A 177,841-nucleotide genomic window follows, 5' to 3' on the forward strand; every position below is an offset into this window, starting at 1 on the left:
AGGGAAAGTAACTGAGATGTATTATGCGGGAGAAAAAATCCAGGTTGAAGAAATTAATGGAGAATACATCTATGAAGGTGATATTGTATTTTCAAAAAACATGTTGTCTATAGCACCGACCAAGTTGGTTTTTGAAGAAGGAGAACAAATTCCTGAACAAAAGAGTGTCGGTAGAACCGGGGGACGGTGGCCCGATAACACAGTATACTATACGGTCGAGAGCGGATTACCCAAACAATATCGCGTATCTGATGCCATTGCACATTGGGAAGCCAATACATCCTTACGATTTGTACAACGAACAAATCAGTCTAACTATATACGCTTTAGAAAGGGATCCGGTTGCTCCTCTAGTGTGGGGATGGTAGGTGGACGCCAGAACATCACCTTGGCAGATGGTTGTTCTACAGGAAATACCATTCATGAAATTGGTCATGCTGTAGGATTATGGCACGAGCAAAGTAGAGCTGATAGAAATCAGGATATTACGATTAATTTTCAAAATATACAAAGCGGTAAGGAGCATAATTTTCAGACTTATGTGCAACGAGGTAGAGATGGAGATGAATATACAAGTCGTTTAGATTTTGGATCGATTATGCTATACAGTTCATATGCATTTTCGAAGAATGGAAATCCTACCATTACCAAAAAAGATGGTAGTACTTACAGTACGCAACGTAATGCCTTATCTTCTGGAGATAAGACAGGGATTAATCAAATGTATCCTGGTAATGGTGGAGGAGAAGTATATGAAAATGGAAACTATTATACAATTCATGGAGTAAGAGTCTACAGATACAGCGATGTTTGGTGGTATTGGGATACTAATCAAGATAGATGGAGACGGGTAGAATTAAGAGGTACTACCTGGTATTATATAAGCTAGTTTGATACTAAGTTTAGTGTGTTTTAAAAATCCCGGCCCGTTATAAGGTCGGGATTTTTTAGTTTTACTGCTTGAAGAATAAGATTTAGGGTAGATCAAATGGTTTTATAAAAAAAATCATTGAACTTTATCATAGTTTTCAGACTGTGAATAATGTCCCTCTTTATCTACATCGATTTGTTGATACGAATTGGTGCCCATCACAAGTTCGAATACAAAAACTTGTGTGGTATCGACAATTTTCATCATAGGACCAGAAGCATATTCTAAACGTTCTTCGAGCATGCCGTCTTTGATAGTATACGTACCATAACCGAACCATTCGTTATTATCTTTTGGGTCATAACGAGTCCACATCACTTTTCCTTTGCTGTACATCTTTACCTGGCGATATCCATTCTGATTAAGAACAGTATCAATTATTTGGTTGTGATCATCATATAAGAATTGATGTTTAAGTTCCCAAACACCCTCTAGGTTATAAGGCTCAATTGCGGTAGTTTTATTTTCTTGTGTAATAGCGAAAAAAGAACACATCCCGCACAAAATTAAAATTAAGGTTTTCATGACTGCAGAGATTTAAAAGCTATTCCTCAATAAGTTACGAAAATTTTATGAGATTGATTTGCTTCATAAAAGTTTTAGTATTTATTTACAATATTAAATCCAAATACAAACCAAAGAAGTAATTTGGAAATGGTTTTTTCATCCCTACAGAATAGATAGATCTACATGTTTTGGGTCAAAGCAGATGTCATTTATGAACTCTAATGAACTCGGTACAAGAACACTCTAAAAGTATTCTGAGCTTATTGAAAATTCACTTTTATGATATTCTGTTTTTTATCCATCCCTCTTATATCATTATTGTTTTAGCAATAATGTTTTTGTATTATTTTATTCTATCAGGATGACGATGTGATTTTTGTATTCTTGATTTATAGATATATAGTAATATATTTAAGGTTTATGACACTAGAATTGCTCTAATAAAAGAGGAGAGTTTTAAAACCCATAAGAAAAACAATGTCATCACCTTCTTTTTTATACCTTAGTAAAAATTCAAATTTATGCGCTACTCTAACGAACTTTTCCTTCGTTTCAAAACTGTATTCATAGCATTTATTGGTGTTTTTTCAACTTTAGTTTTATTACGAATCATTTTAAATAATGCCTTTTTAATTGAAAAAATTGTTGAGGTTACGTCTTCTTTAAGCCGTTTAAAAGTATGGTGGATTATTATTTTGTTTGTTATTGTTATACTAACACTATCCAAGCATAAGAGTGTTGGCGGATATTTTACCATTCTTGTTACCATACCTTTAGTAGCAGTTTTGGTAGCTATAACTATATTAAGACGTTCTCAGGACGGAACTGTAATTTCAGAATTCATTAATACAGTATGGTATTTTACTTTATTATTAATGCTTTTATCTTTGGTAATGATTACTATATCAAAAATTAAAACTTTTTTAAAGTATTTTGTTTATATAGTCAGTATCTTATTGATTTTATTCTTCTTTGCAAGATTTATATTTTTTGAAGAAATCTTTTTTAGTAAAGCTAATGATACTGAAAATCAAATAATTGTTGGACGATTTTTACTCCTTCTTCTGTTATTTATTTGGCTTATTATATCAATTAACCCTATAAGTTTGCTTAAACAATCAGAATCAACTAATGGTAAACGAAATGATGTTTCAGAAAGTATGGTAATACTACTTTTAGGCATGTTTTATGTTTCAGTTTACTTCTTTATCTGTAAAGACGTATTAGATTCTGAAACATGCAAAGCGGTCAACTTTGATTGTGTAACAAAGCTTTGGGAATTTTAGATAAATATGATAGACAAAATAATGATACTCCATCGCTTTTGTATTTTTGGAAAAAGAATGCAAAATAATATTAGAGTATAAAAGGCATTAAAAAGATCATTTAGATTACCATTAATGATGATTTGAAAAATGAATAGGAAATATTAATCGTAGTTGAAATAAGATCAAATATAGTATCAGTTAATACAATTTTCATCAGTAAATTTTATAAAATGTATAATTTAAAAAATAAGATTAGTTTGGGGTTTCTTGGTGTTTTAACTTCAACACTTCTATCACAATGCAATATTAATAAAGCAGAGAGTAATAGTAATGAAGTTGGTAATACAAAATCAACTATTGTTAATAATGTAAAAGACTTTAAAGATTATTACCCATCTGGTAATGTCAAAGAAATTGGTCAATTTATTGAAGAAAGAAAAACAGGAAAATGGACTTTATATTATGAAGATGGAGAAATACAATCTATAGAAAATTTCAAAAATGGAAAACGTGACGGATATTATAAAACTGATTATTCTGGTGAACTTTATATGGAAGGTTGGTATAAAGAAGATATAAAAACAGGAGTATGGAAAAGCTATTTCAAAGAAACAAAGACTTTAAAATATTTAAAGCAATATGATGATAAAGGATTAGCAAATGGAGAATGGAAAAATTATTATGATTCTGGAGAAATAGCAAGTATAGAAAACTATTTAAATGGTAAAGCTAATGGGAAACAAACTGAATATTTTAAAAATGGTAAAATACATACAACCGGTGAAAAAGTAAATGGTAAACAAAATGGATTATGGAAATATTATTTTGATAATGGAAATTTAAAGTGTGAAAGAGAATTTAAAGATGGTGTCGATGATGGAAAATATGTAGAGTATTTTAAAAATGGTAAAATTTACAAAACAGGGAAGAAGGTAAATTTTAAAAAAAGCGGAGAATGGAAAATTTATGATGAACAAGGGAATTTGCTTGATACTGTTTTGTATAAAAACGATGATTGAAATTATTCTTAGAGATTAAACGAATTTGTAATCTGTACCGTAAAATAATCACTATCTCTCTGCGAAAATCGTTTTAGTGTTTTCAGATTCATAGAGATAAAGGATATTTATAAAATGAATCTAATAGTAAAAGGGATTGTTTTTTTTATAATTACAACTATTGTAATTAGTTGTGGATATACAAAAACAGAGGATGATAAGTTTCCTGATATGGAGGTGTTTCCAGAAAATTCAAACACTGAAATAGCGATTCAACCTCTCAAAATGAAAATTTATGATATGTATAGCTCTAATAACGCTACACTATACGCTGCTGTTAACTTTTTTTACGATGATGGGTCTACAGGACAGTATATTATGGAGATGGATAACGAATTAAATAGTATCGATTCTATTCCCAGACATGGCTCTTATTTTATTGCAAAAAACGAAAATTTTTATGTTAATGATAAAAATGGAAATGTAATTAAGTATCATGATCTAAAATCTAAACCACAAAAAGTACCCATTCATCCATTTCATGGTCAGTTATATAAGGATGATATAGAGAAAAAACTTAAGGAAAAAGGATCTTATGCATTAAATAAGTTTCCTGATAGTCTGCATTATGATATAAGTCGCAAAATAGATTCTATAAGTTATCATAAATCAGTAGACGAATTTAATAAACAGGTTTTAACAAATCTGGAGTGTGTTAGAGATATCGGAGACTGGTATTTGCTAACATATCCTCAAAATGAATTTATAATAACAGAAATGCCTACTCCGCTTTGGAAAGAAAATATTGGAAATAGGAAAGAGCCTTATGAACAACTCAATGAATTTGATCAATGTCAGCGGAGAGATAAATTCATAAAAGTTGATAACAAAAGCTTATTGATCAAAGATAAAGCTGTAACAGCAAATGGCAGTTCAGGAGGTAACCATTTCGTGCCTGGAACTTTCTATCCCAAAGGATATCAATATTATGAATTCAATATAAATGATACGACGACTCAATTCAAAATTTTCGCAGAACATGTACTTGCTCAAAAAATAACATCAAGAAACATCCCAAATACAAATATTTATTTACTCGATGTTAAACCAGAAATATATGATTATGATCATCCAACTACTTATATCGTAGTTAAAGAATAATTATCTTTAATAGGATTTTAATTAAAAAACAAGATAATTGGATTGTAGTTTTTGATTAGGATTATAATAAATCTTACGGTAGATTCGCTTTACAAAATATAAGAAAACATTAACCTATTGGATATGTACAATTGTTATACGCAAGTTGCAATATGAATAGAATAGAACATATAGAAAATGAAATTTCTGAGTTAAGAAATCAACTAAGAGACCATAAGCTTTACAAAGTATTAAGTGATGTGTCAGACATTAAAGTTTTTATGGAGAATCACATATATGCCGTATGGGATTTTATGTCTCTTTTGAAAGCGCTACAATTACAACTTACAAAAGTAGAAATACCCTGGACCCCAAGAAAAAATGCAACGCTTTCAAGATTTATCAATGAAATTGTCCATGGAGAAGAAAGTGATATTAATGAATTAGGAGAACCCAAAAGTCATTTTGAAATGTACTTAGATGCAATGGCGCAAATTGGAGCAAATACTAAAGAAATCAATACTTTAATTGGATGTATTGACTCTGGACATTCTGTTAATTCGGCATTGAATGAAATTAGTATTGATAAAAGAGTGGCTGATTTTGTGAACTTTTCATTTGCTATTATTGACACCAATAAGTCTCATTTGATTGCCTCGGCATTTACATTTGGTAGAGAAGACGTTATACCAGATATGTTTATCGAAATTTTAAAAAGTGCAGATTCTGAAAATAGACGTTATGACAAACTCACGTATTATCTCGAAAGACATATAGAACTTGATGGGGATGAACATGGTCCTCTCTCTCTTCAAATGATATCAGAATTATGTGGAACCGATGAGGTAAAATGGTCTGAATCACTTACCATAGCAAAACAATCTTTAGAAAAAAGAATTTCATTATGGGATGCAATTTGTGAATTAATAGAAAAAGAAAAACTAGTATGTAATAAGGAATATAGCGCATAGTTAGTATACAGGAATTAGCTATGTCACAATGTAAAAATTAACTTCATGTTGTTTGATACTCCTAGGGAAAAACTATTCGAATGCGAAAATTTATAGAGATCAATATCCTTTTAATAATGACAGTATTTCTGTTTAGTTCTATGATGAATCTAACAGGACCTTCTTCAATTGCATCAGAAATTAATCCCATTTCGATTAATGAAAATGGAGAGATATTGTGTAAAACTCGTTTCACAAAAAATCAAATGGGTGGGTATAGTCCCATGAGAGTCGAATATGGGTTTTGTATTCTTTCTAAAGATACCATTATTCAATTTAGAGGTAAAGTCCTTGAGGATAATGAAGCATATTATGAACAATTGAAGTATTGGGACGACATATTTAAGTCAGAGATCAATGAGGAACAATTAAATGAACTTAATAAAGAGGTTCTTAAAAATGAATATAACTTTTCTTCATGTAATGCAAATTCATTTAAAGTTGATAAAACAATGCCGATCTCAGAGTTTGAGACCAATAAAAAAATAAATCTCAAAGATAACCGACAAAAAGCATTACATGGAGCTTCTAGTACATCATATTATGATGAAAAGAAAGTTCATTTACTCTACGATTTTGGACATATTCTGCTTCTTAATAATATAAATGATGACAATGATGAAGAAGAACTTAGCTTAGGATCTGATTTTGATTATTATAATCCATGGGTAAATGAAGAGGGTAAAGAAGTTAATATAGGATTTGATATAAGTTTGGTTACAGGAGTTTTGATTACTGAATAATTATAACGATAACCTATGTAGCGTCACATTTTATAAGCAAAATTTCACCTAATATTAGAAAACCATGAAATCCCTGAAATCTCATGGATTTGTAATCCGTTCATAAAAAAACAATGAACTTTTTACTATATTCGAAGCTATGAATACAATTGAAATTCGGACTGTAGATGTTGTTCAATATATAAAACCTTTACGAGAAGGAGGATCTCTTCCTGCAATAGTTAAAGCTGATGATGATTTTCTTTATGTTTTAAAATTTCGGGGAGCTGGCCAAGGGAAAAAAGTACTTATTTCAGAACTTATTGGTGGAGAACTGGCAAGGGCGATTGGATTACATGTGCCCGAATTGGTATTCATGAATCTTGATGACTCTTTTAGCAAAACCGAACCTGACGAAGAAATCCAAGACTTACTTAAATTCAGTGTAGGTCTTAACCTGGGCTTACATTTTTTATCCGGAGCAATTACATACGATCCTTTGGTTTCTATTGCTGATAGTATGACAGCATCCAAGGTGGTATTGCTGGATAGTATGATTAGTAATATTGATAGAACTTTTAAAAACACAAATCTATTAAACTGGAATAACGAATTATGGTTGATCGATCATGGAGCCAGTTTTTATTTTCATCATAATTGGGAAAGATGGAAAAATCATCTTACTAGAACATTTCCTGCAATAAAAGATCATGTTCTTTTGGAGCGAGCGAATCATTTAAATGATGCTTCAAAAGAAATCCAACGATTGATTAATAAGGATAAAATCATAGAAATTGTATCAAAAATACCTAAAGATTGGTTAGAGGATGAATCAGAGTTTTTAATGCCTGATCAAATGAGAGCGGCATATATTGAATTTATATGTACTAAACTTTCTAAGATAGATTCACTAGTTAAAGAAGCAGAAGATGCAAGATAAGGTTACATTTGAATTTGCTGTTATTCGATTTGTTCCAAAGGTTGAGCGAGAAGAGTTCTTTAATATTGGTGTAATTTTGTTCTGTAAGCGCAAAAAATTTCTTGGTGTAAAATATCACGTTAATAAAAGTAAGTTTGAAGCTTTTTCAAATGACTTTGAATTAAAGCTGCTAGAGGAATATTTAAAATCCTGGAAGTTAATCTGCAAAGGTCAACCCTCTGGAGGAGCTATTGGAGAATTTGAACTAGCCGATAGATTTCGTTGGTTGGCAGCCTCAAGAAGTACTGTTATTCAAAGCTCAAAAACACATCCTGGTTTATGCAGTGACCCAGAAAAAGAATTAGAAGATCTTTTTGAAAGGTATGTTTTATAAGAAACATTGTCAAGTTATAGTATTCAATTAAACGATACGACAAGATCATGATAAATGAAAAAGTAAGTTCTTCTGATGTTTTAAAAAAGAAAATAATAGCACATATACAAGAAAAAGGCAATTCACCCATTGTTTTAAAAAGGAAAGAATACCTTATTAGAGAAGGTCGTATCGAAAATAGCATGTACATCGTTGAGCGGGGTTCTTTAAGAATATTTGTAAATAGAGAATCCGAGGAAATTACATTAAGGTTTGGTTATCGTGGTTCCTGGATGACTTCTTTTCCTTCTTTTTTGAGTAGAACTCCCTCCTTATATAATATACAAGCTATAAAAGAATGTCATTTACTTCAAATTGATAGAGATGATTTTTTTGATTTTATAGCTTCAACAAAAGAAAATCAAGCACTTTGGACAAAAATGCTTCAAGAGTTTGCAATTCAACAACTAGAACGAGAATTAGACATATCTATTCGTACACCTATAGAACGATACGACCGTTTATTAAAAAGAAATCCTCATGTTTTTCAGGAAATTCCTAATAAATATATTGCATCATACTTAAGAATGAATCCCGAAACATTGAGTAGGTTGAAAAAACGTTGACTAGAGTCAATGTTTTCTGAAGACAAGTTCTTGATTTTTGTTTCTATAAATTCTAAATATAAAATAGATGGAACTAGAGCATAGTGATTCAATACAGAATCAAAATACAACAAATCTTATGAATTATATCTTTCAGAGTTTTACCGTTGTAATAGACAAAGGAGTGGCGTTTGTTACTTTTGACTATGGAGAGACTAATATTCTGGATATAACCTTGGTTACAGAGTTAGATAAACTAGCTAAAATGCTTGAGGTTGATGAATCGATAAAGGTAATTGTCTTTCAAAGTGCTAATCCGGATTATTTTCTTTCACATGCAGATTTTAAATTACTTCAGGATTTTAGAGATCAAGGAGTATATGATAGTGATGAAATGCCATTGTATTCGGGTTTACTAGAAAAATTTAGGATCATGCCAAAAGCTACAATTGCAAAAATACAAGGCCGTGCTCGTGGTGGTGGTGCAGAATTTATTATGGCTATGGATATGAGTTTTGGAGCTATGAATTCTGCGTTATTATCTCAGATGGAAATTATAATAGGGATTCTTCCTGGAGGTGGAGCAGCACAATATCTTGCTAGAAAAGTAGGAAGATCCAGAGCCATGGAAATCTGTTTGGGAGGAGGAGATTTTGACGCATTGGAGGCCGAAAAATATGGATATATTAATAGAGCGATCCCAGATGATGAGATCGATTCTTTTGTAGAAGACCTAGCGTATAGAATCGCTACGTACCCAGCAAAGGCAATTGCTTATAACAAAGCTACCGTAAATTTATTTGAAAAAGATAGGGAACAAGAGTTTATTATCTCAAATCAATGGTTTGCTGAACTTGTAAAAACAACTGAATTTGATGATAGAGTAGATAAATTTTTTTCACAGGGTGGTCAAACCAGGAAAGGGGAATTATCTAATTGGAAAGAATGGGCAAGAAAATTAAAATAGTCGTTTTTTATTCAAATTTTAACCTACATTGACATTATGAATGTTTTGATAATTGAAGAAAAGAAAACAAACCTAGTTACTAAAAGGTGATTATTGTAAATTAAAACCCATCTAAGCTTAAATTAATGAATAGAAATAAAACATTAAGGAACTGAAAAACATACTGATGATTCTTACGAATTTCTTAAATAAAATAACTTTGAAACCAAAAAAGATTTTTTTTATAGATAGTATAGGAGCATTGATAACTGCTATATTCTTAGGCTTGGTATTAGCAAGATTGGAACCTATTTTTGGAATGCCTCCAAAAGTGCTGTATGGTCTGTCTTTTATTGCTTGCATGTTTGCCTTGTATTCATTTTACTGTCATTTACAACTTACCAAAAACTGGAGACCATACCTGATAGGTATAATTAGTGCAAATCTGATATATTGTTGTTTGACCATTGGTTTAGTGATTTGTTATTATCAAAAACTAACAAATTTGGGCTTAATGTATTTTTTGTTTGAAATTATGGTAATCCTAATTCTGGTATGTATTGAATTAAAAACAGTTTCAGAATTAACCTACAGAAAAGATTGATTTTGAGATTCTATCCATAATAATCGTTTGTTTTCTATCATACTTACCATATATTTAACGTATAGCAAGACTAAATAGAAAAAAATATGAATTAACATAACACTTGCAATAATGAATAACATTCAAATACGAGTATTGTGTGTATGTATTCTATCGATTATCATTTCTTGTTCTGACTTTCCTAAAGATGAGCGACAGAATATTACCAAAGAAGTACAATGGAAATATTTAATAGATGAGGAATTATCGAATTGGGATACCTACTTAAGTTTTAAACATCAAAAGGGTTATGATGGTTCTGCACCAAAAAATGAAGATGGAACTTTGATAGATCCGATAGGAATGAACAAGTCAGAATATAAAGTATTTACTACTGTTAAGGAAGGAGAGGATGAAATCATTAAAGTAAGTGGAGAATATTATGGATGTTTGATTTCTAAAGAAGAATATAAGGATTATCATTTACAGTTGAAGTTCAAATGGGGAGATAAAAAATGGACTCCACGAGAATCATTACTTAAAGATTCAGGAATATTATATCATTCTATTGGACCAGTTGGAGCTGAGCATTGGAGAACGTGGATGCTGTCTCAGGAATTTCAAATCATGCAGGGACATACAGGAGATTATTGGAATCAGGCTACGTCGGCAATCGATATACGAGCATATACCCCAGAATATATAATGAATCCAATGGCTAATGAGCATCAGGACTATTTACATATTGGTGAAGGAGGACCTTATAAAAACTATTGTCTTAGGAGTAATGATTATGAGAAGCTTCATGGAGAATGGAATACTCTAGATTTGATTTGTTATAAAGATAAAAGTCTTCATATTGTTAATGGAAATGTAGTGATGATTCTTAAGAATTCCAGATATCTAAATTCACAAGGAGAAATGGTTCCTTTAACAGCAGGAAAGATTCAGTTACAAAGTGAAGCAGCCGAAATCCATTTTAAAGATATAAGAATTAGAGGATTAGATTCGTTATCATCAAATTATAAAACCTATTTCTAAATTAGAGCGAAATATACCGTAAAGCTAAATGAAAAAAAGAATTAGTATTCTAGTCTTGACCATTTTGATGTATTCAGGATATAGTCAAGTGAATGATTCAATACAGAATAAGCTTATTGAAGAATTAGAACAAATTTATTCACGTGGTTATATAACTGGATTTTCTGTTGCAATTGTGAATCAAAATGATATTCTATTTACAAAAGGATATGGATATTCTAATAAGAAAGAACATCAGGAATACTCAAAAAACTCTATTCAGAGTATTGCTTCAGTTTCTAAGACATTTATTGGTATAGCTTTACTTAAGGCTCAGGAATTAGGTAAACTTAAGTTGGATGACCCAATAAATGAGTACCTACCATTTGAAGTGACGAATCCTTATTTTCCAAATACATCTATAACGATACGACAGTTAGCAACACATACATCTACTATAAAAGATTCTCCGCGATATGAAAAGAATGGATACATTCTAAAAGAAAAGGAAAATGGTGGAGCTACAGTAAACACCAATTTTCGGTCTCCTGATGAAATGATGACTCAAGAAGCATTTTTGAGAAAAATTTTAAGTAAAAAAGGGGACTGGTACAAGAAGAATAATTTTTTAAAGAATAAACCTGGAGAAAAATTTAAATACTCGAATGTTGCTGCTGGATTAGCTGCTTTTATTATCGAAAAAGCAACAAACGAACCATTTAATGAATTTACAAAGACTCATATTTTTAAGCCTTTACAGATGTCTGAAACGGGATGGTTTTCTAGTGAAGTGGATTTCTCAAAACATTCTAAATTATATTCGACTACAGAAAAAGAATTGGCATTTTACCAATTGATAAATTACCCTGATGGGAGCTTAATTACTTCTTCTGAGAATTTAGGAAAATACCTCATAGAATTGATTGCAGGTTATAATGGAGAGGGAAATATACTAAAGAAAGAGAGCTATAAAGAGTTGTTCAAAGCACAACTAACAGACGAAAATTTTGAAGAGCGAAATGAAGGTCCTTACAATGATGAATATAATATGGGGATATTTATGGGGATTTCTGCTCAGGGGCAAATGGGACATACAGGGGGAGATCCTGGAGTAGCATCATACATGTTTTTTAATACTAAAACCAAAATAGGGAAAATTCTTATCGTAAATACAGAACTAAAAAAGGAAGGGATAAATGAATTTATAGACATCTGGAAAACATTAGAAAAGTATGAAGCCAGACTCTAAGTTAATTACTTGATTATTCATAATAAGCAATCTCTCGTTCACATACGAGCATTGGAATTTCATTTTTATACACTATTTTTTTAATCCAATTGTTATTGTTGTCATATTCATATGTCGTACTGTTGTACTCGGTAGGTGTGGCATCAGAGTAGTACATATGACTTTCAATTTGGTCACCATGCTCATTATAAGTCATTTTATAATGTGTGGTTTTTGATTTATTAAACCAATATTCATTGGTTTCATGCAATTTATTATTCTCATACGTATAATGTACTCGTAAATCTACTTCACCAACACCATTTCTATGTTCATCGATAAAATTATTTCCATTACTATCATATGTACAAGTCTGCACAGACTCTAACTGGTTGGCAAGATTATAAATCTTTTTTTCAAAAACGTTAGGGCCACTATAGATAAATATAGTTTTCTCAATGATAAACTTTCCATTGATACTATGTTCGATGAATTCTATAACCTGACCTTTAGAATTGTATTTATATGAGAAATCCTGACTTAATTTACCATCGATAAATTCTTGAGTTCGTATCTTTTCTCCTTGTGAGTTATAAGTGTAAACTGTTTCAGATTCTTGATGATCATCAAGAGAGTAATTATATATCTTGTTTAGAAACCCCAAAGTATCATATGTATAGGTATGTTTTGAACCCATATTTTTTTTGGTATCAAACCAGTGGCTTTTTTTTAATAAACGCCCACTTTGAATAAAGACCAGTTCAATCGCCTGATTAAAACTATCTTTTTGTATGATATTATTTTTTGGATCTAGAGTAGCGTGATAAGTTATTTCTTTTAAAGATTTTACTGATCCTTTTAGTTCTAATTGTGCAAGATCATTTTGTGCCTTTACTCCGAAGAGAAAGGAACTTACTGCAATCAGCAGTGTTAAAATTCTGTAATTTAGCCTCATAAAGTTAGTGTATCCTGTGTGAATGGGTCTCTAGAATTACTAAAATAAAAATAATTAAGAAAATACAATACAAAAACCTTAAAAAGAATACGGTAATACCATGTGTTTTTAAGAGCTAATATTAGAATCTTTTGTACATCATGTTTCGAATGTTCTTCTGTTTTTTTTCAATCCATAGAATATATATTCTAATTAGACTTAAAAAACTTTTTTATATTAGTAAGCTATAATTCGGCGCAGAGAGTTGAGGTAAAACATGTAAACAAATCCATTATGAAGGATTTTATAATTCAACTCTTTTTTAGCGCCGAAATTATAGCTACATCTTAGTGTAGTTTAAATTCCATTTGAATATTACATCGTTGGTATGGGGTAGGTATACCAATTACTTTTTTAAATCCTAGTTTGTAGTATAAATTAATAGCCGGTTTTAGTACAGTATTGCTTTCTAAATATATATTTTGAGCTCCCAAAGATTTTGCTTTTTTAAGTATAGCTTCACCTAAAAGAAATCCAATACCTTTGCCTTTTGCCTTTGGAGAAACTGCCATTTTTGCCAATTCAAAATCATAATTTGGATGATCCATTTTTATCAAAGCACACACACCAACAGGTTCATCTTTATACAGCGCAATTAAAATCTCACCTCCACGATCTAATATATATTCTTCTGGACTATCCAAAGCTCTATGGTCGGCTTCCTCCATAGTGAAAAAATTAGTAATCCATTCTTCATTAAGCTCTTTAAATGGTATTCTATATTTTGATTCATAGGATACAATCTTAATATTTGCTGCTTCTCGATGTTTTTTCTCTTCCTTAACTCTTTGAAACATTGATTTTTGATCCAATAAAAGCTCAAATTCTTCAATAGCATGCCACATATTGTAGGTACTTTGGTCTAGTGTTTCCTCTACAGCTTTTCTTACATCAATGTATTGATCTCGAATTTGATTTGCCATTTGTTTCCCTTTAGGACCTAATGCTACATTATTTTTTCTTGCGTCGTTTTTATCTTTCTTTTCTAATAGAATCTTTTCTTTTACCATCTCACGAACAGTTTTGCTTACAGAAGGGTGTGAGTGACCGATCTCTATTGCTATTTCTGTAATTGATTTTTCTCCGTTTTCAGATACTACATAAAATACAGGAAACCATTTTGGTTTTAAATCTACATGATACAGTTCATAAATTTTATCAGCGTCTTTTGCCATTTGTTCACTTAGCATTCTTAGCCTGGTGCCAATTGCCATAATACCAACATTATTAAAAAAATCTGTTTTCATAACTATTTACGTAACTGATTACGTAAAAATATGGATATATTTTATTTTTTCAAAATTAAAACTCGAATAGACATTATTTTAAGAAAATGAAATTGGTATTGATGAATGTATATAATTAGGATACAACTCTTAAGTACATATATAAAAAATCCGGTCAAAAGGACCGGATTTTTATATATATCATTAGAATAATTTATTCTTTTGGACCGTTTTTCATATTTTCTTTTACAAGGCTATAAAACTCATCAAACTTAGGATCAATTATAATTCTTGTAGCGGTCTCTATACTTTCAGATCCGTATTCACTTTTTGCAAGCACTTCCATTCTTTTAGGATCTACTTTATGGTCAATTTGCAAAGCTCTGACAATGGCAGCTGCTTGTTTTGCACTAAGATCCCAGTTGTCACTGATGCTTTTATCTTTGAAACTAATAGCATTACTATTTCCTTCAACGATTATTTTTAAACCTGGTTTAGCTTTTAATGCATTAGCAATCTTTCCTAAAACACCTTTACCTTTATCGTCTACTTTATAACTATCATCATTCCCAAATAATGTGGCATTAGGCAATACAATTAATACCATGCCATTTTGTACTCCGATATTTCCTTCTCCTCCTAAAGCATTTTTAAACACTGTTAATGTAGCTAGCTTAAGAGAATCGTTTTTCCCAATAGCATCATTTATTAACTTAAGTTGTCTATCTTTTTCCTGAAGACTTTTAAGAGATGTTTCTAAGTTTTTAGCTTTTTGATTTGATAACTGTGTAAAATTACTCATGTTGCTCAAAAGAGAAGCATTGGTGTCTTTAAGATCTTTTACCTGAGCTTCCATAGTAGCAACCTGAGTTAAGGTCGCTTTCTCTTTGTTGCGAGAATCATTCAACTCACCTTTTGTGGTTTTTAGCTCATTCCTTAATTTGGTTATTTCATCAAGAAGATCCTTTTTTTTCTGAGCTTGCATGGATGAAACTGAAATAAACAGTACAGATGCAAATACAATAATTTTTCTCATTGGTTTTAATATGATTTGTTGCAACCGCTAAAGTAAAACATTTTTATAAATAACAAAGCAAGTGACCTTTATGACTTTTTCAAGATTTGTTTCGCATTTTCAATACTAGCGTTAATTTGGTCTTTAAGTTTATTTACTTTAACCTCTTCTTCTTGCAGTAATTTCATCTGAGAAGACATCTTTTCTTTGTCTACTTTTTGGTCTTCTTCTTGATGCGGAAAAGTATCACTAAATTCACTCATCCAACTCATCATAAAATCATATGCATCTTTTACATCTTGTTGTGCTTTTGCATAGGATTGTCCTTGTGCTGTGGTATCTACTTTGGTTTCTAATTCTTTAATTAGACTACTCATTTCCCCCATTTTGGGCATGACTTCATCATGCACATCAATTATTTTTTGCATCAGAATATCAAATTCTTGTTCTTCTTTAGAAAGTTGATTACAGGATGTGCATATTAATAATAGTAGTAAGGCTGAGTATATAAACGATGATTTCATAAGTATAATTTTTTTATGTGAATTTTATTTCATTTTGTATTAAAAGGCAACCTTAATAAAGGATGTTTGTTTTTTTCAAAGATATTATTTTTCCTCTTCACGTTTAAGTTTTGCTTCATAGTATTGGTTTCCTATATCATTCATTTTACGTAATTGAAGAATAATTTGAAAAACACAAAATGAAATTGCTGTAATTAAAATATAAGTTAGCATATATTAAATTTTAAAGTTTATTTGTTTTTATCTTCTTTTAATAAAGGTTCTAATCCTATATCATACATTTTTTCCATCATATAGGTTACTACACGATCTGTATTATCAGGATGCCCTCCTTCAAAAGGAGGTTTTGGATTATATTCTAGATTTAAAGCAGTAAATGAAGCATAATTTCTACCTAAAATATGATCAATTAACCCTAAGCTCATATCAATTCCTGCAGATACACCTGCACTCGTCCAGTATTTTCCATCATTAGTATATCGCTTATTCACATATTCAGCACCATATTGTGTTAATTTTTCTTCAGCCTTGTACCAATGAGTAGTTGCTTCTTTTCCTTTTAATAGGCCAGCCGCTCCTAAAATCCAAGCCCCTGTACATACACTAACTGTGTATTTACTGTTTTTGTCAATTTTGCGAATCCAGTTTAATAACTCTTCATCTTTTGTAGCCTGATATGTTTCAATAAACCCTCCGGGAATTACCAGAATATCTAATTGTTCAATGTCATTAATACTATAATCTACTTGAGTTTTGACTTTGCTACTACTAGTAATGATTCCTTTTTTTCGACCAATCATTATTTTTTTTGTAGGAGACATATGGTTTAATACAGAAAGTGGCCCCATAGCATCAAGAGTAAAATATCCATCATATAAAAGAATACCAATGGTTTGTATAGTATCTCTAGGAGGTTCATAAACCATCATCATTAACTCATTATGAGACATATGATTTAATTCTGAATTGCTATAAGGAGTACCATCTGGTTTTACATTATAATCCTTAATTGATATTGTAGTAGTGTCAATTGTGGTTTCATTTTTTGAAGTTAGACCATTATCTTTTTGATTGGATGGTTTACAGCTCAACATACATAAAACCATCAATAGTACGTATATAGAATTTTTCATGATTTTGTTTTTTTACGATTGAATGTCTTTGAAGTCAAAATATAAAGTGTGAATCCAGAAAGAATGGTGAAGATGCCAAAAAAAGAAAATGCTCTAAGTAAGAGGTTATTAAAGTCATCACGTTCCTGATAGTCCATGGTATGCAACATCCATAAAAAATCAAAGATTCGCCATTTATTGTTTCTAAACGTTTGAACATTTCCGTATGTTACCGATACATATATCGTAGTATTTGCTGGTTCACTAAATGAAATAGCATAGGCCGGTAATGGCCGATTACGGTATTCGTGATGATTTCCTGTTGAGGTGAGATATTCAACTTCTGTTACTGGAGCTTTTATATTCAACTTATTTTTAGAAAGTTGGATAGCTTCGTTTTCCTGAATTGGTTTTCTCAGATTTCCATTTTCAGCATTTATTAATACTACTTTTCTCTCCCCTTTATTAGTGATCTCAATACGATATATTGGGTCCATCAGTATCGTTGTAAGTTCTAATGATACTACACTATCATTCTTTACAAGATGTTGATCTAAAAAATCTTTTGGAGAAACGTAATTGATATCCTTTGGCAATATTGGAGCGTTCTTTTTTAAATGATCCCCTCTTATTTCATCAATATTCGTCCAACTAAAATAGAGTCCGCCTACGGTCCAAAGTAAAAATTGAATTCCAAGGATGATACCAAGGTAACGATGCCATTTACGAGTTAAACGTACTACTTTACTTTTCTTCATTCTCTATAATTTTTTATTAAGCAGAAAGTATTGTCTTTCTCTTTTTCTTTATGGTTCTGATATACTCAATAATTAAAAGAATGATTATACTTGCGCCAAATAATGGGAATGCTAAACCTAGAATTCCTATAATTATTATAATTCCATATCCAATTTTAAAAGTGATGGGTACTTTTGGTATTCCCCATGATCCTTTACGTTTTCTAAGTATGTAAGAAATCAGAGCAGAGCCACTCATTATAGTCAAGGCTATTGCCGTAAAAAACATTAACCACCAATTCCAAACTCCAAATTCTCCTTGATGAAAAGCCATCACCCACATTCGCCCTCGCATTAATACTCCTACATCTTGCCAATCATTAGATAAAATCTGTTTTCCAGAGTATTGATCAAAATGAATCTTTTTTTGAGAGTTCAAATCAGATGGGTTATTGTTAGATACGCTAAAAACTCCTTGAGGACCTTTTGGAAAATGGATTTTAACCGTTCCTGTAAGATGGAGTGCTTCAGCTTTGATAGCAATTTGATCTAATGTTATAGGCTCTGCTTTGTGTTGAGATTGTAATTGGTGACCTTTCCAACTATCGGGGTAACCGGTATTTGTCATTTCCTGTAATTTTTTAAAGTTCCCTCCAACAACATCAGTCCATGGGAAAGCCCCAGCCAAAATGAGGATTAATAAACCAGAAATCCAAAACCCAGATATCGAATGCATATCCCTAAAAAATGTTCTTTTGCCTTCGCCAATTCTCGGAATGAAAAAACCTTTGAGTTTCCAGCCTCTTCCCGGCCACCAAACGTATAAACCTGTAAGGATTAGAACCAGCATCCAACTAGCAATAAGTTCTACTATTTTGGTGCCAAATTTGCCCATGAGTAATTCACCATGTAATTTTCTAATGGTATACATATCGGTTTCTTTTGTCACAATCTCCCCAGAGATTTCTCCTGTATATGGGTTTACAAACACGCTACTTTGTCCACTAAAACGACCAGAGATAAATTCGGTGGCATGATGTTTTGAAGTTGGTAATAGTAAAGCGTTTGGTTTTTTCACAGCATTTTTATTGGCAATTTGCCATTGTTGATCTAATGAAATACGATCTATTGCTACAGCTACTTCTTTGATATGCTTTTGCCTTGGCTTTTCATAATCTGCTTTAAAAAGATATATTCCTCCTGTTATAGAAAGTATAAGAATAAATGGAAGGGAGATTAATCCGGCGATAAAATGCCATTTCCAGAGCCATGTGTTTAGTTTTTCATTTTTTTTCATTTCTCAATTAAGATTAGCCCTCCCAGATATAAATAATCCAGGAAGGCTGGTTGGATTGGTTGTTAGAAATTATATCGTGCACCAAGATGAAAAGCTCTCGGGTTTCCAATTGTAAAGCTATTTTCTCCTCTAAACCTATTAAAAGATGCTCTTGCAGCATAGAGTTCATCAAAGACATTAAGTGCATGACACCAAACTTCAAAACCTTTATAGTTGATAGTAGCTCTAAGATTAAAAACAGAATGTCCCTTGTATGTTTCGGTGCCAAAAGTGCCATCCTGATTATTCACTTGTCCTTCAAAACTAGTGTTATATTCACCGACTAATTCGTATTCTGCACTAATACTAAATCCGAGGTTGTTTTCGAGATTTTTTCTATAGGTAATTAAAGAAGATCCTAATAGGTTAGGAGCAGTTTCTCTATCTGTGTCAGAATAATCGATACCTCCGTCAAAAAATTCGACATATCTGTGCTGTGCATAACTACCATTATGAGATATAGATAATTCTTTTATGGGAAACCATGTGATGCCATATTCAATACCATATGATCTTGTTTTTCCTGCATTGGTGTTAAAAAACTGATCGTTTTCATCTCTAAGAGTAATTAGAGTATTATTACCTTCAAGAAGGTAAATAGCTGCATCTAATTTTAGTTTTGCAGGTATGGTGAAATAACCCCCAACCTCATAGTTATTATAACGACTGGGCTTTATTCCTCGAAGTTCATTCCTGTTTCGATATAAGGTAGATACTTGTGGTGGCGCAAACCCTTGAGAATAGTTTGCATATAGTCCGGTTTTTGAATTTACATTATAATTAAAACCAAGTTTTGGAGTTAGGTTATTAAAATTATCTACAGCATCATCTACTCCAACAATTCCATCAGCCAGATTATCATAATCATACTCAAAGCCATCATACCGAAGAGCAGCGGTAACCTTTAACGCTTTGATAGGCGAAATTTCATATTGGAAAAACCCAGCATAATTAAAAATATTAGCTTCATAATTAAGGATAAAATCTCCTGAATTAATGCTGAAATCCAAATTTCTTCCTGTTTCAGGATCTACAGTTACGTTAATAGTTTCTGCTATATAATCTTGTGGCGAGTAGTCTACTGTACCTCCTAAAATTAAAGATGAATTGGCAAAACTAAAATCAATTTTATGTTGAATCAACCCTACATAACTTTTAAATTGATTAGAATTAATTTCTCCAGATCCAGAACCAGTCAATTGTCCTTGGTTTCTAAATTGTCGAACTCTATATGATGGATTTTGATCCATTCGATTGTTTCGCACTATAGTATTGAATGAGGTTTTATTATTATCATTCCAGTATTTGTCTAATGTAGTTCTAACTCTAAAAGACAGCGCTTCCCGTTCGGTAAACGTTTGATCACTTTCATAGTTTCCTCCATTATAATCAGCTTCACTTAAAGAGCCTGTCATATCGGATCTATAATCTACAATATCAAAAACGGTAGTCCATTTTGTTGTCTGATTAATATCATACACTGTTTTAAAGGTAACTGCTGTTTTTTCATAATTACTATGCTCTATTGGACCGTCTTCACGTTGTACATATTGTCCTCCAAGATAAAAACCAAATTTTTTACTTGCTTGATCCGATACTTCAAAATCATATCGGGTTAATCCCAAATCGTTAGTCTGAAAACCAACACTACCGCTTAGATCTTCGGTTGGGTTTTTAGTAATAAAATTAAAACTTCCTCCTATAGCTTCGCTACCATAAATACTGGATGCTGGTCCTTTTAGAACTTCAACTCGACCAAAAGCAATATCATTCATTTCTAATAATGCATTGTGATTAAAGACTGAAGTTGGACGAATTTGCAGACCGTCTTCAAGATATAAAAACAATGCTTTGGTTGAGATGGGAGAGCGAACGGCCATAAAATGCTGTTCATTACTAGCTGCTCTTGATGTGGACATGAACACTCCAGGAATTTGATTGACCAATTGATCGATACCAAATGCTTTGGTTTCTTTCATTACTCTTGCGTTGATGGTAGCAATGGATCCCGGAACCTCAGAACGTTTTTGAATTTCTCTACTTGCCGAAGTTACTAGAACTTCCTCTAAAGTTACATTGTCTGTAGTTAATCTAATCACATTAAAAGTACTTGTTAAGGATACTTTTTTAGTATTGTATCCTAAAAAGCTAACAGTAACATCAGCAGAATTTTCAAGAGTAATTTTAAATACTCCCTCTTCATTACTCATCACTCCGTTGGCATTATTCTCTGATGCTATGATAGTAGCGCCAAGTAAAGGGTTGTTAGATTGATCAACTATTTTTCCTTCGTATGATTGTTGGGCATAACTATGTATCCCTAAACATAGGGTAATTATAAAAACTAATGTGTTTTTCATTTTTTATATTCTCTTAACATGCTTTTTTGAAATCAATAAACCATGTCTAATTTTTTATGATTTTTATGTTCTATAAAGCGTATTGTAGTCCTAATGTTAATGTTTCTTTGGTCCTAAGCTGTACTCCGTTCATGTTTTGAAATACCGGTAATGCAGCTTCAAAACCTAATCGAAGATCTTTCAGGGTTCCTTTAAAAGCATACAAATTAAAGCCAAGACCAGCATTTGCATATGTCATTCCTGAATTAGCAGTATCGGCTGTAATAACCATCATTGGATTAAGCACAGGATTAATACCTTCGATTTTATCAATTGCACCTAATTCTATTCTTCCCGAAAAACTTAACCAATCCAGAGCTTTCACTGCTACCCAATTATTGATGCTGTATTTGTTTCCCAGACGATAGTTATTGTCATTTTTTCCTGTACGTAGTGTAGTTCTGGCTTGTGATCCAAAAGAAAGAGTTCCCCATTGTTTTAGATAGGTTAAAGCTAGCTCGGCATCCCATGTTCCACTTCCTATTTGCATAGGATAGGGGAGGATTACTTCATTAGGAGAAGATGCAGGAGTAACATCTTCTTCATCAATACTACCAGTAGGAATTGATAGACCAACTTGTGCATGTAATTGTTGAGTGTTTTTGTTAAAAAACTTATAAAGTGCAGAAACTTTTGTGTCACCAAAACCAGAAGACTGAGTAGTAAATGATCCTCCCATAGCGGTCACATGATCCATTTCACTTGATAGATAATTAACCATTCCTACTAAAGTGATTTTATCACTTGGTGCATACATAGCCCCCAGCATATGCATATTCATAGGCATACTAGTTGGAGTAACCATATAAATGTCATTGGGACGTAATGCATTAGAGAAGGGGACATTTTCGCTTCCTCTATTAAGTTCATCCATGTTCATATACATATATCGGTAGGAGAACATTACTTCTCCCTTTCCATGGGTATGATCTCCCATTACAGAGATGGGGGCATGGCCATCTGGACGTGCCCCTGACCATTTATTTTCTTCTTGAGCAAATATTATTTGAGTAGCCGCTAAGAGTAGGGCATAGATGTGTTTTTTCATCTTATAGAATGAATTATTACGATGCTCTCCAACTGTTTACTTTTAGGTATACAGAGGAGTCATCATTGTTATGATATTTAAAAGGTTTGAATTTTTTGCATTAATACATGCTGAATAGGAATTGGTTCGTATTCAAAAGTAAATTCAAAAGTATGTTAGAATAATTATGAAAGGATATACTCAGGAGGGTGGTCGATATCTTTGGAAATTGCTTTTGTATTTAAATATTTTACTTTCCAGTTTTGAGTATACTCAGAAATGAAAGGATTTGTGTTTTTTATCTGTACTGTATGATCCTGAAAAAAAAGCGGAATAAAAGCTTCGGTAATTACAATGGTGCCAGAAGAATCCTCTGAAGATGGTTGCGTTTTGGCTTTCATCTGACTCATTAAATAACATTTTCCGTTACAATTTAGCCTTGGCCGTTCTTTATTGACACAATACTTTTCTACTATAGTATCAATGTTAAGCTGATAATATAGAACGGTACTGATTTGTATCATGGGCCGTATGGCAAAAGAAGCAAATAAAAGTATGGAGAAAAATATTCTCATCAATACACGTTAAATTTGCTGCAAAAGTACAAATTAGAATTATTATTTTATCTTAAAAAAACGTAAGATTTTGGTAAAAAATAACACTGCAGTAATTATTATATAACGCTATTTTGGAGAGCGATTTATTTTACTTAGGATATTGCAAATCAAATTAGTAAAAGGAGTGTTAATATGATAGAAAGCTCCTTTTTTTTTGATTACACCATTTTTGGCTCCTAATTCAATTGGATTACCATTGCGTCTATCGGTTAGCATAGAACTTCCTTTTGTGTCCGGGTATTTAATGAGTTTGTCAAACATTTCATCAATAAAAGAATCATTAATATTGGCTCCATCAGCTTTTGCAACATTAATACCTTCGATAAGCAAGCTCTTATAGAGCTCTTGCATTTTTGGATCTTTGAAAACCCAGCATGTTTCTCCTGTTAAGCATAGAATGGCTCCTAAAGTTGAGCTTTCACATACTTTTTTCCAGCTTTCGGTTTTAAAATCAGAAGTAGTTTTGATACAAAGTTCTTTTTTATTAAATAAATCAGAGAACTCTTTTAGTACTTCTTTTTTAGAAATTGTAATAGTTGGTTTTCTTAACTGTTCATAAAATCCGTCAGAGCCCGGTTGCACAGGACAATCGATCATACATTCTATAATATAATTTTCTGAAGTAAATTCTAGGATAGGTTCTTTTAGTTGCAAACCATTACGAATTACCACAATTTTTGTTGAAGGACCAATGAGTTTGGATAACCATTCTTTTGCATTCTCGAATTGATATTCTTTTAGACAAATAATCAACCAATCTAAATGTTGTTTTTTATCAATGTAAATATCACAACGTATTGAGAACTCAATTTTTATATTATTTCTTTTTATTTTAATCGTTTCTCTTGGTGACCTGTTATAGTGATATGTATTTGGCAGGTATTGAGGATTTATCAAAGATGCAATTACAGATCCAATTGCTCCTATGCCTAAAATACCTATTGTTTTAGTATCCATTTTTTGACTACTTAATCTAATATGTTAAACAGAAAAATGAAGTTTCATACCTTCATGAGAATCTTTAAATCCAAGTTTTTTATAAAACTTGATTGCTTCGGGTCTTTTTTTATCTGTTGTAAGTTGTAATACGTGAGCACCTCTTTGTTTGGCGCGCCCTATAGCCCATGCAAACATTTCTTGACCTATTCCTTTGCCTCTTTGATCATCTCGAATTCTGACGGCTTCAATTTGAGCTCGTATTCCACCTTGATACGTGAGATATTGAATAAAAGTGAGCTGAAGTGTTCCTACAATTTGAGAATTAACATTTTCTACCACTATTAATTCCTGATTGGGATCACGATGTATAGCAACAAAAGCATTGACATATTCTTTGGGTAATGGGGTTTGAAAGTTTTCTCTGGTTTTGCCGAGATCGTCATTTACAATCATGTGTATGATTGTCGAAAGATCTTCTTGAGTTGCTTCTCTAAATTTTATCACTTATAATAATACATTAGAAATTAAACGCTCTACGGTTGGATGGTCATTTCCTCCTGCTGGTTCTATAGTAATATTAATAGATGAAGCATCATCTATATATTTCATAGCAATCATTTTTTTATCTCTAGGGATGATACCCATATCAATCATTTCGCCGTCTACATCTGCCCACATTTGGTATGTTTCATTATCCTTTAGTTTAGCTAGTCCTTCGGGATTTAGAATCACAATTTTTTCATTGTGATTGACATATGTGATCGCATTAGAACTTGGAGAAATCTCATTTCCTTTTAATACCAATTGTATTGTATTCGGGTTATTAATTGCACCATACCAGGTACTAATTTCATTTAGGTTCTCTTCTAGAATTGTTATGCGATTTTGTAAATTGGAAGTCTCATTTTCTACAATTTCTAGATTTTTTTTGGAATCCTGCCATTGCATATACAGCCAACCAGAACCTAACATACAAAGAACAGCTATGCTTGCCGCTATATTAAGATAAATACGAGTTTTATTTTTGTTATTGATCGGGATTGTTTTTTTATCTTCTAAAGCATTTGCATTTTCAATAGTATCCATTAAAGATACTTTTATCTCAGGTGGAGGTGCAATAGCATTTTCGAAAGCTAATTTTTCAAAGTCATCTTCTATTTTATTAAAATATTCACGTAACTCTTCATCTTCATTAAGCATGTTCTCGATTTTGATACATTGATCTTCCGAGAGTTCTCCCAACAAATATTGTTCTAATATCCCTGTATTTTTTATAGAATTTCTATCCATCATATCATCTTTTCTATAATCATCCATACTATAATCAATCCCTTCTCATATTCTTCTCTTAATTTTTTTAATGCTTGTCTAATATAAGACTTAAAAGTTCCTAATGGTACATTCATTTCTTCATGAGCTTCTCGATGTGTAAGTCCATTAAAGTAAACTAATTCTATTGCCCTTTGATGATGAGGCTCAAGTTTCTTCAATGAACCATTCAATTGCATTGTATCTAATTCGGGCTCAAAAGTTTCTTTATTTTTATATACACTCAAATCCTCATTTTGGATGAGTCTAGAAGGATTTCGTAATGCATTTAAAGTACTGTTTTTTGCAATTCGATATGACCATGTAAAGAATTTTCCCTTTTTAAAGTCGTAGGAATTTGATTTTTCCCAAATTTTCAAAAATGTTTCTTGTAATAAGTCCTGAGCTTGAGTTTCATCTTTACAGATACGAAGAATTACACCGTACAAAGCGCCAGAATACCTGTCATATATTGTAGACAACGCTTTCGGATCTTTTTTCTGTAGTCGTTTTATAAGCTCTAAATCATCTTGCATGTGGAGTGAGATTATTCAAATTTAATAAAAAAACAACCCAACCTCATCCAAAACTATAAAACATGTGTATATGATAATGTAAAGCACAAAAAAAGTTTAACTATTAAAACAAAAATCATGAAAAAATTAGCTTTTGTTATTTCAACACTTATTTTATTTTTATTCGTACAATCTCTATCTGCACAACAATCAAACAAGGATATTGTTGATGTAGCGGTATCTGTAGATGATTTTTCTACATTAGTTACTGCCTTAAAAGCTGCAGATCTAGTGAAAGCATTAAAAGGAGATGGTCCTTTTACCGTTTTTGCTCCAACTAATGATGCTTTTGCTAAAATAGATGCAAAAACATTGAATTCTCTGTTAGAGCCTGCAAACAAACAAAAATTAACTTCGATTCTTACCTATCATGTAGTAAGTGGAAAACTTGCAGCAGAGGATGTTGTAAATGCCCTGAAAAAGGGAAAAGGAAAAGTAGAACTAACTACTTTAAGTGGTGCCAAAATTAATGTTATAAAAAAGGATGGTAAGATTTGGTTGAAAGATCAAAATGGAAAATACAGTCAGATCGTAAAAACAGATGTGATGGCTAATAATGGAGTAATCCATATTATTAGTGATGTGGTAATGCCTAAGTAAGGTATTAATTTGGTTTTTCTGTTAAAAGCGTCGTTATAAACGACGCTTTTTTATTTTTAAATTGATCTTAAGTACTGCCATCGGTGCTGTTTTTGAGTTCAATTAATGTTATTTGCGCGGCAGCACATAGTTTTTCTTTCCCATTTTTAACAATAAATATTTCAGATCTACATATCGTTAATGTTCTACCATTTTTTAAAACGGTTGATTTCCCAATAAGCAATTCGCCATCTCCTGGAGCCATTAAATTGATCTTAAATTCTACAGTTAATACAGAAGAATCTTTCTCCATTAATGAAAAACCTGCATAACCAGCAGTATTATCTGCTATCGTACTAATTACTCCTGCATGAAAAAAACCATGTTGTTGTGTGAGATTAGAATCATATGGGACATGGATTTCACAATATCCAGGTTGAATATCTATTAATTTTGCATTTATTAGCTTCATAAATTTCTGACGCTCAAAACTCTCTCTTACTTTTTTATGATAATGATCTGATTTAGGTTCGAATTTCATTATTAACAGATAAGATGTGTCATAAAATTAATACATAAAAGATACTATAAATTCATTCAATAGTATTTCTGTCTGCAATAGTAAATAAAGGTAAGGATACTCTATATTTTACTACCAGTAATCTAATTATAATGATTAAAAGGGCGGTAGAAATATATGTTATGTTTTGATCCAAATCTAATGAATATAGAACCATAAAACATATCCCACCTGCTATAGATGCTGTTGCATATATTTCTTTTCTGAAAATCACTGGAATTTCATTACATAAAATATCACGAATTACCCCTCCAAAACAGCCGGTTGTGGCTCCTAGAGCAATAGATACAATTGGTTCTAATCCTGCGTTGATTCCTGTTTCTACTCCTGTAATGGTAAAAATTCCTAATCCAATAGTATCGAATAAAAAAAGTGATCCTTTAAGATAATCCAGTTTATTTCTAAAAATAATAGAAAATATGGTTACTCCACTTATCAAATACATAGTGGTAATATTTTGCATCCATGAAACTGGCGTATTTCCGATAAGTATATCACGAATTGTACCTCCTCCAATTGCGGTTACAAAGGCAATAATAAAAATACCAAAAAGGTCAAATCTTCGATTCATAGCACTTAGCGCTCCAGATATTGCAAATGCAACAGTTCCTAAAATATCTAATACATCAAAAAAAGTCATAATCTTATCAGGGAATTTTATAGAATGTAAATGTAATAGTATTGAGTATGAAGAAAAAATTCAATAATTGAACTTTATAGGTTAATAACAATTCTTAATAACTTTAATGTAAGGTTTCTGATCAAATTGCTACTTTTACATCATAACAAAATGAAAAGAATATGTCTGATACAATAGAAAGAATAAAATGTCTTATTATAGGTTCTGGACCTGCGGGATATACAGCAGCGATATACGCAGCAAGAGCTGATCTTAAACCAATTATGTATACTGGTATGGAACCAGGAGGACAATTAACTACCACTACAGAAGTAGATAATTTCCCTGGATATCCTGAAGGAATAGATGGACCAACCATGATGGTACAGCTACAACAACAAGCAGAACGTTTTGGTACAGAAGTACGTATTGGAATGGTTACTTCTGTAGAATTTAGTAAGGAACAAGGAGGAATTCATAAGGTTACTGTTGATAATTCTACTCAAATAGAAGCAGAAACAGTAATTATTTCTACTGGAGCTACTGCAAAATATCTTGGACTACCAAGTGAGCAAAAGCTTAGAGGTGGTGGAGTATCTGCATGTGCAGTTTGTGATGGTTTTTTCTATAAAGGACAGGATGTTGCTATTGTTGGAGCAGGGGATACCGCTGCAGAAGAAGCTACGTATCTGGCGAATATCTGCTCTAGTGTAACCATGTTAGTTCGTAAGGATTATATGAGAGCTTCTAAAGCGATGCAACATAGAGTTAATAATACACCAAACCTTAAAGTATTATATAATACAGAGGTAGATGAAGTATTAGGGGATCAGGTAGTAGAAGGATTACGAATGGTGAATAACCAAACTGGAGAGAAAGAAGATATTTCAATCACCGGTTTATTTATTGCTATTGGTCATAAACCTAATACTGATATATTTAAAGGACAGTTAGATATGGATGATACAGGGTATCTTATTACCGAAGGTAAATCCACAAAAACGAATATTCCAGGAGTATTTGCTTCAGGAGATGTACAGGATAAAGAATATAGACAAGCAGTTACCGCTGCCGGAACTGGATGTATGGCAGCATTAGATGCAGAACGATACTTGGCGACGGTTGAAACTAATGAAGAAGTTTCTGCATCATAATTGTTTGATAAGATAAAGCATTAAAAAACCCGCTATTTGGCGGGTTTTTTACTTAAAATATGTTAAACGTTTATTTTATTTCAGTCTAAACTTACTAGGAACGTAGTCTATATTTTTCTTATATAAAGTTGCTTCATTTGCAAATGTTTTTATACTAATTTTGGGCTCACCGAGCAGGTATATTTCAGTTTTGTCCTTGGCGTCAATATGAAGTTCTTCATTAGTCAATAGGAAACAATCACTTGTCCCTTCTGCTATCAAAGTAGTTTTTGTAGCACTTAACTTTTCACCATAAAAATCGGTATCGTTATCTACTCTAACTAGCATCGATTTGACTTCTCCTTCAAGTTTAGCAACCCCCTTTTGATATAAATCTACTGTAAGACTGTCTGTAGTCGCGATGCCTTTTAACTCAGAATTATCATTAATCTGATATACAATTTCTCTGGCTGTAGCATGCAATTCTGTATTGGACTTTCCGCTTCCTACATAATTTATTTTACCAGCATCTATAGTTAAAAACATTTCTGCATTATCATTTACTTCTACCGATAACTCTCCAGAAGTTATAGGTGATAATGATTTTGCGTTGACTTTATCATAAACCTTAATTTTTTTTAATTCGGTAGCATAAGAAATACTAAGGTTTAAAGCTTTTGCGCGCCTTAAGTCTTTATCAGATTTAATAATCAAAACACTATCCTGAACAATGACTTGTATTAATTCCTGAAGATTACTATCAGCTTCAATTTTAACTTGATTGTCACTACTTTCATCTAGCGTGACCTCAAAGCTTTCATATATTTCTATAGTATGAAATGTTTCTGTATTGAATTCCTCGGTACTAACAATTTTGTTTCCTTTTACCTTTTCTTTTTGTCCAAATGTATTTGCAAATACTAGAAGAGCAAATAGTAATAGCAGTGAAGTTCTCATATTTGTGTGAAATTTATATGCTAATAAAACAGTTTTTTTTAAGTTTAAGTATAGCATTCTATATAAAACTTATTTACAAATATAAATAGACTCATAGATTAAATAAGAGTTACACGAGTAAACTAAAAAAATAGAATTTAAGAACGTATATTTCATATCTTTTAGAACCTAAAAACAAACCAGAACCTTGAAACCTGTACATACTATAAATGATGTTATTATCACTTTGGGAAATATCATACTCGAATCAAAGACCAATAATAATCCATTAGGATATTTTGCAACTTTATATAGAAAGGTAACTATTAAAGTAAAAGAGGGGATTGATAATGATTTTTTTGATGATGGCCCAAGAATGGAAAAACTAGATGTGATATTTGCGAATAGATATCTTGATGCTTATTTTACATTTCAGGAAAATAAAACTGTTACCAAATCCTGGGAAAAAGCATTTAATTTATCTAATAAATATTGGCCTATTGTATTACAACATCTGTTGATTGGTATAAATGCTCATATTAATCTGGATTTGGGTATTGCGGCTGCAGAAGTTGCAAAAGGTGAGGATATTGAAAATCTTAAAGGAGATTTTGATAAGATAAATGAAGTTTTATCATCTTTGGTCAAAGAGGTAGAGAATGATCTGGCTGAGATTTGGCCCACATTAAAAAAAATCTTGAAATGGACTCGAAAAGTAGACGATTTTTTAGTCGACTTTAGTATGAAACTTGCTAGGGATGGAGCATGGGAATTTGCAAAAGAGCTTTCAAGTTCTCCTGGTAATATGATTACAGAGCTCATAAGAGAACGAGATGTTAAAGTGGCAGAAAAGGCAAGAATCGTAATTAAACCGGGTTTTATTGTTCAAATGGTATTGATGATTGTTAGGCTAGGAGAACGCGGTACTATTAGGGATAAAATTAATGATTTAAATGAATAACTTTAAATTTATGGATTTAAAAAACTGCCTGAAAAGCTAGTGGTTGGTTAGTTTTGCTTATCAAACAGTTTATTAAATCATTGTTTAGATTCTTATTTTTTTACAGCTTTAATAATTCCACCGCCATCAATATTTTGTGTCAAATGATCTGCTGATTTATATTTAATGATTCCACCCGAATTAATAGTTGCAATAAGGTTGTTAAATTCGATGTTGGATAAATTTATAGTCCCTCCATTTTTAATAGTAACCACAAAGTTTTCAATTTTTGAAAAATCACTGTTCATAGTAACATTACCTCCTGATTCTAACTTTAAAGCAGCAAGAGATGGAGTAAAAATATGCGTGATTACTTTGCTAAAGTTAATGTTGGATTTTTTTGATATTATTTTTAAAGTGTTATCCGATATAGTGACTGAAATGTATTTAATAGCTTTGGCATCACCTGAAAATTCTATTCTATTAACATTTGCTTTATTGATTTTAATTGTTCCGGCGATAGTATGCTCTATAGCTTCAAATTTATTAACTTGGATAGTTTTATGTTGAGAAAAAGAAATAATCGAAGTTAAAAAACTAATGGTCAAGATTATATATTTCATAATTTTTTTATTAAATAATATTATTTGGTATCATCTTTTACATAACGAACACTAAAACCACAACCTTTGTTTCCGTATTCTCGTCCTATTTTATTGTTTTTTATACCTATAAGCCTTTCATAGGCTCTTATGTCATCAAAACTATCAGCACACCAGTAGTTTGCATGCTCTCCTTGAAAATTAAATTTTCCATAATCAGTTTTCCAACCTCCATAGCTTATATTAAACCCCGATTTTCCATCTTTTTTTAGATGATTTACTTCATTGTTAGTTCCTCTCCACCCGATGGTATTGATGGTCTCTTTATCTAAACCTATCTCTTTTTCAAGTTTTAACCAATCTGAATCTGTGGGTAACCTCCATCCTTTTGGAGCTAGTTTTTTTGCATAAGACCAGCTATATAATGCCCCATATGTTTTGTAGGCCATAGTGAGCTTTGCTTCTTCAATTGAGTTTCCTTTATATTCATAAACAGAAATATTTATAGTATCGATTTTTGGAAGATATGCGAAGTTTTCAGCGAACCATATTTGATCTCCAATTTTTACAGTTTTATAAAGTTTTCCATCTCTTTCGTCAATGAAAGTGTTGTTGGATATATCTGTAGAAGGCTTATATATACAAGATTCAATACTGATATTAAAAACACAAATTAGAATTAAAAGTATTGGTTTCATTATTAAGAATTTTATTTTATTTTTTTTGCCTCTTCTACTATAACTCCATTTTCACGAACAATAAATTTGTCTACATTACCTTCGGCGTTTTTTATAAATTCGAAGGAAAGAGGACTTTGTTTATGGAAAAAATGATTTTCGGATTGTGGATATACGATTGTCTGCATTTTACCAGCTTTTATTTCTAGAAGATGTTCTTTTTTTGTAATGCTTACGGTACCAGTTTTTGGAGCTTCATATGTGCCTACATATTGTGTCAAAATTTCATCAGAAATAGAGATTTCCTTTTTATCTGTATTTTGGGGAGCAGGTTGATGGTCATAACTTAAAACTCTTGTCATTTTCCATTCCTGATTTTTATGCTGCCAGACATGAGTAAACTTAGCAATCTCAATTAATCTTTCCTGCTTTCCTTCTTCCGTAATATAAAAAACATGTTCTCCGCTTATAATTGCTCCATAATTGTTTAAAGGATATACGTTAACACTATTTTCTACAGCCTCTCTTCGCAACCTCGGATTTTCTTTACCACATAATCCAGTCTCTACTAGTTTCATCATTTTGGAAAGACCAGAAGTTAATCCTCCTTTGTCGTGATAAAATTCAAAATCATCGATAAAGAATGTTTTAAAATTCTCAATATCACAAGTGTTATAGGCTTTCCAGAACTGCTCATCAAGAGTAAGAATTATTTCTTTGAGAGGCTTTTGATCAGAATGATTTTGATTTGATTGTGCATAGGTTGATATTTGTGTAGTTATGAATATGATGACTACCCAAATAGTTGATTTTTTCAATATGATTTTCATTTGTTCGTTTTTTTAGATTATCCATCCGGAAGTGATTTGATTAAGATTGATGAATTTGATTAGTTAGGTTAATGTTTAATAAAAAACTGCCTGAAAAGCTAGTGGTTGGTTAGTTTTGCTTCTCAGACAGCTTATTTTGGTTGATTAAATAATTAGTTAGGTTGTTATTTAGGATTTATAAGGTTTAATGTCTTCTAACATTTCCTCCAGAATTATCTGTTTCTGATACTTTTTCTGGTTTTCCATAGTAGACTACATCTGCACCACTTGTTGCTTTTCCTGTAAATTCATTTTTGGCATGAATTCTTATAGATGCTCCACTCGTAGCTTTTGCTTCAGTCGATAAGCTCAAAAGGTCTTGAGCACGTATATCGGCTCCACTAGTGGCTCTTGCTTGATGATGATTTACTTTTCCTGAGAGATTCATCATAGCACCGCTTGTTACGGAAGTAGTAACGGTTTCTGCTTTTATTTCTAAATTTATATCAGCACCACTTGTTGCACTTAGGTCAAGATCTTTTTGAACCACTTCTTGATCTGATGAAACACTCGCCCCACTATTAACATGTACCTTGTTTAATTTGGTATAAGAAACATATACTTTTTTTTCGTCTGCAGAATATATATTCTCATCAGAGGTTACACGTAGTGTATTACCTTCAACATAGATTTCAATGTGATCATGTAGATTTTTATTGGCTTCGACTATTACTTTTTTGTTGGGACTATTAACAAGGATTACATCTAAGCCTCTACTGGCTTTAATGGCATCAAAATCAGAGTTAATGGTTCTTTCTTTTTCTACTACTTCTCCTTTTCCTCTAACTCCATTGAAAGCTACATTGCATGAGCAACAGGCTAATGATAAGGAAAGAATTACTAAAAATTTGGCTAGTGCTGTCATAATTTTATGTTTTAATGAATTTAAACTGTTTGTTTTTTGATTTGATTTAATTTTCGGTTTTAATTTCTATTCCGTTCTCGTCGATTTTTAATTTTACGGGTTCATTATTTAGTTCTACTCCATCTTCATCAATTTTTAATTTAAAATCTTCATCATCAGTGTTAATATTGATCTTAATACTGTCATCATCATTCTGAGATTCTTGGTATTCCCATTCATCTTGATCTTCGATACATGTATCGCATTCAAATTTTCCATTTACTAACTTTACATAGTTTCCTTCTTTTCCATCTACGGTGATATAGTCATCATATTTCCAGGAATTATTATACCCTGATGTATTATCATCAGCAAATATTGTAATTCCCTCGGGTAGTGTTAAGATCACTTTTATTTCTTGATCTCTGTATTTGTTAGTATATTCAGTAATGGCATAACCGTTTAATAGTAAAGTATCACCATCAAGTTCGTATGCATATTTAAGCTCTTCGGCTCTTTTTGAAGCTTCTTCATAAGATCTTCCCTGAGCTTTCTTTTCGATAGAAATTCCTAAAGTAGAATCTTTCTTTGAGGCCTTAAGGTATACTTCAACATCCTGAATAACAATTACTCTGTTGCCTTGTTCGTCACGTTTGATCTTATAATCGTGTCTATGTCTTAAATGTCTAACGTATCTATTGTTACCTTCCATTTTTATAGTTAGTGTGTCCTTACTGGTTATAGGAAGTATTTCTTTTTCTGTGATTACTTGCGCATCATAAGCTTCTAGAGTTGCCTGTCTGATACCGACAATTCCTAACCCTATTAATGAAAGCATCCAAACTCCTAATAAACCAAGTTTTGCTGGGGTACCTATAGATTTTAGGTTTTTAATCATAATTTTCAATCCAAGAATGAATAAGAAGAAGAATGGTATTCCTACTGCAAAAAAGGATAATAAAGAAATTAACCATAGTGGTACTTCGGGATGACTGCCAACTTCTATGTATTCAACCCATGGGGTATCCATAAATCCAAATGTTCCCAAAGTAAACAGGCCTATAAAAAGACTGATTAAAGTTACACCGGCAATGATAATAAGTAGAACACCTATAAACTTTACAAAAATCTTTAGTAAGAATAAAAGTACATCTCCCAAAGCATCAAAGAAAGTAGTAGAACTATTTTTTACTTTACTACTGTATTTTTGGTAATCTACGTTTTTTACCGTGTCAGCAACACCATCAAACCCTTCTTTAATTTTCTTTTCTATATTACTAATATTTACAGCTTCTCCTCTCATAGCAAGAAAATCGGCTGTAGTTTTAGCTTCCTGAACAAAAATCCAGAAAGCTATATAGATAAGAACAAAGGCTCCACTAGAGAAAATTGTAAATAATATCCATGCTAATCGAATCCAAATTGCTTCTATTCCTAGGTAGTGACCTAATCCAGAGCTTACTCCACCTACATAAGAATTTGTTGTATCTCTAAATAGGTGTCTTGATGTTTTTGATTTTTGATTTGATGTTTTAGGCTCATCTTCAAAGATTTCTTCGTCTAATCTGTAATCTTCGGGTTGTCCCATTACAGTGATTACTTCTTCTACCTCTTGATTTCCAATAACCTGTCGTTCATCCTTTATTTTTTCACTAAACAACTCTGCAATACGAGCTTCGATATCTGCTATGATCTCATCTCTCCCTTGCGAATCAGTGAAAGAGCGTTTTATAGCACTTAGATAACGTTGCAGTTTTAGATAAGCGTCTTCGTCTATATGAAAAAATATGCCTGCTAAATTTATATTAACTGTCTTGTTCATTTTACTTCTTTTTTTGTTTGGTTACCAGATTTACAGCATTTTGTAATTCTTCCCAAGTGGTATTTAATTCTTTGAGAAACAGTTTTCCTGTTTCGGTGAGTCCATAATATTTACGAGGTGGTCCTGACGTTGACTCTTCCCAGCGATAGCTTAATAATCCTGCATTTTTGAGTCTTGTTAACAGGGGATATATTGTACCTTCTACCACAAGCATTTTTGCGTCTTTAAGGGTTCCCAAAATTTCAGCAACATAAGCATCATCGTCCTTAAGGATAGAAAGTATGCAATATTCCAGAACACCTTTGCGCATTTGCGCTTTTGTGTTTTCGATCTTCATAAAACTAATTTTTAAATGTTAAACTGTTCATTTTTTGATTGATGTTTGATTGATGGTTACTTTAAAAAATATTGATCAGTAAATACTACACCAGCTATAAAAACAGATGTTAAAAGATAATTGATTAGGTTAAATTTTATAGTGTATTCCTGTTCCTTTGATGTTTTTATTAATAAGAACAATAATGTAAAGCATACTAATAATGGAAGTATCCAATACCCTAACCCCAACCATTGACTAATTCGAGCTTCATCATTTGGATTAAAAATCGATACAATCATTGCCATTAGTCTAAAAGCAAAAGCAAAAAACAAAAAAGGATACCAATACATATTTTTTGTCTTTCTAATAACATAAAAAAATACAAATGCTGTTAGTACTGTAAAGAGCGGTCCGGCAGCACTTACAATGTGCTCATGCCATACTGTTTTATATTCTCCTTCTACCAAGAAAGCAGAATTAAGTGTCATTTGCATGGGATATCCTAATAGCTTTCCTGTAAGTAAATGTGCTAATTCATGAAAGAAAAAGGACAGTACAACTGCAAGAGTCATTATTAGAATATATTTTATGTTTATTACTGCCTTCATTATTTTATAAATCGTATAGATAATGGATATCTGTATTTTTCACCCTTATTTGCTTTCATTGCTGCGCTAATTGTAAAGATTATTTCCAGAAAAAAACCGATTAAAGCGATAACACCTACAAAGGAAGCTCCAATAAGAGTTCTAAACCCTCCTGCATCAGAGAAATTGATGGATATGTCATTAAAATGAAATAAATCTGATATTGTAGCATCTCCAAAAACATTAAAAATGAAAAACGGAAATGAAAATATTCCAAGGATAATAGTATATAATAATATACTTAGTTGAAAATTGATAGCTTCTTTACCATGATCATCAATGAATTCTGATTTGTCTTTGTTCGTTGTCCATAATAGAATTGGAACAATATAATTCCCAAAAGGAATAAAGTATTTTGAGAATGCACCTAGATGCATAAACGTTGCGATATTTTTGTGATTTTTGATTGACATTTTAAAAGTATATAATAGTTTCTTATGCAAATATATGGTTAAAAAAAGGTATTATGCAAAACATAGTACCATAATTTAACATAAATTTAAGATTTTAAAGTCTTTTGCATGCTGTTTCTTTTTACTTATATTGTGTATACTAAAAATGAAAATCATGAATATTACTCCGGGTAAGCTTAATACCTTCTTATTGTTTAAATTACCTTCTGCATGGTTGTGTGGGGTACGGGTAAAAAGTATCGATAGAACTAGTTGTATGGTAAGTGTAAGGCACAGATGGATAAATCAAAATCCATTTAATTCTATGTTCTGGGCTGTACAAGGAATGGCTGCTGAACTTACTACAGGAGCTATGGTAACTGGATATATAAGAGACAGTGGTAAAAAAATCTCTATGTTGGTTGCAAACAACAATGCTAAGTTTACAAAGAAGGCTACAGGAAGAATTACTTTTGTATGTAATGATGGTAATCTGGTAGAAGATGCAATTAAAAAAACAATAGAAACAGGAGAAGGGCAAACGGTTTGGATGAAATCTATTGGAACCAATACAGATGGGGTAGAAGTGTCTACATTTAATTTTGAGTGGACTGTTAAAGTTAAAAAGGTATAAGGAAAGAAATATAACATTTATCCGATCACCTTTTAAGTATATTGTGTTTCAGATTTCTGTTTTACAAGATGAAATTCAAAAAAATATATATTCTTAGTAGTCTTATAGTGTTGTTAATTATATTTAAAGCTTCTATTTACAGAGCTATTATTAAGTATGAAGTTGTTGGTTCAAGAAAAGGCTATGAGGTAAAAGATGAAAATTTAATCAATTTTATTGAAAAAGAATTAATAGAAGATGATCTTATAGATATTGAATCAATACTAAAAAAATCGAGAGTACTTACTAATGAAAAGTTACATTTTACTTCATCTAAATGTGATATTGATCCGAATAAGTTGATCACTAGTGAATATACTCATTGTATTGGATATGCACTCTTTTTTGAAACTATTTGCAATTATATGATCAAAAAGAATCCTCTTTTAAAAGACTGGAAAGCTACTACCAGAATTGGGGAATTGTATTTTTTTGGTATTAATATTCATAATTATATCGAATCTCCATTTTTTAAAGATCATGATTTTATAATTATCGAAAATGCAAAGACAGGTCAGAAATTTTTTATTGATCCAACTGTTAGCGATTATCTTAGTATTGATACCGTATCAATAAGATAAATAATTTATAGGGAGTGTAAAGGCAGTTTTTCTGATCAATATTAATGTGATTTTTTTAAATACGTTTCTGTAAGAATAATATGATGTAACATATTTAAAAAAATGTTTACTCATAAAGTAGTTATTCATTAATCAAAATATTTTAAACATTTAAAAATATGACAGCACACGAAATCGATTATGAAATCATAGGTGAAGAAATGCAATATGTAGAAATAGAACTTGATCCACAAGAAGGAGTAATTGCAGAAGCAGGAAGTTTTATGATGATGGATGATGGTATAAAAATGGATACCATCTTTGGAGATGGATCAGAGAAAGATAAAGGAGTTTTTGGTAAAATTTTTGGAGCGGGTAAACGATTGTTAACTGGTGAAAGTTTATTTATGACTGCTTTTTATAACCAGGTTGGAGGAAAAAAGAAAGTAAGTTTTGCTTCGCCATATCCGGGAAAAATTATTCCGATAGACCTAACCAAATACGGAAATAAATTTATTTGCCAAAAAGATGCTTTTCTATGTGCAGCCAAAGGAGTTTCTATTGGAATAGAGTTTTCCAAAAAATTAGGTAGAGGTTTATTTGGAGGGGAAGGTTTTATTATGCAAAAGTTAGAAGGCGATGGTATGGCTTTTGTTCATGCAGGAGGAACTACAGCACGAAAAGAACTACAACCAGGAGAAAAATTAAAAATTGATACAGGTTGTATTATTGGATTTTCTAAAAATGTAAATTATGATATAGAGTTTGTAGGAGGAATTAAAAACACAATTTTTGGAGGAGAAGGGCTCTTCTTTGCTACACTAACAGGACCTGGCGTGGTGTATGTCCAATCACTACCTTTTAGTAGGCTAGCTAATAGAGTATTGGCTTTAGCTCCTAGAGGAGGAGGTAAAAGTAAGGGAGAAGGAAGTATATTGGGAGGATTAGGAGATCTTTTAGATGGCGATAACAATTTTTAACAATGTTAAATAAGCGCTAAATGACTGTTTTTTTGGTTTTATTTGCATATATTAGCATGAACAACTTTAAAAACAGTAAGCTTATTCCTACAATTACTTGTTTAAACCTAATATTTAAACCCCTATTAATTTATGGCCAGAGCGATGTTTGATTACACTAAGACTGTACTTAAGAAAGTAAGTTTTGATGTTAATCTTTTTACAAAGGAAGTCCTGAAAGCACTAAACAGACTACTTCCACATGAGATTGAAGAATTAAAAATTTGGATTCAATCACTAACAGTAAAGCAACCAGAATTACAATCTTGTTTAATTTATTTAAAATCATAATATAAAAAGCGACTTTTAGTCGCTTTTTATTTTTGACAGAGGGCTGATAATCTGCACGTTTTGAAACGCAATGGCTCCTTTTACAATACCAGCTATAGTAGAATGCAAGGCTTCAATGATTTGCATTTTTAATTCACTTTTATTAAAAATCAGACTTACTTCTCTGGCAGGAGAAGGTTCATTAAAGTAATGCAAGTTACTCTTTTCATTATTTTTGATATCCAAAGTATGTAAATAAGGTAATAAAGTCATTCCTAAACCTTCATTAGCAAGTTTTATTAATGTTTCAAAACTTCCGCTTTCTAATTGAAAATGGTCTTCTTCATAACTCTTTTTGGTTTTACACAGATTAATAATGCCATCTCTAAAACAATGACCATCTTCTAACAGTAACATATCATCAATGTCTAGATCTGCAGTATCTATTTTTTTCTTCTGATTTAACCTGTGATTAGAAGGGATATACCCAACAAAAGGTTCATAATACAATACCCTTTCTTTTATATTTTCGTCTTCTAACGGAGTTGCAGCAATAGCAGCATCGAGATGACCATCTAGAAGACGTTCAACTATTGCTTCGGTATTTAACTCTTCAATTTTTAACTTTACTTTTGGGTATTTTTTTATAAAATTATTTAAAAACATTGGTAAAAGAGTAGGCATTATTGTCGGGATAACCCCAATCTTAAATTCTCCTCCAATAAACCCTTTTTGTTGATCTACAATATCCTGAATACGTTCACTTTCATTTACAATATTTCTAGCTTGCTGCACAAGTTTGCTGCCAACTTCTGTAAGCTCAATAGGTTTTTTACTTCGATCAAAAATTAGAATATCGAGTTCTTCTTCGAGCTTTTGAATTTGCATACTTAAGGTAGGCTGAGTAACAAAAGTTTTTTCTGCAGCTTTGGTAAAATTCTTGTTTTCGGCAACTGCTAAAACATATTTCAATTGTGTAATGGTCATAGGTTATATTTTGGGCAACAAAAATATGAAAGCTATCGATATTATTTATTAAAAAATTACTAAAAATTTGTTTTGTCTATGTGCTGATCACAAAAAAGAATTGCACTTCATTAGTGCAATTCTTTTTTTGATTGATGAATACTTGTATTTATATATTTACATTCTAATTTCAAGTTCTAGGTTTTCTGAAGTCACTTCAAATTTTGCTTCACCCCACATTGGTGGTCCGTAACTCATACTATTGTTGGATACTCCATAATTTTCTTTTGGTATTCCATTAGGTTCAAAATCCATTCTGTTATTTCCATTTATATCATGAAAACATGAGATGGCATATACTCCTGCAGGAACATTGGTAAAAGTGATTTTTGCTACACCATCAGTGATTATACTTTTTTCACCTTTTATAGGGGCAGCTTTCATAAAGGTATTTTCGTCATATAGTCCAAAAAGAACTTCACCTTCTGAGCTTGTAACATTAGGAACAGTTACTGTAATGGTTATTCCATTGATGTTTTCTTGTGCGTTTGTGAAAAAATTGGAAATTAGAAGGGCTACGATTAAAGCTAGAGTTTTCATATGATTAAAGTTTTATAGTTATTGTTTTTTGATGATTCAAAAGTCTATAAAACCAGGAGTCTTTTATAAAGTAAAATACTGAGTTGTTATTTTTAGAGGATGAAATGTAGGTATCTCCAGAATGGACTTGTTTTTAGTACTATCACTGATCAGTTATGATGTTCAAGTTTTGATAGCATTGTAAAATCTAATCATGTTATGTGTAAAGATGCCAGGTATAGATGTAATGTTATGAAAAGGTAAATAATGTCAGACATGTATATAGGTTTCTTGAAAATAGCAGTTAATTTGATGTAAAATTGTATAAGAATGACTATACCTCAAATTATTGGTTGGCTAGGAGCTATTGCTTATGTACTAGCTTATTTGTTGCTAAGTTTAGAAATTTTAAAATCTGATAAAGAAGTGTTTCACGGTGTAAATACTTTTGGAGCTCTATGTTTAGTTATTAATGCATTGCCAGTAGAGGATTACCCTACAATTGTTGTAAATGTAGTTTGGGGTCTTATCGGTATAATATCAATAATTAGAATTGTTTTGAAAAGAAAATTAATCAATTAATTCAATATGAAGATATTTAAGATGTTTTATATTCAATTAATTGTTTTACATGATTCATATATATCGTGACTTGCTTTTCATACTCTTTTCTGTTATCTGTAAAAGTTCCCAGATAATAATAAGCCCCATCAATTAGAGCAAAAATAATTTCTGTAAGCTCATCTATATTTGTATTCACTATGATTCCGTTGTTTCTTGCATCCAGTAGTCTGTTTTTTAAAACGTTATGTAGTGTTTCTAAAAATGATTTAAAACTTTTATTGAAATCTTTATTTCTATATACTTGAGCATAAAAGCTATAAAAGAGTCCGTCATCCACGTAATCATTCCATTTTCTGGAAAATAATAGCATAATAAATTCTTCTAATTTTTCTTTACTATCTATAGATTTAAGTTTTTCTGAATCAATAAAACTTAAGTATTTCTCGAGAATATAATCTTTTAAAGCAACTAGAAGACTCTCTTTTGTCGCAAAATAGTGCATTACTAAACCTTTACTAATTCCCATTTCCTCTGCAACCTTTGCGACAGAAGTATTTTCTAAGCCAATTTTTTTGGCTACAGTATAAAAAGCAATTATAATTTCTTTTTGTCGTATTTCACTTAAGTTTTTTCTACCCATTAAACTATTAATTTTTGTCAAAAATATAGCTTTAAACTTGATTTATTAAATCTCCTCTTGTTTTAGAATTCAAAACATACATACGTTTAAACTAACAAAATTATGCTGTTAAAAGGAATTAAAATCAACACTGGTTTAGATACCATAACATCTGGAAATGCTTTAGTAATAGGATGTTTTGCCTTATGTATAGGTGTTGATCTATTAAAATTGCTAAAAACAATTTAATTAACTTAAATAGAAAATCTCTAACATTAGTTTAACCATACAGTAAACTTTTTTTAATTGACTGATTGTTCAATCTATTTTTACTTCGCTGTAGATTTGCAACGGGAAAACAGTAATAATTTAATCTTTCTCCCTGATGATTAATCTTGTTTTAACTAATTAATAACTCTTATGAAATTTTTTTTATACGTAGTAACTATACTGATTGGATGTTCTGTTAATGGTCAGGATAAGGCTTCTAAAAAGACTAGTACAGAAGGTGTTAAAAAAGTAGTATTCGTTATTATTGATGGTATTTCAACAGATTTATTTTATAAATCTAATACTCCCTTTATAGATACAATGTCTAAAGAAGGTGCTTTTTCTGAAGCATATGTTGGAGGAGAAAAAGGAAAATATTCAGAAACACCAACAATATCTGCGGTAGGTTATAATAGTTTACTGACAGGCACCTGGGTTAATAAACATAATGTTTATGGAAATTCTATTGTAAACCCCAATTATAATTACCCATCGATATTTAGAGTATTTAAAGATACCTATCCTGATAAGAAAATTGCTATTTATTCGTCATGGTTGGATAACAGAACCAAACTTGTAGGAGAAGGATTAAAGGAGACAGGCGCAATAAAAATGAATTATTCTTTTGATGGTTTAGAGTTAAATGAAGAAAAATTTCCACATGATAAATTAAAGAAATATCTAAAACGAATAGATGCAGAGGTTGCTAGAGAAGCAGCCAATCACATATTTGAAACAGGACCAGATTTATCTTGGATATATCTGGAACATAGTGATGATATGGGACATATTTTTGGAGAAAGCCCTACATATTTTAATGCAGTGTCTTTTGAAGATTCGCTACTTGGGCTTATTTGGGATGCAGTCAAATTAAGAGAACAAAAAACTGGAGAAGATTGGCTTATCATAGTCACCACTGATCATGGAAGAATGCCCATTGATGGAAAACACCATGGTCAACAATCCTATAGAGAGCGAAGTACTTGGATAGCACTTAGTAAGCCTATTGATAATACTTACTTTAAAAATAATAAAGTAGCTATCGTAGATATATTCCCTACTATCTGCGATTATCTGAGTATTACTGTTCCAGAAGAGACATCATTAGAGTTAGATGGAATTTCTCTAATGAAAAAAGTAGATGTATCTAAGTTAGAAGGAGTGTGTATACATAATGAATTTTTACATCTGCAGTGGTTAACAGAACATAAGGAAAATGAAATAGGAAAAGTATATATAAGCTATACCGATAATTATAAAAAAGGAGAGAAAGATAACTTCACTCTTTTGGGAGAAGTTGATATTCAAAAAAGAGAATTTACTACCAAAATAAAACCTCCTGCCGGTACAAAGTATATAAAAATTGTTTTAAAAACTAAAAATCAAACTATTAATACCTGGGTAAAAGTTACACCCAAATAGGCAATCTAAATCAATTATTAAATAACACTAAAAACTTGTGAAAATGAACAAGAACCTGATTATTTTATTCCTCATTTTTTCTACTTCCCTTTTTGCTCAAAAACAAATTACGGGTGTTGTAGTAGATCCTGCGGGGACACCTGTTCCGGGAGTAAATGTAATAATACAAAATACAACAAGAGGTACTGCAACAGATTTTGATGGAAATTATACTTTAGAAGTTAACGAAGGAGAAATTTTAGAATTTTCTGTTTTGGGATATGAGACTCAAATAATAATGATAAAGAATCAAACGGTCATCAATATTTCATTACAAGAAGGGGCTGATTTATTAGAAGAAGTCGTAGTAACTTCTTTAGGTATTCGAAAAGAAAAAAAGGCTTTAGGGTATGCAGTTAGTGAATTGAAATCTGAAGATATTAATAGAGTTAAAGCGACTAATGTTATCAATACGCTGTCTGGTAAGGTTCCGGGTTTACAGGTGACAGGAGCAAGTAATGGTTTAGGAAGTTCTGCAAGGGTGGTGATAAGAGGAGAGAATTCTTTAAATCTAAATAGCAATGAACCTTTGTTTATTTTGGATGGGATACCTGTAAACAATCGCATTTTTGGAGTTGGAGGAAATTCTACTGATCAAGCAGATCTTCCCACAGATTATGGTAACGGACTTTCGGAACTGAATTCTGATGATTTTGAATCTGTAACTGTACTTAAAGGTGCTGCAGCATCAGCACTATATGGATCCAGAGCAGCAAACGGAGTTATTGTAATCACTACAAAAAAAGGAAAAGAAGGGCGTGGTTTAGGGGTTGAAATTTCATCTTCTACTATGTTTAGCTCTGCATTAAGACTACCAGATTTACAGACCGAATATGGTGGTGGATGGGCAGGAGCATATGCCTCAAATTTTGGTACTAATTATGGTCCAAGACTTGATGGATCCATTGTTTCTCAAGAATTAGCTTTAGGAGAACCAATCGATAGGCCATTTATAAATAGATATGATTTAGATGACTTTTTTGAAACAGGTGTAAATTTAAATAATACAGTTTCTATTTCTGGAGCTAATGAGAAAGGAAATTTTTTATTCAGTTATGGAAATAATTATAACGAAGGAATAATACCTAATACAAACTTAAAAGGAAATAGCTTTAGGTTAAATGCTGGTTATAACATCAATGATAAATGGAAAATTCAGGGATTAGCTAATTATATAAGTAGAAGTTCTGACAACCTTCCTGTAGCAGGATATGGATCGCAAGGTATAATGTATACGTTACTTTGGAACTACATAAATGTTGATTTAAATGATTTAAGGAATTATTGGAATGTAGAAAATGAAGAACAACGTAAATTATTTACTTGGGGAGATAATCCCTGGTTTATTGTAAATGAGAATATCAATGCATTTAATAAGAAAAGATTTATTGGTAATGTAAATACAACGTATCAATTAACAGAAAACCTAAGTTTATTAGCTCGAATTGGTGCAGATGAATCAAATGATTTTAGATGGTCACGTAGATCTATTGGGGCTCAACGAGCTCCGAATGGATTATATAGAGAACAAAGAATTAATTTCTCTGAAATCAATGCAGATTTTCTGCTTTCATATGAAAAAGAATTTGGCAATTTTGAGACCAAAACATCAATAGGAGGTAATAGATTCGATCAAAAAATCACTGAAAGTTTTTTATTAGGTAATGGATTAACGATTCCTGGAATTTATAATTCACAAAATATTGATGTGACTCCAGAGTTGAGAAGCGATATTTTCAGGAAAAGGATTAATAGTGTATATGCATTTACAAATATAGGATATAAGGACTTTTTATATTTAGATATATCTGCGAGAAATGATTGGTCTTCTACACTACCAGCAGGAAATGATTCGTATTTCTATCCTGCAGCTTCCTTGTCTTTTATTCCTTCAGCATTGTTTTCTATGCCAGAAGCAATAGATTTTTTAAAACTTCGGTTTAATATAGCAGAAGTAGGTAAGGATACAGATCCATACAGACTTTCAAAAACATTTAATTTTGCTACACTACCTGGTACATTGACCAATCCATCTCAATTGCCAAATGCTAATTTGAAACCAGAAAGAACAACTTCTACAGAGTTTGGATTAGAAACCTTTTTATTCAATAAGCGAATTTCTTTAGACGCGACTTATTATACATCAACATCGAGAGACCAAATTCTTAATGTAGGAGTATCCGGTAGTAATGGATTCAATTCTTTGGTGACCAATGCAGGAGAGATTCAAAATTCGGGTATAGAATTAGCATTAGGTATAGTGCCACTTAGAACAGAGAATTTTGAATGGCGTATAAATGCTAATTTTTCAAAAAATGAAAGTGAAGTAAAATCATTATCAGGTGATCTGGATACATTTATTATTGCTCAAGGACCTGATGGCGTTACAGTAGAGGCTAGACCAGGAGAACAAATGGGAGATATTTATGGTCAAGCCTATGTTAGAAATGATGCTGGAGAAATTATATTTGAAAATGGTTTACCACTTACAGGAGATAGAAAAAAAGTAGGAAACTACAACCCTGATTGGATGTTAGGATTATCAACAAATCTAAGATATAAAGGAGTAAATTTATCTGTATTATTCGACATCAGACAAGGGGGAGAAATCTATTCTTATACCAATGCAATCGGAAGAGAAAGCGGAATTCTAGCACTTACAGCCGGATGGAGAGATGGAGTTGTTGGAGAAGGAGTAGTACCTGATGGTGCAGGAGGTTTTGTTCCAAATACTCAAGAAGTAACCGCAGAAGCATGGGCCTATGGAGTGCCCAGAAGTAATGCAGAAGCAAATATCTTTGATGCTTCATATATAAAGCTACGTCAGTTAAGTCTGGGGTATACTTTCCCTGAAAAGGTTGTTAAACCACTAGGTTTACAACAGTTTTCTATAAGTCTTGTAGGATCCAATTTAGTGTTGTGGACAGATGTTCCCAATATAGATCCTGAAGCTCAGGCATTAAATGGAGGGTCCCTATTACCAGGATTTGAAGTGACTCAACTACCCTCTGCAAGAACGTACGGTTTTAAACTTAATATGAAATTATAAAAAGTAACATGATCATGAAAAAAATAGTTTATTTATTAACTCTGATTATTTTAGGAGCTTGTACAGATCAGTTCGAAGAGTTGAATACCAATCCAAATGATCCGGTAACAGCAAGTGAAAGCTTATTATTACCAACAGTTTTGTTTGATTTATCAAATATTACAGTGAATCAAACTTATGGTTTTGGAGATGTTATAGGACAATATACAGGGAATTATGAATTTAATGATATTGATATATATCGTTGGCAGGCAGACGATAGATTCTGGTCTCCAATGTATAGTATATTGCAAGATATTAATGATTTAAAAGCAATTGCAGAAGAGAATAATAATGAAAATTATAAAGCAATTGCTTTAATTCTAGAAGCATATATTTATAGTGTTATCACAGATGCATATGGTGATGCGCCTATGACAGAAGCTAATAGAACAATTGAAGGTATCACTACTCCTGTCTATGATAAACAAGAAGATATTTATACAGCTATATTCTCAAAGTTAGAAGAAGCGAATACTATTGCTAATATTACAGAAACAATTAAGGGTGATATTATGTACAATGGGGATTTAGGTAAATGGAAAAAGTTTGCAAATTCTTTACGTTTACGCTTGCTAATGAGAATATCTGGAGTACAAAATGTAAGCTCAGGTATGAATAATATCATAAATAACCCAGATAGATACCCTGTATTTACATCAAATGATGATAATGCTATATATAAGTATAGCGGAGTTGTCCCAGATGTATCTAATGTATCTCAAGCAGGAGGAGGAAGAGATTATGAATACTTTTTACGTATACCAACAGCTCACTTTTTGGGATTGCTAGATGCTAATAATGACCCTCGTTTAAATTTATGGATAAGTCCGAAGGAGGGAACCGACGATCGAACACTAGGAATAATACCAGGACAACCACTAGGAGAAATAGGACGTCCAGCAGATTTTAGCAGAAAAGCAGTGGAGTTCTTTGAAGAAGCTGAGAAAATCCAGGGAATACTTATGACCTATAGTGAGTTGAATTTTATTTTAGCAGAGGCTAAAGAAAAGAATATGATTTCTGCAGGTACAGCCCAAGGCTATTATGATATAGCAGTACAGTCTTCTTTTGATCAATGGGAAGTAACTATGCCAGTTAATTTTCTTACAACTGCGGTGCCATATGATAATAGTACAGATCGATTATATGAGCAAAAGTGGTTAGCACTTTATCATACCGGAGTAGAACCCTGGTTTGATTGGAAAAGGACTGGTAAACCATCTTTTATTCAGGCGGGATCAGGAAATCTTAATAATGATATGGTTCCTGTACGATTAAGATATCCAAGTTTAGAACAATCTGTAAATGCAAGTAACTATGAGCAAGCTTCTGCAGCTATGGGTGGAGATAATATTAATGCTTCATCCTGGTGGTGGTAAGAATTGATTGAGTTTAAATAATTACTTTATGTAATTCCAATTATCTAAAATGCTCCCAGGGAAACCGGGAGCATTTTTAATTTATAATGTAAAGACAGAAAATAAGTAGAGTATAATGATCTAGTTTTTGTTTAAATTAATAATAGAAAAATAGCTATGTCTATCATGGTTTAACATAATTTAATAGTGTTTAACATAAGTTTATTTAGGGTGATGCACGGTAAGTGTGTTTTAGAAATGAATGCATTCCAACTTAAATATTAATTTAAAAACATTAAAATCATGACAATTAAAAAAATAAAAAAAAGATATGCTATACACTTTTTTAAATTAAGCCTTCAATTGATACTATGTTTATCGTTATTAGGTGCTGTTTCTTGTTCTAAAGATGACCCTGTTAATGAACCAGAATCTCATGAGTTTTTAGCTAAAAAGAAGAAGACGCCTGTACCTTATGATAAATTTTCAGGAGCTCTTAATAAGGCAAAATTACAAGGACCTGGGAGTGGCATAGTTAAAAAAAAGGTGAAAAAAGGTAAAAAAGATGTTTGGGTTAATGTAGAAAAAGGGAATTTTAAAGGATATAAAAGTGACAAATTTTATATGGCAGGTAACCAAATGTATTTCAAAAGCCCAAAGAATAGTAAAAAAAGAACAGAGTTACGTAGACTTGGTGATTATGAAGCTTCGGCAAGTATAACTTCTACGGGGAACTTAAAAGTTCATAGTACTTCTCATAAAGAATTTACTGTTATGCAGTTACATCATAGTGTTAAAAATAGCCCTTTATTAAAGATTGAATATAAAGCAAAAAAGAATAGTAAAGGAAAGTACGTTACTGGTGGTTTTTATGCGGTAAACCGAAACAAACCGGGTGCATCTACTAGTGGAAGAACCAAACTTTTAAAAGGTGGTAGTTCTGCTAAATTTCAGATTAGATATCGACCTTACACGTATACTAAGAAAAATGGTAGTAAAGAAGCAAGAGCAAGGGTTTCGGTAGTTGTTAATAATGATTCTAAAAATTCAATTGCTATTGCTGATATAAAACAAAGTGATTGGGGAAAAGGATTTTACCTTAAGGCAGGAGCTTATAATCAACAATCAGGAGAAGCCAAAGTTTCTTTTAGTTCGTTAAATTGGTAGTAATATTAAAGAAGCAATTTTATAACTTGAGTTTATTTTTAAGTTTAGCAAAACAAATTAATTTGTTTTGCTAAACTTATTTTTTGAAGCTTTATAACAACCCTCTGGCTTTAATCTCCAGGTATTTGTTAATAGTATTTACAGTGAGGTTTTCGGGAGTGGTAAGTATCGTTTGGATACCGTGCTTTTGTAGCTCTTTTACCATTACTTTTTTATCATAGGCAAACTGTTGGGCTATAGTTTGATCATATATGGTTTGCGTGTTTTCTGCTTTTTGATGAATTAAATGATCTAACTCTGTATTTTGAAAGAGAATCACAACTAATAAATGCTTCTTAGCTAAGGCTTGAAGATAAGGTAGTTGTCTTTTTAATGAGGAAATATGCTCAAAATTAGTATATAATAACAGTAAACTTCTATGGTTAATTTGCCGCTTTATATGAGCATATAATAATCCGAAATCAGAATCTAAAAACTGAGTTTTTACATTATATAAAGTTTCAGATATGGCATTAATGTATGTTTTTTTTCCGCTATCCGGTAAAAAATTATTTACGGTATTAGAAAACGATAACATGCCTACTTTGTCATGTTTTTTGAGCGCGATATTAGAAAAAGCTAAGGTACTATTTACGGCATAATCTAATAAGCTCAATTGATTAAAAGGCATTTTCATAACACGACTGGCATCGATTACAGAATAGATAGGTTGAGATTTCTCATCCTGAAACTGATTAATCATTAAATTTCCATGCTTTGCTGTTGCTTTCCAGTTTATGGTACGCACATCATCCCCAACTACATATTCTTTAATTTGTTCAAATTCCATGGTATGACCAATACGACGAATTTTCTTAAGACCAATCTGAGTTAATTTGTTATCAATGGCTAAGAAATCATATTTTTTCATTTGAATAAAAGAAGGATATACTTTTACCATAGCCGATTTGTCAAAACTATAACGCCGTTTTACAAAACCTATCCTGGTCATGGCATATATATATAAGTTTCCAAAAATATATTCTCCACGTTGTACAGGACGCAGAGCATATTCAAAATCAAAAATAGATTTAACAGGAATTCTAACGGTCTTAAGGAAATCACGTTTCTGAAATTGAACAGGTATCTCATCAATGATCTCGACAGTTGTGGTAAATTGGTAATTACTTTTTATACGAACAGGAATGGCATTAAAATCACTATTCGAAAATTTATCAGGTAAAATTCTATTAGCTTCAATACCCTTTTTTGTATTGTAAAGAACAATAACGTCAAATAAAACGATAATTGTAAATCCCCATACTAAAAGCCAGGCAATCGGATATAACTCATTAAACCAATACGATATTAAAAAAAGAATCGATAGGAATGCTAGTGTATAAAATACTCTGAAACTAAAATATAATGATTTCAAGAACTTGATCAAAACTAACGTGGTATTTCAACAGATTGTAAGATCATTTCGATAACATTTTCAGTAGTCATTCCTTCCATCTCACGTTCTGGTGATAAGATAATACGATGACGTAATACTGGGAAAAGAGATTTTTTAATATCTTCTGGTGTCACAAAGTCCCTTCCGTTAATTGCTGCAAAAGCTTTAGAAGCATTCATCACTGCTATAGATGCTCTTGGTGATCCACCTAAATATAAATGCGGATGTGTTCTGGTTTTGGTTACGATTTCTGCAATATACCCTAGAATCTTTTCTTCTATGATTACTTCTTGAGTTTTTGCCTTAAACTCTATTAGTTTTTGTGGAGTTAAGATGGTATTAACTAACTCTAAGGGTTTTGTGGCTTTTCTCTCATGATGTGTTTTTAAGATATTTACTTCTTCTTCCAATGTAGGATAATCGACTTTAATCTTAAATAAAAACCGATCCAATTGTGCTTCTGGTAATGCATAGGTCCCTTCTTGTTCTACAGGGTTTTGTGTTGCTAATACCATAAATGGAGGATCCATAGGATATCGTGTACCATCTATAGTTACCTGTCGTTCTTCCATAACCTCAAATAAAGCTGCTTGAGTTTTGGCAGGAGCACGGTTGATTTCATCAATGAGTACCATATTTGAAAAAATAGGTCCTTTTTTAAATTCGAAATCACTGGTTTTCATATTAAGAACAGAAGTCCCTAATACATCACTTGGCATAAGATCAGGGGTAAACTGAATACGATTAAATTCAGTCTTTAGTGTCTTAGCAAATAATTTGGCTGTAATCGTTTTAGCAATTCCAGGTACTCCTTCTATTAAAACATGACCATTGGCTAACAAGGAAACAATCAATAATTCGATAAAATCTTGTTGGCCGACAATAACTTTGGCAAGCTCGGCTCTTAATTTTTCTACTACTTGTTGTAATTCACTAAGATCAATTCTGTTCTGAAAGTTTAAATCTTGCTCAGATGATGCTATAGGTGAAGTCTGTTCTGAATTTGTATCGTTTGTGATTTCTTCGTTTTCCATATATAATACTTTAAAAGAGAAGTGATGATTAAGATTTACTTTTGAATTTGGTAATCAATTCATATAGCGCTATTAATTCATCTTTCTCTATCTTTGGTTTTCTATTTATTTCTTCAAAATATTTGAATAAGTTTTTGGTTTCTTCCATAGTATTACTGCTTCTGGCGGCAATATCTGTTAAGGTTTTTTCATCCAAAGTATCTGTTGGTATTCTTAATGTATTACGTACGTAATCCAAAAATAATAGATTTTGTTTTGTTGCTATTTCTTTATGCTTTTCTTTTTCAAAATACATGCCGCTAATAGTCCTTGTAAAAGATAAAGTTTGATTTTTTAGCGGTGTAATTATAGGAATACTTCTCTGTTTTCGTTTGCCTTCAAAAAGAATAAACAATACTACTCCAATGATGACAAAATAATATGCCCATTTAAGATAGCGATTGTTTAAAAGAAAGAAAAGGGGAGAAGTATAAAATGTTTTTCCAGATTTATAATAGTTATCCCAAAGGATTTGTTGTTTAGGATTGATATACGCAAGAAGATTTTGAGTGTATTGATAATTATTTTCTTTTAGCATAAAATAATTTCCAAATGCTTCAGGAAAAGTATGAAGCAAAATATGACCATTCCCAAAGGATTGTCTGATATAATTAATTTCTGGATCTTTTATGACTAAGGTGTCATTGTATAATTGAGAAACACCTAAAACCGTTGTGTTTATGGTATCTATTTTGCTAAAATAAGGGTTGCTAATATCTCGATCGTATAAAAATGGAATTTCATTTTTTAGATTGGTATTGGTTAATGCAACAAGAGGTTTGGTATTAATATCATCAAGAGCTAACAAATTATCAGTGTCTATATTAAGAGTATCTAATAGTGTATACCCAATATTTTTTGAAGAAATGAATAAAGTATTTCCTTTTTCTACCCAACTTAATATTTTATCCAGCTCACTTTTATCAAAACCTACAGAACCATTAATAAAGAAATAAGTTCCGGTTATGCTATCATTATCTGTAAGAAACTCATAAGGCGGCTGATTAATGTCTTTAAGCCCCTTGTTATCAAATGCTTCTTTAATTAAATTATAGGAAACAAAAGTACCTAAAGGAATTTTATCTGTTTTAGAATAACTAGGAAACCAATTAATGGGAGCTGGTTCACTAGCCTCCATGTACGTTAAGAATGCAATAAGCCCTATAATGATGATGATAAATATTTTGGATCCTTTTGTCATCAAATTAAGATTGTATGCTATTGGTTATAGATTTAAACTCTTTTTCTGCTTGCAGATATGATTTTTCATTGACCTCAAAACTACCATACCAGGTAAAATCATATAATTTGGTTATGGATTTAAATTGCTTTTTTATGATATCATTCGATATTTCTTTGGTATAATCGGTATTTGTTTTTTGAGCTTCCCATGTGATCAATTCTAAATCAGATAATTTTTTTAAAACAAATAGATAGTAATACCGAATAGCTAATCTGTAATTATTATTTTGTAATGCTTGATTGATCAATTGTTGAATATCTTTATTTTGAATAATGTCTTCATCCTCTGTAAGCTCCACTTGAGGAGGGATTTGTTTTTCTAAAAGCATATCACCGGGATTCACTTTCATGAATAACCAACCTAATAAAAATAATATACCAATAATTAATAAATATGGTAGTAGCTGAAATATGATTGCCCAAAAACCTGTAATTTCATCAACCCCAAAAAACCAGGATTTAAATTTTCTCCAAAGCTGGTTAAACCATTTTTTCAATCGAGTCCACCAATTATCGGGTTCTTGGTATTCTGTATAGTTGAAATCATCTTGCTTTTGAAATTCTTGTATTTTTTGATCATCCAATTTTATGATTTCTTTTGGAGAATCAAGATCATATACTATTTCCTGCGCTATAGAAGTAACCGTGCTGTCTTGAATCTTAGCAGATAAGGAAAAGGAGATGAAAAATAAAAAGCAATAAAGAATTTTCAAATTATTTGTTGTTACCTAGTGAATCTATTTGTTCCAAAGCTCCTGTAGCATGTTTTATTTCGTTCAGGTTAAAATAAATAAATGCTGTAGAAATTGCGGTTATAATATATAATACATATTGTGCGGCAGATGATATCGTATTTAGAGCAATAAAGACCCAATCTATCATTGCCGTAGGATCTACCATAGAACCTTCAGAGGCAGATGTTAATAATCTTGTATATGAATAGACGGCTGCAGGAATAGAAAATACCATACTTATAATCCATATCACTATCCCAACAATAAAAAGAGTAGCAAAGGTAATCCACCATTCATTCTTTATCAGATTAAAGCTATCACTTATAGCATCTGAAACACTAGAATTTCGAAATATTAATATGGAGAAAACAAGACTCATAGGAACATATAAATATATACCAGGGAAGACACATAATAAGGTTCCGAAGAAAGTAATTAAACCAGAGAGAACTCCTAATCCGATAATTTTACCGAAATCATTTTTTACTCCTTGTACTACAGTTTCAGAATTTACAACACCTTTACCTTCGATATAGTTTTTTATGTAGTGCAAAACAGTACCGAAAAGGGCACCATAAAAAATTAATAACATAGCAAACATTGCAACTAATGCAATCAATAAAATTCCCATATCCGAAAGCTCTCCTCGTGATAGGCTTACTGGGTCAAATACATTAGCATAAGTATGGGTGTAATATGCAGATGCTAATAGAAGTAATACGAATGGTATTACCGAAGTTTTTAGTAAAATTGATAACAAGTGTTTACCATTTTGTCTTATAAAGGCAAAGGTATCTGTGATAATATCTCCTAATTCTCTTTTTTTCTTAAATTCTATGTAGTTATTGTTCATTTGCTAATTTTTTATAGAGTATTCTGGGGTATATAACATAATAAAACAGGATTAAAGCTAAAGATCCTGATATGATAATAATTGCCAGCCAATCTGGCATTTCTGTGTGTCTTGTAACAAAACCTTCTAAAAATCCTGCTATTATAAAAAAGGGAATTGTACTGATTACAATTTTTAATCCTGCTTTTACCCCTCTTACAAAAGAAGTTAACCGAGTATATGTTTTTGGAAATAAAATTGAATTTCCGACGACCAAGCCAGCACAACCTGCTATTATAATTACAGATATTTCAATAGTTCCATGAATCCAAATGGTACGAGCGCTTTCCCAAAGCAATCCTTTGTCATAAAAAAAGTATTGAAAAGAACCAAGCATAATAAAATTACTCATCAGCATGTAAATAGTTCCAATACCACATAATACACCAAATGAAAAACATAATAAGGCTACTCTAATATTATTAATAGTAATACCAAGAAACATATTGGTTTCTTCCATTTTTTTGTATACGGCCATAGGATCATCGTTAGCAATATTCTCTAAAGTCATATTAACATATCCGTCGCCTAATATTGATCTTACAAATGCGCCATCTGTTGCAGATGAATAAACCCCAATCGCAGTAAATAGAACAGAAATTAAAAAGGTAATGAGTAATTGTTTTTGATATTTGTAGAATTCTAAAGGAAATTCTTTGACCCAAAAAGAGTATAACCTATTTTTTTTCTCCTTTTTTGTTTTGTAAATTTTTTGATGTGCGCTTGAAGCTAAACTATTTAGATAGTTAAGTGTTTGACTATTAGGGTAAAATGTTTGTGCATAACTAAGATGATCCGTTATTTCAATATATAAATTAGAAAGCTCATCTGGAGTTATTTGGGTATTATTAACCAGAACACTTTCAAATTTTAACCATTTATCTTTATTTTGCTTCACAAAAGCTGCCTCACGCATGTATCGATCAATTAAGAGGTTCAAAGAAACATAATTAATGGATAATTTTCAAATAGAAACGGCTCAAAATGTTAGTATACAGCAAAATGCTGCTGGAATAGGAGAGCGAATATTGGCATATCTTATTGATCTCTTAATTATTATAGGGTATTTTATTGTTACTATATTTATTCTTGGGGTTTTAGGATTGGATCCTGGAGATCAATGGACATATTGGTTAGTTTTAAGTTTGCCGGTTTTTTTATATTTTTTATTATGGGAAACATTTTGGGATGGTAAGACTCCAGGTAAAGCAGCAATGAAAATAAAGGTGGCAAAATTAGATGGGTCGAGACCTGCTTTTTCTAATTATTTAATTAGATGGTTACTTCGTTTGTTGGATATTTCTTTTGCTTTTGGAGGAATAGCGGTAGTCTCTATTTTATTGGGAGGAAAAGGGCAACGTTTAGGAGATATGGCTGCGGGGACTACCATAATTAGTGAGCGACAAAGGGTGCAATTTCATGAGACTATACTCGTTGATATTCCTGATGATTATGTAGCGGTATATCCACAGGTTACAGTTTTTAGTGATGAAGAAATGCGAAAAATCAAAACCATTTATACCGATGCAAGACGAAATGCAGATCATAATATCATTCTGGAGCTTTCAAAAAAAGTAAGTACTTTGATGGATGTGACCCCTCAGGAGAAACCATTACAATTTGTGGATAAGGTAATAGCAGATTATAATTATTATACGCAAAAACTATAATTTACAGCAATAGAATACCAATTTTATAACATTGGGGTTTTTAAGTTTTATTGAATGACTTCGGCTGTTATAAAAATATTTTCTTTAGGCCATTCGCTTCCATCGACAGGAACATTAGATATTTTATCAGCTACATTCATTCCTTTAACAACTTTTCCAAAAATAGTGTGTTCTCCATCCAAATGAGCAGCTCCTTTCTTTGCAATTACAATAAAGAACTCATAAGGTGTAGAACGATTAGAAGGGTTATCCACCCATTGTTTGGATAGGGCAACCGCACCACGAACATGTTTAAGGCCTTTTACCGGCTCTTGGGGGATAGTATATTCTCCAATTTCAAAACGTTTGTTTGCGGTTTGTTGACGATCACTATTGCCTCCTTGAATAACAAATCCTTTGGCTACACGGTAGAAAAAAGTCTCATCAAAATACTTTTGTTTAACCAGATAAATAAAGTTTGCTCTATGTATAGGAGTCTCTTTATATAATTTTATATGTATATCACCGTATGTTGTCTTTATGTTAACCAAAGTTTCTGGATTCTCTTTACCATAGGCACTCATGAATTCTCTTAGGTTTTTGTTTGAAAGTTTAAATGGTTCTTCGTTAGAGGTTTTTTCTTCTATATCAGCTTTTACCTTAGAAGAAACTTCTTCATTTATCTTCTTTGTTTCCTTTATCCTGATAGTATCTTTATTTCTTTCTGTACTCTGCTTGTTTTTTTTAGAATGTGTATCTTCACAATTAGAGAATAAGATAATACTTACGCAAAAGCATAAAATTGATTTGGTAAATGACATTTGAAACATTTAAAAATTTAATTCCAAAAATAAAGAAAATGTCAGTACCGGGCGAATCTTCGCATTTTATTATGGCTCCTGATCTTCGAATAAAAGAATTAAATAAACTTAAAATAGAAGAAAGAAATCCTCGAAATGCTGCGGTTATGATGCTTTTTTATCCCAAGGAAGGGATTACTCATATAGTTTTGATATTAAGACCAGATTATGAAGGAGTACATTCTGGACAAATTGCATTACCAGGAGGGAAAGTAGAACAACATGATTTAAATTATAAAGAAACTGCATTACGTGAAACTCAGGAAGAAGTAGGCGTAAATACAAATACAGTTAAAGTCATTAAAACTTTAACAAAAGTATATATTCCTCCATCTAATTTTTGGGTGCATCCGTTTTTAGGTTTTACAGAAAACCGTCCCGACTTTGTAGCACAAGAAGAAGAAGTGGCAAAAATCATAGAAGTACCATTATCAAAATTATTGGATGAAAGAAACGTGGTCCCACAAAAATTGTCAACATCTTATGCGAAAAATATAGAGGTACCTTCCTTTGAATTAAATGGTTATGTGGTTTGGGGTGCAACAGCGATGATGCTTAGCGAGCTTAAAATCTCTATAAAGCAGTCAATGGTCTTATGATTTTGTATATTTGACGTTCTTAATACAACGAGTTTTCTAAAACATATGGGATTATTTAAAAGAAATCCATTTGGTCATATATTATTTCTAAAAAAATGGCTCATCCGTATCATGGGAGGGCTAACGCATAGACGGTATAGAGGTTTTAATGAATTACAAATAGAAGGAAGTGAAGTTTTTAAAGACCTTCCAGATAATGGTGTTCTATTTGTTTCTAATCACCAAACCTATTTTGCAGATGTGGTAGCAATGTTTCATGTATTTAATGCTAGTTTAAGCGGACGTACAGATTCGATTAAAAATGTGGGATACTTGTGGCAACCAAAAATGAATCTTTATTATGTTGCGGCAAAAGAGACAATGAGAGCTGGGCTGTTAGCAAGGATTTTAGCATATGCTGGAGCGATAACAGTAGAACGTACCTGGAGAGATAAAGGAAAAGATGTTAATCGTCAGGTAAAAATGAGCGATATTACTAATATCTCACGGGCTTTAGAAGATGGATGGGTAATTACATTTCCACAAGGAACAACAAAACCGTTTAAGCCTATTAGAAAAGGAACTGCCCATATTATAAAACAATATAAACCTATTGTCATTCCTATAGTTATTGATGGATTTAGAAGATCTTTTGATAAAAAAGGTATTCGAATTAAAAAGCGTGGAATATTACAGTCAATGGTTATCAAGGAACCGCTGGATATCGATTATGAAAATGACACTACAGATGATATTGTAGGTAAATTAGAATTTGCTATAGAACAACACCCTTCTTTTCTAAAAGTGATTCCTCAAGAAGAATTAGAGGCAGAAGAGGAATTGAATAAAAAAAGAAAATGGGAATATTAAAATATAGTTTTAATAAATATGCCTCATTGTAGTTATATACGGTAATGGCTAAACTTTTTTTCATTATTCTATAATGATAAAGTTTAGAGGATAGGGTAGGGCTCAAAAGTATTCATACGTTATATAAAGAAAAACGTATTATGAAATTTTCAAGAATATTTTTAAGACTAGGGTTAAGCTTACGAACTGTTGTTAAATTTTTAAAAGAGCTTCCAGCATCTTCTTCAAATGCAATCCATAGGTAAACACAAATTTCATATCGATGATTAATGATCTGATTTTGGAATGGACAAAAAAAGCCTCTTTCATTTTTTTGAAAAGAGGCTTCATAATTTTATTCATAGTTATTTTATAAAAAATATGGACTATGTTGTATTCTTTCTTATACAAGAAACTCTCTTTCCTTTTTTAAATTCTAAAAACACTATAGATAATAGTTGTATGATTAAATTTTTAAAGAATTTAATCTACATTCATCGTTTTTGATTCGTCATTCGTCTTTTTTTTTGGGAGAATAAGTACTAGATCAAATATATTGTCAACGTATCTATCAAATACAGTATAAGAATATATTTTATTTGATGTAAAAACTTCTTGTTAGAAACTTTAAAAGTTTTCTCGCAATTAACCAACTGTTATCGTATTATCAATTTATTTACTTGTGCGATGCACAAATTTTCTGAATTTTTCATGATTATAGTATGGAGAGCTTAGAAAATAATGATCAAGTAACTTTTAAAACTCAATAAATATGTACACACAAATTAGAAAAATTAAAGGAACTGTTTTTGTCTTGTTTTTAATGTTTTTAGCACTATCATGTTCTAAAGATGAAATTAATGAAGAACAGGTTAATCAAGAAGAATTCAATGAGGTAGAAGTAAAAGCACATGGTTTAAAAAACCCAGCATCTGTAATGTATATAGAAGTGAATGATAATGCTATGGAAAATGCAATAGCTTATACATTACCAAATGGAAAACCAATGATTGATATTGCTGTAATTTTTGCTGCTAATATTAATTACAAAAATGCATCTAGAACACATGTATTATTTATGAATAACAATGTGAAAAAGGTATTAAGGAATAGAAATACAACTATCAAACCTTTACAAAGAAAAGGGATTAAAGTACTGCTTTCGATTTTAGGGAATCATCAGGCAGTTGGTATTTCAAATTTCCCTACACGAGGTGCAGCTAAAAAATTTGCGAAACAAGTAGCTAATGTGGTTAAGAATAATGGATTAGATGGAGTAGACTTAGATGATGAATTTGCAAAATATGAAACTATATCAGGACGACCAGCTATTAATAATAAATCATTTATTTGGTTACTACAAGAATTAAGAGCTGCTATGCCTAGTAATAAAATAATTACCTATTATCGTATAGGAGAATCTGTTAATCAAATGATGTCGAATGGTAAAAAAGCGGGTCAGTTTTTAGATTATGGTTTTCAACCATTTTATGGATCATATAGTAATATTACAGTTCCAGGATTAGGAAAAGGAAAACTGTCTGCAGCAGCAGTTGATGTTACACAAACACCTTCTTCTACGGCAAGTAATTTTGCGCAAAGAACAAAAAATGATGGGTATGGAGCTTTTGTGATGTATAATTTGGACGGGGTAAATCGCGAAAGTTATCTAAATGGAATATCGCAAAAATTGTATGGTAAAAAAACAAGTTTAACAGGGACCTTAAAAAATTGAATTGTTGTTTTTGAATTAGTACTAAGGAGGTTGTCTAAAAAGCAACCTCTTTGTCATTGTAAATAGTTTAAGTTTTATATGAATTTAAATAAATACAACTAGAGTACTTTTATTATTTGTTAGCCATCTAACTAGCAGATACCAATATTTTGGTAATGTAGCGATATAAAAAGAAAATAGGTGCTTTTATAAATAAACTAATTCTTTTCTCAAAAGAAACCAAGAGTAGATTTTTCTTTTGGCTTTTTTGCACAATGGTCTATCTCTAAAAAAAATCAAAAAAAATAATAGCCTTATTTTCAATTTTTTGAATAGTTGCAATATTATTTAAAAAAAATTACGAAATCGTTTTCGTATTTGACCATAGCATTGATATTTTCAAAGATAATTATATATCTGTGTATAAATTAAAGTGATGATTTTATTATAAATACATTTAATTATTTACTTGATTATTAGTGTTTTGTGTTGGTTTTGTTTTTTTTAAATCATATGATTCTTCTTTTTAATAATAGGGAAAGGTGATTTTTTGTGATTATTGAATTTATTTAAGATTTAAATTAAGGTATTGTGATTTTGGTGTTAAAAAATTGAGAAATAGTAAGAATTGATATTAATTTATAAGTGAATTAAAAAAAGATAACACACACACTAACTAAATTAAAACTTTTTAATCATGAAATGGAAAATTACACAGTCAATATTCATTATTTCACTATTATTAATGGGTTTAAATGTACATTCTCAGCCCCCACCAGGAAGTGGATGGACTAATGTATTTGCAGATGAGTTTGGGGGAAGCTCTGTTAATACTAATATCTGGAATGTGAGAAATGATGTAGCTTTTAAGCCTAATAAAGCAGAAGTAAATGGCGGAACTTTAAAAATTAGAAATACGTTCACAAATAATAGCGTATCTCAAGGAGGGTGGTTAGAGTCTAAAACTGGTTTTAGCGGAAACAACAGATATGGTTATTATGAAGCTCGATTACGTATTGACGGTCCAGATAGAGGTGATATTTGGCCTACTTGGTGGATATGGGGGAAAAATTTTAGAAATGGAGCTCCTGGGCCTAGTGGTACAGAATTCGATTTAATGGAATATAGTGGTTTTGGTAAAAAGTTTTTTGGAGGAGCAACAACTTCTCACCACTATTTTGATAAAAGAAATATTAATGGTAAAAGTAATATTACATCAACCAGAGCTTCTACAGAAAGTAGAAATGCATTTCAATGGCATGTTTGGGGTATGCATTGGACTCCGACAAAAATTGATTTTTATTATGACGGAGTAAAATATATGTCATCAGATCAGCCAGCAGATGCTGCTAATGATCCATTTCCTTTATACCTTATATTTTCATCTTCTCCTCATACTAGAAATGTACAGAATGCCAATCAGGATTTTGGAGGATTTCAACCAAGTAATGTGCCAGAATTTGCCGCCGTTCCTGGTCGCTCATTAGCTTCTTTGGAGGTTGATTGGGTCAGAGTATGGCGAGGAGGTACTATTGAGAATACTGGAGGTGGTTCTGATACTAATGTATCGTTTAGAGGACAAGGAATTAATACTTATGTGAGTTCCGAAAATGGTATTGGCCCTATCACTTGTAATAGAGCAAACCCGGGAGCTTGGGAGGTATTTACAGTAAAATCAGAAGGTAATGGACAAGTAAGTATTCAGGGAAATAATGGCAGATACATTAGTTCTGAAGATGGGCTACAGGCTATGACTTGTTCTAGAGTTTCTGTCGGAGCATGGGAAAAGTTTACATTAGTGTCACAAGGTGGTAATGTATATGCTATCAGAGGTAATAATGGTAAATATGTAAGTCATGAAAACGGTAATGGTCCAATGAATTGTAACAGAAATGTTATAGGAGCTTGGGAAAAGTTTACTATAGCTGGTCTAAATAATAACAAATCTTTATCTATTGAAAAACCAGAGTTGAAAAACACTATTTCTTTTTACCCAAACCCAAGTACTGTAGATAACTTAAATCTAGAAATAAGTACATCTAAGAACGTTAATACTACATCGCTCGAGATTGCAGATCTTACTGGTAAGATAGTTGCTAGTGAAAAGTTGGGAAGTCTTAAGGCAGGAAGAAATTCTGTTTCCTTAAGTCATGTAAAAGGATTATTAAGAAGCGGGTTGTATATAGCAAAAGTTACTTTGGATAATGAAGTTAATATGACAAAAATTATGATAGAATAATCCTGTTTAGTTTTGGTCAAAACTAATATTATGAAATAAAGAAAAAACCTTTTGGAATTTATCCAGAAGGTTTTTTCTTTATAATTATTCTAGCCATTCTTTAAAATCTTTTACTCGTTCACGTGCTACAATAATATCTTGTTCATTAAAATGATTCAATTTTATTTGTAATCTCGAATTAGTATACGAAATGATATCTTTAATGGCATTTATATTGATATAGAATTTTCGACTGGTTCTAAAAAACTGCTGAGGGTTTAATTCTTCTTCTAGGGATTCTAAAGTAGTATCAATTAGATAATTTCTATTGTCGGTGGTATGAAGATATGTTCCTTTGTTTTCAGAATAAAAACATTCAATATCCTCTACCGAAAATATTTTTAGATGTTGTCCAACTCTGGCAGTAAATCGTTTTTTATATGAACGATCCATCGGGTTTATAAGGAGTTTTTTGATATCTTCAAAATCTACTTGTAACTGCTGCTTTTCAGGAAGTTGTTCTTTGTATTTATTTACAGCTATCTCCAAATCTTCATCATCTATTGGTTTCAATAAATAATCGATACTATTTAACTTAAATGCTTTTAGGGCGTATTCATCATAAGCAGTAGTAAATATTATAGAGCTTTTAATAGTGATCGCATCAAATATTTCAAAAGATAAGCCATCACTAAGTTGAATATCTAGAAAAATAAGGTCGGGATGTTCATTAGTACTAAACCATTCTATTGATTCTTGTACAGAGTGCAACATAGTATGCACTTCTATATTTAAATCTTCAAGCATTCGTTTAAGGCGTCTTGCAGCTGGTTTTTCGTCTTCGATAATTATTACATTCATTTTTTTATAAATTACAAAACTTCAGAGAAGCAAAGTTGAAGAAGGTATATTAGTTGATTTTTTGTTTTATTCTTTTGAAATCATACAATATTTCATTCCCAAAGTTGCTTTTGGTCATCCTGTTCTTCTTCCATATATTTTCTAATTTTACGTTCTTCCCAGTCTTTGTTAAACATAGGGTTTACTCTGTAAGCTTTGATGGCGTGAAATACAATTCCGATTCCCCATCCAAACGCAGCCCACAAAAACCAAGCATGACTCCATTCGTTTTGATAATAATTTAACCCTGCCAAAAGGCTTATGATAACTATATATGAAATTAAGTTATTATAAAATTTCTTTAATTCCTCGACACGTTCCTTGGCACGCTCATATCTTTTTTGTTCGTTAAAATTTTTCATAATATATTTTTTAGATTGTTTTTAATAATCTTCTTTATCCATAAATTCTTTGGTCTTTCGTTCTTCCCATTTTTTGTTAAAGATAAAAGACTTCTGAAAAGCCCAAAGCCAGTGAAAAAATAATCCAATACCCCAGAAGACAGGCGTTGCAAGATTGCCAAAACTCCACCAGGAAAGAAAGTCTTTATCTTTTACATCTACATCAATAAGCATCAGAATTTTTTGTTTAAAAAAGAATATGGCGATATTGATTACGATATAAGTTACTAGATGACCAAAAAAGTCTTTTTCATTTTTTACTCTTTTTTTAGCTTTTTCATAAGCTTTTAAGTCTTCGTGATTATCCATAACTTTTTTCTTTGGTTTCTAGAAATCATCCTTGTCCATTAATTCTTTAATCTTACGCTTTTCCCATTCTTTATTAAAAATACTGTTCTTCCCAAATACTGAAACTCCATGAAAAAACAAACCGATTCCCCAAAATAATGGAGTAGCATATAGATGCCACTGAAACCAGTTGTTAAAACCTTCATCTATAAAATCAGAATTAATAAATAATAGAGCGAGATTTATAATAATATATACCGTTAAATGTGAATAAAATCCCTTTTCTCTTTCTACTCTTTTTTTTGCTTTTTCGTATCGTTGTTGTTCAAAATTTTCCATTGTAATAGATTTAAAATTTAAAATCATCATCTTTCATAATCTCCATAATCTTACGTTCTTCCCATTGTTTACTATATATTGTGTTTTTAAACCACTTAATATTTCTTCTAAATGTCCAAAGACCATGACATAGTAATCCTATCCCCCATAGTAGAGGTCTAAGTGTAATAACCCATATTAGCCAGTCTTTATTTCCATCTAAAGCATATTGAAATATGGTAATAGCTATATTCATAACCACATATATAATAACATGCATATAAAAGCCTCTTTCTTCATCTAGTCTCTTTTTTGCTTTTTTATAAGCATTTTGTTCTTTATTATTAGTCATAATATTTACTTTTAGATTCATCCATATACTTTCTGATTTTCTTCTTTTCCCAGTCTTTCCCAAATATAGGATGATGGCCTGAAGCCTCCATATAGTGAAAAAGAACACCAATTCCCCATCCTGCTATTGGAAATATTACCCATGGAATACTAAAACCAGTGGTTTTATAATTAATAAACACTAAAAAAGGAATGACAATGCAATATGATGCTAGATTCCAGTAAAATTCTTTTATTTTTTGTACTTGTTCTTTTGCGCGTTCGTATTTTATTTTTTTTGCGCTTTCTATGTTTTCTATTGTTTGTGAAATTTCCATATCTGCGAATTTTATTTTTTTGGTTAATATCGGAAGCTCAGCAATAAAAGCCTCTTCTGTTTTGTATACCGAAAATTTTCTTTTCGTTAATAATGCATAACGTTGTTGTACATTACCCAATCCAACACCACTACTTTGCTTTATTACTTCTTTTGGTTGAAGATTATTCTCAACCACTAGAAATCCATCCTTTTCATAAATTTTGATATGTAACGGCTTTTGTGGCATTACCACATTATGTTTTACCGTATTTTCTAATAAAATTTGTAATGATAATGGTACTACTTTTGCTTCTGGATTAATAGCCTGATCAGGAATTTCAAATACAATACTATCCTCGAAGCGCAATTGTATCAATGTCATGTAAGTTTTTGCAAAATTTAATTCTTCATCAACCGTAACCAATTCTTTATCTTTTTGTTCTAAAACATATCGATATACTTTTGATAGCGAAGTGGTAAACTTTTGTGCCATCCTTGGATTTTCCTCGATTAATGATGTTAAAACATTGAGACTGTTAAATAAAAAATGTGGATCTAATTGATTCTTTAATGCAGCAAACTTAGCTGATGCCGTACCCGCAATTATTTTTTGTTCTGTAACCTTTTTTTCTTGTAATACCTTGTAGAAATAAACCGTATGAAAGAATAATGAAAAAATCATCATGATCACTAACGGAAAAATATAGTTGTTAAAGGATTGATTAGTGATAAATTCTTCTGTAGTGTATTTTTGAAAAATCACTACGGTTGTGATATACTCACAAAAAGCAAAGGCTAGTATTGTAATTATAATTGAACCGAAGGCACCAGCGAGAACACGTTGTAATCCTCTATTTTGCCAATTAACTTTACGATTTATATATTGAAAATAATAAGAATTAATAGCGGTTATTACAAAGGAATACATAAAAGCGATCCCCCACCATTCTAGTGTAAAAACTCTGGTAAAATTAAACCCATTTAATATCAAGGTTACCAGTCCCACAAATAGGGCAACTACGACAGAAACTAGGATTATTTTTTTAAAGTCTTTCATGTGATTAAATCAATTATTTTCAATTTGTTTCAAATAATAAAATAGTTACTGACAATTTTTTTGAATTCTTTCTATTTGATCCATTCCCCATTTTGGATAAAAAGGAACGTCATTTGTTTCGTTTTCAAAGTACAAGATAGCTTTTTCTATTTCAGGACAAAAGGCTTTTGGGTCTTTACCCCAGAATTTAGCACCTCCCATTTTCCATTCTGCATGATATAGCATTGCTCTAGGGTTTTCTGGCTCCAGGGCTTTAGCTTTTCGATATAATTCTTCTACTTTTGCAGAAAGTGTTGGGCCATATACAGAAGGATTATAAACTACATATGCAGTATTGAGCATAGCTTCCATAATTGAAATTTCTGCATTTTCCTTAGAGAATGTCCTGGCTTCATTTAAAAAATCCTGCGCTTTTTTTAATCTGGTTTCAATTTCATTACCATCTTTAATACCAAATGTAGTAATAATGTGTACTTGAGCGGCATAATAAAAAGGTAACCAATTTTCTTTTTCGGCTCTGGCAATACGTTCGAAAAGATTAATTGCTTCATCAGGGTTTTTGCTTCCCCATAGTTCAAAAGCTTTGTTCATCCCTTTCTCGTATGCTGTCTGCGAATGAATCGTTGTCATGCTAAGAAAGGAAATTATAATTAGTAATGTTCTCATGGTTGTTTTGTTTTTGAATTACAGTGTAAATATCATCAGAGCTATCCTCTTTTTATAGTATTTATGACCGAAGTGTATTTTTTAAAGGATGAAATGTAATTAGAGGTATACTCTGATATATTGATGAAATCATAGAGAGATTGACTGGGATACTCTTCTATCGGTAACTTTGAATTTTGCATCTTCCCATTTTGGAGGACCAAATCTTCCTTTAGCGTTATTACTTACTCCATAAGGTTCTGTAGGTATTTTTAAAAAAGTATTGAGTTTTTGATTATTATCTTCATCGTGATATAATGAAATTGCATATGTCCCATTAGGAATATTTTCGAAGGATGCTGTTACCTTTCCTACTTTGGCTTTTGCACTAATGGATGTAAAGGGCTTTCCTAGAAAACTTTCTTGTGCATTGTATAGACCAATACGCAATGTGCCTTCATTAGATTTTATATTATTGATTGTAACCGTAATTGTATGTCCTTCTAACTCTTGTGCAAGACCTAAATTGAAGGAACATATTGCGAATAGAAAAAATGCAAATTTTGTAATTTTCATAATAATGTAATTTTAAAGTTTATAAATTGTCTAATTGATTATCTGTTTTATTATCACTTATGGTCCAGAAAAATCCTACGATGAAGAATCGATCGGCATTTTGTCGAATGGCTCTTCTGGAAAAATTTCCATTAGCATTAGGGTTGTTTGCATATTGGTAGTTAAAAATGTTATCTGTACCTAATACATTTGAGACAGAGAAGTATAAAATCTTTTGCTGACTAATTAAGTATGCCCAACTAAAATTGATAGCATTGAAGTTCTTTGTTTTACTATTTTGAAAAACAGATTCATTGGGATTATTGTAAGGTCTTCCAGATGCAAAATTATAGGTTGTACTTAATAAAGATTTCCAATCTTTAATCCAATATTTAGTGACTAGCGAAAGGTTGTGTTTAGCTGCAAAGTTTGGTGTCGCTTGAGCAGGATAGTTTCTATAATCTCTTTTGGTGTCCAGGTAAGAATAACTTGCCCAATACTCAAAATTCTTTATCGATTCATTATCTCGCCAGAAAAGATCAATTCCTGCAGCATATCCATCTCCCAGATTACTATATGTACTGTTAAATTCTGGAATGTCGGTGTCGAATTTAACTAGTCTGTCATAAGATTTATAATATCCTTCTGCTCTAAATGTTCTTCGATTTTTTTGGAACTGATAGTTAAGAATATAATGAGACGATTTTTCGGGATCTAATGTGGTATCATATTTTAAAACTTCTTGTTGAGGTGATTGATAGAAATCCCCATAAGCCAATGATATTTGAGATCTTGATGAAGTTTTATAGGCTAAAGAAACTCTTGGAGAAATTTTAGTATATTCTAATAAAGAATTGTGTACACCTCTAACTCCAAGTTGTAATGCTAGCTTTTTACTGAAGAATATATTAGCTTCTGTAAAAGCCGCAGTACTATTATTATTGTTTGAAGTTCTGAAATTACCAAAATCGGAAGTTTCCACTTTTTCTGTGAAGGAATTTAAAAATTGTTCAGCCCCAAAATTCAACTTAAACCGATTACTAAATCGCTTTCTAAGTTTTACTTTAGCATGGAAACTGTTTTCTTGATTATTAATATCTGTATTTACAATACTAATATCATTGTAGTCATTTGCAAAACTGGTTCCGGCAGCAATTTTCCAACCATTACTCAGATTGCTCTTATATGAAGAGTTTATGTATAGATTTCGGTTTTTAAGACCAAAATTAACCCCTTCAGGGACATTAATATCATCTTGTATAAGTTCGAAATCGGTATAACTTAACCCTCCATATATTTTTAGAAGTCCTTTATTAAATTTATGACGGTACACAGCTTCTCCAGATAAAGATTGAAAAGGTTTAATCCATTCTACTCGTTGTTTGATAATGTTTTGATAGGGTTTAAGGTTTACATAAAAAGCATTTACACTTAATGAGTTATTTTTCCATTTCTGAGTGTTTCCTCCACCAATGCCTACATTTATGAATTGAAATTCTGTTTTCTCCTGATCAGGTTCATCTATAGTGTTAAGAAGTAATACACTAGATAGAGCATCTCCATATTCTGCAGAATATCCACCTGTAGAAAAATTGGTTCCTTTAAAAAGAAAAGATGAAAATCGTCCTCTGGTCGGTATATTATTAGTTGTAGCTGTAAACGGTTGAAAAACTCGCAAACCATCTATGTAAATGTTTGTTTCGTTAGCATCTCCACCTCGTACAAAAAGTCTACCGTCTTCGGCAACATTGGAAGTGCCGGGTAAAGTTTGAAGAGCTCCAATGTAGTCACCTGCAGCTCCAGCTGTGGTTACAATGTCTAAAGGTGTTAATACAGAAGCTTTACTGTTGTCTCCAGCAGAAAATGTACCTGCGTTTAAAACCACACTGCCTAAAGAATTCACATCTTCCTTCAGTACAATGTTTAAATTTTTCATTGTAGCAACATCTTCCATAAATGAATAGGTTTCGAAGGATAAAAATGAAATTAATAATGTTTGTGAACCTGTTTCTTGAGTAGTAAAGGAAAAAGCTCCTGTGTCATTAGAAGAACTTCCATCATAGGTGCCATCCAGATATACATTTGCTCCAGGAATAGGGTTTCCTGAAGAATCTTTGACAGTTCCTGTGATGGTTGTTTGTGCAGTTATGTTACTAGATAATGCTAAAATAAAAGTGAAAGTCAATAAAAGTTTCATTTACATATTATGTTTTGATTGATAGATCAAAAGTCTAATATGTCATTAGAAAACAGAATTGAATATTACCCAATTGTAGAAAGTAAAAGATGAACTGTAAATTTTATAGAAAAAGCTTTTGAACTAAATTATCCTAATAATTGTTTTAGCATATTTTATAGATAGTCAAAAAATGACTTTCTCTAATAAAGAAAGGATTAGAGAAAGAGCTAAAAATAATGATGATCACTTTCTGTTAGAGATGGATAAATCTTTGGATAAATCCATTTACTCTTTTAGAAACCAGATGTAGGTAACAAGAGTTATACACTCTCTCTTGTATAATCCTTATTCTTAAAAGGCCTTACAATAAGTCGAGCCGCTTTGTCATAATTAATATAGTTGTATACCCAATTAAAAAAAGTAACAAAACGATTTCTAAATCCTACCAAAAACCATAAATGAATAAACATCCAGATAAACCATGCGAAGAAACCACCAAATCTAAATTTTCCAAGATCTACTACCGCTTTATTGCGGCCAATAGTAGCCATAGATCCTTTATCAAAATATTTGAAAGGAATCATGGGTTTGTTTTTTAAGTGACGTTTTAAGTTTTTCGCCAGGTGTTTTCCCTGTTGAATAGCCGGTTGAGCCACCATAGGATGCCCTTTAGGGTAACCTTCGGTTTCCATTACAGAGATATCTCCAATGGCAAAAATAGTATCATACCCATCGATTTGATTATACTCATTTACTTTATAACGGTTAGCCCTTGGAATTAGAGATTCAGCATTTATCCCAGATACAGGAGCTCCTGTTACTCCGGCAGACCAAATAAAGGTTGCGGTTTTTAGAGAAAGATCTGTATTGGTGGTTACAAGATTGTTCTCGTAGTTTTGTACCTGAGTGTTTGTATGAATATGTACTCCTATTTTTTCTAAGAATTTTGTGGCTTTTTCTGAAGCATTTTCACTCATAGGAGGTAAGATACGGGAAGCGCCTTCTATTAAATGAATTTCCATATCGTCAAAGTCCATATCAGGATAATCTTTGGGTAGGACATTCAGTTTTAGTTCTGCAATTCCTCCTGCTAACTCAACTCCAGTAGGACCTGCTCCGGCCAATACAAAACTTAATAATTCTTTCCTCTTTTCGGTATCTGTAGTAATAACCGCTTGTTCAAGATTTTCAAGCATTAAACTTCGCAAATTAAGCGCTTGCGGTAAGTTTTTCATGCGCATGGCATTACTTTCTATGGTTGTATTACCAAAGAAGTTTGTTCTAGCACCTGTTGCAATTACAAGATAATCATATGATATATTACCGATATTAGTATTTACGTGTTGAGTTTTAGGGTCTATAGACATAACTTCTGCCATTCTAAAAAAAGTATTTTTACCTTTTTTTACAATTTTACGAAGTGGATAAGCAATAGAATCCGGTTCTAATGAAGATGTAGATACCTGATAAAGTAAAGGTTGAAAAGTGTGGTAGTTATGTCTGTCTAATAAGACTAATTGGACATCTTCTTTTATCATATTTCTTGCCAATGCAACTCCGGCAAAACCACCGCCAATAATTACTAATCTGGGTAAATTAGTGTAAGGGATATTCATACTATCTTGTGTTGTTTTACAAAGATAAAATGATAAAGTTATATACCCTATCAAATGTTGATTTTTGTAACTAAAATTATGATATTATTTATTTTTATGTAACATAAATGTTTTCTTGACTACATATAAGATGTAACTAGCCGAAGTGAATAAAGAATTAGAACATAGTTTTGTAACCAATCTTGAGCAAAATCAGAATATTGTGCACAAGGTGTGTCGTATATATACGAGTGATCAGGATTCACATAATGATTTGTTTCAAGAGATAACCATTCAACTATGGAAAGCTTATCCTAAGTTTAGAGGAGATGCAAAATTTAGTACATGGATGTATAGAGTAGCACTTAATACTGCGATTACTTTATATCGAAGATCTAAACGAAGTATTAAGACTGCTGATCTTGATACGATGAATTTTAAAATAAAAGCAGAAGATTATGATGATGAGGTAGAACAACAGTTAAAATTGATGTATGCTGCTGTAAAACAATTAAATGATATTGAAAAAGCTTTGGTCTTTTTATATCTGGAAGATAAGTCATATAGAGAAATAGCTGATACAATGGGTATTAGCGAAGTAAATGCCCGAGTAAAGATGAATAGAGTAAAAACGAAGTTGAAAAAAATATTAAATCCGTAACCCCATGGATGAATTAGAATTATTAAAGAAAGACTGGAAGAGTCGGGAGCATGGACTTCCAAAATTGTCTTATACTGAAATTTATCAGATGATCTTGAAAAAATCTTCTTCAATTGTAAGATGGATTTTTATCATCAGTATTTTAGAATTTTTATTATGGGCTTCTTTGGATATCATTTTTAAATTAAATGGAATGCAAGCTAAAGTAGAAAAAGTAGACATGGGGTCTTTTTCTTTGATAGCTTCAATCGCTTCTTATTGTATTTTGATATACTTTATAACACGTTTTTATTTAAATTATAAAAAGATTAAGGCAACAGATTCTACTAGAGTTTTGATGGAGAATATTATTAAAACAAGAAGAACAGTTAAGCAATATATCTGGGTTAATATTGGATTTTTTACATTGACTATACTTGCAACTATGGCATATATGGTTTTCTTTACAGACGAATTTCAAAATAGATCAATAGAGGAGCAGGCACCAATATGGTTAGTTGTAGCTACAACAATATTTATTATTGCTGTTTTTGTTGGATTTATTATACTATTTTATAGGGTTGTTTATGGGATTTTAACACGTAGGTTAAAAAAGAATTATAAAGAACTTGAAAAATTAGAGGTATAGTCAATTATTTGTTCTCATTAAAAGCAGAAGGTAATAATTGAGGGATGAACTTGACCAATAAAGGTAATAAAAGACTACCACCGGGAAGAATAAAAATAGCTAATGATGGGATAGTTTTGCAAATATCCAATAGCTGTTTCTTTACCTGTTGTTTTTCTTCTTTAGATAAATCACGTACCGTCGACTGACCCAGCAAAATCATAAGATCTTTACTTTCTGTAATTTCCTTAATCAAACGTTTTTTATTCCTTAATACCAATACACTAACCGTTCTAGAAGTCTGTTGATAGAAATGTAAAGCAGGGTGTGAGTAGTTAAAAAATGAAATATGTTCCTTATGAGTATTTATAAAAACCTGAACCAAACTTATTGATTCTTTGATTATTGTATTTGGTAATTGAAGTTCAGCTCCAAGTGCAGATAAAAAACTCTGCTCACCTCTATCGATCTCTCTATCATTCCAAACGGCAAGACTGGTGAGATCAACAATATATTTTTTTTCGATTTCATCAGTATAAGGATCAAGTTCTATATAGTCAAAGCTAGCCTCCTCTTCTGTTGAAATATTAGTGTATCGAACTGACGAAGCAAACAATTTCACCAACATTTTATCATAATCATCTTGCTCTTGTTTAGAATTCAAGGCCAGAAAAACAGTGTTGGTTAACGTTTCTTCTAATTGTGCAGCATATTCAAATGGATTCTTATCGTGTATCAGGAAATAATCAAAAGCTAATACATCAATAAATAATAAAGCATTAGTAAGTAAGTGACTAAAGTTCTTCTTAAAAATAGATTCGTTAGTTTGTATTCGTGTGTGTATAATCTTTTCTAACTTTTCACTTTTATTAGAAGTAAGCATATTTCCAAAAGAAAAAATCGATTTTTTAGTATCCAGAAAGTTATAAAACTGAACTAATGCTTCAATAAACCCCTTTTTATCTGCATTTTCAATAGTATCATAATAAGTTACTACTAATGCAGTAAATAAATTCAATTTTGTCTTCTCTTCTTCAGAATATATAATGTCAGTATCATTTGAAATCAAGGTGTCAATAGAAGTCCCATAAATAAAACCCACTTGTCTTAAATCAGAATATAATTGATCAAATGACCATGGAGATGAATTATAATGATCATTGAAATTCCTTAAAAATTTTTCTATCCAACCAGAAGTTGAAGGGTTCATCGAGTAAGGTTTGTTACAAAGTTAGTTTTATTTTAATAAAATTCTATTTTGATAGGTTATAAAACGCATGGATAGAATTGAAATTGCCTTAATCTGTCATGTGTAATGACTTATTAAATAGTGTTTTATTGCTTTGTTTCTGCTTGTTTACCTCATATTCAGTCAAAACTTTATTTCTGTTAACAAATGTTTAACAAAGATAAAAAAACCAAGCTTTACATGTTCTCGTATGTATGGGCGTAAACTTTTAAAATTAAAAAAATGAATCGCATTAAAAAAACAAAATTATTTATCATTGGCGGTCTCCTTTCCATAGGGATAGTATTAATGGCAGCTGATCATTTAGATGCTCCAGCGGTAGGTGGGACTACTGCAGATATCACAGATTTTTACGCTTTTGAAGGAGCGAATTCTGACAATACCGTTTTGGTGGCTAATGTACAAGGGTTATTGGCTCCAGGAAGTACAGCAGAATTTGATGAAAATATATTGGTAGAAATAAACATTGACAACGATGGAGATTTGGTTGAAGACCTAATCATACAAGCGATACCAAGAAATGGTACAATGTATTTCTTTGGCCCATATAGACCGTCTGTTACCGGGCTAAATAGTACTATTAATGAAGAAGCTCAGTATTTAGGGCAAGTAGAGATTAGTACAGGGGCAAATGCTATTAGCTCCTCTGCTAACGGAATTTCGTACTTCGCAGGATTACGAGAAGATCCTTTCTTTTTTGATTCAAGTCAGTTTAACGCAATTATAGGAGGAATGGCTCCTAACGGATTTAATAACCCTGGGAATGATGATTTTGATGGAACTAATATTTTATCTATAGTGGTAGAAGTACCAAATGCTCTTTTGGGAGGAACGTTTAGTCATCCAGCAGGAACTGGAGTTCAAGTGTTTAATACATGGGTAGAAGCTAAAAGAAAACAATAATTAGAAATTTTTAAAATACAAAGTGATGAAAATAAATAGTATAAAATATATAACAGCAATCCTTTTATTAGTGATGGGACTAACAAGTTGTAACAATGATGATGAAGGTATTATAATTGTAGAACCAACTTTAGATTTTTCAGGAACTTTTGCTCAGGAAGATCAAATGGGAAGACCTGGTATTAATACCGTATTCAGTGCGACGCCTGAGATTGAAAATAACTTTAATGTTACTATCCCTTCAGAACAAGGAGCGGCTTTTCAATCTTTATTTGAAACTCAATTGGCAGGTTTACATTCAGCTTTTGGTGCAACATATGAGAATAATATTCTTAATTTAGACATTACTACACTTACAACTGTATTAGCTTCAGATGTACTTCAGGTAGCACCCGATGCACCAACTACTTATTTTGATGGGACTAATGTACTTACAGGAAGAACGTTAACAGATGATGTGATTGATATTTCTTTAATTCTATTATTTGGCGGACAAACCGGAGACCGATTTAATGGTCAGGACATCAATAATGATGGTACGCCAGATCTGCCTATTTTGGTTACCGATGGTGTGAGTGCAGCAGGTGAAACACCATTAGATGCATTTCCTTATTTAGAGGCACCCCACGGAATATAGTGTATAGAATGGTTCCTACTTACCATTACGAGCGGAGTCAAGAATTTTACTAAAAGATTAATAGTAAAAAATAACTCCGCTCTCTATAAAAAAGCAAAATAGAAATCAATATTAAAAGACTAAAAAAATATCAAGATGAAAATCATAAACCTTATCTGTGTGTTGATAATGGGTACTATTATCATTTCATGTCAAAAATCAGAAAATACTGTTACCAATTCAAAAGATTATGTAGCGTATCTCCAAAAAAAAGAAAATCAAGTACAGAAAGATGCTTTGGTGCAACTTAAATTCTGGAATGCTAAAATCAAAAAAGATAGTATGCAGATTTCGGCTATGGGAAAAGCAGCACAAGTGTACTCAAATTTGTTTCAAACAACAGGAAATATTAAATATCTCAAGCAAGCAGAACAAATACTGGCTAAATCAGTAGAAATAGCTGCTATAAAAAAAGAAGGATACCTTTTGGCTTTGGCTCGTAATTATATTTCTCAACATCGATTTAGAGAAGCTAAAACTGCTGCAGAAGGAGCGTATATGTTAAACCCTAATAAGGCTTCAAAAATGGTGCTTTTTGATATTTATATGGAACTAGGGGAGTACGATAAATCAAAAAAACATTTAGAAGGTATTGTTGATCAAAGCGATTATAATTTTTTAATTCGATTAGCAAAATGGAATGATTATCAAGGTAACCTGGATCCTACGATACGTAATATGGAAAAGGCCAAAACGATCGCTGAATCTAGTAAGAAGGAAGGGTTAATGTTGTGGTCATATACAAATCTTGCTGATTATTATGGTCATGCCGGGAGAATTCGGGATTCATATGAACATTATTTAAAGGCATTACAGATTGACCCTTCAAATAGCTATGCCAAAAAAGGAATTGCATGGATTGTATATTCTTATGAATATAATCCAGAAGAAGCTTTAAAAATCATTGAAGCAATTACAGAAACGCATCAAAGTCCTGATTACTTTTTGTTAAAAGCAGAAATTGCAGAATACCAAGGAAATAAAGAGGATAAAGAACAAAATCTAAAAGCTTATTTTGAAGCAATTAATGATCAGCGGTATGGAGATATGTATAATACATATACCGCTTTACTTTTAGCAGAAGAATATCAAGAGTATGATATAGCCTTACAAATTGCAGAGAAAGAGATTTCCAATCGTCCTACTCCTCAATCCTATATTCTAAAAGCAAATATTCTTAATCTCATAGGAGATCATGAACAAGCATTAAAAATCGCAAAAGAATATGTTGTCGATAAAACGTTTGAACCAGAGGCTAATTATCAAGTTGCTCAGATTTATAAAGCAAATAAATTGCTAGATGAAATCAATCCAATAAAGAAAGAATTGGTAGAAAGCAATTATGAATTAGGACCTGTACTATCTCAAAAGATTTTAGAATTATAAAAGAGTATGAGACATCTTATATTCATATTGATACTGATATGTTATTGGAGTACTCATGCGCAGTATCAATCTCAAGATAGTAGAGTTGAAAAAGGAACCAAGACTTGGGTGGAGGAAAGTTTTTCTTTAGGTCTAGATAAATTACCCAAAGTAATAGAGTATCAATCCAGTATATCTGCCTTAACAACAAATTCGTTGATGAAAATATTAAATACAGGTACGCTTCAATATAAAGCGAGTACTATCAATTATACAGGAATGGATTTTGGAATATTTGAAGTAGTACCCGAGGTACAGATAGATTATTTTAGAAATATTGATGAAGATTTTGAGAATCAAGCCTCTTTTCAATCTTTACTTATTCCTGGATTAAGTATCCTATATAAAAAGAATGATGATCTTAATTTTTTCATAAAGTCAATAATAGGAATTAAAAGTAATATTGATCAAGATGCAGTTGTTAATATGAAAGAAAAAAAAATAAATAGCATTTATGCGTTGGATATAGGCATGGATTGGCAATTGTCCTCTAGGATTTCTTTAAATACAACATTGTGGTATCTTAATTTTGATCAAGGGTTTGAATATATTGAAGATGAGGAGATCGCAGTATTTGATGGGAAAAACAAAAATACTGGGTTAGATTTTAGTAGTAGATATCAAGTTAATGATTGGTTATATCTGGATACCAATATTGGATATGTATTTGGGGGTAAAGAATCATTCAACGAAGGAGATAATACACAATTTAATGATGAGTTTGTTGCCGAAGGAGGTATAGGTGTTGAGAATTATAAAAATTTCTCTGGAAAAATAATGTATAGATATTTTCAAGATGGGCTTATCACTAATTATGATATAAATCAAGAGTATTTAGTTGCTGATGCAGAAATTAATTATACCTGGAAAAACTTCGATTTTGGTATTGTTGTAGAAAATATATTTGGAGGAACATACAATGATCCAAGGTTGGCCGGTGCATCTAGGTTAACCGGTGAATTAGAAGCTGAAACAGAAGGAATTTATTTTACGCCTGATACTCCATTTACTTTTGAAGCTAGAATAACATATAGTTTTTAATTACACTTACTTAGGTTTTAAAAAATAACTGAAACCAGTACAATAGAACTAATTTGATGTTTGTTTTTTGATGTTTAGAAAAGCTTATCTGCAGGGGCGCAGACAAGCTTTTCTTGTTTTTATATTTAAATTACCTTTGTATATCTGTGGATATTACAACTTATTTAGAAAAACAAATGTAAATAGGTGTGTATAATACATTTATCTAGGTCAAACTCACATTATGAAAAACTATATATTTCTATTGATAATTATTATTACTATTGTTTCCTGTCAGGAAACAAAAAAGGAAAATTCTGATTATCAGGAAATCGAAGTAGAGAAATTAACGCCCGGTCCTATTGTTAATCAATCATTGACAGATAAACAATTAGATTATATTAGAACAATTCATGACACTTTTTTAGAAGTATATCCTATATCTCTCGATGAGACAATTACTAATTTTAAGAGAGATCAAAACCCTGATAATGAGATTGAGGTTTGGTTAGCTATGGCTGAATCATATAAAAATTTTGTTTTAAAAAATAAAGGAGATGATCAGGTAGAAAAAAGGAAAGAAGCTTTTAAGTTAGTTTTAATGAGATCAATGATGTCTGAAGAAGAAACGGTTAAAAAAACCGAAATAAAAATATTGACAAAAAAAGAAGTTAAAGAAATTCTCGATAGCTATCAATTAGGAAAGAAACCGATAAAAATAGAAACTCATTAACGTTAGTATGACTATTTTAATCTGATTTTCATTAATTCTTCTAGGACTCTACAACTCCTAAGGTGTATAGTTGTTCTAAAGTAGGAGATTCACTACCACCTTCTGGTTCTAGGGTTATTCCAAACGCTTCAGATTTATTAGGATTCGCTAGTATAAAGATTTTAGTATCATCCTCATTAAACGTATCCAATACTCCCATACTGGTAGGTGTTAATGGGTCAAGTTTTAATGACCATACCTGATACACTTTTCCAGGAGGGGGTGTAGGAAGACCAGCTACATCAATATAAGCTGTTTGTTTATTTTTATCCCAATAAACAGCAGCATAAGCGGTTGGATCAACTTGTTGGGCTTTTAACGGAACTTGTATGAGATCTTTATTTCTCAATATTTTTAATAAAGACTTGGCTTTAGAAAGGTCTTCTTCTGCAATATTGATTTTTCCTTCAAGTAATGTTTGTTCAATCTGATTCGTGACAAGTTGCTTTTGTAATTTTTGATTTTTGTTAAATTGAATAAATAGTCCAATTAATAGCGCAATACAAGCTGCCCATCCAATGTAAGCAGGCAGATTAGTACGTTTACGAGTAATTGGTATTACATTATTATTAGATTGGATTTGTTCTTGTACCTTAGTGTATAATGATTCTATATCTTCAGGAGCTTTTGCGGCTGATAATTGTTGTAAAGCATTTTCAATACGTTCTACTTCTTTAACAGCTTCAGGATATTCTTGTAACACCTTGTATACTTCGGTATTCTCTTTTTCAGAGAGTGAACCGTAGACGTATAGTTCTAAAATACCAGATGCTATGTAAGCTTTAATATCCATGAGTTGTTATACTTCCAATATTTGTTTTAGTTTATCTATACAAATTCTATTCCTTGTTTTTACCGTACCTAAAGGAATTTCCAATTCTTCAGCAGTCTCTTTCTGTGTAAATCCTTTAAAAAATAACAGATCAATTACTTTTTTACACAGAGGTTCTAGTGCAGCAATGTACTTTTTGATTCCTATGCTATCTATTTTACTGTTAAAATTAGTTTTGTCTTCTAATATATCTACGAAATAATCGGTTGTTAGGTTTTGTGATGTATTTTTAAAGCTCTTTGATCTGGTTTTATCAATAGCCGAATTACGTGCTATATTAAGAATCCAGGTAAAAAACCGTCCTTTTTTCTCAGAATAAGTATGAGCACTATTCCATATTTTAATAAATACATCTTGTAATACTTCTTCAGACAGAGCTTCATCTCTAACAATATTATAAATAATACCGTAGACATTTTGAGAATACATATCATAAATACGTTTAAACGCAGCTTGATTTTTATTCTGTAACGCTATAATAAGTTCTGTGGGTTGCATTCTGTTGATCTACAAGAAGTATCGAAGGTACTGTTTTCATTAATTTAAAACAAAAAAGAGGTTGTTATATAGCAACCTCTTTTTTGTCTTTTTTAGTAATTTATTGTATGATACCACCGCAACTTACTCGACTACCAGCAGCACCTGAAGGCTGTGAGGTAAAATCATCGGTCCCTTGATGTACAATAATTGCTTTCCCAACAATGTTCTTTTTGTCATCATCACAACCGATACACCATTCGTTGGTTGCAAAAGTAATACTTCCGGTGCCATCGGCATCTGCTTTAAAATTTCCTATGTCACCTTTATGATATCCTTCTTTTACTCCCCATTTACCATGAGGTTCCATTGTAGGGTTCCAGTGACCACCTGTAGATTTACCATCTGGAGAAGAACAATCTGCTTTTTCATGAATATGAATAGCATGTTCTCCTTCACTTAATCCAGTTAAATCTGCAACCATATTTACCATACCTTCAGATTCAGTAAAAGTAACTTTGCCAGAAACTTTACTGTCACTTTTTGGTTCAAGAGCAAATGATAGAGTAATAGTCTTATCCTCTTCTTTCTTTTCTACAGTCTCTACCGTTTCTGTAGTATCTTCCTGATCCGTAGCCTCTTTCTTTTCTCCTTTACAGCTAAATACAGCTATAGATAAAAAAGTAAGTACTGCTAATTTTAGGGTTTTCATAGTTTTATGATTTGTATTTATTTTGTTAACGTAATATAATGCAGTTTTAGTTTATGACAAAGATTATATATAGAATTTTGTTATAGGTGTATAAGATAGCGTAAAATGCTTATATGTTAAACGTTTTATGCATAGTGTAACTATTGTGAAAATTAAGAATAAATGGATTGGTATGATATCATTATAAAATAGAAATATCATTCAGTGCGTTATAGTCTTTTTATTAATTCTTTATGATCTCTAATTCCTAGTTTTAAGTTTTCTGTAATGATAAGTGCTTTGTCGATACGATTTTGAGTGTTTCTTATTTTTAAAATATAATAGATTATACTTCGTTTTTTACCAGCAGTAAGGGTGTCAAAAATCTGCAGAGCTTCTGGATCACTTTGCAATACTGCTTCGAACTCTTCTGGTATTTCTACACCATATTTAGAAGTATCTTCTAATAATCGTACGGTAAAATAATCAGAAGGAAAAACACCTAATTTTTTCTGATTTTGTTTGTTAAAAGTGATATGATACCTTTCTTTTATTTTTTGCAATGCTGCGTGAAATTGCACTGATTTTTCTTTGAAAACAATTTCAACAACTACTCTTTTATAGCCTTCATTTAAATAATGATTTGCTATCTGATCTGGGACTATAATACTATGACTAGATTGAAGAGAGGTTTCAAACGTCTTGATTTTCATTGTTTTAATTTTAAAAAAAGTAACTTGAATTAGTCATAAATCATAATTTAGGAATAACCTGTTTAGACTTTGAAGAATTTTGTTAATCAAAATTTGTCTTTTTGTTAAGATAACTAACGTTAGTTATAAAAAAAACAAAATTAATTTCGACATGTTTACCGTAATGCAAAAAAGGCATTTTTATTCTTTTGGATTTCTTTTATAATTTTTTCTTAAAACATTTTTAATTAGAGTGTCAATGTTTATAAAGGTTAACAGAAATGTCGTCTCTTGAATGTTGTATTTTAACAATATGTGTAAAAATAGTTCAATATAAGTGTTAATTTATGGTAATTTAATACACTATTGTTAAGTATAATCATAAACATTCTAAAAATCGTTAATTTTAGATATCACAAACTCAAAACTTATTTTTTATGAAAAAAGTCTACTCGTTTGCCATTCTATTATTTTTGGTAGGGCAAACAATTCTTGCACAGAATTCGGATGCAATAGTTCGAAGTCACTTTGAAGATTTTAAGACTACGACGTCAAAAAGCTCTTCTTCAATTAACGATTATTCAGAATGGAGAATTACTAGTGAAGCAACTTCATTAAAACCTGGATTAAAACATGTATATGTAAATCAGCTTCACAACAATATTCCAATTGTCGATGGTACTTTTAAATTATCTATTGAAAATGGTCAAATTACTTATCAGATCGATCAATTTATAAAAGATGTAACATCCAAGATAACTTCTGCTAAAGCATCTTCTAATGAAATAGCAGCTATAAATGCGGTTATTAGGGCGCATAATTTACCTTCTGCTCAGAGGCTTTCAAAAACGGTAAATAGTAAGTCTGGAGGATCAGAAATTTATGAATTCAAAGATTCTGGAATCACTATGGAAGGTGAAGCTATCAAAGTACAACAAGTATATAAATTACACAACGATCAACTTAAACTTTGTTGGAATGTGAGTTTATACGAAAAAAGTGGTCAAAATTGGTGGAATAGTTATGTAGATGCAAGTTCAGGGAGCATTATATATGAGGAAAATTGGGTGATCAAATGTAATTTTGATACTCCTGATCACACTTCTCACAATCATAATAATTCAGTGCTTTTTAATAAAGAAGTAGCTACCGTTGCAGAAGCGCCAACTGCCGCTTTAGCACCAGATTCATATAATGTATATGCGATGCCTTTGGCAAGTCCTGATGAAGGAAATCGTACTATTGAAACAAATCCGGCTAATACTACAGCATCACCTTTTGGATGGCATGATACCAATGGAAGCTCAGGAGCTGAGTTTACTATTACAAGAGGTAATAATGTTTGGGCACAGGATGATAGTAATGGAAACAATGGAACAGGATTTTCTCCAAGCGGAGGCGGTAGTCTAGATTTTAGTTTCCCAGTTAATCTAAATCAGCAACCTAGCTCATATAGAGATGCATCAATTACTAATTTGTTTTATTGGAATAATATCATGCACGATGTGTGGTATCAATATGGTTTTGATGAAGCTAGTGGTAATTTCCAGGAAAATAATTATGGTAATGGTGGATCAGGAAGTGATTCTGTAAATGCAGATGCACAAGATGGTAGTGGTACTAATAATGCCAACTTTGCAACACCAGGAGATGGAAGCAATCCAAGAATGCAGATGTTTCTTTGGAATAGAACAAGCCCAGGTAGAGATGGAAGTTTTGATAACATTATTATTGCTCACGAATATGGACATGGTATTTCAACCAGACTTGTAGGAGGGCGTAATACTAATGCACTAGGAGGTTCTGAGCAAATGGGAGAAGGATGGTCTGATTGGTTTGGATTAATGTTAACAATGAAAGCTGGAGACACCGGTACCGATGGAAGAGGTGTTGGTCCTTATGTATTAGGACAACCTATTGATGGAGCAGGAATTCGTCCAACAAGGTATTCTACAAATAGATCTATTAATGATACAGATTATGCAGATATTGGTGGATTAGCAAGACCACACGGAGTTGGGTATGCTTTTGCTACAATTTTATGGGATATGACTTGGGCATTAATTGATGCCGAAGGTTTTGATGCTGATTTCTATAATGGTACAGGAGGTAATAACATAGCAATGGCACTTGTAATAGAAGGATTGAAAAACACGGCGAATAATCCAGGATTTGTTTCTGGACGTGACGGAATTCTTCAGGCTGATCAAGATTTATATGCGGGAAAATATAACTGTTTGATATGGAAAGCTTTTGCAGAACGTGGAGTAGGACAAGATGCGAACGAAAATAATAATGGGGGATCTAATGGTCAAACAGATCAAACGGTTTCTTTTGTAAACCCTTGCGATGATCCGGGACCAGGACCAGGAACAGGAAATTGTTCTGGTGATGTGGCATCATTTCCATTTAGTGAAAGTTTTGAAACTAATTTAGGAGAATGGAAACAAGCCACTTCTGGAGATGATCTTGACTGGACCAGAGATTCTGGAGGAACACCTTCAAACGGAACCGGCCCAGGAAGTGCAATCGATGGTAATTTCTATCTTTATGTAGAAGCATCAGTTACTGGAGCAGGATTCCCTAATAAAAGAGCAATTCTTAATTCACCATGTTTAAATTTTGGTAGTTTGACTTCACCTAGTCTTACATTTCAATATCATATGATAGGTAGTGCAGTTGGTACTTTTACAGTGGAAGCAAGAACTAATAATACAGGAAATTGGACTAGTGTATTTACCCGAACTGGAGCTCAGGGAACAGACTGGAATGCTGCCGATATTGATCTTTCTGCGTATGCAGGAGAGGCTAGTGTACAACTTAGATTTAATGCAGTAACTGGTAATAGCTGGCAAGGAGATATTACAATTGATGCTGTAAGTATTCAAAATGGAACAGTCAACCCTCCAACTGGATGTACTACATTAGACTTTAATGATTTCCAAATCACTCCTTTTTCTAATCAAGATTCTGCTGGTAATTTCTCTATTGTAAATGGAGGTGCTGGATTATCTATGCAAAATAATACCTGGAAGTATATTCCTCTTAATTATACGGTAACTACAAATACTGTCATAGAATTTGAATTTAGTAGTGCAGCTCAAGGTGAAATTCACGGAATTGGTTTCGAAAATGACAATACCTTAACACAAACTCAATATTTTAAAGTTCATGGTACTCAAAATTATGGAGTAACGAACTTTGATAACTATACTAGTGGAACCAGAACATATGTTATTCCGGTAGGAGATTTCTATACAGGTGCAATGGATAGATTAGTGTTTATCAACGATAATGATGCTGGTTCTGGAAATAGCTCAATATTCTCTAATGTGAAAATTTATGAAGGATCTTGTGGTGGATCATTAGCAGAAATAGCAACTTCTGGATTTGGAGGAAATACTCCAATCATAGGAGACGAAGATGAAGATGTTTTATCAAGTATAGCTGTTTTTCCAAATCCGTTAAATAAAGGGGATGTACTTCGAGTATTTATTCCCGGTAAAACAATCTCAGACACTTCGTATTCTATAGTTAACTTAATGGGACAAGTGGTTGGAGAAGGAAAGATTAATAATAACGGTTTTATAAACGTGGACCGCTTGGGTGCAGGCATGTATATGCTTAAAATTCAAAATTCGGGAAGCGAAACAATAAAACGTTTTATTAAGCAATAACCGATTTGTAGAGTAATTTAGGAAAGGTCATCGTATGCGATGACCTTTCTTTTTTTATTAGTTCTCATGTCGTGAGTTGTTTTACTTTTTTTAAAAAATAAGACATTTGCAAACTTAAAATCTCAAAAAATATTGTTTTGATTTCATTGATTAATATCAAGTTTATAATTGACAAAAGCCTATATTTAAATTGTAAGAAGTAACTAATTTTGAAAAAAATAAACTCTTAAACACAAACCTCAAACCAAATCATGAAAACTCACCACCACTTCACTCCAGTAGTATTTATAATGCTTATGTCGAATATCAACATAAGGCGGATTTCAGAACAAAAAAATAAGCAATGTTAATTGGATCTAAATTCAATGTTATGCTTTGTGAAAACTTACGTTAAATGATTTAAGGATACATTAAGAATTTATGTGTGGTAATTTGCTGCTGGCCAATTTTTTAAATTTGAATTCCTTAAAACCTGATGTACTACGATCATGAAAAAAATCTGCTTTCTAATTGCAATAAAATCATGTTTACAATTGAATTCTATAAATGATAAATATGGGTAAATAACAGCCCATAATCTTGGTATATCTAATGTGTGAAATGATTAGATGCAAACTCCTAAAAATATTCAATACCTAATTGTAAAAAACATAACGATTCGATTATAATAGCTTTAAATAATCAATATCTCATAAAAAGTATTTTATGAAAAACAAATCTGATTTTAAAAAACCAATACCTTTTATACAACTAACTTAAACACAAAAAAATGAAAAAGCTCTATTTTTTGTTTGTGATTCTTATGGGATTACAAGCACAAGCGTCCAACGGTAAATATCGATTAACATTAAGAGGTAACCCAGCCACTTCTATTGTTATAGGATGGGATCAGACCTCTGGGAGTAGCCCCACAGTGTATTATGGGACAACCGATTTTGGAACCAATTACAACAGCTATCCCAATTCTAAGACTCCTGATAGAACCGTTTCCTATAAGGGAATGAATAATAATTTTGCCCGTCTTACAGGCTTGACTCCTAATACGGCATATTATTTTGTTATAAGAGATAGTCAGGGAACTAGCCAACGTTTTTGGTTTAAAACGGCACCATCAGATAATAGTAGATTATCTTTTATTGCAGGAGGAGATTCTCGTAATAATAGAACACCACGTAGAAATGCAAATAGTCTGGTTGCAAAATTAAAACCACATGCTGTACTATTTGGTGGTGATATGACTAATGGAGATAGTTCATCAGAATGGAGAGAATGGTTCGATGATTGGCAACTAACAATTGCAAGTGACAATAGAATGTTTCCAATTGTGGCTACAAGAGGAAATCACGAAGATAGTAATAATAGTGTCTATAACCTTTTTGATGTACCTTCTTCAAATGTATATTATGCAATTACTTTTGGTCAAAATTTGGTAAGAACTTATACACTGAATACTGAAATTTCGATTTCAGGAAGCCAAACAACATGGTTGCGAAATGATTTAAATGCAAATCCCAATACAGTTTGGAAAATGGCTCAATATCATAAACCAATGAGACCACATGTTTCTTCCAAGAGAGAAGGGAATAGTCAATATAGTAACTGGGCAAATCTTTTTTATGACAAAGGCGTAAAACTAGTTATAGAATGTGATGCTCATACTGTAAAAACTACATGGCCATTAAGACCAACTACAGGGTCGGGAAATGATGAAGGATTTGTAAGAGATGATACCAATGGGACCGTATATGCAGGAGAAGGTTGCTGGGGAGCACCATTGCGATCTAATAATGATAATAAAAGCTGGACTCGTAATTCTGCTAGATTTAATCAGTTTAAATGGATCTTTGTGGATGAAAATAAAATTGAAACAAGGACTATTAAAGTAGATAATGCATCACAAGTAGGTTCGGTATCTAATAATAATGTGTTTACAATACCAAGTAATCTGGATATTTGGAATCCATCTAATGGAAGTGTAGTAACTATTAATGCTACGGTAACCACTCCAGATACTGAAGCTCCATCAACTCCAACTAACTTAACATCATTAAATGTAACATCAAATACGGCTTCTTTAGATTGGAATGCTTCTACAGATAATGTAGCAGTTTCTGGATATGATATATATCAAGATAATACAAAAATAGGAACTACTAGTACGACAACATATAATGTTACAGGGTTATCTCCTAATACTTCATATGCTTTTAAAATTAAGGCAAAAGATGCGGCAGGTAACGTTTCTGGATTTAGTACTACAGAGAGTGTAACAACGTTAGATGGTTCTACAGCTTTATTTACTGTAGGTATTACAACAGTAGGAACTAGTAATTCTACTCATTCAACACGAAGAGCAATGCCGTATACCTTATCAGAAAATGGGATACTGCAAAGTATTGCTATACATATTGAAGGAGGTACAGGAAATACCCAATTAGGAGTTTATGCAGATAATAATGGAGCTCCGGGTAATAGGATAGGGCAAACTGCTATTACATCAATAAGATCCACCAGAGGATGGCAAACGATAGCATTAGAAAACCCTGTTAATGTAGATAGCGGAGATACTATATGGTTAGCTTGGATTTTTTCTGCGAATCCTGGTGTGGCTTATGTATCAGGCAGCCCTGGAAGATATCAAGCTGATGGAACCAGTTGGTCTTCAAGTGGAGGTAATATGCCATCCAGTTACGGAAATGGAGCTCAAAGCAATTATAGATACTCAGTATATGCAAACTATACAAGAAATACATCAAGTACCACATATACGTTAACTACAAATACCACAGGACAAGGTTCTGTAAGCGGTGCTGGAACATATAATGATGGAAGTTCGGCTACTGTTACTGCAACTCCGGCATCTGGATGGCAATTTGATGGATGGAGTGGAGCATTATCGGGATCAGCAAACCCAGCTAGTCTAACTATGAATACTAATAAAACTGTTACAGCAACCTTCACAGAAACAAATACAGGAGGAGGACAAACAGGAAGTGTAGAAGTTGCTATTAGTAATGGAAGTGATGATGTAGAAGAAGGTGAAAATGGTACTATATATGCTAATAGTAGCGATCTCGAAATGGTTTATGATAGTTATAATAGTAATGGATATCAGAAAATAGGTTTACGTTTTCAATCTGTGGGAATTCCTAAGAATGCTATAATAACCAACGCGTATCTTCAGTTTACAGCAGATGAAAGTAACAGTGCAAGTGCATCTTTAGAGATATCTTTACATAATAGTGGTAATTCGCCAGCATTCTCTTCATCAAATAACGTCTCCGGAAGAAGTGTTTTTTCAGAAAAAGTTACCTGGAATCCACAATCTTGGTCAAGTAATCAAAATGGAAGTGCTCAGCGTTCTCCTAATCTGAAAAGTATGGTACAAAGTTTAGTCAATAACACCAGCTGGGTATCAGGTAATAATGTAAGTTTTATTATTAGAGGTAAAGGAAATAGCTTAACCAGTACATCTGCAAAAAGAGTAGCAGATTCTTATGAAGGAGGTGCGAATAAGGCTGCAAAATTGATCGTAGAATACACAACAAATAGTGCCAGATCTTTAGAGATCGCTAATATACCTTTAAATCAAAAAGAAGCTTTTAATATTCATCCTAATCCATTTGTTAATACTATCGATATTTCAGCATCATTATCAAAATCTAATAGTAACTATACTGTAATTATTTATACCTTACAAGGTAAGGTAGTGCATAAAGAAGGAATTTCATCCGGGTCAAAGAATGAAAGTGTTACGATAACTCCTAAAGTTAATCATTCGGGAATTTATTTGCTTTCAATTAGTGATGAGAATGGTAAGGTAATAGAAACCAAAAGGCTTATCAGGAAATAATAGTCTGAATACATAAAAAACGAATATTTTAAGAACCGCTAATTCTCAATAGAAATAGCGGTTTTTTATTTTTTTAATTAAAAGATTGCCTAAATGTTAAGGGAGAAATTTTTGTTTTATTCTTAAATAGTTTACTAAATGATGCAGGATGTTCAAAACCCAATTCATATGCAATTTCACTAATGCTTAATTCGGTTGTAGAAAGTTTTTCTTTTGCTTTACTAATTAGTTTATTGTGAATATGCTGCTGCGTACTTTGTCCGGTAATTATTTTTAATATAGTACTTAAATAGTTAGGCGAAAGGTTTAAATTTTTGGCAATTTCTGCAACCTTGGGAATTCCTTTAGTAGAAGTATTTTCTTCATTGAAACATTTATTTAGTGTTTCCTCTAATTTTATGAGAATTTGATGATTTGTGATTTTTCGAGTAATAAACTGACGTTCATAATAACGTTCTGCATAGTTGAGTAATAATTCAATCTGAGAAATGATGATACTTTCGCTAAATTTATCAATATTAGATTGATATTCTCTTTGTATATTTTCCAATATGTCTACAATAATATTTTCTTCTTTTTTGGATAGAAAAAGTGCTTCATTAACAGCGTAACCAAAGAAATCATAGTTCTTAATAGTCTTTACTAATGGTGTGCCCCATAAAAAATCTGGATGAATAAGTAATAACCACCCAGATGCATTTACTGTTGCATTTTGATTTATTTCAATTGTAAGAATTTGTTGTGGCGAAACAAAGGCTAAAACGCCTTCATCAAAATCGTATTTTTGTTGACCATAATTAAACTTTTCACTCACATTTCGTTTTAAACCAATTGAATAAAAATTTTGTGTCCATTTAATTTCTTCAGTATCTGTTGGATACTTCACTTTACTGTAATCAATTAGACTAATTAGAGGGTGTTCTGGAGCAGGTAAATTACTATATTTATGAAACTCACTTATGGTTTTAAATTGATACATATTGTTCATTTTTGAAATTTAGTAATCAGTTTTCTTTTCGCAAAATCATCTTTGTTTGTATAGGGTTTTATTTTTAAATTCTCATCGATAGAGAAATCTTTATCCCTGAGTATTCTTTATTTTTTCACATAACTCAATCTTCAAATCCAGTAGATATTCCTAAATTTTGATGCTCTTTCATTGCTTTTTGAATAGCTTCAATTTTTAGATTAGCATAATGATATGCGTCTTCCCCCATAAAAAAATGAACAGGAGGTTTTTCTTGTTCACTTAAAGCGATAAGGACGTCTGTAGCTTTTTCAGGGTCATTGGGTTGATTTCCGTTTATGTCGTTTAAGTGGGCTTGTTCTATTTCGCGAGCTGATGTATATTCTAAAATTGGGTTAGATGGTCTTTGAATAGATCCTTCTGATAAAAAGTTCGTTCTAAAATATCCGGGATAAAGTAAAGTAGTATTAATACCAAAGGGCTTCATTTCTTCTGCAAGTGCTTCGGTAAAACCAGCTACTGCAAATTTTGTAGAACAATAAATACCAAACCCTGCAAAGTTGCCAACATAACCACCAATTGATGCTATATTAAAAATATGCCCAAATTGTTGCTTACGAAGATATTGTGCCACATTACGAATTACATTTATTGAACCAAAGACGTTTACATTAAAATTATTTCTTACTTCTTCTTCTGTAAGCTCTTCTAATGTCCCTATTTGGCTATAACCAGCATTATTGACTACAATATCTATTTGACCAAAACGATCAATTGTATCTTCAATACCTTTTTTTACATTTTTACTTTGAGTGAGGTCCATTTCAATAGGCAGAAAATGTTCATTTTCTTTACCAATTTTGCTTATTAGAGCTTGTTTATTTCTAGAAGTTGCAGCAACATTAAATCCGTTCTCTAATAACTTTTTTACTAATATTAATCCCAAGCCCTTAGACGTGCCTGTAATAAACCATACTTTTTTTGTGTTCATTATTCTTTAGTTTTGAATTATGATACAAAGGTGATTTTATATAGTTTCATTTACTTTTCCAAATCTATGAAAATGATAGCCAAATCTACTTTAGTAAGGATTAGAGTACGGCTATTATTGTTAATATGTTATATAGTAGATTTATTTCCAAAGAGAGGAAATGAATTATATAAATTGTTGTGTGTTGCTTATTTTGGCTCGATATAAATTAATTTTCTAAACCTTCTATCATTTGAAGATTTATGAATTCTTTCTGTACTTCTATTAGTTTACTTAAATAATTTTCTGGGTTTATGTCTCTCTAGTATATACTTCGTTATTCATTTTAATAATGTGAATACTCTAATTGGTAGCGGGGCAAATTCGTTGGTGTCTTTTGCTCGTTTCAACCCAACATTATAGTTTTCTGTTTCTGTATCTCTTTATATCAGATTGATATTCTTAAAATTAACTACAATGTTGAAATGAAAGATATGTGGTCTTTATACTCTGCATCTTTTTAACCTAAAATAATGATTCTTGATCGGTTTAAAATCACAGTATAAGATGTTTTAGCCTCAGAATCATATAACCCTAAATTAATTACCATTTTAGAATACTGTATTTTCTATTTTAAACAATAATTAAATTTAGATACCTTGATAAGGATTAGGGTATCAAATTTGTTATTACTTGCGTTTCACTATGTAATGTTTTATGTACAGGACATTTATCTGCAATTTGTAAGATTCTTGCTATTTGTTTTTCATCAAGATCACCCTCTAATTTGATTTCTCTCTCAAAAGTGTCAATCTTTGCCATAGGATCTTCACAATTTTCACAATCTACAGCATGCGTCTTACTATAGCTGGTGTGTACTTCTACATTTTGGAGATCCCAACCTTTTCTGGCGACATACATTTTTATGGTCATAGCTGTACATGCAGATAAACCTGCGGATACAAGTTCATAAGGAGAGGGGCCAAAATCATGACCTCCAACACTTTCTGGTTCATCTGCAATCATATAGTGATTCCCTACTTTCATCTGGGTAGTATATCCTTCGGCATTACCCAAACTTACAACAACATGATGTTGACTTTTAATTTTTGATTTTTCGGGAATGTCTACATATCGAGAAGACCATTCGGCAATTACTTTTCCGACATAGATAGAATCTTCTTTTCGCATTAGTAAATGATCCGCACCATCCAAAGTAACAAAGCTTTTAGGATGCTTTGCGGCGTGATATATTTCTTCTGCATTTTTTATTCCTACGGTGATATCTTGAGGAGAATGCATCACAAGAATAGCTTTATCTAAACCTTTAGCAACCTGGGGTAATGATTTGGTTTCCAGATCATCAATAAATTGTTTTTTAATGGTAAAATCGCGACCACTTAAATTTACGACAGCCTTACCATTTGCTTCGATCTCTTCTAAGCCACTTTTTAATAAATGTTTTACATGTTTTGGGTTTGAAGGGGCTCCAACTGTTGCTATCGCTTTTATAGAATCAATTGCCGCTGCAGCAAAAATAGAAGCAGCTCCACCAAGTGAGTGCCCAACAATAAGGGTAGGGGCTTTATATTCTTTTTTGAGAAAGTCTGCGGCTGCAATAAGATCCTCTACATTTCCAGAGAAATTAGTGTCTGCAAAATCTCCTTCACTTTCCCCAAGTCCTGTAAAATCAAATCTAAGTACACCAAATCCTTGAGAAGTAAGTCCTCTACTAATATTTCTTACAGCGCCCAGATTTTTATTACAAGTAAAGCAATGTGCAAATAATACAAAATTGTGAGGATGTTGATCTACAGGAAGCTCTAAACGACCAGATAGTGTTTGACCTTCAGAATTGATAAAAGTGACTTTGGATAGGCTCATTTTAAAATTGTTTATGTAAAGAGTCGGTATAACTAAAAAATACTTTCTAAAGATAATTTTTTCAATTTAGAATTGCCTAATTATTATCCTTGAAAAAAACTATAAATAACTCCTAAAACATGTTAATGTTTATCAACCTTTATTTTAATTAATTAAATTTAGATATAACCAAAACTTTATATTATGTTAAAAAAAATTCTTGATTTAAACGGAGTTAACAAATTATCAAACGATCAACTAAAATTTGTAAAAGGGGGACTAGCCTGTGATATGGATAATCCTTGTCCTGGCAATACATATTGTGATTACAGATGGGGAGATGTTGGGTTATGTGTTTGATATTGAAGTATGTCACACATCTTGTAGTATTTAAATACTATTTTAGAAACACTTCTTTTTAAACAATTATTAGTAAAGTGCACATATCATGAAAAATTAAATCTTTCATGATATGTGCACTTTACTTTATTAAGATTTCTTCTCACCCAATAAAGTATAGAGTTAGCTATTCATCAAATAAGTTAAAAAGTGATGCTGTAGATAATACAGTTGCAAATTCATCTTTTAAACTTGCGATAGCAGTATCATGAATAAGTTGTGCGCCATAGTGCTCACCATTTACTCCAACCTTATTAAAAGTGGCAACAGCATCTTCTATTAAATAAGTATTAAAACCAAAATTACCAGCCATTCTCGTAGTCGTAGAAACACAATGATCGGTAGTAAGACCAGCAACCACCAGAGTATCAATATTTTTGTTTTCTAATTGTTCTTTGAGGTTTGTACCAATAAAAGCACTATTTACTTCTTTTTCGATAATAGGCTCATTAGTTAACGGCACTATAAAATCCATGAAATCGTTACCAGGATTGTCTTTTGATAATGGAGAAGAGGGAGTAGTAGAACAATGTTTAATATGAAATACAGGTAATTTCTTCTTACGCCAAAAAGCAAGCAGTTTTTTCATATTAATTTCGGCATCAGGGTTATTGCGCTCGCCACCCCAATATGCTATATCTTCAAAACCTTTTTGAATATCAATTAGCAATAATGCAGAAGTGTTGTCTTTTGAAATACTCATTAGTTTTTTTCTTTTTTTCTAAAGTCGGTATTATAGATCACACCTAACTGCAATCGATCAAAATTAACACCGGTAAAGTGGTTTTTAAGATACCCTAATTGGATACTAAAATTAGATTTTACATTATATCCAACAGCTCCGTATAACCTGTTTTGACCAAAAATTGGCTCCTGTAGGTTAATGAACACTTCATCATATACATTGAGAAACCATTGTTCATTAATAGGGTAGGTGAGCTGTAACCTATATCTTGCTCGGTGTTCGGTGAAATCATCATTTTGTGTACTTATAAATCTTTGCTCAAGACGATATCGGTGTTCAAATTTAAATTTACCGACGCTGTTTTTTAAAATAAACTGTTCGAATATTCGATGTTCATTGGAGTTTTCTTCATCAGGAATATCTTCAAAAGTGCCATCGGTACTAATAAAACCATATCCAAGAGTAGCAATTGCTTTATCATTGATATGATAATTTAACCCGGTCCTTAAGAGTAATTGATTAAATGTGGAAGTCACTTCGTAAAAACGGAATTGCGCTTCAGAATGAATACTAAAGTTATCGCTAATACGATTGGTGCCAAAATACATATACCAGGCACCAAATTCATCCTCGCCATTATCCTGAGCACTCGAGAAATTAATTAAAGAAAGCAATACTAAAAAAAGAAATAGTTTTTTTGTGTTCATGTGTGATTTGTATTTTGAGTTTTTCAAAATTAGGAATTAATTCTGTAGACCATCTGATTTGATAATAAATAAAGAGTGTAAAGATAGAATAAACCAACACCAGTTTTGATATAAAATTATGCTAAAGAAATTACAGTTTTTTTTTGTTGATCATTTCAAAAAAGGATTTGCGATATGTATCACTTATAGGTAATGCTTTATTGACAATATAAGCATGTAAAGAATCGGTTTTGATAATATGATTAATAGATACAATATAGGATTTATGAATCTTAATAAATGTCGTAGAAGGAAGTGTACTTTCTATATGTTTTAGTGTGCTATATGTAATAATTTGTTTGTCTAATAAATGAATCGCTACATAATTTTTTAGCCCCTCGATATAGAGAATCTCATTTATATATACTTTCTCATAATTATTTTTACCATCGGTCTTTACAAATAAGTATTCTTCGGTAGATTTATTTTGATGAATCGAAGATTCTTTCTGCTTAATTTTAAGTACTGCCTGATAAAAACGATCAAACTCAAAAGGTTTTAATAAATAATCAACAGCATTAAGTTCATATCCTTCTATGGCAAATTGAGGATAAGCAGTGGTAAAAATAATCTGTACTTTATCTTTAATAATTTTTGACAACTGAATTCCAGATAAATCCGGCATCTGAATATCAAGAAATACGAGGTCTATATTTTCATTTTCGATATGTTGTAGTGCTTCCAAAGCTTTTGTGGTACTACTGATGAGGTCAAGAAAAGGTACTTTTTCTACATAGTTTTTAAGCAAACGTATTGCTGGCGGTTCATCATCTACAATAAGGCAACGTAAAGATCTGCTCATAATGGAATTTTTAAATAGGCTTCAAAATAAGATTTTTCTTCTTTTTTATGCAATGTAAAATCATTTTTAAAAAGAGCAATTAACCTTTTTTGGACACTAGAATATCCAATTCCCGATGCTGCATAATGCTCTGAAGTAGCAACTCTATTTTTAGTGTTGATTTCTAAGCTTTCTGGTAGGATAGTGATTGTGATATTGGCTACTTCAGAGGTGTCATTTACAATTCCATGTTTAAAAACATTTTCAACAAAATGAATAAGCAGCATGGCAGGTACCTTTTGATTTGTAACAATCCCATGTACCTGGTAATTCACAGCTAGATTATCTTCGTAACGTTTTTGGAAAAAATATATATAACCTTCAATAAACTTAAGATCTTTTTCTAGTGATATACTATCCTGGTGAGCTTCATAAGTAACAAATCGTAAAAGATCAGAAAGCCTATGAATGTCTGCAGCAGTTTTTGGTTGACTTTCTATGAGTTCAGAATAAAAACTATTTAGTGTATTGAATAAGAAGTGAGGTCCCAATTGGGATTTAAGTAATTGTAATTCTGCCTTTTTATTCTCAATTTTTAATTGATGAAGTGTTTCTTTATGGTCTATGAATCTAAAGAAAAGATAGATAGCTGTACTAAAAAGTAGACTTTTAGAGGCATAATAAGAGTTGTCAAAAACATAAAACCCAAAATGTCGAGTACGTTCTACATAATTATGCTGTCCTGTAATGGAGTATAATAGCACTTCTTCTAATACATATCGAATACCGGCAAATAAAAATGCCAGTACAATAATTCCGATACTAAATTTAAGGATGTGCTTTCGCGAAAGCGTAAGAGGGCACAATACTTTATAGTTTAATACGTAAATACTAAAAAAAGTGATATACATAGTGATACCGAATAAATATATAGGGTAATCAAAATATTCTGCCCAACTACTTTTGTTCTTATATATGTAATCACCATATAAATCCATTATGATGATTAATGCACCAAGTATGGTATGATATCTCCAACGGTATTTAAATGCTGTCATGATTCAAAAATAACATTTAGAATATTTAATTTTTCCTTATATGGTTACAATCCCTCTTTTTCTTATACGAAAAGGGTAAACTATACAACCAAATATCTGTTAGCGCAATTATCCCTTTTTTATCCTGCGATTTACCTGTTACATGTAAATTAAAAACCTTTTAGAACACTAACCCTTTATTTTGTTTCAAAATCAAAAAACAATGAAACCAGTTATTATATTTATTACGTTATTTCTATTATTTTCTTGTAAAGAAAAACAATCAGAGCATGTTGTGAGCCAAAGCCAGAATGTAGACAAGATACCCGTTATCGATTCTGCATATGTAGCAACTAAAACAGCTTATTTTAAAATTAAGGATGGAGTTATTGTAGGAGATGGTCGAACAGTGTTGGATACTATTATATCTACATCACAATTTGTGATGTTTGGAGAACGTCATGGTTCAAAAAACACTTCGCAATTGATTACCGCTTTGATTCCAATGTTACATACGGGAGGATTTAATCATACTGCTTTTGAAGTTGGACCATATTCGGCTAAAAAATTGGTCACACTTAGCACTCCACCATCAGAAACGGTGAATAACTTAAGGAAATTTACTTCGCAATATGCCGGCAAAGAGGATAATCAAGTTCCAATTCCATTTTTTGATGGTCTCGAAGATGCATATTTCCTTCAATCCATCCGGGAGCATGATATGGGTATTTGGGGACTAGATCAGGAATATTATTCGTCAACCTTATATTTTATGGATGAATTACTCTCTTTTGTAAAGAATGATGCTGATTATACTATTATTAAATCAGAAAAAGAACAAGCGTCCAAAATAATTGCTTCATGGTATGAGAAGGAGGAGAATTCGGATACTGATATTGATCTTTTTACAGAAATCCAAAAGGAACCTAAAGTGCAACAATATTTGAATCGTTTCAGGAAAAATGAAGCTACCAAAAAAATCATCGAAGATCTAGAAATTAGCTGGGATATTTATTCTCGTTGGCGTAAAGATTCACATGCAGATCGGATAAGTTATATGCGTAATAACTTTTTGAAACATTATCAGCAAGTAGTAAAAATGGAATCTAATCCTAAGGTATTCTTAAAGTTTGGAGGCTTACACGCTTCTAAAATTCTAACTAATAATTGTTATGATTTGGGTAATTTGATTACTGAACTGGCACATCAGAATAATAGCAAAGCAACGATTATAAATTCCTGGAATTATCACTTTATTGATGAAACAGGAACAGAAGTGAATTATTTGAAAAAATATGCTTGGTATTATAAACGCTTAAGAGATCTTATGGTGTTAGGTAAGAGAGATGAATGGACTATTATTGATTTGACAGCTATTCGTGATGATATCCAGAATGGTCGTGTAGCTTTACCTAAAAACGGAGATTATCACCGTATCAAAAGTCTTATAGATGGATATGATTATCAGTTAATTCTTCCATTAGATACAGCAGTGACGCCCAATAAAAACTAATCTAAAAAGTATTAATAAAGATTCATTTAAAAACAAAAAATACAATTATGCGTATCATTATTTTGATAATACTACTCAATTTAAGTGTATTATCTATAGCTCAGGAACAAAAACCTGTTATTAGTGTCTTAGGAATGACCCATTTGCATAACCCAGGTGCTGATGCAGTAAATATGGATATGGGTAATATTCATTCTGATAAGAGACAGGCAGAGTTAAAAGAAGTCATTAGCTTAATTTCTAGGTTTAAACCTACTAAAATTGCCATAGAAATAGATAGAGCAGATACATTATGGAGTGAAACCTATTATAATGATTTTGTGAACAATACACTAGAGAAAACAATACATGAAGATGATAGATCTTTTATGTCAAGTGAAACGGTACAAATATGTTATCCTTTGGCCCAAATGATGAATCATAATAAATTATATGGCATTGATGCTTCTGCAAATTTTAATACTGATGCTGTAATAGCATATGCAGAGAAGCATAACCAAACGGAAGAATTGAAGGAGTTTGAAAACCTAATCCAAACAATGCAAAGTGATGTTGAAGCCATAGCAAAAGGTTCTATTTTGGAAATTATTCAATTCGCAAATTCAGAGAACTTTGACAAGAATTATAATCAAAGATTTTATTTAAAACACCTGATTGGTTTTGGTAAAGATGATCATTATGTGGGTACTCAAGCTGTTTCTGAATGGTATCTTAGAAATTTAAAGATTTTCACCAATCTTCATAGAATTGTTGAGCCAGAAGATAGGGTTTTAGTAATTTATGGAGCCGGACATAAAGATATACTTGTTGATCTTATTAAAGATCGGATAGATTGGGAATATTATGATATTAATCAAGTATTAAATGTTAGTAAATAGTTGCTTTTATAAAAAATGCTCCCTAATTAGATAATTAGGGAGCATTTTTTATTACATTTTCTTAAGTTGTTTTTTTAAGATTCTGAATCTACTTTTTTAGTTTCAGTTTTTCCATCATTTATTATTTCAGAACCTTCCCCTTTTAAATATTTATCTAAGAATTTAAGTACTCTACCATAAGCCTCAATTTGATTTTCTTTTTTTACAAATCCATGACCTTCATCTTCAAACAATACATATTCAACAGGAACACCATTTTTCTTAACTCCTGCTACAATTTCATCAGATTCTACTTTTAAGACTCTTGGATCCTGAGCACCTTGCAATACAATTAATGGTTTTGTAACCTTTTCAGTATGAAAAAGAGGGGAGATTTGTCTTAATCTAACAGAATCAGCAGTATTAGGATTACCCATTTCGGTATATAAAGCATCTTTAAATGATTCCCACCATGGCGGAATACTTTTTAACGTTCTTAACCAATTAGTTACACCAAAGATATTCACACCTACTTTAAATTCTTCGGGAGTATAAGTAAGCGCTGCCATTGTCATATATCCTCCATAAGAACCGCCGATAATTCCTATTTTGTTAGCATCAATAATATCTTGTTTTGCTAACCAATCTTTCCCAGCAACACAATCTTTTAGATCTTTATCTCCATGATTTTGATCATCCATTTTGAAAAACGTTTTACCATAACCACTACTCCCTCTATTATTAACAGCTAATATAGCATATCCATGATTTACCAGATATTGAATTGTAGAGTTAAATCCTTGTCTAGATTGTCCGCCTGGTCCACCATGAACCCATACTAATGCGGGAACTTTGTTATCTGCATTAGCTTGCTTAGGTTTGTAATAGATCGCAGGGACTTCTAATCCGTCGAAGGATTTAAAACGAACAACCTCAGAAGTTACAAGATGATCGGCATTGATATCTTTATTAAGAACGTCGGTTAATTTAAAATACTCTTTAGATGTGAGGTCATAAGCATATGAATTGGTAGGAGTATTTGACCCACCCACACTAAGTATAGCCATAGTTTCATCTCTGGAAAATGAAGCTCTATTAATTTGTTGATTTTCTATTGAAGGAAAATCAACTGTTTTGCCGGTTGCAACTTCTTTTACATCCATTACCGTTTTAGCGTCTTCATTGGTAAGCATGATTTGGTATTTTCCGTTTCGAGTAAAATAAAACGTGGAAATATCCCAATCTTTTTCTACTACTTTTTCTTTAGTACCATCCTCAAGATTATACTTCATTAAATAACTGAATTCGGCACTATCGTCTGTTGTATAGTATAGAGATTTACCATCTGGAGAAAAATCCTGAGGAGAGTTGCCACTTATGTTTTCGTTGATTTTAATTTGCTCTTTGGTATTTGTATTCATCAAAAACAAATCATTATCGTTAGTGTTGATCGGTTTGGTAAGAGCTATATATTTTCGATCTTCTGACATACCTCCAAACTGCATTCCATCCTCGTTTTTATATATCAATTTTGATGTAAAGGTGTTAATATTCATTTCATAGTGATCCATGAATTTTGGATTTCGTTCATTACTACCATAGAAGAAACTTTTTCCATCTTTTGACCATCCCCTAAATAATGCCCTTACATTTTTTTCAGGAGTCAAACGTTTTATTCCAGAACTATCTTTTACAAAGATTTTGAATATTTCATCTCCATTGCCATCCATTCTAAATAAAATTCTATCATCTTCGGGAAAGTAAGATATGCCAAAAATAGAAGCACTATCAGATTTGGTAACCGGTATGAATTCGCCTCCTTTTGCAGAAACAGTATACATATTATAAATTCCTGATCGGTTACTGGTCATGAGCACTTTGGACTTGTCATTAGAAAATCCATTAGTAAAGGCATTCTCATTATTCATGAACTGCTCTATCGAATATTGGTCAATTTTAATAGGTTGTTGAGCTATTTCTTCTTTCTTTTCCTGTTTACAGGAATAGAGTAGAAGTGCTCCTATACTAAGTAAGATTAGTTTTTTCATCTATTATATAGTTTAGTTATTATTCTAAAACAAAATTCTTCGCTTCTTTAAAAGGAGAAACTTCTAATTTTTCGATTGCTTCACGATATGGTTTCCAATCACTATTAAAGAAGGTATTGGTTTTGTTTAAAGCATCTTGTAATGCATCTTTTGCATGTTTTATAAGCGTATTCTCTGTTGAAGTAAGTCCATTCTGACGACTACCAGAATACCAGCTTGCTGTTCCCAAACGCTGCATAACAGTAACTTCTGGGTTACGAGTGATTCCCTGACGCTTATCTTCTTTACCAATGTAAATCGCAATTACGCTATCAATTTTCTTAGAAATATCCTTAGACAGTTTGATTTGATCTTTGAATTTCTTTTTATCTAATTTTTGAAATTCTTTTTGATACTTAGAGGCTATATCTTTACTCTCAACCAATTGCTTTACAGCATCTGCAGCTGTTTGTTGCATTTTTTCTAAATCTTTCGAAATAGTATATATTTCATTAATGCTTTTCTGAGAAACTTTTAATCTAGGATCAGATTGTACTTCTACCATAGTTTCCGATTTTTGATCACCATATTCTATAACCAGTTTGTATTTTCCTGGTTTAACGCTAACGCCTCCTGGTTCGCGATCTTTTTTCTGTATTTTTCTTGAAGGCCGATCCGCGCCTTTTTCATCCATAAACCAGGTAGTCTTATATATCCCTGTAGAATCAGGAGTTTTCTTTTTTAATGTTCTGATTAAACGATCTCCATCATAAAACTTAAAATGAATAGAGTCCCATTTTATTTTAGCTTCTTCTTTTTCATCCTCTTCTGGATCTTCTTCCTCTTTTTTGCCCTCGGTTTTATCAGAGTTTTCTTCTTTCTTTTTTTCTACCTGGATATAATACGATATCAATGAGCCATAGTCTTTATTTTCACCATTATACACAGCATCTCCACCAAAACGACTTCCTGTAGGTTGCTGATATGCTGCTTGATATGCTATTGATGGTTCAAATACCTGAAGTTTTTGGTTTAAAACGGCACTATTTTTGGCTAAAGCTCTTAGCGGTTTAATATCATCTAATACCCATGCAGCTCTTCCAAAAGTTCCAATAACAAGATCGTGTTCTCTGGACTGAATAGCTAAATCTTTTACAGGAACAGTAGGGAATCCTTTAGTCCATTTTGTCCATTTATTTCCAGCATTAAGGGATATATACAATCCGTCATCAGTACCTAAAAACATTAAGTTTTTTTCGATAGGATCTTCTATAATGCACAACGCATAGCTTTTTACGTCATTTTGATCTACAATACGTTCCCAAGTTTTACCATAATCTCTGGTTCTGTATGCATAAGGTGTATAGTTAAATCTACGATAATCATTAACAACAAGAAGTGCTTCTCCTTTATTTTTATTTGATGCTTTTATTTGTACAATCCAACTTCCTTGAGGCAATCCTTTTATGTTTTTAGAAACGTCGGTCCAATTTGTTCCTCCATTTTGAGTGATATGTAAACGTCCATCATCAGTACCAACCCAAAGCATATTTTGCTCTAATGGAGAAGGCTCGACTACTAAAACAGTACAGTGATTTTCTGCTCCTGTTGCATCCATAGTTAATCCACCACTTTCTGCTTGTTTTAATTTTTCTGGATTATTAGTTGTTAGATCGGGTGATATTACTGTCCAGGTAAGCCCTTTGTCAGTGCTTTTATGTACGAATTGACTTCCAAAATAAATGGTACTATTATCAAATGGATCAATATTGATTGCAGCATTCCAGTTAAAACGTAGTTCTACTTTTGGATCTGAATGTGTAGGGCGAACTATATAATTATTTCCTGTCATCCAATCATATCGACTCACAAACCCTTGTTGACTCATTGACCATCCATATCTTGAGTCATCCTTATCCGGTACTACGTCAAAACCATCTCCAAAAGAAATTTCCTGCCAGTAAGAGTTTCGTATTCCTTGAGCTTTCCAAACATAAGCAGGACCTCTCCAACTACCATTATCTTGCATACCTCCATATACGTTATAAGGAAACTCATTATCTACATTAATATGATAAAACTGTGCTACAGGTAGATTACCTATAAAACGCCAGGTTTTACCACCATCACGAGTTATGTTTAAACCACCATCATTACCATCAATCATATAACTTCCATCATTAGGATGAATCCACCATGCGTGATGATCAGGATGTACACCATTATCTACACCATATGCAGGCATTAACTGAGAAAAGTTCTTACCTCCGTCTTCAGAAACATTCACATAAGTAAATACAGAGTATACTCTATTTTCATTTTGGGGATCGACAAATATATCTGAGTAATAAAATGGACGATTACCGATATCTTTTTTGTCATTTACTTTTTCCCATTTAAATCCTCCATCTGTCGATTTATATAATGCGTTCTTTTTGGCTTCAATCAATGCATATATAATATTAGTTTTATTAGGCGCTATTGCCAGTCCAATTCGACCTAATTCTCCCTTTGGTAATCCATCTTTATCTGTTCTTTCTTCCCAGGTTTTACCTCCATTATGAGTTATATAAAGACCAGAGCCTTCACCACCAGATTTAAAAAACCAAGGATCACGTTTATGTTCCCACATAGCGGCAACTAATTTGTTAGGGTTTTTTGGGTCTATTACCAAATCTGCAGCACCTGTTTTGTTATTATTAAATAAGATTTTCGACCATGTAACTCCTCCATCGGTAGTTTTAAAAATACCTCTTTCTGGATGTTCTCCCCAGGGAGAACCAATAGCAGCAACATAGACGACATTTGGATTAGTAGGATCAATAATTACTTTATGAATATGGCGGGTTTGTTCTAAACCCATGAGTTCCCAGTTTTTACCTCCATCTAGCGATCTGTAAATACCAAAACCTCCATTAAGACTATTTCTCGGATTTCCTTCTCCTGTTCCTACCCAAATTACCGAAGGGTTTGATTGCTGAATCGCAACAGATCCTATGGATGCAGTAGCTTCATTATCAAAAATAGGCTCCCATTTAATACCTCCCGAAGTAGATTTCCATAGACCTCCTGATGCTGTTCCTGCATATATAATATCAGGATTAGAAGTAACTACATCGATGGACGTGACACGTCCACTCATACCTCCCGGACCTATATTACGAGGAGTACCATCTTTTATAAGATCCATGGTGAATGTTTGTGCAGATACAGAAGAAATTATACCTAGGAATAGCAATAAAAATATTTGTTTTTTCATTTTGTCAAATGTGTGTTAATTATAGTTGTATTTGTTGTTCTAATGTGGTAAGAAAGTTGATGCTTGGATATCTTTTTTTTAATTCTGATAAATTTTTCTCTTTTACTCTTGGCGAAATATGAGTGGCAATTATTTGTTTTGGATTGATATATTTCTTGATCAATTCTGAAGCATTATCAGGTAACAACATCCAGTATGGAAGAATAGCAATATCTATAGTTTCTTCCTGTAATTTTAATTGATTAAACAAGTTAATTTCTTCAAGCCAGTTGGTGTCGCCTACATGAAGAATGTTTTTGTCATTTATATTTACAATATAACCCACATTTTCAACTGAGATATGTCTTTCTCCTGCATGATTTATTTTAAGACTTGTGATTGTAATCTCTTCTAATGTAGAAGTTTGCTTGCTATAATTGTCCGTTTTTATTGTAATTACTCTTTCTTCAAATTCAGAAAAGTTCTTGGTAACCTGACTAGCTGCAAAAAGGAACGCTTTTGTATTGGATTCTAAATATTCCTTTGTGAGTTGTTCGCTAAAATGATCTCCATGATAGTGCGTAAATAGAATGGCATTAGGTTTTAAATCGGTAGTAATCTTATCGACTAATTTTTTAGAAGGAAATAAATAATCATCACCATATTTTGTATGCAAGCCATCAATTAAAACAGAAGATTTTCCTCCAGAAATAAATACTCCCATATTGCCCGTATAAGTGAGCATTATGTTTTCTTGCGAAATGCCAGAGACATATAGTAGAAAACTAGTGAAAAGAACGAGTAATTTTGGCACTTTTTGACAGGTTTACTTAGAAGTCTCTAAAGTAAATAAAATGAAAATGCTAAAGTCTTAAAGGGGTGTTAAGGTGAAATCATCTACATTTGAAGGATAAAACCGCGGTAAAAATGAAATTTATAGAACTCACACTGAAAAGTCATATAATTGTACATGGGTTTGATGCTCGTAATCAAGAAATCATAGAAGAGGTACACGTTGAAAAAGCTTCTAGAAAATTAGTAGCAATGGATAGAATCTTATCGGTAAGTGATAAGTATATTTTAATACAATATGCCTATGATCGAATTATATACTGGGAGTATATGGAAAGTTTTGAAGAATTGCAGAGCCTGTTAGAGTAATACTCAGAACAATAATATTATAAAATTAGGAAAAAGTTTTGCGTTATACTTTACTTAAATTCCTGAGGAAAAGATGAAGGTTCAAAATTCCAGAAATAAGGTAATAAGTAGTATGTTATTATTACAATAAGTATAATGGATATTATGTTTAACCAAAATCCTTTTTTCATCATATCAGGAATCGTTAGAAATCCTGAGCCAAATACAACAGCATTGGGAGGAGTTGCCACAGGAAGCATAAATGCACACGAAGCTGCAATAGTAGCTCCTACCATTAATATAAAAGGATGTACATCAAGAGATAGCGACATAGATGCCAGAACAGGCAATAACATTGAAGTAGTGGCAACATTGGATGTGATTTCGGTTAAAAAGTTTACTACTGTGACAATAAATACTAATAGTGTAATAAGGTAAACTCCTTGTAGTAGTGTCATTTGTGTGCCTATCCACATGGCGAGACCAGATGTTTTAAAACCAGCAGCCAAAGCTAACCCTCCACCAAAAAGTAATAAAACTCCCCACGGTAATTTTACTGCAGACTCCCAATTCATCAGAGCTTTTCCTTTTTTACTACTGGGAAGAAGAAAGAGAAGAATTGCAGCAGTTATAGCAATTGTAGTATCATCTATTGCAGAAAAAATAGGTTGTAATAAAAATGATCTGGTAATCCATGCAAAAGCTGTAAATACAAAAACGACTAGTACCAACTTTTCTTCAAAAGATATTTTACCAAGTTCTTTTAGTTGTTTCCTTACCTCGTCTTTTCCTCCGGGAAATTCTTTTTGTTTAAATGTAAATGCTACTTGTACCAAATATCGCCAACAAATAAAAAGCATAAGTGCAGAAATAGGGAGCCCTATGACTATCCAGTTAGTAAACGTAATTTCAAAATCATAAATCTCCTTTATGACACCTGCCAAAATAAGATTGGTAGGAGTCCCAATTAATGAGGCAACTCCGCCAATAGAAGCACTATAAGCAATGGCTAGCATTAGTGCTTTTCCAAATATTTTGTTTTCATTTTCAATGGTATTTGGATTATCCGTAAGCTGGGTAATAATTGCAATTCCTATAGGTAACATCATCACTGATGTTGCAGTATTAGAGATCCACATAGATAAAAAAGCTGTAGCCACCATGAAACCAAGAATCATATTCTTGACATCTGTACCGATAAGATTAATGATATTTAAAGCGATACGTTTATGTAAATTCCATCTTTCTATCCCTATAGCTAATATAAATCCTCCAGCATATAAAAAGACATTGTGATTACCAAATGCAGCGGTAGTTGTTTTAATATCCAATCCCCCTGAAAGTGGAAATAAAACAATTGGTAATAACGAAGTAGCAGCAATAGGAATTGCTTCTGTAATCCACCATATAGCAACCCACAGAGTACTAGCTAATATTGCATTAGCTTCTTTTTTTAAGCCTTCTGGATGAAAAAATAATAGTACAAGAATAAAAATTAAAGGGCCCGAAATAATCCCTATTTTTTTGATACTTATATTCATAGGATAGGGATGCTTATTATGAAATCATAGGATTAATAAATGATTTAATATGAATAGTAAAAGTATGTATAAAAGAATTAAACAATTATATCTTTCAAGAAATATTACTTTCAAAAGTTAAAACTTGTAAATCAAATACATTTTATAATAAGTACACCAAGAAATAAAATACAATGGAAGCCTTGAGAAAAAATATTAAGAATTTATCTCAGTTTTTAAACTGGTAATTAAGAACATAATTAATTTCTTTTTGTAATTACTTAGGAGTCATGATTTTAGAATTATCACTATTTCTTGCCGAAATAAGTCTAAAGTCTTTATTTACTTTGATGATAAATATTTTACCTGTATGTAAATTAACCATCTTCCACCTAAATCCATATGAAGTTTCAAATATGGCCGATCTGGCGGTTTTTCGTAAATCAATTTTATCAATATTTTCAATAATTTGATTAGCTAATAAATCTAGACCTCTTTGTTTTACTTCTTCTGCAGAAAGTTTGCGATCTCTGGGGTTTTGAAGATATTTAGTTGAGAGTGTGAATGAATTTTTATCAATATTGATATTTGGGTACAAAGAAAATGAGCAAAGTATCAAAAGGGGTAGTATATAATTTTTCATAATCTGACGATTTTGGTAATTACATACTATGTCATGCACATATTTTGCAATTACACGGAGTTTACGTTTATTCTCATATGTATTTGTTGTAATGCTTTAACAATTATCTCAATAAGGGGTATTGTAAAATTAAACCATTAATGCCCTTTTTTTGGTATTATTTTGTTAAACAAATGATAAATTGTCTTAAATTTTAATGTTTTTCATTAAAATTTTATGGATTTATTGAGAAATATTTAATTTGAATAATGATGAAAGGCTATTTTTTATATAATTTTTTACCTGCCTCATAATATTTATCTCCGTCTATCCAAAAAGGAGTTTTTGGATTATTAGCAATATTTCTACATGCTAAAACATAAGATTGAAAAAACTTCAATAAATATTCATAATCCAAAGTATCAGGATTATCAGTAACTTGATGATAATATTTGGTAATTTCTTCATCAAAAGCGGTAAATCCCATACTAAATGTTGGAGCAGGAATACCTTTTGCAGCAAAATTTACATTATCTGACCGGTCAAATAATCCTTGTTCAGGAGCAGGATCATCAATTGCTTTTAGTCCAAATTTGGCAGCAGCATCTACAATATCGTTTTCTGCAGTTGTCCTACCTAAACCAACTATAGTAGCAATGGTAGTATCATTATAACCTCCGTTATCACTATTAAAGCAATATACCATTTGATCTAGTGGAATAACAGGATGTTCTACATACCATTTGCTACCTAAAAGACCTTTTTCTTCACCTGTAAAGAGAATAAAAAGAGCGGATCTTTTGGTTGGGTATTTTGCAATGTTTTTGGCCGCAGAAAGGACAGTAACAGTTCCTACTGCATTATCTCGTGCTCCATTGTATATAGAATCATTTTCTACCGCTTTTCCGATACCTACATGATCATAATGTGCAGAATAAATAACATACTCATCTTTAAGTTTAGGATCTGACCCTTCTACCATACCAACAACATTTTGTGAAAAGCTATTCGTTTTTTTAATTCCTTCAACTACAATCTCAATATCTAATTCTTTATTTGTAGAAAAGAGTTTACTTATTTCTTCAGTTTTGTCATTGATCCAGGTATGAGAAAAAGTATCCGAATTATTTTTATCATCAATATTCATTTTCTCCCCGTTAAAATAATGATCCATCCTAGTCCAAATAGGAGCTTTAACATTGCAAAGTTCAATTATACCTAGAGCACCATTGTCTTTGGCAAGAGCTATTTTCTGAGCTCTCATTGAAAAAGCAGACATCGTATTTTTATTATCCTTAGTACCTACAATAGCAACTATATATTTGCCTTTTACATCAATATCACCATAATTTTCTTTCATTCCATAATCCAGAAAAACGGCTTTTCCTTTGTAATTAGTATTTACTTTAGTAACTGTTAGGATATCATCTAATTCGATATCTCCTATTTTAATTTTGGTTTTTGTAGCGCTGGAGATTTTATTCAATTTTACTTTTTGGAAGTAGGTGTTGCTATCGGGAACTGTTTTTACACCGTAACCTCTAAGCATATTAGCCAAATATTGAGCAGCAATTTTGTTTTCAGGGGATCCAGTTTGCCTTCCTTTTAATTCGTCAGAAGCTAAAAAATAAATATGACCTTCGATTTCACTTTTAGAAACAGTGGATTTTACTTTGTCAATATCATTCTGTGCAGTAATAGAAAATGTAAAAAGTAATAGTAGTATTGTTAGAATATGTTTTTTCATGTGTAAAGAGATATAATATGTTATGAAAACGAATATATGTGATATGAATTTAAGGAATATCTACTCTCTTCAAAGATAATAAATGTTCGCGATTACAACTTTTACAATAAAGGAGAAGTTGTTTTTGGTTTCAATTATCCAAAACAAATGTTAATTCTGATTTCTTCAAAGGTCGATTCGTTAGAATCTTTTGCAAAATATACTAACTTTAACATATGAAAAAGAAAAAAGATTTTTTTAAAAAGGGCTTTACCTTTAAAGCCTACGAAGCTCCAGAACAATCTCCTTTTGATAAGCTTTTTGATATTTTTCAGGAAATTATTACACATACTTCTGGTGATCTAGATGAAGCTTTGGATTGGATGAAAGAGTTAGATAAAGAATATGAATTAACTGATGAAGAATATACATTAGATGATTTTGTAGAAGACCTAAAGAAGAAAGGATATATTCGTGAAGAAGTTGATAAAAATGGTAAAGGAGGAATGTCGATTACTGCCAAAACAGAACAGGCTATTCGAAAAAGGGCGTTGGATCAGATTTTTGGAAAATTGAAGCGAAGTGGAGCAGGCAATCACAGAACAAACTATATCGGTAGAGGGGATGAACATTCTAGAGAATTTCGAAATTATCAATACGGAGATTCCTTGGAACGAATATCGATGACAGAAAGTTTAAAAAACGCTCAAATTAATCATGGTATCGGGGACTTAAATCTTACCGAAGAAGACCTCGTTGTTGAAGAAACACAGTTTAAAGCTCAAATGAGTACGGTATTAATGATAGATATTAGCCATAGTATGATTTTATATGGAGAAGATCGAATTACACCTGCAAAAAAAGTAGCTATGGCACTGGCCGAATTAATTACTACACGATACCCTAAAGATACATTAGATATATTAGTTTTTGGTAATGATGCCTGGCCTATTGCTATTAAAGATTTGCCATACTTACAAGTTGGACCCTATCACACTAATACTGTAGCGGGCCTACAATTAGCAATGGATATGCTGCGAAGAAAACGTAATACCAACAAGCAGATTTTTATGATAACAGACGGTAAACCTAGTTGTTTAATAATGCCAGATGGACAGTATTACAAAAATAGTAATGGTTTAGATAGACATATTGTAAATAAGTGCTATATGATGGCTCAACAAGCCAGAAAGTTACATATTCCGATTACTACATTTATGATCGCTCAAGATCCTTATTTGATGCAATTTGTAAGAGAATTTACGTATGAAAATCAAGGAAAAGCATTTTATACTGGATTAAAAGGATTAGGAGAAATGATTTTTGAAGATTATGAAACTAATAGAAAAAAAAGAATCAAAGGATAATATTATACCATTAGAAAATAATACTAAAAAGAAAAAGAAAAATTTCGAAATAGATGAAAATTGAAAAAATAAATACGCTGGGTCAATTAAAAAAAGAAGGATATAAAAGTATTTCCATTAAAGATGAACTTAGAAATAACCTGAGGACAAAAATTGGCAATAAAGAAAAAACCTTTACAGGAATTCATGGTTATGAAAATACTGTGATTCCCGAATTAGAAAGAGCAATTCTTTCCAGGCATAATATTAATTTACTGGGTCTAAGAGGTCAGGCAAAAACTCGTTTGGCAAGACAAATGATTAATTTGTTAGATGAATGGATTCCTATTGTAGATGGATCAGAAATTAATGATGATCCTTTTAATCCTATTTCTAGATATGCGACTAATTTAATTGAAGAAAAAGGGGAGGATACCCCAATTAGCTGGTTACATAGATCAGAACGTTTTTCAGAGAAACTAGCTACTCCAGATGTTACCGTAGCAGATATTATAGGGGATGTGGATCCTATTAAAGCGGCTAACCTAAAATTAAGTTATGCCGATGATAGAGTAATTCATTTTGGGATGATTCCCAGAGCAAATAGAAGTATTTTTGTAATCAATGAATTACCAGATTTACAAGCACGTATTCAGGTAGCATTATTTAATATTTTGCAAGAAGGTGATATCCAGATTAGAGGATTTAAGCTGAGGTTACCTCTAGATATGCAATTTGTATTTACCGCAAATCCAGAAGATTATACTAATCGGGGAAGTATAGTAACACCATTGAAGGATAGGATTGGATCGCAAATCTTAACACATTATCCCGAAACAATAGAAGTGGCAAAAACAATAACGCAACAAGAAGCTAAACTTGATGAGAGGCAAGCGGATTTGGTGTATGTACCGAATATAGCAAAAGACATATTAGAACAGATTAGTTTTCAAGCGAGAGAAAGTGAATTTATTGATCATAAAAGTGGTATAAGTGCAAGGATGAGTATTACTGCTTATGAAAATTTATTAAGTACAGCAGAATATCGAGCTTTGCAATCTGGAGATAGTACCACTTTATTGCGTTTGAGTGATTTTATAGGTATTATTCCTGCAATCACTGGTAAAGTAGAGTTAGTATATGAAGGGGAGCAGGAGGGAGCTGCATCTGTAGCACATTCTTTGATAGCAGATGCAATAAAAACATTGTTCCCGGATTATTTTCCTAATATAGAAAAATTAGAAAAGGAAGATTATGAAAGCCCTTATCAGGAATTAATTAATTGGTTTTTTGAAGAAAGCGGGTTTGAATTATTGGATGATGTATCAGACGCAACATACAAGGAGAAACTAGATGTAATAGCACCACTTAATGATCTAATCATAAAATATCAACCAGAATTGAGTAAAGAAGATAGCTATTTTATGAAAGAGTTCTTATTGTGGGGATTAGTAGAATTTAAAAAACTAAGCAAATACAGGCTGTCAGAAGGATTTAGGTTTAAAGATCTTTACGGGAGTTATATCAGTGGTTTATAGTATATATTTACCACCAAACAACAAAGAATCGTGCATAAGAATCTTCATTTTCTTTCATCCAAAGAAGTGGAGATTTTTTTTGTAAAAGAGGGGTTTGTATTTGTGGTAAGATTTCTTCAAAAGAAAACCATGTATTGCAATATTTTGGATTAGAAATCCAATCTTTTTTTTGTGGTATATAGAATTGATAATTACCATATTGTTCATCAGTAAAAGCATTTGATTTTTCCCAAAAACCAACAATACAGTTATTGTTTATCATAGGGAAAGTATGATGTTTTAGCGTAATAGGAACAAACAAATATGATATAAAACAAGCTTGTTGATTGATTTTTGATACATCAAGCTGCAGGTTTTCTAAAATAGGTTTGGTTTCTTTTTTATACAGTAGAGGAAACTGTTTTAAAGTTAGTTTTTTTACTTTTTGGAGTAATGAATCTTTTCTATTTGGACCAATCCAAGTCTCAAGTCCATCTCCTAGAGTAGTGTCATAAAGATAAAATTTACAAACTAATTCTATATGTAATACTTTGTTTTGTTGAAGATCTTTAACGATAAAATCTAACTCTCCTATTGTAATTTTATGATCGAATACCTGAATGTTTTTTGCAAGAAGATCATATCGATCGGATGAAGTTATACAATATTCAAAAAAGTGCTCTACGCGTTTTCCTAAAACCTCATTTTCCCCAATATTAATTTGTACAATTTCAGGATGAATAGCATTTTTGATTAATTCTTCAAAATTAAAAATAGAGAATTCATATGATGTCCCACTATTCCATAAAGAAGTACTGTTTAAAAAACTCAGGTACTGATGTTTGAGAGACATCTAGGTCAATTTTGATTTAGTAAATACAGAAAAGTACTTGTTAATAATTGGCTTTAAGATTTTTCTATCTACAGGTTTAGAGACAAAATCATCACATCCAGCCTCTAATGCTTTTTCTATATCTTCTTCTGTTGAATATGCCGTTTGTGCAACTATAGGAAGACCAGGTCTCATTTTTTTTATTTTCCTTGTCGCAGTATATCCATCCATGATAGGCATTCTTATATCCATTAATACTAAATCAATAAGAGTATTATTCTCACAAATATCTACAGCTTCTTTACCATTTTCAGCACGATGAATAACAAATTTATATCCTTTCATTTTTGATAAAATGGTTTTAAGAAATAAGAAGTTAATGTCTCCATCTTCGACAATTAAAATAACCTGCTTGATTGGGATATCCATTTTCACTTCAGAAGTATCAGAAACAGTATCTTTATTAGGATCAATGATAGGCTGATAGGGAATTGTTAATTTAAAAGTAGATCCTTTATTGAGCATCGACGTGAATGAAATATTTCCATGAATCAATTTTGCGTTTTTTAAAGCAATGGATAATCCTAATCCAAGTCCGTCATAGCTTTTTGTTACTTCTTTTTCAGATTGAGAAAAATTTCTAAAGATTAATTCCTGGTCTTGTGGTTTAATGCCAATACCGGTATCAATAATCTTAATAAGGATTTGATTATCTATAATTTCACAAGAGATTTCAATAATACCTTTGTTTGTAAATTTGATCGCATTATCAATAAGGTTATATAAAATTTTATTGATTTTTAACTTATCCATTAATATAATTCCTTGATCATCAGTCAGAGAATTATTAAGGTAAATTGCAATATTTTTAAGGATGGCTTTGCTTTGAAAATTTGAGAATAGTTTTTGCAATAGATCATTAAGATTCATTTCTTCAAAACGAACCTCGACCTGATTGGTTTCTAATTTTGATATTTCAATAATATCATCTATTATATTGATGAGTTGATTGCTACTATCTATAATAATTTTTGAATATTCTTTTTGTTTCTCGGGAGTGATTTTTGGATCATTAATTAATTCTGAAAAACCAATAATACCATTCATTGGGGTACGTACTTCATGAGAAATATTATGAATAAATGCTGTTTTTAATTTGTTACTTTCTTCTGCACGTTCTTTTGCTATATTCAATTCTTTGGTTTTTTGTCTAATTAAGTACTTAAGATATCGATTAAGTAGAAGAATTATAATAAGAGAAAGAAGGATAATCCCTGTAAGTATTATCCAAAAACTTGGTTTTTTATAAAATGGAATAATTGCATGATATAACCAGCTGTCAAAAATAATTTCCTTTTCATCATCGGTTATGCTTTTGGTGGTTTTTGAAAAAATTTGATTAAGTATCTCATTGTCTTTCTGCACCGCAATGCTAGGAGTATAATTGTATTTTGTCTCAGAAACTATTTTAAGATTATCCAGATTTTCTGTATTAATCAAATAATTAGCGACTGCTTTAGGACCAATGTAGGCATGGTACTTTCCTGAGCTTACTTGCCGTAAACAAGTAACACCATCAATTTCTGTCGAAACAATAAGGTTTTTTTCTTTTTCTTTAAGAATTTCATGTATGCCATAGTCTTTAGGAACTGCTATGGTTTTATCATAAAAATCTTTCAGATTTGATCCATAAGATGAATCTTTTCTAGTTATAATTGAGTAAGGGGACTCAAAGAGTTTAGAATAAAATTCAAGGTAAGAACTACGCTTCTTGGTTTCTTGAATTTCTAATATGATATCAATTTTATTACTTTTTGCATCATTTAATAATCGCTCCCAATTGGTATATAATTTTTTTTGAAACTTATGATCTATTTTGTTCTCGATCAGTGTGAGATAATCGATCAAAATACCATCTATTTTTTCGTTTTCATTAATGAATTGATATGGGGCGTAATATGGAAATACACCAACAGAAATACTATCATTGGCTTGTAACCAATTTTTTTCATCTTCTGTAAGTATTTGAGATTTAGAACAAGAAAAGATACCTATTAAAGCAAGTGATAAAAGAAAAACATATTGTGTTTTTTTTGGCATAGTAGTTAGCTAAATATCCATTACTTTTTCTCTCCCTCATTACTAAAGATACTATTTAATAGGAACACTATCAAAAAAAGAACAATCTTATTTTACAAAACGAATACTATCATAGTGTTTTTGAAGAAGTTGATGTTAGATACTTTTTCAGAATTTTACTAGTAATTTTTGGGTCCACAGGTTTTGAAATAAAATCGTCACACCCGGCAGCAAGAGCATTCTTAATATCTTTATTTGTTGAATAGGCGGTTTGTGCGATAACAGGAAGTTCGGGGTGTGATTTTTTAATTAATCTTGTAGCTTCATAACCATCCATTTCAGGCATTTTTATATCCATAAAAACGAGATCTATATCCTTGTTTTTTTTACAAAATGCAACAGCTTCTTTACCATTTTTTGCGCGATGAATAACAAAATTGAAATCCTCCATCTTCATTAATATAGTCTTGAGAAATAAAAAATTGACTTCACCATCTTCTGCAATGAGAATGATATATTCTTTGAGATTTGTTTCTAAAGACTTAGGGGCTGTTTTAAGTCCAAAATTCTTAGAGGTTATAGACGTATAAGGAAGCTCAAGTCTAAACTTAGATCCTTTATCAGGAATGGAAGAAAATGATAATTTGCCTCCCATTAAAGCAGTATTTTCTTTAGCAATAGTTAATCCAAGTCCAAGTCCTCCATATTTTTCGGATATTTGGTTTTTTGATTGAGAGAAACTCTTAAATATACGATGTTGGTCTTTTAATTCAATTCCTATTCCAGAATCTCGAACAGTAATAATTAAAGAATCGTTTTGTATTGCACATGAAACTAATATGCCCCCTTTTTTAGTAAATTTGATTGCATTTTGAATAAGACCATTGATGATCTTCTTCAATTTAGATTTATCAATAATGATAAAACGTTGTTGATTTGTAAGATTATTATTAAGAATAAGAGTAATTCCTTTTTTCTTTGCTTTAGCTTCAAAAGTAGAAAAAGTGTTATCTAATAGATAAAAAAGATCAGTTTCTTCGGCATGAATATTAACAAGTTTAGTTTGTAATTCTGAAATCTCGAGTATACTATCCATGCTATGAATTAATTGTCTACTACTGTCTACTATAATATCAATATATTTAGCTTTTTCTATTGAAGATACCCCGGGTTCTTTTAGGAGTTTAGAGAACCCAATAATACCATTCATCGGAGTACGGATTTCATGTGATATATTATTAATAAAAGCTGTCTTTAATTGATTATCTTTTTCTGCAAGATCTTTTGTAATTCTTAAAGCTTTTGTTTTTTGGCTAACTATATATCCCAAGTAAAAATTAATGCATCCAACACCTATTGCCCCTAATAGCATAAAAAAGAAAAAAGGAAACCAGAAATTTGTCTTCTTATAAAATGGTTTTGTTTCTATATAAAGCCAATTTTCTATTATACTTTGTTTTTCTTCATGAGAGATATTATGAATTGCTTTTTGAATAATAGAATTAAGTATAGTGTTATTCTTGCTTACGGCAATTCCTGGTTTATATGCTAATTCGGTTTCTGAAACAATTTCTAAATTGTTTAAACCCTTATTCTTAATAAGATAATTAATAACAGCTTTTGGACCAATAGATGCATCATATGTTCCTGAATTTAATTTTTGAAGACAAGTCAAATCATTGCCATCTTCAACAAAATTAAACAAAGGATACTTTTGCTTTAAATTTTCAAAAATTGCATAATCTTCTGGAACGGTAATTATTTTGTTTTTAAAATCACTAATCTTACTTCCATTATAAGTGCCCTTTCTAGCTACAATTACATGTTTTGACCTAAAGGATTCTGCATAAAAGTTTAAATAAGTTTCTCTATTTTTGGTAGATTGCATTTGCATAATAAGATCTACTTCACCGTTTTGTGCATCTTTCATTAATTCTGGCCAATCCAAGTAATATTTTCTTTGAAATTTATAGCCTATTTTTTCTTCTATTAAAGCTACATATTCTACAAAAACACCAACAATAGTGTCGTCATCATTGATGAATTCATAAGGAGGGTAATACGGGAAAGACGCAATGGCAATGCTATCATTTTGTGCTAACCATTTTTTTTCCATATCCGTTAATATCTCTCTCTTAGAACAAGAGAAAAATAGAACTGAACATAGTAAAAAGACAAGGGGGATAAGAAATATTTTCTTATTAGACATTTAAATACAATCTTATAAAACAATGATAGTGATCTTGTTAAAGATAGTATAATGATAATATTTTAAAAAATTTAAGTTGATTATTTATTTATTTCGGTGCCATCAGGGTACAATGCAAACCTACCTTTTGACGGCGAATGTACATGATCATAACCAGACCAAGGCCAGCCTCCAAATTCAGTTTGTTGATATTCTTGGATAGCTTCTCTAATTTCTATTTGACTATTCATAACAAATGGCCCATGTTTTACTACAGGCTCATTAATAGGTTTCCCTTGTAACATTAATAAGTGTCCCTCTGAAGCGGTATTTTTAATAGTTATTTCCTGATCAGATTCTAAAATGATTTCATGATGAACAGGTATAGTATATTCTTCTGTGATAATTTCTTTTCCTTTAAAGAAATATAATGACCTGTTAAGCCCACTAGAAGCTTTTGGAAAAGTGTAGATTGCGTTAGGGGCCATTTTTATAGTCCATATGGCTACTTCGTTTTGAGGATCTGCCGCCCAGGATTCTGGTGCAGGTTCTGGAGCGGTTTTATTATTTAGACTCCCTGCGATTAATGTAATCTCAGTATTATTTTTGTGCTCATCTATTACATTAATTTTTGGAATTTCCTCATTCCACAACATTTTAAAATGAGGCGTCACCATTTTTTTACTTCTGGGAAGATTAAGCCAAATTTGAAATAATAGAAATGGATTTTCTTCTTTTGTATTTAATAATGGAAACATTTCAGAATGTTGTACACCTTTACCTGCTGTCATCCATTGTACATCGCCATTTCCAAAACGTCCTGCAGCTCCTAAGGAATCAGAGTGATCTACTAATCCTTTTTGCACAATAGTAACAGTCTCAAAACCTCTGTGAGGATGTGCGGGAAAACCTGGTATTTTAGTACCATGATACATACGCCATCCATCTTTTGGAGTGAAATCTTGACCAATGTTCCTTCCTTCAAGTGAAGCATCGGGGCCTAATTGTCCATTTCCCTTGGGATATTGATCTTCATGATATGCACAAAATAAAAAAGGGTCACTGGTTTCCCAGGGAAAGCCTAAAGGTTTGATTTTTTTTATAGCACTCATAAGTTAGTATTTTGATCCTTTACTAATGTTAGATGATGATTTGGTTATAAATGCTCTAATGTCCTCATTAGCCTGAATTAGATCCTCATTACGTAGATACATCATATGTCCGCTACGGTATCCTTTAAAACTAAGACGATTGGTAAGTTTTCCGTTAGCGTTTAATTGCCACATAACATATTTAGCATTAAAATAAGTGGTTGCTCCATCATAATAACCAGATTGTATCATGGTATGAAGATTGGCATTCATTGCCATTGCTTTTCGTAAATTTTCTCCGGTAAGATTACCTTTACTTCTGTCCCAGGGTCTAACCGGGCCAAACATATTGTATTTTAAATCTGTTTTAAATTTTAGTTCCTGGCTGTAGTAATAGTTTATAGCTGGAGTAAATGCATGAAGCCATGAGGTCAATTCACTATTGTAGTCTGGGTTCTCTCCGGCTTCTTTGATATCCATTCCTTTATAACGAGAATCTAACCTACCAATCGTATATCCTTCCTTGTCGCGCAAAAGATCTTTCCAAAAATAAGATTTTGGTACTTCTAGATTATGTTGACGAATTGTTTTTTTGGAAAGACCAGAATAGTAGGACATCTTAGCAATCACTTCTTCTTTTTTAGAAGTATCAAGATATCCACTTTTTATGATTGATGGTAATAACTCATTGATTGTATATTGTTCGACTTCTGGTAAAACCTCTAATAAATCTTTGCTTTGAAGTTCTGAAGGAAGCATTTTATGATACCATGCAGCGGCAGCAAAATAAGGAAGGCGATTCGCCACTTCTACTGGGCCAGCAAATTTGAAACCAATTTCGGTGGGAGAGACCAATATCACTCCGTTAAGATACATCCATTGACGATTTTGAAGTTCTAGAGCCAAACCAGAAACCCTTGTGGTTCCATAGCTCTCTCCTATAAGATATTTTGGAGATCTCCAACGATTATTTCGAGTAACAAAGGTATTGATCCAATCTGCAAGATATTTTACATCTTCATTTACTCCGAAAAACAATTTTTTATCAGGCATTTTTCCATCCTCACCTGGGGTCATTCTAGAATATCCTGTATTTACAGGATTTATAAATACAATATCTGCAACATCTAGTACAGAATTTGGATTAGATTTAATACCGTATGGTTGTATAGGGAATCCTTCATTATCAATTTTAAGAATACGTGGACCGGTATATGCGATATGCATCCAAACTGAAGCAGAACCAGGGCCTCCATTGAATGATATCAATAATGGTCGGTTTTCATCATTTTTGACATCTGATTTTTTATAATAGGTATAGCACAGAGATGCAATTGGCATTCCGGCTTCATCCCATACAGGCTGAAAACCAACAGTTGCGGTATAAGGAATTGTTTTTCCTTTTATTGTGGTGCTATGTGAAGTGACTATGGTTGTATCAATAGGAGTTTTTATATGCTGAGCTTCTGCAGAAATTGAAAAAACAAATACAATTGATAATAAAGAAAATATGGTTTTCATTTTGAAGTATAATAATGGTTATCCCTAATTTTTACTAGCATTTTGAGCAATTTCCTGAAGTTTTTCATCAATCATCTCTTTTGTGATTAATTTCCCTTGCAGTATTACACCAAAAACTTGCATTAAGGCTTTACTGTTTTCTAACGGATTAGAATCCAGTAATACGATATCGGCTTCTAATCCTTCCTTAATTTGCCCAAAGGTATCTTCCTGATCAAAAAAACGAGCTGGATTGATAGTTCCTGATTGTAATATCTCTAATGGTGTTAACCCGGCCTCTGCCATTCCATTTATTTCATGATGAATAGAAAACCCTGGAACATTAAATAATTGAGGAGCATCAGAACCCAATAGGATTCTATTTCCACCACTAAGCTTTTTAAGTAGTTTTCTTCTTATGGTATTAAATTGTTGCCATTGCGCTTCATTAAAATTAGGATTATCCTCGGTGTACTGAGCTTTTCTTTGTTTCCAGTTTTGTAATGTAGATGCTGGCATATATTTCATTTCAGGATCTTGTAGTAATTCTTCTGCAGAAATAGGGGCAAACCACCTTTCGAATAAACTTTGCGTGGGAACAATCCAAATATTATTATTGTTAGCGAATTGAACTAATTCATCTATTTTTGATTCATCTGCTAAAGGTGTGAAGTTATACCCAAAAAATCCATTATCTTCAGGATTTACATTTTCTGAATCTGGGACTAAGCCTTCTAGAAAACCATCGATATGATCAATTGAAGCGTATTTACTCTCTATAGCATGTCGTATTCCTACATCGACAGGGACATGTCCAGAAAATGGAATGCCTACTTCGTTTGCAGTCTTTACAAGTTGATCAAATACTTCTAATGTAATTCCTGGATGTATTTTTAAGAAATCATACCCTTCTTTTTGATATGCCGTTATTTTGTTTATAGCTTCTTCTTTAGTTTTAATGGAGTTACCATTAAGAGATGGGCTTGATGTAAAAATTCTTGGACTTTGTATGTTGCTTGCTTTGGCTTTTTCTCTTAATTCTAAATGATAAGGATGTCCCAACATGCCTCGTATGGTTGTAATTCCATTAGAAAGATACAAGAAAAGAACTTCTTCAATACGTTCTTTAGATGATGATGTTGGCTGAGGAATATGAGCATGCATTTCTGCTAGCCCCGGGATAAGATATTTTCCCGTAGCGTTAATTTTGGTAAGATACCCTTCTGGATTTTCAATGGTATCAGAAATTCTTTTAATTTTTCCAGAGTCAATTACTATATGTTGCCTTTCTAGAACAGTACCCTTGACAACATCAATAATATTTGCATCTGTAATTAGAATGGCGGTTTTACTTACTTGCTTTTGTGGCTGAGCACATGATACCATAAGCAAAGTTAGAAGTATGAAAAGTGAATTTTTCATTTTTTTGTGTTTTACAATTTTTTAAAGCGGAGTGCCTCTTCGCTTGTAAATTTACTTTTGAAAGAGAAGGCATAGGGTGTTTCACCATGTTCCTGTAAATGATATAATCTCTCTTTGGCTTCTTCGGGGGAAGGTTGGTGACCTTCTTCGATATACCAGAATGCCATATGCATACGAGGCATTTTATGAAACCATTCTTTTTTACGTTTTAAGATCTCTGAATGTGCTGTGTTATAAACAAAATCAAATAATGTTTCTGCATTCTCCCAAACAGACATATTAATGATTAAAAAAAGATTATCAAATACTGTAATTGCAGTGGCATTACCTTCGTCTCCTTTAAGCCTCCAGACAAAACCTTTGCTTTGTTCTGCCAATGCATTTATACGGTCTAGATTATTTACAAAATCTTCCATGATAGGATCATTTATTGGAGCTAGCATTTCTGCAATGTTTACTTGAGCAAGTTGCATAGGTATAGTGTTTTTTAATTATGTCCGATATGACAACCACATCCTGGGCGCATAAAACTTTGAGATTCTTTATGCCAAGGAAAAGCTTGACTATAGTTCGCATTCTCCCACCAGAATTTACTTCTGTTTTTGGTAGTATTTCCTATTTCATTCATGGTATCCGTATCAAATAACCTACCATTGACCATGGTATATTTTACCGTTTCAGTATTTCTAATACTTTCTAAAGGGTTTTTATCCAATACAATTAAATCTGCTAACTTTCCTTCTTTAAGGGAACCAATATCGTTTCCAGCTCCTATATATTGTGCACCATTTAAGGTTGCTGCTCTTAAAGCTTCTAAGTTTGTCATCCCTCCTTGTTGAAGCATCCATAATTCCCAATGTGCTCCAAGACCTTGTAATTGCCCATGTGCTCCCAAGTTAACCTTTACTCCTTCATCACTTAAAGCCTTACAGGTTTTTGAAACAAGAATATGTCCGTTTTCATATTCTTCATCTGGTACCATAGTTCTGTGTCTAGCACGTGCGTCAACAATAGCTCTGGGGGTATATTTAAGTAATTTTTCATTTTCCCAAACATTATCTTTTTGATAGAAGTAATATTCTCCATTCATACCTCCATAGTTTACAATTAATGTTGGAGTATATCCTGTCTTACTTCTTTTCCACAATTCATTTACATCTTTATATACAGGTGCTACAGGAATATTATGTTCTATTCCGGTATGTCCATCCATAATCATACTCATATTATGATAAAAAGTAGAACCTCCTTCTGGAACAACATTGATTTGAAGTTCTCTGGCTGCTTGTATTACCTGCTGACGTTGATCTCTTCGAGGTTGATTATAGCTTTTTACAGATTTGGCTCCAAACGCCTTGGTTCTACGGATTGAAGATCGTGCATCTTCTAATGAATTTACGACAGCTTTAAAATCTCCATCTGCACCATATAAAATAATTCCGGTAGAGTAGAGGCGAGGACCTACCATTTGACCATTTCGTATCATTTCAGACATGGTAAATATTGATTCTGTATTGGCAGAAGGGTCATGAGATGTGGTTACTCCAAAAGCAAGGTTCGCATATAATTGCCAGTGCTTCTGGGTTGTTAATCCGTATCTAAATCCTCCAACATGAGCATGAGCATCTACAATACCAGGCATAATCGTTTTGCCTTTTACATCATATACTTTTGCATCTCCAGGAACAGATATTTCAGAAACGTCACCTATTTTTTCAATACGGTTATTTCTTATAATGATTGTACCATTTTCTATGACCTGATCGCCTTCCATTGTAATTATTCTGGCATTAGTAAATGCAGTTCGACCTTGTGGTACATCGGTTTTTACTTTTAAATCAATTTTGATCCCATTATCCGTAATATCACCAACTTTTTCAGGAGAATCAGGTAAGAATGTAAAACGATCTTTGATATCATTAGAAAAATATTCATCACCTAATGTCCAGAATACTTTTTTACTATCCTTTGACCAATGAAGATTTACACCTGCATCTTTAGTAATCTGAGATACGGGTACAGATTTAGATTTATTATCGAGATCTACTTCTTTTCCATTGATCACCAAAGGAGCTACAAAAGCTTTATGTAAATTCGTAAATGCTATCCATTTGTTATCCGGACTAGGTACTAATCGATTTGCATATTTGGATTTGACATGTGTTTTTTTATCCTTTCCGTTTAAATCCACAGATTTTAGTTCCTTTGTAAGACTTCCAAAATATGTACCTCCAGTTTGATAAAAAACCCTTTTTCCATTAGCAGAAAACATAGGATATTCACCTTCATCTGTTATTAACTTTGCAATACCTCCAGAAGAAGACATAGTATATATCCCTGTGTTTTTTGTAAAACTCAATCCTTGATCACTATTTCCATTTTCTTTCCTAAAAGTGATCAAACTATTGGTAGAATTAAATACAGGGGTTCTATAAATCCCTTTTTTTGTCGTAAGCTTAGTAGGTGTTCCTCCCGACAATGGAATTTTACTTATTCCGCCTAAATTCTCATCATTCCAGGTGACATAAACGATATGTTGTCCATCAGTAGAAAAGCTAGGTTCGAATTCAAAATCACCAGACTGAGTTGTAAGCCGTTGAGGTTTGCCTTTGGGTAAATGTTTACTCCATAATTGCCCAAGAGCACTAAATACCAGTGTTTTGCCATCGGGAGAAGTTACTACATTACGAATTACCTTTGCAGTAAATTCATCTGGAGATACCGGAGCATTAAAATGTAATGTCTCTGCAATCTTAATATTGGCATCTACTGAAAATGGAATATTAGCTATTTCCTGAGTCTCAATATTAATTTTATTAATTTTTCCTCCCGACCAGAAAACAATGTTTTTATTATCAGGTGTCCAGCTAAAATTAGGATAGGTGCCAAAAATTGCCCAGGCTTGTTGTTGATCTTTATTAAGTTTGTCATAAATAGGCCATTCTTCTCCTGTTTCCAGGTTATGAATGTACAATACAGTTTTTGTTCGTACTCTTTTTATAAATGCTAATTTCTTTCCATCTCGAGATACTTGTGGTCTCGCTGCTCCTCCTGGCCCTCCTGTAACTGTTATGGTTTTCCCAGTTTCGAAATCGTATCTTTTAATAGCATAGATTTGTTTGTTGGCATCTTTGTTATATTGAAAGAATCCACCGGGATACATATCTTCACTGTAATACATATATTTACCATCAGGAGTGATATTGGGTTCATTGACGTCTTGTTGGTCATTTTTTCTTTTGGTAAGCTGTATTCCAGAACCACCTGTGATATGATATTGCCACATTTCTCCAGCACCTAATGACCGTTGAGAAGTAAAATGTTTTCTTGCAATAAGATAATTACCATCAGGCATCCAGGTAGCATTGTTTAATAATCTAAAACTTTCTTTAGTAATTTGTTTTGCATTACTACCATCTCGGTTCATCACCCATATATTATCACCGCCTCCTGCGTCACTGGTAAAGGAAATTTTCTTTCCATCTGGACTAAAACGCGGTTGTACTTCAAAAGGAATTCCTGTACGTAATACTTTTGCTTTTCCTCCAGAAAAGGGGATACTATAAATATCCCCTAAAAGGTCAAAAATAATGGTTTTTCCATCTGGACTTACATCTAGATTCATCCAGGTACCTTCATCAGTATTAAATTTGTGGTCTTTATAATTAAATTCTCCTTTGGGATTAGAAACATCCCATTTTTCTTCTTCTTTTTTATCTTTTTTGTCTTTCTGAGCTTGAGTAGTTGTTACAATTAATAATCCTAATATCAAGAAAGAGATAATGTGTTTGTGCATGATTTGTAGTTTATGTAATCCGAAAATAAGGATTTATCACATAAAATATCTTAAAGTGTTGTTAATGCAATTTTAGTTACTAAAGGAATCCTAAATCCTATTTTTTTCATCTTCAATTCCGGTTTTACGCTTTCTGGATTTTTTTACTTCTTTACTTCCAAAGTTATACGTCAAATTAAAACGAACCTGTCTACTATCCCATCCTCCATTACCTCGTATTGATAGATCTCCAAATCGTGTATCTCCATGCCAGGGAGAGGTGTATAAAATATCATTAAATGCTAAACGGGCAGTCAATTTATCAGAGAAAAAACGTTTTTGGAAGGCTAGATTTAAGGAGCCTAAACTTTTAATTTGGTAAGTCCCTCCCCAGATAGATGGAGAATTAAACCATCCAGAGATTTCCATTTTATAACCTTTTGGCAATGAAAAAGTATTTTGACCATATAGACTTAAGGTATTTTGAGATACAGAAACAAAATCTTGATTAGTGGCTTCAAAAATACTTCTATATGCATTAAGACTATAGTATACACTCCACCAGTTATTAATTTTGGTAGGATAAGATATACTAAGGTTAATAATTTTTTGGTCTGCTACATTTCTGGTGATTATAAAATTTTGATCTTCACCCTGTGCTTCTGTTACTTGTGCAAAATAATCTCCTACAAAACTATAACTTATAGCAGTTGTTAATCTATAATTGTGTGTATGTGATAATTTTATATTATCTGTATATTGAGGTTGTAAAAACGGGTTTCCTTTTCTAAACGATAATTCATTAAGTTTAAATTCGAAAGGATTTAGGTTTTGATAATTAGGACGTTGTATTCTTCGGCTATAGGTTAATGCAATAGAATTTTTTTGATTCATTTGGTAAGTAATACCACCACTAGGAAAAAAATCAGTATAATCTCTTTTAACCCTATCATCGCCTGTATCCTGACGGCTAAATAACTGCCCGTCGGATTTTGTTTGTTCTACACGTAGACCAAATTGTAAATTAATTTTTTTGAATTTACGATTGTAATTAAAATAGGCAGCATATATCTCTTCATCATATGTAAAATCATTACTTTGATCAAGATTAATAATATCCTGACCACTTATTCTATCAAAAAAATCAAACCCGTTTTCAGTATTTATATTAGAATATTTAATACCAAGTCCTAATTTTCCTTTAAGAAAATTTTGTTCATAATCTGCTTTTGAAGTAAAAATAGTAATGTCTATCGGAGTACTAAAAAAATTGGTTGTTTCGCTTTGTAATTCGGTTTCATCTCCGTTAAAATATTGATTAGGCTGTAAGTTTGTTCGATCATTATTATATTGTCCATAATCCAAATCGATATTCATACTATATCCCAGGGTATCGCTATAACGGTAGTTTGCATTGGCGTATAGGTTACTGGTTTGTGTATCAGAATCACTACCTGCAATTAAAACTTGCTCGGGGTTACTATTACCTTGACGAATAATTGGTGTTCTGGAATCAGTATCTGATATTACATTGTTAAAATTTCCGGTAAGAATAATACCAAAAGTAGATTTTTTATTAGCAAAGTAATCATATCCTAGTTTTAGATTATTACTGTTATTATCATTTACAGTTTCTGATTTGGCATCAAAAATAGTATTGTTTTGTGTTCTAAACAGATCAATAAAACTAAAACTCTTTCCAAAACGATTACTATAGGTTCCGAAGAAGTTTGATTTCTTATTCCTGGTGTTAAAAGAAACAGAACTGGTATATCGAGCAAAGTCACCATAGGTAATACCTGCACTTAGAGAACCATTTGTACCGAGAGTTTTATCTCTTTTTAATTTAATATTGATGATACCTGCATTTCCTTCGGCTTCATATTTTGATGATGGTTGTGTAATAATCTCTATAGCTTCTACATCACTGGATTGAATGGTTTTTAAATAGTTCGTGAGATCCTCTCCTCTAAGTACAGAAGGTTTGTCGTCTATATATATTAAAACTCCGGTTTTTCCTTCTACAATAAGATTATCATTATTATCTACAATAACACCAGGGGCCTTACGCAAAAGCTCATAACCAGATGTTCCGCTGGCACTTAATGTATTTTGTACATTAAAAACAGTCTTATCTGCCATGACTTGTACGATTGGTTTTTCTGCAACCACAGTAACTTCATCGAGGCTTTCTGTTTTTATAACAAGACTAATTCTTCCTAAATCTACATCTTTGCCTTGTATTGTAATCAGAGCGGTAGTGTAGTCTGTAAAACCAAGACTTGAAATAATACCCTGATAAGTTCCATCTTTAATGTCTTCAATATTGAATTCTCCATTGTTATTGGTAATTACTCCCGTAATGAATTCTTTGTTTGAAGATCGAATAAGAGATATTGTGGCAGCATCAACAGGTTTTGATTGCTCATCCAGAACAATACCTTTAATTGTATTTTGTGCTTTACTTATGTTCATCGATAAGAACACAAGAACAATAATTAGAATAAATTTATTACTTTTTCCGTACATGATTGATTATTTTTTTGTTTCGACAAATTTGAAAAATGAAACAATACTAGTCATGTAGAAACCGATGAGTTGACTATTGTCCCGTTAAATGGGAAAAGACAACTCGTCTGGATATAAGACAATTCGTCGAAATATATGTAAAGGAGAAATGTATTAGTTTTAGTTTTGTATACGATAATACATAATTATGAGAAAACCATTTTTAGAAAGAAAAGTTTTTGGCATCAGAACGGTAGAACTTATCGCCTTTGTTGCAATTTATGTGTTTTTTGCATTTGCGTATCACTTAGCGATATGGGCGAATAGAGAAGGGTATAATAAAGAGGAGGATTCTTTATTCGACCTTATTAATTTTATCGATGATGGTGGTTTAGATTATCTACTGAAACTTATTATTACTATTCCTATTTGGTGGCTTCTTTTTAGGGTTTTAAAGAATTGGTCGATGAAAAGTAAGCTATTATTGCATATTGTGTTATTACCGTCTTTTATCATTGTATGGCAGCAATTGTACTATTCCATAAGTGATATATTTGGATTTTTCTATTTGGATGGAGCAGGACGAACATGGGATTTCTATATTCCTGCGCTTTTTTATATACTTCAGTTTGGAATATTTCATTCGTACCAGTATCATATTGATAATCAAAAAAAAATAGAATTAGAAGGTGAATTACGTGCTGCAGCCTTAAAAAGTGAATTATCAGCATTAAAGGCTCAATTAAATCCACATTTCTTGTATAATATATTTAACACAATTAGTGCTTCTGTACCTCCTGAAAATGAAAAGACTAGACATTTGATAGCAGAATTATCAGATTTGTTTAGGTATCAGTTACAAGCCTCTCAAGTTGAAAAGGTTCCTCTAAGGGAGGAATTAGATTTTGTAAAAAAATATTTGACACTAGAAAAAGAACGTTTCGAAGAACGTCTTCAAATAAAGATTGACGTGGCAGAAAATGTGATGGAAGAAAAAATACCACCTATGCTATTACAACCACTGGTTGAAAATTCTATTAAACATGGTCTTGCTTCTCTGATAGAAGGAGGTGAAATATCTATTTCAATATTCAAAAAAGAAGATAAACTTCATTTTGAGATTGGGGATACTGGTATTGGTATTAAAGACAAAGGAAAAGTATACGGAAAAGGTATTGGACTAACTAATACCAGAATGCGTTTGGAAAAAATGTATAATTCTACGCTTAAGTTAAGTGATAATACACCACAAGGACTAAAAATTAATTTTACTATATAAAATGAAGAAGGTAATCATTATAGATGATGAAGCTGCAGCAAGGAAACTCATCAAAGAATATCTAGCTGATTTCCCAGAGTTGATCTTGTTAGGAGAAGCTAATAATGGAGTTGATGCGGTTAAAATGATTAATGAGTTTAAGCCAGATCTTGTATTTATGGATGTACAAATGCCGGGAATGACTGGATTTGATGTACTCACTCATATTGATGAAATTCCTCAGATTATTTTTTCTACTGCATATGACAAATATGCATTGCAAGCCTTTGATGTACATGCAATCGATTATTTATTAAAGCCATATACCAAGGAAAGGTTTAAGGTAGCAATAGAACGTTTAAATTCATATACAGGTGAAAATAAGATTAGGCCTTTGGCAGAAAGCTTATTAATGGATCAACCAAAATACCCCGAGCGAATACTTGTACAGTCTCAAAGTAAGTTAATTACTATAGCTGTAGAAGATATTATACGTATTGAGGCCTATGGAGATTACTCTAAATTAATAACAGATACAGGGGTATATCTAAGTAATTTTGGCATTTCTGCATTAGAAGAAAAATTAGATAACGCGATTTTAATCCGGGTGCACCGTTCTTCAATTATTAATTTAAATAAAGTAAAAGAGTTAAATAAATATACCAAGAGCTACGATGTCGTAATGCAAAATGATGAAGTAGTGCGGGTTAGTCGAGGATATATGGATAACATAAAACGATTAATGTTTTAAAGGATATCACCAATTCCCTCTTGATTTTATATTAGCTTCACAAAATTTAATAATCTCTACAATTCGCTTATCACGGGTCTCTTGACGTTTTGCGTTATAGAGCCAATAGAGATAACTTTTGCGATATCCTTTTGCAAAGTTTTGATAATTCTTGAAGGCTTTTGGATTTTGAACAAATGCATGTTTTAGATCTTTAGGAATAATACCGTCTTCGACATCATCCAGAGCAATCCATGAACCATTTTTTTTTGCAGTGTCTATACTCATTAATCCACTTTCATGCATTAAATTGTTTTTAATTAAATCTATAATATGAGTCTTATTGACTTTACTCCAAATACTTTTAGGCTTACGCGGACAGAAATATTGTCTACGACGTTGATCATCTAACCTTTTAACGGTAGAATCAATCCAACCATAACATAAAGCAACTCTGACTGCTTCTTCCCAACGCATGCTGGGTTGTTTACTTTCTACTTTATAAAGAATTAAGTATACCCCTTGAGATTGATTATGGTTTTCATGGAGCCAGGCACGCCACTCTTTATCGTTTTTAAAATATAGTTCTGGTTTATCCATAGGAATATATTAGGGAGTTATAATATAATTAACTTTGTCAACTCCGGTATTTCCGGTCTTTGGGTGATATGCATATACAATAAGTTCATAATTCCCTGTAGAATCAACATTTATAGAGCCTTCGAAGAGATTTGGAGAACTTACTTTAAGAGGAATCTCCTGTATTTTAGTACCATCTTTTTTTAATATTCCTTTTACTTCTATTTGATTTGCATCCCAAAGCCCACCATCGCTAATCGTACAACCACACATCATTACAATGTTGGATTGTATACTAATACTTTTTTCTTCAATGGATTTTAGCGAAATAAACTGATGTGTTCTGGGGGTTAAAATATCGATTACAAAACCCGGGATTTCAATAATAATACCATCACCTAATATATCTTTTCCTGGGATTATCCATAGTGTAGTTGATCCTGATACCGTAGCTTGTTTTTTATTTATAGGAGCAAATACTTCTATACTTACAAAAACAGGTTCTGATATATCTAATTCAGCCAAAAAACCAGAAGTTTTATCATCTGTAATATTGATATTTCTTTCTCTTGGTGTTTTCATGATAAGGCTAGTATCTCCAGTTCCTCCTTTGGTCTTGCCTTGAGAAAGAATCTCGCCAGTACGTTGATTACGTATAATGATATAAGCACCTCCTATAGAATTACCAATAAACTTGGCATCCTTGGCTTTAGCTCGTACCATTATTTTAGTTGGAGTTGCAAACGAGTTAAAATTAAAAAAGGTCACAAAAAGAACTAATATTATTTTCTTAATCATGATGATTAGTGTTTTGTTGTATTATCTAAGCTAAAAATAATAAAGTTTATCGTATATAGAGGGGATGAAGAAGTATAAAAATATCTTAAATCATGGTTTAAATACTTAAGGATATTTAAAGAGATAATAGCTATTTGTTATATTACCATAGAAAACCTTTTATTCCCTAACATGATAGAATCATTTGTTGTTTTTTCTATCCCAGGCAGATGCGAAATCTTTATTATACAATACTTCTTTTTTTGTATTCGTATTATTGATTTGATTGAGCCAGATTATTTGTTTAGGGCTCAAATATTTTTTAGGTGATTTCTTACTTCCTAAGGCACTATTAATTTTTGTTTTCTGCAATTCGGTTAAAGGTAAATATTTATAATCTGTATGTTGTAAATAGTATTGACGATCTTTTGAAGCAATATGATAAGATCCATCATTAAGAATTGGATAAAAATCTACTTGCTTAGCATACGCATTTAGTTCATTCTTGTTTATTAATTGTTCGTCGTATTTTACTTTTACAACTTCATTATGACCAATAAACCCTGGTTCTGTAGTTAATACACCTTTGGCATTACCTAAATGTTTCTCTCCGGTCCAGAAACAATACATTTTATAGTATTTTTCTTTAATATTATTATTTTGCGATGAGGCAAGTTCTGATCCCAATAACTTCATATATTCTGGAATATGTTTTTTTTGACTTTTTAATACATTTTCCATAGCATTATAAAGTGCAATTGCAGAATAATTACGTGCTACTCTTTTTACTATATTTTCACCTTTTGTATTAACAATTCTTACTACAGGGTTATTCCAACTTGGTTCATTATATCGTTTTAGAATTTGTGCATCTTTGCCTCCTTTATTATTATAAATTGCCAAAGGAATGAATAAATCTTCTATGGCCTCAACCATTAAAGGATGACTTAGAACATTATGTCCATAGTTTCTACAGGTAGAGCACCCCGGAACTTCCTGAAATAATATAAGAACTTCTTTTTTTTGTTTTTTTGCTAATGCTATTGCAGTGTCATAATCTCTATACCAGCTTACTTTCCCTAATTCTATACTTTGATTTTTTGGAGATGTTTTTTCTTGTGAACTTACATGCATACAAAAAACAGAGAGCATTATATATAAAGCATGTTTTAAAAAAGTATCGATCATAGATGAAATTTTGAGAGTTATTCTATAATATGCTTATGTACTATGTCGTTATTTTGTTTTGTTTTTTACAACATTTATGAAGAATTATCTATTTTTCACAGGATATACCATAAGTTTATAATAAAATGGGAGGGAAGGCATAGGGTACAGATTTGTATGTACAAAAATGTCCCTAAAATAGGGACATCAAGTTTAAATATAATAATTAGCCTTATTCAATTCTTTGATAAAACAAACCTGGACCATCACAGGCTGCCCAGGTTCCTGTTAATTTGTTGTTTGTATTAACTCTAATTAGTTCTTTGTGTTCTGCTGTACAATTTCCTATGAGGACATTATTCGAAGGATATAATAATTCGATATAAGTACCATCTGATAGTGTTATAAATTTATAAGTACCTGTTGCTTCAGTTATTTCCGAATTAACCTCTCTTGATTTAATAAACGTTTTGTTGGATTGTAATATATAGTATTCTTGCCATTCCATATCATTTCCTCTAGTTGGAGGAACATTGGCAATGCTTCCAGTCATTTCGATTAATTGCCATTTTTGAGGGTATTGCTTAGCATCAAATTCTGTAGTTGTCGATTCATCATCATTTGAGCAAGAGAATAGAATACAGATAGAGAATACAGTAAATATTATTTTTTTCACAGTTGAGTATCTTAATTTAATTATTAGATGCAATATTTATATGATGGTTGCGCCAAGGTTGCAAATCATTTCGACCTGTGATATTAGATAAACTAATTGTTCAAATTCTTTACAGGTTATTTTGGTTCTTTGTTTGGCATCCAAGGAGTAAGATAGAAATTAAACAAAAGATAAGTATACGATTCATATCATACATAAGGTTTTTATGATCGTGATCGATTATAGAAAATTATTATAGTTTTTTCTTCTGTTGCTTACCTGTAATCAAATATTCTACAAGATCATCATGTAGTATTTCTCCTGTATTACTATTCGTAAAAACCACGAATCCCATATCTAAATCCTGATACATTACAGCAAGGCATCTAAAGTCTCCATTATTACCACCATGACCAAAACTGGGGCCAAATGGGGTTTTTTGCATGTGGATACTCAAACCAAAATAGTCTTGCCATTCTTTTGATCTGGTATCCTTTTCATCTTTGGGTATCTCAGTCTGTACTTTAAATATTTCCTGATATGTTTCAGCTTTTAACCCTTTTTTATCAGATAATCCTAATAAGAAATTAGTGAATGTTTTAGCTTCGGTATGCATACTCCAAGCCATACCAGGATTACTTGGCAAAGTAGTTTGAGAGGGTAGGTTATCAAAATGCCCATTGGAGACCACTTTTGCCAGATAGTCATTTTTTGAAAAGTAAGTATTTTCTAATCCTAATGGAGTTAATACTTCTTCTTTGAGTATTGTATTTATATCCTTACCTGTAATATGAACAACAACTCTTTTTAAGTATTCAAAACCTTCTCCAGAATATTGATATTTTGTCCCGGGAGTAAATTTTATATCTATTTTACCATCTTCATTCATCCATGCCCAATTAGGAAATCCTGTCTTATGACACATGACATGACGTGCCGTGATCAATTTATATCGATCATCATGTGCGATATCTTCAAAAGCTAAGTATTCATATAAAGGTTTATCTAAATTAATAATTCCTCGTTCTACTAATCGCATAACAGCAAAACCAAAAACAGGTTTGGTAATAGATGCAGCTTCAAATAATGTTTTATCATCTACTTTTTCTTTAGTAAGTGTGTTTTTTACTCCATACGTTTTATGGTATACAACTTTACCATCTTTGATTAATGCGAGTGAGACTCCAGGGATTTGATAATGCTCTTGATATGTATTAATGAACTTATCAACCATTACTGTTTTATTTGTGTCAAAATCATGTAATATTCCTTTTCCTGGTATTATATCAGGATCAGGGACTACAGAAAGTTGAAGAACCGGAGCATCTATTGTTTTATTAGCAATTACGGTTACATTAATATTATCATTTTGAGTGTTAATTCTAACTAATTTTTCATCTCTAAATTGACTTTCATCTGAGTAGAATAGTTTTTTTGCAGGAGAGATGATGTATTCACCTGTAGGAATATCCAAAGTATAATTGCCCATTGAATCCACTGCTGTTTGTACCCAAAGATCAGAGTTGTTTTTAGCAGTAAATCGAATTTGATTGGGATATTTCTTTAGTTTTGCATCTTTCCATGCAATTTTTCCTTGTATTGTACCTGTTTTTTCTTTTTCCTTCATTAGAATTACATCTCCTAATCTTCCAGGAGCGCTACTTTTTCCTCCGCCATTTCCCCAGGCGATAAAGGAGTTAGAGTTCTTATCATCATCTGCGTCTTTATCGATAAATACATGGTCAATCCCTATTGATTTACCAACTTTTATGGTATTGCTTAAGTTCACTTTGCACTCATAAATAGTCGTAGTGCTTTTTCGCTTAGATATAATTTCTATGTTATCCCAGCTGGTTTCCTTTTTTGATGGATCCCAACTCACGGATTGATCGTTAGTATCTTTGTAATGTTCGCTAAACTGATACAAATCAACACCAGATCCATTAGGAGAGTGTTGTTCATCTATGTAAAAATTAAAACTGTCTTGTGTATTCCAATCTGATTCATCAGATGTGTCAACAACATGAGATTCATCAGTGACAACAACAATAACGTATAATGCTTTTTCTGAAATGTTATATCCCACATTGAAATATGCATCAAAATCGTTTTTGTTTTTAAGATCACCACCATATGGGAATTTATTGATAGGATAACGTTCCAGGTCTGTAGGCCAGTCAGAAATATCTCCGTCAATTTTAATATTAGAAATGGGGTATGCATAGGCAATAGCCCCATTAGAAATTGTAACCAAATCTTTTGAAGATGTATTTGTTGGTGTTGAACTACCAAAAATCACATTGGTGAATAATAGTGTGATTAGCACTGTAAAAAAGATTGGAATATTTGTATGTTCGTTTAATTGATGATTGAATAGACGAGTAAGAGAATTAAAGTGTAAACCCATTGCGATTAGTTTTTTAAAATGAATAACTACATTCTTTAAAAAGGTAATGTATAATAACATTACCTTTTCTATAGATACTGTGATTTAAAAAATGTTACAGTTTTGTTATGCAACTAATCGATTTATACAAAAATAGTTATGTTTTAAACTGTTTTAACTAAGAACCAAATAAGAAAACCCAAGAAGTTTTTGATTAGTAAATTAGCACTAACAATTAATTTCATATAGTTTTCAATAGTATTATTCTTTTACAGTTTCAAAAAATGCTATTGCTCGAATTATTTTTTCATCCTTTGCTAAATCCTTAAAATTATCTTTTTTGATAACTTCAATATCTGGAATAATGTATTCTCGATACTTATTATTTACATCAACAATATAAGACATAGTAAGGGCTATTTTTGTATTAAAAGGAAGCTCAAAAACGTCATTACCTGTTAGGAAACCATAGCTTTTTTCTCCAATAAAAATTACATTTTTTCTATTCTTGAAAGCGACCGCTATATCTTCCCCTGCACTACCTGTCATTTTACCAATGATAAGTGCTACAGGTATCTGTAAATCTGGTGGAGTAGAAATGTTTACTTTGGTTTTTAAAGTTTTTCCAGAATAAAATCCACCATTTTCTAATCTATTCGTATTAATCTTCGCTCCATTTATATCAACTGAATTATAAACAATATTATCTCCTAACAAATTGTACAAAGCTGCTAACATTACATAAGCATTACCCCCAATATTGAAACGTAAATCTATCACCCAACCTTTGATAGTTTCTTTTTTCTTTAATTCAACGATCTTATCATACATTTTTTGTGTTTTGAGGTTGAGTGAATCTTGAGACAAATTAATCAACAACATTCCAGGCATATTTATATAACCAATATTTTTATTAATAAGTTTAACATCAAAATTGAACCCAGTTTCATTTTCTAATGCTCTTAAAAATTCGATGCTGAAATCATCCTGTGATAAGGGGGTATTTAAAGTGCTTTTATAAGAGTCTTTCTCGGCAAATAATTCACAATGATTGCAACCTATAGTATCAAATAATTTAGTCGTAGTTTTTAAAGATGTCTCAAAATCTTTCGCTTCAAATGCATTTTTAAGAGTGTATGCCTTTATATTATCCCAGTCTATTTCTTTACGGTTTAAGTACTTTGATTCTAGATTATTTAATAAATCATTATAAAAAAATGCGATACTGTCTTTAATGGTTTTCGGCTTATCTTGACCATATACATTTGTAATTAATAATAAACTAAATAAAATACCTTTAAATATTGACTTCATAATTTTAAGTTTTAATAAATGATTATATGAGCAAAGCTAATTTTGGAATCACTTATTTTTGTTAAAAAAGAAGAGAAGAATGTCCAGAAAAAAAATAATGGACGTATTATTTTTTATGCATTACCTTGTATTGGGTGGGTGTTATGCCGGTAACTTTCTTAAAGACGGTGTTAAAAGAAGACTTAGAACTAAAGCCTGCACTTTCTGCGATAGCTAAGAGTGTATATATATTTTGGTTTTCAGATATCAGTAATTCTTTTACTTTTTCAACTCTATGTTGATTTATGTAATCTGAAAATGACATATTAAATGATTCGTGTATATATGAAGACAATTCTTTTTCGGTTGTTTCTAATAAATAAGCCAGATCAGCCACTTTCAGGTTTTTATTTGTAAAAACTTCTTCTGTTTTTATATAATGTTCAAGTTTTTGCGCAAATGGATTTATAGGTTGCTGTTGCTCGGTGTTTTTTTGTTTTAGGCTAAAACTATTAAATAAGAATTTTGATTTTGTCAATGTTTCTAAACCTACCCAATAAATATAGATCGTATTTATTACTAGAATAATTAGGTATAGTTGTCCATTATCCTGTAAACCGGTAAGACTCATAATACTTTGATGTAGTAAGTTTACTATTGTAATAGCCATAAATACGTAGGAAAATTTTAAGAGCCACCTCCAGTTTTTTCGCGCTGTATTAAAACCTTTGATTTGCGTACTGGTTCTTTTTAAGAATCGTATAGCGAAAAAAAGTAGTAGAAGATTAAAAATTAAATAAACAAATTCATTATAAACAAAAAATCCTGTTTTGTAGACATTCAAAAAGATATTTTTATCTATACCTGTATGAAGGTTTATATACCAGTAAGTTCTTAAAATAGTATAAAGTAAAGCTGGTAGAAATAAAAAATATTCATGTTTAGCAATGATATTTTCATCTTTAGATATTTGAGATTTTATGTAAAAGTAAAACCCTACTCCGATGAGGTATTTATAAGGAAAAGGGAATGAGGTTATGGGGATACCGGCAATTACCGTTATCTGCATAACAAGAAAATAATATATAAGATTAAAGAAGGATAAAGAGAAAAGGAATAATACAAAATAACCAAGCGCATTTTTGTTTACCTTTTTTTTAATTAAAAAAAACAGACACAATGCAAAGCCTTGAATAGCTCCAAAAAGAATTATGATATTTATTAACGAATTATCGATTTTTTTCTGATGTTGAAATTTTTAGGACGGTAACCTATAGTACTGCATTAATATATTATTAATGTTTTGTCTAAAAATTACTTTTTTTAATCAATTCATTTTTTTATTTGTTTTTAGTATAGATCTTAAATTCCAAATTTGTTTAAGAGCAAATACATGCAATGTTGAAATGCTTAGAATATAGTCAAATAGATAAAGTTGAAGTTATAGTTTGTGAGCAAAAGTTTTAGTTGTTTTGTCAATCAAATCTTTCTTTTTTAAATCATTATTCAGTTCTGCTTCTAATGCTGTTAAACAAAAAAATAATGAAAAATTCGAATCGTATTTAGATAGTCCGATTAATTTATCATTCCATGATTCGTCATCAAATTCTTGTTTGTATTTTTTTTTAAGTTCTGCAAAAAAGTGTTTAAGATTCATGTTCTTCATCCAATTAGGGATAAAATATAGTCCAGTTTCTTTTGCAAATTGATTTCTAATAAAGGCCTCTTTTTTTGTTGTTTTACCAAAGTAAAACCAAAAATATATAAATAAAGAAATAGAAATTAGGGAAGGTATAATCAGCCACTGCCATTCACTGTTTTCAAAATTTCCAATATAGGCTCCAATTGAAAAAAAGGTTAAAACACTTATAATTGGTCTTATAAAGGCAGCAATAATACTTGTTTTATTTGTCTTAATTTCTACTCCTTTTCTTCCTCTAGGAAGCATATCTGTTACTAAAGTTGTTGTCATTACATAAATAGGAACAATAAAACAAAAAACTTTTGTTTCAATACATTGCTTATTTTGACTTTTAATTTGTCCGGTAAAAACTGTTCCGAATATCATTTATTTAGTTTTCTAGTTCGAATGCTAAATATATGAATAGAATTAAGGCGAGTATATCTTAACAATCATTTTTTTGTACATTTCTATTTTATATTAAGTTTTACTTTTATGTTTAAAGTTAGCAAGGAGTTATTGTTTAAGTGCAAATTTTACAGCACTCTTAGCGTGAATTTTTTGCAGATAAGTCTAATTTCTCTTTACACTTTTATGCTTTTGAATACAGACTTTTTTTAATTTACTTTGCTACGATTAAATACGAACTTTTAAAATCTATGACAAAATTTATTAGGTTTTAAAAATACTAGGTAATGGTTTGTGTGGGGTTAGTTGAGAAATCAGTTGTGATTTTCAGATGTATTGGGAAATTAAGTATACATGATGTTGTACTTTTCATTATTTTATTTTGACATATCCAGTTCCTTTTTCAAAATAGTTCTGAATCGTGTCGCGCTAATATAATGGTCTTCTAGTAACTTACCATCGTGCAATAGATTGAAAACTCCAAATCCCGAAGGGGCCATTTTTGCTTCTTCTACTGTGTTTATTTTGGATACTTTCAAATCTACACCATAATCCATTGCTACGTTTAGTATTGCTACTGCAGACTTTTCGTTCCAGGGACACTGGTCTGCATAAAGTAAATGCCAACCTTTGTACTTTTTTTGTTGATTGGTCCAATTGTAGAATTTAGGTTTTTTAGCGCTGCTGTTCCATGTTTTTGAAAGAAGTTCAAACCTATCTTTTGCTTCGAGTTGTTCAAAACCATTGTTTTCAAAAAGAGTTTTATTAGCCAGCCAACCACCTTTACTCGTTATTACGCATAAGCCATCCATTCCCTTGGTTTTTGCCTCTTTTTCAGCATCTTCAATGAGTATTGATCCATAACCTTTATTCCGATCCTTTTTAGCATATATATAGGTACAATGAATAAACATATAGTTATCAGCATCTATAGGTCTCCATGCTTTTATGGCTGGAACGTATTCTATAAATCCAATCATTTTGTCTTCATCATTTTTAAGAATTTTTATTTTTAGACCTTCTTTGTAGCTCTTTTTAAACCACTTAAGTTTATCTTTAAATCCTTGTTTTTGGGTGTTCTTTATGCAGAAGAAAGTTTCTTTTACAGCATTTTCTGGTGTTACCTCTACTAGTTTCATAGTTTCTGTTTTTATGATTTTATAACGGTAGCAGTACGCACTGCAGGAATGTCCCAGGCTTCTTTGATCAAACCATCAAAAATACTCCATACGACAACGGCGTCAACTTCCATTTGATTACCTTTTAATAGCATAGTGTCTTTGACATGCACGACAACTATTTCATCTCCCATAGGAGTAATAGACAGAGGATTTATCTTAAAGGTACCAGTGGTGAGATCAGATAATTTTTTAAAAAAGTCCATTAAACCAGAAAGACCGAAATAGTCTCCTTCTAAGTCGGGCAATTCTGGGTTAAAATAATGCCAAACAAAGTCTTCTGCAATAACTTCGGTACTTGCTACTAAGTTGGTAAGGTCAAGTCTTTTTAAAACCTCGATATTTGGATGTTCTTTGTTCATAACATTAATTTTCAACTAGTTGTTTTGTAGCGCGAAAGAACTTTAAAGTCAACACATTATAAGTAAAAAAGTTATAATTTATATTAGTATTATGTTTTTGATTTAAATACTAAATCTACTATCTATCAACTATTTAAAAAATGATATAAATCACAAAATATTTCTTTTAAGATTATTACTCTTAAAATGGTTATGAGATAAATACAAATTGATTGTCTCTATTGAGAATGAAGACGGTTTATACATTTAAAACTTAGGTTTGACACTTCTTCCATTGTTACTTATATACCACCATGTTGTAGCGAATTATTATTTGTTCATTAACCCTAGTTTTTCGACTTTTTTTAGCCATTTGACTCTAAATTCTTCTTTGGATAGTCTTATTGGTCCTATAGTTGTAATTTGTACTTTTTTTACACCTATAAAATTCATTGTTAATTTTTTCATGGCATTATGACTAGGACTTCTATAGAACCATTTGTAATACCAACTTGGCTGATCTAAGGTGCAGATTATTCTAGCCGTTTTGCCAGTGAAACTTTTATCCCACCACAAAGAGTTTTTTCTTTTATTAAAAGCAAATCCAGGAAGTAAAACTCTATCTAAAAAACCTTTCATAATTGCAGGTACAGAGCCCCACCATACAGGATAAATCCATACCAGATGGTCAGCCCATTTCAATTTTTTTTGAGCATTTAACAAATCTGGCTCCAGTTCTGTTCTTTTTCTATATCCAAATTGAAGGTTTGGGTTAAATTCTAAATCTCGAATTATTATCTCTTGAATTTCAGTACCAGAAGTTTGTACTCCTTTTTTATATGCTTCTGCTAATGCATTATTATAACTTTCCTTATCTGGATGGCCAATGATTAGTACTATTCGTTTATTCATCTTTTGTTATTTTTAGATTCCTAGTAGTGTTAAAATTCCAATTACTAGGAAAACTACCCATCCAGGATGTTTTCCTTTTGTTCCGAATAAAACCAGAAAGGAAGAACAAAACATTGCAATTGCAATTGAACTTATTATGAATTCTATCAATTCAGCATTTAATATAGTTTGCTTAAGTGCTATTTTTATTAGTATAGCACCTACACACCAGCCAAAGAAAGAAGCTATATGCCAAGTAGCCCAAATAATTCTTAGATGCCTTTCTTTAAGGTCAGACTTTACGATTGTAGGTATTATTTTTTTATTATTTTTTTTGTGTTGAAAAATTAAAAGTTCTCCAAATATTGAATGAGATAGCCCTAAAATAAAACAAAGGATTCCCGCAATAAACAAATGTGCATTCATATTTAATACATTAGGATTGACTATAAATTTGATGAGTAGAAATATCAGTATAGTTTTAGTTTGAAATACGTGTATTGCTATTTTTACAGGCGTTTCTAACCATTTTTTTTACAATTAATTGATGAAAAGGTTTAACAATTGTCATATATATTTTACCCCATCTTTTATTATACTGTACTATGGTAGAAACTTTAATGTTATAGGTTAGTTCTTGAGAATTAAAAACGCTGACTCTAAAATTGAGATGTTTATCATTTGCCCCAAGAATAATTTCATTACTCATTATTTCATAAATCTTAAAGTACCCTATGTAACCTCCTACTTTAAAATCAGTGTTATAATCTGAAGGTTTTTGAGTTTTTAAATCGAAAATTTTCACAATTGTATTTCTAAACTTCATCATAATTGTAACCCAATTAGGAAAATTGGCAAATATCATATTTGTAATTTTCTCTAAACTATCTAAATGATTGGTTGTAGCGTAAGTGTCTGAATAATCGATTTTATTTAATGTCTTGTTAATCAGACTTGTATCAGGGGTGTTTTCTAAAATGACTTTTGTATTCATAACCGGTAATATTGCTTATAGTTGTTGTGCAGGTAGAGGATTAGAAAAACTTTTTCATTAGCTGTTCGAATCTTGAGCCTGTTAAATCATCTTCTTTAAATAACTTAAACAGGGTAAAACAAGCAGGTACGGTTAAATAAAATGTGCAAATGATGAAAGTAGCGATGCTACAAAAAATAGCTAAAGTTTGAGCACCGATTTGTCCTACATACTTTTGTTGTTCGATAAAATAAATATGAACAGATAATGAATATTCATAAAAGCGTATTGAAACTTCATATACTAGCCAAGCTGGATAAAACCATTTTCTAAATGGTATCCACCATTTCCCCCAAATTGATTTCGATTGTTCGTTATTTTCTTCCATTTTTAATCTTTTTACAAAGGTTATTTAAATGAAAGAAGTTTCATTTGATATAAATCAAATTCGAATTTTGGGATTTCTTATCCGGCTCAGGGTCTCGAGAGTAATTCCTAAATAAGAAGCAATATGTGTAAAAGGAATTCTATTGGTTATATCAGGATATATACTTAATAAGTGTTTATACCTTTCTTCGGCCTTATTAAATTGAATTGTATATAACCTTTCGCATAAACCTAACATAGTTTCAGTCACTACAATACGGATAAAGCGTTCGAAGTCATGATGTTTATTAGTAAGGCTGTCTATTATGTCTTTCGAAAATTCTAAAACTTTTGAATCTTCAACAAATTCAACATAATGTGGGCTTGGTTCCTCGCTAAAAAAACTAACAATTGGTGCCATAAACTGATTTTCGAAAGTGAACCAATCTGAAATATCTTTGCCGTCTTTCAAATAATAAGCTCTTGCGCAGCCTTCCACTATTAAATAGGCCTTTTTAGAATATTGACCCTCTCTAACTACAATCTCTCCTTTATTGAAAGTGCTAAGTTTTGAGTTGATAATGAATTCTTTTTGACATTCGACGGATAAAGGTGAATATATTTCACTTATTTTATTTAAGATTTTCTCACTATCCATTTTTCTAATTGACTACAGTATACCTTTTTTTATTTTTTCCGTTATCCTTTCCCAATAAATTTTGTTTGCAAATAAAACTCTCCGATGATCCAGAGTACAATAAAAATTAAAGAAACTAGCAATGTTTTATTCATTTGATTTGCATTTTTTTCAATCAGATATTTTAATTGGAATATCATTAACCCGATTAAAATCAGAGGGATAATAAGTCGGGAAAAACCATATTGCTCTTTTGTTAAATCATAGTAACTATACATATTTCCCCAAATTCCATTTTGGCCAGAAATAGTTGCGTAAAAAATCCAACCATAAAATGCTGTAAAAAGACCAAATATTGGAATAGTAATGATTGACAGCATCCAATGATAAGGCTTTAGTGTTTTATGTATTTTGATTTCCATTTAGATTCTGATTGGTAAATAGTAAAGAATACCAAATATATGAATTGAAGCAAGGCAAACATACCTTAACCAATCAATTTATCTACTCATTTTTATTTCTTATTAAATTTATAAAAATATAGTACTATTGCAAAAAGAAAATACCTTTTGATTTCAAACTAAACTTTGCTCTGATTTTATGTATAATACAAAGCGTTTGCTTTTTCTTTGTTTAGTTTAAGGAATTTAGACCGAGTTTATTCCCTTCAGTATCTAAAAACATGGCAAAAAATCCACTTTCATCTGCGTGTGCAGTTTTTGGGACAATGACTTTTCCTCCGTTTTTTTCGACCTTATCAAGAATATGTTGAAGATTATTTCCACCATTAAGGTATATGGTCACACCATTTGTTGAAGGAGCGTATCCTTCTCCTTTTATTATAACTCCTGTAACCATTTGTCCTTCATATGGAAATATTCCCATTTCCATTCCTGGTATTTCCATTTTTTCAATGTTAATACCCAAAATAGCTTGATAAAAACTGATTGCTCGTGAAATATCTGTTGCAGGAATTTCGAAAAGAGAAATAAAACTTTGCATCTCGTTTGTAGTTTGTTCTACTGGTAAATCTTGCTTTTCTTCTTCTGGTTTGGATTTGTTTTGGCTGTTACAAGCCATAAGACACAAGGCAAGTATTAGTATTATTTTTTTCATTTGTCTCAATTAGTTAAACACTACAAAATTATCTTTTATAAAGAAACAGAAATTGTAAAAATGCGACACTCGATCTATTTGTAGAAAAGAGCAGAAAGAGTCATATTTTCATTCCCTAAAAACTCTTTTGGGCTAGTTCCTGTAAACTCCTTAAAGTCTTTAATAAAATGGGCTTGGTCATAATATTTACTTTCGTATGCAATATGAGTTAGACTTTCTGTTTCTGTGTTAAGTAATATTTTTAATGCGGTTTGTAATCTAATGACTTTGCCTAACTGTTTTGGACTAACTCCAATTTGTTTTTCAAACTTTCTCTCAAGTTGTCTTCTTTTGGATAAATCATCTTTAAGAATTGTTTTTATTGGTGCATTTCCGTTTGTAGATAGTAGTGCATTAATAGTTGTTTTTACAATATTTTCAACCGTCGATTTATCATTTAACCTTTCCAGAAGAAATACTTCTATGATTTCTATTCGTTGTTTAACACTCTTTGCATAGATTATTTTTTGTTCTAGTTCTTTAGCTATTTTTTCTTCAAACAATACTTCTAACGGAGTTTCTTTATTAGCTAAGTTTTTAATTGGCTCAGCTACAAAATTTGCAAATCCGTATGGATAAAATCGGATTGCGAATGTATTCACATATCCTGTTGGTTCTATATAAAATGGTTTAATGGTTTGCCCAAGTATCATTGCACGAGGCTGTAATATAAATTCATCCTCTGAAGTATATCGTTTTATATCATCACCTAGAATAAAAGCCATTTCAATACAACCATCAGGAACGATTCGCTGTTTTTGCGAATCATTATCAGCAGGAACTTCTAAAGTCCAATAACAGCTAATTAGGGATTCTAAATCTGGATGCGGCTGAAATGTTTGATAATCCATTGATAGTTTGTTTTTTTAGTGACACACAATGTTAAGGGGAGGTAACATTGGACGGTTGATAAACGATATATTTTGGATTGGGACTAAGTCAAATATAAATATTTTCCTTTTATCATTTTTTGTAAATTCCAATTTTTTAATTGACAATTTTGCAAACAAACACAGGTCTTTTGATTAAGCTCCAGAGCCTTATGTTTTTTATATATCGCTAAACTATGTTTTTATTCCCGAATGTCAATATTAAATCCAACACCCATACTACTATATTTTTTAAATTCAGCCTGACTTGATTTTTTATAAATTGTACCGTTTGTTAAAAGACCTAGCGAAAAAAAGATTGCCTCTCCTTTTTTGTTTTCTCCTTCGTTATCTACCCATTCAAGAGTAACTATTATATCTGAGTTTACAACTATGTGATAAGATTTTAAGTCAATCGAAATCAATCCAGTCTGTTTTGGTTCTATTTCTACAAATATATTTTTTGTCAAAATATTCTCAAAGGGTTTATTATTTTTTACTGAGTAAAAGTTTATTCTGAAAATAGATTTAGCACTTAAACGATTGTAAGAAATATTGAAATTAAAAGCATCGACAAATGTTGGTTCTTTTCGAATGTTTATTTTAATTCCCATTTCTGCGCCTAATTGGTCGTAACTAAAACCGGTACTTAGGAATTTAGATTTGGTTTTATTTCCAATGATTTTCTTCTTAAGCGCCTTAGTAGTAATTACAACCTCATTTAGCTCACTAATATGCTCGGTTAATTCAATTAAAAAAGGCCTTTTTTTTGATTTCAGATCTTTTATCAATATTTCGATGGGTTTGTAGCCTATCATCGAAATTCTTAAAGTGTCGTTTATAACTTGGTCATTAATTTCAAAAATAAAATTACCTTCTATATCGGTAACTGTTCCAGTTTCTCCATTTAGGACACCAATATTTACATACGATAGTGATTCTCTAGTTTTAGCATCAATTATTTTACCAGATATTTCTGATGTAGCTATTGTTTTTTCTGAAATATCAAAAGTCTCAATATTCGTAGAATCTGATCCAATCAATGTTTCCCAATTTTCTGTAAAGGTATCGTTACCATTTATAGTTTTATTGAAAAAATTAACTGTTGCAGTATTTATGTTTTCATAAATTTTAACTGAGTTTATTGATGCATTGAGAATGGATGGTATACTGGTGAAATCAGAGTGAGTACTATTTTCAAATCGTAAATAAAATTTTTCTGAATTCAATTTTTTAAAATAGTTGTATTCTTCGGTTGGCTGAAAATCATTGAGCTTATCACCACTTTCAAAATAAAGATAACTGATGTTTTGATTTTGTGGATTCAGAAGATTTGAATCATATATTTCTTTAATAAACAGGTCATTATCTTCTCCAGTTGCTCCGTTAGCATACACGTTCGTGTCAACTTCTCCAAAATAATGAGTTTCTGTTCCATCAAAGGAAACTATTGTTTTTATATTTTGATTTTTATTGGACAATACTCCTGCAGCCATACCTCCCCAACTATAAGCAAGAATTCCAATATTGTTTAAATCTACATTTAATTTTTTGTTATTTCTCAAGTAATTCAAAGCAAACTCAGCGTCATAGACTTGCTCTTGCATATCTTCTTTTTCATTAGTCATATCACCAGGATAGCGGCCAACAGACCAAATAGAAACAACAACAAATCCATTTTCTGCCAAACTCTCCAAAACTTTGTAATTCTCGAACCCCATTCCATTGAATCCTGCCATATAGATTATTACTGGGTGTTTTTTACTAGAAGGTGTTATGTTACCAAAGCTATTTGTTTTTATTTCCAATAATTTTTCTCCATCTGTACCGACACCCAATTCGGCAACGTAAAATTGTGCTAACTCTGAAGTAAGTCCAGAGAAATCATTGTTCTCTTGATATTTGACAGCTCTTTCTTCAAATAATTTGAATAAATCTCCAAAAATTAATGGTTTATCTTTTTTTTCATTCGATGGATACCAAATATCTAAATCTACAGGTCGAAAATGTAAACTATCGTTATTCGAGGTTTCAGGCTTATAAATTCTGCCTTTGTCTTTTAAGTTTAAAGACATAAATCCAGCATTATATTTTTCTTTTTGGTTTTGTTGACCAACTAATAGTATGGGAACTAATAAAAGTAAATAACTAATCTTTTTGGGTATCATTTTCTTTTCATGATTGGTGTCTATTGTTAAAGACGCTATTTCTTATCAAATAGTTGTCTTGATTAGGAAATGTTTTTTTTAAATGTGATATAATGTTAAGTATAGAAAAGTAGGGGAGAAGATGTAAATTAAGTTTTGGTTTGATATTAAGTTGAATGTATTATTTTGTATTTATTATCAATATTAAAACATCAATTTTTATATTTTATCACTTTGCAAATCATAATGTTTTTTATTTTGAGATTACTTTTAGTATCCTCAATAATCTCTGTCCTTCGACTTCCCAACTTCCACTAAATCCTTTTGGTAATATAAAGAAGTCTCCTTTATAATATGTTTGAGGTTGACTATTAATTGGTCGGATTGTTAAACTACCATTGAGTATGTGTATGAATTGCTCTTTTTTGTTTTCAGAAATTTCTTTTTTTGTTGGTATTTCTGCTTCTGTAAAAACATCTAATTCTACTCCAGAATAGATAATGTTCTTGTACGTAGTAGAATTATGTTTTGTTAGACCAATTCCAGACAATAATTCTTGGTCCAGCAAAAATGGGTTTTTAGCTATCGATGTTTTGGTGCTATCGCCTCGCTTATTTGAAATTACTGATAATTCCAAATGAAGTTTATTTCCGCCGTTATTTGTCCAATTTCCAGAAAATCCTTTTGGTACAAAAAGGTAATCGCCCGAATAAAAAGTAAGTTTAGTAGAATCTTTAGTTTCTATATCAGCTCTACCATTAATGTAATAGACAAATTCATCAATAGGAAAATTATTGATTTCATTTAATGCAGTTTCACTTGATAAAATGTAGACACTTAGTTCTGCCCCTTTGTAAATATTTTTTTGATAGTATTCACGTTCTGGATGCGCTTTTAATTTTAGCCTGGGTATATCCAATCCTGAGATTAATCTATCCTCAATTTTAAATGGTTCAATTATTGAATCTTTGGATGTTTTTTGAGCAAAAGATAATGTAGATACTATAGTTAAAATTACGGTTATTAAAATTCCTTTCATTACGCACAAGGTTTAGTACAAGTGTAATAGTGGATCAGACACACTTAGTTTTCAGAAAGTAATATACTTAAATAAATACAAAAACGGTTCAGGTTAGTACCCAAACCGCTATCAATTTTATACAGTGTTGACAGAAGTGTTTTTATTCTAAATTGAATATATTAGACTTAATTACTTGAATGTTTTGCAATACGTTTTCACGTTTAATTGTTAGTCGAATAGCTTCATCACCTCTTAAAATTTCTTTTGTGTAATCGTAGAAATCACAATAAGAGCTTTTGGTAATATCTTTGTTGTTAATAGAAATGACAATGTCATTTAGTTTTAATCCAGCTTTTTCTGCAGAAAAATCTTTAAAAATTTTGCTCACGTATACATTGTTATCGTTCCGATTTAAGTCAAACCCAAATGATTTTTTAGAGCTCAGTTTTTCTGTATTTTCAATTGGCGTAAGCAAGAGTTCCTGATCTTTAAAATTCAAGGTAACAATAAAATGTTTTGTAATTCCAGAACCAATAAGATTATAATTATTAGATTTTGAATAGTAGGCAACTTGATTTTGTAGATTAGAACGTCCTATTTTAAAACTTTCTAATGTTTTAATAAACATACTTTCATTTACAATACCATTTGCACTTATAGAACCTTCTCCAATAATCTCGACTACTTCTTGTGAATTTAAATTTACACCAACTTTTTCAGTAAGTGAAATAAAACCGCCGTAGCCAAAATCAAGTAAAAAAGTTAATGTTTTATCATTAATTTTAGCTTTAATAAACGGATTAAAAGTTTTATCTAGTTTTACTTTTATTCTGATTGCATTGTTGAGTTTTTTTAGTTTATTGACGTTGTCGGTCAATATGATTTTTTGTTCTTTAGCATTTACTTGCCAAACAGCATTCTTAATAATGCTTTTACCAATAATCCCCCCATTTGTGTAACATTTGATTTGAGGTGAATCGTCAAAATCAAAATTAAACGCTCCAATTTCTTTAAAATCAATATCTCCAATTTTGATTAAAGGTATTTTTGTTAGTATGATTTTAGATTTTATTTGATTAGAACTACCCACTTCTACTTCCATTACCTTTGGAAGTTTGTTTTTATCCATAATTTCGGAAGTCAATGTATTGTATCCTCCTGTATCAAAAATGTATTCATAATTTTTATTTCCAATATGTACTGGTATTATGAAGTAGCCAAATTTATTTTGGAAGGATATCTCCTCAAAAAAATCATTGTTTTCTAATTTAACAGAATTAGCAAGTGCTAATTGTTCTTTTGCAGATTGAGCACAAGTCAAATCGATTAAAAAAAAGAATATTATGAGTACAATAAGTTTTTGCATTTGTCAAGGCTATTTTTTTATAAAGACGTAAAAAAAATAAAAATGGTTGCCTCGAACCAAATTATGTTGTTTTATCCAACATTCTCGATAATTTTTTAGTGTATAGAGTGTATAATAAGTAGGGGAGTAGAAAGCGATAAACTTTTGGATTTACACTGAAACAAAATGTTGTATTGTTTTTAATTTATCCGTTCTTAAAACTCAAATCTTATAATGTTTAGTCCAATTAACTTTATATGCTCCCTTCTTGTTTTTTAATATTAAATAGTGTTTTCTAAAAATGGATAATCTGTATAACCTTTTTCTCCTGTTGAGTAGAAAGTACTTTGATCTGCTTTTTGTAATGGTATATTTAGCTCAAAACGTTTCACCAAATCGGGATTACTAATAAATGGTTCTCCAAACGAAATTAGATCTGCTAAATTTTGCTCTATTGCATCATTTGCCAATTTTTTTGTGAAACCTCGATTTATGATATATGTTCCCTTGTATAATTTTCGATAATGTTTTGCAGTATCCAAAATACTTTGAGTTGGGTTAGAATCATCTGCTTCTACATAACCTCCAATATGTAGGTAGGCTAAATTATAGTTATTCAGTTTTGTAGTGATGTATTCAAACAGTTGCGTTGTTTCATCATCTGTTTGAATACCAAACCAAGTTTTAAAATCGGGAGAAAGTCTAACGCCTATTTTTGATGAAGGAATTTTTTGTTGAATTGCATCTAATGCGTCAAATAAAATTCGAGCTCTATTTTCAATACTTCCACCATATTGGTCGGTTCTTGTATTGGCACATTTTGCAAAAAATTGATGGAATAAATAGCCATTTGCAGCATGTATTTCTATACCATCAAAACCTGCTTTTATGGCGTTTTCTGTTGCTTTTTGAAAATCTAAAATTGTATTTTTTATTTCTTGAGGAGTCATTTCTTTGGGTGTGACAGTACCTTTAAATCCTGAATGCGTGTAACATTCTGAATTTGGATTAATTTGAGAAGGAGCTAAAGGTAAATTTCCATCAAGTAAATCAGGATGAGATATTCTACCAACGTGCCAAAGTTGAGCAAATATTTTACCTCCTTTTTGATGAACTTTTTCAGTAACATTTTTCCATGAAATTGTTTGCTCTTCACTATATATTCCTGGGACATTTATGTATCCAATGGCTTGTTTGCTTATACTAATCCCTTCTGTAATAATTAATCCTGCTGTTGCCCTTTGTTCATAGTATTGAGCCATTAAGTCAGTTGCCAATCCTTTTTTATTATTAGCTCTACTCCTTGTCATTGGAGCCATTATAACCCTATTTTTTAAGGTTATGTTTTGCGTTATATATTTATCTAATACGGTCATTTTATCTTGAATTTTTGACAAAATTAAGTAAATTTGTTATTATTGCAAGTAATTCGCAATAGTTATTGCGAAAAAGTCGCATTTATATGGAAAGACGTAATACTCCAACTAAAGAAGCCGTGTTAGAATTGCTCAAGAAATCTGGAAAAGCAATGAGCAGAGATGCTATTGAACAAAAAATAACGCAGAACATTAACCGAGCAACAATTTATCGTGTTTTAAATCGGTTTTGCGAAGATGGTATTTTACATCGGGTAGTTGCAGAAGATGGTAAACAGTATTTTGCCGTTTGCGTAAACTGTGATGATAAAATCCTTTCGGGTCATCATTTTCATTTTAGATGTACTAAGTGTGAGACTATTGAATGTCTACCGGTAAAAGTCGATTTTTCGGTACCGAATGGTTATCAAGTGGACGGTGTAAATTGTGTTTTATCCGGAACTTGTGAGGATTGTTCTCGTTGACTTTCAACTGTCCATTACGGTTTTTATATAGCCTGTTATGGTTAGTTTTATTCTAATTCCTTAAAGTATTTTTCTTTAATAATATTTATATGATGCCTTTCATGGCCAATAATCGATTTAAGAAATTCTTCAAGTGTAACTTGATGTTCTTGCGCCATTCCTTTAATTTTCAATTGTTTCTCAGATAATGTGTTGATGAAACTTACTGATGCTTTTCTAACACTTGAAATGTCTGTAATTAATTGTTTCATTCTTAACTCTTCAAATCTAGCATTGCTAACGAGTAAGTTTTGGTCATAGCCCCATAATTCAACTGTTTCTTTTCGACTAAGTTGAAATGCCCTAAACATTTTAATTCTTTCATGATCAGTTATATGCCCAACAACTTGTTTTATAGTCCATTTGCCTGATGAATAACTATAATTACCCTTTTCTTCATCGATTGATTTTAAAAATGTAAGAGTAGAAGGTGAAGAAAAAAGGGAATATAAACCATCATCTTTAACCAAACTGTAATAATAAGGAAATCCGTCTTCTGGTTTATATTCCATAGTTCTTGAAATTTTTCCAATTTTGTATTGTTTCTTATAGCCTCTCTTTCCTGTTATATTTGTATCACAAAGAGTGCTTATGCAATATACAAATTGTTGTGTGTTTGTACATTTTATTCTTCATGATAGATTTTATGAAACATTTTTGCCAAATTTTTTGGGTTTTCTTTCCATGTGTTAAACATTTCAAGTCCTATATCTTCTGGGATAATATCCAGTTCTTCATTTTCTACTTTATCAAGGATTGTTTTGGCAACACTATCTGGCGAGGGCATGTCCCAATCACTTCCTTTATTCATATCAGTATCGATTGCTCCTGGGTTTACTGCATGAACCGTTATTCCTCTTTTAGCTAATTCGATTCGTACAGAATAGGTGGCTGAAAGTAGAGCAGCTTTTGAAGCTGAATATCCTGCAATAGAGGGCAATGGTGAATACGCTACAATTGATGTAAGATTAACTAATGTTGAAGGTGAATTTTGATCTAAAGTAGAAGCAAACGCTCTCATCATATTTAGAGTACCATAATAATTGACATCCATATCTTTTTTGATAGTACTTATTTCTCCATCCAAAATAGTCCCTGGATTTAAAATACCGGCATTGTTAATAAGGACTTGCGTATCTGATGCTTGCTTAACTACTTTAGTTATTTGGTGTTCATTAGTTATATCAAGTTCAAGTGTAATTACTCTATTGTCTTCAAAGTTTGGCATTTTGCCCAAATCTCGGCAAGTAGCATAGATTTTACTAGCTCCTTTTTGCAATGATGCTTTAACAAGTGATTTTCCTATTCCTCTGTTTGCTCCTGTAATGAGAACTACTTTGTTTTTTAAGGTTTGCATATTTTTATGTTTTTATGCAAAATTAAGACTGATGCTACTCGTCTAAAATCCAAAACTTGCTGAATATATGTTTTTCCGTCTTCAATAATACTTTTTTTGTCAAATCCATTCATATTTAAACGTTTAGATAATTCATCATAAGTTTTTAAACGTTCATTAAAAATGAATCCCACTTTTCCGTTTAAGGTTTTGATTTTACAGATGTATCCCTTTAAATCTTTGCGGTTATAGAAGCCACCATAACTAACTGTATGTTTTAAGTCTTTTAAGAATCTCGACGGGTTCTAAAAAGTTAGGGTATCTATTTTTTTAGAGCTGTAGTCAATATTTATGTCATTATATAAAATAGTGCCATTTTCTACAACATAATAATATGTAGTATTCTGTGTGGATATTTTTTGTTTTGTGTTCTCAGATATTACATTTTTTTGTTTCTTCGGGTTGTTTATTTTTTTCTTTACAAGAAAAAAATAAACAGACAATTAATAGTATTGTAATTCTAAAAATTATGTTCTATACTTCTAAAAGTATCCTAAAATCCTTTTTTTTATAATCATTCGGTATGAATTCCCATATTGGTATAGAGTCGGTTTAGATTTCAACAATATCAAGAGTTCATCTTCCAGTAAAATATTCAAAATCTGATGTTACTTTTCTTTTTTCTTACCTAATGAAACCTTATAATCATCTATATTCCCTTTGATCTTTAGATTGAGATACTTTATTTTTTTGTTAGGATCTATTTCTACAATCTCGTCTTCTTGCTCTTCATTAATAGCAGCATCCTTTTTGTTTCCAAATATTTTTTGCCAGGCAGCTTTTCTGACAGTTTTCAAAGGAATACGTAAATAATAATCGATATTTTGATTATTATCATGTGTACCAGACAATTCCATATGGCCCAAAGTAGATTCGATCGTCATAGAGGGAATATTAATTTTTCCTTTCTTGATATCCAAGCTGTTTTGTAAGGTGTCAAACCGAATGTTTTGTAAGTTTTTAGCTCCCATATAATCTGAAAGGGCCAGCATTGGATCGTAATTTTTTAATCTTCCATTTAATACTTTTACATCCATTTCTATAGTAGATTGATCCAGGTCTGGTACCATATCTGGGTATACTCTAATCTTACCCTTAATTCTGGAGGTGAGTTTCCCTTGTAAATTTTCGGAAACAAGATGGTCTTGCCCAAAATTTTCGAATTTGAACAGCAATTTATCCAAATCAACATTATTCATAACTAAATCCGGCTGCATATAGATATGTTTTGGATCGCTACCATTAAAATATCCACTTAATCGAATATTTCCTCCTGCAGCATCCATATTTAAGGTATCTATATAAATGTAATGGTTGAGTGTTGTTCTTAAATCTGCTTTGATGTTTTGAAGATCTATTCTATGGTAAATAAAGTGAGCGATATCTACTTTAAATTGCATATCCGTAAATGGCAACTCATATAAATTGAAGGCATCTGCATGTTCTTTTACATCTGCAGTCTTTGAAGTAACAACTTCTGTTGATTTTTTGGGACTTAAATCGAAATTGAAAAGCGCATCAAAGTCGATATAATTTGCCTTTAATTCGAAATAATTATCTCTTTTCTTTATTTTCTGATCTTCTCCCAAATAATAATTTAAATCGAAATTAAAATTGGTGGTTCCTATTTCTCCATGAAAATCTTTTATCACCAAATGTTCCTCTTCATAATGTATGTTTCCTCTAAAATGGTCAAAGCGAAGTGGATGCAATTTCATTTTTGTATCTAACTTATCTAAAGCCAGATCTATAGAATGTAATGCAGAATCTTTATAATGCATACTAGAGGCAAAATGTAATGCCAAATCATCAAACGCTTCATGTCGATATTCTTTTGGAACATAATTTTCTCCCTTATAGGAAAAGACATCTTCCAGTCTTAACTTTTTAGAGGTGAGATTGATATCTAAATCTACATCTCCGTTAAGTTGGGGTTGCATCCAAAAAGCATAATCATGTATTAGCCCGTCAAAATGAAAATCACTATCATCTATATACCCTGTAAAATCTATTATTTCTAAGTCTTTGTCATTTATTAACATATCGGCATGAAAATCATGTAGTTTATGCGGATAATGTTCCAAGTCAGCATATAAGCTATCGATAAAAAATTCACCTTTGGGTAAAAACTCTGATTCTGTAAAATCTTTTGCAGAAGCTTTAAAAGAAAACCCCAAGCTTAGGTTTTTTATTTGTTCATCAAAACCGGTTTGGGTAGTATCTTGTTTTGAAAAACCTGTTAATTGGGCAATATCTAAGTACTTGGAGGAAATATCCAAATGAGCTTCTACAGGAATGTTAGTATGATGTATAATTGAAGGTAAGTCTGAAAAAAAACCACTTACTGATAGATCCGAATTTCCTATCAATAGTTCAAACTGGTTCAGGGTCGCTTTCTTGCCATCCATTACTAAATGCACATTCAAATCGTGCAGGGGAGCAGGAAGTTCTTTGGCGACTAAACTCAAGTCTTTTACGATCAATTCTGTAAAGTACGCTTGATTGAGTTTTTGCAATGCCTTTTCGGGGTTGTCAATATCAATAATATCGTGAAAATTCATTTTCAGCGAAACTTGTCCTGACGCATCTTGTACTTGCTCTAGTTCAAAAAAGTCTGCAATAAAATCGAGATTGAAATTCGAGTTTATTTGCATGTTCACTTCTGGGGATTCAAAATTCTTTACAAAAATAGAACCTTTAAATTCTCCTTTTTCTAAAGAAGCAGTCATATCAGTTAGAGAAAATTCCATGGTACTTGCATCTCTATTTTCTCCGTTAGTGAAATGACCGTTGAAGCCCATATTATCTATTTTTTTTGCTTTTTTAGTATTTTCTAAAAAGGCTTTACCAGCTCCAAAATTGGCTTTGATAAAAGGTCTGTTTCCTTTGTTAGCGGGTCCCTGGATATTGGCATTAAAATAGATTTCGCCAGCATTTCTATATTTCTCTAATACCGGTATGACATCTGTTGGAGCAAAAGCAATCAGCATATCAAAATTGGGCTTTGTTCCTTTTATAGAAAGGTCAAGATCTACATCATTCTTTGTATCTATGGAACCTTCTAACTCAAAATCTCCATTTTCCATGACAATACTCGAAGGTTGTATGTCAAGAATTCCTGTATATTCATTAAATACTACATCAGTACTTACTTCAAAATGTTTATTATGTATAAAGGTAGTGTCTCCATCTTTGATTACATTTAACTCAAAATGAGTATCTATATGCCCAGCAATGATACTATCTTTTTGGCTAAAACCACCTGTGCCAGCATACATGAATTTTTCGACATCTGTATTTGTGGCTTCATCTAAGGTATGGATATCAAGACTTTTAAATCTGATTTTTTTTAGATGAATATTGGTAGAAGGTGTTTCTGTTTCAGAAGTACTTGCTAAGGAATTTTGAATATTCGTCGTGTTATTTTCATGAATCACAATATTAAAAACGCCTTCTTCTATTACTAAAGACTGAATATCATAATTTCCTTTCACCATATCCCATAGATTAAAACCTATATATATGTCTTTTACATCCATTATGACTGATGCATTATCTTCTTTGGTTTCTAAAATTTTTACATCATATACTTTTATAGAGATGTATGGAAAGTTGCTAAAAAGAGATAATTCACTTTTGCCAACACTAATAAGTCCTTTGTGTTCTTTGTTTAGTTTTGCAATCTCCTCTTTTATAATTTCAGATTGGTTACTCTGAATATATAGCATTAGGCCTCCTACTGATAAAATAGGAACTAAAATCAGTACTAGTAAAATTCGTTTCCAGAATTTTTTAATTTTCAAAGTAGATATCTTTAGGGTTAGAAAAGGTGTTTGACCTTAAAAGTAACGAATTAGTATGAAAAAATCTTATTTTAGAATACGATTTAGTTTTTGGCCGACCGTATTTATTGATTATATATTTTAAAGCTTTTAATAATTTAGAATATTTAAAGCCATTCTTCCTAACAACACCGATCTATACATTTAATTTAGAAAAATAAATATCTGTGTTTTTAGTTTTCAAACTTAATTTATAATTAGATGCCAATAAAAAGTTTTAGTCCGGAAATTCTGCTCCAGTTGAAAACGCTAAAAACAATAGAATCCAAGGAAGAAGGAACATTAGTAGAATAATTATTGAAAATATGATTACATATTTTTTTCTTTTTGTTATTTTATAGATTAACAATCCACCAAGAATGCCAATCATCAAAAAACCAATAATATATTCCATTCTTTTGATATTATTTCTTTTCTTCTCGCATAATTTTCTCCATTTTACGACCTCTTGCCAACTCATCAATCAGCTTTTCCATACGTCTACATTGTTTATACAATTCAAATTCATCCTCTATTTCTTCAATTCTATAACCACAAACGACTCCTTTAATTAAGTGCGCGTTTGGATTTATTTCGGCTTTTTGAAAAAATGTTCTAAAAGTTGCTTTTTCATCTATAAGTGCTTGTAAAGCATCTTGATCAAAACCAGTAAACCATTTAATTACTTGGTTGAGTTCTTCTTTTGTTCTACCATTTTTCTCTAATCTATTTAGGTATAATGGATAAATGGATGCAAATATCATATTGGCAACCTTTTCATTTTTTTCGGCTGTAACTTTCATTTTTACTGGATTTTTAACTAATTGATGTTACCGTGTTTGTGTATAATTTTATGCTATGTTTTAGCAACTAATTTAACAAATACAAACCGAATAGAGAATCCATGGGGATTTTAGTTAGAGCTAGCAATTAATTTTATGAGGTGTTGATATTCCTCGAGTGGGCAGAGTTTATTCAGCTAACGATTTCGTTTAGCTTTTAATTCTGCTCAAAGATTCATTCCGCAAAAATTGAGAAATTCGGGAGTGTGATTTTTCAATTTTTTGTTCATTGGTTACTAATTTTTCTTTATTGAAAGTACTACGCCACTCTAAAATAACCAGATCATCCACTTAGTTATTTAGCTGCTATGATCTTATATATATGGTTGTAGTACGTTTTTTTATCGATATTAATGCCCTTTTTTAGCAGATAGAACTCGATTATAACTTTTTTCAAGTAAATATGCTATTCGAGAATTATACTTTTTAATTTTCCCCATCATTTGATTGTATAAAGAAATTTTCTTTTCATTATGTTCGGGGTGTGTTTCGTCAAAAATAAACCAAAAAATACTTTCTATTTGCTCATCATTTAATTTGTTCATCTCAATAGAAGCCTGTTCGGTATCTACAAGAAATCTTTTGTATATCTCAAAACCGTCTTGCATATAATCGGCTCCATATTTCCCTCCAATACAGATGTTAAAATATTTTCTATAGTATTCTTTTTTGTCATTGTAATCCATAGAACTTAAATGTTTTACCCAAGGGTTTATGATATATGATTTTGGGATATAATTCTTTTTATGTTTATTTTCCTCATACTCAATTAACTTTTTAGAAGAATCTATATACATAGCATGACTCATTTCAGTATGATTGTTAGGTAATGATTGAAAAAATTGTTTTTCAAGTTTTTTCTTTTCTTCTCTCTTACTTTTCAGGACTTTATTATAATAGTAATTTATAGAGTCGACTTTTGACTCTGAAATACTTAAATTAGAAAAATCAAATTTATATTGAGCAAAAGATTTTCCATAAAATAATAAAAATACAATGATTAAAATTTTCTTCACTTCAATCTGTTTTTAATTTGCGACAACGTCCTGGTTATGATTAGTAAATGAATTAAAAGTAGTGAGCTTTTGATTAAGTATCAACCCACATATTAATTATAGCCATTCAGCCTTAATTCCCATATTATTCAACTCCTCAATTACATTATCCTTTGCATAACATAATATTGCTTTTTTCAAATTAGGAAACTGTGTTGCATCTTCAGTGTTTTCTATATCCCAATAATCTTCCCAACCTTCTCCGAATCTTAAAAGTTGCATATAAATATCATTTCCTCCATCTTGATAAATTTCTGTTATTTCAGTTGCCAATTTTTTAGGTATAGGCAAATTCTTAAAATATTCAGTTACTTCAGGTATTGGTTCGTATCCTTCTTCTTCTATATTGATTTCTCTTTGGTCGTATAATTCTACAAATTCATTCAAATCAAATTTAGGTTTCAAAAGTTCTTTATTATACATCAATTCTTGAATCACCGATAATTTAAAACCAAAATCACTAAATTCAATTTGTTCTTCCTCTAACTTCTCAATGGTATACTTATCTTTTGTCGGTTTAGGCTTAACAAAACCCTTGTCAAAAATTTGATTGTAAAAAATATCAATTAGGCAAGGACTTTTTTTTCCAGTATATGTAAAGTGCTTTACCTCATATTTTCGCATTGTGATATTTTCAAAATGACTTTTATTGATTTCAATGCCATCAACAACTATTTTACCTTTAAAAAATGGTTTTTGTTCAGATTTTGAACTTACTTCCATTGGATTATAGTCGGTATGCAGAGATAAGTGATTTGTTTGACCATTACCATGCGGATTTGTACTTATCCCTATATCTTTCCAATAAATTCCATTTCTCTTAATTTCTGTTGGTTCTCCAAAACATTTTTTAAGTTCTTTCCAATCCATTGGGAATTCAAGAACATTTTCGTCGATAGAAAGTTGATCATTTTCGATGCGAATAATGATATCAGATGACTTATTTTTTAGATTGAATATTTTTATCATTTTCTTTGGCAGTGCAGTCTGTTTTAAATTGGTTATGACGTTATGGCTATGAGTAGTTTTGTAGTTGAGTACATAACTTTGCAAGTACAGACTAAGCTAAAAATCTACGGGCATTTTTCAAAATAGGTGAGAACAAGCAATTACTTATTGCTATTGTTGTCGATAGTTTTATTTTTTTAAATAATTCGTAATTTCTACATATTCTATGTCAGTTCTGTCCTCATAGAAGTCTTTTATTACAGCTCTGTGAGCGGCTCCTACTATAACTAAAACTCTATCATCTGGGGTAATCCATCGGTCAATATTAGTCATCATATAAATATTACGTTCCCACCATTTGGATACGAATTTTGCTCCAATGTAGTTTGAGTCATTTACGAATTTTGCTGTTTGATTTAAGTATTGATCTTTATTTCTAATATCTTCTTTATCTGAGTTCCGGTAGATAAGATAATCCAGCATAGAATTTTTAGCTAAAAAATCAGATTCTTTTTTGTCTTGTGCTTTGATCGAAGCAATCATATTTTCATATCTTCTTTTATCATTATTTTCGGCAAATTCTATAAGTTCATCAAATGGTAAATTTAGCTTATAGTCTATAGAATAAACTCGATTATGATTTAACTCTTTTGCTAACCTAAATCCCAACTGCTCTATTTCATTAATAGTGAAATCACGATTATCATTTAGAGTTTCATTATACAAGCTATCTAAATACTTTGAATCAACAGAAGGATATTCGAGCATGATTTTAGTCGGTCTAAATTCTTTAAGTTTTTTAACAATATCTTTAATCTCGATTTGTCTTTTTTCAGATTCAAGACTTTCAAATTGAACAGAAGAGAAATCTGATGTTCCCGCAAAATGAAACACCCCTAAAATTGAGATTTTTGGCTTATCATTGACTTTTTGTTTCTCTTCTTTTTCCTTTGTTCTATTGCATCCTGTAAGAAGCAAAAAGCAAATTATAAAAGTTAAAAATGATTTCATACTATTTGTATTTTAGTTCTAATTACTACCAACGTCGAATATATGAATCAGAGCAAGGTAAATACCCCTGAATCAATCGATTTATCTGCACATTTTTATTTCTTGTTTAATTTATAAAAATCTAGCGCCTTTACAAAAAGTAAATGACCTCTTGGTCTAGCACTAAATTGCTCTGATTTTATATATAATGTTTGCTAACCATTTTTATAGACAATGTCAGCAGTTGTTTTTCTAGTTAATCTTTCTGTTAAAGAATTTTATACTAAAAGTTATATTTTGTTTTAGCTTGCAGTATTTCTGTATATTTGGGTTTAGTAAGTTTTTTCTCTTTAATAAGTTTTAGTATAACTTTATTTCCGAAAATATCGGTGTTTATAAGACCCTCAGCGGTTTCTTGATCTGTAATTTTATAAATAGTGTTAAAAAGAAGTTGACTTTCACCTAAATTATCAAAATAGTACCAATGTTTTCCATGCTTCCAAACAGAGCCAAAAGTATTAATATCTCCTAATTTTTCCCACGATTGTTTGGGATCTAAATTATCCAAACGATTTATAGCTGTATATCTACTATCAAGACTTTTATTGTTTTTATTATTATTTCTTTTTTCATAAGCATCAACAAATAAAGTCTTTTTCCCATTTGAAAATACAAGTGGAGCTATTTCCTTAAAATCATTATTTGCAAAAGGATTATTTGCTACTCTTTGTACTTCTCTTTCTTCGGTATTGTAAAAATAAACACCATTTTTACTTAACCATAATGAGTGATAAACATGAGAACCAAATTTACTGATTATACGATATGGTTTATGTTTTTTACTAAAGGAGATAGTATCTATATATACCATACCATCTATAGGATTATAAATATAACTTTTTACATTTTGCGCATCTAGTTGGATACTATAAATCTCTTTATTATCAATTATAGGTAGTAGATTTTGTTTATAATAAACATGTTTACCATCTCTAAAGTATATAAAACTCTGTCTATTATTATTGTTTAATGATAAAGCAGTTGTATTCTCTGGATTAGCTTTTGACATTACTTGACCTTTATAAAATACTTGTTTTCCATTCGTAGCTAACGAATGACTCGAAAGAGAATAATATGATGTTTCACTATTGGGGAGCATTATCAAGGGGTATACGTAAGTTTGTGGTTTTTCCCCTTTGAAGAAAACGTAATTTATTTGCTCTCGAATCCCAACCTCAGTGAGTTTATTATTTATTTCTGTGCTTATATTACAATAGCAAGTTGTTTTTCCATCAGTATAGTAATTGTTCCCTAACGCTTGTACTGTTTTAGGGTTCATTTTTGGAATAATTTGGTTACCACAAAATACGTTGTCTTTATCAATACCGATATGGGTATCGTAATAATTGTTACTTATCGAATGAAAGCTTTTTTTATCTGCTTCGGGAATTGGATGATAACCACTACTGGGAATAGATACATAGATAGTGCCTTCAAAATACATAAATCTACCAAATAATTTTTCGCCATTTTCGTCAATGGAGTAAGAATCTGGAACGTTATCATTTAAAAATCCTGCGATTGATATTATACATATAAAGCAAAAAAATATGGTAATAGTAATAACAATTTTTTTAGTTTTCATGTTGTAATTTCGTCTAAAGTTTTGAGTTTAAAAGGTTCTGAATGCCGTCTGATTACTTTACTATTTTTGCATATAATGTTAAAATTAGGTATCATTTATTAAGGACGAGTCAAGCTTACGCACAACGGTTTGTGCATATTTAGCTGCGTAAGCGACTAAGATATAAAAAAAGAACAGCAGTAGCAGTAAGGAAACCTGTCAGGATTTTCGAGACACTCGTTATATCTGCTATCAAGCAATTAATTATACACGGGTGTTAGGGAACAGACTATATTAATTTAATACTTCTTTTAAACTCTTCAAATTCAGATTATGTCTAACAGTCTAGTATAAGAATAGTAGCGGGTATTAAAACTATTTCTTTTTCGATTTAGATTGAATGTAAATATAAAAAAGCGGTTTTGATTAAGCACCAAAGCCGCTATTGTTTTTAGATTGTTAGTAATAGTTATTTAAACGTATTTAGTATTCAATTGCTGTTCAAAAAGAAATATTTTTCTACTCAATTCTTCTTTTAATCCATTATCAGAAATTTCATCTTCTGAAAAATTATCATAGAAATTGGGCAATGAAAAATCTGCAATTATAGTACCTCCTAAGAACGGGAAATAGGCCTTAGCAGATTGCAGGACTGTTGTACCACCTCTACTACCAGGTGAAGTTGCCATTAAAAGCATTGGTTTTTCTCTCCATATTTTCATATTAACACGAGACAACCAGTCTATAGTATTTTTAAATACCGCAGTATAAGACCCATTATGTTCTGCAAGAGATACGATAAAACCGTCTCCCTCGTTAAATAACTTGTCTAGCTTTTTAATAGCGGTAGGTATACCATTTTCGGTTTCAAAATCAACTCCATATATAGGCAAAACATAATCGTTTAAGTCGATTGAAATAATTTCTACATTTTTTAATAAACTAGTTGTATAGGATATTAAACTTCCGTTGATAGATTTTTGACTATTACTTCCTGATATTGTGATTATTTTTTTCATGATTATTGTTTTTTAGAGATTAGAGTATCGATTGACCATTTTCCACTACCATTTATTACTATGGTTAAGGCAAGACCGATAATTAGAAGAGAATACTCATAACCTTCTCCTGCTTGATTTCCGAACCAATTCATAAAGAAACCATATTCTAACTGTGTAATAAAAATGATACCTACGAACATTCCTGCAAGTAATAATGCCCAAAACCTACTGAGGATTCCTATGACTAGGAAAATAGAGCCAAAAAACTCAATCATTATTACAGAGAATGCCACAACACTTGGTAAACCCATTTGCATAGTTAATGTTTCCATAGTTGCTGAATAACCATAACCTCCAAAGAGCCCAAATAATTTTTGCGCACTATGCGGAAATATTATCAAACCAAGTGTTAATCGCGCAATGCTAAATCCAATATTTGGATGAGTAGTTAAAAGTTTTTTTACTAATTTTTTCATAATGTTTAAGATTTAAAATTGTTTATAAAGTTTTTCGGTAATACACGCCGAAAGATGATTTTTCTATAGGTTTAGATCCATATTGATCAAAGTCCAAACCAATACCGAACTGATGTCCATTAAATGATACACCAGAACGTAATTGTTGAAAACTTCTAGAATGCGTTTTGAATTCGTCCCAAATCGTTAAAAACTGACCATTTAACCAAAGAGATACTTTATCACTTAAAGATTTATTGAACTGGATCTGTGTAAATGCTTCTGCATAGCTAACGTTCGTTTGCTCAGAATGAGCAACTGTATGAATTATTATAAATAATACTCTTGAATTTTTAACTGTGAGCTTTGCTGACAAACGTTCTGAATAACCAGCAAAACTGTTGTAATAAAAGGAGGGACCAATTGCTATATTCTTATGAATATTCCATAACAGTGTTGGTTGTATACCAATCTCATCAAAACCTTGGTTTTCTTCATCTTTAAATTTTTGAAAGAAAGCTAGTGTGTTAATAATGAGAGTTCTGCCCTTGTTAATAGGATAACTTGAGAGTAATGTGAAATCTGTTTTATCAAAACCAGAAAGCAGTTCTACTTGCGTAAATTGTCCTAGCAAATAGTTTGTAAATCCAATTGTGAAAAATGATGTAATGATTATTATTTTTTTCATGCTTCAAAATTCCGACAGGAGCACATGAAAAAAAATGAACTAGTTTAAGACTTTTACATTCTATTGATTTTAGAAATAATTTTGCTCATAAATTCTGGCGTAATACCAATATAGGCCGCTAAATCTTTTTGCGTAATTCTATTTACAATTTTTGGATATTTCTTTTTGAACTCGATATATCTTTCCTCTGCAGTTAAGGATATGCCATAATTAGAGCGCCTTATATAACTTACAAGCGATCTTTGATAAAGTATACGATAAAACCTTTCAAATTTAGGTATTTCTTGAAATAGTAAATCGTAATTAGCCCTAGAGATACCTAATAATTCTGAATCCTCAGTAGCTTTAATAAAATAAGGTGTCGGCTCTTTGGTCATAAAACTAGCAAGGTCTCCAGTCCAATAATCCTCTACAGCAAACATAGATATGTGTGGCGCACCATCTTCATCTAAAGTATAGACCTTTAAACATCCTTTTATTATAAAATATTCATATTTAGTAGTATCACCTGCCTGCATTAAAAACACCTTCTTTTTAACTTTTATTTCTGTAAGTAAGGAGAGGTATTTTTGTTTTTCTAGCTCTGTTAAATCAATAAACCTTGCTATATTATTAAGTATTAGAGTATGTGATTCTTTGTAGTTCAATTCAAGCTTAGTTTGAATGTTATTTTATGTAAGCTCTTATTCCTATGATTTAGTTTGAGCTAGTTAATCTTTTTTATAGCTATTATTAGGTGTTGGCATTTTACCTTATTCTTTTTTCATTTTTGACAAAAACTCATAAAACTTGGCAGTATCAAAAAATACTTCAATTGATGTTATTTTATTATCATCTAATTTGATTATTTCTGAAAAGGTAATATTTAAGCTATCTCCTGTTGGCAATGCCATATCATAACTCACTAACGCAGAAGCATGTTCTCCTTTGGTAATCATCCATTTGACTGATGCTTTCTGGACCAATTGCCTAAATTGAATATCTAGTTCGATAAACTTGTCTTTACCACTTACTTTGTCTATTGGACTGGTAAAATTCAATTCATTCGCTAGCAAAGATTTCCAATCTTTATCAGTTCCAAAAGTTCCAAAAAACTCAATTACCTTTTTTTCTGTTGTGTTCATTGTTTGAGCTTGTATAGTATTCATCGTTCATGTAATTACTAAAATTTTAATTACAGTTTGTATTCAACAAGTTGTTATTTTATAAATTATTTTTTCGATTAAGTGCTTTGCGCTTACGTACAATGGGTTTGCGTAAGAAAAGCAGCGTATTCATGAGCTAGATTTTCATTGTTAAGACTAAAGTAATAAAAAAGTGCAAAACTTTGATGTCTTACACTTAATGAGCTATTTTTTATATATGTTGTTGAGCTCTGTTTTTTTTATTATTGAATACTTTCTCTAGATAGTACTTATAGCACACTTTGATAAAGGATTTTATCTATATACCAAGAGCTATCTTCTTTTACAAGAAATACATAATCACATCCTTTTTTATTTTCTGCCCAATACATATCAATTTTTACTACTGCTATTTTCTCCTGAACATCCAAAATTTCTAAATTAATTTCAGATTTAGGCATAATTTTTTCTTTATTATATGTCAAAACCCACTTTTTGATTTCGTCAATTCCAACTGTAGATAAATCAAGCCATTTTTTGGATTCATAATCGTAAATAAAACCAGTTTTGGTTGCATCTTTTGCAAAGTATTTGTCTATTAAATTTGTATCCAGTTCCTTAAAAGCTTTAGGATACATTTTAGACACTTTTGTAATTTCATTTTGATTCATTTCTTTAATATTTTTTAATTAATGAAGCAAAAGTAGAGGAGGAATATGACAGCCTTATGTCAACTAAGTTTGGAAACTTTCAAAATATTCTATTGTTGTTAGTTTTTTTATCCTAATGTAATCTAAACTCTTTCAATTTTCTCGAAGTTGACAATAGGTAATTACTGTCAATAATATTGTTTTTATTAAAACTCAATACACGAGATTTTAATAATTCTAAATTTTCTTTCTGAAAATTTTTAAGCGTAGCTTTTATTTTAATTATTAAGAGAGTTAAAGTTTGTAAGAAGTGATTTATCGTTTTATTTTTTTTACAATTCATTTTCATAGCCAATTTCATTCAAATCACTTTTGAGTTTTTCAAAATTCTCAAACTCTGGATTGATTTCAAGAATTAAATCTTTTGATATAACAATTCCGGAATAAATTTTTTCTATCACTTCTAATTTTAGGTCTCTACTTTCAAATTCTTCTTCATAATATTCTTCAGCCCAATTTTTGTAAGTCATCGGATTTCCATCTAATAACTGCAGTAAATCGCTTGAACCGTCTTTGTATTCATCTTTAGGTAATTCGATTTTGCCTATTTTCCAATTTTCATCTGTTTTAGTCTGCCAAATGCAAAACGTTGTTCCAATACTTTTGACAGGCTCTCCGAATATAAATTCATTAAATGTTTTTGGTAATCCATTAAGAATTCCGTTAGCTATTTCTTGAGTTAATTCCGTTTTGGTCTCTTTTTTTGAGCCAAATAGTTTTTCAATAAAAGATTTTTTTTCTTCAATCGATACATTTTTCCAACCATTCATCTCGCTTTCGTGAGCAAATCCGTTTATACAAACTCCATTTTCACCAAAAACTATCAACATTTGGTCACCTTGTCCGTTTCTCATTTCACAAAACTCTTCAGTTTTGCTCCAATCTTTTTGGTAAGAATAATATCTAAATTCCCATTCAGGAGAAATGATTGCTTCTAAAGCTGAAATAGATTTACAAATCCTTTTTAATTCACTTGGATTTGGTATAAGATTTAAGTTTTCAGTAGAAAGTAGTTTCATTTACACGATTTTTATTTAGCTTGTTGGCAACGTTCCGTATAAGCAACATAGGGTAGATAATAAACGATACGTTTCGTTTTGGTAATAAATCAAATATAAATATTTTGCTTTTATCTTTTTTCGTAAACGCCCAGCGAAGGACTATAGTTACCAAGATATGAAATAAAAATAAACTGTAAATTTTATACTTGGTAACTTTGGAAATAAAACAAAGATCTTTTGGTTAAGCATAAAGTCCCTATGTTTTCTGATATATTATTATACATAGCCAATACTATTTTTTTAATTATTAAAGCCAGCCATAGTATAGATATACTAAAAAAACAGTGTCAATAAATCCATGAACAGCAATATTAAACCATAAATCGCTTTTTCGTATATGAAAAATTACAGCCAAAATCATACCAGTAATACCTGATAAAATCTGTCCACTTATTCCTTGATATGCATGTATCCATCCAAAAATAAATCCAAATAGTAGAATGTTAATAGCAAGACTAATTTTACTTGATCCAAAAAACTTAGTAAATTGTCTCATTAGGTACCCTCTGAATACAATTTCTTCACCGAACGCAGCTGAAACCCAAATAAGAGCAAGTAAATTTAGAGTAGCAGGCAAGTTTCCTTTATAAATTTCGAATTCTGAAAAATCTATCGGTTGTCCTGTAAGATAGGTAACACCTGGCATCATCACATAACCATAAAATAGGAAGATGGCTATGCCCAATAGTGGCGCTACGATTAATAGATTTTTTATATTTATTCCTTTACGCTGAAAACCTAAAGAGCTAAAAAGTTCTTTTTTGTATTCTATTGCGCTTGCGATTAATAATATTAAAGTCGCTATAATTATTTGAAAATATCCTGATAGATATAAAATGTAACAAAGAACTATAGCGATTATTGGTGTCAATTTTGTAGTTAGAAAGTTTTTATTCATTTTTTTATCGTTTTTTGTTTTAAGCGAAGTAATAACGATAAAGCAAGATAAGCGGTGATATACAGCTCGTTTTTACTGAATGGTATCAAAATAATAGCTGAATAATCATTGGATTTTATAGCTTACCCTTAAACCAGTTCATAAATTCTTGTTTTTTATACCTACTAATATTTATTTGAAAAGCTTTTTTGTTAGAAATTGTAGGTTTGAGTAATACAGATAACTTTCCGTTTTCTATTGATTGTACTTGTTCAATAGAATGGATATGAAGAATAATTTGTCTATTTGCTCTATAAAAACTTTGTTCACTAATTTTACTTTCAACTTCATTTAGTGTGAAATCTGTAAGAACTGTAGTTCCATCAGTTTTTATAATAGATACTATTTTGTTTTCACTACATATATAGGCAATTTCAGGATACTTAACTAAGGTTATTTTACCCCCTTGTTCGACTTTAAGTATCCCTTTTATGGAGAGAAGTTTGTGAAGCTTATAAATATCAATTGAAAATAAAAGCGAAATTCCTAGAGTACATATGAGTAGGGAAACTGAAAGTCCCTTTAGTAAATTATAAATACTGTACGATTCAATTCCATTTATCAAACCATTCAAACTATAATATAAAAAGATATATAGTATAGTAATATAACCTAAAGTTGAAAACAGAAAACGTAATAGTATTCGCGTGTTAATGTTTTTAGCGAAGTATTTGTTTTTAAAATATTTGAAATTAAACCGAGCGATGAGAATTATTATAATTCCTGTAATTATTGATGCAACAATTGGAAATAGAGGAAATTTGTAATTTTTATTAAACGGGAAATTTTCTGGTGTAAAAAGGTGGTTTGATAAAATAGAAATTATTAGAAGTATAAAGCCATTTCTAACCCAAAAATTTGAAAAGCTAAGATGTTTTTTAAAAGAATTAAGTATTGTTTTCATTAAAAAAATAATCTATCGTCTTGGTTTTTTAAGTTTACGGGTAATGGTTAGTATAACAAGCATAGCTTGCCAAAGGGAGCTATGATTTGTTATACAGTGTCACCACCTGTTTTTCTATTTCTTTTTTTAATTCCGTCAAGAATGGACTACTTTCAGACCTAATTATAATTCCATTCTTTTTATCTTTTAACAATTCCGAAAAATAACTATCCGCAATATTTATTTCGACAACCATTCCACTTTTGGCTAAAACATTTTTAGCAATTACTTGTGGTAATGTAGTTTCGCCAGATGTTCCAATAATGAATAACAATCCTGTTTCTTTTGAAATTCTCAATACAGAATTCTTTTTAAAAAACTTTTCATTGTAATATTCATCAAACCATAATACATGTGGTCTTAGATCTTCTTTGCATTTATGACACTTTAAAAGTTCAATTTCAGTTTCTGTCAGTTGGTCTTTTTGCCTTTCTTTTAATTTTATTCCATTTGGAAATGGATATAATTCACTTGAACATTCATCTCCACATCTCATAAAATCGTGATCTCCATGTATCAAGTATGTCCTATCGTCAGAATTACCAGCTTTTTTATGTAAACTATCTACATTTTGTGAAATCAAGGCAAAGTTGTCATTTAGTAAAGATTCTATCTCTTTAAGCATAAAGTGACTTTGATTGGGTTTAGCAAATTCAGTAATGGATTTTCTATAGAGATAGAATTTCAAAACTTCATGAGAAGCTACATTAAAGATTTTTTTTGTCCCAATTTCTTGAGCTTTGTAGTTTTTAGAACCAGATGACCAGTAGCCATCTTTTCCTCGAAAAGTAGGAATTCCGCTTTCTGCTGAAATTCCGGCTCCTACTAGAAAAGAAATCTTTTTATAATTCTTTAAACAGTATTCAATTCGTTCTATGATTCTTTTTTCGATCATTCAACTAATTATTACCAACATTTAGTATAAAAGTAATAGCGGAATTAAATGCGCCTATTTTTCTGATGGCAAGATACTGAATAAAACAAAAAAGGTTCGGGTGTAAACCCGAACCGCTATTATTTTTATACATTGTTGGCGGTAGTTTTTTTAGCTATTGTAATGACTTAATTGTTAAAGTCAGAAGTTTCAAGTATTTCATAGTTTTTCATTGTTAAACTATTTGAGTCAGTCAAACTAGCAAATTTCATTGCGTTCTCGTCTTGCATAAATGTTTTATGGACTTTCTCAACGTCTTCCTTACTTTTCCAAACAAAGATATCCATGTAACTGTCTTCTGTTTTTAAAAATTGTCTACTTACTAGACCTTTACATTTAGAGCAATAATCTTTGTTAAATACCTTTGAAGCTAATAAAAGCTCTTCGTGAGTTACATTTTCTGCTGTTTTGTAAGTTGTAATTTCTACTATCATTTTTGAATTATTTGTTTTAATTGTACAAGAGCTAATGAATACAAAAAGAATTATTACTATAATTAATCTAGAGGTATTCATATTTGTCATTTAATTAAGAATTATTAATGACAAAGCTACTTAGGCATTTTTAATTAGAACAATAAGATAGTTTAAGAAAACTATCCTTCAATAGCTGTTTTTTTTCGAATTGTACTTAAAAATTCAGGAGTCACACCGATATATGAAGCAATTTGTACATTTGAGATGCGGTTCGATATACTTGGATATTTTTCAAGAAAGTAGAGGTATCTTTCATATGCAGTAGAACCTATATGTTGAAGAACTCTCTTTTGTTGCTCAATAAAAGCATTTTCTGTAATAATTCTCATATTCCTATCAAAAAGGGGGGAGTTGTCATATAAGTTAAAAAGGTCTTCTTTCTTTATTTGCAGAATGATAGAAGGCTTTATAGCCTCAATGTAAAGTTCACTAGGAACGTTATTATATAAACTACTAAAATCTGTTAGCCAATTATTTTCGGAAGCAAACTGAAGGTTGTGTTGGTATCCTTTTTTGTCAATGTGATAAATCTTTAAAATTCCACTTACCACAAAAGTTAAGTGATTACAATTTTCTCCTTCTGTTAAGATATTTTCTTTTCTTTTAAGTTTTCTTTCATTTACACAATCATCAAGCATTTTTATGGTTGATTCTTCAACTGCCCAATAATTGTCAAAATAATTTAGAAGATGTTGTATTTTAGTAGATCTCAATCTTTAATTTTTTTATAATGTTTTTTATTAGATATTACGATAGATATGCAACAGGTAGCATAAAGTAAAGGTTTTGAATTAAACAGTAATGAATCTACTTATCAAATCTATCGTTATATTCAGTTTCTATTTCTAATTTGCTCCATATCTCTTTCCATCTTTTGTTTTCTATTCTAGCATTGTAAATAGTTAAATCAAATTTTGGTGTTGGTCTCACCAAAAGATTAAATAAGTCTTCTAAACCATAAGGTGCAATATATTCAATTTTGTTTTCAAAATTCAGTCTTACAGCTATTGAAGTTGCGGTTTCAGGCCAAAAAGCAATTGCCTGATTACAATTAGTATATTGGTTGTGTCCATTTCTAGTATGCATTCTTGATTGATTTTTAACAGACCAATTGAGATTCGAATTAAATTTTCTTAGCTTGTTTTCTATTTCTAAATCACATTTTTTACTTGGATTTGATTTGTCAAAATATATAACATCAATATCATTAAGTTGAGTTCTAGTTTTTCCATGTTTTTCATCCCAAACTTTGTTTCTTACAAAACCAGCTCCAATCCAACAATCATTTAAGTTTAAATTTCCAACTATTTTTAAAATATTAATCATCCATACATCACTTTCAATGATTTCTATTAGTTTGTTTTCTAATTTTTGCATTTTTCAAATTAATTACAACGTCTCTTGTATGATGTGTTTGGATCCCACAGTGTGCATATACATTATACAAATTGTGGGCAACGTCTCGGCTATGAGTAGTTGCTTAAGGTACCAAAGATAGCAAAAAGGTATAGAGTGAGTAATATTAGGATAATACTCCGATTGGCACTTACCAACCTGAAGCAATTAATTATTACCATTGTTGCCGAGTCGTTATTAATTTCTGCAAGCTCCACATTCATGATTCTTATTCAGATATGCGATTGTTTCCTTACAGATTTGTTCTAAGATTGAAATTTCAATGTCAGCAAGTTTTTTAACATATATACAAGCTTTCCCCATTTTAAATTTGCCAAAATCTTTCAATAACTGATCACTCTTGTCAGTTTTAGAATATATGTAGAATGAAAACTGCGCTTTTCTTGGCGAGAATCCTAGCATTGGTGCATCTCCCTCGTGACCACTGGCATATTTATAGTGATAACTGCCAAAGCCAATAATAGTTGGTCCCCACATCTTTGGTTTAAAACTAGACCATTTGCTCATTAGTTTTATGAGTTCAAGACTATCCGATTTCTTTTGCTCGTTTTCAACATAAGAATTGATAAAATCGAATACATCAATTTCAGTAACAGTTGTTTTGTTCTTTGCCATTCGATGATTGTATTTGTTAATTATATATGGTGTGTTTGCATCTTACAGTGTGCATATGCATTATACAAATTGTGATCACCAATTTAGTTTTTCATTTTTTCACTCAAATATTTATAAAAGAATGAGTCTTTAAGATATGACTTACATTTTTCCTCGTCATTCAATTCAGAATATAAGTTTATTTCGTAATCGATTTCGTTGACTTTTAATTTTATTAGTCTCTTTTGTTTGTCAAAAGTCAGGTTTTCAATTCCATTGTCAATTTGAGATTTCAGGTTTTTCAAATCATCAAATTTAGAACATATCATTTCTGCTAATTCGGTTTCATCATTACTTGGCGAAACTGTTGCCCAATCTGGATACATTGATTTATAATCATATTCAAATGCTCGCTCAATTAACTTTGAAACAGCCTTGTCTTTTTGTCCTAAATCATTTAAAAATCGATATTTCCAAAATGCTAAATCTACTTTTTGAAAAATAAAAGAGGTTAATGAAGTTGTCTCAAATACAATTTTATTATCAGCTTTTTCAACATATTTTAAACCTTTTTCAAATTCTCCTTTTTTTCCATAATAGCTTGCTAATTGCATAGTTGCGTGGTAACGATAATTCTTATAAGGTTTCCCGATTTCGTTATTTGTGTCTTTATCGTTTAAATCAGAATCAATTATTTTTTGATAGTAAGTCAGTATATTTTTTTCATCATCCTTTTTTATATAATAGTATAGTATATTTCCTAAAGTCGTTCCATAAGTCGATGAAGGATTATCTGCTTTTTTCTCAATCTTTTTCCAGATTTTTAAAGCTTCATTTTCTTTTCCGTCTTGATATAAATCTATTCCTTTATCAATATCGTCGTCTAACTTTTTTTGGCTAAAAGCTTGATTTGAAAAAAGAATTATTAATATTAGGAGGATGTTTTTCATAATTGATGGTAATGATAAGTGGATGAAAGGTAGCATTTAAAAAGGATACTAACTTTTGATAGATGCTTATTCTTTTGTTGTAGCACTAAAATTGCCATCTTTCATGCATAATGTTAGTGATTGTTTTTTTCTTCCCTCATCAATTTGATGATTGATGTAAGGCAATTCTATTTCCTTCACTATCTTCAAATTCCGCGACAAAACCTAAGTCTCCATTTGATGTTTTTGGATACAACAATTGTCCACCACTTTCAATCGACATTCTTAAAGTCTTGTCTATGTTTTCGATTTTAAAGTAAATCACAACTCCATCATTTGTCGGTTTGTAGGTTTTTCCTTTTGCTAATGCTCCTGAAATTCCAGCGTTTTCGTCCAAAAATGGAAACAAAGCCATTTCATTTTTGTCAATTACTTCTCTTTCAAATGTGAAGTTAAATACAGATTTATAAAATTTAATTGCTCTATCAATGTCCGTAACTGGAATTTCAAAATAAACAACTGGATTGTATTTCTTTGTCATCTTATTGTTTTCTAATTGATTACTGAAGTATATTCATTTCATGTATTTAATCAAATGTCTCCTTCTATTCTCATGTCGTGTTGATTATTCTTTTAATTACCACAATGGTTTATGTATGGTTAGTTGCGTGCTTGAAGTAACTAATTTAGTAAACATTCACAAGCCAGATAAAATTCCTTCGAAATTTTCCAAATAAGTACTTGCCAAAACAATTACTTATCCCATTGTTATCTGCTTTATTTTTTTTCTTCCAATATTGGAATTAAATATTTTAATATAATTTCAAATGGTAATTTACCTCTCCAATTTCCATAATTACTACCCGTGAAAGCAATAGCTGTATTATAATCCTCTAGTATTATCATATATTGCCCACCATTTCCAGAAGCAAATAGAGCTTCAGTTTTAATGTCATTATATTGCAGTAATTCTCGATACCACAAATAGCCATAGTTAGCAGTTGTATATTTTGCATTCTGTGTTTGGGCAAAACGTACAAAGGACATTTCTACATCTATCTTACAATTAGTTGATTCATCTATCCATTTCTCACTAACAATCTGTTGTTCTCCCCAATTTCCTTTGTTCAAAACCAATTGAGCAATTTTCAACATATCGATCGGTTTCATATTAAAAGATCCAGCAGCATATCCTCTGCCATTTGGAGTTATATACCATTTGTAATTTTCTATGCCTAATGGCGTAAATAAGTGCGTTTTGGCAAATTCCATTAATGTCATACCACTTGTTCTTGAAATAATAATACCAACAAGTTCAGGTTCCATTGAAGTGTAGGCCCAATTTAACCCAGGATTATGTCTTAATGGAATATTAAGGATATAACTCAGCCAGTCTTCCGTTTCCCACATATCAGATTCACAATCAGGTCCGATACCAAAAAAGCCTTCACACGCCAAGCCTGATTTCATCTCTAACAGGTTTTTAATAGTAATTTTCCCTCTTGGGTCATTCTTCCATTCTGGTATAAACTCTTCTATCTTGTTTTCTACTTTGAAGAGTCCTTTGTCAATTGCTATTCCTGCGAGTAAACTTGTAACTGATTTGAATGAAGAACGTGTATCGTGCAAACTGTCTTTTTCAAAACCGTTAAAATATTCTTCGATAATTATTTTATCGTCTTTGGCGACAACGATACCATCGATATTGGGGTATTTATCAGAGGCAATAATTTTTTTTAATTCTATAATCTTGTCGTTTGTTGATTGTTGCCCTTTACAGCTAAGACTTAAGAGTAATAAAGCTATAAATGAATATTGTATTTTTATTTGTTTTTTCATAACTGGAGATAACGGTTAGTGTCTGGTACGTATTCCTAAGAATATGAACTATATATACACCTTGTTGTAGATAGTTTTATTCATTGTTTTTTATTTCTTCAATCTTTTGAATCATCTCAATTCCATTCTTATTTTCTGGGTTAAATTCAAGAGATTTTTTATAATTAGCTAAAGAAAGGTTGTATTGTTTATTCAGGAAATACCCTTCTCCTAAACTATCATAAGCATTAGCAGAGTTAGGAAATTCAGAAACCAACAATTGAAAAACCTGTATTGCTTCTTTAGTTTTGTTTAGCCTTAATAATTCATACCCCAAATCGTTTAACATAGAACCATCATCAAAATTATATTCTTTACTATGTTCTCTTTTTAATCGTTGGTATTTTTCTATCCAATTATCAGGAGTTTTATGGATGTAATTCCTAATTAGATAATAAGCATTTTTTGTAGGATAATTTATAAGATCTGTGATAAGAAGCGAAGCTGCATTATTTATTAAATCATTAGCATTATTGCCATTATAATTAAACGAAACGGTAAATCCACTATTAATTTTAGGCAATAAAATCAGCCAATTAACGCTTCCACCTGTTCCACCATTATGCATCATAAGATCATCACCATCTACCATCCAAAAATACCCGTATTCATCACCTTCTTTTTCATCATAAAATAGAGGTTTTCTCATTTCTTTAACTACCGGATTGTTACCTTTTAGAAGAAACCCTATGTACTTTAGCATATCAGGAACTGTGGATTTTAAGCCACCACCAGCACCAGTCAATGGCATTTGCAATGGTTTTACTATTTGATTATTATTGGTATATCCGTTCAAAACATATTTTTTGTCATCATCGCTTATATGCATTGAAGTATTGCTCATTTTAGCCTTTTCAAGAATAAATTCCTCCAAGAGTTCTGCATATGATTTTTGATATGTTTTTTCCAAAATCATTGCTAATATCTCAGGTGCGACAAAACCCGAATAATCAAACTCTTTTCCTGGAATAATTTCTAAATTATAGTTATTTAAATCCTCAATAAAATCTGTCTTATCGTATTCAGAAATTGCTTTTCGTTCACGTTCCGTGGCATCTATTGAAAACATTTTCGACAAAGTTTTAGAATAGAGCTCCCGCTTAATTCCGGTTGTATGAGTTAATATATCTTTAATTATAATAGGGCGACGATCTAACTCTAGATTATCATAAGAACCTTCCAGGTATTTTCTAATATCATCATCTAAACTTAATTTTCCATCTAATACTGCTTGTGCAGTTATATAGGCAGTAAATGTTTTTGTTACAGATGCGATTTCAAAAATTGAGTTGTCATTCGCTTTGTTGTCTTTTCCTTTATCAACTTCACCGTAATAATTCGTATATGTTTTATCATCCTTATAAACTCCGATTGAAACAGAATTGATTTCAGGGTTTTCCAAAATCAATTTTGCAATTTCGTCCATTGAGTACACGATAGAATTTAAAGTCTTTTCAGTATCAGAGTTTGAATTTGTTTTACAACTAAATAATAGAATAGCAGAAGTTAAAATTAATAGAAATTTATTCATAAAGTATTTATTCAAATTTCTTACAATGTTTCTTGTATGGTGTGTTTGAATCCCGAAGATGCATATACATTATACAAATTGTTAGCAAAAGTTTAGTGTTCTAAATAACTACTAATACACATTACGGTATCATCAATATTTATTGGTGGCGTAGCAAGCATATACAAAATAATACCATCGTTAGATGCTCTGTATTCTTCCAGAACGCTGCCAAATTCGTCAGTAGTATAACCAACAACGTCATTTTTATTTACCTTATCTCCAGCTTTATATTTGCTATGAAAAATACCATTTACACTAGAACTTATATATGTCTGACTATTGCGATAGATAATATTTTTATGAGCTCCAGTTCCATTAGAGTACATACCCATAGTTTTAAGCATATTATATACCCCTTTTTTTATCAAATTGACATTCTCTTTCTGTACATTTCCCAATTTACCACATTCAATACTTAGAGCTGTTTTTCCGTCTTGTACCGCTTGTTTAAAAGTATATTTGGCTGGTTCAGTATCTGAAATTGTATAGGGATAGGAAACAACATATTCAAATCCGCTATTTTCAGAAAGTTTCTTCGCTAACGCAGTTTGATCTGGTTTTTTTACATTGTTATAATAGCATACAAAGGGGATAAGGTCCTCGCAAGCATCTCCACCATGAACATCTAAAAAAACATCGCTTACAGGAATAATATTTGTAGTAATAAAATATGCTATTTGTTCGGTAATGCTACCATTCTTTTTTCCGGGAAAGGCATTGTTTAAATTTTTCTGATCCTGGGGATTAATAAAAGGTGTTCGTGTGTAAAAAGAAGCAATATTGGCAATTGGAATGATAATTAATGTTCCTTTAAGCTCCTCTGCTTTGATTTCTTTAAGTAATTTTTGCGTTGCAATAATTGGCGGATATTCGTAACCGTGAACACCAGCAACAATGGTGAAAACTGGTCCTTCAACTTTACCTTTTATAATGGAAATAGGTAAGTGTCCAGAATTTTCTATATCATCATAAAATTCTATGCGAATGTTTTCTTTTGTAGATCTAGTTTTGGAATTAAAAGCTTTTTGAAAAGCATTTTGTGCTACGACAAATTGCATGATAAAAAAAAACAAAAACGATAAGGGTATTCTTCTCATTTAATTTTAAATTTTATTCAAGATTTTTGCTAACGTGTGTTTGTGTATGATTAGTTGCGTGATTAAGGAACTAATTTAGTAAACAAAAACGAACGCAGGAAAATTCGGAAGGAATTTTCCAAATAAGCAATGAGCCAAAGCAATTAATTATACACGTCTTAAGTTTACAATCTCTTAATTTTAAGGTTTAATCAGAAAGAACAAAAGAGAGGAATAAGATTAATATACACGTAGAACATTGCAGTTCGTCAACATTGATAATCCCTTCTCTTTTCCTACTAAG

The 177,841-nt window shown here is 31.3% G+C and carries 171 protein-coding genes (1 of these 171 running past the window's edge); 48 read left to right on the top strand and 123 right to left on the bottom strand.

The features are described from left to right. A protein-coding gene (locus DK442_RS03730) for a M12 family metallopeptidase (protein WP_109434516.1) crosses the window boundary here: on the top strand, positions 1–889 show its 3' portion. 143 nt of this gene lie to the left of the window's left edge; the window shows 889 of its 1,032 coding nt (coding positions 144–1,032); the start codon falls outside the window, past its left edge; the stop codon is at positions 887–889. Between the two features lie 117 nt (positions 890–1,006). Here DK442_RS03730 and DK442_RS03735 read toward each other — a convergent pair whose 3' ends face one another. Further along, positions 1,007–1,456 carry a hypothetical protein gene (locus DK442_RS03735; protein WP_143915595.1) on the bottom strand — a complete coding sequence of 150 codons (450 nt, stop codon included), beginning with the start codon at positions 1,454–1,456 and terminating at the stop codon, positions 1,007–1,009. Positions 1,457–1,959: 503 nt separating this feature from the next. Between DK442_RS03735 and DK442_RS03740 the strand changes: the two genes are divergently transcribed. From DK442_RS03740 to DK442_RS03795, 12 genes are all read left to right on the top strand, one after another. Beyond that, the gene (locus tag DK442_RS03740; RefSeq protein WP_109434518.1) at positions 1,960–2,724 is read left to right on the top strand and encodes a hypothetical protein; all 765 of its coding nucleotides are present in this window, start codon (positions 1,960–1,962) and stop codon (positions 2,722–2,724) included. A 212-nt stretch (positions 2,725–2,936) separates the two neighbouring features. Continuing rightward, positions 2,937–3,725, top strand: coding sequence for a toxin-antitoxin system YwqK family antitoxin (locus DK442_RS03745; RefSeq protein WP_109434519.1), 789 nt, complete (start codon positions 2,937–2,939; stop codon positions 3,723–3,725). Between the two features lie 114 nt (positions 3,726–3,839). Next, complete coding sequence (locus DK442_RS03750; protein WP_109434520.1) at positions 3,840–4,865, top strand: hypothetical protein; 1,026 nt, start codon at positions 3,840–3,842, stop codon at positions 4,863–4,865. A 152-nt stretch (positions 4,866–5,017) separates the two neighbouring features. Continuing rightward, positions 5,018–5,815 (top strand): DUF3050 domain-containing protein, encoded by a 798-nt coding sequence (locus DK442_RS03755; RefSeq protein ID WP_109434521.1) that lies wholly within the window; start codon positions 5,018–5,020, stop codon positions 5,813–5,815. Between the two features lie 80 nt (positions 5,816–5,895). Next, positions 5,896–6,597, top strand: a complete 702-nt coding sequence (locus DK442_RS03760) for a hypothetical protein (protein WP_160114034.1) — start codon at positions 5,896–5,898, stop codon at positions 6,595–6,597. A gap of 139 nt (positions 6,598–6,736) precedes the next feature. Beyond that, entirely contained in the window at positions 6,737–7,516 is a 780-nt protein-coding gene (locus DK442_RS03765; RefSeq protein WP_109434523.1) for a HipA family kinase, read from the top strand. Continuing rightward, on the top strand, positions 7,506–7,889 hold the full coding sequence (locus DK442_RS03770) for a DUF3037 domain-containing protein (protein WP_109434524.1): 384 nt from the start codon (positions 7,506–7,508) through the stop codon (positions 7,887–7,889). The genes DK442_RS03765 and DK442_RS03770 overlap by 11 nt, the downstream gene beginning before the upstream one ends. A gap of 47 nt (positions 7,890–7,936) precedes the next feature. Further along, the gene (locus DK442_RS03775; RefSeq protein ID WP_109434525.1) at positions 7,937–8,494 is read left to right on the top strand and encodes a Crp/Fnr family transcriptional regulator; all 558 of its coding nucleotides are present in this window, start codon (positions 7,937–7,939) and stop codon (positions 8,492–8,494) included. Between the two features lie 67 nt (positions 8,495–8,561). Beyond that, the gene (locus tag DK442_RS03780; RefSeq protein WP_109434526.1) at positions 8,562–9,440 is read left to right on the top strand and encodes an enoyl-CoA hydratase/isomerase family protein; all 879 of its coding nucleotides are present in this window, start codon (positions 8,562–8,564) and stop codon (positions 9,438–9,440) included. 199 nt (positions 9,441–9,639) lie between these two features. Further along, positions 9,640–10,023, top strand: coding sequence for a hypothetical protein (locus DK442_RS03785; protein ID WP_160114035.1), 384 nt, complete (start codon positions 9,640–9,642; stop codon positions 10,021–10,023). Positions 10,024–10,134: 111 nt separating this feature from the next. Beyond that, entirely contained in the window at positions 10,135–11,043 is a 909-nt protein-coding gene (locus DK442_RS03790) for a DUF1080 domain-containing protein (RefSeq protein WP_109434528.1), read from the top strand. A 28-nt stretch (positions 11,044–11,071) separates the two neighbouring features. Beyond that, on the top strand, positions 11,072–12,271 hold the full coding sequence (locus DK442_RS03795) for a serine hydrolase (protein WP_109434529.1): 1,200 nt from the start codon (positions 11,072–11,074) through the stop codon (positions 12,269–12,271). A gap of 13 nt (positions 12,272–12,284) precedes the next feature. On the opposite strand, the gene DK442_RS03800 is transcribed toward DK442_RS03795, so the two are convergent. From DK442_RS03800 to DK442_RS03865, 15 genes are all read right to left on the bottom strand, one after another. Further along, the gene (locus DK442_RS03800) at positions 12,285–13,205 is read right to left on the bottom strand and encodes a hypothetical protein (protein WP_109434530.1); all 921 of its coding nucleotides are present in this window, start codon (positions 13,203–13,205) and stop codon (positions 12,285–12,287) included. Between the two features lie 326 nt (positions 13,206–13,531). After that, on the bottom strand, positions 13,532–14,491 hold the full coding sequence (locus DK442_RS03805; RefSeq protein ID WP_235010900.1) for a bifunctional helix-turn-helix transcriptional regulator/GNAT family N-acetyltransferase: 960 nt from the start codon (positions 14,489–14,491) through the stop codon (positions 13,532–13,534). A gap of 193 nt (positions 14,492–14,684) precedes the next feature. Continuing rightward, positions 14,685–15,506, bottom strand: coding sequence for an OmpA family protein (locus DK442_RS03810; RefSeq protein ID WP_109434531.1), 822 nt, complete (start codon positions 15,504–15,506; stop codon positions 14,685–14,687). A gap of 68 nt (positions 15,507–15,574) precedes the next feature. Further along, on the bottom strand, positions 15,575–16,009 hold the full coding sequence (locus DK442_RS03815) for a hypothetical protein (protein WP_109434532.1): 435 nt from the start codon (positions 16,007–16,009) through the stop codon (positions 15,575–15,577). Positions 16,010–16,093: 84 nt separating this feature from the next. Continuing rightward, positions 16,094–16,222 (bottom strand): hypothetical protein, encoded by a 129-nt coding sequence (locus tag DK442_RS28755; protein ID WP_255412207.1) that lies wholly within the window; start codon positions 16,220–16,222, stop codon positions 16,094–16,096. Positions 16,223–16,239: 17 nt separating this feature from the next. Beyond that, the gene (locus DK442_RS03820) at positions 16,240–17,142 is read right to left on the bottom strand and encodes a DJ-1/PfpI family protein (protein WP_109434533.1); all 903 of its coding nucleotides are present in this window, start codon (positions 17,140–17,142) and stop codon (positions 16,240–16,242) included. After that, positions 17,139–17,879 carry a PepSY domain-containing protein gene (locus DK442_RS03825; RefSeq protein WP_109434534.1) on the bottom strand — a complete coding sequence of 247 codons (741 nt, stop codon included), beginning with the start codon at positions 17,877–17,879 and terminating at the stop codon, positions 17,139–17,141. The genes DK442_RS03820 and DK442_RS03825 overlap by 4 nt, the downstream gene beginning before the upstream one ends. Before the next feature lie 16 nt (positions 17,880–17,895). Next, the gene (locus DK442_RS03830) at positions 17,896–19,155 is read right to left on the bottom strand and encodes a PepSY domain-containing protein (RefSeq protein ID WP_109434535.1); all 1,260 of its coding nucleotides are present in this window, start codon (positions 19,153–19,155) and stop codon (positions 17,896–17,898) included. Between the two features lie 62 nt (positions 19,156–19,217). Continuing rightward, positions 19,218–21,554, bottom strand: a complete 2,337-nt coding sequence (locus tag DK442_RS03835; protein ID WP_109434536.1) for a TonB-dependent receptor domain-containing protein — start codon at positions 21,552–21,554, stop codon at positions 19,218–19,220. A gap of 70 nt (positions 21,555–21,624) precedes the next feature. Continuing rightward, positions 21,625–22,641 carry an alpha amylase gene (locus DK442_RS03840; protein WP_109434537.1) on the bottom strand — a complete coding sequence of 339 codons (1,017 nt, stop codon included), beginning with the start codon at positions 22,639–22,641 and terminating at the stop codon, positions 21,625–21,627. Positions 22,642–22,805: 164 nt separating this feature from the next. After that, positions 22,806–23,195, bottom strand: coding sequence for a hypothetical protein (locus DK442_RS28085; protein WP_160114036.1), 390 nt, complete (start codon positions 23,193–23,195; stop codon positions 22,806–22,808). Between the two features lie 108 nt (positions 23,196–23,303). Further along, positions 23,304–24,194, bottom strand: coding sequence for a ketopantoate reductase C-terminal domain-containing protein (locus tag DK442_RS03850; protein WP_109434539.1), 891 nt, complete (start codon positions 24,192–24,194; stop codon positions 23,304–23,306). 24 nt (positions 24,195–24,218) lie between these two features. Continuing rightward, complete coding sequence (locus DK442_RS03855; RefSeq protein WP_235010901.1) at positions 24,219–24,680, bottom strand: GNAT family N-acetyltransferase; 462 nt, start codon at positions 24,678–24,680, stop codon at positions 24,219–24,221. Further along, complete coding sequence (locus DK442_RS03860; RefSeq protein WP_109434540.1) at positions 24,681–25,493, bottom strand: anti-sigma factor; 813 nt, start codon at positions 25,491–25,493, stop codon at positions 24,681–24,683. Further along, complete coding sequence (locus tag DK442_RS03865; protein ID WP_109434541.1) at positions 25,466–26,020, bottom strand: RNA polymerase sigma factor; 555 nt, start codon at positions 26,018–26,020, stop codon at positions 25,466–25,468. The genes DK442_RS03860 and DK442_RS03865 overlap by 28 nt, the downstream gene beginning before the upstream one ends. Positions 26,021–26,137: 117 nt before the next feature. On the opposite strand from DK442_RS03865, the gene DK442_RS03870 reads away from it, so the two are divergent. Next, on the top strand, positions 26,138–26,659 hold the full coding sequence (locus tag DK442_RS03870) for a fasciclin domain-containing protein (protein ID WP_109434542.1): 522 nt from the start codon (positions 26,138–26,140) through the stop codon (positions 26,657–26,659). Between the two features lie 67 nt (positions 26,660–26,726). Here the strand turns inward: DK442_RS03870 and DK442_RS03875 are convergent, their stop codons facing one another. Together DK442_RS03875 and DK442_RS03880 are read right to left on the bottom strand one after the other, a co-directional pair. Continuing rightward, positions 26,727–27,179: a PaaI family thioesterase gene (locus tag DK442_RS03875; protein ID WP_109434543.1), complete on the bottom strand. Its 453-nt coding sequence runs from the start codon at positions 27,177–27,179 to the stop codon at positions 26,727–26,729. Between the two features lie 52 nt (positions 27,180–27,231). Beyond that, positions 27,232–27,858, bottom strand: coding sequence for a trimeric intracellular cation channel family protein (locus DK442_RS03880; RefSeq protein ID WP_109434544.1), 627 nt, complete (start codon positions 27,856–27,858; stop codon positions 27,232–27,234). 161 nt (positions 27,859–28,019) lie between these two features. Here DK442_RS03880 and trxB point away from each other — a divergent pair, with 161 nt between their 5' ends. Next, positions 28,020–28,991 (top strand): thioredoxin-disulfide reductase, encoded by a 972-nt coding sequence (trxB, locus tag DK442_RS03885; protein WP_109434545.1) that lies wholly within the window; start codon positions 28,020–28,022, stop codon positions 28,989–28,991. A gap of 75 nt (positions 28,992–29,066) precedes the next feature. Here the strand turns inward: trxB and DK442_RS03890 are convergent, their stop codons facing one another. Then, a complete protein-coding gene (locus DK442_RS03890) occupies positions 29,067–29,927 on the bottom strand; it encodes a GIN domain-containing protein (protein WP_160114037.1) in 861 nt (286 codons plus the stop codon). Positions 29,928–30,114: 187 nt separating this feature from the next. On the opposite strand from DK442_RS03890, the gene DK442_RS03895 reads away from it, so the two are divergent. Then, positions 30,115–30,867, top strand: a complete 753-nt coding sequence (locus DK442_RS03895; RefSeq protein ID WP_109434547.1) for a DUF5995 family protein — start codon at positions 30,115–30,117, stop codon at positions 30,865–30,867. 92 nt (positions 30,868–30,959) lie between these two features. Here the strand turns inward: DK442_RS03895 and DK442_RS03900 are convergent, their stop codons facing one another. The 8 genes from DK442_RS03900 to DK442_RS03935 form a co-directional block, all read right to left on the bottom strand. Continuing rightward, positions 30,960–31,469, bottom strand: coding sequence for a GIN domain-containing protein (locus DK442_RS03900; protein ID WP_109434548.1), 510 nt, complete (start codon positions 31,467–31,469; stop codon positions 30,960–30,962). A gap of 20 nt (positions 31,470–31,489) precedes the next feature. After that, positions 31,490–32,146 carry an FISUMP domain-containing protein gene (locus DK442_RS03905; RefSeq protein ID WP_109434549.1) on the bottom strand — a complete coding sequence of 219 codons (657 nt, stop codon included), beginning with the start codon at positions 32,144–32,146 and terminating at the stop codon, positions 31,490–31,492. Between the two features lie 11 nt (positions 32,147–32,157). Then, complete coding sequence (locus DK442_RS03910) at positions 32,158–32,955, bottom strand: DUF4440 domain-containing protein (RefSeq protein WP_109434550.1); 798 nt, start codon at positions 32,953–32,955, stop codon at positions 32,158–32,160. Positions 32,956–33,139: 184 nt separating this feature from the next. Then, positions 33,140–33,859: a head GIN domain-containing protein gene (locus DK442_RS03915; protein ID WP_109434551.1), complete on the bottom strand. Its 720-nt coding sequence runs from the start codon at positions 33,857–33,859 to the stop codon at positions 33,140–33,142. A 46-nt stretch (positions 33,860–33,905) separates the two neighbouring features. Beyond that, on the bottom strand, positions 33,906–35,660 hold the full coding sequence (locus DK442_RS03920) for a PspC domain-containing protein (protein WP_109434552.1): 1,755 nt from the start codon (positions 35,658–35,660) through the stop codon (positions 33,906–33,908). A gap of 1 nt (position 35,661) precedes the next feature. After that, positions 35,662–35,997, bottom strand: coding sequence for a PadR family transcriptional regulator (locus tag DK442_RS03925; protein ID WP_109434553.1), 336 nt, complete (start codon positions 35,995–35,997; stop codon positions 35,662–35,664). 56 nt (positions 35,998–36,053) lie between these two features. Then, a complete protein-coding gene (locus tag DK442_RS03930) occupies positions 36,054–36,587 on the bottom strand; it encodes a hypothetical protein (protein ID WP_109434554.1) in 534 nt (177 codons plus the stop codon). Continuing rightward, positions 36,587–37,039 carry a DUF4870 domain-containing protein gene (locus DK442_RS03935; protein WP_109434555.1) on the bottom strand — a complete coding sequence of 151 codons (453 nt, stop codon included), beginning with the start codon at positions 37,037–37,039 and terminating at the stop codon, positions 36,587–36,589. The genes DK442_RS03930 and DK442_RS03935 overlap by 1 nt, the downstream gene beginning before the upstream one ends. Before the next feature lie 154 nt (positions 37,040–37,193). Here DK442_RS03935 and DK442_RS03940 point away from each other — a divergent pair, with 154 nt between their 5' ends. The 4 genes from DK442_RS03940 (at position 37,194) to DK442_RS03955 (ending at position 39,561) form a co-directional block, all read left to right on the top strand. After that, positions 37,194–37,652, top strand: a complete 459-nt coding sequence (locus DK442_RS03940) for a DUF4442 domain-containing protein (RefSeq protein ID WP_109434556.1) — start codon at positions 37,194–37,196, stop codon at positions 37,650–37,652. A 68-nt stretch (positions 37,653–37,720) separates the two neighbouring features. Further along, on the top strand, positions 37,721–38,272 hold the full coding sequence (locus DK442_RS03945) for a hypothetical protein (protein WP_109434557.1): 552 nt from the start codon (positions 37,721–37,723) through the stop codon (positions 38,270–38,272). A 158-nt stretch (positions 38,273–38,430) separates the two neighbouring features. Next, the gene (locus tag DK442_RS03950; RefSeq protein WP_109434558.1) at positions 38,431–39,231 is read left to right on the top strand and encodes a TIGR00266 family protein; all 801 of its coding nucleotides are present in this window, start codon (positions 38,431–38,433) and stop codon (positions 39,229–39,231) included. 132 nt (positions 39,232–39,363) lie between these two features. Beyond that, positions 39,364–39,561, top strand: a complete 198-nt coding sequence (locus DK442_RS03955; RefSeq protein ID WP_025664664.1) for a hypothetical protein — start codon at positions 39,364–39,366, stop codon at positions 39,559–39,561. 15 nt (positions 39,562–39,576) lie between these two features. On the opposite strand, the gene DK442_RS03960 is transcribed toward DK442_RS03955, so the two are convergent. Together DK442_RS03960 and DK442_RS03965 are read right to left on the bottom strand one after the other, a co-directional pair. Then, positions 39,577–40,527 carry a LysR family transcriptional regulator gene (locus DK442_RS03960; protein WP_109434559.1) on the bottom strand — a complete coding sequence of 317 codons (951 nt, stop codon included), beginning with the start codon at positions 40,525–40,527 and terminating at the stop codon, positions 39,577–39,579. 156 nt (positions 40,528–40,683) lie between these two features. Continuing rightward, entirely contained in the window at positions 40,684–41,106 is a 423-nt protein-coding gene (locus tag DK442_RS03965; RefSeq protein WP_109434560.1) for a DUF2141 domain-containing protein, read from the bottom strand. Positions 41,107–41,415: 309 nt separating this feature from the next. On the opposite strand from DK442_RS03965, the gene DK442_RS03970 reads away from it, so the two are divergent. After that, a complete protein-coding gene (locus DK442_RS03970) occupies positions 41,416–41,667 on the top strand; it encodes a hypothetical protein (protein ID WP_109434561.1) in 252 nt (83 codons plus the stop codon). Between the two features lie 16 nt (positions 41,668–41,683). On the opposite strand, the gene DK442_RS03975 is transcribed toward DK442_RS03970, so the two are convergent. After that, positions 41,684–42,289: a TetR family transcriptional regulator gene (locus tag DK442_RS03975; protein ID WP_109434562.1), complete on the bottom strand. Its 606-nt coding sequence runs from the start codon at positions 42,287–42,289 to the stop codon at positions 41,684–41,686. Between the two features lie 399 nt (positions 42,290–42,688). Between DK442_RS03975 and DK442_RS03980 the strand changes: the two genes are divergently transcribed. From DK442_RS03980 to DK442_RS03995, 4 genes are all read left to right on the top strand, one after another. Beyond that, the gene (locus tag DK442_RS03980; protein ID WP_109434563.1) at positions 42,689–43,960 is read left to right on the top strand and encodes an alkaline phosphatase family protein; all 1,272 of its coding nucleotides are present in this window, start codon (positions 42,689–42,691) and stop codon (positions 43,958–43,960) included. A 43-nt stretch (positions 43,961–44,003) separates the two neighbouring features. Beyond that, on the top strand, positions 44,004–47,048 hold the full coding sequence (locus DK442_RS03985) for a SusC/RagA family TonB-linked outer membrane protein (RefSeq protein WP_109434564.1): 3,045 nt from the start codon (positions 44,004–44,006) through the stop codon (positions 47,046–47,048). Between the two features lie 14 nt (positions 47,049–47,062). Next, entirely contained in the window at positions 47,063–48,469 is a 1,407-nt protein-coding gene (locus DK442_RS03990; protein ID WP_160114038.1) for a SusD/RagB family nutrient-binding outer membrane lipoprotein, read from the top strand. Between the two features lie 282 nt (positions 48,470–48,751). After that, complete coding sequence (locus tag DK442_RS03995; RefSeq protein WP_109434566.1) at positions 48,752–49,615, top strand: polysaccharide lyase family 7 protein; 864 nt, start codon at positions 48,752–48,754, stop codon at positions 49,613–49,615. Between the two features lie 91 nt (positions 49,616–49,706). On the opposite strand, the gene DK442_RS04000 is transcribed toward DK442_RS03995, so the two are convergent. The 6 genes from DK442_RS04000 to DK442_RS04025 are packed head-to-tail and all read right to left on the bottom strand — an operon-like array spanning position 49,707 to position 55,907. Continuing rightward, positions 49,707–51,038 (bottom strand): DUF58 domain-containing protein, encoded by a 1,332-nt coding sequence (locus tag DK442_RS04000; RefSeq protein WP_109434685.1) that lies wholly within the window; start codon positions 51,036–51,038, stop codon positions 49,707–49,709. A 5-nt stretch (positions 51,039–51,043) separates the two neighbouring features. Then, complete coding sequence (locus DK442_RS04005; protein ID WP_109434567.1) at positions 51,044–52,084, bottom strand: MoxR family ATPase; 1,041 nt, start codon at positions 52,082–52,084, stop codon at positions 51,044–51,046. Positions 52,085–52,112: 28 nt separating this feature from the next. Beyond that, positions 52,113–53,324, bottom strand: coding sequence for a DUF4350 domain-containing protein (locus DK442_RS04010; RefSeq protein ID WP_109434568.1), 1,212 nt, complete (start codon positions 53,322–53,324; stop codon positions 52,113–52,115). Between the two features lie 4 nt (positions 53,325–53,328). Continuing rightward, complete coding sequence (locus tag DK442_RS04015; protein ID WP_109434569.1) at positions 53,329–54,078, bottom strand: DUF4129 domain-containing protein; 750 nt, start codon at positions 54,076–54,078, stop codon at positions 53,329–53,331. A gap of 1 nt (position 54,079) precedes the next feature. Further along, positions 54,080–54,952: a hypothetical protein gene (locus DK442_RS04020; protein WP_109434570.1), complete on the bottom strand. Its 873-nt coding sequence runs from the start codon at positions 54,950–54,952 to the stop codon at positions 54,080–54,082. Continuing rightward, a complete protein-coding gene (locus DK442_RS04025; protein WP_109434571.1) occupies positions 54,942–55,907 on the bottom strand; it encodes a stage II sporulation protein M in 966 nt (321 codons plus the stop codon). The genes DK442_RS04020 and DK442_RS04025 overlap by 11 nt, the downstream gene beginning before the upstream one ends. 37 nt (positions 55,908–55,944) lie before the next feature. Here DK442_RS04025 and DK442_RS04030 point away from each other — a divergent pair, with 37 nt between their 5' ends. Next, a complete protein-coding gene (locus DK442_RS04030) occupies positions 55,945–56,661 on the top strand; it encodes an RDD family protein (protein WP_109434572.1) in 717 nt (238 codons plus the stop codon). 47 nt (positions 56,662–56,708) lie between these two features. Here the strand turns inward: DK442_RS04030 and DK442_RS04035 are convergent, their stop codons facing one another. Beyond that, a complete protein-coding gene (locus DK442_RS04035; RefSeq protein WP_160114039.1) occupies positions 56,709–57,461 on the bottom strand; it encodes a peptidylprolyl isomerase in 753 nt (250 codons plus the stop codon). Positions 57,462–57,499: 38 nt separating this feature from the next. On the opposite strand from DK442_RS04035, the gene DK442_RS04040 reads away from it, so the two are divergent. The 4 genes from DK442_RS04040 (at position 57,500) to DK442_RS04055 (ending at position 62,880) form a co-directional block, all read left to right on the top strand. Further along, positions 57,500–58,099 carry a CoA pyrophosphatase gene (locus tag DK442_RS04040; protein WP_235010902.1) on the top strand — a complete coding sequence of 200 codons (600 nt, stop codon included), beginning with the start codon at positions 57,500–57,502 and terminating at the stop codon, positions 58,097–58,099. Between the two features lie 45 nt (positions 58,100–58,144). Next, the gene (locus DK442_RS04045; protein ID WP_109434574.1) at positions 58,145–58,948 is read left to right on the top strand and encodes a 1-acyl-sn-glycerol-3-phosphate acyltransferase; all 804 of its coding nucleotides are present in this window, start codon (positions 58,145–58,147) and stop codon (positions 58,946–58,948) included. Between the two features lie 751 nt (positions 58,949–59,699). After that, the gene (locus tag DK442_RS04050) at positions 59,700–60,662 is read left to right on the top strand and encodes an endo-beta-N-acetylglucosaminidase H (protein WP_109434575.1); all 963 of its coding nucleotides are present in this window, start codon (positions 59,700–59,702) and stop codon (positions 60,660–60,662) included. 676 nt (positions 60,663–61,338) lie between these two features. Then, positions 61,339–62,880 carry a T9SS type A sorting domain-containing protein gene (locus DK442_RS04055; RefSeq protein ID WP_109434576.1) on the top strand — a complete coding sequence of 514 codons (1,542 nt, stop codon included), beginning with the start codon at positions 61,339–61,341 and terminating at the stop codon, positions 62,878–62,880. 84 nt (positions 62,881–62,964) lie between these two features. Here DK442_RS04055 and DK442_RS04060 read toward each other — a convergent pair whose 3' ends face one another. From DK442_RS04060 to DK442_RS04105, 10 genes are all read right to left on the bottom strand, one after another. Beyond that, entirely contained in the window at positions 62,965–63,720 is a 756-nt protein-coding gene (locus tag DK442_RS04060) for a LytTR family DNA-binding domain-containing protein (protein WP_109434577.1), read from the bottom strand. Between the two features lie 92 nt (positions 63,721–63,812). After that, positions 63,813–64,121, bottom strand: coding sequence for a 2TM domain-containing protein (locus DK442_RS04065; RefSeq protein WP_109434578.1), 309 nt, complete (start codon positions 64,119–64,121; stop codon positions 63,813–63,815). Positions 64,122–64,142: 21 nt separating this feature from the next. Further along, positions 64,143–64,469 carry a 2TM domain-containing protein gene (locus DK442_RS04070; RefSeq protein ID WP_109434579.1) on the bottom strand — a complete coding sequence of 109 codons (327 nt, stop codon included), beginning with the start codon at positions 64,467–64,469 and terminating at the stop codon, positions 64,143–64,145. Between the two features lie 18 nt (positions 64,470–64,487). After that, positions 64,488–64,787: a 2TM domain-containing protein gene (locus tag DK442_RS04075; protein WP_109434687.1), complete on the bottom strand. Its 300-nt coding sequence runs from the start codon at positions 64,785–64,787 to the stop codon at positions 64,488–64,490. Between the two features lie 10 nt (positions 64,788–64,797). Beyond that, positions 64,798–65,118, bottom strand: coding sequence for a 2TM domain-containing protein (locus DK442_RS04080; RefSeq protein WP_160114040.1), 321 nt, complete (start codon positions 65,116–65,118; stop codon positions 64,798–64,800). Further along, a complete protein-coding gene (locus DK442_RS04085) occupies positions 65,111–66,472 on the bottom strand; it encodes a 2TM domain-containing protein (RefSeq protein ID WP_109434581.1) in 1,362 nt (453 codons plus the stop codon). Before DK442_RS04085 ends, DK442_RS04080 begins: the two co-directional genes overlap by 8 nt. Positions 66,473–66,517: 45 nt before the next feature. Beyond that, positions 66,518–67,138 (bottom strand): hypothetical protein, encoded by a 621-nt coding sequence (locus DK442_RS04090; protein ID WP_160114041.1) that lies wholly within the window; start codon positions 67,136–67,138, stop codon positions 66,518–66,520. 129 nt (positions 67,139–67,267) lie between these two features. Next, positions 67,268–67,693, bottom strand: a complete 426-nt coding sequence (locus DK442_RS04095; protein WP_109434583.1) for a DUF2141 domain-containing protein — start codon at positions 67,691–67,693, stop codon at positions 67,268–67,270. A gap of 19 nt (positions 67,694–67,712) precedes the next feature. Next, the gene (locus DK442_RS04100; RefSeq protein ID WP_109434584.1) at positions 67,713–69,869 is read right to left on the bottom strand and encodes a TonB-dependent receptor; all 2,157 of its coding nucleotides are present in this window, start codon (positions 69,867–69,869) and stop codon (positions 67,713–67,715) included. A gap of 302 nt (positions 69,870–70,171) precedes the next feature. Continuing rightward, positions 70,172–71,467 (bottom strand): NAD(P)/FAD-dependent oxidoreductase, encoded by a 1,296-nt coding sequence (locus DK442_RS04105; RefSeq protein ID WP_109434585.1) that lies wholly within the window; start codon positions 71,465–71,467, stop codon positions 70,172–70,174. 145 nt (positions 71,468–71,612) lie between these two features. Between DK442_RS04105 and DK442_RS04110 the strand changes: the two genes are divergently transcribed. Continuing rightward, the gene (locus DK442_RS04110; protein WP_109434586.1) at positions 71,613–72,107 is read left to right on the top strand and encodes an RNA polymerase sigma factor; all 495 of its coding nucleotides are present in this window, start codon (positions 71,613–71,615) and stop codon (positions 72,105–72,107) included. A gap of 4 nt (positions 72,108–72,111) precedes the next feature. Next, positions 72,112–72,735: a hypothetical protein gene (locus DK442_RS04115; protein WP_109434587.1), complete on the top strand. Its 624-nt coding sequence runs from the start codon at positions 72,112–72,114 to the stop codon at positions 72,733–72,735. Positions 72,736–72,739: 4 nt separating this feature from the next. Here DK442_RS04115 and DK442_RS04120 read toward each other — a convergent pair whose 3' ends face one another. After that, complete coding sequence (locus tag DK442_RS04120; RefSeq protein ID WP_109434588.1) at positions 72,740–73,924, bottom strand: LETM1-related biofilm-associated protein; 1,185 nt, start codon at positions 73,922–73,924, stop codon at positions 72,740–72,742. Between the two features lie 270 nt (positions 73,925–74,194). Here DK442_RS04120 and DK442_RS28760 point away from each other — a divergent pair, with 270 nt between their 5' ends. The 5 genes from DK442_RS28760 to DK442_RS04145 all read left to right on the top strand — a co-directional run bounded on the left by DK442_RS28760 (position 74,195) and on the right by DK442_RS04145 (position 78,720). After that, the gene (locus tag DK442_RS28760) at positions 74,195–74,866 is read left to right on the top strand and encodes a DUF4331 family protein (RefSeq protein ID WP_109434688.1); all 672 of its coding nucleotides are present in this window, start codon (positions 74,195–74,197) and stop codon (positions 74,864–74,866) included. A 25-nt stretch (positions 74,867–74,891) separates the two neighbouring features. Further along, positions 74,892–75,503 (top strand): DUF4331 family protein, encoded by a 612-nt coding sequence (locus DK442_RS28765; protein ID WP_109434589.1) that lies wholly within the window; start codon positions 74,892–74,894, stop codon positions 75,501–75,503. A 135-nt stretch (positions 75,504–75,638) separates the two neighbouring features. Further along, positions 75,639–76,928, top strand: a complete 1,290-nt coding sequence (locus DK442_RS04135; RefSeq protein WP_109434590.1) for a hypothetical protein — start codon at positions 75,639–75,641, stop codon at positions 76,926–76,928. A gap of 6 nt (positions 76,929–76,934) precedes the next feature. After that, positions 76,935–78,008: a hypothetical protein gene (locus DK442_RS04140; protein ID WP_109434591.1), complete on the top strand. Its 1,074-nt coding sequence runs from the start codon at positions 76,935–76,937 to the stop codon at positions 78,006–78,008. 223 nt (positions 78,009–78,231) lie between these two features. Then, positions 78,232–78,720, top strand: coding sequence for a hypothetical protein (locus tag DK442_RS04145; RefSeq protein ID WP_109434592.1), 489 nt, complete (start codon positions 78,232–78,234; stop codon positions 78,718–78,720). 40 nt (positions 78,721–78,760) lie between these two features. Here the strand turns inward: DK442_RS04145 and DK442_RS04150 are convergent, their stop codons facing one another. From DK442_RS04150 to DK442_RS04165, 4 genes are all read right to left on the bottom strand, one after another. Beyond that, the gene (locus tag DK442_RS04150; RefSeq protein ID WP_109434593.1) at positions 78,761–79,552 is read right to left on the bottom strand and encodes an anti-sigma factor domain-containing protein; all 792 of its coding nucleotides are present in this window, start codon (positions 79,550–79,552) and stop codon (positions 78,761–78,763) included. A gap of 6 nt (positions 79,553–79,558) precedes the next feature. Then, on the bottom strand, positions 79,559–80,089 hold the full coding sequence (locus DK442_RS04155; protein ID WP_109434594.1) for an RNA polymerase sigma factor: 531 nt from the start codon (positions 80,087–80,089) through the stop codon (positions 79,559–79,561). A 100-nt stretch (positions 80,090–80,189) separates the two neighbouring features. Continuing rightward, the gene (locus DK442_RS04160; RefSeq protein ID WP_109434595.1) at positions 80,190–80,780 is read right to left on the bottom strand and encodes a superoxide dismutase family protein; all 591 of its coding nucleotides are present in this window, start codon (positions 80,778–80,780) and stop codon (positions 80,190–80,192) included. 209 nt (positions 80,781–80,989) lie between these two features. Further along, positions 80,990–81,472 (bottom strand): YdeI/OmpD-associated family protein, encoded by a 483-nt coding sequence (locus tag DK442_RS04165; protein ID WP_109434596.1) that lies wholly within the window; start codon positions 81,470–81,472, stop codon positions 80,990–80,992. A gap of 416 nt (positions 81,473–81,888) precedes the next feature. Between DK442_RS04165 and DK442_RS04170 the strand changes: the two genes are divergently transcribed. Next, positions 81,889–85,128, top strand: a complete 3,240-nt coding sequence (locus DK442_RS04170) for a M36 family metallopeptidase (protein ID WP_109434597.1) — start codon at positions 81,889–81,891, stop codon at positions 85,126–85,128. Positions 85,129–85,897: 769 nt separating this feature from the next. Further along, positions 85,898–88,981 carry a fibronectin type III domain-containing protein gene (locus DK442_RS04175; protein WP_109434598.1) on the top strand — a complete coding sequence of 1,028 codons (3,084 nt, stop codon included), beginning with the start codon at positions 85,898–85,900 and terminating at the stop codon, positions 88,979–88,981. Between the two features lie 73 nt (positions 88,982–89,054). On the opposite strand, the gene DK442_RS04180 is transcribed toward DK442_RS04175, so the two are convergent. From DK442_RS04180 to DK442_RS04190, 3 genes are all read right to left on the bottom strand, one after another. Further along, positions 89,055–89,960, bottom strand: coding sequence for an AraC family transcriptional regulator (locus DK442_RS04180; protein ID WP_235010903.1), 906 nt, complete (start codon positions 89,958–89,960; stop codon positions 89,055–89,057). A 133-nt stretch (positions 89,961–90,093) separates the two neighbouring features. Beyond that, complete coding sequence (locus DK442_RS04185; RefSeq protein ID WP_109434600.1) at positions 90,094–90,939, bottom strand: SDR family oxidoreductase; 846 nt, start codon at positions 90,937–90,939, stop codon at positions 90,094–90,096. Positions 90,940–91,587: 648 nt separating this feature from the next. Continuing rightward, positions 91,588–92,802 carry a bifunctional alpha/beta hydrolase/OsmC family protein gene (locus DK442_RS04190; RefSeq protein ID WP_109434601.1) on the bottom strand — a complete coding sequence of 405 codons (1,215 nt, stop codon included), beginning with the start codon at positions 92,800–92,802 and terminating at the stop codon, positions 91,588–91,590. Positions 92,803–92,985: 183 nt separating this feature from the next. On the opposite strand from DK442_RS04190, the gene DK442_RS28090 reads away from it, so the two are divergent. Beyond that, positions 92,986–93,141, top strand: coding sequence for a hypothetical protein (locus DK442_RS28090; protein WP_160114042.1), 156 nt, complete (start codon positions 92,986–92,988; stop codon positions 93,139–93,141). Positions 93,142–93,307: 166 nt separating this feature from the next. Here DK442_RS28090 and DK442_RS04195 read toward each other — a convergent pair whose 3' ends face one another. From DK442_RS04195 to DK442_RS04210, 4 genes are all read right to left on the bottom strand, one after another. After that, positions 93,308–93,883, bottom strand: coding sequence for a cysteine hydrolase family protein (locus DK442_RS04195; protein WP_109434602.1), 576 nt, complete (start codon positions 93,881–93,883; stop codon positions 93,308–93,310). Then, entirely contained in the window at positions 93,883–94,572 is a 690-nt protein-coding gene (locus DK442_RS04200; protein WP_109434603.1) for a DUF2490 domain-containing protein, read from the bottom strand. The genes DK442_RS04195 and DK442_RS04200 overlap by 1 nt, the downstream gene beginning before the upstream one ends. A 130-nt stretch (positions 94,573–94,702) precedes the next feature. Next, positions 94,703–95,413 carry a LytTR family DNA-binding domain-containing protein gene (locus tag DK442_RS04205; protein WP_109434604.1) on the bottom strand — a complete coding sequence of 237 codons (711 nt, stop codon included), beginning with the start codon at positions 95,411–95,413 and terminating at the stop codon, positions 94,703–94,705. After that, positions 95,410–96,450, bottom strand: a complete 1,041-nt coding sequence (locus DK442_RS04210; protein ID WP_109434605.1) for a sensor histidine kinase — start codon at positions 96,448–96,450, stop codon at positions 95,410–95,412. Before DK442_RS04210 ends, DK442_RS04205 begins: the two co-directional genes overlap by 4 nt. Positions 96,451–96,652: 202 nt before the next feature. Between DK442_RS04210 and DK442_RS04215 the strand changes: the two genes are divergently transcribed. Next, positions 96,653–97,942: a hypothetical protein gene (locus tag DK442_RS04215; protein ID WP_109434606.1), complete on the top strand. Its 1,290-nt coding sequence runs from the start codon at positions 96,653–96,655 to the stop codon at positions 97,940–97,942. Between the two features lie 47 nt (positions 97,943–97,989). Continuing rightward, positions 97,990–98,820, top strand: a complete 831-nt coding sequence (locus DK442_RS04220) for a DUF5694 domain-containing protein (protein ID WP_109434607.1) — start codon at positions 97,990–97,992, stop codon at positions 98,818–98,820. 74 nt (positions 98,821–98,894) lie between these two features. Here the strand turns inward: DK442_RS04220 and DK442_RS04225 are convergent, their stop codons facing one another. The 3 genes from DK442_RS04225 to DK442_RS04235 are packed head-to-tail and all read right to left on the bottom strand — an operon-like array spanning position 98,895 to position 104,878. Continuing rightward, positions 98,895–100,847 carry a S9 family peptidase gene (locus DK442_RS04225; protein WP_109434608.1) on the bottom strand — a complete coding sequence of 651 codons (1,953 nt, stop codon included), beginning with the start codon at positions 100,845–100,847 and terminating at the stop codon, positions 98,895–98,897. Between the two features lie 19 nt (positions 100,848–100,866). Beyond that, positions 100,867–104,085 carry a hypothetical protein gene (locus DK442_RS04230; RefSeq protein WP_109434609.1) on the bottom strand — a complete coding sequence of 1,073 codons (3,219 nt, stop codon included), beginning with the start codon at positions 104,083–104,085 and terminating at the stop codon, positions 100,867–100,869. 19 nt (positions 104,086–104,104) lie between these two features. Continuing rightward, positions 104,105–104,878 carry an MBL fold metallo-hydrolase gene (locus DK442_RS04235; protein ID WP_160114043.1) on the bottom strand — a complete coding sequence of 258 codons (774 nt, stop codon included), beginning with the start codon at positions 104,876–104,878 and terminating at the stop codon, positions 104,105–104,107. Positions 104,879–104,991: 113 nt separating this feature from the next. Between DK442_RS04235 and DK442_RS04240 the strand changes: the two genes are divergently transcribed. After that, complete coding sequence (locus DK442_RS04240; protein ID WP_109434611.1) at positions 104,992–105,225, top strand: hypothetical protein; 234 nt, start codon at positions 104,992–104,994, stop codon at positions 105,223–105,225. Between the two features lie 50 nt (positions 105,226–105,275). Here DK442_RS04240 and DK442_RS04245 read toward each other — a convergent pair whose 3' ends face one another. From DK442_RS04245 to DK442_RS04255, 3 genes are all read right to left on the bottom strand, one after another. Further along, positions 105,276–106,745: a DASS family sodium-coupled anion symporter gene (locus DK442_RS04245; RefSeq protein WP_109434612.1), complete on the bottom strand. Its 1,470-nt coding sequence runs from the start codon at positions 106,743–106,745 to the stop codon at positions 105,276–105,278. Between the two features lie 256 nt (positions 106,746–107,001). Next, on the bottom strand, positions 107,002–107,367 hold the full coding sequence (locus DK442_RS04250) for a hypothetical protein (protein WP_143915143.1): 366 nt from the start codon (positions 107,365–107,367) through the stop codon (positions 107,002–107,004). Positions 107,368–107,626: 259 nt separating this feature from the next. After that, entirely contained in the window at positions 107,627–109,093 is a 1,467-nt protein-coding gene (locus DK442_RS04255; protein WP_109434614.1) for a M28 family peptidase, read from the bottom strand. 215 nt (positions 109,094–109,308) lie between these two features. Here DK442_RS04255 and DK442_RS04260 point away from each other — a divergent pair, with 215 nt between their 5' ends. Together DK442_RS04260 and DK442_RS04265 are read left to right on the top strand one after the other, a co-directional pair. After that, positions 109,309–110,439 (top strand): VWA domain-containing protein, encoded by a 1,131-nt coding sequence (locus DK442_RS04260; protein ID WP_109434615.1) that lies wholly within the window; start codon positions 109,309–109,311, stop codon positions 110,437–110,439. 53 nt (positions 110,440–110,492) lie between these two features. Further along, the gene (locus DK442_RS04265) at positions 110,493–111,956 is read left to right on the top strand and encodes a magnesium chelatase (protein ID WP_109434616.1); all 1,464 of its coding nucleotides are present in this window, start codon (positions 110,493–110,495) and stop codon (positions 111,954–111,956) included. Between the two features lie 7 nt (positions 111,957–111,963). Here DK442_RS04265 and DK442_RS04270 read toward each other — a convergent pair whose 3' ends face one another. The 9 genes from DK442_RS04270 to DK442_RS04310 form a co-directional block, all read right to left on the bottom strand. Then, complete coding sequence (locus DK442_RS04270; RefSeq protein WP_109434617.1) at positions 111,964–112,788, bottom strand: DUF1853 family protein; 825 nt, start codon at positions 112,786–112,788, stop codon at positions 111,964–111,966. Beyond that, on the bottom strand, positions 112,789–114,867 hold the full coding sequence (locus tag DK442_RS04275; protein WP_109434618.1) for a transporter substrate-binding domain-containing protein: 2,079 nt from the start codon (positions 114,865–114,867) through the stop codon (positions 112,789–112,791). A gap of 109 nt (positions 114,868–114,976) precedes the next feature. Next, positions 114,977–116,962: a transporter substrate-binding domain-containing protein gene (locus tag DK442_RS04280; RefSeq protein WP_160114044.1), complete on the bottom strand. Its 1,986-nt coding sequence runs from the start codon at positions 116,960–116,962 to the stop codon at positions 114,977–114,979. A 173-nt stretch (positions 116,963–117,135) separates the two neighbouring features. Further along, positions 117,136–118,146, bottom strand: a complete 1,011-nt coding sequence (locus DK442_RS04285) for a pirin family protein (RefSeq protein WP_109434620.1) — start codon at positions 118,144–118,146, stop codon at positions 117,136–117,138. Between the two features lie 3 nt (positions 118,147–118,149). Continuing rightward, the gene (locus tag DK442_RS04290) at positions 118,150–119,646 is read right to left on the bottom strand and encodes a S10 family peptidase (protein WP_109434621.1); all 1,497 of its coding nucleotides are present in this window, start codon (positions 119,644–119,646) and stop codon (positions 118,150–118,152) included. 24 nt (positions 119,647–119,670) lie between these two features. Continuing rightward, positions 119,671–121,047: an amidohydrolase family protein gene (locus DK442_RS04295; protein WP_109434622.1), complete on the bottom strand. Its 1,377-nt coding sequence runs from the start codon at positions 121,045–121,047 to the stop codon at positions 119,671–119,673. Between the two features lie 11 nt (positions 121,048–121,058). Beyond that, a complete protein-coding gene (locus tag DK442_RS04300; RefSeq protein WP_109434623.1) occupies positions 121,059–121,520 on the bottom strand; it encodes a DUF3291 domain-containing protein in 462 nt (153 codons plus the stop codon). Between the two features lie 14 nt (positions 121,521–121,534). Then, a complete protein-coding gene (locus DK442_RS04305; RefSeq protein WP_109434624.1) occupies positions 121,535–124,843 on the bottom strand; it encodes an amidohydrolase family protein in 3,309 nt (1,102 codons plus the stop codon). A 90-nt stretch (positions 124,844–124,933) separates the two neighbouring features. Next, the gene (locus DK442_RS04310) at positions 124,934–127,351 is read right to left on the bottom strand and encodes a TonB-dependent receptor domain-containing protein (RefSeq protein WP_109434625.1); all 2,418 of its coding nucleotides are present in this window, start codon (positions 127,349–127,351) and stop codon (positions 124,934–124,936) included. 187 nt (positions 127,352–127,538) lie between these two features. Between DK442_RS04310 and DK442_RS04315 the strand changes: the two genes are divergently transcribed. Together DK442_RS04315 and DK442_RS04320 are read left to right on the top strand one after the other, a co-directional pair. Further along, on the top strand, positions 127,539–128,609 hold the full coding sequence (locus DK442_RS04315) for a sensor histidine kinase (RefSeq protein ID WP_109434626.1): 1,071 nt from the start codon (positions 127,539–127,541) through the stop codon (positions 128,607–128,609). 1 nt (position 128,610) lies between these two features. Then, positions 128,611–129,339, top strand: coding sequence for a LytTR family DNA-binding domain-containing protein (locus DK442_RS04320; protein WP_109434627.1), 729 nt, complete (start codon positions 128,611–128,613; stop codon positions 129,337–129,339). Positions 129,340–129,345: 6 nt separating this feature from the next. Here the strand turns inward: DK442_RS04320 and DK442_RS04325 are convergent, their stop codons facing one another. The 22 genes from DK442_RS04325 to DK442_RS04430 all read right to left on the bottom strand — a co-directional run bounded on the left by DK442_RS04325 (position 129,346) and on the right by DK442_RS04430 (position 150,584). Further along, positions 129,346–129,918, bottom strand: coding sequence for a YdeI family protein (locus DK442_RS04325; RefSeq protein WP_109434628.1), 573 nt, complete (start codon positions 129,916–129,918; stop codon positions 129,346–129,348). Between the two features lie 9 nt (positions 129,919–129,927). After that, entirely contained in the window at positions 129,928–130,695 is a 768-nt protein-coding gene (locus DK442_RS04330) for a hypothetical protein (protein ID WP_109434629.1), read from the bottom strand. A 180-nt stretch (positions 130,696–130,875) separates the two neighbouring features. Beyond that, positions 130,876–131,862 carry a VPGUxxT family thioredoxin-like (seleno)protein, type 2 gene (locus DK442_RS04335; protein WP_109434630.1) on the bottom strand — a complete coding sequence of 329 codons (987 nt, stop codon included), beginning with the start codon at positions 131,860–131,862 and terminating at the stop codon, positions 130,876–130,878. A gap of 211 nt (positions 131,863–132,073) precedes the next feature. Next, positions 132,074–132,517: a hypothetical protein gene (locus DK442_RS04340; RefSeq protein WP_109434631.1), complete on the bottom strand. Its 444-nt coding sequence runs from the start codon at positions 132,515–132,517 to the stop codon at positions 132,074–132,076. Between the two features lie 232 nt (positions 132,518–132,749). Continuing rightward, entirely contained in the window at positions 132,750–134,903 is a 2,154-nt protein-coding gene (locus DK442_RS04345) for a serine hydrolase (RefSeq protein WP_160114045.1), read from the bottom strand. Positions 134,904–135,143: 240 nt separating this feature from the next. Continuing rightward, positions 135,144–136,196: a S41 family peptidase gene (locus tag DK442_RS04350; RefSeq protein ID WP_109434633.1), complete on the bottom strand. Its 1,053-nt coding sequence runs from the start codon at positions 136,194–136,196 to the stop codon at positions 135,144–135,146. 106 nt (positions 136,197–136,302) lie between these two features. Next, complete coding sequence (locus DK442_RS28095) at positions 136,303–136,845, bottom strand: AraC family transcriptional regulator (RefSeq protein ID WP_160114046.1); 543 nt, start codon at positions 136,843–136,845, stop codon at positions 136,303–136,305. Between the two features lie 771 nt (positions 136,846–137,616). Next, entirely contained in the window at positions 137,617–138,243 is a 627-nt protein-coding gene (locus DK442_RS04360) for a hypothetical protein (protein ID WP_109434635.1), read from the bottom strand. Positions 138,244–138,641: 398 nt separating this feature from the next. Then, the gene (locus tag DK442_RS04365) at positions 138,642–139,403 is read right to left on the bottom strand and encodes a GNAT family N-acetyltransferase (RefSeq protein ID WP_109434636.1); all 762 of its coding nucleotides are present in this window, start codon (positions 139,401–139,403) and stop codon (positions 138,642–138,644) included. A gap of 11 nt (positions 139,404–139,414) precedes the next feature. Beyond that, complete coding sequence (locus DK442_RS04370; protein ID WP_109434637.1) at positions 139,415–139,804, bottom strand: nuclear transport factor 2 family protein; 390 nt, start codon at positions 139,802–139,804, stop codon at positions 139,415–139,417. Positions 139,805–140,113: 309 nt separating this feature from the next. Then, positions 140,114–140,695, bottom strand: coding sequence for an NAD(P)H-dependent oxidoreductase (locus DK442_RS04375; protein WP_109434638.1), 582 nt, complete (start codon positions 140,693–140,695; stop codon positions 140,114–140,116). A gap of 12 nt (positions 140,696–140,707) precedes the next feature. Further along, positions 140,708–141,100, bottom strand: a complete 393-nt coding sequence (locus DK442_RS04380; protein ID WP_109434639.1) for a hypothetical protein — start codon at positions 141,098–141,100, stop codon at positions 140,708–140,710. Positions 141,101–141,155: 55 nt separating this feature from the next. Then, on the bottom strand, positions 141,156–141,668 hold the full coding sequence (locus DK442_RS04385; RefSeq protein ID WP_109434640.1) for a DUF2867 domain-containing protein: 513 nt from the start codon (positions 141,666–141,668) through the stop codon (positions 141,156–141,158). Positions 141,669–141,708: 40 nt separating this feature from the next. Continuing rightward, the gene (locus tag DK442_RS04390; RefSeq protein ID WP_109434641.1) at positions 141,709–142,035 is read right to left on the bottom strand and encodes a hypothetical protein; all 327 of its coding nucleotides are present in this window, start codon (positions 142,033–142,035) and stop codon (positions 141,709–141,711) included. 54 nt (positions 142,036–142,089) lie between these two features. Beyond that, a complete protein-coding gene (locus DK442_RS04395; RefSeq protein WP_109434642.1) occupies positions 142,090–142,671 on the bottom strand; it encodes a Crp/Fnr family transcriptional regulator in 582 nt (193 codons plus the stop codon). 41 nt (positions 142,672–142,712) lie between these two features. Continuing rightward, the gene (locus tag DK442_RS04400; protein ID WP_109434643.1) at positions 142,713–143,072 is read right to left on the bottom strand and encodes a hypothetical protein; all 360 of its coding nucleotides are present in this window, start codon (positions 143,070–143,072) and stop codon (positions 142,713–142,715) included. Positions 143,073–143,283: 211 nt separating this feature from the next. After that, complete coding sequence (locus tag DK442_RS04405) at positions 143,284–143,766, bottom strand: VOC family protein (RefSeq protein ID WP_109434644.1); 483 nt, start codon at positions 143,764–143,766, stop codon at positions 143,284–143,286. A 74-nt stretch (positions 143,767–143,840) separates the two neighbouring features. After that, positions 143,841–144,656: a helix-turn-helix domain-containing protein gene (locus DK442_RS04410; RefSeq protein ID WP_109434645.1), complete on the bottom strand. Its 816-nt coding sequence runs from the start codon at positions 144,654–144,656 to the stop codon at positions 143,841–143,843. 221 nt (positions 144,657–144,877) lie between these two features. Continuing rightward, the gene (locus DK442_RS04415; RefSeq protein ID WP_109434646.1) at positions 144,878–146,842 is read right to left on the bottom strand and encodes a carboxypeptidase-like regulatory domain-containing protein; all 1,965 of its coding nucleotides are present in this window, start codon (positions 146,840–146,842) and stop codon (positions 144,878–144,880) included. 232 nt (positions 146,843–147,074) lie between these two features. Further along, positions 147,075–147,860 carry a cupin domain-containing protein gene (locus DK442_RS04420; RefSeq protein ID WP_109434647.1) on the bottom strand — a complete coding sequence of 262 codons (786 nt, stop codon included), beginning with the start codon at positions 147,858–147,860 and terminating at the stop codon, positions 147,075–147,077. Positions 147,861–148,002: 142 nt separating this feature from the next. Next, positions 148,003–149,208, bottom strand: a complete 1,206-nt coding sequence (locus tag DK442_RS04425) for a PDZ domain-containing protein (RefSeq protein WP_109434648.1) — start codon at positions 149,206–149,208, stop codon at positions 148,003–148,005. Between the two features lie 260 nt (positions 149,209–149,468). Further along, the gene (locus DK442_RS04430) at positions 149,469–150,584 is read right to left on the bottom strand and encodes an alkene reductase (protein ID WP_370444655.1); all 1,116 of its coding nucleotides are present in this window, start codon (positions 150,582–150,584) and stop codon (positions 149,469–149,471) included. A gap of 44 nt (positions 150,585–150,628) precedes the next feature. Here DK442_RS04430 and DK442_RS04435 point away from each other — a divergent pair, with 44 nt between their 5' ends. Continuing rightward, positions 150,629–151,027, top strand: a complete 399-nt coding sequence (locus tag DK442_RS04435) for a transcriptional repressor (protein WP_333924528.1) — start codon at positions 150,629–150,631, stop codon at positions 151,025–151,027. A gap of 47 nt (positions 151,028–151,074) precedes the next feature. Here the strand turns inward: DK442_RS04435 and DK442_RS04440 are convergent, their stop codons facing one another. The 27 genes from DK442_RS04440 to DK442_RS04585 form a co-directional block, all read right to left on the bottom strand. Further along, a complete protein-coding gene (locus DK442_RS04440) occupies positions 151,075–151,578 on the bottom strand; it encodes a DinB family protein (protein ID WP_109434651.1) in 504 nt (167 codons plus the stop codon). A gap of 113 nt (positions 151,579–151,691) precedes the next feature. Continuing rightward, positions 151,692–152,423, bottom strand: coding sequence for an SDR family oxidoreductase (locus DK442_RS04445; RefSeq protein ID WP_109434652.1), 732 nt, complete (start codon positions 152,421–152,423; stop codon positions 151,692–151,694). A 647-nt stretch (positions 152,424–153,070) separates the two neighbouring features. Next, complete coding sequence (locus DK442_RS04455) at positions 153,071–156,265, bottom strand: AsmA-like C-terminal region-containing protein (protein ID WP_109434654.1); 3,195 nt, start codon at positions 156,263–156,265, stop codon at positions 153,071–153,073. Positions 156,266–156,708: 443 nt separating this feature from the next. After that, a complete protein-coding gene (locus DK442_RS04460; RefSeq protein ID WP_109434655.1) occupies positions 156,709–157,086 on the bottom strand; it encodes a DUF2200 domain-containing protein in 378 nt (125 codons plus the stop codon). A gap of 389 nt (positions 157,087–157,475) precedes the next feature. Then, positions 157,476–158,141: a hypothetical protein gene (locus tag DK442_RS04465; protein ID WP_109434656.1), complete on the bottom strand. Its 666-nt coding sequence runs from the start codon at positions 158,139–158,141 to the stop codon at positions 157,476–157,478. Positions 158,142–158,237: 96 nt separating this feature from the next. Next, complete coding sequence (locus DK442_RS04470) at positions 158,238–159,149, bottom strand: hypothetical protein (protein WP_109434657.1); 912 nt, start codon at positions 159,147–159,149, stop codon at positions 158,238–158,240. A 168-nt stretch (positions 159,150–159,317) separates the two neighbouring features. Further along, positions 159,318–160,139 carry a DUF5694 domain-containing protein gene (locus DK442_RS04475; RefSeq protein WP_109434658.1) on the bottom strand — a complete coding sequence of 274 codons (822 nt, stop codon included), beginning with the start codon at positions 160,137–160,139 and terminating at the stop codon, positions 159,318–159,320. A gap of 262 nt (positions 160,140–160,401) precedes the next feature. Beyond that, positions 160,402–161,763 (bottom strand): DKNYY domain-containing protein, encoded by a 1,362-nt coding sequence (locus DK442_RS04480; RefSeq protein WP_109434659.1) that lies wholly within the window; start codon positions 161,761–161,763, stop codon positions 160,402–160,404. A 452-nt stretch (positions 161,764–162,215) separates the two neighbouring features. Beyond that, the gene (locus DK442_RS04490) at positions 162,216–162,761 is read right to left on the bottom strand and encodes an NADPH-dependent FMN reductase (protein WP_109434660.1); all 546 of its coding nucleotides are present in this window, start codon (positions 162,759–162,761) and stop codon (positions 162,216–162,218) included. Positions 162,762–162,763: 2 nt separating this feature from the next. Continuing rightward, complete coding sequence (locus tag DK442_RS04495; protein WP_109434661.1) at positions 162,764–163,219, bottom strand: DoxX family protein; 456 nt, start codon at positions 163,217–163,219, stop codon at positions 162,764–162,766. Positions 163,220–163,241: 22 nt separating this feature from the next. Further along, positions 163,242–163,832, bottom strand: a complete 591-nt coding sequence (locus tag DK442_RS04500; RefSeq protein WP_235010904.1) for a hypothetical protein — start codon at positions 163,830–163,832, stop codon at positions 163,242–163,244. 107 nt (positions 163,833–163,939) lie between these two features. After that, a complete protein-coding gene (locus tag DK442_RS04505; RefSeq protein ID WP_109434663.1) occupies positions 163,940–164,533 on the bottom strand; it encodes a Crp/Fnr family transcriptional regulator in 594 nt (197 codons plus the stop codon). 105 nt (positions 164,534–164,638) lie between these two features. Further along, the gene (locus DK442_RS04510; protein WP_109434664.1) at positions 164,639–165,034 is read right to left on the bottom strand and encodes a nuclear transport factor 2 family protein; all 396 of its coding nucleotides are present in this window, start codon (positions 165,032–165,034) and stop codon (positions 164,639–164,641) included. 266 nt (positions 165,035–165,300) lie between these two features. Next, positions 165,301–165,681, bottom strand: a complete 381-nt coding sequence (locus tag DK442_RS04515; RefSeq protein WP_109434665.1) for a nuclear transport factor 2 family protein — start codon at positions 165,679–165,681, stop codon at positions 165,301–165,303. 311 nt (positions 165,682–165,992) lie between these two features. Then, a complete protein-coding gene (locus tag DK442_RS04525) occupies positions 165,993–166,739 on the bottom strand; it encodes a hypothetical protein (protein WP_109434667.1) in 747 nt (248 codons plus the stop codon). A gap of 289 nt (positions 166,740–167,028) precedes the next feature. After that, positions 167,029–167,679, bottom strand: a complete 651-nt coding sequence (locus tag DK442_RS04530; RefSeq protein ID WP_109434668.1) for a CPBP family intramembrane glutamic endopeptidase — start codon at positions 167,677–167,679, stop codon at positions 167,029–167,031. A gap of 115 nt (positions 167,680–167,794) precedes the next feature. Continuing rightward, positions 167,795–168,283: a LytTR family DNA-binding domain-containing protein gene (locus DK442_RS28100; RefSeq protein ID WP_160114047.1), complete on the bottom strand. Its 489-nt coding sequence runs from the start codon at positions 168,281–168,283 to the stop codon at positions 167,795–167,797. A 418-nt stretch (positions 168,284–168,701) separates the two neighbouring features. After that, positions 168,702–169,556, bottom strand: coding sequence for a Sir2 family NAD-dependent protein deacetylase (locus tag DK442_RS04540; protein WP_109434670.1), 855 nt, complete (start codon positions 169,554–169,556; stop codon positions 168,702–168,704). Between the two features lie 167 nt (positions 169,557–169,723). Next, the gene (locus DK442_RS04545; protein ID WP_160114048.1) at positions 169,724–170,029 is read right to left on the bottom strand and encodes a hypothetical protein; all 306 of its coding nucleotides are present in this window, start codon (positions 170,027–170,029) and stop codon (positions 169,724–169,726) included. Positions 170,030–170,190: 161 nt separating this feature from the next. Further along, the gene (locus DK442_RS04550; protein ID WP_200825085.1) at positions 170,191–170,784 is read right to left on the bottom strand and encodes a Crp/Fnr family transcriptional regulator; all 594 of its coding nucleotides are present in this window, start codon (positions 170,782–170,784) and stop codon (positions 170,191–170,193) included. Between the two features lie 94 nt (positions 170,785–170,878). Further along, positions 170,879–171,448 (bottom strand): nucleotidyltransferase family protein, encoded by a 570-nt coding sequence (locus tag DK442_RS04555; protein ID WP_109434673.1) that lies wholly within the window; start codon positions 171,446–171,448, stop codon positions 170,879–170,881. A gap of 216 nt (positions 171,449–171,664) precedes the next feature. After that, entirely contained in the window at positions 171,665–172,102 is a 438-nt protein-coding gene (locus DK442_RS04560) for a DUF1801 domain-containing protein (RefSeq protein WP_109434674.1), read from the bottom strand. Positions 172,103–172,185: 83 nt separating this feature from the next. Continuing rightward, positions 172,186–173,031, bottom strand: a complete 846-nt coding sequence (locus tag DK442_RS04565; RefSeq protein ID WP_109434675.1) for a hypothetical protein — start codon at positions 173,029–173,031, stop codon at positions 172,186–172,188. Between the two features lie 139 nt (positions 173,032–173,170). Then, complete coding sequence (locus DK442_RS04570) at positions 173,171–173,551, bottom strand: VOC family protein (RefSeq protein WP_109434676.1); 381 nt, start codon at positions 173,549–173,551, stop codon at positions 173,171–173,173. Positions 173,552–173,787: 236 nt separating this feature from the next. Next, entirely contained in the window at positions 173,788–174,849 is a 1,062-nt protein-coding gene (locus tag DK442_RS04575; RefSeq protein ID WP_109434677.1) for a serine hydrolase, read from the bottom strand. Between the two features lie 76 nt (positions 174,850–174,925). Next, a complete protein-coding gene (locus tag DK442_RS04580) occupies positions 174,926–176,419 on the bottom strand; it encodes a serine hydrolase (protein WP_109434678.1) in 1,494 nt (497 codons plus the stop codon). Between the two features lie 92 nt (positions 176,420–176,511). Further along, positions 176,512–177,558 (bottom strand): M14 family metallopeptidase, encoded by a 1,047-nt coding sequence (locus tag DK442_RS04585; protein WP_109434679.1) that lies wholly within the window; start codon positions 177,556–177,558, stop codon positions 176,512–176,514. Between the last annotated feature and the right edge of the window lie 283 nt (positions 177,559–177,841).

The organism is Aquimarina sp. AU119 (assembly GCF_900312735.1).
Classification (GTDB): domain Bacteria; phylum Bacteroidota; class Bacteroidia; order Flavobacteriales; family Flavobacteriaceae; genus Aquimarina; species Aquimarina algiphila.

What these genes read in the sequence shown, in the direction of transcription:
- DK442_RS04155 (WP_109434594.1), bottom strand. Translation starts at nt 80,089, where the DNA reads ATGCAACCCACAGAACTTATTATAGCGTTACAGAATAAAAATCAAGCT.
- DK442_RS03740 (WP_109434518.1), top strand. Translation starts at nt 1,960, where the DNA reads ATGCGCTACTCTAACGAACTTTTCCTTCGTTTCAAAACTGTATTCATA.
- DK442_RS04470 (WP_109434657.1), bottom strand. Translation starts at nt 159,149, where the DNA reads ATGATAAAAATATTCAATCTAAAAAATAAGTCATCTGATATCATTATT.
- DK442_RS04215 (WP_109434606.1), top strand. Translation starts at nt 96,653, where the DNA reads ATGAAACCAGTTATTATATTTATTACGTTATTTCTATTATTTTCTTGT.
- DK442_RS04035 (WP_160114039.1), bottom strand. Translation starts at nt 57,461, where the DNA reads ATGTCATTTACCAAATCAATTTTATGCTTTTGCGTAAGTATTATCTTA.
- DK442_RS04030 (WP_109434572.1), top strand. Translation starts at nt 55,945, where the DNA reads ATGGATAATTTTCAAATAGAAACGGCTCAAAATGTTAGTATACAGCAA.
- DK442_RS04025 (WP_109434571.1), bottom strand. Translation starts at nt 55,907, where the DNA reads ATGCGTGAGGCAGCTTTTGTGAAGCAAAATAAAGATAAATGGTTAAAA.
- DK442_RS04010 (WP_109434568.1), bottom strand. Translation starts at nt 53,324, where the DNA reads ATGACAAAAGGATCCAAAATATTTATCATCATCATTATAGGGCTTATT.
- DK442_RS04240 (WP_109434611.1), top strand. Translation starts at nt 104,992, where the DNA reads ATGAAATTTATAGAACTCACACTGAAAAGTCATATAATTGTACATGGG.
- DK442_RS04020 (WP_109434570.1), bottom strand. Translation starts at nt 54,952, where the DNA reads ATGAACAATAACTACATAGAATTTAAGAAAAAAAGAGAATTAGGAGAT.
- DK442_RS03985 (WP_109434564.1), top strand. Translation starts at nt 44,004, where the DNA reads ATGAACAAGAACCTGATTATTTTATTCCTCATTTTTTCTACTTCCCTT.
- DK442_RS04395 (WP_109434642.1), bottom strand. Translation starts at nt 142,671, where the DNA reads ATGGATAGTGAGAAAATCTTAAATAAAATAAGTGAAATATATTCACCT.
- DK442_RS28095 (WP_160114046.1), bottom strand. Translation starts at nt 136,845, where the DNA reads ATGGCTATTACAATAGTAAACTTACTACATCAAAGTATTATGAGTCTT.
- DK442_RS03850 (WP_109434539.1), bottom strand. Translation starts at nt 24,194, where the DNA reads ATGGATACTAAAACAATAGGTATTTTAGGCATAGGAGCAATTGGATCT.
- DK442_RS03935 (WP_109434555.1), bottom strand. Translation starts at nt 37,039, where the DNA reads ATGTCAATCAAAAATCACAAAAATATCGCAACGTTTATGCATCTAGGT.
- DK442_RS03760 (WP_160114034.1), top strand. Translation starts at nt 5,896, where the DNA reads ATGCGAAAATTTATAGAGATCAATATCCTTTTAATAATGACAGTATTT.
- DK442_RS03775 (WP_109434525.1), top strand. Translation starts at nt 7,937, where the DNA reads ATGATAAATGAAAAAGTAAGTTCTTCTGATGTTTTAAAAAAGAAAATA.
- DK442_RS03945 (WP_109434557.1), top strand. Translation starts at nt 37,721, where the DNA reads ATGAAATTCAAAAAAATATATATTCTTAGTAGTCTTATAGTGTTGTTA.
- DK442_RS28755 (WP_255412207.1), bottom strand. Translation starts at nt 16,222, where the DNA reads ATGCTAACTTATATTTTAATTACAGCAATTTCATTTTGTGTTTTTCAA.
- DK442_RS04400 (WP_109434643.1), bottom strand. Translation starts at nt 143,072, where the DNA reads ATGGAAATCAAAATACATAAAACACTAAAGCCTTATCATTGGATGCTG.
- DK442_RS03950 (WP_109434558.1), top strand. Translation starts at nt 38,431, where the DNA reads ATGACAGCACACGAAATCGATTATGAAATCATAGGTGAAGAAATGCAA.
- DK442_RS03755 (WP_109434521.1), top strand. Translation starts at nt 5,018, where the DNA reads ATGAATAGAATAGAACATATAGAAAATGAAATTTCTGAGTTAAGAAAT.
- DK442_RS04585 (WP_109434679.1), bottom strand. Translation starts at nt 177,558, where the DNA reads ATGAGAAGAATACCCTTATCGTTTTTGTTTTTTTTTATCATGCAATTT.
- DK442_RS04380 (WP_109434639.1), bottom strand. Translation starts at nt 141,100, where the DNA reads ATGAATGCACATTTGTTTATTGCGGGAATCCTTTGTTTTATTTTAGGG.
- DK442_RS04065 (WP_109434578.1), bottom strand. Translation starts at nt 64,121, where the DNA reads ATGAAAAATTTTAACGAACAAAAAAGATATGAGCGTGCCAAGGAACGT.
- DK442_RS03825 (WP_109434534.1), bottom strand. Translation starts at nt 17,879, where the DNA reads ATGAAGAAAAGTAAAGTAGTACGTTTAACTCGTAAATGGCATCGTTAC.
- DK442_RS03940 (WP_109434556.1), top strand. Translation starts at nt 37,194, where the DNA reads ATGAATATTACTCCGGGTAAGCTTAATACCTTCTTATTGTTTAAATTA.
- DK442_RS04005 (WP_109434567.1), bottom strand. Translation starts at nt 52,084, where the DNA reads ATGGAAAACGAAGAAATCACAAACGATACAAATTCAGAACAGACTTCA.
- DK442_RS03920 (WP_109434552.1), bottom strand. Translation starts at nt 35,660, where the DNA reads ATGAACAAGACAGTTAATATAAATTTAGCAGGCATATTTTTTCATATA.
- DK442_RS03810 (WP_109434531.1), bottom strand. Translation starts at nt 15,506, where the DNA reads ATGAGAAAAATTATTGTATTTGCATCTGTACTGTTTATTTCAGTTTCA.
- DK442_RS04425 (WP_109434648.1), bottom strand. Translation starts at nt 149,208, where the DNA reads ATGCAAAAACTTATTGTACTCATAATATTCTTTTTTTTAATCGATTTG.
- DK442_RS04315 (WP_109434626.1), top strand. Translation starts at nt 127,539, where the DNA reads ATGAGAAAACCATTTTTAGAAAGAAAAGTTTTTGGCATCAGAACGGTA.
- DK442_RS04335 (WP_109434630.1), bottom strand. Translation starts at nt 131,862, where the DNA reads ATGATCGATACTTTTTTAAAACATGCTTTATATATAATGCTCTCTGTT.
- DK442_RS04365 (WP_109434636.1), bottom strand. Translation starts at nt 139,403, where the DNA reads ATGAAACTAGTAGAGGTAACACCAGAAAATGCTGTAAAAGAAACTTTC.
- DK442_RS04325 (WP_109434628.1), bottom strand. Translation starts at nt 129,918, where the DNA reads ATGGATAAACCAGAACTATATTTTAAAAACGATAAAGAGTGGCGTGCC.
- DK442_RS04305 (WP_109434624.1), bottom strand. Translation starts at nt 124,843, where the DNA reads ATGCACAAACACATTATCTCTTTCTTGATATTAGGATTATTAATTGTA.
- DK442_RS03795 (WP_109434529.1), top strand. Translation starts at nt 11,072, where the DNA reads ATGAAAAAAAGAATTAGTATTCTAGTCTTGACCATTTTGATGTATTCA.
- DK442_RS03790 (WP_109434528.1), top strand. Translation starts at nt 10,135, where the DNA reads ATGAATAACATTCAAATACGAGTATTGTGTGTATGTATTCTATCGATT.
- DK442_RS04300 (WP_109434623.1), bottom strand. Translation starts at nt 121,520, where the DNA reads ATGCAACTTGCTCAAGTAAACATTGCAGAAATGCTAGCTCCAATAAAT.
- DK442_RS04060 (WP_109434577.1), bottom strand. Translation starts at nt 63,720, where the DNA reads ATGAATGTAATAATTATCGAAGACGAAAAACCAGCTGCAAGACGCCTT.
- DK442_RS28090 (WP_160114042.1), top strand. Translation starts at nt 92,986, where the DNA reads ATGTTAAAAAAAATTCTTGATTTAAACGGAGTTAACAAATTATCAAAC.
- DK442_RS03765 (WP_109434523.1), top strand. Translation starts at nt 6,737, where the DNA reads ATGAATACAATTGAAATTCGGACTGTAGATGTTGTTCAATATATAAAA.
- DK442_RS03975 (WP_109434562.1), bottom strand. Translation starts at nt 42,289, where the DNA reads ATGGGTAGAAAAAACTTAAGTGAAATACGACAAAAAGAAATTATAATT.
- DK442_RS04480 (WP_109434659.1), bottom strand. Translation starts at nt 161,763, where the DNA reads ATGAAAACTAAAAAAATTGTTATTACTATTACCATATTTTTTTGCTTT.
- DK442_RS03880 (WP_109434544.1), bottom strand. Translation starts at nt 27,858, where the DNA reads ATGACTTTTTTTGATGTATTAGATATTTTAGGAACTGTTGCATTTGCA.
- DK442_RS04165 (WP_109434596.1), bottom strand. Translation starts at nt 81,472, where the DNA reads ATGAAAATCAAGACGTTTGAAACCTCTCTTCAATCTAGTCATAGTATT.
- DK442_RS04195 (WP_109434602.1), bottom strand. Translation starts at nt 93,883, where the DNA reads ATGAGTATTTCAAAAGACAACACTTCTGCATTATTGCTAATTGATATT.
- DK442_RS04055 (WP_109434576.1), top strand. Translation starts at nt 61,339, where the DNA reads ATGAAATGGAAAATTACACAGTCAATATTCATTATTTCACTATTATTA.
- DK442_RS04525 (WP_109434667.1), bottom strand. Translation starts at nt 166,739, where the DNA reads ATGAAACTACTTTCTACTGAAAACTTAAATCTTATACCAAATCCAAGT.
- DK442_RS04260 (WP_109434615.1), top strand. Translation starts at nt 109,309, where the DNA reads ATGAAAAAGAAAAAAGATTTTTTTAAAAAGGGCTTTACCTTTAAAGCC.
- DK442_RS04190 (WP_109434601.1), bottom strand. Translation starts at nt 92,802, where the DNA reads ATGAGCCTATCCAAAGTCACTTTTATCAATTCTGAAGGTCAAACACTA.
- DK442_RS04370 (WP_109434637.1), bottom strand. Translation starts at nt 139,804, where the DNA reads ATGAACAAAGAACATCCAAATATCGAGGTTTTAAAAAGACTTGACCTT.
- DK442_RS04570 (WP_109434676.1), bottom strand. Translation starts at nt 173,551, where the DNA reads ATGACAAAGAAATACAATCCAGTTGTTTATTTTGAAATTCCAGTTACG.
- DK442_RS04490 (WP_109434660.1), bottom strand. Translation starts at nt 162,761, where the DNA reads ATGAAAAAAATAATCACAATATCAGGAAGTAATAGTCAAAAATCTATC.
- DK442_RS04405 (WP_109434644.1), bottom strand. Translation starts at nt 143,766, where the DNA reads ATGAAAAAAATAATACTAATACTTGCCTTGTGTCTTATGGCTTGTAAC.
- DK442_RS04310 (WP_109434625.1), bottom strand. Translation starts at nt 127,351, where the DNA reads ATGTACGGAAAAAGTAATAAATTTATTCTAATTATTGTTCTTGTGTTC.
- DK442_RS04420 (WP_109434647.1), bottom strand. Translation starts at nt 147,860, where the DNA reads ATGAAAGGAATTTTAATAACCGTAATTTTAACTATAGTATCTACATTA.
- DK442_RS03930 (WP_109434554.1), bottom strand. Translation starts at nt 36,587, where the DNA reads ATGAAGGCAGTAATAAACATAAAATATATTCTAATAATGACTCTTGCA.
- DK442_RS04445 (WP_109434652.1), bottom strand. Translation starts at nt 152,423, where the DNA reads ATGCAAACCTTAAAAAACAAAGTAGTTCTCATTACAGGAGCAAACAGA.
- DK442_RS04120 (WP_109434588.1), bottom strand. Translation starts at nt 73,924, where the DNA reads ATGAACCCTTCAACTTCTGGTTGGATAGAAAAATTTTTAAGGAATTTC.
- DK442_RS04255 (WP_109434614.1), bottom strand. Translation starts at nt 109,093, where the DNA reads ATGAAAAAACATATTCTAACAATACTACTATTACTTTTTACATTTTCT.
- DK442_RS04375 (WP_109434638.1), bottom strand. Translation starts at nt 140,695, where the DNA reads ATGAATAAACGAATAGTACTAATCATTGGCCATCCAGATAAGGAAAGT.
- DK442_RS03890 (WP_160114037.1), bottom strand. Translation starts at nt 29,927, where the DNA reads ATGAGAACTTCACTGCTATTACTATTTGCTCTTCTAGTATTTGCAAAT.
- DK442_RS04210 (WP_109434605.1), bottom strand. Translation starts at nt 96,450, where the DNA reads ATGACAGCATTTAAATACCGTTGGAGATATCATACCATACTTGGTGCA.
- DK442_RS04510 (WP_109434664.1), bottom strand. Translation starts at nt 165,034, where the DNA reads ATGAATACTATACAAGCTCAAACAATGAACACAACAGAAAAAAAGGTA.
- DK442_RS04145 (WP_109434592.1), top strand. Translation starts at nt 78,232, where the DNA reads ATGAAAAACTATATATTTCTATTGATAATTATTATTACTATTGTTTCC.
- DK442_RS04390 (WP_109434641.1), bottom strand. Translation starts at nt 142,035, where the DNA reads ATGGAAGAAAATAACGAACAATCGAAATCAATTTGGGGGAAATGGTGG.
- trxB (WP_109434545.1), top strand. Translation starts at nt 28,020, where the DNA reads ATGTCTGATACAATAGAAAGAATAAAATGTCTTATTATAGGTTCTGGA.
- DK442_RS03980 (WP_109434563.1), top strand. Translation starts at nt 42,689, where the DNA reads ATGAAATTTTTTTTATACGTAGTAACTATACTGATTGGATGTTCTGTT.
- DK442_RS04350 (WP_109434633.1), bottom strand. Translation starts at nt 136,196, where the DNA reads ATGAAGTCAATATTTAAAGGTATTTTATTTAGTTTATTATTAATTACA.
- DK442_RS04070 (WP_109434579.1), bottom strand. Translation starts at nt 64,469, where the DNA reads ATGGATAATCACGAAGACTTAAAAGCTTATGAAAAAGCTAAAAAAAGA.
- DK442_RS03820 (WP_109434533.1), bottom strand. Translation starts at nt 17,142, where the DNA reads ATGAAAAATTCTATATACGTACTATTGATGGTTTTATGTATGTTGAGC.
- DK442_RS03955 (WP_025664664.1), top strand. Translation starts at nt 39,364, where the DNA reads ATGGCCAGAGCGATGTTTGATTACACTAAGACTGTACTTAAGAAAGTA.
- DK442_RS04245 (WP_109434612.1), bottom strand. Translation starts at nt 106,745, where the DNA reads ATGAATATAAGTATCAAAAAAATAGGGATTATTTCGGGCCCTTTAATT.
- DK442_RS03750 (WP_109434520.1), top strand. Translation starts at nt 3,840, where the DNA reads ATGAATCTAATAGTAAAAGGGATTGTTTTTTTTATAATTACAACTATT.
- DK442_RS04090 (WP_160114041.1), bottom strand. Translation starts at nt 67,138, where the DNA reads ATGAGAACATTACTAATTATAATTTCCTTTCTTAGCATGACAACGATT.
- DK442_RS03830 (WP_109434535.1), bottom strand. Translation starts at nt 19,155, where the DNA reads ATGAAAAAAAATGAAAAACTAAACACATGGCTCTGGAAATGGCATTTT.
- DK442_RS04415 (WP_109434646.1), bottom strand. Translation starts at nt 146,842, where the DNA reads ATGATACCCAAAAAGATTAGTTATTTACTTTTATTAGTTCCCATACTA.
- DK442_RS04290 (WP_109434621.1), bottom strand. Translation starts at nt 119,646, where the DNA reads ATGAAAACCATATTTTCTTTATTATCAATTGTATTTGTTTTTTCAATT.
- DK442_RS03970 (WP_109434561.1), top strand. Translation starts at nt 41,416, where the DNA reads ATGACTATACCTCAAATTATTGGTTGGCTAGGAGCTATTGCTTATGTA.
- DK442_RS03780 (WP_109434526.1), top strand. Translation starts at nt 8,562, where the DNA reads ATGGAACTAGAGCATAGTGATTCAATACAGAATCAAAATACAACAAAT.
- DK442_RS03875 (WP_109434543.1), bottom strand. Translation starts at nt 27,179, where the DNA reads ATGAAATTCGAACCTAAATCAGATCATTATCATAAAAAAGTAAGAGAG.
- DK442_RS03865 (WP_109434541.1), bottom strand. Translation starts at nt 26,020, where the DNA reads ATGCAAGATGATTTAGAGCTTATAAAACGACTACAGAAAAAAGATCCG.
- DK442_RS28765 (WP_109434589.1), top strand. Translation starts at nt 74,892, where the DNA reads ATGAAAATAAATAGTATAAAATATATAACAGCAATCCTTTTATTAGTG.
- DK442_RS03995 (WP_109434566.1), top strand. Translation starts at nt 48,752, where the DNA reads ATGACAATTAAAAAAATAAAAAAAAGATATGCTATACACTTTTTTAAA.
- DK442_RS04440 (WP_109434651.1), bottom strand. Translation starts at nt 151,578, where the DNA reads ATGGAATATAAACCAGAAGACGGATTTCCTTATTATTACAGTTTGGTT.
- DK442_RS03960 (WP_109434559.1), bottom strand. Translation starts at nt 40,527, where the DNA reads ATGACCATTACACAATTGAAATATGTTTTAGCAGTTGCCGAAAACAAG.
- DK442_RS03915 (WP_109434551.1), bottom strand. Translation starts at nt 33,859, where the DNA reads ATGACAGCACTAGCCAAATTTTTAGTAATTCTTTCCTTATCATTAGCC.
- DK442_RS03965 (WP_109434560.1), bottom strand. Translation starts at nt 41,106, where the DNA reads ATGAAAACTCTAGCTTTAATCGTAGCCCTTCTAATTTCCAATTTTTTC.
- DK442_RS04330 (WP_109434629.1), bottom strand. Translation starts at nt 130,695, where the DNA reads ATGATTAAGAAAATAATATTAGTTCTTTTTGTGACCTTTTTTAATTTT.
- DK442_RS04475 (WP_109434658.1), bottom strand. Translation starts at nt 160,139, where the DNA reads ATGAAATCATTTTTAACTTTTATAATTTGCTTTTTGCTTCTTACAGGA.
- DK442_RS04295 (WP_109434622.1), bottom strand. Translation starts at nt 121,047, where the DNA reads ATGAAAAATTCACTTTTCATACTTCTAACTTTGCTTATGGTATCATGT.
- DK442_RS04560 (WP_109434674.1), bottom strand. Translation starts at nt 172,102, where the DNA reads ATGGCAAAGAACAAAACAACTGTTACTGAAATTGATGTATTCGATTTT.
- DK442_RS03990 (WP_160114038.1), top strand. Translation starts at nt 47,063, where the DNA reads ATGAAAAAAATAGTTTATTTATTAACTCTGATTATTTTAGGAGCTTGT.
- DK442_RS03925 (WP_109434553.1), bottom strand. Translation starts at nt 35,997, where the DNA reads ATGAAGATCGAAAACACAAAAGCGCAAATGCGCAAAGGTGTTCTGGAA.
- DK442_RS04265 (WP_109434616.1), top strand. Translation starts at nt 110,493, where the DNA reads ATGAAAATTGAAAAAATAAATACGCTGGGTCAATTAAAAAAAGAAGGA.
- DK442_RS04360 (WP_109434635.1), bottom strand. Translation starts at nt 138,243, where the DNA reads ATGATATTCGGAACAGTTTTTACCGGACAAATTAAAAGTCAAAATAAG.
- DK442_RS04275 (WP_109434618.1), bottom strand. Translation starts at nt 114,867, where the DNA reads ATGCCAAAAAAAACACAATATGTTTTTCTTTTATCACTTGCTTTAATA.
- DK442_RS04085 (WP_109434581.1), bottom strand. Translation starts at nt 66,472, where the DNA reads ATGAAAGACTTTAAAAAAATAATCCTAGTTTCTGTCGTAGTTGCCCTA.
- DK442_RS04460 (WP_109434655.1), bottom strand. Translation starts at nt 157,086, where the DNA reads ATGAAAGTTACAGCCGAAAAAAATGAAAAGGTTGCCAATATGATATTT.
- DK442_RS04135 (WP_109434590.1), top strand. Translation starts at nt 75,639, where the DNA reads ATGAAAATCATAAACCTTATCTGTGTGTTGATAATGGGTACTATTATC.
- DK442_RS04540 (WP_109434670.1), bottom strand. Translation starts at nt 169,556, where the DNA reads ATGATCGAAAAAAGAATCATAGAACGAATTGAATACTGTTTAAAGAAT.
- DK442_RS04050 (WP_109434575.1), top strand. Translation starts at nt 59,700, where the DNA reads ATGTACACACAAATTAGAAAAATTAAAGGAACTGTTTTTGTCTTGTTT.
- DK442_RS28085 (WP_160114036.1), bottom strand. Translation starts at nt 23,195, where the DNA reads ATGAGAATATTTTTCTCCATACTTTTATTTGCTTCTTTTGCCATACGG.
- DK442_RS04075 (WP_109434687.1), bottom strand. Translation starts at nt 64,787, where the DNA reads ATGGAAAATTTTGAACAACAACGATACGAAAAAGCAAAAAAAAGAGTA.
- DK442_RS04345 (WP_160114045.1), bottom strand. Translation starts at nt 134,903, where the DNA reads ATGGGTTTACACTTTAATTCTCTTACTCGTCTATTCAATCATCAATTA.
- DK442_RS04515 (WP_109434665.1), bottom strand. Translation starts at nt 165,681, where the DNA reads ATGAATCAAAATGAAATTACAAAAGTGTCTAAAATGTATCCTAAAGCT.
- DK442_RS04285 (WP_109434620.1), bottom strand. Translation starts at nt 118,146, where the DNA reads ATGAGTGCTATAAAAAAAATCAAACCTTTAGGCTTTCCCTGGGAAACC.
- DK442_RS04170 (WP_109434597.1), top strand. Translation starts at nt 81,889, where the DNA reads ATGAAAAAAGTCTACTCGTTTGCCATTCTATTATTTTTGGTAGGGCAA.
- DK442_RS04575 (WP_109434677.1), bottom strand. Translation starts at nt 174,849, where the DNA reads ATGAAAAAACAAATAAAAATACAATATTCATTTATAGCTTTATTACTC.
- DK442_RS03870 (WP_109434542.1), top strand. Translation starts at nt 26,138, where the DNA reads ATGAAAAAATTAGCTTTTGTTATTTCAACACTTATTTTATTTTTATTC.
- DK442_RS04105 (WP_109434585.1), bottom strand. Translation starts at nt 71,467, where the DNA reads ATGAATATCCCTTACACTAATTTACCCAGATTAGTAATTATTGGCGGT.
- DK442_RS04270 (WP_109434617.1), bottom strand. Translation starts at nt 112,788, where the DNA reads ATGTCTCTCAAACATCAGTACCTGAGTTTTTTAAACAGTACTTCTTTA.
- DK442_RS04280 (WP_160114044.1), bottom strand. Translation starts at nt 116,962, where the DNA reads ATGGAAAAAAAATGGTTAGCACAAAATGATAGCATTGCCATTGCGTCT.
- DK442_RS04580 (WP_109434678.1), bottom strand. Translation starts at nt 176,419, where the DNA reads ATGAATAAATTTCTATTAATTTTAACTTCTGCTATTCTATTATTTAGT.
- DK442_RS03745 (WP_109434519.1), top strand. Translation starts at nt 2,937, where the DNA reads ATGTATAATTTAAAAAATAAGATTAGTTTGGGGTTTCTTGGTGTTTTA.
- DK442_RS04100 (WP_109434584.1), bottom strand. Translation starts at nt 69,869, where the DNA reads ATGAAACTTTTATTGACTTTCACTTTTATTTTAGCATTATCTAGTAAC.
- DK442_RS04545 (WP_160114048.1), bottom strand. Translation starts at nt 170,029, where the DNA reads ATGATAGTAGAAATTACAACTTACAAAACAGCAGAAAATGTAACTCAC.
- DK442_RS04080 (WP_160114040.1), bottom strand. Translation starts at nt 65,118, where the DNA reads ATGACTAATAATAAAGAACAAAATGCTTATAAAAAAGCAAAAAAGAGA.
- DK442_RS03735 (WP_143915595.1), bottom strand. Translation starts at nt 1,456, where the DNA reads ATGAAAACCTTAATTTTAATTTTGTGCGGGATGTGTTCTTTTTTCGCT.
- DK442_RS03900 (WP_109434548.1), bottom strand. Translation starts at nt 31,469, where the DNA reads ATGAAATATATAATCTTGACCATTAGTTTTTTAACTTCGATTATTTCT.
- DK442_RS03805 (WP_235010900.1), bottom strand. Translation starts at nt 14,491, where the DNA reads ATGAAAACAGATTTTTTTAATAATGTTGGTATTATGGCAATTGGCACC.
- DK442_RS04185 (WP_109434600.1), bottom strand. Translation starts at nt 90,939, where the DNA reads ATGAACACAAAAAAAGTATGGTTTATTACAGGCACGTCTAAGGGCTTG.
- DK442_RS04150 (WP_109434593.1), bottom strand. Translation starts at nt 79,552, where the DNA reads ATGGATATTAAAGCTTACATAGCATCTGGTATTTTAGAACTATACGTC.
- DK442_RS04160 (WP_109434595.1), bottom strand. Translation starts at nt 80,780, where the DNA reads ATGAAAACCCTAAAATTAGCAGTACTTACTTTTTTATCTATAGCTGTA.
- DK442_RS04040 (WP_235010902.1), top strand. Translation starts at nt 57,500, where the DNA reads ATGTCAGTACCGGGCGAATCTTCGCATTTTATTATGGCTCCTGATCTT.
- DK442_RS03860 (WP_109434540.1), bottom strand. Translation starts at nt 25,493, where the DNA reads ATGGATGATTATAGAAAAGATGATATGATGGATAGAAATTCTATAAAA.
- DK442_RS04115 (WP_109434587.1), top strand. Translation starts at nt 72,112, where the DNA reads ATGGATGAATTAGAATTATTAAAGAAAGACTGGAAGAGTCGGGAGCAT.
- DK442_RS04225 (WP_109434608.1), bottom strand. Translation starts at nt 100,847, where the DNA reads ATGAAAAAACTAATCTTACTTAGTATAGGAGCACTTCTACTCTATTCC.
- DK442_RS04175 (WP_109434598.1), top strand. Translation starts at nt 85,898, where the DNA reads ATGAAAAAGCTCTATTTTTTGTTTGTGATTCTTATGGGATTACAAGCA.
- DK442_RS04140 (WP_109434591.1), top strand. Translation starts at nt 76,935, where the DNA reads ATGAGACATCTTATATTCATATTGATACTGATATGTTATTGGAGTACT.
- DK442_RS03800 (WP_109434530.1), bottom strand. Translation starts at nt 13,205, where the DNA reads ATGAGGCTAAATTACAGAATTTTAACACTGCTGATTGCAGTAAGTTCC.
- DK442_RS04320 (WP_109434627.1), top strand. Translation starts at nt 128,611, where the DNA reads ATGAAGAAGGTAATCATTATAGATGATGAAGCTGCAGCAAGGAAACTC.
- DK442_RS03910 (WP_109434550.1), bottom strand. Translation starts at nt 32,955, where the DNA reads ATGAAAATCATATTGAAAAAATCAACTATTTGGGTAGTCATCATATTC.
- DK442_RS03770 (WP_109434524.1), top strand. Translation starts at nt 7,506, where the DNA reads ATGCAAGATAAGGTTACATTTGAATTTGCTGTTATTCGATTTGTTCCA.
- DK442_RS03840 (WP_109434537.1), bottom strand. Translation starts at nt 22,641, where the DNA reads ATGAAAAAACACATCTATGCCCTACTCTTAGCGGCTACTCAAATAATA.
- DK442_RS04205 (WP_109434604.1), bottom strand. Translation starts at nt 95,413, where the DNA reads ATGAGCAGATCTTTACGTTGCCTTATTGTAGATGATGAACCGCCAGCA.
- DK442_RS04180 (WP_235010903.1), bottom strand. Translation starts at nt 89,960, where the DNA reads ATGTATCAATTTAAAACCATAAGTGAGTTTCATAAATATAGTAATTTA.
- DK442_RS03835 (WP_109434536.1), bottom strand. Translation starts at nt 21,554, where the DNA reads ATGAAAAACACATTAGTTTTTATAATTACCCTATGTTTAGGGATACAT.
- DK442_RS04220 (WP_109434607.1), top strand. Translation starts at nt 97,990, where the DNA reads ATGCGTATCATTATTTTGATAATACTACTCAATTTAAGTGTATTATCT.
- DK442_RS04530 (WP_109434668.1), bottom strand. Translation starts at nt 167,679, where the DNA reads ATGAATAAAAACTTTCTAACTACAAAATTGACACCAATAATCGCTATA.
- DK442_RS04385 (WP_109434640.1), bottom strand. Translation starts at nt 141,668, where the DNA reads ATGAATACAAAAGTCATTTTAGAAAACACCCCTGATACAAGTCTGATT.
- DK442_RS04045 (WP_109434574.1), top strand. Translation starts at nt 58,145, where the DNA reads ATGGGATTATTTAAAAGAAATCCATTTGGTCATATATTATTTCTAAAA.
- DK442_RS04200 (WP_109434603.1), bottom strand. Translation starts at nt 94,572, where the DNA reads ATGAACACAAAAAAACTATTTCTTTTTTTAGTATTGCTTTCTTTAATT.
- DK442_RS04095 (WP_109434583.1), bottom strand. Translation starts at nt 67,693, where the DNA reads ATGAAAATTACAAAATTTGCATTTTTTCTATTCGCAATATGTTCCTTC.
- DK442_RS04250 (WP_143915143.1), bottom strand. Translation starts at nt 107,367, where the DNA reads ATGAAAAATTATATACTACCCCTTTTGATACTTTGCTCATTTTCTTTG.
- DK442_RS03905 (WP_109434549.1), bottom strand. Translation starts at nt 32,146, where the DNA reads ATGAAACCAATACTTTTAATTCTAATTTGTGTTTTTAATATCAGTATT.
- DK442_RS03815 (WP_109434532.1), bottom strand. Translation starts at nt 16,009, where the DNA reads ATGAAATCATCGTTTATATACTCAGCCTTACTACTATTATTAATATGC.
- DK442_RS04495 (WP_109434661.1), bottom strand. Translation starts at nt 163,219, where the DNA reads ATGAAAAAATTAGTAAAAAAACTTTTAACTACTCATCCAAATATTGGA.
- DK442_RS04565 (WP_109434675.1), bottom strand. Translation starts at nt 173,031, where the DNA reads ATGAAAAACATCCTCCTAATATTAATAATTCTTTTTTCAAATCAAGCT.
- DK442_RS04555 (WP_109434673.1), bottom strand. Translation starts at nt 171,448, where the DNA reads ATGCAAAAATTAGAAAACAAACTAATAGAAATCATTGAAAGTGATGTA.
- DK442_RS04230 (WP_109434609.1), bottom strand. Translation starts at nt 104,085, where the DNA reads ATGAAAAAACAAATATTTTTATTGCTATTCCTAGGTATAATTTCTTCT.
- DK442_RS04410 (WP_109434645.1), bottom strand. Translation starts at nt 144,656, where the DNA reads ATGGATTATCAAACATTTCAGCCGCATCCAGATTTAGAATCCCTAATT.